Here is a 226,300-nt window from a genome sequence, read left to right as displayed (position 1 = left end):
CCGCCCGGTCCAGCCCGATCAGCAGTTCGTCGCCGGGCTGCGGCACCGGGGAGAACGCGGCCACCGGACCGCCCAGTTCCAGGGCGCCGGTCTGGTCGGTGACCCCGTCGGCGGTCCGGACCCGCAGCCGGGTCAACGCGCACGGCGGCACGGTGAGGTCGGCGAGGGTGGCGAAGACCAGCGGGTCCCCGCCGTCGCCTACGGTCACCGCCCGCGTCCCCGCCGGCACGACCTGGGTGGCGCGGGCCGGGGTGGACAGCCAGAAGGTCAGCGTGGTCCGGGCGGCCGTGGGCGGCACCAGGCGTACGCCGATCAGCTCCAGGAACTTCACGTAGAGCCGGTCGGGCACCCGGTTGAGCCGGTAGATGAGCTGGTCGGTCAGCGACGCGAACGTCTCGATCAGGGTGATCCCCGGGTCGGCCGGGTGCAGGTCGGTCCACTCCGGGCAGCGGTCGGCGATCAACCGGCGGGCGTCACCGACCAGGTCGTCGAAGCCCCGGTCGTCGAGGTCGGGGGCGGGCAGCGCCATCAGCCGAGCACCCCCGTACCGGTCAGTTCCCGGTCGCCGGGCAGGGTCCGCAGGTTGAGCCCGAGGGTGCCGGGCTCGTCGGTGTCGCGTACCCGGTAGCGGATCTCGATGTGCAGCAGCCCGTCGCCGCCGGCCGGGTCCTCGGTGACGGTGACGTCGTCGATCTCGGCCCGGGTCTCCCAGCGTTCCAGGGCGGCCCGCACCTCCACCGCCACCGCCCGACGGGTCTGCCCGGTGACCGGCTCGAAGACGAAGTCGCGCAGCCGGGAGCCGAACTCCGGCCGCATCGGGCGCTCCCCCGGGTAGGTCGCCAGGATCACGCACATCGCCTGCTCCAGCAGGGCGGTGCCGCTGATCGTGGCGAGTCGACCGTTGGGCTGCACCCGCAGCGGAAAGGCACACCCGGTGCCGATGACGTCGGCCTGCATGGCACTCCTCAGTTGAGCTGGATGGGTTTGCCCTTGATGGCGGTCGACGCGGTGCCGCTGATGTTGACCTGCGTACCGCTGATGTCGACCGTCTTGCCCTTGAGCTTCAGGCTGGTGCCGCCGTCGAGGGTGAGGCTGCCGCCCGGACCGGCCTTGATCTCGACGGCGGTCTGTCCGGTGCACTCGATCAGCAACTTGCCGGGTTTGTCGGGCGCACAGCGCAGGGTCACCGTGCCGGCCACCTGGTCCATCGCCAGCGACAGCTTGTCGCCCCTGGTGCCGAGCACCACGTCGGCGGCGGTCGGCTGCCCCTTGCCGCCGGGTGGCACCTCGTCGTGGAAGACCAGCCGGCTGCCCGACGGCGACAGCAGGCCGCGCCGGATCACCGAACTGGTCTGCCCCACCGACTTCACCCCGCTCGCCCCCGGCTTCGTCGACGACGTCTGCCCGCCGTCCAGGCCGTAGCCGGTGTGCCGGCTGGGCAGGCTGCCGAGCACGTACGGGCGGCGTACGTCGCCGAACTCGAACGCGACGAGCACCTGGTCGCCCGGCTCCGGCACGAAGAACGCGCCACCGGTCGGGCCGGCGAAGAGCTGCCCCACCGGCGCCCAGTCGGTCTCGTGGTCCGGCGACAGCCAGGGCAGCGCCAGGGTGACCCGGCCCAGGTTCTGCGGGTCCTTGACGTTGCTGACCACTCCGCAGACCACCCCGTCGATCCGGGCCGGGCCGCCCGGGTCACCGCCGCCGCCGACGTTCGCCAACCCGAGCAGCGAGCGGTCCTGCGTCCCGCCGACGGTGAACTCGGTGCGGTAGCCCTCCCCGGCCTCGTCGAAGACGTGCCGGGCGGCGCTGAGCGTCCAGGTGCCGGCGAACGGTGCGGGCACCCCGTCGACCTTGACCGCCGTGCCGGCGACCAGCCGGGCGTCGCCCAGCGCCTCCCCCTCCGCCTCGGCGAACCCGCCACCGATGCTGGCGGCGAGCCCCTTCGCGACCTGGGTGACCGCGCCGTCGGCCCGGCCGGGCACGGGCAGCCCCCGGCCGACCAGGACGTGCGCGCGGGGTCCGGGGGCCGGCCCGACGTCACCGACCGCGCTGTTGCCGGCCCGGGGCGGTGCCGTCGCGCCCCGGGGGACGAACGTGTCGGCGGCGGCGGTCGGCATCCGGCCGGCGAGGCTCACCCCGTCGGCGGTGGTCGCGGTGCGGCTCGCCACCGTCGTCGCGGCGACCGGGTCCCAGGCGCGCACCTCGACCTCGGGGGCGAGGTTGCCGGCGCTGACCCGGGGCAGGAAGCGGCGCAGGTTGCCCCGGAAGGTCAGCGGCACCGGGCTGCCGGCCCGGCGGGCGGTAGCCGCCCGGCGGAAGTGGAACCGGTCCCCGTCCGCGCCGATCTCGTAGCCGATCTCCCGGGCGCGGGCGCTGAGGAACTCCCAGTCGGTCTGGGCGACCTGGGAGAGGTGGGCCAGCCGGCCGCTGGTGGCGTCGATCGTACCGACCGACAGCTTCGCGGCGGTCGCCACCTGCCGGGCGACGTCGGCATCGGACTGGTTGAGGAAGGTACGCGTCCGCCGTACCCGGTGCAGCCGGTGGTCGTGGGTGTAGCCGCGCACCACCACGTGGGCGCTGAGGTCCACGAAGTGCCCCTCCACGGCGGTCACCTCGCCGCTGATCAGCCGGTGCTCGGCCGAGCCGTCCCCGGTCGGGCCGAAGACCTGCACGGCGGTGCCCAGCTCCAGTCCGGCCGTGCGCAGCACGCTGCCGTCCAGGTCGGCGAAGGTCAGCTCGAACATGTCCGGCAGGGCGGCCTGGGTGTCCACCACCACCCGTACCAGCTGGTCGGCGGCGGCCGTCGGCAGCGCCCGGCCGGCGGTGCCGACGGTGACCCGGGGGCGCAGGGTCGCCGTACCCCAGAGCAGGCCGTGCCGGTCGATCGCGGTCATCGCCGCGCCCCGACGGACGCGCCCCTGGCCTGCGCCCGCATCGGGTCGTCGAGCCCGCTGGCCAGCGCCCGCTGCCGCCACTGCGCCGGGTCGGTCCGCACCGACCGGGTGGGCACCGGGCCACCCCGCTTGGGGAAGATCTCCCCCTCGATGACGATCAGGTCCAGGGTGGCCTGGGCCCGCACCGGCTGCCCGTCACCGTCGAACCGGGTCAGGTTGACGTTCAGCGTGCTCAGGTTGACCGCCATCGACAGCTTTCCCCAGGTGAACGTCAGCCGGGGCAGTTCGATGCTGGACGCGGTGCGACTCTGTTCGTCGACGCTCGGCGGGCCGGAGAAGGCGATCAGCTTCTGCACGTCCTGGGCCACCCCGGCACCGACCAGCAGCACCTCGCCGGCCATCACCCGCAGCGCGGTGTCGGAGGTGAGTTCCACCCCCCGGCCCCGGCCGACGAGCTGGGAGGCCCGGGAGGAACGGGTGATGCCCATCTTCGCCGGGTTGTAGGAGAACGTGACCCGGCCCAGCGACGGCGACGACAGGGTGGCCGTCTCCGCCTTGGCCTGCAGGTCGGGGAAGAACCCCTCGTGCACCAGCTCCAGCCGTTCCACCGCGACCTGGTTGCTGTCCGAGGAGAGGTCCGGGCCCGTCCACGACGACGGCCGTACGCCGTAGAGCAGCCAACTGGTGGCCGGTTCGCCGTCGGCGTCGAGCAGGGTGATCCGGGCGGTCGTCCGGGTGTCGTCGCCGGTGCCGTCCTGCCACGAACGCAGCACCCCGACCAGCCACTGTTGCAGTTGCGCGGAACTCTCCCGGTGCACCGCCCGTTCCAGCACGATCGGGGCGTAGCTGACCTCGCCGGGCAGGTGGTACTGGCCGACGTAGTCGCCGGTCACCCGGACCACCTCGGGCCGGAAGTCCGCCCGCAGGCCCCGGCAGGAACGCCACAGCCCGATCGGGACGTCACCGATGGTCACCTGGAAGCGCATCGCCAGGCCGAGCTTGAGGGTCCGCTTGACCCCCGGCCCGTCGCGGAACATCTGGAGCAGGCCGCCTGCGGCGAGCCCCTGCGCGGTCTGGCTCGGGTCGCCCAGCATCCCGCCGAGCTGGCCTGCGGAGACGGCGGCCATCAGAGCGAGAACTTCACGTCGTCGTGCAGGAAGCCGGTGTGCGCCAGTTCCAGCGTCTCGACCGCCACCCCGCTGTGGCTCGGGTCGAGTTCCGACACCGACCAGCCGACCGGGAAGAAGTGCTTCAGGTCCCAGCCGACGATCTTCAGGCCGACGCTGTCGACGAGCTGGATCGTGCCGCTGAGCGGGCGGTACCGGTTGGCCTGCTGGCAGAGCCACTCCTGGACGACCTGCGAGTCGAAGCAGACCGCCCGGCTGAGCCGGATCCGGCTGTAGGTCGGCTCCCCCACGTACGTGAAGACGTCGTTGCTGTCCCCGGCCCGGTACTCGCAGACCTGCCAGGTCACCCCCAACCCGGAGACCCGGGACCAGGAGCCGAGGTTGTACCGCTCGTCGTCGATGACCACGAGGTACCTGTGGTTGACGCCGGTGACCTCGAAGAAGCCGCCCATCAAGCGGGCCGCGGTGGAAAGACCGCCTGCCATCGTTTCGCCCTCCTCGTCGCCTCGTCCTGGCCCGCGTCCGTGCGGTCGTGCCACCTGCCGTGCGTCCTGCCACCTGCCGTGCGTCCTGCCGCCTGCCGTGCCTCGTGCCACCTGCCGTGCGTCGTGCCGCCCGGCGTGCTCAGCGGAACTGGGTCAGCCGCCCGCTGCGCTCCCGGTCGACCAACAGCTCCTGCCGCAGCCGTCCGCGTAACCGCCCGTACAGGCGGCCGGCCAGTTCCTCCAGGTCGTCGGGGTTCTCCAGGTCGACCGGCCGGCCCGACGACCGGTCCGGCACCCGGCCGGCCTCCCGGTCTAGCCGGGCCGCCGTGGCCCGTCCCCCGTCGGCCACCGTGCGCAGCTCGGCCCGGAGCCGGTCGACCGCGTCGCGTACCTCGGCGATCCGGCCCGCGCTGCGGTCGATCGCGGGTGCCGCCGTCGCGGCGGCCACCTCGGCCCGCAGCGCGTCCGGCGGCGGCCCGGCCGCCGCCGGCTGGTCGGCGTCCTGCTGCTGGTCGAGTTCGCCCCGCACCAGCGCCCGCAGGTCGTCGAGGGTGGCCGCCGGGGTGTCCATCGCCGCCCGCTGGAGCGGGTGCGCGGCGGCCGGCGGGCCGGTCGGCGCGGCCGGGGGTACGCCTCCCGCACCGGGCTTCGCCTGCCAGGTCAGCCCGCCGCCGGGGGTGGTCCCCCAGATGCCGGCGGCACCCGCAGGTGTCGGCGCGACACCTCCGTCGGCCGGCGGCGCGACAGGTGGCAGCGGGCCTCCGACACCCGGCCCGCCGCCGTCGCCGAAGGCGTGCTCGGCGGCGAGCGCCCGCGCCTCCAGGTCCCGGCCGGTGCCGCTCGACTCGGCCGGCGGTGTCGCCCCGAACGCCCGCTGCTGCACCACGTGGGCCAGCTCGTGGGCGAGCAGCGCGCGGGCGGGCGGCGCGTCCAGCGGCCCGACCGACGCCGGCAGCAGCACCTCGCCGCCCCGGGTCGCCGCCCGTGCTCCGGCCTGCTGCACCGCCTCCGTGGCCGCCGCGCCCCGCCACACCGGCACGGCGGCGACGTCCACGCCGTACCGCTGCCGGAAGCCGTCCACCAGGGCGGCCGGCACCTGTTCCGGCAGCTCGGGGTCGCCCACCGCAGCGGGCGGCGGTGCCGCGCGGTGCGTCAGCGACCCGGTCCGGTCCACCGTGGTCGGCGTCGGACCCGGCCGTCCGTCCGCCACCACCGGCGCGGCCGTGACGACCCCCACGGGGTACGCCGGGACCTGCACGTCGCCGGGTGGCACGGCCGTCAGCCGGTCGACCCGCCCGGCCGACCCCGCCGACGGTACGGGTGGGTGCGTAACGCCGGGCGGCACCGTTTCCGCCGGTCCCCGGCCGGCCGACGGCTCCTGCCCGGCCCGGCCGTGCTCCCGGTCCACTCCCGACGGAGTCCCGGCCGGCGTGGACTGCTCCGGACGCCGGGTGAGGAAGAAGGACGACGGCGGGGACACCGGCGCGGGGCGGTAGGTGTCGTGCCCCGCCGGCGGGACGGTCCGATCGTCCCCGGTGTCGTGCGCCGCCGCCGGACCCGGCCGCTCGGTCGCGATGTCGTGCCCCGGTTCCGGCGGGCCCTCCGACGCCGGCCGCTCGGCAGGGTCCGTGACCGGCCGGCTCCCGGACGCCGGCCACTGGTCAGGGTCCGGGAGTGGCCGGCGTCCGGACGCCGACCGCCCGGCGGGGTCAGCGACCGACCGGTTCCCGGACCCCGGCCAGTCGGCCGGGTCCGCGCGCCGGATCGGTGCCGTGGCACCTGCGGTCACGCCGTCCGGAGTCCCTCCGGCCGGGTGCGCCGGCGGTGCGGCTTCCGATCCGGCCACGTCGAAGGTCCCGCCCCGGTGGCCCCCCGGCACGGTCGAACGCGCCGGATGCTCCGGGCGGTCCTGCCCGCCGCCCGGCGGCCGGTCCTGCCCGACGCCCGGCGAGCCGTCCCGCCGACGGTCGACGGGGGCGTCCCGGTCGCCGCCGGTGGCCTCGTCCGGACCGATCCGGCTGGCCGGTTCGGGCTGGTCCCGGGTGGTGGACCCGGCTTCCTGGGAGGCGTGCCCGGCGAGCCGCCCCGGGGCAGCGGTGGGCGGGGCGGTCGTGCCACCCGAATCGACCGACCCGTGTTCCACCGGCGCGGCCGGCTCCGGTGCCGGTCGGGCGGTCGCCGGTCGGGCGGTGCGGCCCCGCCGTCCGGCGAAGGCGACCTCGACCGGGCGCACCTCACCGGCCGACGGCGGGGTCCCCTCCGGATCGCTCCGACCGTCGTGACCGGGGGCTTCGGTGGCCGTGCCCCGGCCGGTGGCCGGCTGGGCCGGCAGGGCACGCCCGCCGCCGGCCGACGCCCGGGACTCCTCGGCGGCCCGGGTGGCCTCCGCCGCCAGGTAGGCGACCTCGAATCCCGGCGGCGGCCAGACCTGCGCGGTGGGCAGACCGGCAGCGGCGAACTGGGCTGCCGTCCGGGCGGCTGTGGCATCCTCCCCGGCCCCGTCGGATCGCCCGGCGGACGGTGGTCGCAGCGGATTCTCCGGCCCACCCGTCGAACCCGGTGCCGGCAAGGCACCCTCCCTGTTCGCCGCCCCGCTCGGGCCACGCGGCACTGTCGAACGCTGGTCCACGGCCTCACCACCTGCCACGTTCCACCCCGGCTCCGGCGGCGAACCGCCCCACCGGTTCGGATCGGGTGGCGACGGCATCCCGGTCGCCGGGCCGGCAACCGGTTGCGGGACTCCCGGCAGGTGGCCGCCCGACCAGGGAACCCGCGACGCGTCGTCCCCGGTCAGCGGTGCCTCGTACGCCACCGGGCCGACCGGCCACCCGGCACCCGGACCGGCCGCTGCCGGCCACACCGGAGCGGGTGACGTCCACCCGGGCGGATCGGTCGGCGGGCGGTGGTTCGCAGCGGTGTCGTACCGGATCGGGGTCGGGTCGGTGACCGCCGCCGGTCCGACGGACGGCGCAGAGGGCACCGGAGTCGGGCCGGGGAACGGGCGGGCCGGGTGAGCGGCCGTCGGCGGCCACGACGGGTCGTCCGTGGCCGTCCCCGGCTGCGGGATGGTCACCATCGCCGAGGCGGGTGCCACGGTCAGCAGGGGCAGACTCGGCAGGACCGGGTGCCGGCCGGTGGGCACCGGCGACGCGACCGGACCAGACGACGCGACCGGAGCGGGTGCCCCGACCGTCCGGCGGCGACGCGGCCAGAACGGCTGTCCGGGCCGTAACGACCAGGCCATGCCCACCTCCTTCAGATTCCGGTACGGGTGTGCGGCGTCGGGCCGCCGGGGCTGGGTCGGGCTCCGTCCGGTCAGCCGCCGGCCAGGTCCACCGCGAAGCGCCCCCCGCAGCGGGGGCAGGCCACCTCGGCCCCGGTGTGCCCCTGCTGGTTGATCCGCCGGTAGAGGTCCTGGAGGAAGGCCAGGTCGGAGGCGAAGAGGTGCTCGATCACGTCGACGTCGACGGCCCGCACCCCGCCGATGCGGGTGACCGTCCGGGCGAGCAGCAGGACGCTGAGGAACGCCGGATTCTGGCGTACCCGGGGATCGCCCTGGGGGGTGATCTCGTCGCGGGCGGTGGCCAGCCGCATGGTGCCCTCGCGGTGCACCCCGCCCCGGTCGTCGACCAGCCCGCGCGGCAGCACGAACGGGTACTCGGTCCGCAGGCCCGCCGCCGGTGCGGCGGCGGGCTCGGCGAGGCTAGATCCGCGCATTGAAGTCGAACAGGTCGTCGCACATCAGCGTGACCGTCTGGTAGACGATGTCGGTGGCCCCGGCCTTGACCCCGCTGACCTCCACCCGCGACGGCCAGGCGTTGGTCATCATGTACGTCAGCCGGGCGTCGCCGTTGAGGTCGTCACCGGGGCCGTAGAGCTTCAGGGCGCAGTCCCGGTAGGCGTCGTACATCATGTTGCGCACCTTCTGGTGCCAGAGCCACAGGTCGCCGTTGAGGTCGAGGCCCCGCTTGAGGGTGACCGTCGGCGGCTTGGTCCGACCGAAGTGCCGGGAGAAGATCGGCCCGGTCGTGCCGGCGGCCATGTACTCCGCGTTCTCCACCTCGCTGCTGATCCCGACCAGCTCGGCGAAGTTGATCGCCGACATGCCCGGCACCTCCAGCCGGAAGACGGCGGCACTGATGATCTGGGTGTTCTGCTTCGGGTCCTGGGTACCCTGACCGGCCATGCTCGTTTCTCCTGGTCTCGTCGTCGCTCAGGTCGGTTGCTCGCCGCCGGGGCCGGTCAGTCGCCGGAGCCCTGGGAGAGCTGGGAGAGTCGGAACACCACGAACTCGGCCGGCTTGACCGGGGCGATGCCGATGTCGACGGTGAGGATGCCGGCGTCGAGGTTCTCCGGCGGGTTGTTCTCGGCGTCGCACTTGACGAAGAACGCCTCGGACCAGGTGTCGCCCATCAGCGCGCCGCTGCGCCAGACCCGGCGCAGGAACATCGTGATGACCCGGCGCACCGCGTCCCAGAGGCGCGGGTCGTTGGGCTCGAAGACCACCCAGTTGGTGCCGAGCAGGATCGACTTCTCGATCCAGTTGAACAGCCGCCGGACGTTGAGGTAGCGCCACTCGGCGTCGCTGGACAGGGTCCGCGCGCCCCAGATCCGGATGCCCTGCCCGGGGAAGGCCCTGATGCAGTTGACCCCGATCGGGTTGAGCTGGTCGTGTTCGCCCTTGGTCAGCCCGCTCTCCAGGGCGAGCGCACCCCGGATGATCTCGTTGGCGGGTGCCTTGTGGACGCCCCGGGTGTCGTCGTTGCGGGCCCACACCCCGGCGACGTGCCCGCTGGGCGGCATGAACACCGCCCGGCCCTGCGCCGGGTCCATCACCTTGACCCAGGGCCAGTAGAGGGTGGCGTACTTGGAGTCGTAGCCGGCGACGTCCATCCGCCACTCCCTGAGGCGCTGCGGGTGCAGGCCGGGCGGCGGGTCGAGGATGGCCACCCGGTCACCCATCAGCTCGCAGTGCGCGATCATCGCCAGCTGGACGGCCTTGAACGCCTCGTCGTCGATGGCCCCCTGCTGGTGGGCGGCGGCCAGGTCGGGGACGCAGAGCATGGTGATGTCCTCGATCGCCTCCAGCCCGGCGAAGCCGGTCCGGTCACTGACGTCGCCGACGTAGTCCTCGGCGCGTACCCGCAGGTCGCCGGTGCCGGTCGTGGTGGCCGGCAGCGCGGGCGCGGCGAGGGTGATCTCGGCGCCGCGTCGGGGCGGGGCGAGGGTCGCGCCCTTCGCCTCCTCGATCTGGATCAGCTTGGACTGCTGGCGGACGGCGGTGACCACGTTGCCCGCGCCGCGCTTGGTGGTCAGGTTGTCAAGCGTCTCGACCGGTTTGCCGGCCTGCTTGACGACGAGCTTGAACGCGTCGTCGCCGCCCTCGGAGGCGTCGGCGACCTCGACCGAGAGGTCCTGGCCGGCCGGGCCGGGCAGCGCCGCCCGGACGGTGAAGGAGAGCCGGCCGTTGTCGCCGGCCGCCGGTACGGCAGCGGCGGCGTACGACTCACCGGCGGCTTCGTCGGCGGCGGAGTCCGCGCCGGCACCACCCACCCGGACCACGTACGCGGAGCCGCCCCCGTTGAGGAAGTAGCCGTAGACCGACAGCGGCAGGAAGCTGCCCGCCACGAAACCACCGAAGGTGCGGGTGTACTGCGTCCAGTTCGTGATCAGCGTGGGCTCGTCGACCGGCCCCTTCTCGGCGAAGCCGACGAACGCGGCGACGGCCGTCCCGACCGCCTCGATCGGCCTCGACCCGGAGGAAACCTCCTCCACGTAGACGCCCGGCGACAGATACGTCGGCATCGAACCTCCTGTACGACGGTGTGATGGGGCCGAGCCTGCCAAGGCCGACCGGCCGTCAGGGCTGCCCGCCGGGACGCCGCCGGGGTAGGCACCACTGCCCCCAAGGGCAACCGATCCGCCCCGACGGCCTGCCCGGCCGCCGCCCGCGCTCCCGTTCGGGCAGCCGGCAGGGTGGACGGATGATCTGGGATGTCGACCTGTCGGTCCGGGCCTGGTTGGGCCACTACCTGCCGGCGGACGTGCCTGTCGTCTTCGACCCGCCGGACCGGTGCGCGCGGCGTGCCGACGGCGACCTGGTCTCGGCGTTCCTGCTGGACGTCGAGGAGGACTCGGCGGGCGTCTCGGCGACCTGGGACGAGCTGCGCGACGCCGACGGCCAGCTCGTCGGGCGTCGACCGCCGGGCCGCCGGTACCGGTTCAGCTACCTGTTGACCGCCTGGGCGGCCGACACCGAGCGGGAGCACCGGCTGCTGGGTGACCTGCTGGTGGGCTGCGCGAGCTGCACCGCCCTGCCCTCGGGGTTCCTGACCGGGGCGGTGGCCCGCGCCAACCAGCCGGTGGTGGTGCGCAGCGCGCCCCGGCGGGAGGGGGACGCCGGTTCCGCCTGGGTGGGCTACGGCGGGACCGCCCGGACCGGGTTGCACCTGCAATTGCTCGTGCCGTTCGTGCCCGAGACGCAGACCGACCTGGCCCCGCCGCCGCGTGAGGTCAGCGTCAACAGCGGCGGCGGTCGACCCGCCGGCCCCGGCGGGGTGGCGGGCCGCCGGCCGAGGGGCGGGATCAGCGAGCCGCGCTGACGGCCCGCTGCCCGATCAGGCGTTCCGCTGCCCGTTCAGGTAGCCACGGCTGCCCCTTGGTGTTCCTCGTTCGTGGTTCTGCCGGTCCCGCCCGCGCGGCGAGACTGCCGGCATGAGTGTCGCTGTGGGACTTGTCGAGACCGACCTCACCGTCGCCGCGGGCGGCACGGTCGGCTGCACCGTCCGGGTGCGTAACACCGCTGCCGTCGTCGACCAGTTCACCCTGGACGTGGTCGGCGACGCCGCACCGTGGGCCGAGGTCGAGCCGGCGACGATGAACCTGCTGCCCGGCACCGAGCAGGAGGCGCGGGTGACGTTCACGCCGCCGCGTGCGGCGACCGTGCCGGCCGGCGGCGTCGACTTCGGGGTACGGGTGCGGGGGCGGGAGAACCCCGAGGGTTCGGTGGTGGAGGAGGGCACCGTCACCGTGCAGCCCTTCGTGGAGCTGGCGACGGAGCTGGTGCCCCGGACCTCCCAGGCGCGGCGCGCCGCCCGGCACCAGTTGGTGATCGACAACACCGGCAACGTCGAGACCACGGTCGAGGTGCTGCCCGCCGACCCGGACCGCCTGCTGACGTTCCGGGTGCTGCCGGCCGCGCCGGTGCTGCGGCCGGGCACGGCCACGTTCGTGAAGCTGCGGGTACGCCCCCGCAAGCGGTTCCTGCTCGGCCCGGACCGCAACCTGCCGTTCCAGGTGGCGGTGACCCGTCCCGACGCCGAGCCGATCACCAGCGACGGCCTGCTGGTGCAACGGTCCGTCCTGCCGGCCTGGTCGCCCCGGGTGGTGCTGGTGGCCGCCGCGGTGGCGGTGGCCCTGGTGGGGCTCTGGTTCGCGGTGCTCAAACCCACCGTGCAGTCCACCGCGAAGGAGGCCGCCCAGGTGGAGACCAAGGAGTTGTCCCAGGAGGTCGCCGAGGTGAAGACCCAGGCCAGCGAGGCGGCGGAGACCGCCGAGAAGGCCGAGAAGGTGGCCATCGTCGCGGCCGGCGCCAGCCCGAAACCGAGCGCGGCCCCGAGCCCGACCACCGAAACCGGGAAGGGCAACGGCACCGGGCCGGGTGCCCAGGGCGGGACGCTCGACAACGCCGACCCGGAGACCGCCGCCGACTTCCGGGTGGCCACCAGCGCGTCGCCGACCACCGCCAACGAGTTCACCCTCTCCACCTACCGGCCGGCCGAGAAGAAGGTGCTCTGGGTGACCGACATCGTGCTGCAGAACCCGCACGGCGACGCCGGCCTGCTCCAGGTACGGCGGGGCGACACGGTGCTGCTGGAGACCGGCCTGAACAACTTCCGGGACCTGGACTACCACTTCGTCCAGCCACTGCGGTTCTCCGCCGGCCAGCCGGTGACGGTCGCGGTGAAGTGCGCGAACCCGGGCACCACGGCGTGCACCCCGGCCGCGTACTTCGCCGGTCAGCTCGTGCCGGTCGCCCCCGCCCCGAGCCCCTCCCCCAGCCGATGAGCGACCAGCACGCCGCCGCCCGGCGGGCCCCCGGCCCGCGCCCCGCCGGCCCGACCGACACCGCCGACCCGACCGACACCGCCGACCCGGCTGACACCCCCCGTCCGGCCGACACCGTCCACCCCGGACCGGTCCGCGCGGCGGTCCGCTCCCGCGACCCGATCTCCCAGGCCGGGGTGACGGCCCAGCTCGGCACCGTCGGACCGGACGAACCCGCAGGGGCGCGGCCGGTCGTGGTGGCCGGCCCCGACGACGAACCGGACATCCTGGTGATCGTCGCCGACACGGTGGACGGTTGGCTGCTGGCCCAGCTCGACGCGTTGACCGGGCGGCCGTCCCCCCGACCGGTGCTGGTGGTGGGGCAGCTCGACGACACCGCCGGCCTGCAGGCGATCGAGGCGGGCGGCCTGAGCCTGGTACGCCGTTCGGAGAGCACCGCCACCCTGCTGCGCGACGTGGTCCGGGCCGCCGCCCGGGGCGAGGCGAGGCTCCCCACCGACCTGCTCAGCTCGCTGCTGACCCGGGTCGGCCGGGCGCAACGGCAGGTGTTGGCGCCCCGGGGGTTGACCATCCTGCCGCTGTCCCCCCGCCAGCTCGCCGTGCTCCGGATGATCGCCGCCGGGGCGGACATCGCGACGATCGCCCGGGAGCTGTCCTACTCGGAACGCAGCATCAAGAACATCGTGCACGAGATCACCACCCAGCTCGGTGTCCGTAACCGCACCCAGGCGGTCGCGCACGCCATCCGCGAGGGGCTGATCTGATCCCGTCCCGTCGCTCAGGGGGAGGTTGTCATCGTGGGCGTACCCGCGGCGAAGCTCGGTGACAAGGTGGTCGGCACCGACACGCACATCATCATGGTTCCCTCACCGACCGGGCCGGTGCCGACACCCACCCCGATGCCCTTCGCCGGGACGATCGCCAACGGGTGCAGCACCGACGTGCTGATCGAGGGCAAGCCGGCCGCCGTCGTCGGCAGCGTCGCGGTGAACGCTCCGCCGCACGTGCCGACCGGTGGGCCGTTCCAGACGCCGCCGAACAACCAGGGCACGATCGTCGCCGGCAGCCCACTGGTGCTGATCAACGGCAAGCCGGCGGCCCGGCACGGCGACAAGGTCAACACCTGCAACGACCCGGCTCCGCTGCCGGCCGGCAGCATCGTCGCCACCGGTCAGGTGCTGGTCGGCTGACCGGGCCGCGTGCCCCGGGCAACCCCGGCGGGGGTGGTCGCGGTCCGGTGCGCCCCGGCCGTGGCCCGGATCGGTGCTCCGGTGCGCCCGGGCGGGTGGGCCGGTCAGCGGCGGCGGATGAAGGGCCCCGGCTGGCCGGTCGCCGACTGCACCAGGAAACTGCCGCTGGTCACCTGGCCCACCGACGGCACCGAGGCGAGCGCGGCCCGGGGGCCGGCGAGCCCCTCCTCGAAGACCACCATCGGCACCGCGAACCGGCCGGACGCGTCGGCGACCGCCGTCACCGTGCCGGTGCCGTCGACCCAGCCGACCAGCACCTCGGCACCCGCCGGGAAGCCCTGGCCGAGCGCGGTGACCACCTGGCCGGGACGGCCGACGCCCGGGTTGAACTGCAACGTCGGGCTGCGGCCCGAGACGCTCAGCGCCAGCGACTGGGCGGCGACCCCGCCGGTGTCGGTGGCGCTGGCCAGGCTGAGCGTCGACGTGGCTGCACCGATCGCCCGGGGGGTGGCGGTGAGCGCCATCGTGCAGGACCCGGCGACGGCCAGCACCCCGGCGCAGGTGGAGCCGGTGACCGCGAAGACCGCCGGGAGGGATTGTTCGGCGAGGGCGCCGGCCACGGTCAGCGGGTAGTCGCCGATGTTGGTGAGGGTCACCGTCCGGGCCGCCGAGGGCACCCCGAGCGGGGCCTCCCCGAGGTCGACCGTGGCGGCGTCGGAGTGCAGCACCGGTACGTCGGGTGCCGCGCCGCTGACGGTCACGGTCAGCCGTTCCGGCTCGCCCTGCACGATGCCGTCCACTGACACGTCGAGCCGGCAGGCGTACTCGCCGTTGCGGGCTGCGGGGTCGACCGCGACGGCGACGGTGAGGTCGACGGTGCCGCCGCTGTCGACGGTCTGCTCGGCCGGGGTGACGGAGGCCGTGAGCTGCGGGTCGCAGTCGGTGACGTGCGCGGCGACGGTGCTCTGGATGGCGCGGATGCCGGCCATGATGGCGTTGGAGACCTCGGACGGACCGGCGGCGTTGAGCAGCACGCCCCCGGTCTGCCTGGTGATCTCGGTGTACTGCCCGGTCTGGTCGAGGGAGTAGCTGCCCGGGTTGCCGACGTCCACGGCCACCACCCGTACGCCCCGGGTGGTCAGCGCCCCGATGGTGCCGGCGAGGTCGTGGCCGACGCTCGGGTCGTGCGACGGCGCGTCCCCGAAGATCACCACGATCGGGCTGCTCTCGGTGCGCAGGCTGACCGCTCCGGTGGCGACGGCGTGCAGGGCGTTCAGGCCGGCCTCCGGGTCGTCGCCCCCGCCGCCGGCGGTCCAGACGTTCACCGCGTCCTGCACCTCGGACGGCACGGCCGTCAGGTCCCGGTCGAGCCGGAAGACGAACTCGTCGCCCTCGTCCCGGAACTCGGCGACCGCGAACCGGGCGTCGGGTTGGACGCCGCTGATGTCGTCGACGATCCGCTTCGCGTTGACCCGGACGTCGTTCAGCGCCGCCTGCATGCTGCCGGTCGTGTCGGCGAGCAGCACCACGTCGGGCCGGGGCGGGATGGTCGCGGTGGTCACCGTGCGGGTGACCACCGCCGAGCCACCGGGGGTCAGCCCGAGGGTCGTCCCGGCGGGTTCGCCGACCAGGGGGGCGACGCCGTCGCCCACGCTGATCCGCAACGCCGGGCCGCCGGCCGGTCGCGGTGCCGCGAGGAACTCGGCGTACGCGGCCGGCGGTGCACCGGCCACCAGGAGTGCCAGCACGGCGATCGCCGACGCGGCGCGCAGGGACCGGGACGCTGAGGCTGCCATGGTGGACAGTGAACGCGGCCCGTCCGGGTCGACCGCGACCGTGTGGGAAGTCCTGCGGGCAGTCCCGCCTGCCCGTTCGGGCACCGCCCCGACGCCCCCGCCGGCTGTCACCCTACTGCGGGCGGGCCGACAGCACCCGCACGTCCAGCCCGCCGGAGCAACGCCGGACGACCGCCGCCACGCTCTGCTCGTGGCTGGTCCGCACCGGGTCGACGGTGAAGTACGCCTTGCGGCCCCGGCCGTGGCGCACCACGTAGCTCTCGGCCGTGCCACCGGCCCACGGGTCCCCGAACGTCTTGAGCACGTTGTAGATCGGGGTGTCCATGTCGCTCTCGTCGGTGTAGAACATCACCAGGTCCTTGAACTGCACGTAGTGCGCGTACGCCCCGTCGTCGGTCAGGGTCGCGATGATCCCGGTGTTGTGCGCGTTGAGGGCCGAGTCGATCGTCACCGTGATGAAGACGTACTGCGGGAAGACGTGGATGGTCACCCGGTCGTCCCGGTACATGCGGGGCATCCGGTTCATCGCCCTCCCGATCATGGTGGCGAGTTCGTCCACGTCCACCCCCCACGGGCCGACGAGGGCCTGGGTCTGCGCCCAGGAGTAGTGGCCGGCCAGGTTGGAGTTGGCCTCCGGGTTCAGCGTGAAGGCCACCCCGATCTTGAACTCGCCGTGCTGCCACTCCGGCGCGTCCTCCCCCTCCACCAGCGGCTCCGCGAACCGGACCGACTTCTCCGGGGCGGGGGGTGCCACCAGGTCGTCGTCGGACGCGATGTGGCCGAACGCCCGGTCGTAGCCGGAGTAGTCGTAGCTCTCCTCCTCGCTCTCCCGGTCGCTCTCCTCCTCCTTGCCCCGGCCCTGGTGCCGGAGCGCCTCCTCGGCGAGGGCCTGGCAGGACGCCACGAAGGCGGGCATCACCTCAGGGACGGACAGCGCCATGACCGCGGCCTGCTGCACCTCCTCCCGCCAGAGCGCGAACAGCTGCTCGTCGTCGCGTAGCAGCTCGGCCAGCGTGGCGAAGTCGTCGTCGTCCCGGAGTTCGACGGGCACGTCCGGGTACCGTCGGGCAGTCTCCGCCAGCGCGGTGCCCATCGCCCAGTCGTCCCACGGCCGGGGCAGCTGGCGCTCGAACGTGTCCAGCGTCGCCCGCACGTCGTCGCCGTGCCGGTAGGTGACCAGCAGGTACTCCAGGCTGCGGATCAGGTCGTGGCGGTCCGGGTGCATCTGCTCGATCCACCTGCCGAACATCCGGGTGCCGTAGTCGCCGTCGAGGACGGTGGCGAACTCGACAAGCTGGAAGTAGTCCGGGCTCTGCGTGGCATCGTCCCAGTAGTTCTCTTGCCAGGTCATGACCGCTCTTTTCGGATCGGCGACAGTCGACCCGGCCACCCTGTCCCGACCCCGGCCGCCGCGGTACGCGGGCACCGGCCGTCTTAGGGGCAGTCCCCCCTGCCCCCGGGGGCAAGCCCACCCGGGGCCGGCGCGGTGGCCGGTCGTCGTCGGGGTCGAGCGCGACGACTGTACGCCCGGCCGTGGGCAGCACCGCCCCGAGCCCGTGACCGAGTGTCCACCCCGGATGACGGGGAACGTGGTGACAGGCCAACATTCGTCCATGCGATTCGCTGTCCCGCACCACCTGCCCGGCCGGCTCCTCCGCGCACCGTGGTGGGAACGGTCCGTCGCCGTGCTCGCGGCTGCGCTGGCTGTTTCTGCTCACCGCGACGACGGGTCTGCTCGTGGCAACCGTCTCCTGGCTGGCGATCCCGTCGGTGGACACGCCGGGCGGGTACGGCTTCGTCGCGGCGGACGAGGTCGCGGGCGGGGCCCGGCTCGGCGACATCGTGCGTGACCGGCTCTACGGCAGGGAGGTGAACGTCGCCTGGGGCTTCTACCTCGCGGTGTTCCTCATGATGGCGCTGGTGCTGCTCCTGCTCCAGGACGTCGTCCGGCGGGCCGACCGCCACGCTGCCGCCGTAACCGGATAGGGCGACCGCCCTGCGCTGGCGTTCGCCGTGCGGACGGTTCGGCCTTCCCACCGGCATCGACGACCGGGGAACGGTCGGGCTGGAGAAGCGGTCACGAAACCGGGAAGATTGACTGCAAGCGATCAGTAGCGCACGTGGTGACCCCGCGACCGGCAGGTCGACGCGCTCTTGACTCCGGGCTCCGGGAGGTACGGTGACCAGCTTGTCATTCGGGCCACGGTTGCGGGAGCTGCGCCGGGCGGCCGGGCTGACGATGGAGGAGCTGGCCGAGGCGTCCGGGGTGAGCGGGCGGGCCATCAGCGACATGGAGCGTGGGCGCAGCCGCGCACCCCAGGCCCGGACACTGGCCGCGCTGGCCGACGCGCTGAGCCTCGGTGCCGCCGACCGAGCCGCCCTGGTCGAGCTGGCACGTTCGGGGCGCTCGGAGAGCAAGGCCGGACGTCCCCGGGTCGGTGAGCTGCCGCGCGAGGTCAGCGACTTCGTCGGTCGGGAGCCGGAGCTGGAGTTGCTCCGCCGGCACGCCGCAACCGCGTCCGACCGCCCGACACCGGTGGTGGTGGTGCACGGCCAGGCCGGGCTGGGCAAGACCGCGTTCGCGGTCCGCGCAGCCGGTCGACTGGGGGACAGGTTCCCCGACGGCACGATCTTCGTGGACCTCCGGGGCACCGACGCGACACCGATGGCGGTCGGCGAGGCGTTGCGACGGCTGTTGCGGGCGCTGACGGTCGACCCGCGCGACATCGCCGACGACGAGGTGGAGCGGGCCAGCCAGTTGCGCGCGATCCTGCGGACGCGGTGCTGCCTGCTCGTGCTCGACAACGCGGCGCACGAGGCCCAGGTGCGTCCGCTGTTACCGGGCGCGGGGGCGGGCATGGTGCTGGTGACCAGCCGCCGCGCTCTGGGCGGTCTGGAGGGGGTGCTGCGGATCGGGCTGACGCCGTTGGCGACCGCGGAGGCAGCCGACCTGCTACGGGCGATCGTGCGGGACGCCTCGGACAGGGCCGCCGACGAGGAGGTCGCGTCGGTTGCCCGGTTGTGCGGCAACCTGCCGCTGGCGTTGCGGATCGCGGGGACCCGGCTGGCCAGCCGGCCGGGGTGGACCATGGGGCATCTGGCGGAGCGGCTGTCGGACACGGATCGGCGACTGGCCAACCTGGCGGCGGGCGACCTGGGCGTGGGACCCGCGTTCATGCTGTCGTACGCCCACCTGTCGGTGTCCGCGAAGGCGACGTTCCGGCGGTTGGCGCACGTACCGGGAGTGGACTTCGCCGCCCCGCTGGCCGCGGTGCTGATCGGAACCGGGGCGGCACCCACCCGGGCCGACGTCTTCGCCGCCGAGGACCACCTGGACGAGCTGGTCGAGCTGGGCCTGTTGCAGTCCGCGGGGGAGGTGCGATACCGCTTCCACGACCTGATCCGGCTGTTCGCCGGCGAGCGGTTGCGAGCCGAGGAGCCGCCGGAGGGCCGGGCGGCGACCCACCGTCGGATGGTCGACTGGTTGTTGGAGACCGCGATCGTCGCCGGCAGGTGGTTCGAACCAGGGTTCGGCGCGCCACCGGAGGACTGGCACGGACTTGTCGCCCTCGACACCGCGGAGCAGGCGCAGGTCTGGTTGCAGGTCGAGCGGGACAACTGGCTGGAGGCCCTGCGGAGGGCGGCTACGGCGGGGGCGCACCAGCGGGTGGTCGACGTGGCCGAGGCGATGGTCTGGTATTCGGACCGGACGATCGACTGGGGGCACTGGTCCGAGGTGTACGACCTGTCCCGGACCGCCGCCGCCCGGCTGCCCGACCGTCGGCGGCAGATCACCCACCTCAACTACGCCGCCTGGGCGACCAGCACCTGCGAGAAGCGCCACGAGGAGAGCGCGGCGCTGGCGATGGACGCCTACCGGCTCGCCGGGGAACTCGGCGACCTGGCGGAACAGTCCAACGCGCTCTGGTACGCGGGCGAGGCGTGGTCCTTTGCCGGGAACCCGGTGGACGCCCTGTGGGCCTACTGCCGCGCGCAGGAACTGGCTGACGCCGTCGACAGCCACGACAGGTACGTCCAGATCGGTATCGGGCTCGGACGCGCGCTCAACGAGCTCGGCAGGTTCGACGAGGCGCTCAACGAGTTCCGGGAGGTGCTGCGGGAGATCGACAGCCGTCCGGTCGGGCCGGCGCCAGCGCTGGTGGCCCGGATGTCGGCCCGGATCCACATGGCCAGGACCCTGGCCGACGCGCGCCGTTGGGAGGCGGCACTGGACGAGGCGTCCCGCGCCCTGCCGCTGGCCGTCGAGTTCGGCGGGCTCAGCCCGATCGGGCAGGCGCACCTGACGTTGGGTCGGGCGCATGCCGCTCTCGGTGCCACCGACGAGGCCCGGGACCATCTGACCCGGGCGGTCACGCTGCTGGAGGAGGGGAAGGCCATCCGCGCAGCGATCGCCCTGGCGCGGACGGAACTGGCGGCACTCGACCGCTGAGCTGCCCGGACGTGGACCAGGTTCTGCGTAATGTTCTGCATGGTTCCCGCCCGTCGCCGCTGGTTGCATAGGCGTACCGGCTGATCCCCCGGGACACGGGAGACCTCCACCGGATGCCGGCGATGCCGCCCGGCAGGTATGCGAACGCACCGCAACCCGCGCCTACCGAAGGGAAACACCATGCCCGTCTCCGTCAGCCGCCGGTCCCTGTTGATCGGTGCCACGATCGTGGCCGCCACCGCGGCGACCACCGTCCCCGCCGCCTCCGCCGCGACGTCCCACCCGAAACCCACTGTCGTCCTCGTGCACGGCGCGTTCGCCGACGCGTCCGGGTGGGCCGAGGTGACCCGCAAGCTGCAGCGTGACGGCTATCCGGTGCTCGCTCCGGCCAACCCGCTGCGCGGGGTGGAAGCCGATTCCGCCTACCTGTCCAGCGTCCTGCAGACGGTTCCCGGCCCGATCGTGCTGGTCGGCCACTCCTACGGCGGCTTCGTGATCACCAACGCCGCGACCGGCAACCCGAACGTCAAGGCCCTCGTCTACGTCGCCGCGTTCGCCCCGGACCAGGGTGACACGGTGTTCACGCTGCAGACCAGATTCCCGGGCAGCAAGCTGGGCCAGGACGCGCTGGACATCCGGCCGTACCCGCTGCCCGACGGGAGCACGAGCTACGACGGGTACGTCAAGGCGGCCGTGTTCCGGGACGTCTTCGCCGGGGACCTGCCGGCCACCACCACCGCGACCATGGCTGCCAGCCAGCGACCGAGCGACGTGCACACCCTGGAGCAGCCCGCCGGGCCGGCGGCGTGGAAGACCATCCCGTCCTGGTTCCTGATCGCCCGCAACGACAACCTCATCCCCGCCGACGCCCAGCGGTTCATGGCCGACCGCGCCGGCGGCAACCGGGTCGAGGTCAACGCCTCCCACGTCGCGATGATCTCCAAGCCCGGCGTGTGCGCGGACCTCATCATGGCCGCCGCCCGCGCCACCACCCGCTGACTTGAGCGACGGGCCGGCGACACCCTCTCGCCCCACTAACCGATCGCCCACTCCGCACCGGCGGGCCGCCCGCGGAACGCCACCGGTCCCGACAGGAGCAGATACCATGAGCTACATCACCGCTACGGACGGCGCGCAGATCTTCTTCAAGGACTGGGGCGCGGGTCGCCCGGTTGTCCTCTCCCACGGTTGGCCGCTGAACTCCGACAGCTGGGAGGCCCAGATGCTCACCCTGGCCGGCCAGGGATACCGGGTCATCGCCCACGACCGGCGTGGCCACGGCCGCTCCACCCAGACCTGGCACGGCAACGAGATGAACACGTACGCCGACGACCTCGCCACCCTGATCGACACCCTCGACCTGCGTGCGGCCACCCTGGTCGGGTTCTCCACCGGCGGCGGTGAGGTCGCCCGCTACCTCGGCCGGCACGGCAGCGCCCGCGTCGCACAGGCCGTCCTGGTCTCAGCCGTCCCCCCGTTCATGCTGCGCACCGCCGACAACCCCGACGGCGTACCGGTCGACGTGTTCGACGCGATCCGCGCCGGGTCGCTCGCCGACCGTTCGCAGCTCTACCGGGATCTCGCCGACGGTCCCTTCTTCGGCCACAACCGGCCCGGGGCGGACGTCTCCCAGGGCATCCGGGACGCCTTCTGGCTGCAGAGCATGCAGGCCGGCCACCGCAACGCCTACGAGTGCATCGCCGCGTTCTCCGCCACGGACTTCCGCCCCGACCTCGACGCCTTCGACATCCCGACCCTGGTCATCCACGGCGACGACGACCAGATCGTGCCGTTCGAGGTCGGTGGCAGAGCCTCGGCCGCCCGGATCAGGGACGCCGAACTCACGGTCTACCCGGGTGCTCCGCACGGCATCACCGACACCCACCCCGAGCAGCTCGGTGCCGACCTGCTCGCCTTCCTCGACCGGCACGTCGACTGACCGCGTCAGCCGACGGAAAGGAAACCGCCATGAACAGCAAGCCGGACACCATCGTCCTGGTCCACGGTTTCTGGGTGACCCCGCGTTCCTGGGAACACTGGAAGGCCCGCTACGAGAGCCAGGGCTACCGGGTCCTCACGCCCGCCTACCCCGGCTTCGAGGTCGAGGTCGAGGCGCTCAACGCCGATCCGTCGCCTGTCGAACGGGTGACCGTGCCGCAGATCATCGCGCACCTCGAAGACCTCATCACGCAGCTGGCCACCCCGCCGATCCTGATCGGTCACTCCGCTGGCGGCGCGTTCACCCAGGTCCTGCTCGACCACGGGTACGGGGCGGCGGGCGTGGCGATCAACTCCGCCCCCACCGAGGGCGTCACGATCGTCCCGTTGTCGCAGATCCGGTCGACGTTCCCCGTGCTGAACAATCCGGCCAACCGGCACCGGGCGATCGGGCTCACCCACGACCAGTGGCACTACGCCTTCACCAACACCTTCGACGAGGCGGAATCCCGGGCGCTGTACGAGCGGTACCACGTGCCGGCGTCGGGGGCGATCCTGTGGGGCAGCGTGCTGGCGAACTTCCAGCCCGGTCACCAGGACGTCTGGGTCGACTACCACAACGACAGGCGGGGCCCGCTGCTCTTCATCTCCGGCGAGAAGGACCACCTGATGCCGCCGTCGATCCAGCGGTCCAACGCCAGGCACTACAAGTCCGACACCCTCACCGAGGTCGTCGAGTTCCCCGACCGGGCCCACCTGCTCCCCGCCCAGCAGGGCTGGGAGGAGGTCGCCGACTACGCGCTGAACTGGGCGGTCCAGCACGCCACCCCCACCGGGGTCCGCTGAGCGTCCGCCGGTGGGGCAGCCCGTCCGCCGGGCCACCGGCGCACGATCACGCCGTCGACCGGCCGCAACGATGAACACCCGTGTGACGCCGCATCCCGACCGGGGTGCGGCGTCGCCCCGGCACCCGGAGGGGCCCTCATGACCGACGTACGCATCACCCACATCGGCGGGCCGACCACCCTGATCGAGGTCGAGGGGTGGCGGCTGCTCACCGATCCGACCTTCGACCCGGCCGGCGGCAGGTACGACTTCGGCTGGGGCACCAGCTCCCGGAAGCTGACCGGCCCCGCGATCCCCCCGGGCGACCTTCCCCCGATCGACGCGGTGCTGCTCACCCACGACCACCACGGGGACAACCTCGACGACGCCGGCCGGAGGTTGCTCCCGACGGCCGGCACCGTGATCACCACCAGCAGCGCAGCGGGACGCCTCGACTGTCCCGCCCGTGGTCTCGCCGTCTGGGCGACCACCCGACTCGAAGCTCCGGACCGGCCGACCATCGAGGTCACCGCCACGCCGGCCCGACACGGTCCGCCGTTGAGCCGTCCCGTCGTCGGCGACGTGACCGGATTCGCGCTGCGCTGGGCCGGCCAGGAGCACGGCGTCCTCTGGGTCACCGGCGACACCGTGCTGCACCGCGGCGTACGCCACGTCGCCGACCGCCTCAGCGTCGGCACCATCCTGCTGCACCTGGGCGGCGTCCGGTTCCCGGCCACCGGTCCCCTTCGTTACACGATGACCGCCCGGCAGGGCGCCGACCTGTGCCGCCTGGTCGGAGCGCACACCGTCATCCCGGTGCACTACGAGGGCTGGGGACACTTCCAGGACAGCCGCGACGCCATCGAACGCGCCTTCAGCAGGGCCCCCGACGACGTCCGGCACAGCATCCGTTGGCTGTCCATCGGCGCGCCGACCACCATCACCGTGTGAACACCTCCGACGGCGAGGTGATCGTCGGTCATGTGCGCGGTGCGTGCCCCGCGCTGGCGTTCGCCGTGGGCCCGTCCGGTCAGAACGTGGGGCGGCGGATCCGCCAGAAGACCAGGGCCAGCAACAGCACGGCCAGCCCGACGAACGTGACGGTCTCGATGGCCTGGAAGGTCCAGTAGCGTTCGATGGGTTGGTAGACAGCCCAGCGTCGGACGCCGTGGTCGTGGAGGTAGATGGCGGGGTCACCGCCCCCCTCCCGCGCCCTCCCCTCCATGATCACGGCTTCGAGACCGGTGATGTGGCGGCCGTCGGCGTCGACGAACCCCTGGTCGAGGATCATGTCCCGGGCGTTGGTCGTGCCGTCGGTGAGGTCGCCCGCTCCCGGTACGAATGCCTGGACGCTGGTGACCGGCGTGCGGAAGTGCGGGCGGATCCAGCCGGCGATGGTGACGCGTACGGCCAGGAACGCCACGAATGCCACGGCGGCGGCCGGCAGGCTGCGGCGCAGCACCGGTCCGGCGGCGACGCCCAGCGCGAACGCGAACAGGGTGTGCGCCATGGGCACGACCCCGGTCAGGTCGAAGCCGGTGATGTCGAACCCGCCCAGCAGGTCGAGGGGCTGCCGGTACCAGGCGACCACCGCGGACAGTCCGGCGGCGAGAAGGACGCTGACGGTGCCGAGCACCAGGATCTTGACGGTCAGCCAGCGCCGGCGGGGCACCGCCTGGGTCCAGGCCAGCTGCCAGGTGCCCGCCTCCAGTTCCCGGGCGAGCAGCGGCGCGCCGAGGAAACCGCCGATCGCGTACGGGACGAAGTTGAGCAGGATCAGCACGGTGGTGCTGTAGCCGTGGTCCTGTTGGAGCCGGGCCAGTGCGGACCGGCAGCCCTCGTCCAGCGGTGGTGCCAGGCAGTGGGCCGGACCCATCGGGAACAGGGCGTGCATCGGCCGGCCGAGGACGATCAGCGCCACGGCGACGACGCCGACGAAGACCGTCAGTGCCAGGACCTCGGTACGGTGCTGACGCCACATCATCCAGGTCATGCGGCCCGCTCCCGGTCTTCGGCGTCGAGGTCGGCGGGTCGGCGCAGGTAGGCCAGCACGAGCTCGTCCAGCCCGACGGGGTTCGCCTGCCAGCCGGGGATGACCGGCGTCGCCGCCTGGCGTACCAGCATGGTGGTGTGCCGGTCGCTGTGCCTGACCTCGATCACCGACGGGTCGCGGTGGTCCGTCCCGACCCGCGGACCGACGAGCAGCCGGTGTTCGGCCAGCAGCGATTCGATGTCACCGGCGAGCACGACCCGGCCGTGGTTGATCACCACGAGGTGGTCGCAGACCCGTTCCAGTTCGTGGAGGGCGTGGGAGGAGAACAGCACGGTCAGTTGGCTGTCGGCGACCGCGCCCATCAGGGTCCGCTGGAACTCCTGCCGGGCCAGCGGATCCAGGCTGGACAGTGGCTCGTCCAGGACCAGCAGGTCGGGTCGCTTGGCCAGCGCCAGCGTGAGCGCCACCTGGGACTGCTGCCCGCCGGAGAGCGCGCCGGCGCGGGCGTGCAGCGGGATGCCCAGCCGGGTCAGGCGTCGCGCGGCCAGCCCGTGGTCGAAGCGCACGTTGCAGGAGCGACCGAAGCGCAGCAGGTCCGCCACGGTGAACTGGCGGTAGAGCGGGTGGTCCTGCGCGAGGAAGCCGATGCGGGTCAGGGCCCGCACGCTGTTGGTGGCGGGCGACTCGCCGAGCACCTCGACCGAGCCGGTGGTGGGCGTGAGCAGTCCGACCGCCAGGCGCAGCAGCGTGGTCTTGCCGGCGCCGTTCGGTCCGACCAGGGCGCTGACGCGGCCGGGGGGCAGCTCCAGGGTGCAGTCGCGCAGGGCCCAGCCTTTGCGGTACCGCTTGCCGAGGTTCTGCGTACGCAGCGCGGGTTGGGTCGTCATGCTGACTCCGCATTCGTCCTGGTCCCGTGGTGGACGCTGGCGAACAGGGCGGCGATCGCCTGGTCGTCCAGCCCTGCGGCGTACGCCCTCCGTAGCCAGGTCTGCAGGCCGCCCCGCAGGGAGGTGTAGGTGGCCGGGGGCACCGCAGCCGGCAGCGTGTCGGTGACGAACGTGCCGTGTCCCGGCCGGCCGGTGACGAGGTTCTCCTGCTCCAGTTGGCGGTATGCCTTCGCCACCGTGTTCGGATTGATGGCCAGCGACTCGACGACCTCCCGGATCAGTGGCAGGCGGTCACCGGGGCGGAGGAAGCCCAGCAGGACCGCCTGCTGCACCTGCTGGACCAGCTGCAGGTACGGCGGTACGCCGGAGCCGGTGTCGAGCCGGAAGTGGAACATCACACCCTCCTGTTTTACTAGGAGAATAGTAAAGCGACAAAGCTCGCCCGCCGTCAAGCCGCGCCTTCGTGTCCACGAGCCACCTTGCTGATGACAAAGTCATCCGAAATCGTTGACGGTGTCATCTCGATTGCCTAGGCTGACTGCGATGACGCTGTCATCTTGCAGCACCGGGGGCCCTCGGCCTGCCGGAATCGACATCCGCCCCCAGGCCAGGGGCGTCACGCGATCACCGAGGAGCATCAATGAAAATCTTTCTTACTGGTGGATCGGGCTTCGCCGGGGGAGCGATCCTCCGGCGGCTGGTCGACGACGGGCACACGGTGCACGCGCTCGCCCGGTCCACGGTCGCCGCCGACGCGATCACCTCGGCCGGCGGGCTCCCGGTCAGCGGCGACCTGTCGGACCTGGTCACGTCCGGCAGTGGGCCCGGATGGCCACCGATCCTCGGCGAGGTCGACGCCGTCGTGCACTCGGCGGCCTTCATGGCCTTCTGGGGACCCGACCAGGCTTTCGTCGACCGCAACCTGCTGCCGACCCGGGCCCTCTACCAGGCCGCCGTGGACGCACAGGTCAAGCGATTCGTCCTGGTGTCCGCAGCCAGTGTCTCCACCGGCACCAACCACGACCACACCGTCGACGAGAACTCCGACACGGGCACGGCGAACATCGCCTACAGCCGGGTGAAGCTCCGCACCGAGCAGGAACTGCTCGTCCTGCCGCACGGGAACACCTCGCTGGTCGTCGTCCGGCCGCCGTTCCTGTGGGGCCGCGGCATGACCCACACCCTGCAGGGATTCGTCGACTCCGTCGAAGCCGGCCGGTTCTCCTGGATCGACGGCGGGCGGCACATGGTCGACTTCTGCCACGTCGACAACCTCGCCCACATCATCACGCTGGCACTCGACCACGGGGATCACGGTCTGGTCTGCTACGTCACCGACGGCAGCCCCCGCCCCGCCCGTGACTTCTTCACCCCTCTGCTGGCCACCCGTGGCATCGACGTCAGCGCGGCCAACAGCGTTCCCCGGGCGGTCGCCTCGCCGCTGGCCACGCTCATGCAGACCGCCGCGAAAGCGCGTCGCCGCACCACCGCACCACCGCTCACCCCGTGGATCGTCTCGTTCATGGGCCGCGACCGCGTCTACGACATCACCCGGGCACGACGTCGGCTGGGCTACCAGCCGGTGATCACCGTGGAAGACGGACTCCGGCAGATGGCGCACTCCCCCACCCTGGGCCGCTGAACCTCGCGCCTACACCGCCCACCAGCGAAGGAGATCCCCATGAGTCAGTTCACCGTGGTCGACCAGACGTCGAAGGTGCGCCGAGTCACGTTCGCCAGTCCGCCGTTCAACCTGATCGGCGCGGACACCGTGGCAGAACTGCTCGACCTCGTCGACCGTCTGAGCGGTGAGGAACAGGTCAGCGTCGTCATCTTCGACAGTGCGACGCCGGGGTTCTTCCTCAACCACGTCGACAGCGACCAGATCCCGGCCCTCGCGGCCATGGCCGGCAGCGGGCCCCTGCCCGGGTTCGTCGAACTCGGCGTGCGCCTGGCCGCCGCGCCGTTCGTCAGCATCGCGTCGATCCGGGGACGCACCCGTGGCGGCGGCGCGGAGTACACCGCCGCCTTCGACCTGCGCTACGCCAGCCGGGAACAGGCGATCTTCTGCCAGCCCGAGGTCGGCTTCGGTCTGCTCCCCGGTGCCGGCGGCACCGAACGACTGACCCACCTCCTCGGCCGCGACCGGGCCCTGGAGGTGCTCCTGACCGGTCAGGACTACGACGCGGACCGCGCCGCACAGTACGGCTGGGTCACCCGGGCGATTCCCGACGCCGACCTCGACGACGTCGTCGACGCAGTGGCCCGGCGTATCGCCAGCTTCGACAAGCGCGCCGTCACGGCGGTCAAAACCCAGGTGAACCGCGCCACCCTACCGCCGGAGGAGCACCTGCTGGCGTCGTTCGCCGAGTCCGCCCGATCCACCACGGGACCTGGTGTCGAGGCTCGCGGGCGGGCCGTCGGCGCACTCGTCGCCCGGATCGGGATCGACGACCTCGAACGGAACCTGGGCCAGCACCTCGCGTCGCTCGCCGAACAGCCGTAGCAACCTCAGGAGCCGGTAGCCGCGACCCCTCGCCCACGGTCGGCAAAGGCGTCCTGACCCGGCCATAGGATGAGCGGATGATCCGGGCTGAAACCGCCGCCGCGACACGCCAGGCCCTGCTCGAAGCGGCGGCCGAGCTGCTCGACCACGGCGGCCTCGAAGCCGTGACCCTCCGTGCCGTCGGGGCACGGGCAGGGGTCACCCGCGGAGCCCCCTACCGGCACTTCCCGGACAAGGAACACCTCATGATCGCGGTCGGCAGCCAGGCCTGGGGCGAACTCGGTGAACGAATCGGTGCCATCCATCGAGACCCCGACCTCACACCTGCCGCAAAGCTGCGGGCCCTCCTCGCCGCTTTCATCAACCTCGCCCGCCGCCAACCCCATCTCTACCGCCTGATGTTCAGCAGCCCCGCCAGCGATCCCACCGCGTTCGCCCGGGCCGCCCAACCCACCCAGGACGAATCCCTTCGGGTAGTCGCCGCCGTGACCGGCGAACACCACGCCCGCCGGTACGCCGCCCTCCTGCTCGCCAGTGCCGACGGCATCGCCGGCATGGAACTCACCGGCCAGCTCGCCGGCGACAAGTGGCAGACCACCGCCGAAGAGCTGATCGACACCCTCGTCACCATGGTCGCCGCGCAAACCCGCGGAAGCGCCACGGAAGCGGCCGACGGTTCCTGACACGGTTGCCGAGCCTTCGCCACCGCCCGTGGCCGTCGGGCTCATGCTGTCTCACATCCGGGATCTCAGTACGTCGAACTCGCAGCCCGGCGAGGACGGGTCGAATCCGTGTTCGATCAGCCAGCGGGACGCCAGCAGGCTACGCAGCGACCACCAGGCGCGAATCACGTCCCGGTCGACGTCGACACCGTAACCGGCGAGGAGATCGTCGAGCCGTTCCTCGTGCCCGAGGGTCAGCACGGCCAGGTCGTACAGTGCGTCGCCGGGCGCCGCCTCGGACCAGTCGATCACCCCGGTGACCTCGTCGCCGTCGGTGAAGATGTGGGTGATCTGCAGGTCGCCGTGCATGAACACCGGCGTCCACGGCCGGATCGCCACCTCGGCTATCGCGCGGTTGCGGTCGACCAGGTCGGCCGGCAGGACGCCGGTGTCGACGAGCCAGGCGCATTCGCGATCGAGTTCCGCGTCCAGCCCGACGAGCTTCCTGCCGACCCACGGCGGCGGTGGCGCGTCGTGCAGCGTGCGGATCGCAGCGCCCGCCGCGGCCCACGCCGCCGGTGACGCGGGCGACGGCTCGCCGAGACAGCCGAGTGCCTGGCCGGGGACGGCGGCGATCGCGAGGACGGGCGGCCTGCGCCACAGGACCTCCGGGGTCGGGACGGGCGCCAGCCGCATCGCCTCGACTTCGACATCGATGCGCACCTGGTCGCTGTCGACCTTCAGGAACACGTCGCCGACGCGCAGGGTCGCGCGCTCGCGATGGGCGACGACGACCGAGACCTCCTCCACGCCGGCCATTATCGCGGGCTGGTCAGCTACGCCGCTGCGGGTTACCACGTGCGAGTCGGATGCGGTATGTCGTACAGGCAAGCGACCTGACCGACTCGCGCATGTCGGCATGATCGCGCGCGGCGAAGGCCGTCGTCGTCGGTATGACGGCAGGGTGCGCGCCCCCTGGGGAAACGCTCCGCGCTCCTCCGGCGGCGACGCCGAAGGTGGGGTGCACAGACGGGACGTCGTTGATCTTCGATGATGTGCGCGGCGTGTACTCGCCAGCGGATGCCACCCCGGGTCAACCCGGTACGAACGCGGGTGACCACAGCCGTTCGCGGCCGCAACCGGGGGTTCGTGTGCTCGGGGTGTGGTCCTGGGCTGGGCGAACGGGGGTCCGGGTGCTGTGGGTGGGCGTGGGACAGTCCCTGCCACCCCAGGTGGACCCGCAGGTCGCTAGACTAGGCGCTCGCGCCCTCGTAGCTCAGGGGATAGAGCATCGGTTTCCTAAACCGTGTGTCGCAGGTTCGAATCCTGCCGGGGGCACCAGGCCACAGCCGTGGCTCCGAAGTCAGCTAGCCCTGCCCGGTCCTCTCATTGGCCCAGTGAACCGTCAGGTGGCCGGTGCCGTCCGCGTACTCCTGGCCGCAGGAGTAGCGTGATTCCACCCCGGCGATCACCACGGCACCATCGACCTCGATAGCGGGTCGTCCAGCCCCGTTCTGGCCGATGACAAACTGTTCGTCCAGGAACCGGACCGCAGTTGGTGTGGTGGCCTTCTGTTCTTCCAGCGCCTTCCCGATGACCTTTTGGTGGCACCATCGCACTCCATCGCGTGCGTGCGCTTCGCGGCGTGAGTCGACGGCCAGCAGAGTCGCCGCCACCGTGACCGCGACCACAAGCGCCAGTCCGGCCAGCTTCAGTACCAGCGGCAGCCAACGCGCGGGTCGGGTATGGGCTGTTGCGGCATTCCCGTAAGTCACACAATGAAACTACGCGGGATTGGCGCCATGATCAATGGATAGCTCGCCGCGCCATCCACGTGCCGGCAGCCTTCAACTCCGACGGTCAACGGCGGGCACGAAGGATCCCCACCTTCTTCGGCCTGCCTTGTCACGTCCTTGTCGGCCGGAACTTTAGTCCTTTCCACATGCCGGTGCGGGCTGCGGTGATCGCACCACGGGTGATGGCGACCGCAGCTACGGAAGCTGGGGTTTCCGAGCAGATGCCGCCGTGCTCACACTTCCGGGATCGCGTGTAACAGCCGGGGCAACTCCAGGGGAGGAATCAGTCCTCCACGACGGGATGAAGCGGCGACAGGAACGGGTCGAGGCGTTCGGTTATGCCACCCCGCGCCATGACGTGGACCAGGAACGCGTTCGGTCCGGGGGTATCACGCAGTTCCTCATCCCTTTCGTAAAGGAGGCCATAGGACCCCGGCAGTCGTCGGGCCACGAACTCGAGCACCTGGCGCATCCCGGCCGCCTCGTCGCGACGTCGGTTCGCTCCCCCGTGCAGGATCAGGTGGTGATCCCCGTTGAGTACCATCACCTCCGCCGAGACATTCGTCGGGACGTTCAGCTCGGCCATCATCTCGTTCAGCTCGTCGATGACGGCACCGAGTTGGCCGGTGTCCGACTCCTCGGTGTTCTGCGCGAGGTGGAACCATCCGTGGAACTCGTACACGTCACCCTCCGAGCGGTCTGGCATCGATGACGTACCGAACACCGCATACCGCTCAGCGCAACTCGACCGGGTATGTCGAGCCCTGGCGCTGACGGGGCCGTCGGGCGACGACTGGTCGTCGACGAGCGACCCGATCCTGCGGGCCGTGTTCAGCTTCCACCGAGGACTACCCTCGCCACTTCTCGGCCGGTCGGCAACCACTGGCCGGTCTGCCGTAGATCCGCTTCCCGTCCGGACCCGCATAGCAGTGCTCCAGCTCGTCTTCGGCCTGGAACAGCGGACGCCTGTCGATCTCCGTTCCGGTGGCGTCGTAGCTGACCAGTTCAGGGGCGTCACCGGCGCTGAGTCGGGCGTCGCTGGTCATCAGGCCGAACGCGCCTCGCGAGAGTCGTGCTGTGGTGGTGTGGCCGTCGCCGTGGTCGAGGACGAGGCGGTGGACGCGGCTGCCGACCCGGCCGCTGACGCTGACGTCCCCGCCGTCGGCCTCGGTGGAGGTCAGCAGCAGCCGCTGCACCGGCCCGGGCAGCAGCTCACCGTGCGGCCACGGCTCGGCGGTGCCCCCGCCGGACTCCCGGGCCGTACCCGCCCACTCCACGTCGCAGGTGGCGTAGCCGACGTCGTTCATGAACAACACCAGCGCGCGGCCGCCCCGCTCCGTGCCCACCGCCAGGTCGGCCAGGGACACCGGGACGGGTGGTTCCTGCGGGTCCCGCTGGGTCTGTCGTTGCGGGGAGTTCCACTGCAGGCACCGTTCGGCCGCCCTCCGCAGCGACGGCGACAACTCCCCGGCTCCCATGGCGAGCACCTGCCCCGTCGAGCCCTCCGGCCGGTCCGCCACCACCGCCACGGCACCGGACGCCACGACCAGCAGTGCCGCCACCGCCACGGCGGCCCGCAGTCGCGGGGTACGCGCCGGAGGCGGGCTCACGGAGTCGAGGATCCGGGCCCGCATCGCGAGCGACGCACCCGGCGGCAGATCCCGTTCCCCGGGCAGATCGAGAATGTCGTTCACCGTGTCCCCTCCTGGATCTCCTTCGGCAGCAGACGGGCCAGCCGGCTGCGGGCACGACTGACCCGGGACCGCACCGCCACCTCGCTGATGCCCAACACCGCTGCCGCGTCCGGGTACGACACGCCCGACCACAGGCACAACGCCACCGCCTCCCGCTCGGCCGGTGGCAGCCGGCGGACCACCGCAAGGACCTCGGTCATCCGCCGCTCGTCGTCGAGCCGCGCGGAAACCTCGTCGGCGAGGTCACCATCGGTGGGCCGCTCCCCCGGCAGCCGGCGCAGCAGCGCCAGCCACCGGCGCGCCGACCGCCACTCCGAGCGCACCGCGTTGGTGGCGACGACCAGCAACCACGGCAACGCCGAACCGTCGACCAGTCGGGCGTCACGCCGACGGCGCCACGCGACGAGGAACGTCGCCTGGGTGACGTCCTCGGCCGTCGACCACGAACCGGTCAGCCGGAACGCGTGGTTGTAGACCGGGCGGGAGTACCGGTCGAAGAGCCGACCGAATGCCCACTCGTCACCGGCGGCGATCGAGGACCACAGTTCCTCGTCCGACGGCCGTACCTGATGCCTCACAGCACACTATGGCCGTCCACGCCGACTGTGTTGCATCGCGGCGGCGGACTGCGGATCCGGATGTGTCGTCGGGAGCGACGTCCGAGCGGCTGCCGGCGTGGGATCCGGGCTGCTGGGGGAAAACCACCAGGCCGGGCCGGGTGGTTGCCGGCTTCTGACCGCCGAGCGTGTTACCTACCGTCGATCTCGTGATCGAACTACTGGAGTTGACCAAGAGTTACGGGGGCCGGGTCGCCGTGAACGGGCTGACCGTCCGGGTCCAGCCGGGCGTGGTGACCGGGTTCCTCGGCCCGAACGGGTCCGGCAAGTCGACGACGATGCGGATGATCCTCGGGCTGGATGCTCCGGACCGTGGGGAGGCGCTGATCGGCGGGGTGCCGTACGCGAACCTGACGTGGCCGTTGCGGTCGGTCGGCGCGCTCCTCGACGCCGGGGCGTTCCATCCCGGCCGCAGCGGCTACGCACACCTGGCCGCGCTTGCCGCCAGCAACGACATCAGGCGTTCGCGGGTCGACCAGGTGTTGCGCCTCGTGGGTCTGTCGGACGCGGCGAAGCGGCGCACCGGCACCTACTCGCTCGGCATGCGCCAGCGGCTCGGCGTGGCGGTGGCGCTGCTGGGCGACCCGGGGGTCCTGCTGCTCGACGAGCCGGTCAACGGGCTGGACCCGGAGGGCATCCGTTGGATCCGGAGCCTGCTGCGCGCCCTGGCCGCCGAGGGCCGGACGGTGTTCGTGTCCAGTCACCTGATCGCCGAGATGGCGCTGACCGCGGACCGGCTGGTGGTCATCGGCCGGGGCGAACTCCTGGCGGAGACCACCGTCGCCGAACTCGCCGGCCGCCACGACACGCTGGAGGACGCGTTCTTCCGGCTCACCTCGCAGTCCACCGACTACCGCGGCACGGAGGTGTCATGAACGGCTACGGATTCCGGCAGGTGGCCCGGATGGAGTGGATCAAGCTGAGCAGCGTCCGGTCGACGTGGTGGCTGACGGTCGCGACGGTGCTGTCGATGGCGGCGACCGGGGTGGGGGTGGGCCTCGGCTACCGGTCCCACACGCCGGTCGCCACCACCGCCCAGATCCTGAACAACAGTCTCAGCGGTGCCATCCTGGCCCAACTGTTCCTGGGTGTGCTCGGCGTCCTGCTGGTGACCGGCGAGTACGGCACCGGGCAGATCCGGTCGACGTTCGCCGCCGTGCCGCGGCGTCGGACCGTCCTGGCGGCGAAGGCCGCCGTGTGTGGTGGCGCGGCTCTCGCCGTGGGCATGACCGGGACGTCCGCCGGCTACCTGGGCGGGCAGCTCGCGATCCGCGGCACCGCCATCCCGACCGCTTCCCTCGGGGACCCGGCGGTCCTGCGGGCGGTCCTGCTGACCGGCGGCTATCTGGCCGCCACCGCGCTGATCGGGGTGGGTGTCGGGGCGTTGGTACGGCACTCGGGGGCCGCGATCGGGACGTTGTTCGCGCTGATGTTCGTCCCCACGATCGTGGTCGGGCTGTTCGGCGAGCACGGCGTCGTCGTCGGACGCTTCGTGCCGCTGCTGATGCTGCTCAACTCGGTGGCGGTGCTCTCGCCCGGGTCCGGGCTGTTCACCGGGTGGGTCAGCGTGCTGCTGATGTGCGGGTACGCGGCGGTGGCGATCGGGTGTGGTGGCGTCCTGCTCCGCTCCCGGGATGCGTGACCCACGGGCCGACGACGGCGGGGCCGGCCACGACCGGGCCGGTCGCAACGGTGCAGGCAGCAGCGCGGTCATCGGCCAGAATGGGCCGATGACCGCGCTGCGCGCACCGTTCAGCGGACCGGTCCTGCGTCAGGCCGTGTTCTGCCTGTTCGGGGTGCTCAGCGCGGTCGCGGTCCTGGCCGTACCGATGTTCGTGCCCGCCGTGGGTGCCCTCGTCCTGTGGGCCACCGGGGCCATGTCCCGTGAGCCCGCCCCCACCGTCGCGCCGCTGTTCCTGGTGCTGTTCCCGCTCACCGTCGGGCTGCTGGTCGTGCTGGCCGCCCCGGCCGGGCGCGCGACGGGAGCGGTGCACCGCCGGTTCGCGTCCCGGCTGCTCGGCGTACCCGTGCAGGCTCCGCCACCCCGGCCGTCGCGGCGGCCCGGTGCGCTGGTCACCGACGGACCGGGCTGGCGGGCCTGCGGGTACGCCCTGCTCAAGGTGCCGCTGGCCGTTCCGCAGGGCTACGGCCTGTTCTGTTACGTGTTCGGGCCGGTCAACCTCAGCTACCCGCTGTGGTGGCCGCTGTTCCGCAATCATCCGCCCGGCACCCGCCTCGGGCCGGTGTGGGCGCTGACCCCGTTCGGCCCCATCGGGGCGCGGACGATCGCCGGCACGTTCCTCATCGCGGCGGCCGGTCTCGCCATGCTCCTGGTGGCACCGACGCTGCTGCGGATCGGTACCACCGCGGACCTGGCCGCGATGCGGTGGCTGCTCGGCCCGCGTCGGCTCGCCGAACGGGTGCGGCAGCTCCAGGTCAGCCGGGCCCAGGCCATCGACGACGCGGCCACGATGATGCGCCGGCTGGAACGGGACCTGCACGACGGCGCGCAGATCCGACTGGCGACGCTGGCCATGAACCTCGGCATGGCCACCGAGAAGCTCGGTGTCGACGGCCCGCCGCCCGACCTCGTGCAGGCCCGCGAGCTGGTCGCCCTCGCCCACCGTGGCGCGAAGGACGCCCTCGCCGACCTGCGCGACCTGGTACGCGGCATCCACCCGCCGGCGCTCGACAACGGCCTCGGCGACGCGTTGGCGACCCTCGCCTCCAGCAGCGCGCTCCCGGTCACGGTGACGGTCGAGCTGCCTGACCGGCCGGCGCCGGCGATCGAGACGATCGTCTACTTCTGCGCGGCCGAACTGCTCGCCAACGCGGCGAAGCACAGCCACGCGACCCGGGTCCGGCTCGGTGTCGTCGGCACCGGTCGGAGTCTGACGCTCGGGGTCACCGACGACGGCACCGGCGGCGCGGACCCGGACGGCCCCGGCCTGACCGGGCTGGCCCGCCGCATCACCGTCGTGGACGGCCGGATGCGGGTGCACAGCCCGGCCGGCGGGCCCACCCGGGTCGAGATCGAGCTACCCACACAGGTGTGAAACGGAGGCGACGGCATGCGGGTGGTGATCGCGGAGGACGCCGCGATGATGCGCGAGGGGTTGGTCCGGCTGCTCACCGACCGTGGCTTCGAGGTGTGCGCGGCGGTGGCCGACGCGGACTCGTTACGGTCGGCCGTCGCCGACGCCCTGCCGGACGTCGCCGTGGTCGACATCCGGATGCCGCCGACGCACACCGACGAGGGGCTGCGCGCCGCGATCGACATCCGCCGTGACCATCCCGGTGTCGGGGTACTGGTGTTCTCCCAGTACGTCGAGACCCGCTACGCGACCCGCCTGCTCACCGACCGGCCCAGCGGGGTCGGCTACCTGCTCAAGGACCGGGTCGCCGACGTCGCCGACTTCGTGGCGGCGCTGACCCGGGTGGCGGCCGGCGGCACCGCGCTCGATCCGGAGGTGGTCGGTCACCTGATGCGGGCCGGGCGGGACGTGGCGGGGCTGGCGTCGCTGACCCCCCGCGAGCGTGCGGTGCTCTCGGCGATGGCCGAGGGCCGGTCCAACGCCGGTATCGCGGCGGCGCTCGCCATCACCCCCGGGGTGGTGGAGAAGCACGTGGCGAACATCTTCGCGAAGCTCGGGCTGCCGGCCTCGGACGGCGACAACCGCCGAGTGCTGGCCGTCCTGCGTCACCTCGGCGGCTGACCCTGCCCGGTCCGACGCCGGCCGGCGTGCGTGCCCGTCGGCCGGCGACCGACACGAACGCCGGCCGGCAACCGACAGGGCTGCCGGCCGGCGGCCGAGGGGCCACCGGCCGGCGGGGTGGGTTGCGGGTCAGGGGATGAAGGTGACGCCGGGCAGTCGTGGCGACGGACCGTCCAGCAGGTGCCCGTCCCGGTCGCGCAGCCACCTGTCGAAGAAGGCGGTGACCAGGGTCTCCTGGGTCCGGACGGCGCGGGCCGGGTCGATGGTGCCGATGGTCCCGGTGACGAAGCTGTCGGGCAGGCCGAGTTGCCTGGCGATCTGCGGGAGCAGCGGTACGACGTCCTTGTAGGCGTCCTCGCTGGGCGCGCCGTCGAGCCGCAGGTCGACCCGCCAGCCGGTGCTGTTGTCCCACAGCATCCGCCAGGACGGCGTCTGCCGGTGGTCGGTGCCGGCGTCACCGACGAGCATGAACGGCCGGTCCAGGCCGGTACGGGTCACCGGCCACAACCGGAGGGCGTCCGGGACGATGGGTGACTCGATGCTGCCGTCCATGTCGATCGCGGCCCTGATCCGGGGGTCCTCGCTCATCACCTGCAGAGCGGTGATCCCGCCCGCCGAGACGCCGAACATGCCGGTCCGGCGCAGGTCCAGGCCACCCGCCACGCCCTGGGGCAACGGCCGGCCCTCCGCGTCGGGGTTCACGCCCCGGTGCAGGGCCGCCAGCTGGTCGAGTACGAAGCGGATGTCCGCGACCCGGGTGTCGAACACGCGGGCCGCGAGTCGCTGGAAGTCGTCGGGCTGCTGCGCCTGCTCGAAGAGCTGCGGCAACACGGTGGTGAGGACCCGGCCGTCGGGGAACTCCACCTCGGACGTCTCGTAGGTGTGGTCGATGGTCACCACCACGTACCCCCGGCTGGCCAGGTCCTGCACCAGGGTGGTGTTCCAGGTCCGTGGGTCGCCGGCCCCGGGGGAGTACAACACCACCGGGAACGGTCGCCCGTGCCGCGCCATCGGCGCACCCCGGTGACCGCTGGTCCCGGTGGCGGCGAAGTCCACCGCGCCGGCCGGTATGCCGTACAGGCTGACCCCGACCCCGTCGGCGCTGCCGAAGTGGGCCGCCGCGCCGGGCAGCATGTGGGGTGCCCGGGGGAAGCGGGCCACGTCGGTGGCCGGGTACCAGAGGCTGACCATCAGCTCGCGGGAGGCCGGGGTGGTCGCCCACGGGTCGGTGCGGGAGCGGTCGACCAGGTGCAGGTCGACCGTGCCCACCGGGTAGGGCCCGGTCGGCGTCGGCAGTCTCAGCCGGGCCGGCCCGTCGCCTCCCTTCAGGGTCGACGGCGCGACGGTGCCGAAGGCGAAGGTGGGTGCCGCGTTCGTCAGGGTCAGACAGCCGGCGACCAACGCGGCGAACAGGGCTGTGCGGATTCCTCGTGCCATGAGCGGGCTCCTCGGGAAACCGGGGCTGCGCCTGGCGGCCGCCCTCGGTCGTTCCCACGCTAGGAGCGCGACGGGGCCGGTAGAAGGCGGCTTCCACCCGCACCGGTCCCGGGGATAACCCCCGGGACCACCCGCGACCTGCGGTCCGACCGGGCGGGGCACACTGGGGCCGTGGAACGTCACGAGTTCGGCGTCGCGGTGCGCCAGTTGCGGGAGAGCACGACGCCGGCGACGGTCGGGCTGCCGGTCGGCCGGCGGCGGGTGCAGGGGCTGCGGCGGGAGGAACTCGGCGACCTGGCGGGCATGTCGGCGGACTACGTACGCCGGCTGGAGCAGGGGCGCAGCCACCCGTCGGCCGGGGTGGTGCAGGCCATCGCCCGTGCCCTGCGCGTCGGGCGGGCGGAGTACGAGCGGCTCTGCGCGCTGGCCGGGTACGCCGCCGCCGACGGGCGGGTGCCGAACGAGATCGGTCCGGGCGCGATGCGGCTGCTGGAACGGTTCACCGACACCCCGATGTTCGTCTCCGACGCGGCGATGAACCTGGTCGCCGTGAACAACGCGTTCCTGGCCCTGGGGCACTGGGACCTCACCGGGGACCCGTGGGAGTGGAACGTCGCCTGGCGTACGTTCTGCGACCCGTTCCTAGGTTTCCGGCAGTCGGCGGCCGAGGCGACCGATCACGAGGCGGTCCTCGTCGCCCGCCTGCGCAGCGCCGTGTTGCGCTACCCGGCCGACGCCTCCCTCGCCGCGTTGGTGGACGAGATGCGTAGCCGCAGCGGCCTGTTCGACACCCTGTGGCGTACGCCGCGACCGGTGGTCGCCTACGAGAGCAGCGCCGCGTTCGTCCATCCGGACGGTGGCGTCGTCACGCTCGTCGGGAGCCTGCTCACCATCCCGGGCGACGATCTGTCGGCCCTGATGCTCACCGCGGCACCGCGGTCGGTCGATGCGGCACGCCTCGCCGAGATCGTCGACGACGCCGGTGGGCCGGGCATCGTCAGGGTGGGCCAACCTGGCCCAGGCTGACCGCGCCGGTTCCTGCCAGATTGGGTGACGCATCCGGCGACCGCGGATCCGGCGGCTGCCTCCGGGCGACTCCGGTGACGGCGGACCGGATGCCCTGGCGACGTCGAGCGATGCCGCACCCGTGTTCCGCCGAACGATCGCAACCCGTCGGCGGCGTCCACCCGAAGGTAGGTCCAGCAATGAAGGCAGTGCGTTTCCACGAGTTCGGTGGCCCCGAGGTGCTGCGTTACGAGGACGTGGAGCAGCCGACCCCCGGCGTCGGCCAGGTCCGCGTCCGCGTCGCCGCGACGTCGTTCAACGGGGTCGACGGCAACATCCGGGCGGGCTACATGCAGGGCCCGATCCCGGTCGAGCTGCCCCACACCCCCGGCCTCGACGTCGCCGGCACGGTCGACGCGGTCGGCGACGGTGTGACCGACGTCGCGGTCGGCGACCGGGTCATCGGCTTCCTGCCGATGACGGGCACCGGAGCGGCGGCGGAGTACGTGATCGCCCCGGCGGAGATCCTGACGGGGGCGCCCAGGAACATTCCGCTGGCCGACGCGGCGGCGCTTCCGCTGGTGGGCCTGACGGCGTGGCAGGCACTGTTCGACCACGGCAGGCTGACCGCCGGCCAGCGGGTGCTGGTCAACGGGGCCGGGGGTGCGGTCGGCGGCTACGCGGTGCAGCTGGCGAAGGAGGCCGGTGCCCGGGTGATCGCCACCGCCAGCCCCCGCAGCGCCGACCGGGTCCGGGCCGCCGGGGCCGACGAGGTGATCGACCACACCGGCACCGACGTGGCGGCTGCGGTGACCGAGCCGGTCGACCTGGTGCTCAACCTCGCCCCGGTCGCCCCGGAGCGGCTCGCCGCGCTGGTCCCGCTGATCCGTGACGGCGGGGCCCTGGTCAACACCACCGTCTGGATGCCGGCCCCCGCCGACGAGGCGCGTGGCGTACGCGGCATCGACCTGTTCGTCCGCAGTGACGCCGACCAGCTCGCCGACCTGGCGGCGCGGGTCGGCACCGGCGAGTTGCGGGTCGAGGTCACCCGCCGGGTGGCGCTGGCCGACCTGCCCGCTCTGCACGCCCAGGCCGGCGCGGGTGAGTTGTCCGGTAAGACCGTCGTCCTCGTGCCTGCGGCCTGACCTGCTCCCGGCAGGGTCGGTCAGGTAGTCGACGCCGCCATCGCCGGCGTCGACGCCCGGCGGTGGCGGCCGGGGTACCCGGGTGAGCTACCGACCGGCGGAGGCGTCGGCGGGCGGCTCGGTGAAGTAGTCGCGGAGCACGGCGATCCGCCCGGCGCGGAGTCGGAAGATCTGCACGAGCGACATCGTCGTCTGCTGCCCGTCCGGCCCGTCGAAGGCGACGTCGATCTCGGCGATGAACACGTCGGGGTCCGGGGTGTCGTGCAGGAGGTGGGCGGAGCGCGCCTGGTTCACCGTGCCCTGGTGGGTCGGAAGCTGATGGTAGGCGCTGGTCCCGGCCCGGATCGCCGCCCGGCCGACCAGCCGACCGTGCAGCGGATGGCCGGCGGGAGCCAGCGGTGCTTCGTACACGCCGTCCTCGGTGAACAGCGCGGCGATCGCATCCGGGTCCCGGGTGACCGCCCCGGCGTAGACGTACCGTTGGAAGATTTCCTGGTGTGTGAGGTCCACTCTCCAGTCTAGCCCGCGGACGAGCCGGACCGGGGGACGCCGAACGGCGACGGCCCGACGCGGAAGGGTTTCTCCGCGTCGGGCCGTCGCCGTCGGAGGGGATCAGCTGGCCGCGCAGGTGGCGGTCGCACCGGGACCGGTGCCGTTGCCCTGGAAGCCGAAGTTGGTCGACTGCCCGGCACCGACCTGCCCGTTGTAGCTCACGTTGGTGAACCGGACGGTCCCGCTGGTGCCGCTGGACTGTGCGCTCCAGGTGCTGGTGACGCTGGCACCGCCGGGCAGGTTGATGCTGACGTTCCAGCCGTTGAGGGCGGTGGCGCCGGCGGTGACCGTCACGCTCGCCGTGAAGCCACCGTTCCACTGGTTGACCACCACCGACGCGGTGCAGCCGTTGCCGGCCGGCGGCGGCGTGGTGGGGGGCGCCGTGGTGGGCGGCGGGGTCGTCGGCGGAGCCGTGGTGGGCGGCGGCGTGGTCGGCGGGGTCGTCACGGGCGGGTTGGGTGCGCCGTTGGCCAGGCTGAAGGCCAGGTCCGGCTGGAACGAGCCGGCGGTGTAGCGGCAACCGTCGGCCTCGCCCGGCGGCTTCACCCAGAGGTACGCGTCGATGTTGTTGTCGCCGGTGTTGGTCGTCGGGTACTGCCCGATGCGACGGTCGGTGTTGTCGTCGCCGCACCAGTCACCGCTGGCACCGCCGTTGCGGCTGGTGTCGATGACCTGGCGCTTGCCCGAGATGCCCATGCCGTTGAGGGCGTTGATGACGTTCCGGCCGAAGCTCGCCTCGCTGGAGGTGGGGTTGAAGTTCGACACGTTGGTGAAGAAGCCGTCGGCGTACTGCACGCCGGCCGCCCGCAGGCGGTTGGCCGTCTCGCTGGGGCTGTTCCAGGTGGAGTGACCGCCGTCGAGGTAGACCTTGGCGTTGGGGTTGGCCGCCTTGAGGGTCCGGGTGGCCGTCGAGATCGCCTGGTTACGGGCGTTGATCTCGTTGCTGTTCAGGCAGGTCAGCAGGGCGAGCGAGTCGGTCTCCAGGATGATGATGACCGTCTGGTTGCCCAGCCCCCGGGCGAAGTTCGACACCCAGGTCTGGTACTGGTTGAGGTCGGGCGCGCCCCCGGCGCTGGCCCCGCCGCAGTCCCGGTTGGTGATCTCGTAGATGGAGAGCACCGGGATCTGGCGCGCGGAGTTGGCGGCGCCGACGAACGACGCGGCCTCGGACTGCGCGGTCGACGGGTTGAAGTTGGCGAACCACCGGGCCTGCGGCTGGCTGGCGATCTTGTCGCGGATGACGCCGACGCGCGAGTCGCCGGGGTTGGCGGCGACCCAGCGGACGACGGCAGTGGTCGGGTCGCGGTAGAGCGGTCCGGATATCGTCCCGGCGGAGGCGGTGCCGCCGGCGAGGCAGACGCCGGCGGCGGTGACGCCCGCGACGGCCGCCACACTGAAGGCCGCCACCGATCTGCGGCGGAGCGAGGAGAGGGTAGCCACGACGTGTTGCCTCCTGATCACATAGATGTTTCTACATGGGAGCGTTCCCACGACGGTAGCCGAGGCGTGCGCCGCTGCCAAGACGTACGGCCCACCCTTTAGGCATCGACCAACTTCGAGGGATGGGTAGGCCGGACGGCAGCGTACCGCCGGTGCGGGGGCGCGGCGACCGGAACAGGAGGCGGCGACGCGCCCAGCGGGTCACGGTGTGTGCACCCGGTCGACCTTCACGGTGAGCAGGACCCGCTGCTGCCCACCACCACCGAAGCCGGGATAGGGGCGACCGAGGTACTTGCGGGACAATTCGTCGATGTGCTCGCGGGCACCGGCGGTGGAGATGTCCACCACGCTGCCACGCAACGCCCAGTACCGGGCCGGGGCGGCGGGGTCGGCGACGCCGATGGCGACCCGCGGATCGCGTCGCACGTTGCGGGTCTTCTGGTGGGTGTCCACGGTGTTGACGAGCACGTGCTCGCCGTCGGTGCCCACCCAGGTCTGGGAGATCTGCGGTGACCCGTCGGGCATGAACGTGGTCACGAAGCAGATCGCCCTGCCGTGCAGGACCGCGACCAGGTCGTCGGGGAGAGCAGTCATGGGCTGCGCCTTCATCTCGGGGTGTGGTGGTAGAGCCGGTCGATGACCGACTCCTGCGGCGGGTCGTCGGACAGGTCGGCACCGCGCAGGCCCGCCAGGGCGATCCGCAGCGCACGCCGCCACAACGGCGGGGCGAAGGTGCAGGAGGCGTCCATGACGCTGCCCACCCCGACACGGCCACGTCACCCCGACACGGCGACGTCACCCACACACGGCGACAGCGGCACCGCCGTCGTGCGCGGTGCCGCTGTCGCGGGGGGCGGCGGCCGGTCCCGATCCCTGCCGGGTGCCGCCCCGCCCGAGGGGGCAGTTCTCCGTTACGGCCGCAGGGCCTGCGCGGCCGGGGTCCAGGTCGACTCGTTCCTGACGTCGGCGACCCTGATCCCCTTGGCGACCTTCTCCAGCTCGGCCAGCGGCAGCTTGTTGCCCAGGCCCATCCCGCTGACCTGGAGGACGACCGTGCCGTCGGCGTTCCAGATGTTGCAGAAGCCGCCGCCTGCTGCGTCGTCACCCGGGACCCGCCGGTCCGAGCCGGGGTAGCACTTCGTCACCCCCGGCTCCGGGGACTGGTTCGAGCTGCCGGCCGGCGTGACGAAGATGTGGAAGCCGTCCTTGATGCCGTTCTCGGCCTGGTCGTAGGGCGCGGTCAGGCCCGAGGTGGGCGCGGCCGGCCGGGTGTACGTCGCGCCGCCGTAGTCACCGGCGCGGGCCGCGGCGATGCCGCTGAGGCCGGGCATGGCGTGCGTGCCCGACTGCAACGGGCGGTAGCCGCCCGGCACGTAGCCCACGGTGAACGGCACCGTGGCCGGCTTCGGCCGGCTGGGCTTCAGGCCACCGACCAGACCGCCCAGGTCCTGGAAGCTGGGCGAGGCCACGGAGCTGGAGATGGAAGTCACGGCCGCCCACGCGTCGGGGGCGTACTCCCAGGCGAGCAGCTTGTTGCCCTCGTCGACCGGCTTGCTCGGGTCGAGGCCGACCGGCAGGGTCGCCTGCACGGCCCGGTGCCCGGCCACGGTGACCTTCCGGCCGTTCCTGATCCCGGCCGGGTCGAAGACGCCCGGCCGGTAGACGGTCAGGTACGCCCACAGGCTGGGCTTGCCCCCGGTGGCCCGCTTCTTCTGCTCGACGGGGTCGCCGCCCGCCTCGATCTCGTCGGCCGTGACCGGCTTGTCGTTCGAGACGTGGCCGTCGGAGTAGACCGAGGCGATCTGGTAGCCGACCGACGCGACGATCGGGTCCTGCACGTGCAGCGGGCCCGCGTCGTACCCCTTGAAGGTGAAGGTGAACGGCGGGGCGTCGGACCAGCGGGCCTCGGCGGGGCCGGCGGCCGCCGCACCCGCCGAGGGGGGCGCGGCGGTGGTGTCCCGCCCGGCGCCCAGGGTCGGCAGCGCGAACGCGCCGGCGACCGCGACCACGACCAGGCCGGCCGCGCCCGCCGAGGCGAACCCGGCCCGGCGACGCCGCTGCGCCCGCCGGCCCGCCGCGACGATGTCGTCGGCGGTACGGGTCATCGGTGGCTCCTGACCGGTCACCGCGTCCACGAATTCATGCAACTGCACTGGTCCACTCCTCGATCGAATTACCGGTGAGATTGATGCGTTCGGCGGCGAGCGACTCGCGCAACTTCGCCAGGCCCCGGGAGACCTGGCTCTTGGCGGTGCCCACCGTGCAGTCGAGGACGCCGGCCGTGTCCTCCAGGCTCAGGCCCAGGTAGTGCCGGAGCACGACGGCGGCCCGCTGCCGGGCCGGTACGGCATCGAGCGCGGCCCGCAGGCGCATCCGCTCGTCGGTCGCGTCGGCCGGGTCCCGCAGCGCGACGTCCGGCATGGCGTCACCGGACGAGCGCTCCCGCCGCCACGGCCGCCGGGTCTCGTCGACCGCCGCCCGGTAGACCATGGTCTTGACGTAGAGATCGGGCCGTTCCAGCTTCCGCCAGCGGGGATAGAGCTTGACCAGGGCGTTGGCCACGGCGTCCTCCGCCGCGTGCCAGTCACCGCAGGTCATGTACGCCAGCTTGCGCAACGACGCCATCTGGGACGTCACGAACTCGCGGAACGCCTGTTCGTCTTCGGCTCTCACGTCGGCTGCCTCCTTGTGCCGGAGGTAGAACGGGATCACCGGCCCGGGGAGTTGCACGGCCCGGTCAAGTAGTTGCCGGATCACCGTGTGCGACGATCTCCCGGCCGGGTAGGGCCAGGCATACCCGGAACGCTACGACCAGTGGGCTGGGTCGGACGGCGTCGCCCTGACAGGGTTCGACCATGACCCCGGACGTACCCCTGCACCTGGCGGCGGCGCTGCGCCGACGCGACCACCTGCTCTCCCCGTGGCCGTGGCGGGCGCTGGCCTACCTCGCCACCACCCTGCCGGTCGCCGCTCCCCTGTCGATCGGGCTGCTCGTCGTCGGCGCGCCCCTGATGGCCGTCCTCAACACGGTGCGGCAGGACCGCCCGGTCGAGCTGCCCATCGTCGTGTTCCTCACCGTCGTCGCCCTGCTGGTGCTCGCGTCGGCTCCGGTCGTCAGCCTCGCGGTGGCCGTGGTCGAGCGGTGGCGGCTGCGCCTGGTCGACCCGCGACCGCTGCACCGCCCCCGGTTCACAGGTCTGGCGGCCCGCTACACCAGCGCCGCGGCCTGGCGGGAGGTCGGTCACACCTTCCTGCTGGGCGGGCTCGTGCCGCTGGCGTACTGGCTGTTGTTCATGCTCGTGCTGCTCGACGCGACGCTGATCGCCAGCCCCTGGCTGGCCAGCGGCAACGACCCGGTCATCGTGGTCTGGACCACGATCGACACCCCCCACCAGGCGATCCCGTACGCGGCCGTGGGCGTCCTGTGTGTCCCGGCGCTGGTGTACCTGGCCGTCCTGCTCGCCGCCGGCCAGGCGACGGCGACCCGTTGGCTGCTCGACGGGTCCGCCGACACCACGGCGCTGCGGGAGGTCACCCGCTCCCGGGCCCGACTGGTCGACGCGTACGAGGCCGAACGTCGCCGCATCGAGCGGGACGTGCACGACGGCGCGCAGCCCCGGCTGACCAGTCTCACCCTCCAGCTCGGCCTGGCCCGGCTGGACGTGCCCGACGACTCCCCCGCCGCCCGGCCGTTGGCCGTCGCGCACGAGCAGGCCAAGGGGCTGATGGTCACGCTCCGGCAGATCGTGCAGGGCATCCGCCCGCAGCACCTCACCGAACTCGGCCTGGCCGGTGCCGTCCGGGAACTGGCCGGGGCGGCCACCATCCCGGTCGACGTCCACGCCGACCTCGGGCAGCCGCTGCCGGAGGTGGTCGAGACCACCGCCTACTTCGTGGTGTCCGAGTCCCTGGGCAACGTGGCCCGGCACGCCCACGCGGGCCGGGCCGAGGTGCGGCTGACCCGGTCCGCCGGCAGTCTCGTGGTGGAGATCGAGGACGACGGGTGCGGCGACGCCGACCCGGCCCGGGGCAGCGGACTGACCGGGCTCGCCGACCGGGTCGCCGCCGTCGACGGCCGGCTGCTGCTGTACAGCCCGCCCGGCGGGCCTACCCTGGTGCGGGTGGAGCTGCCGTGCCCCCGGTGACCCGGGTCGTGCTCGCCGAGGACGAGGTGCTCCTGCGGGAGGGCATGATCGGCCTGCTGACCCGGTTCGACTTCGCGGTGGTCGCCGCCGTCGGCTCCGCCCCGGAGCTGCTGGACGCGGTCGACGCGCACGAACCGGACCTGGTGGTGACCGACATCCGGATGCCGCCGCAGCACCGCGACGACGGGCTACGGGCCGCCGTCACCGCCCGCGCCGCGCGCCCGCACCTCGCGGTGGTGGTCCTCAGCCAGCACGTGCAGGCCGGGTACGCCGCGGCGCTGCTCGACAGCGGGGACCGCCGTCGGGTCGGCTACCTGCTCAAGGACCGGGTCGCCGACGTCGCCGAGTTCGCCGCGACCCTGCGTCGGGTCACCGACGGCGGCACGGCCATCGACCCCGACGTGGTACGGCACCTGCTGCACCGCCCCCGCGACCCGCTCGCCGCCCTGTCCGCCCGGGAGCGGGAGGTGCTGGTGCTGCTGGCCGAGGGGCACTCCAACGCGGCGATCGCGGCCCGGCTGCACGTCACCGAGGCGGCGATCGGCAAGCACGTCGGCAACATCCTGGCCAAGCTCGACCTGCCGCCCAGCGACGACACCAACCGCCGGGTGCTCGCCGTCCTCACCTACCTGCGGACCGGCCCCGGCCGGTAGCCGGGGCGGGGTCGGGCACCGGCAGGTCCACCACCCGGGTCGCCCAGCGGGCCAGCAGCGCCGGATCGTGGGTGATCAGCAGCACGCCCGCGCGGTGCCGACGCTGGTAGTCGGTGACGACGGCGGCGACGTGGGCCTGGGTGGAGGCGTCGAGCATGGCGGTGGCCTCGTCGCAGAGCAGGTGGTCGGGGCGGTGCACGAGGGCGCGGGCCAGGCAGGCACGTTGCAACTGCCCGTCGCTGACCGCGTGCGGACGCCGGGTGAGCAGGTCGGGGGTGAGCCCGACGAGGTCGGCCAGCTCGGCCGTCCGGGCGGTCACCTGCCCGGCCGGCGTCCCGGTGGCGCGCAGCGGTTCGGCGATCAGGTCGGCCAGGCTCAACCGGGGGTCGCTGGCGGCGCGGGGGCTCTGGAACAGGATCGCCACCCGGGTCCGGACGGCGGCGGGCAGCCGGTGCCGGACCCCGGTGACGGGTTCGCCGTCGAGGGTGATCCGGCCGCCGTCCGGGGCGTGCAGGAAGGCCAGCACCCGGGCGAGGGTGGACTTGCCGCTGCCGGAGGGGCCACGCAGACCGACCGTCTCACCGGGAGCGACGTGCAGGTCGACGCGGTCGAGGACGCGCTGCCGGCCGTAGTGGACGGTGACCTGGTGCGCGGCGAGCCCGGCGGGCGCGGTCGGTCGGGTGCCGGTCGGGTCGTCGGCAGTGGTCGTCATGCCGGGGCTCCGGGGGTCAGCGGGTGGTGGCAGGCGACCTGCCCGGTGCCGGCGGCCGTCGGGCGGGGCGGGGTACGGCAGGTGTCGGTGGCCCGGGGGCAGCGGGGGGCGAACGCGCAGCCGGCGGGCAGGTCGGTGAGCATCGGCGGGTGACCGGGCACCGGGGTGAACGCCCGGTCGGGCAGGGCGTCGAGCAGCCCGGCGGTGTAGGGGTGGGCGGGCCTGTCGAACAGCTCCGGGGTGGGCCGGTGTTCGACGACGCGGCTGGCGTACATGACGGCGACGGTGTCGGCGACGCGGCGGGCGGCGGCGAGGTCGTGGGTGATGAGCAGGACGGCGGCCCCGGCGTCGCAGCGGCGGCGCAGCAGGTCCAGGGTGTGCTCCACCAGCGGCCGGTCGAGGCCGCTGGTGGGTTCGTCGGCGAGCAGCAGCGACGGGTCGGGGGCCAGCGCCAGGGCGGTGGCCAGCCGCTGGGCCATCCCCCCGGACAGCTCGTGCGGGTACCGGTCGAGGTCGGCGGGGTGCAGGCCGACGTCGGCGGCGGCCCGCTCGGCGGCGTCGGCGACGCCGCGGCGGGGGTGCCCGTGGGCGCGCAGGGTCTCCTCCAGCAGCCGCCGGCCGGTGCGCACCGGGGTGAGGGCGGTGGCCGGGCTCTGCGGGACGAGGCCGACGACCCGGCCCCGGACGTGCCGGGCGAGGTGCCGTTCGCCAGCCGCGACCAGGTCGACCGGGGTGCCGTCCGCCGGGTGCAGGTGGGCGTGCCCGGTGACGGTGGCGTTGCGGGGCAGCAGGCCGAGCAGGGCGTGCGCGAGGACGGACTTGCCGCAGCCCGACTCGCCGACCACGGCCAGCAGCTCGCCGGCGTGCAGGTCGAGGCGCAGGTCGGTGACGGCGTGCACGACGGCGTCGGGAAGCCGGAACCGGACGGTCAGCCCGTCGACGGTCAGCAACGCCGGCCGGCGGCCGGCGGCGGTGGGCGCGGTGCTGGGGGCGCTCGCGGTCACAGCTGCAACTCCGCCCGTACGCGGGGGTCGAGGCGGTCCCGCCAGCGGCCGGTGAGCACGGCCAGGGCGAGGGTGACGGCGACCAGCGCGAGGCCGGGGACGATGCTGGCCCACCACGCGCCGGTGAGCAGGGACCGCTGACCGTCGTTGATCATGTTGCCGATGGAGGCGAGGTGCGGCGGCAGGCCCAGGCCGAGGAAGGACAGCGCGGTCTCGTGCCAGACGGCGTGCGGCACCATCAGCGTGGTCGCCAGCGCGAGCCGGGGCAGCACGTGCGGCAGCAGGTGCCGGATGAGCACCCGGGCCCGGCCCGCCCCGCCGGAGATCGCGGCGTCGACGAACGGCCGGGACCGCAGGCTGAGCAGTTCGGAGCGGACGATCCGGGCGGTGGAGAGCCAGTGCGTCAACGCGATCGAGGCGACGACCGCGCCGAGGCTCGGCCGCAGCATCGCCACGATGAAGATGCCCAGCAGCAGGTGCGGCAGGGCGGCGACGGTGTCGACGACCCGCATCAGCACCCGGTCGACGCGCCCGCCGACGCTGCCGGCGACCGCGCCGACGAGACCACCGATGACGGTGGCGACCAGCGCGGCGACCACCCCGACGAGCAGCGACACGCGCAGCCCGTAGAGGCTGCGCAGGGCCACGTCCCGGCCCAGGTCGTCGGTGCCGGCCAGGTGCCCGGGCGAGGGCGCGAGCCGGGTCCGGGCGAGGTCGACGGCACTCTGGTCCAGCGGCCACAGCAGGGGGGCGAGCAGGCAGGCGACGACCGCGACGACGAGCACGGCGGCGGCCACCCCCGCGCCGGCCCGTCCACCCCGCAGCAGGATGGCCGGCCGGCGCGGCGGCAGGCGTCGGGCGGGCGGGGCGGCCGGTGGTCGGGCGAGGTCAGTCATCGAGACGTACCCGGGGGTCGGCGGCGGCGTAGCCGAGGTCGGTGGCCAGGTTCGCGGCCAGCACCACCACGGTGGTGGCCAGGGTGGTGGCGGCCAGCAGCGGGAAGTCGGCGCCCAACGCCGCCTCGACGGTGACCGCACCGAGGCCGGGCAGCGAGAACACGGTCTCCACCAGCACCGCGCCGCCGACGAGTTCAGGCAGGTGGGTGCCGACCAGGGTGAGGAAGGGCAGCAGCGCGGTGCGCAGCGCGTGGCCGAACAGGACGGTACGGCCGGGCAGCCCCCGGGCGCGGGCGGCCAGCACGTGGTCGTCGCGCAGGCTCTCGGCGACGGCGTCCCTGACGAACAGCACGAACCACGGGGCCTGGGAGATCGCCAGCACGGCCACCGGCAGCACCAGGTGCCGGGCCACGTCGGCCGGGTCGGTGCCGGTCGCGGTGATGTCGGTGAGCCCACCGGCGGGCAGCCAGCCCAGGGTGAGGGCGAACACGGCGATCGCGGCCAGCCCGATCCAGAACACCGGCATCGACTGCACGGCGTACGCGACGGACCGCAGGGCGCGGTCGAAGACGCCACCGCGCCGGTACGCCGCCAGGGTGCCCAGCAGCACGCTGGCCACCAGGACGAGGGCGAGGGCCAGGCCGACGAGCAGCAGGGTCCAGCCGGCGCGGGCGGCCAGCACCGAGGTGACCGGCTCGTGGCGGCTGGTGGACCAGCCGAGGTCGCCGCGCAGCAGGTTGCCCACCCAGCGGGCGTACTGCACCGGCAGCGGGTCGTCGACGCCCCAGTTCGCGCGGAGCTGCGCGAGGTTCTCCTCGCTGGTGGTGAAGGCCGCCGCGCCCGCGTACTGCTGCGCCGGGTCGATCGGGGAGGCAGCGCCGAGGGCGAACATGCCCATGCTGGTCGCGGCGAGCACCGGTACGGCGACCAGCAGCCGGCGGCGGATCATGACCCCGGCCCCGGCCAGCCGTCGACGATGGACCGGCGGCGGTGCCGGTGCCGTCACGACGTCTTCTCCCAGGTGTGCACGTTCCACCAGAGGCTGTTGGCGACGTCGTGTTCGTGCGGCTCGACCCGGGGCGTCACCCCGGTCACGGTGTCGCGCACCACGTAGGTGTGTTGCAGGTAGGTGAGGAACACCCACGGCACGTCGGCGGCGAGCTGCTTCTGGAAGGTGGCGTACGCGGCCCGTCGGGCGGCCGGGTCGGTGGTGTCCCGGCCGGCCTGCAGGGCGGCGTCGACGGTGGCGGACCGGTAGGAGCCGGGGTTGAAGAAGCCCTGCCCGGCGAAGGCGGAACCGAACAGCTTGAACGAGACGAAGTCCGGGTCGTACGGGGTGCCGTACCCCATGACCAGCGCGTCGGTCTTCATCCGGGGGGTGATCGCGTCCCAGGTGAGGCCCTGCGGGGTGACCGCGACACCGATCTTCCTGGCGTCGGCGGTGAACGCCAGGGCCAGTTCCTTGCGCAGGCTGTCGGTGGCCGGGTACATCAGCGTGAACGCGGCCTGCCGCCCGGCTTTGGCGCGGATGCCGTCCGGGCCGCGGGTCCAGCCGGCGGCGTCGAGGATCGCGGTGGCGGCGGCCCGGTCGGCGGTGGGCCGCCCGGTGACCGACGGCTCGGCGAACTCGGAGGTGGGCGGCACCGGGCCGAACGCCGGCTCCCCCGCCCCGCCGAGCACCCCGGTCACCATGGCCTGCCGGTCCACCGCCGCGTGCAACGCCCGGCGGACCGCCAGGTCGCCCAGGACGGGGTTGCCCATCGGCAGCATCACGCCCCGGTAGTCGGCGGTGGGGACCTTGCGTACCTGCTGACCGGCCTGGCCGTCGAATGCGGTCGCCAGCTTCGGCGGCAGTTCGGCCGCGTCGAACTCGCCGGCCCGCATCCGCTGGGCGCGGACGTTGTCGTCGGCGACGAACGCCACCACCACGCCCGGGTTCGCCGGTTTGCCACCCCAGTACCGCTCGTTCGCCGCCAGCACCAGCCGGTCCCCCGGCGTCCAGGACGTCATCCGGTACGGCCCGGTGCCGATCGGCCTGCGGTTGAACTCCGCCGTGTTGACGTCCTGCCCCTCGAACGCCTTCGCCGGCACGATGCCCAGCGCCAGCCGCTGCACGAACGGCGCGTACGGGTGCTTCAGGGTGAACACCACGGTGCCCGGGTCGGGGGCGGCGACGGAGGCGAGCATGTCGAGGTCGGAGCGGAGCGTGGAGTCGACCTTCGGGTCCAGCACCGCCTGGTAGGTGAAGACGACGTCCCGGGCGGTGAGCGGGCTGCCGTCGTGGAACAGCACCCCCTCGCGCAGGGTCGCCGTGACCGTCCGGCCGTCCGCCGACACCGTCGGCAGTTCCCGCGCCAGGGCCGGCACGAGCTGGTTGCGGGCGTCCCGGGCGACCAGCCCGTCGAAGATCAGCGACGCGCCGTCGGGGCCGTAGTTGAGCACCGGGTTGAGGGTGTCGGGCTCACCCGCGGTGGCCACCACGACCGGGCCGTCGCCGGTGCGGCCGGTCGACGACGGCGTCGGGGACGCGCAGCCGGCGACGACGGCCAGGGCGATGCCGAGCAACGCCGGCAGGCGTACGGACCGGGACGTGACGTGCTCCGGGGAGATTCCGTCCGTGCGCTTGGGCCCCACCGGCAGCTCCCTCGGGTCGTGGATCGACGCAGCGGCGGGCACTCGGGCCAGGTGGGATCATCGCAGGCCCGGGTACCCGCCACTGCTGCCACTATCGCGTAATTGCCAGTTCTTGGCAATAAGACCCGCCGCACCCACCCGTTCGACAGGCCCGCGACACCGACCGGACCCGGAACGGACGGCGGGCCCGGAGCCGAGGCGGCTCCGGGCCCTGAGGCGTCCGTGGTCAGGAGATGGCGCAGGTGACGTTGCCGGGCGGCGGGGTGCCGTTACCGGTGGCGGTGAACCCGAAGGTGGTCGAACCGTTGGGCGCCAGCGCGCCGTTGTAGGCGGCGTTGCGGACGGTGACGTTGCCGGTGGTGCCGGAGTTGACGCCGTTCCAGACGCTGCTGATCGCCTGGCCGCTGCCCAGGCTCAGGCCCACGGCCCAGCCGGTGATCGCGCCGGAGCTGGTGTTGGCCACGGTGACCTCGCCCTGGAAACCGCCGGGCCAGCTGTTGACCGCCTTGTAGGTGGCGGTGCAGCCGCCGGGCCCGCTGGTGGGCGGCGGGGTGGTCGGCGGAGGCGTGGTCGGCGGGGCGGTGGTGGGCGGCGGGGTCGTCGGCGGAGCGGTCGTCGGCGGGGGCGTGGTCGGCGGCGTGGTGGACTGGAACTGGCTGAAGAAGCGCCAGATCTCGCCCGAGGTCCAGGTCCGCGAGTCGTTGGGGGTGCCCGACCCGTCGACCGGGCTGGGGGTGTGGTCACCGTCGAACGCGGCCCACTGCACCGGGAAGCCGGAACGGCAGCCCGAGTAGACGGTGGTGATGTGGGTGAAGGTGTTGAGACCCGGCTCGCGCGGGCTCTGCGCGGTGCACCCGTTGTTCCGGACGAACGTGTCGCGCAGCGACCGACCCATCGAGATGTTCAGCACGCTGTCGTGGGTGCCGTGGATGCCGAAGTACGGCACCGGCTGGGTGCCGCCGTTGCAGCCGCTGAGCTGGGCACCGGACAGCACGGCGACCGCACGCACGACGGTGGGCCGGGCACAGGCCACCGCGTAGCTCATCGCGCCGCCGTAGCTCCAGCCCAGCACGAACCGCTGGGTGGTGTCCACGCACAGGTCGTTCTCGACCTGCCGGAGGATGTCGTCGAAGAGGGTCAGGTCCCGGCCGTTGGTGTTGGCCCAACCCGCGTCGATGCCCTGCGGGGCGACGAAGATGGTGCTGTTGTTGGACAGCGGCAGCAGGCCGTAGTAGCCGGCCGAGGAGACGTTCTGCGCCGAGCCGTTCAACCAGTGGAAGCCGACCACCAGCCGGTACTGGCGGTTGCGGTCGTAGCCGTCCGGCAGCCGCAGGATGTAGCTGCGGTTCTGCCCGCTGCTGGTGATCGTGCGCGTCCCGTTGCTCAACGTGGGGGCCTTGCCGCAGCCCGCCGTCGCCGCGAGGGTGCCGTTCGTCGCCGCCTCCGCCGTCGCGGAGAGACCGCCGTTCAGCGCGCCGCCGACGGTCGCCGCGAGCAGGACGGCCGCGGCGGCGATGGTCGGGAGTAGGTGTCTGTGTCTGACCATTGCTTGGCTCCTTGCCATGGGTCTGGTGTCCCGGTGGTGATACGCGGAGTCGACCCGGCGATGGCCGGCGGGGACGGCAGGATGCGGTGGACACCCGCACCCCGTCTCCTCGCCCGGGTGGGGCGACTCGGGTGGGCGGACGCGCCCGTTCGGCGCGGACGGCACGACGGCTCGGTGGAGCGGCCCGGATCTGGTCGTCGACCGGCAGGGCGGCGCGAGGGGTGCCCTCGTGTGCCGCTGCCAACGGACTCCGACGACGGGAGACGTGCCCTTCGCTCCCGGCCGAAAGATAGCAGGTTATCGATAACATGCTCAACCGGACGGGCGGCGACAGCTGCGGGCGCATCCTCGACCGATCCGTCGGCGGCGGGGGCTGACCTGCGCCGGGACGGGCCGACCGGCCCCGCGACCGGCAGCCGACGTCGAAACTATCGGAGGCGTCGGCTCGTAACTTTCTGGAGCCGGCCGGTCGACTGATGTGACCGTTAACGGCGACGGACAGCCGGGCGCGGGCCACCCGGCTGTCCGCTGCGACACCAGCCCGGTCGGGAGGACGCCCGACCGGGCGGCGGGGTCCGGACCGGTGGCCGGACCCCGCCGCCGGCCCGGCTCAGATGCTGGCGAGCGCCTCGGTCGGCGGCAGGGCGGCGGCCCGCATCGACGGGTAGACGCCGGCCACCACGCCCACCACCGCCGCACCGCCCAGCCCGGCCAACGTCGAGGCGAGCGGGACAACCACCGGCCACTGGTGGTACGCGGCGTAGCCGGCGGTGACGGCCAGCCCGAGCAGCGTCCCGACGACCCCGCCCAGCGACGCCAGGGCCACCGACTCGGTGAGGAACTGGCCACGGATCTGCCCCCGGTGGGCGCCGAGCGCACGCCGCAGACCGATCTCGGCCCGTCGTTCCAGCACCGAGATGACCATCGTGTTGGCCACCCCGATCCCACCCACCAGCAGCGCCACCGCCGCCAGGGCCAGAAACAGCGCCGAGAAGGCGTTCTCGGTGGCGCGCTTCGCGGCCAGCGCGTCGGAGGGGCGGCTGACCAGCACGTCGGCCGGGCTCTGCGGGTTGACCGTCTCGGGCAGCACCGCCCGGACCTGCTCCACCGCCGGCTCCAGCGACCGGACGTAGAGCACCGTGGGATGCCCGTCGAAGCCCAGCTCGGACTGCGCGGCCGGCCAGCCGACCAGCACCGACCTGTCGATGTCCGGCAGCAGCGGGACGGCGGCCAGGATGCCGACCACGGTGAACCACCTGTCGCCGATCATCACCTGCTGGCCGGGCCCGTCCCCGGCGGGCACGTCGCGCACGCCCAGCCGGGCCGCCGCGACCGCGCCGAGCACCACGGTGGGGAAGCGCGCCGTCGCCGGGGTGAGCCAGCTTCCGTGCTGGACCCGGGCGTTGATGATCGGGAGCAGGTCGAGCTGGCTGGCCAGCACCGTCAGGCCGGAGCCGTCCTCGGGGTCGGTACGGTCGGAGCGGCGGACCAGCCGGTGGGTGTTGGCGACCGCGCTGATGCTGGTCACCGGGCCCACCCGCCGGACCATGGCGGTCGACTCCTTCGGCAGCAGCGCCGGCGGGTCCTGGTCGGGCAGCGCCCGCACCTCCAGCATGTTGGTGCCGAGCGCGGACAGTTCCCGCATGAGCTGGGCCTGGCTGGAGGCCGGGATGCCGGTCACCACGATCATGGTGGCGATCCCGATGGCGATGCCGAGCGCCGACAGCGCGGCCCGGGTGCGCCGGGTACGGATGCCGAGCAGCCCCAGCCCGAGCAGGTCGGTCACGGCCAGCCGGACCGGCCGGGCGGCCTCGCGGGCCGTACCCGGATGCGCCCGGTGCGGCGTACCCCCGGTGGTGGGTGTGCTCATCGGGGCGTCACCACCCGGCCGGAGTCGGCGACCAGGTGGCCGTCGCGCAGCTCCACCCGGCGGGGCAGGCGGGCGGCGATGTCCCGGTCGTGGGTGATCACGGCGATGGTGGTCCCCTCGGCGTGCAGCCGGTACAGCAGTTCCAGGACGGCCTGGCCGGTACGGGTGTCCAGCGCGCCGGTGGGTTCGTCGGCGAGCAGCAGCGCGGGCTGGTGGACCAGGGCGCGGGCGATCGCCACCCGCTGCCGTTCCCCGCCGGAGAGCTGGTGCGGCAGGTGGGTGACGCGGTGCGCCAGGCCGACCCGGTCCAGCGCCGCGAGGGCCAGCGGCCGGCGGTCCCGGCGGGGCACCCCGGCGTAGAGCAGGCCGGTGGCGACGTTCTCGGCTGCGGTGAGCCCGGCGGTGAGGTGGAACTGCTGGAAGACGAAGCCCAGCCAGCGCCCGCGCAGCGCGGACAACTGCCGGTCGGAGAGCCCGGCCACGTCGAGGCCGCCGAGATGCACCGTGCCGGAGGTCGGCCGGTCCAGCGTGCCCATGATGTGCAGCAGGGTCGACTTGCCGGAGCCGGACGGGCCGACGATGGCCAGCATCTCGCCCTCGGTGATGTCGAGCGAGACGCCGGCGAGGGCGGTGACCCCACCCGGGTAGCGCATGGCGGCGTCGCGTACGGCCAGCACGGTCACGAGGCGGTCACCACCGCGAGATCCTCGGTGATCCCGTCGCCGGAGACCTCGACCATGCCCTTGGCGAACATGCCGGTGGTGACGGCGACGAACCGTCCACCGTCGGCCAGTTGCAGCGCGTAGCCGCCCTCACTGAGCGCCACCAGCGCGCCGACCGGTACGGCGAGGACGCCCTCCCGGGTCTCGCCGGCCAGGTCGACCTGCACGTCGGCGGCGTCGATCCCGGTCAGGTCGTCGTCCACGGTCACCGTGACGGCCCGCTTCGGCGTGCCGGTCGGGCCGGAGTCGTCCTGGGTGACGGCGGTGGCGACCGCCGAGACGGTGCCGTCGACGGTCTTGTCGCCCGGCAGCGTGACCGTCACCCGGTCGCCCCGCTGGATGGTGCCGGCCTCGGCCACCTCGGCCTGGACGGTGATCACCTTCGCGGTCGGGGTGACGGTCAACAGCGGCGTCTCGGCGGGGTCCCCGCGCAGCGCGGTGACGGCGTCGACCCGGACCGCGCCGGGCAGCACGGCCACGTCGCCGACGGCGATCCGGCCGGTCACCGGCAGTTCGGCGTCCTGCTGCCAGCGCTTGATGGCCCGCATCAGCGAGCCGGTCAGCACCCCCTCGCCCTTGCGGACGACGACCCGGGCCGGGGCGGCGGCCGTCGGCGTGGGTGCCGCCGCGCCCTGCCCGGAGGTGCCCCTGTCCTGCTCCGGTGCCGCCTGCTGCCCGGTGGGCGGGGTGGAGGTGGCGGGCTTCACCGGCCGGGAGACCTTCTCCCCCGGCACGGGCTGGTAGCCGATCTCGTACCCCAGCGCCTTGAGGTTGGTGGCGACGACCCGCACGTCGCGGCCGACCGTGCCGGGTTCGGCCAGGTCGCGGTAGAGCGGCAGGCCGCCGTAGAACAGCGGCACCGGCTGGTCGTCGATCCGGTAGAGCTGCCTGCCCCGGGTCACCGTCGCGCCGGCCGGGGGCAGCCAGGTGACCGTCCCGCTCCGGCCACCCTTCACCGGTTCCGCCCGCCCGTATCCGAGGGTGCCGGTCAGCGACACGGTGGTGGCGAGGTCGGTCCGTACGACGGTGGTGGTCTGCACCGGGACCGGCGGGTTCCCGCCGGCCGTGGCCGGAGCACGGTGGACGGACCAGACGACGCCGCTGGCGACGACCGCCACCACCAGGGTCAGCACGGCCGGGACGACGACGCGTCGACCGGTACGGCGCGGTGGGCTCTGCGCTGGTGACTGTTCTGTTGACACACCGCGAGCATGGCGACGGTTCTTCAGAAACCTGTCAGGTCCGCCGAACCCACACGGGTTCCTGACATCACGCCCCGATCGTGGGCAGCATGTCGCACACGTTCCTCACCACGGTCCGCTTCGCCGTACCGGCGCTGGTGGTCGGTTGTCTGCTCGCCGGTTGTTCCGCCGCACCGACCGACGACCGGACCGACGGCTCACGGGTGGCCTCGGTGCAGAGCCCGACCACCCGCGCCACCGGTCCCGCCGACGTCGAGGACCGGCGTCCGGTGATCCCCCTCGACGCCACCAACGACGAGATCGAGGCCCTGCGGGCGGCCTGGGGACGGTGTGTGGCGAAGGAGGGCGGACCCGGCTACGAGGACGGCCGGAGCGTGATCTGGAAGGAGAGCCAGAACGACCCGAAGGCGAAGCGGGTCCGGGCGGCCTGCCGGTCGACGGAGCCGGAGTTCTTCGAGGAGCGCCAGAAGCGTACGGACAACGCGGCGTTCCGCGACAACCAGCGCGAGTGGTACCAGTGCGCCGAGCAGGCCGGTTACCGGTTGACCGCGCCCGACGAGGACGGCGAGTTCGGCATCACCGAGGTCGGCCCGAACGGTGACTTCCAGTCGCCCAAGATGACGGCGTGCCGGCGGGAGGCGTTCCGGCGGTGACCGGGGCGTCGGGCGATCCACCTGCACGACATCCACCTTTCGGCTGGCGATCTGCAATCCGTTCGGGTAACGTCGCGTCCAACAAATGGACTACATGACGCGGTGACCGTGCCCGTGATCGTGACCCTGCGACAGCGCGCAGCCCGTCCGCGTGCTCCGGCGTCAGCCGATGTGTCGCCTCCGATCAGCGGGCACCTGCGGAAGGTCCAGCATGCTCAGCACCTCCGAACCGGCTCTCGACCCGACCAGCACCGCCGACGAACTGGTGGCCACGATGGCCGCCCTGCCGGCCGACGATCCGCGTCGCCCGGCGCTGCGGACCCGGGCCATCGAGGCGTGGCTGCCGCTCGCCCGGCACCTGGCCCGCCGCTACACCGGGCGCGGCGTCCAGGACGACGACCTCATCCAGACCGCGGCCCTCGGGCTGATCAAGGCGGTCGACCACTTCGACCCGGCCCGGGGCGTCGCCTTCACCGGGTACGCCATCCCCACCGTCATCGGCGAGATCAAGCGGTACTTCCGGGACCGCACCTGGTCGGTCCGGGTCCCCCGCCGGCTCCAGGAGCTGCGCCTGGCGATCAGCGAGGCGAACGGCACCCTCGCCCACACGCTGGGGCGCTCGCCGACCGTCGCCGACATCGCCGGCTACCTCGACCTGTCCGAGGAGACCGTCCTGGAGGGCCTGGAGGGGGCCCGCGCCTACCGGGCGACCTCGCTGTCCACCCCCATCGGCACCGACACCGGCATGGAACTCGCCGACACCCTCGGCGCCGACGACCACGACCTCGAACTCGTCGAGATCCACGTCGCCCTCGCCCCCGCCCTCGCCGCCCTGCCGGAACGCGAACGGCTGATCCTGACCCTGCGGTTCCACGGCAACCTGACCCAGTCGGAGATCGCCGACCGGGTCGGCATCTCCCAGATGCACGTCTCCCGGCTGATCAGCCGGGCGCTGGCCACCCTGCGCGGCCGGCTCGCCGCCGGGTGAGTACGGCTGGCCACCACGGGTAATCCGCGCCCATGGCGCGCTACACGAAACCCGAGCTGCGCGAGCAGCTCAAGGAGGAGATCCGGGCCGGCGACCGGGGCGGACGACCGGGGCAGTGGTCGGCGCGCAAGTCGCAACTGCTGACCCGCGAGTACCAGCAGCGCGGCGGCGGCTACCAGGGCCCGCGGGACGAGCGGCAGCAGTCCCTGCGCCGCTGGGGCGACCAGAGGTGGCGGACCAGGCAGGGCACCACCCGGGCCCGGCACGACGGTGAGACCGACAGGTACCTGCCCGACAAGGCGTGGAAGCAGCTCTCCCCGCAGCAGCAACGGGCCACCGACGCGCGCAAGCGCCGGGCGTCGACCTCCGGTCGGCAGTACGTGGCCAACACCGGCCCGGCCCGACGCGCACGCCGCGACGCGACCTCGGGTGGTTCGCTGACCGAGCTGACCGTGGCCGAGGCGACGAAGCGCGTCCGCGATCTCGACACCGCACAACTACGGGCCGCCCTGCGGGCCGAACGCCGGGGCAGGGGCCGTAAGACGCTCATCAGTCGGCTGGAGTCCGCGCTGGCCCGCCGCTGACCGGACCGGGTCCGCCCGCGTCGGTCGGGCCACCGCCCGGTCGCCGGGCCGCTCGCCCGTGAGGCGGCTGGCACCGGGAGTGCATATGCTCGACGGGTGGAGGACAGCGAGCAGATCGTGCTGGCCGAGATGCTGCAGTCGGCCGAGGACGCCGCGCCGGTCGAGGCGGTCGAGGCGGTCACCGGGGCCATCGCCTCGGCACTGAACGCGCTCGGCGTCGCCCTGCTGATCGCCGATCTCAGCGGCCGGGCCCTGGTCCGGCTGACCCATCAGCCGGGCGTCGCCGGGCCGGGCCGCCTCCACGGCGAGGAACTCGCCGAGGTGCTGCCCTTCGACGGCGGCCCCTACGAGCAGGCGGTCCGCCACCAGGTCCCCCAGGTGCTGGCCGGTGACGACCGGTGGACGCTGCTCGCCCCGGTCACCGAACGCGGCGAGGCCATCGGGCTGCTGGAGATCGACCTGCCCGACGAGCCGGACACCGAGGTGATCGAGCGGGTCGCCCGTACGGCGCACGCGTTGGCGTTCGTGGTGATCGCCAACCGGCGGCACACCGACCTGTTCGAGTGGGGGCAGCGCAGCACCCCGTTCACCCTCTCGGCCGAGATCCAGCGACGACTGCTGCCCTCCTCGTTCACCTGCGAGGCCGGGGCGTTCGCCCTGTCCGGCTGGTTGGAGCCGGCCGCCAGCGTGGGCGGGGACACCTTCGACTACAGCGTGGCCCGGGACGTGCTGCACCTGAGCGTCACCGACGCGATGGGCCACGGGGTCGCCAGTGCGCTGACCGCCACCCTCGGGGTGGGCAGCCTGCGCAACACCCGCCGCCGGGGGCTGGGCCTCACCGGGCAGGCCGAGGAGGCCAACCGCGCCATCGCCGCACACGCCAACGTCCGTGGCGCGTACGTGACGGCGGTGCTGGGCCGCATCGAGTTGTCCACCGGGCGCTGCGAGCTGCTCAACGCCGGGCACGTCCCGCCGATGCTGGTCCGCGACGGCCGGAGCACGGTGCTGGAGCTGCCCGGCAACTTTCCGTTGGGCATGTTCCCCGAGGCGGGGTTCCGCAGCGGGGAGGTCGTCCTGCGGCCCGGTGACCGGCTGGTCGTGGTGACCGACGGGATGCGCGAACGCAACGCCGCCGATCTCGACCTGCCCGCCGCCCTGCACGACATCGCGTCGTTGCACCCCCGCGAGGCGGTCCGGGCGCTGTCGGACGCGGTGCTGGCCACCGCCGGCCCCGAGCTGGCCGACGACGCCACCCTGATGATCATCGACTGGTACGGCGGCCACGGGCCGCGCCGCAGCACCGCCGGCGCGGACACCGACCGCGCCAGCGCCCCGTCCGGCTGAGGACGCTCACGCCACCGGGGCCGCCGCCTCGGCGTCGCGTACCGTGTCGAAGACCGCGATGACCTGGTCGACCGAGGTGATCGACAACACCGTGCGGACCGACCGGCGCACCCCGGCCAGCCCCAGCCAGCCGCCGCGTTCCCGCAGCTCACGATAGGCGACCACCAGCGCGCCGAGGCCGCTGGAGTCCATGAAGCCGACGCCGGCCAGGTCGACCACCACCACCCGGGCGCCACCCTCGATCACCTCGCGTAACCGTTCCCGCAGCTGGGGGGTGGTGCTCATGTCGAGGTCGCCGGCGACTTCGACCACCGTGCCGGCCCCCTCCCGGCGGGTCGACAGCGTGAATTCCACCCGAACCCCCTTCGTCGAGGCGTACCGGACATCCGGTGACGCGGTACCTCGTACCCACGGTGCCAGAAACCGAACATGAGCGCTCGGAGACGTCCGCCGGGTGTCCGGGTACGGGTGGCCACTCGACGGTTGGCGTAAGGACCGGGGCGGCGGCTCCTACGACTGTCGTGACCTGCGTGAGCGCCCGGGAGCAATTGCGGACGGCTTGCCGCGCAAACGCGTACATAACTCACATGGATGTCTTGACCAGCACCGCACGGTCGGTACGGTCCTTACTCACGCGACGCGTTTCTCCCGATGTGGACGTCGCGGCTGGTCTTCGATCGGAAGGCGACACATGACAACTCCCCCAACCACCAGGGCACGCCGGGGTCGACGGACCCTCGGCCTGATAGCCGCAGGGCTGCTGCTGGCCGGTGCGCTCCCCGGCACCGCGTCGGCGGCGGACCCCGATCCGCGCGTCGGCCTCGGCGGCGGCTGGCTCGACGCGCAGTCCGCGATCAGCAACCTGGAACACGTCGCGCACCGCGACAAGGCCGCCGGGTTCGTCGACCCGACGAACCCAGGCAACGGCGGGTACTACAACTCGGATCTCGCCTTCGGTGGCCGGTACGCCTTCCAGGGCAACTACAACGGGTTCACCATCGTCGACATCGCCGACCCGGCCGAGCCGACGCTGGTCACCAGCGTCGTGTGCCCCGGCGGGCAGGGCGACCTCTCGGTGCAGGGCAACCTGCTGTTCATGTCGGTCGAGGAGAGCCGGGGTCGGGTCGACTGCGGCACCAACCCCAACGTCGGCACCCGGTTCCAGGGGGTGCGGGTCTTCGACATCAGCGACGTCCGCAGCCCGGTGCAGGTGGCCGCCGTCCAACTCTGCCGTGGCTCGCACACGCACTCCGTGGTGACCGACCCCCGCGACGCCGACAACGTCTACGTCTACGTCTCCGGCACCACCTCGGTCCGCCCGGCGACCACGATGGAGGGTTGCAACAACAACGCCGCCGACGGGGAGAACCCGTCGCGGTGGCGGATCGACGTCATCAAGGTGCCGGTGGCCGCGCCGCAGAACGCCGCCGTGGTGAACCAGCCGAGGCTGTTCCAGGACCCGGTCACCGGTCGGGTCGACGGCCTCCAGAACGGCCCGGTCACGCCCCGGCACCCGTCCGGGTCGACCTGGTCGCCGACGCCGAACACCAACGCCTGCCACGACATCACCGCGTACCCGGAGATCGGGCTGGCGGCCGGCGCGTGCCAGGGCAACGGCATCCTGATCGACATCTCCGACCCGGCGAACCCGAAGCGGATCGACGAGGTCGCCGACCCGAACTTCGCGTACTGGCACTCGGCGACGTTCAACAACGACGGCACCAAGGTGATCTTCACCGACGAGTGGGGCGGTGGCAGCGGCGCACGCTGCCGCGACACCGACCAGCCGCAGTGGGGTGCCAATGCCATCTTCGACATCGTCGACAGGAAGATGACCTTCGCCAGCTACTACAAGCTGCCGGTGCCGCAGTCGCTGCAGGAGAACTGCGTCGCGCACAACGGCTCGCTGATCCCGGTGCCCGGCCGCGACGTCATGATGCAGGCCTGGTACCAGGGCGGCATCTCGGTGTTCGACTTCACCGACTCGAAGAACCCGCGCGAGATCGCATACTTCGACCGGGGCCCGGTCAACCCGAACGCGCTCGTGCTGGGCGGCTTCTGGTCGGCGTACTGGTACAACGGCAACCTGTACGGCAACGAGATCGCCCGCGGCTTCGACGTGTTCGCGCTGAAGCCCAGCGCCCACCTGTCGGCGGCCGAGATCGAGGCCGCCGCCCAGGTGAAGCTCGCCGGGTTCAACGCCCAGGGGCAACCGAAGATCAGTTGGACGCCGAGCTTCGCGCTCGTCCGCGCATACCACGACCAGGGGGTACGGGCCGGCACGATCGACCCGGCGTTGAGCGCGGAGGTCGACACGACCCTGGGCCGGGCCAGCGGGTTCGCCGCCGAGGGCAAGCGGTTCGCCGCCGAGGCGCAACTGCGCACGCTCGCCGACCGGCTGGACGCCGCAGCGTACGGGACGCTCCGCCAGGCCGTGGTGGACCTCGCGGACACCTTCAACCCCCGGGTCTCCGCCACGGTGGGCCCGGCCGAGCCGACCGGTAACAACGGCTGGTACACCGGTGCCGTCACGCTCACCCTGACCGGCCTGATCCCCGGCATGTGGACCGGCCAGTACTCCGTCGACGACGGCGCAACCTGGGTGGACGTTCCGGCCAGCGGCGTCGCGACGATCAGCGCCGAGGTCAGGGGTCCGGTGCGGTACCGGGCGGTCGACGCGGCCGGCAACACCTCCCGGCAGGGCAGCCAGTGGCTCAAGATCGACCGGACCGCCCCCGAGGTGCAGGTGTCCGGGCTGACCGACGGCACGGCGTACGGTGACTCCGGCACGGTGACGGTGGACTGGACGGTCACCGACACCGGCTCCGGGCCCGGCATCAACCCGGACAGCGCACTGCTGGACGGCAAGCGGGTCGCCCGTGGGGCGACGGTCACCCTGTCCGGCCTCCCGCTGGGCAACCACACCCTGACGGTGACCGCGAAGGACAAGGCCGGCAACACCACCAACCGGTCCGTCACGTTCACCACCACCACGTCCTTCGCCGACCTGCAGGCCCTCGTCGACGGTTACCGGTCCGCCGGCACCGTCAGCGCGGGCAACGCCGACAAGCTGACCACCAGCCTCGGCAAGGCCGGCGCGGCGGCCTCCGCAGGCCAGCCGGCGGAGGCGGTCGGGCACCTGACCGCCTTCCTCGACCAGGCCGGCGCGCTCAACGCCATCGGGGCGCGCACCCTGCTGGTCCGCGACGCACGCGCGCTGATCGACCAGCTCGACGGGTAACCCGACCGGTCCGACGGACCGGCGGGTCGTGCAGAACCGGGGCCTGCCCAGCGTCGCTGGGCAGGCCCCGGCCGCTCCCGGCTCCCTATGACGAGCCGAAGCCGCCCACGGAGGCCGACCCCGGCCCTACGCGGGCCAGGCCGGGGGTGCAGCCGGGCCTGCGCCGGGCGGGGCGGTGACTCAGCCCAGCTTGGCCAGCATCTGCTGCATGCGCTGGATCTCGATGCCCTGGTCGGCGTTGACCTCGCGGGCGAACTGGTCGCTCGCCGGTTCCAGGCCACCGCCGGCGGCGTACAACTGCTCCACCATGGTCAGTGCGCCCTGGTGGTGGCGGATCATCGCGGTGAGGAAGAGCCTGTCGAACTCCGTCCCGCGCGCCCGCTTGAGCTGCTCGAACTGGGCGGCGGTGAGCATCCCCGGCATGAGCGCGTCGTGCGCCGCCCCGTCGTGGCCGCCGGCGGCCGGCACGTTGCGCTCGGCGAGCCAGGTACGCATCCGGGCGATCTCGTCGCCCTGTGACACCTCGATCCGCTTGGCCAGCAGCGTCACGTCGGGGCTGGTGGTGCGCCCGGCCAGCAGCGCGGTCATCGCCAGGGCCTGGGTGTGGTGCGGGATCATGCCCTGCACGAACCGGCTGTCGGCGGCGGTGAACCCGGGCGGTGAGACCTGCGACAGGTCGGTGCCGGACAGTTGCCGGCCCGGCTGCCCGGGTGCGCCGGGCTGCACCACCCGCGACGACGTCGGCGGTTGGTACGCCGGGTCGTCCCGGCCGGCCCAGACGGCGACACCCACCGCCGTGGCGAGGACGGCCGTGGCGACCACACCGGAAACGACCACGCGACGGGGCAGCGGCACGGTTCACCTACCAGTCCTGGCTTGAGCTGCGCGGATTCCATGGGCATAGTGCCTCACCCCCGACCCCGGCGACCAGCCCACGAGCAGGTGGATCCGACCCGCACACCGCGACTTTTGCTCAAACATCGAAAAGTTTCCCCGAATCGATTCAAAGTGTTAGTGTCTGCGATCAATCTTCGGTGTGACGCGTGCCATACCGAACTGCCATCGGGAGAAAGTGGCGCGGTCCCCCGGCCGGGCCCACCACCACTGGAGGCACCATGACCACCCCGCACCGGCGGCGCAGATCCGCGCTCGTGGCCGCCGGCACCGCCCTGGCGACCGTCCTCGCCACCGGGTCCGTCACCCCGGCCACCGCCGCCCCCGCCGCCGATCTACCACCCCAGGAACCCGGCGTCACCCTGCGCACGTACGACATGGGCACCCCGCTGTCGGCGCTGTGCACCCTCAAGCCCGCCCAGACGCCCAACGTCGACAAGCTGATGCCGCAGGTCAACTGGAGCAGCACCGACGACTTCGGGCTCGCCGACCGGTTCGTCAGCCACGTCACCGGCAACCTCGCCGCACCCGTCGACGGCGCCTACGCCTTCCGCCTCACCAGCGACGACGGCTCCCGGCTGAGCATCGGCGACACCGTCGTCGTCGACCACGACGGGCTGCACGGCGAGACGGCCAAGGAGGGGACGACCACCCTCACCGCCGGCCGGCACCCGCTGCGCATCGAGCACTTCGACGACGGCGGCGGCCAGGTGCTCCGGCTGGAATGGCGTCCACCGGGCAGCGCCGACTTCACCCTCGTGCCGACCTCCGCGCTGAGCACCGACGCCGGGGTCGTCCGGGTCACCGCGCCCGGCTGGAAGTACTGCGAGGGGGCCACCGACTCGGCCGGCGACGGCCTGCCGCTCGACCGGGTGCACCCCGGCTACACCCTCACCGACCTGCGCCCCGACGGGTTCCGGCCGCAGGTCACCGGGATGGCGTTCCGGCCCGACGGCGCGCTCGTGCTGAGCACCTGGGGCGGCACCGACAACGCCACCGGCGAGATCTGGGTGGCCGAGGGCGCGACCGACGCGACCGGCCCCGACCAGGTCACCTACCGCCGGTTCGCCGACGGGCTGCGCGAGCCGCAGGGCGTCGCCGTGGTCGACGGCACCGTCTACGTCAGCCAGAAGCACGAACTGACCGCGCTGCGCGACACCGACGACGACGGCGTCGCCGACGACCGGCGTACGGTCGCCACCTGGCCGTGGGGCGGCAACTTCCACGAGTTCGCGTTCGGCCTGCTCTACCGGGACGGGTTCTTCCACCTCAACCTGTCGGTCGCGATCAACCAGGGCGGCGCCACCACCGTGCCGCAACCCGCGCCCAACCGGGGCACCTCGATCAGGGTCAACGCCCGGACCGGCAAGATCACGTATGTGGCCGGCGGGCTGCGTACCCCGAACGGGATCGGCTGGGGGCCGCGCGGCGAGGTTTTCGTCACCGACAACCAGGGCGGCTGGCTGCCCGCGTCCAAGCTGGTCCAGATCCAGCAGGGGGCGTTCTTCAACCACTACACCAGCCCCGACGGGCCGTTCGACGACAAGCCGGTGACCCGGCCGATCGTCTGGCTCCCGCAGAACGAGATCGGCAACTCCCCCTCCAGCCCGGTGCTGTTGACGCAGGGCCCGTACGCCGGGCAGGTCGTCGTCGGCGACGTCACCTACGGCGGCCTGCAACGGGTGTACCTCGACGAGGTCGAGGGGCAGTACCAGGGGGCGGTGTTCCGGCACACCCAGGGCCTGGAGGCCGGCGTCAACGAGGTCACCCTCGGCCCCGACGGGGCGCTCTACACCGGTGGCGTCGGAGCCGGCGGCAACTGGGGCCAGGAGGGCAAACTCAGCTACGGCCTCCAGAAACTCACCCCCAACGGCACCTCGACCTTGGAGGTCAAGCAGATGCGGGCCACCGCCAACGGGTTCGACCTGGAGTACACCGAGCCGGTCTCGGCCGAGACCGCCGCCCGGCTCGCCGAGGCGTACCAGGTGACGCAGTGGCGCTACGGGGCGACCAGCCAGTACGGCGGCCCCAAGCTCGACCTGGAGAAACTCACCGTGACCAAGGCGGTGCTGGCGGCCAACGGGCGGACCGTCCGGCTGCGCATCCCCGGCCTCAAGGAGAACCGGGTGGTGCACGTCCGCTCGCCGCGCCCGTTCTCCGCCGCCGACGGCGAGCAGCTGTGGAACACCGAGGCCTGGTACACGCTCAACGAGATCCCCGGCCGGCTGGCCCAGCCGCAGACGTTCTTCGAGGCCGAGGAGGGTCGCACCGTCGGCGTCGGGATGGCCACCGACCACGCCGCCTACTCCGGTGCCGGCTTCGCCGCCGGGTTCGCCGACGACGGCGCGTCGACCCGGATCTCCGTCGACGTCCCCGAGGCCGGTAACCACGACCTGGCGATGCGCTACAGCAACGGCCCCAACCCGTTCTCCGGCCCGAAACAGCTCAGCCTGTACGTCAACGGCAAGCGGATCGGGCAGACCGTCTTCCCGTCCACCGTCACCTGGGAGGAGTGGGGCACGGTCACCACGAAGGCGCACCTGCGCCGGGGCCGCAACATCGTCGAGTACCGCAAGGAGAGCGCGGACTCCGGGCACGTCAACCTCGACGTGCTCGCCGTCCGGCCACGCGGGGAACGGATCACCCTGTTCGACGGCGGTGACCTCACCGAGTGGCAGCACACCGACGGGCGCGAACCGGAGTGGACGCTCGACGGCAACACCATGACCGTACGCGGCGGCGACCTGCGTACCGTGCAGGCCTTCGGCGACTTCCGGCTGCACGTCGAGTTCAACCTGCCGCTCTACCCGCCGGAGGTGACCGGCCAGCAGCGCGCCAACAGCGGGGTCTACCTCCAGGACCGCTACGAGATCCAGGTGCTCGACTCGTTCGGCGTCGACCCGCCGCAGAACAACGACGCCGCCGCCATCTACACCCAGAAGGCGCCCGACGTGAACGCGGCCCGACCGCCGCAGACCTGGCAGACGTACGACATCGAGTACCGCCAGGCCCGCTACGACGCGGCCGGGAACAAGGTGGCGAACCCCCGGGTCACCGTGGTGTGGAACGGCGTCACCGTGCACGACGACGTGGAGATCCTCGGCCCGACCGGCGGCAGCCGGCCCGAGGGCCCGGCGGCCGGCGCGATCCGGCTCCAGGACCACGGAAACCCTGTTCAGTACCGCAACATCTGGGTCAAGCCGCTGGACGGGTGATCCCGCCGCCGGCAGGGATACGGCCGGGACCGCCGTGGCGGTCCCGGCCGCTTCGCGTCGCAGGTCGGCCGGCCGTCGCCGTGTGCGTGGACCGCCCGAAGCTGCCGGGAGCCCCGCGTCGACGGTACCGTCCTGATCGGACAGTAGGAGAGGACGACCGAAGGGGCGAGCCATGACGTCGGCGTGGCTACCCGCTCCCATCGGGATCGATGCCGACCGCTGGGTGACCCGGTCGGGCTGCCACACGGTGCTCGTCGTGACCCACACCCTCGCGAGGTGCCACCGGTTACTCGACGTCATCGGGTACGTCGAGAGCGACCCCCGGGTGCAGGTGGTCTTCACCATCGCCCCGGACGTCTTCAACCACCGGGTGGAACAGCTCCTCGACGGGCTCGGCGCGCTCGTCCTGCCCTGGCAGCAGGCCGTCCGGGAACGCTTCGACCTCGGCCTCGCCGCCGCCCACGGCGGACTGCACCAACTCCACGCGCCCCTGCTGCTGCTGGCCCACGGAGCCGGGCGCAGCAAGCGGGTGCGTTCCGGCCCGACCGCTGGACCGGCACCCGCCGACCGCCCCGTCTACGGTCTCGACGCGCAACGGCTCACCCACGACGGACGGGTGCTCCCGGCGGCTCTCGCCCTCTCCCACGATTACGAGGTGGAGGTGCTGCGACGGCAGTGCCCGCAGGCGCTCGGGACGGCGGTGGTCGTCGGTGACCCCTGCGTCGACCGGCTCGTCGCCAGCCTGCCCCGCCGCCCGGACTACCGGCGGGCCATGGGGCTGGACGAAAACCAGGAACTCGTGGTGGTCGCCTCCACCTGGGGCCCGGACGGCAGCTTCGGACGTTGGCCCGACCTGCTACCGCAGGTGATGGCACAGCTCCCGGCCGAGCGCTACCGGGTCGCCGCGCTGCTGCACCCGGCGATCTGGGCCGCCCACGGGCACCGCCAGATCCGCGCCTGGCTCCGGAGCTGCCTCGACGCCGGGCTACTGCTGCCCGGACCGAGCGAGGACTGGCGGGCCCCGGTGGTCGCCGCCGACCACGTCATCGGTGACCACGGCTCCGTCCCCGCCTACGCCGCCGCCGTCGGACGTCGGACCCTGGTGCTCCCCGCCCCGGGGCCGACGCCCGCCCCCGGTACGCCGCAACATCTGCTCGCCCCTCCACGCGCCCCGGCTGGACCCGCACCGGCCGCTGCTGCCCCAGCTCGCTCTCACCGGCGGGATCGACCCGGCAGCGGTGCTGGGCGCGTTGACCGCCCGCCCGGGCGACGCCGCGGTGCTGCTGCGGCGCACCATGTACCGCCTGCTCCAGCTCACCGAGCCCGACCGGCCCCAGCGGACCGACCCGGTGCCGGTGCCCCGCCCGAGCGACCGGGACACCGACCCGGCCGGGTGACCCCGTCGTCCGGTGCCGGGCCAGCCGGCCACCGCCCCGCGCCACGGCCGCTCACCCCTCCCGCGTCGGGTCCCCGGGCAGGTGGGGCAGTGGGGTACGCGGCGGACGCCACTCCAGCAGCAGCGCCGTCGCGTCGTCGTCGAGCTGCCCCTCCTGGTAGGCGACCACCGCGCGCACCAGCCGGCGCATCGTCTCCGGGGTGGCCAACTGGTCGTTGAGCGCCCGGTCGACGAAGTCGACGAGCCGCGTCAACCCGAACCGCTCCCCGTCGACGCCGCGCGCGTCGGTGATGCCGTCGGTGTAGGCGAGGATGCGGTCGCCGGGGTGCAGCTCCTCCTCGTACACCTCGGGACGCCGGGTCGCCAGGTGGCCCAGGCCGAGCGGGAGCGCGGTCGGGCCCGGCAGCTCCCGGATCGCCTTGCCGTCGCGCAGCAGCAGTGCGCCCGGGTGACCGGCGTTGATCACCCGGAGCCGGCCGGTGCTCGGCTCCAGCTCGATGAGGAGCGCCGTGGCGAACAGGTGCGGGTGCTCCGAACGTACCCATTTGTCGATGCTGAGGGCCGTGTCGACCAGGTCGAGGCCGCACCGGCGGGCGTTGCGGTAGGCGCTGACCACGAGTGAGGCCAGGGTGCTGGCCTTGATGCCGTGCCCGCAGGTGTCGAACAGCCCCACGCTGAGCACGTCGCCGTTGAGCGCGTAGTCGAAGACGTCGCCGCCGACGTCGTAGCACGGTTCGAGGATGGTGGTGAGCACCATGTCGTCGGTGGCGAAGGTCAGTGGCGGCAGCAGCCCCCACAGGATCTCGGCGGCGACCTGCATGGGCAGCCGCCGTCGTAGCCGTTCGACCACGTCACCGTACGGTCGGCGGTTCACCACCAGTTGCCCGACGCAGGTCGCCAGTTCCCGCGCCGGCCCGTCCAACGCACGGTCACCGGCGGCCGGTGAGACGATCTCCAGGACGCCCATCCGTTCGCACCCGACCAGCAGCGGAACCCAGATCCGGTCCGGGTTGTCGGTCGCCCGCTGCACGTCGAGACCGGTGAACGCCCTACCCGCGAGGGTCGTCTCGATCGACAGGCTCTCCCGGACGGGCCCGGCGCCGAGCAGCGGCACCAGGCTGGCCTGCTGGTAGTCCGCCAGGTAGATCACGATCTCGGTGGCGTCCACGGCCGGCGCGACCCGGTTCACCAGCATCGGCAGGTCGTCCGGCCCACCGCGGGGTGCGGCGAGTTGGAGCCAACGCACCGCGTCACCCGCGTCGAGCAACCTGAACCTCCCCCACGTCTCCCCCACCGTAGGAGGCGCACGGGAAACCCGCCACCACCTGATTCGGGGGCACGGCGGACAGGAAGAATGACGGTGGCGGACATCTCCGTTCCGCGCGAACCGAGGAGGCAGGGTCGTGGTCGTCGCAGGGCTCGTCCTGGCCGGCATCGCCGGCCTCATCCACGTCTACATCTTCTACCTGGAGTCCGTCGTCTGGACCAGTGCACGGGCCCGCGCGGTCTTCGGCACCAGCCGCGAGGAGGCGGAGGTCACCCGGCAGCTCGCCTTCAACCAGGGCTTCTACAACCTCTTCCTGGCGGTCGCGGTGGTCGTCGGCATCGTCGCGTACGCCGTGGGCGCGCACCCGGTCGGCGCGACCCTGGTCTTCGTCGGCGCGGGGTCGATGGTCGCCGCCGGTCTGGTGCTGCTGGTCTCGGCACCGTCGAAGGCCAGCGCCGCACTCAAGCAGCTCGTCCCCCCGCTGCTCGCCGTCGTCGCCCTGGCGATCGGCCTCAGCCTCGGCTAAGACCGGTGGGCCACGCCCCGGCGCGGAAACCCGGTCGGGCCGCGCCGGTCAGGGGCGGTAGCGGTAGCCCATGCCCGGCTCGGTGATCAGGTGCCGGGGCCGGGCCGGGTCGTCCTCCAGTTTGCGCCGCAACTGCGCCAGGTACTGCCGCAGGTAGTTGGTCTCCTGCTGGTACTCCGGCCCCCACACCTCGTGCAGGAGCTGGCGTTGGCTGATCAGCTTCCCGGGGTGGCGCAGCAGCCGTTCCAGCACCGCCCACTGGGTGGGGGTGAGCCGGATCTCGGTGCCGTCGTCCCGGGTGACGGTGCGGGTGGCGAGGTCGACTGTGTGCCGGCCCACCCGGGCGGTCGCCGTCGCGTCGACGGGTGAGCTGGCGAGGCGGCGGGTGACGGCGCGGATGCGGGCGAGGAGTTCGTCCACCCCGAACGGCTTGGTGACGTAGTCGTCGGCGCCGGCGTCGAGGGCGGCGACCTTGTCCGCGCTGCCGGCCCGGCCGGAGAGCACGATGATCGGGATCGTGGTCCAGCCACGCAGGCCCCGGATGACCTCCACGCCGTCGAGGTCGGGCAGGCCCAGGTCGAGCACCACCAGGTCCGGCGGGTGGCCGGCGGCGGCCTTCAGCGCGGCCGTACCGGTGTCGGCGACCTCGACGTCGTACCCCCGGGCGCGCAGGTTGATCCGCAGCGCGCGGAGGATCTGTGGTTCGTCGTCGACGACCAGGATGCGGGTCACCGGTCCGGCCTCTCGTCGGCGGCGGGTAGCCGCAGCACCATGGTCAGCCCCCCACCGGGGGTGGTCTCCGGGGTGATGCTGCCACCCATCGCCTCGGCCAGCCCCCGGGACAGGGCCAGCCCCAGCCCCACCCCGGTCTGGTTGTCCCGGTCGCCGAGCCGCTGGAACGGCAGGAAGACGTGTTCCCAACGGTCCTCGGGGATACCGGGCCCGGTGTCGATGATCCGCAGCTCCACCTGCCCGGCGTGGGCGCTGGCGGTGATCGTGGGGGGCCGGCCGGCCGGGCTGTGCCGCAGCGCGTTGGCGACGACGTTGACCAGCACCCGTTCCAGCAGACCCGGGTCGGCGTCGACCGCCGGCAGGTCGGCCGGGATGTCGGTGCGCACCTCGGCGGCGGCCGGCCCCAGCTCGTCCAGGGCCAGCGGTACGGCGTCCTCCAGGCCGACCGCGGTGCGGGTGACGCCCAGCGCGCCGGCCTGCAACCGGCTCATGTCGAGCAGGTTCGCCACCAGCCGGCCGAGCCGGTCCAGTGACTCGTCGGCGGTGGCGAGCAGTTCGGCCCGGTCCTCCGGGTCGAACTCGACGTCGGGGCTGCGCAGGCTACTCACCGCCGCCTTCGCCGACGCCAGCGGCGTACGCAGGTCGTGGCTGACGGCGGCGAGCAGCGCGGTGCGCAACCGGTCGGCCTCGGCGAGCGGCCGGGCGGTGGCGGCCTCCTCGGCGAGCCGTTCCTGGCGCAGCGCGACGGCGGCCTGCGCGGCGAACGCCTCGACGATGCGCCGGTCGGCGGCCTCCAGCCGACGGCCGCTGAGCACCACGGTCAGCCGCTCGTCGACCGGCACCGTGGTCTCCCCCGCGCCGGGGCTGCCGGCGGGGTCCACCCCGACGCTGGCGACCCGACGCCACACGCCCTCCTCGTGGGCCCGGCCGGGCCGGCCCTGCGCGTCGGGGGCGAGTTCGAGCACGCTGACCGCGCGCAGCGCGAAGGTCTCCCGCAGCCGGTCCAGCAGCGCCGGCAGCGGTCGCTCGCCGCGTAGCACGCTGCCGGCGACGGTGGCCAGGGTCTGCGCGTCGGCGGCGGCGCGGGCCGCTTCCCGGGTACGCCGGGCGGCCACGTCCACCACCCCGCTCACCGCGACCGCGACCGCGACGAAGACGCCCAGCGCGAGCAGGTTGTCCGCCTCGGCGATGGTCAGCGTGCGGTACGGCGGGGTGAAGAACCAGTTCAGCAGCAGCGATCCGCCCAGCGCGGCGACCAGCGCCGGCCACAGCCCACCGACCAGCGCCACCCCGACCACCCCGGCCAGGAAGATCAGGATGTCGTTGGTCAGGGTGAGGTCCGGCAGCACCGACAGCAGCAGGGTGAGCAGCGGCAGGCCCAGCCCGGCGAGCGCGAACCCGAGCAGTCGACGTCGCCGGGACAGCGCCGCCGGCACCGCCGCCCCGCGCCGGCCCCGCCCGGCCTGCGGGTGGGTCACCAGGTGCACGTCGATCGCCCCGGAGCGGGCCGTGGTGGTGACGCCGACGCCCCGGGCGAACAGGTGGGCGAACCGGCCGCGCCGGCTGGCCCCGAGCACCAGTTGGGTGGCGTTGACCCCCCGGGCGAAGTCGAGCAGGGCGGCCGGGACGTCCGCGCCGAGCACCTGGTGGTAGCTGCCGCCGAGGCTCTCCACCAGGACCCGCTGCCGGGCGAGCTGGGCCGGGTCCGCCCCGGCCAGCCCGTCGTTGCGGGCCACGTGCACGGCGAGCAGGTCGGCGCCCTTGCTCCGGGCGGCGATCCGGGCCGCCCGGCGGATCAGCGTCTCCCCCTCCGGGCCGCCGGTGAGGGCGACGACGACCCGTTCCCGGGCCTCCCAGGTGGCGGAGATGCCCTGCTGGGCCCGGTACCGGTCGAGCTGGTCGTCGACCTTGTCGGCCAGCCAGAGCAGAGCCAGCTCACGCAGCGCGGTGAGGTTGCCGACCCGGAAGTAGTTGCCCAGCGCGGCGTCGATCCGGTCGGGCCGGTAGATGTTGCCGTGCGCCATCCGCCGGCGCAGCGCCTCCGGGGTCATGTCGACCAGTTCGACCTGCTCGGCGGCGCGGACCACGGCGTCCGGGACGGTCTCCCGTTGGGTGGTGCCGGTGATCCGGGCGACCACGTCGTTGAGCGACTCCAGGTGCTGCACGTTGACCGTCGACAGCACCGAGATGCCCGCGTCGAGCAGTTCCTGGACGTCCTGCCAGCGTTTCTCGTGCCGGGAGCCGGGCACGTTGGTGTGGGCCAGTTCGTCGACCACGACCAGCTCCGGGCGGCGGGCCAGCACGGCGTCGAGGTCCAGCTCGGTGAGGTCGGTTCCCCGGTAGCGCAGCGGGCGGCGGGGCAGCACCTCCAGGTCGCCGATCATCGCGGCGGTCTGCGGCCGGCCGTGCGTCTCCACCAGGCCGACCACCACGTCGGTGCCCCGCCCGGCCCGCCGCCGGGCCTCCTCCAGCATCGCGTACGTCTTGCCGACCCCGGGGGCGGCACCCAGGTAGATGCGCAGTTCACCTCGTGGCACGCGTCCATCCTCCCGCTGTGCGTACCGCCCCGGGGCGCGACCGCCGGGCCGGCACCCCGGGCAGGGGTGCCGGCCGGGCGGGGGTCAACGGGCGGGCAGGTTCCGGTCGAGGGCAAGGTTGAGTTCCAGCACGTTCACCGCGGGGGCGCCCATGAAGCCGAGCGCCCGTCCGGTGGTGTGTTCGGCGACCAGCCGCCGCACCACCGCCGGGTCCACGCCCCGCTCCCGCGCCACCCGGGCCACCTGGATCGCGGCGTACGCGGGGCTGATGTGCGGGTCGAGGCCGCTGCCGCTGGCGGTGACCGCGTCGGCGGGGACGGCGGGGTGCTCCGGCGCGTCCCCCCGGACCGGGGTGACCAGTCCACCGGCGGCCCGGTAGTCCTCCCCGGGCTGCGCCAGCTCCACCGGCACCCCCTGCCAGGAGGGGACGAACGGGGTGGCCGGGGCGGTCTGGTTGACGCTGACCACCCGGGTGATCCGCCCGGTCAGCCCGTCGGCGCGGAACACGGCCAGCACCGCGCCCACCCCGTCGGGCGTGCAGTACGGTCGCCGCCCGTCGACGCCGTCGAGCAGGCCGACCGCCCGGCTGCGTGCGCAGACCTGGCTGAGTAGGCTCCGGGTCGACTGTCGCGGGTCGCCGGCGAGGGTGTCCACCACGCTCTCCGGGCCGAGGTTCGAGGCGGCGGAGGCGGTCGGGTCGTAGCCGTCGCCGGCCGCCGACGGGCGGGACTGGAAGTAGCGCGGGACGGGGTTGCCGTCGGCGTCGGTGAAGGACTGGCCGATCAGGGCGCTGCCGACGGCCCGGCCGTCCACGGTCAGCAGCGATCCGTCGGCCTTCGCGTCGAGACCGGGGAGCCGGCCGGCGGCGACCAGGGCGAGCGGGTAGGCGACGCCGAGCAGCGCGGTGAACACGAGCAGGGCACGCAGGGCGGCGAGGTGTCGGGCGAGCCAGGCGGGTAGACGCATCACGAGATCCCCGGGACGTACTGGACGAGCAGGTCGATGAGCTTGATGCCGACGAACGGCGCGACGAGGCCGCCGACGCCGTAGAGCAGCAGGTTGCGGCCGAGCAGTGTCGACGCGGCGGCCGGCCGGTACCGCACGCCGCGCAGCGCCAGCGGGATGAGCGCGACGATGACCAGGGCGTTGAAGATCACCGCGGCGAGGATCGCCGACTCGGGGCTGCCCAGCCGCATCACGTTGAGCCGGTCCAGGCCCGGGTAGAGGCCGGCGAACATGGCCGGGATGATCGCGAAGTACTTCGCCACGTCGTTGGCGATGCTGAATGTGGTCAGCGCGCCCCGGGTGATCAGCAACTGCTTGCCGATCTCGACGATCTCGATCAGCTTCGTCGGGTCGGAGTCCAGGTCGACCATGTTGCCGGCCTCCTTCGCCGCCGACGTGCCGGTGTTCATCGCGACGCCGACATCGGCCTGGGCCAGGGCGGGGGCGTCGTTGGTGCCGTCCCCGGTCATCGCGACCAGCCGGCCACCCTCCTGTTCCCGGCGGATCAGGGCGAGCTTGTCCTCCGGGGTGGCCTCGGCGAGGAAGTCGTCCACCCCGGCCTCGTCGGCGATCGCCTGCGCGGTACGCGGGTTGTCGCCGGTGATCATCACGGTCCGGATGCCCATCCGGCGCAGCTCGGCGAACCGCTCCCGCATCCCGGTCTTCACCACGTCCCTGAGGTGGATGACGCCGAGCGTGCGGGCGGGTTCCCCGGCGACGTGTTCGGCCACCACCAGCGGGGTGCCGCCGTGTCCGCTGATCCCGTCGACGATCCGGTCGACCTGCCCGTCCGGGTGGCCGCCGTGCTCGCGTACCCAGGCCAGCACCGCCGTCGCCGCGCCCTTGCGGACCTGGCGGGCCGGTGCGTCGGGTGGCGTCAGGTCGACGCCGCTCATCCGGGTCTGCGCGGTGAACGGCACGAAGTCGGCGTACGGCAGCGGGTCCTGCTCCGGCGCACCCGGGTCGAACTCCCGCCCGGCCAGCGCCACCACCGACCGTCCCTCGGGCGTCTCGTCGGCGAGGCTGGACGCCCGCGCGGCGGCGGCCACCTCGCCGGTGGTGACCCCGCCGACCGGCAGGAACGCGGTGGCCTGCCGGTTGCCCAGGGTGATCGTGCCGGTCTTGTCGAGCAGCAGGGTGCTGACGTCCCCCGCCGCCTCCACCGCCCGGCCGCTCATCGCGAGCACGTTGCGCTGCACGAGGCGGTCCATGCCGGCGATGCCGATCGCCGACAGCAGCGCCCCGATGGTGGTGGGGATCAGGCAGACCAGCAGGGACACCAGCACCACCCCGGTCACCCCGGTGCCGGTGACCGCCCCGGTGTCCGGGGCGGCGCTCTGCCAGCCCCTGGCGGAGATCGCCAACGGTTGGAGGGTCACCACGGCCAGCAGGAAGATCAGGGTGAGCGCGGCGAGCAGGATGTTCAGCGCGATCTCGTTCGGGGTCTTCTGCCGGGCGGCTCCCTCGACCAGGGCGATCATCCGGTCGATGAAGCTCTCCCCCGGCCGCTGGGTGATCCGCACGACGATCCGGTCCGACAGCACCCGGGTGCCGCCGGTGACGGCGCAACGGTCGCCGCCGGACTCCCGGATCACCGGGGCGGACTCGCCGGTGATCGCGGACTCGTCGACGCTGGCGATGCCCTCGACGACGTCGCCGTCGCCGGGGATGATCCCGCCAGCGCTCACCAGGACGACGTCCCCCTGCCGCAGTTGCGGCGCCGGCACCGCCTCGTCGGTGTACGCGTCGGCGCGGGCACCCGGTGCCCAGCCGACCAGCCGGGTGGCGACGGTGTCCTGCCGGGCCCGGCGCAGCGTGGCGGCCTGCGCCCTGCCCCGGCCCTCGGCGACCGCCTCGGCGAGGTTGGCGAAGATCACGGTGAGCCAGAGCCAGCCGGTGATCGCCCAGCCGAACACCGACGGGTCGGCGACCGCCAGGACGGTGGTGAAGGCCGCGCCGATCGCCACGATCAGCAGCACCGGGCTGCGCCACAGGGTGCGCGGGTCGAGTTTGCGCAGCGCCCCGGGCAGGGACCCGGCCAGTTGCCGGGGGTCGAGCAGGCCGCCACCGGCCCGGCGGGCGGGGGTGTCGACGGCCGGGGTGTCGACGGCCGGCCGGTCGTCGTCGGTGGTCACGGACGCGACGGACATGTCCTCGTTCCTCATCCGGGTCACAGCCCTTCGGCCAGCGGGCCGAGCGCGAGCGCGGGTAGGTAGGTGAGCGCCACCAGGATCACCGTGACGCCGACGACCATCCCGACGAAGAGCGGTCGGTGCGTCGGCAGGGTGCCCTCGGAGGCGGGGACGGGCGCCTGGCGGGCGAGCGAGCCGGCCAGGGCGAGCACGAAGATGATCGGCAGGAACCGGCCGAGCAGCATGCACAGGCCCAGCGCGGTGTTCCACCACGCGGTGTTCACGGTGATCCCGGCGAACGCCGAGCCGTTGTTGTTGCTCGCCGAGGTGAACGCGTAGAGCACCTCGGTCAGGCCGTGCGGGCCGGTGTTCAGCGCGGTCGCGTCGTTGCCGGTGGCGAAGGCGGAGGCGGTGCCGGTCAGCACCAGGGCCGGAGTGACCAGGAAGTACAGCGAGGCGAAGGTGATCTCCCGGGTGCCGATCTTCTTACCCAGGTACTCCGGGGTCCGGCCGACCATCAGCCCGGCGACGAACACCGTGATCACCGCGAGCACCAGCAGCCCGTACAGGCCGGCACCGACACCGCCGGGGGCGACCTCGCCGAGCATCATGTTGCCCAGCGTCATCATCCCGCCCAGCGCGGTGTACGAGTCGTGGAACGAGTTGACCGCACCGGTCGAGGTCAGCGTGGTGACCGCCCCGAACGTCGCCGAGTCCGACACGTCGAAGCGGACCTCCTTGCCCTCCAGCGCCGCGCCGACCGCCTGTGGCACGGTGCCGTGCCCGGCCAGCTCGAACCCGATGGTGAGGGCGACGCTGCCGAGCGCCAGGACGGCCATCACCGCGACGACGGCGTAGCCCTGCCGCTGCTGGCCGACCATCCGGCCGAGGACCCGGGGCAGGCTGAACGGGATCAGCAGGATCAGGAACAGCTCGATCCAGTTCGTCCAGGCGGTGGGGTTCTCGAACGGGTGGGCGCTGTTGGCGTTGTAGAAGCCACCGCCGTTGGTGCCCAACTCCTTGATCACCTCCTGGCTGGCCACCGGGCCGCCGGGGAGGCTCTGGCCGCCGCCGGTCAGGGTGGTCACGTCGGTGCCGGCGGAGAGGTTCTGCACCACTCCGCCGAGCATCAGCACCAGCGCGCCGAGCACCGCGACCGGCAGCAGCACCCGCAGCACGATCCGCACCAGGTCGACCCAGAAGTTGCCCACCTCGCCGGTGCGGCTGCGGGCGAAGCCCCGGATCAGGGCCACCGCCACGGCGATGCCCACCGCGGCGGAGACGAAGTTCTGCACCGCCAGGCCGGCCATCTGCACCAGGTGCCCCATGGTCGACTCGCCCGAATACCACTGCCAGTTCGTGTTGGTCACGAAGGACACCGCGGTGTTCCAGGCCCCGTGCGGGACCACCGGGTCGAAGCCCAGCGACAACCACAGGTGGTTCTGCCACCGTTGGAGGGCGTAGAGGAACAGGACCGAGACGGCGGAGAAGGCGAGCACGCTGCGGGCGTAGACGCCCCACGACTGTTCGGCGGCCGGGTTCACCCCGACCAGCCGGAACACCCCACGCTCCAGCCGGGACCGGCGGGTGCCGGTGACCGACCGGTACAGGTGGTCACCGAACGGGCGGTACGCGACGACGAGCGCCACCACCAGGGACGACACGAAGACGACGCCGGCTGTCCCCGTGGTCATCAGAACCGCTCCGGGAACAGCAGCGCGACGACCATGAACACACCCAGACCGATCGCCAGCACCAGGCCGACGGCGTTGACGGCGTTCACCGCTTCTCCACGCCCCTCACCACGAGGGTGAGCGCCGCGAACAGCACCACCGTCACCAGCACGAACACCACGTCAGACACGCGGACTCCCCCAACCGGACGGGTACGCGTGACCGCTTCCCGGCCACGCCGGGCAATCACAACGCGCCGTCGCCCGCGGGGGCAGGGTCCATAACGCGACCGTGACGGGGGGCCACGGTTTCTTGACGTGTTCTTCACGCCGGCCACCGTCGCGGTGACGGCGGTCACGATGGTGCCGGTGACCACTCCTCTGGTGCCGGTGAGCGGTGTGGTGCAGGTGAGCGCTGTGGTGCAGGTCCGCGCCCCGCCACGGGGCCGGGCCGGGTCAGCGGCGGATGGCCCGCCGGATCGACTCGGGCACCCGACGGGCCACCGCCCGTCGCAGCCGGAAGCGCAGGCTGCCCAGGTGCGGCACGGCGACCGGCCGGGCCCCGTCGGTCGCGCAGCGGAACGCCACCGGGAGTACGGCGTCCTCGGTCCAGCCGCAGCAGGTGACCCGGGCCTTGAGGTCCCAGGTGCCCCTGCTCCGGCCGCCGTTGAGGGCACCGACGTCGAGGCGGGCGGTGCCCCGCTGGACCAGCCGCAGCTCGCCGTCGGCCGTCGGGACCAGCTCCACCGTGCCGGTGACCGGCACGAAGAACTCCTCCCGGGTGTCGCGCTGCCGGGCGATCACGTCGAGCTTGGACTGCTTGATCCGGGCGGTGGCGTCCCGAAGGTCGGCCGGGACGTCGTCCACCGGCACCACCAGCAGCCGCTGCTCGCCGTCGGCGGTGAGGGTGAGCGGCCGGTCGCCGAAGGACAGCTCGGCGGTGAGGGTGACGCTCAGGGTGCCGCCGTCCTGCTCGATCCGCTGCACGGTGGGCACCGCCCGGACGGCCGCCTCCCACTCGGCGAGCCGGCGCAGGTCCGGGGTGCGGCCCTGCTCGATGAGCCGGGTGATGATCCGTTGCAGCGGCGGCAGGCCGGCCGCGACGCCCGGGGCGAACCGGTCCCGGATCGTCCGCTGCGCCTCGCCGACCAGCTGGTCCACCCACTCGGTGGGGGCGTCGAGCAGCCGCCGGCCGCGCACCCGGGACACCATCTCGTTGCGCAGCCAGCGCCGGTGCAGCCGGTCGCGCAGCGGGCCGGGCTCGGTGTGCGCGTCGACGATGTCGAGCGCCTCGCGCAGGTTGACGAAGTAGCCGGCCGGCTCCAGCGCGGTGGCCGTGACGTTGCCGGCGTCGACCCGCCGCTGGTGGTGGTAGCAGACGTAGTCGGCCAGCACGCAGGTGCGCTTGGACAGGAAGTATGCCCGGGTGACGAAGACGTGGTCCTCCAGCCGACGCTTGCCCTCGGGGAACCGCAGGCCGTGCTCGACGAGGAAGGAGCGCCGGAACAGCTTGTGCGCGGTGAGGCTGTCGATCAGGGGCGCGTTCTCCAGAGTGGCGTCGAACCGGTTGCGCCGGAACAGCTCACGCGGCACCGAACGGCGGTGCCCGGCCATCTTGCCGACCACCAGGTCGGCGTCGTGCTCGGTGGCGCAGGCGTGGAGGCGTTCCAGCGCCTGCTCGCCGAACCAGTCGTCGTCGTCGGCGAAGAAGACGTACTCGCCCCGGGCGTGTTCGACGCCGAGGTTGCGCGGGCGCGACGGCCAGCCGGAGTTGTCGATGTGCAGCACCCGGAAGTGCGGGTGGGCGGCGGCCAGCTCGTCGAGGCGGGGGCCGGTCGAGTCGGTCGAGCCGTCGTCGACGAACATGACCTCGAACTCGTCGGCGGACAACGACTGGCCCAGCAACGAGGTGACGAGCTTCTCGATGTGCGGCCCGGAGTTGTACGCCGGGACCACGACGGTCACCTTGGGGGTCTTCGTACTGGCGGTCATGGCTCTTCCTGAGGCGGTCCGTGAGCCGGCGCGGGGATGCGCCCAACCGTGCGGACGGGCACCCGCTCCCGGGGCGTTCCGTCGCCGACATGGCCCGTTCAGTTTGCGGACTTTACGCGACCGCTGGGGCGGATGCAGGCCCCGAATCGGATGATTTCTTCGATCCCCGACGGGACGCCGGAACCCCACCCGCCGCTGCCTGGCAGACCACCCTCGACAGTGGCCCGAAGCACACCCCGCGCGTCGCTGACGGTTGGCCCGGCGTGGCGTGGCGTGGCGTGGCGACGAATCCCCGACACCGGGAGCGGGCATAGCGGGCCGCTACGCAGGGTAAACCGGGATCATGGCACAGCTTCTCACCTCGCCGCCCCCGCCGCAGGCCGCCGAGTTGCGCCGGTGGGAACTGGCCGACCCCGCCGACCTGCGTGCCCTGCGCGCCTCCCTGCACGAGGCCCTCACCGGTGAGCGGCTCCTCGACGGTCAACGGATGGACGAGGTCCCCGAGTTGATCGTCCTGGTAGCCACCGAACTCGCCACAAACGCCCTCAAACACGGCATTCCGCCGACCATCGTCCGGTTGCTTGCCGTCGACGACTCGCTCATCCTCGACGTGGCCGACCACGACCTCAGCACCATCCCCGAACTGGCCGACACCCGCCCGATGGGTGCCGGAGGCCGGGGGCTCCAGATCGCCATGGCCGTCTCGCTCAAGGTCGGCTGGTACGCCACCGACCGCACCAAGAACATCTGGGCGTCCTTCCCCCGCCGGTGACCGGACGGCGCGCCGGGGCGACGCGCGCTTGATCGACTCAACGGGGCCGATGATGCGCCTCCGCCCGCCCGGGACAGCGCATCGTCGGCCCACCCGGGGTCGATCAACACCCGCCCGACGGCCGGGCTCAGTCGTCGGAGGGGATCGGGTCGTCGTACTCGCCGGCCGGGCCGGTCAGCAGGGTGCCGCCCACCATCGGCCAGGCGTTCGGCCGGCAGCCGTGCAGGCCGAGGGTCTGCTGCTGCATCACCGGGGCCGGCCCGCCCGCCGCCGGACACCGTTCGTGCCCCCGGCCCAGCCGGTGCCCCACCTCGTGGTTGAGTACGTACGCCCGGTAGGTGCCGAGATCACCCCGGAAGTCGGGAACGCCCCGGGCCCAGCGCGCCACGTTGATCACCACCCGGTCGCCGCTGCGGCAGGAGGTGTACCGATCGGAGGTGTCCCCGCACAACTCCCCCCGGGTGACCGGGGTGGTCAGCAGCACGGTGAAGTCGGCCGGGGTGTCGCCGCCGACCCGTTGCAGCCGCCACCGGCCGTCGGCGGTCCAGCCCCGGCGGTCGGCGAGCACCACCGCCACCTCCCGCCCGAACCGCTCCGGGTCGACGTCGTCGATGCCGCCCTCCACCGCCACCCGGTAGCGCAGGAGCTGCCCCCCGCTCCCGGCCACCGCACCCTGCGCGGTCGCCGTCCGCCAGGTACCGGTCCCCCGCTGCGGGTAGCGCAGCGCCGCCGGGGCGGGCCTGGCGGCGGGAGGCGCGGCGGAGGAGAGCGGGGCGGTCGCCTGCTCCCCGGGCGGCACCGGCGGCACCGCCGCGTTGGCCGGCCGGAGCGGCTCCCGCCGTACGTCGCCGACGAGGGCGCCCAGGTCGACGCCCTGCCGCTGGGCCACCACCGCACCACCGGCGGCCAGCGCGGCCACCACCAGCACCGCCGTCAGGACGCCGGCCGGGGTCACACCCCGCCGTCGTCCCCGGTGCCGGCCGCGGTCGACGGACTCGCTCACCGTCAGGGTGCTCACCGTTCGCCTCCTGCGTCCACCCGGGTCCACTCCGGGCAGGAGTACGGGCGCGGGCGACGAACGGATGAGTGACGGGCAGGGGCAATCCGGGCCCGGGTACCGTTGCCGGGCAGACACTCCCGACGATCCGGACACCATCCGGCCGTCGTCCCCCAGGAAGGACCACAGGTGCCGGACGCCGACGCCCTCATCACCGCCGCCGTCGCGGCGGTGCGCGGCACCGACGTACGCGACGCGGAGCGGAAGCTGGACCGGCTGGTGGTCGGCAGCGCCTCGGCGCGGGCCGGCGACGACGGCGGCCGGGACGTCCCCGCCGGACCGGCGGCGGTGGACGCCGCGCTGCTGCGCCGGCTCGTCGCCGCCGTGCACCGGCTCTGGCCCCGGGGCTGGCAGCCGGTCGACGTGGCCCGGATCGTGGCCCGCCGGCTCGGCACCCGCCCCGGCCGGCTGGTCGTCGACGCGCTCGCCGCCGACCGGGCGGCCCAGCCCGGCCCGGTGCCCCAGTGGTGGGACGACCAGTTGACCGACCTGGATGCCCGGGTCCGCTGGGACGACGACGCGGGCTGGCTGGGCGGATGGGCGGCCCGCGAGGGCACGGACCGGATCGCCGCCCTGCGTGACGCGGTCGAGGTGCTGGCACTGCTGGCCGGCCTGCCGCCGGTCGCGGTGCTGCGCCCACCGCCAGGCGGCGTCGGTGCCACGGCCGTGACCGGACCACCCGGGCCGTCCGGCTCCCGCGTCCTCGACCGGGTACGCGCGCTGCTGGCCAAGGCGGAGTCCACCACCTTCCCCGCCGAGGCGGAGGCGTTCACCGGGAAGGCGCAGGAGTTGATCGCCCGGCACAGCCTGGAACAGGCGCTGGTCGAGTCGACGGCCGCCCACCCGGACCAGCCCGGCGGGGTCCGGATCAGCACCGACGCCCCGTACGCGGGCGCGAAGGCGCTGCTGGTGCAGGAGGTGGCGGCGGCGAACCGGTGCGAGTCGGTCTGGTCCGACGATCTCGGCTTCGCCACCGTGCTCGGCTTCCCCGCCGACCTGGAGGCGGTCGAACTGCTGCACACCTCACTGCTGGTGCAGGCCACCGCCGCGATGCTGCGCGGCCGGCGGGAACGACGCGGCGGCGGGCGGCGGACCAGGGCGTACGACGAGGCTTTCCTGCACGCCTTCGCCAGCCGCATCGGTGAGCGGCTGCGGGCCGCGACCGACGCGGCGGACCGGCAGGCGGCGCGGGACACCGGGGCGGACCGCCTACTGCCGGTACTCGCGGCCCGCTCCGGGGCGGTACGGGAGCGGATGGACGCCCTCTTCCCCGGTGTCACCCGGGCCCGACTGACCGTGCGGGACGCCGAGGGCTGGCAGTCCGGCACCTCGGCCGCCGACCGGGCCTCGCTGGCCGGCGGCACGTCGCCGTCGCGCCCGCTGCCCGGTCGACGCTGAGCTGCCAGGTCGACTGAGCAGCCCGGTCGACGCCGAGCAGCCCGGTCGACGCCGAGCAGCCCGGTCGACGCCGAGCCGTCGCGGCAGGGTTCCGACAGCCGTGACGCCGGCTCAGACGTGGCAGTCGCGGGTGAGTCGGGGCGGGATGTCGACGAAGTCGGCGCCCATCCAGCTCGCCGGGCTCTTGGCCGCCGCCCCGGCGTCGATCTTCGTGGCGGTCTCCTCGACCAGCTTCCTGATCCGGTCGTCGCGCGCCTTGCGGGCCTGCGCGCGGACGTCGTCGGCGAGCCGGCTCAGCCGCCCCTTGAGCTTGCCGTTGAGCTGTTCCGGGGTGAGCTCCTCCCGGGTGGCGTCGGCCGAGTCGGCGGCGATCTGCCGGCTGCCGTCGATGATCAGTTGGTCGACGGCGCGGCAGACCTGGGCGGTGTTCGCGGCGGTGCCGGCGGTCGGACCGGTGCTCTCCGGGGCGGTGGTGGCCGTCGCCTCCGGGGTGGGTTCGCCGGTGGTGGCGGTGGCCGACGGGCCTGGTGCGGCGTCGGTGCCGCTTTCACCGTCCGAGCAGCCGGTGGCGAGGACGGCGAGGACGGCGAGGGTGAGTGCGGTGGCGGAGCGGCGATGCATCGACTTTCCCCGTTCGGTGTGACGGCCGTACCGCGACACGATGCCGCACGGGCGGGCGGGAAATCGAATCGGCGGGCACTGGCGGGCCCGGACACGCGTCACGCCGGCCCGACGGGGTCGGTCCGGCGTGACGGTGGTGCGGTTCAGCTCTTGAAGGCGTCCTTGACCTTCTCGGCTGCCTGCTTGAGGCTGGACTTGGCCTGGTCGTTGCGGCCCTCGGCCTCAAGGCGCTCGTTGTCGGTCGCCCGGCCAACGCCTTCCTTGATCTTGCCGGCGGTGTTCTCGGTCGTGTTGCCGATCTTGTCGTCGAACCCCATGAGAGCCTCCCGATGTGAGCATGTCGTTCCAACGACCATCAACTACCCCCACCCCCCATCCCCAAAACACCCCCGCCACCGGCCCCAGCCCGATGACCAAGAGGTTTGCGTCACCAGCAAGCCGGCCGGTGACGCGAACCTCTTGATCAACTCGGCTGTCCGGAGTGGGGGGTGGCGGTGGAGAAGCGGCGCAGGCGGAGGCTGTTGCCCACCACGAAGACCGACGAGAATGCCATCGCCGCCCCCGCGATCATCGGGTTGAGCAGCCCGGCGGCGGCCAACGGGAGGGCGGCCACGTTGTAGGCGAACGCCCAGAACAGGTTCCCCTTGATCACCGCGAGGGTGCGCCGGGAGAGCCGGATCGCGTCCACCGCGGCCCTCAGGTCGCCCCGGACCAGGGTCAGGTCGGACGCCTCGATCGCCACGTCGGTGCCGGTGCCCATGGCCAGTCCCAGGTCGGCCTGGGCCAGGGCGGCGGCGTCGTTGATCCCGTCACCGACCATCGCGACCGTGTGGCCCTGCTCCTGGAGCCGGCGCACCACGTCGACCTTGTCGGTTGGCAGCACCTCGGCGGTGACCCGGTCGATGCCGACCTCGGCGGCCACCGCCTGCGCGACCGTGGCGTTGTCCCCGGTGAGCAGCACCGGGGTCAGGCCCAGGGCCCGCAGCCCGGCGACCGCCTCCCGGCTGGTGGGTCGGACCACGTCGGCGACCGCGAGGACCCCCCGCGCCCGCCCGGACCAGCCCGCCACCACCGCCGTACGCCCGGCGGCCTCCGCCTCGGCCACCGCCCGGACCACCTCCTCCGGTACGTCCAGGCCCCGCTGGCGCAGCAGCCCCGGCCGCCCGACGACGAGGTCGTGGCCGTCGACGGTGCCGGTGACGCCGAGCCCCTCGGTGGCGGCGAACCCGCTGACCGGGGGCAGTTCCCCGGCCCCGGCGGCACCGGCGGCCACGGCGCGGGCGATCGGGTGCTCCGAGCCGGCCTCCACCGCCCCGGCGAGCCGGAGCAGTTCGCCGCGGTCCTGCCCCTCGGCGGGGCGGACGTCGACCAGGGTCATCCGGCCGGTGGTGACCGTGCCGGTCTTGTCCAGCACCACCGTGTCGACCTGCCGGGTGGACTCCAGCACCTCCGGCCCCTTGATCAGGATGCCGAGCTGGGCGCCCCGCCCGGTGCCGACCAGCAGCGCGGTCGGGGTGGCCAGGCCGAGCGCGCACGGGCAGGCGATGATCAGCACGGCCACCGCGGCGGTGAAGGCGGCGGTGGGGCCGGCTCCGGCGCCCAGCCACCAGCCCAGGGTGCCGACGGCCAGTGCGATGACGACCGGCACGAAGATCCCGGAGATCCGGTCGGCCAGCCGCTGCACGGCGGCCTTGCCGGTCTGCGCCGCCTCCACCAGCCGGGCCATCTGGGCGAGCTGGGTGTCCGCGCCGACCCGGGTGGCGGTGACGACCAGCCGGCCGCCCGCGTTGACGGTGGCACCGGCCACCGTGTCGCCGGGCCCCACCTCGACCGGCACGGACTCACCGGTGAGCATGCTGGCGTCGACCGCCGAGGTGCCCTCCTCGACCCGCCCGTCGGTGGCGATCTTCTCGCCGGGCCGGACCACGAACCGGTCGCCCACGACGAGCTGGTCGACCGGAACCCGGGTCTCCGTGCCGCCCCGCAGCACGGCGACGTCGCGCGCGCCGAGTTCGAGCAGGGCGCGCAGGGCCGCCCCGGCGGTGCGCTTGGACCGGGCCTCGAAGTAGCGGCCGGCGAGCAGGAACACGGTCACCCCGGCGGCGGTCTCCAGGTAGATGTTGCCGGCCCCGCCGGTGCGGACGATGTCCAGCCGGAACGGGTGGGTCATCCCGGGCATCCCGGCGTCACCGAGGAAGAGCGCCCAGAGCGACCAGCCGAACGCGGCCAGGGTGCCGAGCGACACCAGGGTGTCCATGGTCGCCGCGCCGTGCCGCAGGTTGGTCCAGGCGGCCCGGTGGAACGGCAGCCCGCCGTACGCGACCACCGGGGCGGCCAGGGTCAGCGACAGCCACTGCCAGTTGGTGAACTGCCAGGCCGGCACCATCGCCAGCACGATCACCGGCAGGGTGAGCACGGCCGACACCCGCAGCCGGGTCCGCAGGGCGTCCAACTCGTCGACCGGCGCACCGGCCGGTCGGGTCCCGGCGGGGGCGGGCGGCGGGGGGACGACGGCGGTGTAGCCGGTCTTCTCGACGGTGGCGATCAGGTCGTCCGGGGTGACCCCGTCGGCGTACCGCACGGTGGCCTTCTCGGTGGCGTAGTTGACGCTCGCCTCGACGCCGTCGAGCCGGTTGAGCTTCTTCTCGATCCGGGCGGCGCAGGAGGCGCAGGTCATCCCGCCGATGGCCAGCTCGATCAGGTGGGGGGCGGTGGGCAGGTTCTGCGTGTTCGGGGTCATCGCGGCGCCTCCGGTCAACCGTGGGTGTGACCGGCCCCGCCGGTGACGGTCGGCGTCGGGTCGGTGGTGGGCTCGGGCACGGTGGTGCTGGGAGCGGGGTCCGGGGTGTGCGTGGGGCCGTGGCGGGTCCCGGCGGGCGGGGCGACGGGGCCGGTCAGCTGGCCGACCCCGTACGCCGCGCCGAACACCACCGCGAGGGCCAGGGCGAAACCGCCGAGCCTGGTCGGTGTGTTCATCGGTCGCCCCGGACCGTCACGCCTCGACGAGGTCGTAGCCGGCCTCGTCGACGGCGGCCCGCACGGACGCGGTGTCCAGCGGGCGGTCGCTGGTGACGGCGACCCGGCCGGAGGCCAGGTCGACCTGGACGTCGGTGACGCCGTCGAGGGCACCCACCTCGGCACTCACCGCGCTGACGCAGTGCCCGCAGGTCATGCCCGTCACCTGGTAGTTCGTGATCATGCGGCTCTCCCCTCCATTCGTCCAACATACCCCCCAGGGGTACTTTGCACTGCGACCGTAGCACACCCCCCGGGGGTACGCTATCGTGGTCGTCATGACCACACCGAGCACCCCGGTCCGGGGCTACACCGCCAGCAAGGACCAGCTGCTCGCGCGGCTGCGCCGCGTGGAGGGGCAGGTCCGGGGCATCGAGAAGATGGTCGACGACGACCGGTACTGCATCGACGTGCTCACCCAGATCTCCGCCGTCCAGGCGGCCCTGGACAAGGTCGCCCTCGGGCTGCTCGACGGCCACGCCCGGCACTGCATGCACGAGGGGGCCGCCGAGGGCCGCGCCGACGAGATGGCCGCCGAGATGATGGCCGCCGTCGGCCGCCTGATGAAACGCGGCTGACCCGCCGAGGGGGACGCACACGGGCGGACCGGTCGGGACCGGTCCGCCCGTACCCGGGTCAGCGCCGGGCGAGGATCTTCCGCATGGTGTCGATCTCGTCCTGCTGGCTGGCGACGATCTGCTGCGCCATGGCCCGCGCCCCGGTGTGCCGACCGTCCGCCAGCTCCTGCCGGGCCATGGTGACCGCCCCCTCGTGGTGCGCGATCATCAGACCGAGGAAGAGACGGTCGAAGTCCCGACCGGTCGCCCCCTCCAGCCGGGCCAGGTCGGTGTCGGACATCATCCCCGGCATGCCGTGATCCATCCCGGGCAGGTGACCGCCGGCCGGACTGCCGGCCGGGACGGGTCGCCCCCAGGCGGTGAGCCAGCCGGTCAGGGTGGCGATCTCCGGGGCCTGGGCCGCCCGGATCCGTTCGGCCAACCGGGTGACCTCCGGATCGGCGGCCCGGCTCCCGGCCAGCTCCGACATCCGTACCGCCTGCTGGTGGTGCGGGATCATCATCTGGGCGAACATCACGTCGGCCGGGTCGACCCCGGCGGGGGCGGAGGCGGCCGGGGCGGCACCTGCGGCCGGGCGGCCGTGGCCGCCGTCGGTGGAATGGTCGCCGCCGCAGGCGGACAGGGCGACGACGGTGCTGAGCGCGACGCCGGCCAGGGTGGCACGGCACGCGCGACGACGAGTGGACACGGGCAGACCTTTCGGTACGACGGAGACGGACGCGGGACGCGGCGGAGCCACGTCGGGGCGTCCTATCTGCGCAGTACCGACACCGTGGCGAGGCGGAGCCCGAGCGGGCGGGGTGGCGGGGCGCGCGGCTCCCGGGGCCGCGACGGCGGACGGGACACCCCGGCCGGCCTGGACCGCACGCCGAAGAGCAGCACCAGCACCGTCACGGTGAGCGCGCCGAGCACCGCCAGGCAGACGCCCCACGCCGTCGAGGGGCCGTCGGGCGAACCGCCGGGCAACGCCGCCACGCACCCGTCGGCACATCCCCCGACGGCCGGCACCGGCTCGCGGAGGGACGACCGGTCGACCGGGGCGTCGTGCCCGGCGGTGGACCGGTGCGGGCCACCCGTCGCGGTGTCCTGGCTGGCGGGGTGACCCCCGGCGAGGTGCGTGTCGTGGCCGAGGGTGTGCATCGCGGCGAGCCCCAGCAGCGTGCCGACGAGCAGGAGCAGCCGCAGCCACCGCCCGGTCGTCGTCGCCGTACCCGCCCGCCGCACGGCTCCACGCTAGCCGTCCGGGCCGCCCGGCGGGCCGGTACGGGTGGGTCGGCGCGCGTCGGGCCCGACCCGCGTCGCCGCCACCCCTCGACCTACCGTGGGCAGGGCGAACCGGGCGGGCGGGCCGGGGTGGTGGCTACCATCGTCCGACGACGACCCGCCGCCCGTGGTGAACCGGATGGCCGGCTGACACGTATCCCGTCCCGGATCGTTGGGAGAACTCGCACGCATGGGCGCCGACCACACCCGTCCCGCTCCGTCCACCCCGCCGCGGGTGCGGCGGCTCCTCGTCATGACGGTGGTGCCGCTCATCGTGGTCACGGTGATCGCCACGCTGGTGCTCTGGCCCGGCGCGACCCCGAAGATCGACCAGGGCGAGCAGGTGCCCCGCCACCACGGCACGGTGACCCGGGTGGTGACCGAGCCGTGCCCGCCCGCGCCGCAGACCCCCGACGGCCCCTCCGGGGTGGCCGACGGGCCGTGCGGGACGGTGACCGTCGCCGTCGAGCAGGGGCCGGACGCGGGCCGTGAGGTGCAGACGCCGGTGCCGTCGGGGCCGGGAGCGCCGACGGTGGCGGTCGGCGACGAGGTGGTGCTCGTCGCGCTGGCCGACCCGAGCGATCCGTCGGCGAGCAGCTACCACATCGCCGAGCACCAGCGGGGCATGCCGCTGCTCTGGCTGGTCGCCCTGTTCGCGGCGGCGATCGTGGCATTCGGCCGGCTACGCGGGCTGGCCGCCCTGGCCGGTCTCGGGGCCAGCTTCGCCATCCTGTTGACCTTCGTGGTGCCGGGCATCTCCGCCGGGGGCGCGCCGCTGCCGATCGCGGTCACCGGCGCCGCGTTGATCATGTTCGTGGTGCTGTACCTGACCCACGGGATCACCGCGCAGACCTCGGTGGCGGTGCTGGGCACGTTGGGCAGCCTGGTGCTGACCGGCGTGCTGGGCACGCTGGCCACCGCCGCCACCCACCTGACCGGGTACGGCAGCGAGGAGGCCACCACGCTGTCGATGTACCAGCGTGACGTGGACCTGCACGGCCTGCTGCTGGCCGGGATCATCATCGGTTCGCTCGGTGTCCTGGACGACGTCACGGTCACCCAGGCAGCCACCGTCACCGAGCTGGCGCACGCCAACCCGGGGCTGTCGCGGTTGCAGCTCTACCGGGCGGCGACCCGGGTCGGCCGGGCGCACATCGCGTCCACGGTCAACACGATCGTGCTGGCGTACGCGGGCGCGTCGCTGCCGTTGCTGCTCCTGCTCACCGCCGACAGCCGCCCGGTGAGCCAGATCCTCACCAGCGAGTTCCTGGCCCAGGAGATCGTCCGCAGCGCGGTGGCGACCCTCGGCCTGGTGGCGGCGGTGCCGCTGACCACCGGGTTGGCCGCGCTGGTCGTGACCGCCGGGCGGGGACCGGCCGACGCCGGTACGGCCGGGCCGCCACCCACCCCACGTCCCACCCCCGACCGTGCCGAGGCGTTGGAGGCGTTGAGCGCGCCCCGGCACGGTGCACCGTCCACCCCGGCCCCCGCACGGTGGCCGGACCCGGAAAGGAGCACGGACACCGCATGGTGACACTGCGCTGCGTGACCGGAGGCGAGGTCGCGGCTGTCGGTCGCGTCACTGATTACCCCTCGCTATCGGGAAAATACTCATTTGGTCGGGTTGCGGGCGTAGATCCCCGGTACGACTCTCGGGTAACCTCGCTGCCGGTCACCGCCGAAGGCGCCCACCGGCGCCAGCGGTGCCACCGCCCAATCGCCGTACGGCGAGCCGGGGAACCGAGCACCTGGGGTGAATCCGCGCCAGCGGTAGGGGCCACTTCCGTCCCGAACCCGTCAGCTAACCCGGTCGGCGGTCGACGGAAGGGAAAACTGTGACGGCACCCCTACGCCGCTGGTTGACGCCGGCAGTGGCCGTACTCGCCGCCCTGGCGATCGTCGCCGGACCGGCCGCCGCCCCCGCGACGGCCGCGCCCAACGCGCCCACCCCCTCGGGGCACGAGGAGGACGACGAGCCGAAGCTCCTCACCGACGTCATCGAGGCCACCAACCGGGAGTATTCGGCGGCGAAGACCCGGCTGGAGAAGTCCAAGAAGCGCCAGCTCGAATACGCCATCGAGGTGGAGAAGGCGGAGCAGGAGCTGGCGGCGCTGGCCCCGCAGGTCACCGAGATCGCCGCCCAGTCGTACCGGACCGGTCGGGTCGGCGCGGTCGCCGCGCTGCTGGAGAGCGACGCGCCGGACGCCTTCGTCCGCCGGGCCGCCGCCCTGGACGAGCTGAACATGGTCAACGCCGGCAAGCTGGCCGAGGTCAACAAGGTCAAGACCCGGGCCGAGCAGGCCAAGCTCGCCGTCGACGCCGAGGTCCGGGAGCAGCAGAAGCAGACCAACCTGATGGCCAAGAAGAAGACCGAGGCCGACAAGGCGCTGGCCCTGGTCGGCGGCCGGGGCTTCACCGGCGGCCTGGTCGACGCGACGTCCCCGGTGGCCCGCGTCGCCCCCGGCCAGACCGCCGACGGCGATTGGCGTGGCGAGTCGTGCAGCGAGAACGACCCGACCACGTCCGGCTGCATCACCCCGCGCACGCTGCACATGTACAAGGAGGTCAAGCGGGCCGGGTTCAACCGGTTCGTCGGCTGCTACCGCCCCGGTGGGCCGTGGGAGCACCCCAAGGGCAGGGCGTGCGACTGGTCGTTGCAGAAGAGCGGGTTCAGCCCGTGGCACAACAACGACACCCGGATGTACGGCAACAACCTCGCCGCGTTCCTGATCCGCAACTCGGACCGGCTGGGCATCTACTACGTGATCTGGAACCGGCAGATCTGGTTCCCGGCCAACGGCTGGAGTTCGTACTCGGGACCGTCCGACCACACCGACCACGTCCACGTGTCACTGCTGTAGCGACCGTTTCGACACCACGGCGGCGATGGTGCGGTGTCCGGGTTCCTGGACGCCGCGCCACCGGCCCCGATGAGTTGTTCGGGCCACGCACGACGAAGGCCGCCCGGCTGAGCCGGGCGGCCTTCGTCGTGACCGGTGCGGGTCAGGAGGCGACGGGTGCCGACGCGGCACCGGCCGGCACGGCCGGTGCGGGCACCGCGGCGGCGGGCTCGGACAGCACGGCGGCGGGCTCGGGGGCCGGGGCGACCTGGTGGACCTCGCCGGCGGCGAGGCGGTAGGACATGCCGACCACCGCGCACCGACCGGCGGCCACCTCGGCGGCGATCACCGGCGAGTTGCCGAGCAGCACCTCGACGGTCTGCGCGATGTGGATGTCGACGATCCCGTCGATGTCGTGCACCCCCTGCTGGGCCGCGCGACGCAGGCTCGGCCCGACGGCGGCGACCACCGAGTAGAGGTGCCCCGGGGGCTGGGTGCCGGTGCGGGCCGTGTCCCGGGCCGCCTGCACCGCACCGCACGAGTCGTGCCCGAGGACCACCACCAGCGGGGTGCCGAGCACCGTGACCGCGTACTCGACGCTGCCGAGCACCTCGGGCCCGGCGGTGTGCCCGGCGGTCCGGACCACGAAGAGGTCGCCGAGACCCCGGTCGAAGATGATCTCGGCGGCGAGCCGGGAGTCGGAGCAGCCGACGATGACGGCGAAGGGATGCTGACCGTCGGCGACGGCGGCGCGGTGCCCGGCGTCCTGGTTGGGATGACGGGGCACACCGGCGACGAACCGCCGGTTGCCGGCCTGCAACTCGGCCAACGCCTGGGTCGGAGTGATCGGGGCCATTGCCTCACCTCGGTCCGGAATCGCACCTGGTCACGCCGGCCGGCGGCGACGACGGCCGTGTCCCCACGGTCACACGCAGCTAAAGGTACGTCAAGATTTCGTGATACACGTTTCAGGCGTCGGTCGGCGCGGTGTCGACGGCGTGTCGGAGCCGGGGCGCGCACCGGACCGGCGGGCGACCCCGCAGGCCCGACCCGGCCGACCGGGCGCGGCCCGTCGGGGCGGCCGACGACGGGTCTCCCAGGTACGGGCCATACCATGACCGGCATGGCGACAGGCGGCACGGGGAGCACCCGGAACTGGACGTTCCTCACCAACCACGGCCATGTGCTGCTCGCCATCGCCCGGAACCCCACCGCCCGCCTCCGCGACGTCGCCGACGAGGTCGGGGTGACCGAACGGGCCGCCCAGGCGATCGTCGCCGACCTGGAGGCCGGCGGCTACCTGCGGCGTACCCGGGTCGGCCGGCGCAACGAGTACACGCTCAACCCGAGCGGCCACTTCCGGCACCCCGCCGAGGCCGACCGCCAGGTCGGCGCCCTGCTCGCCCTGTTCAGCCCCGACCCGGCCGACGCCGGGTCCTGAGCCGCCGGGCCCGGACGCCGACGGCCCGCCCCGGCGGGGACGGGCCGTCGCGGGTGGAGGGTCAGCAGAAGCTGCCCGCTCCGCCGCCACCGTCCTGCCGGGTGGTGCGGAAGTCGCACAGGTCGTAGCCGTTGGCGGTGAGCACCGCCTTCGCCGCCGCCGTCTGCGCCCCGGTCAGCGCCGGCTCCCGGGAGAGGACGAAGCCGGTGCTGCGGTCCGGGTCGCCGACGACCGCCCACCGGTAGCCGGAATCGAGCCCGATCACCACGTAGTTCGGCCCACCCAGGTAGATCCACCTACCGCCGAGCTTGAGGAAGGACACGGTCAACGCCGAGTCGGCCGGCGGGTTCTCACTGCGGGCCCGCCCGGTGACCGCGCTGGTGGTGCCCACGATGGTGCGGCAGGCGTTGCGGACCCCGATGGTGCCGTCGGGCTGGACGTCGTACCGCGCCGTCACGTTCTTGTAGCACTGGATCTCGAAGATCGCCGGGATGGCGGCGATCTGGTACCAGTCACCCGCGTAGCGCTCGACGTCGACGTCGGCCACCGGGGTGAGCGGTCCGGTGTCGACGGCGGTCGGCGCGGCCTGCGCGGGTGCGGCGGTGGCCAGCACCGCCGCGGCGGCGACCGCGACAGCCGCGACGGCCTGACGGCGTACTCCCATGGTGTCTCCTCCGGTCTGTCGGTCCGGCGCGACGGAGCGTCACGCCGTCGGCGGAATTGCCCGGACCCACCGGCCGGAAACTGTAGGCATTCTCATTCCTGTCAATGCATCCGGACGCAGGCCAACGGCCGTATCCCTGGTGGGCACAGTCCGTCCACACGGCACACCGTGGCCCGACTCACTCCTCCGGTCGGGTCACCGCCGCTGCGCGGACGGCCGGTCGGGGATAGGTTGGACGGGTGATCCGCGTAGCCCCCACCCCGCCGGTCTGGGTGTCGAGGCTGCGCGACCTGACCCGGCTGGCGGTCACCGCGCTGGTGCTCGCCGCCGGCCTCGGCGGGTTCCTCGCCGTCACCGGCGGCCCGGCCGCCGTCGCCGCCCGACCGTCCGTGGTGACCTCGCGGGTGGCGACGCTGCCCGCCGACGCCCGACCGACCGACGACCGGGCCGACGCCCGGCCCGGTGACGAACGGCCCGACGACGGGTCGCTGCGCCCCCAGCCGCCGACGCCCGCCGCCGAGGCCGCCACCCGGCCCGTCGCGCCGGCCGCCGGGGCGACGCCGGACCCGGTCCGGGACGCCACCGGCCGACGCGGCCCGCCCCGGAGCTGAGCCGCGCGGCACCTGCGCCGCCCGTCCCGGCCACGACCGGGCCCCTGCCGACCGCAGCCCCGGGATGCCCGGCCGGCCCGACCGCGATCCGGACAGGTCCGGTCCGGCAGATCCGGTCGACCGAACCGGTCCGCCCGTCGCAGGACGCGCCGCACAGCTCCCCCGCCCGCTGCCGGGCCCCCGTCCGTCCACATCGTTGTCCACCGTGAGGTGTTGGTGATGCAGACCGTCTTCTCCGCCGTCCTGCCCGATGTCCCCGCCGCCGCCGCGATCTGGCTGATCCTGCTCGCCCTCGCCGCCGTCGCCGTCGCGGCCCTGGTGGTCCGGCCCGGCCGGCTCCGGCTGGCGGTGGCCGGCCGGTTCCGCGACGCCGCCCTGCCCGACGACCCGGAACGGGCCGAGCAGGACCGGGAGCACACCCGGTACGCCGAGGAGGTCGCCGTGGCGGCCGACCGGGCCGGCACCACGGCGAGCCGGTTGCGGGCCGAGTGGCTCGCCACCCAGGACGAGGTCGAGTCGGCCTGGACCGCCCTGGAGGCGGCCGAGGCGCACCTGCGCCGGCTCGCCGCCGCCGCGGTCATGCCCCTGCCGCACACCGGTCAGACCCCCGCCGAGTACGCCGACCGGGAACGCTGGCTGCACCGGGCCGCCGAGGCGGCGCACCGGCGCGGTGAGCTGTCGGACGCGCAGCTCGCCGACGCCCTCGCCCACCGGGCCGGCTGGGACCCGCGCCGGCACCCGGTGGAGCAGGAACTCGTGCTGCGCCGCGCGACCCGGGACCACCTGGCGGCCCGGCACCGGGCAGCGGTCGCCCGGGAGCAGGCGGCCTGGCGGGCCGCCGACCTGGCCGGCGCGGCGGCCCGCAGCCTGCGCGACGAGGCGTTCGCCGCGCGGGAGCGCCGCCCGGAGCGGGCCGAGTCGGTGCTGCCGATGCCGGAGGCCCCCCGCTCGGCGGCGGACACCACCCGGGAGAACCCGGTCGTGGCGCGCGGCCGGGCCGCCGTCCCCGCCTACTGACCCACCTCCACGACCTGGCCCGCTTCACGACGGCGACGCCGCCGACGCCGGACGCGCACAGCCGGTGACGGCGGCGCGTCGCCTACCGGACAGCGGCGCGGTGGGCGGCGCTGGACTAGCGTTGCGGGCATGTCCCGGGAGATGTGGGCGCTCGTCGTCGTCGGCGCGATCCTGGCGCTGGCGACACTGGTCGGCGCGGTCCTGCTGGCGGTGCGGGTGGTGCGCACCCGACGGCTGCTCGGCGCCCTCGGGGTGAGCGGCAAGGTGGCGTTCTACGGTGCGCTGATCTACACGATCTGCCCGGTCGACCTGCTGCCCGACCCGATCTACCTGGACGACATGGGCGTGCTGGCCGGGGCGTTGATCTACCTGACCCGGCTGGCCCACCGCCGCCGGGCCGCCGGCCGCAGCCTGCCCGGTCAACCCGGCCGCACGGGTGTCCCGCCCGGCCCGGGCCAGTCCCGCCAGATCGTGTCATGATCGGGGCCGAGCCGGGGCCACGCCGGCCCTGGGACGGGGGACGGACATGGCCGGCAGGCATCGGTTGGACCCGTACGACGAGCGGGTCCTCACGTTCTGCCGTGAGCGGCACCTGGCCACGCTGACCACCCTGCGGCCCGACGGCACGCCGCACGTCGTACCGGTCGGGCTGACCTACGATCCGGCGGCCGGGCTGGCCCGGGTGATCACGTCCGCCGGTTCGGCGAAGGCCCGGTACGTCGCCGCCGCCGGTGCGGCGGGGGTCCCCGTGGCGGCGTGCCACCTCGACGGCCGCTGGTGGCTGACCGTCGAGGGCCGGGCGGTGCTGCGGACCGACGCCGCAGCGGTGGCCGAGGCCGAACGCCGGTACGCCGAGCGCTACCGCCCGCCGCGCCCGAACCCGGAGCGGGTGGTCATCGAGATCGGCGTGACCCGGCTGCTCGGCTCCCTCCCGCCGCTGACGTCCGAACAGGACCGACCCGGCGCGACGGACCGACCGGCGCGGCGGACGGGTCGCTGACCGTCGCCAGCGGGCGGGGCCGACAGGTGGTGGCTCATCGACGGTGATGGGTTCGGAGGGCCGGCGGTGGGTACAGGCCCCGCCAGGAGCCGATCCGTCCGCAACCGGTAAGGGGCACCGAGATGAGCGACCCACAGGCCACCACGGCTCAGGACGTGGTGGACGTCCTGACCGCCGACCACCACGAGATCGAGGCGATCTTCGTGGAGCTGGAGAACCCGCAGGGCACCGCCGAGCACCGCCGCCGGCTGGCCGACGTGCTGATCGCCGAACTGGTCCGGCACGCGGTCGCCGAGGAGATGTACGTCTACCCGACCGCCCGCCGGGCCCTGCCCGACGGCGACCAGCTCGCCGAACACGAGATCGCCGAACACGCCGCCGCCGAGCGGACGCTGAAGGAACTGGAGCCGTTGGACCCGTCCGACGCCCGCTTCGAGCCGCTGATCAGCCACCTGGCGAAGACCATCAGGCACCACGTACGAGAGGAGGAGTCGGAGCTGTTCCCCCGACTGCGGGCCGCGGTCGCCCACGAGGAGCTGGTGGAGCTGGCCGACCGGGTGGTGACGGCGAAGGGGCACCTGCCGACCCGCCCGCATCCCGGCGCACCGGACCACCCACCGGCGAACCGGCTGCTCAACCCCGGTACCGGGCTGATCGACCGAATCAGGGACACGCTGAGCGGGCGACCGACCAACCGGGCCGAGCTGCACGACGGGCAGGACTGACCGTCGCCGGTGGTCACCTGCGGGCACCCCGCCCGAGGTGACCACCGCGTCCGGTCACGGCTCCGGGGCCACCCGGCTGCCGTCCGCCGCGTCGGACACCACGATCGCCTCCATCGGGCAGGACTCGGCGGCGTCCAGCACCGCCTCCGCCGGGTCGATCCGTTCGGCCACCGGCCGGGACAACCCCCCGTCCACGAGGACGAAGTGGGCCGGGGCGTAACTCGCGCAGATCCCCGCCCCGATGCACCGGGTCGGGTCCACGTGCACCCGCCAGCCGCTGTCCCCCATCTGCTCCACCGTTCCTTTCGCTACCAGTTCACGGGCAACGCCGTCAGACCCCGGACGAGCAGGCCGCTCTTCCAGGTCAGTGCCGCCGGGGGCACCGCCAGCCGCAGGCCCGGGGTACGGGTCAACAGCGTCTCCAGGACCACCTGGAGTTCCATCCGGGCCAGTTGGGCCCCGATGCAGTGGTGCGGGCCGTGACCGAAGGCGAGGTGCGGGTTCGTCTCCCGGTCGAGGACGAGCCGGTCGGCGTCGGGGAAGACGGTCTCGTCCCGGTTGGCCGAGGGGATGGAGACCAGCACCGGTTCCCCGGCGCGGACCAGCACCCCACCGAGTTCGACGTCCGTCAGGGCGTACCGGGCGAACGCGGAGGTCGCGCCGAGCGGGATGAACCGCAGCAGTTCCTCCACGGCGGAGGGCACCAGGGACGGCTCGTCGAGCAGCCGCTGCCAGACGTCGGGCTCGGTGAGCAGGACGTAGACCAGGTTGGGGATCTGGGTCACGGTGGTCTCGTGGCCGGCGGCCAGCAGGCCCGCCGCCAGACGTACCATCTCGTCCTCGGTGAGCCGGTCGGCGTTCTCGTCGCGGGCCCGGACCATCGCCCCGATCAGGTCGTCGGTGGGGGTCACCCGCCGCTTCGCGATCAGCCCCGCCATGTACGACAGCAGTTGGTCGAGGTAGCTCTCGGCCACCTCCGGCCGCAGCGAGGTGGTCGACACGATCGCCTCGGACCAGGTGTGGAACCGGTCCTGGTCGGCGACCGGCACCCCGAGCAGGTCGCAGATCACCCGGATCGGCAGCGGGGTGGCGAGGTGGGCGACCAGGTCGGCCGGTGACCCGGCGGCGATCATGCCGGCGACGAGTTCGTCGGCCAGTTCCCGGGTGCGTGGGCGCAGTTCCTCGACCCGCCGGGCGGTGAACGCCTTGGCCGCCAGCCGCCGCAGCCGGCTGTGCTCGGGCGGGTCCATCCCGAGGATGCCGGACTCCCGCTGGTAGGGGACGCTGCGCGGCTCGTCCCGTCCGACGGCGGCGGCCCGGCTGAACCGCGGATCACCCAGCACGGTCCGCACGTCCGCGTGCCGGGTGGCCAGCCAGGCCGGCTCCCCGAACGGGAGTCGCACCCGGACCAGCGGTTCGTCGCGGCGCAGCCCGGCGTAGCGGGGGTCGACGTCGAGCCGGTGCGGATCGCTGAACGGATACGGCCGGGCCTGTGTGGCGTGCGTTGTCTCGGTCACCGGGGATGCTCCCTCTCGTCGACGGCCCGCGGGCTCGCGCGCCGACCCACTCCACACGACTCCACGGTGAGTCATGCCCCGAATGCGGATAGTAGCGAGAGTCCTCGATGGTTACCAGAGGTGATCAGCCCTTGACACGACACTGCCGGGCCACCCCGTTCGGGGTGGCCCGGCAGCGGGAAACCGGTCAGCGGCCCTGGTCGCCCTCACCGGTGTGCGCCTGGGCCGCGTCGACACCCTTGTCGATCTGCTCGTCGTACCTGCCGCCGGTCCGCTTGTCGGCGTAGTCGCCGGCCTTGTCCAGGCCCTGGTCGACCTGCTTGTCGTGCTTGTCCGCGAAGTCCTTGGCCTTGTTCAGGAAGTCACTCATGATGTCCCCTCCTCGTTCGCTGTCTGCTGCGTTCCCCCACCACCCGGGCGCAAACCCCGCAGCGCACCGTGGCGCGGCCGCGGTGGGCGGACCGGGGTGTCGTCCTGCCGGCGGCACCGTCCGGAAACGACCGTCCTGAACGGAACCGGGCCGCCGGCGCGGCGTTGAGCCACCGGGTGTCGCGGCCGACCCGGTCGGGTATCGACCCCGCCGAGACCGAGGAGGAACCGACGTGGTCGACGACGGTGCCGGGCGGACGCCCGAGGTGACGGCTGCGGGTGCCCGCCCCAGCCCACGGCATGCCTGGGCGGCGCTGCCCTGGCTGGTCCGCACGGCGGTGGTGTGGAGCGCCTGCCTGGTGGTCGTGGTGTTCGGCTGCTACCTGCTGGGCCGGGTGGCGGTGCTGCTCGCGCCGCTGGCGATCGCGGTGGCGGTCACCCTCTTCCTCACCGCGCTGCTCGACCCGGTGCTGCTGGCCCTGCGCCGGCTGCGGGTTCCGGCCGCGCTCGCCGCGCTGCTGAGCGTCCTGCTGCTGCTCGGGGTGCTGGTCGGGGTGGGGGTGCTGGTGTGGAACCTGACGGCCGCCCAGTTCGGCGAGCTGAGCCAGCAGCTCGACGAGGGGCTGCAACGTTCCCGCGACTTCGTCACCGGGACCCTGCCGGTCAGTGACGCCCAACTCGACAAGCTGATCGGGCAGGTCCGCGACGGGCTGGGCGGCAGCGCCCCCGACCCGGTCGGCGGGGCCCGTACGGCGGCCGAGGCGCTCGGCTCCACCCTGCTCGCCCTGGTGCTGCTGTTCTTCCTGCTCAAGGACGGCCGGTCGATGTGGCACTGGGTGCTGCGCCGGATGACCGGGCCGAACCGTACGGTGGCCGCCGAGGCGGGCCGGGTCGGCTGGCGCACCCTCGGCTCGTACAGCCGGGGCACGATGGTCATCGCGGCCATCGACGCGATCGGGATCGGGCTGGCGCTGGTGCTGCTCGGGGTGCCGTTGGCGCTGCCCCTGGCCCTGATCACCTTCCTCGGCGGTTTCGTGCCGATCATTGGGGCGACGGTGGCCGGCGCGGTGGCCGTCCTGGTGGCGTTGGCCGCGAACGGGCCGACCACGGCGCTGCTGGTACTGGCCGCGGTGATCGCCGTCCAGCAGGTCGAGGGCAACCTGCTGGAACCGTTGATCATGAAACGGCAGGTGCAGTTGCACCCGGCGGTGATCCTGGTGGTGGTCACGGCCGGCACGCTGATCGCCGGCATCGCCGGGGCCTTCGTCTCGGTACCGATCGCGGCGGTCGCCTACCGGGTGGTCGACACCGTCCAGCGGCACCGGGAGCAGGTCGCCCCGACCCCGCCGGCCGACCGCCCCCACCACCGCGGCGAGAAACCCCCCGCCGCCCCAGCCTGAGGCCGCCGGCCCGCCCAGCGCCCCGGACGCATGCTCCCGGTCGTCGCTGGGGAGGCGATGTTGCGGCATCCGAGCCCTCGGACACCGCAACATCGCCCCCCTAGCCTCCCGGCCCCGCCGGCCCGGCCCGGTCAGGCGGGGACGGGGAGGTGGTGGGTGAACCATCCGGCGGCGGCGTCGGCCACCTGGTCGAGCGTGCCCGGCTCCTCGAACAGGTGACCGGCACCGGGCACCACGCGCAGTTCGTGCGGGGCGGCGAGCACCTCGGCGGCCTGCTCGTTCACCGTGATCACCTGATCGTCGAGGCCGCCCACCAACAGCAGCGTCGGAGCGCGTACCCCGGACAGGGCGGGGCCGGCCAGATCCGGCCGGCCGCCCCGGGACACCACGGCGGCGACCCGCTGCGGGCGGGCAGCGGCGGCCACCAGGGCGGCGGCGGCCCCGGTGCTCGCCCCGAACAGGCCGACCGGCAGCCGGCCCAGCGTGGGTTCGGCGGCGAGCCAGTCGAGGGTGCCGGTGAGCCGGTCGGCCAGCAGGTCGATGTCGAAGCGCCACTGTGCGGTCCGGGCGTCGACCTCGTCCTCCTCGGCGGTGAGCAGATCCACCAGCACGGTCACCAGCCGGCGACGCTGCAGCCCCCGGGCCACCGCCACGTTGCGCGGGCTGTGCCGGGAACTGCCGCTGCCGTGGGCGAAGAGCACCACCCCCGTCGCGTCGTCCGGCCCGTCGACGTCCGCCGGCAGCCTGACCTCCCCCAGCGACACCGTCGCCTCGGCGCGTATCCCCATGGTGGTTGCCCCTTCCCGCTCGCCGGCCGGTGGCGGTTACCCGCCCGGGGGCCGCTCTCACCCGTTGCCTTGACACCGGCGACAAGGTCTAGCGTGACGCCGGGAGACGCCGCCGGGGAGGTCGGGATGCTGATCGGCGAACTGGCGCAGCGGGCCGGGACGAGCACCCGCACGCTGCGGTACTACGAGACGCACGGGTTGGTCCGGCCGCGCCGCTCGGCCAACGGCTACCGGGTGTACGACGAGGCCGAACTGCGGGTGGTGCACGAGATCCGGGCGCTGCTGGCGGTCGGCTTCGGCCTCGACGACATCCGGCCCTTCGTGGCCTGCCTGCGGGCCGGCCACGCCTCCGGGGACGTCTGCCCCGACTCGGTGGCGGTGCTTCGCCGCAAGCTGGCCGAGGTGGACGCCTACCTCGACCGGCTCGGCACGGTCCGCCGCCGGCTGCACGACCAGCTCGCCCAGGCCATCGCACAACGGGAGGAAACATGCCTCAGGACACGGCAGCGCACCGGTTGACCGCCGTCACCGACGCCACCTTCGCCGACACGGTGCTGGCCGCCGACCGGCCGGTGGTGGTCGACTTCTGGGCCGACTGGTGCCCGCCCTGCGTCGGCACCTCCCGGCACCTCGCCGAGTTGGCCGGGGAGTTCGGCGACCGGCTGCGGGTGGTCGCCCTGGACACCGACGCGAACCCGGACACCACCCGGGCGTACGGGGTGATGTCGCTGCCCACCATGCTGGTGTTCGTCGGCGGGCAGGTGGCCGGCTCGATCGTCGGCGCCCGCCCGAAGAACCACCTGCGCCTCGCCTTCGCCCGCCACCTCGACACCTGACGCCACCCGCGCCCGGCGGCGGTTTGCGGGGGTTTCCGGCGGGAACACGCGCGGGACACCGGCGCAGCCGCGCCGCGCACGGATCACGAGGTTCGCCATGGCCAAGCGGAAGGCACGTCAGCAGACCCGGACCATCGAGCAGGACCGCCCCGAACCGGACGTCGGGCACGAGCCCGACTGGGCGGACGAGGCGGCGCAGGCGCGTACCCCCGAGGACCCTCGGGCGGTCGCCCCGCGCGACGCCGGTGGCCGGCCCTCCAACGGCCCCCAGTTCTGACCCGCTGATCAGTCACGGGTGGTGGGTCGCCGTCGCGCCCGCGACGGCGACCCACCGGCGGGGTCAGCCGGGGGACTCGGGCAGGCGCAGCAGCGGGGCCCGGCCGGGCGGCTGCTCCGGTGCCGGGCCGCTCCCGTGGCGCTGCGGCACCGGCACGGTCACCGGCGCGGCGGAGGTGACCCGCACGGTCTCGCCGTGGTGCCGCAGCTCAACCACCGTGTCCGGGCCGCCGTTACGCAGCGAGTACGTCGTCTGGTGCGGCCGGACGTCCACCCGCAGCCGCATCGACCGCCACTGCAACGAGAACTCCAACCGGCTCAACCGGCTGGACAGCCGGGGGGCGAACGACAGCTCGCCGTCGTGGTCGCGCAGCCCGCCGAACCCGGCCACCAACGCGATCCAGGCCCCCGCCAGCGACGCCATGTGCACGCCGTCGCGGGTGTTCTCGTTGAGGTCGTGCAGGTCCATCAGCGCGGCTTCCCGCAGGTAGCTGTGCGCCAGCTCGGCGTGGCCCACCTCGGCCGCGAGCACCGCCTGGGTGCAGGCCGACAGGGACGAGTCCCGCACGGTACGCCGCTCGTAGTAGAGGAAGTTGCGCAGCTTCTGCGCGTCGGTGAAGGCGTCCCCCCGCCAGTGCATGGCCAGCACCAGGTCGGCCTGCTTGACCACCTGCTTGCGGTACAGGTCGAAGTACGGATAGTGCAGCAGCAGCGGGTACTTCTCGGTCGGGGTGTGCGCGAAGTCCCACTCCTGGAGCCGGGTGAACCCCTCCACCTGCTCGTGCACGTCGAGGTCCTCGTCGTACGGGATGTGCATGGCGGTGGCGGCGTCCCGCCACTCGGCCGCCTCCTCCTCGGACACCCCCAGGTCGAGGGCCTCGTCGCGCAGGCGCATCGCGCAGTCGGCGGCGGTGAGCAGGTTCCGCTGCGCCATCAGGTTGGTGTAGATGTTGTCGTCCTTGACGGCGGTGTACTCGTCGGGGCCGGTCACCCCGTCGATGTGGAACCGGCCGTACCGGTCGTGGTGGCCCAGGGAACGCCACAGCCGCGCCGTCTCCACCAGCAGTTCCAGGCCGATGTCCCGTTCGAGCTGCTCGTCGCCGGTGACCAGGACGTAGCGGCGCAGCGCGTCGGCGATGTCGGCGGCGATGTGGAAGGCGGCGGTGCCGGCCGGCCAGTACGCCGAGGACTCCGGCCCCTCGATGGTGCGCCACGGGAACGCCGCGCCGGCCAGGTTCAACGTCCGGGCCCGCTCCCGGGCCTGCTCCAGCGTGGCGTGCCGCCAGTACAGGGCGTCGCGTACCGCGCCCGGCTGGGTGTACGTCAACACCGGCAGCACGAACATCTCGGTGTCCCAGAACGCGTGCCCGTCGTAGCCGGGACCGGTCAGCCCCTTGGCGGAGATCGGCCGGCGCTCGGCCCGCGCCCCGGCCTGGAGCACGTGGAACAGTCCGAACCGGACGGCCTGCTGCACCTCCGGGTCCCCCTCGACCCGGACGTCGGCGGCGTCCCAGAACCCGTCGAGGTATTCGCGCTGCTCCCGGTGCAGCCCGTCCCAGCCGGTCAGCCGGGCGGCGGCCAGCGCCGCGCCGACCTGGTCGCGCAGCGCGGGCAGTGAGCGCCGGCTGGACCAGCCGTACGCGAGGTACTTGACCACCCGCACCGTCTCGCCCGGCTGGAGCACGCAGCCGATGGTGGTCCGGACCCAGTCCTCGTAGCCCTCGGACTCGAGGGTGGTCCGGCCCGGGGCGTCCACGTCGTGGCCCATCCCGGCGGCCACCCGCAACCCGCTGACCTTGGTGCGGTGGATGAGCAGCCCGCCGTCGTCGGTGGTCAGCTCCTCCTCGGCCTGCAACGGCGACTCCAGCACGGCGGCGACCCGGGGGTCGCGGCTCTGCGCCGGCAGGTTCTCGTTGGCGACCAGCTCGGACTGGAGGATCAGCCGCAGCGGGCCGCTGACCGCCTCCACCTCGTAGTGGATCGCGGCGACCGACCGTTGGGTGAAGGAGACCAGCCGGGTGCTGCGGACCTTCACCTCCCGGCCGGCGGGCGAGCGCCAGTGCATCTCCCGGTAGAGGGTGCCGGCCCGCAGGTCGAGGACCCGTTCGTGGCTGAGCAGCTCGCCGTAGCGCAGGTCGAGGGGTTCGTCGTCGACGAGCAGCCGGATCAGCTTGCCGTTGGTGACGTTGACGATGGTCTGCCCCGACTCGGGGAACCCGAACCCGGCCTCCGCGTACGGCAGCGGACGCAGCTCGTAGAACGAGTTGAGGTAGGTGCCGGGCAGGCCGTGCGGCTCACCCTCGTCGAGGTTGCCGCGCAGCCCGATGTGACCGTTGGAGAGTGCGAAGACCGACTCGGACTGGGCCAGCACGTCCATGTCGAGGCGGGTCTCCCGGATGTGCCACGGCTCGACCGGGTAGGCGCGCTCCCGGATCATGCGGCTGGCCCGCGCAGCAGCTCGGCCAGGTCGGTGACGACCACGTCGGCGCCGTGGGCGCGCAGCTCGTCGGCCTGGCCGGCCCGGTCCACCCCGATCACGTGCCCGAAGCCGCCGGCCCGGCCGGCGGCCACCCCGGCCAGAGCGTCCTCGAACACGGCCGCGTCGGCGGGGTCCACCCCGAGCAGCTCGGCGGCGGCGAGGAAGGTGTCCGGGTGTGGTTTGCCGCGCAACCCCTCGGCGCGGGCGACCAGCCCGTCGACGCGTACCTCCAGCAGGGGTTCCAGGCCGGCGGCGGCGACCACGTCGCGGCAGTTGGCGCTGGCCGAGACGACCGCGCGGCGCAGCCCGGCCTGCTCGGCCGCCTTCAGGTAGGCCACCGACCCGGGGTACGCCTGCACGCCGTCGTGGTGGATCCGGTCCAGCAGGACGACGTTCTTGCGGTTGCCGACCCCGTTGACGGTCTCCGCGTCGGGCGGGTCGTCGGGGCTCCCCTCGGGCAGGGTGACGCCCCGGGAGGCGAGGAAGGAACGCACCCCGTCGGCGCGCGGTTTCCCGTCGACGTAGCGGTGGTAGTCCGGGCCGGGATCGAACGGCCGGAACGGTTCGCCGCCGGCCTCGGCGTGCCGGCGCAGCAAGTCGTCGAAGGTCTGTTTCCAGGCGGCGTTGTGCACCTTGGCGGTCGCGGTCAGCACGCCGTCGAGGTCGAAGAGGCAGGCGGTCACATGAGCAGGTAGGCCCAGCACGCTACGAATCTATCCACCGCCCCACCCGGGCAAACCCCCGCCACGCGGGTCAGCGGTCGGGGCGCAGCGTCCACAGGACGGTCATGGTGGCGGTGACGGTCCCGTCGGGGGTGCCGATCTCGACCGCGACCGGGAACTCGGGGCGCTGCCCGGCGTCCAGCTCGGCGAGCACCTCGGCCGGGGGACGGCCGAGCCGCGCGGTGGCCAGCACCTCGCCCATCGCCACCCGCCGGTACGCGATGTCGGCCCGCACGGCGAGCGGCACGGCCCGGTCGAGCACCTGCCCGAACGCCGCCATCACCACGGCGCCGGAGGCGGTCTCGCCGAGGGTGAACATGGCCCCGGCGTGCGGGCCACCGACGTGGTTGTGGGTGGCCGGCGTGTCGGGCAGCCGGACGACCGCCCGGACTCCGCCCTCGGCCTCCGGCGCGACCTCGACGATCTCGAAGCCGAGCGTGCGGGCGAACGGGACGGCCCGCAGGACCCCGGCCGCCACCTCCCGGGAGTCAACGGTCATACCCCCGACGTTACCCGCGGGTAAACACCCCGCCAAGCCCTCGCACAATTCCCGCAATGTCACTGGAATTGCGGCATCAGAACCTGCGGACACCGCAATTGCAGCGACATTGCGGTATCCGCACCGGGCCAGGGCTCGACGGGTCAGCGCCAGCCGACGTCGATCCGGTCGCCGCGTTCGTCGAAGAAGTGCAGGGCGTCCATCCGGACCGCGACCGCCATCGGGTGCCCCGCCGAGATCGCCGGGTACGGGGCCAGCCGGACCGCCAGTTCCGCCGGGCGGCGGTGGTGCCGGCCGGGGTCGTTCAGCACGCTGGTGCGGTTGCCGCCGGGCGTCCGGTCGACCTCCTCCGGGTCGGTGGCCCGCCCGGTGAGCCGGGACATGACCTGGCCGAACCGGCGCAGCCCGCGCTGACCCGGGACCGCGTCCTCGGCGGGGGCGCTCATCTCGTCGACCATGATGGCGGTGGCGCCGATGTCGAGGAAGGCCAGCGACTCGTGCCCGTGGTGCTCCAGGTAACGCACCCGGCCCTGGAGCACGTCACCGGGGGTGTCCGGGGCGACCGGGGTGAGCGCCTCGGCCCGCATCCCGACCACGATCCGCTCGCCGTGGTAGTGCGCCACGGCCCGGCTGCGGATGTCGTCCCACGGCAGGTAGAGCGCCTGCTCGCCGAGGGTCAGCGTGACGTACCGGTCGAGGTGGACGTAGACCGACGCCTCCAGCAGGTTCATCCGGGGGCTGCCGAGGAACGCCGCCACGTAGAGGGTCGCCGGGCGGCCGTACACCTGGGTGGGGGTGCCGACGTCCTGGAGCACGCCCTTGCGCATGATGGCCACCCGGTCGGCCATGGTCAGCGCCTCGGCCTGGTCGTGGGTGACGTAGATGGTGGTGACGCCCAGCTCACGGGTCAGCGCGGAGATCTCGGCGCGCAGCTCGGCCCGCAGCCCGCTGTCCAGGTTGGACAGCGGCTCGTCCATCAGGAACAGCCCCGGCCGGCGGACGATCGCCCGACCCATCGCGACCCGCTGCCGCTGGCCGCCGGAGAGCTGGCTCGGCTTGCGGCCGAGCACGTCGCCGATGCCGAGCGCGCTGGCCACATCCTGCACCCGCTCGCCCCGGGGCACCGGCTCGACCCCGGACAGCTTGAGCGGGAAGCCGATGTTGTCACCGACGGACATGTGCGGGTAGAGCGCGAAGTCCTGGAAGACCATGGCGATCTTCCGGTCGCGCGGCGGCAGGTCGTTGGCGACCTCACCGTCGAGCATCACCGCGCCGGTGGTCGGCTCGGCCAGGCCCGCGATCATCCGCAGCACGGTCGACTTCCCGCAACCGGACGGGCCCAGCAGCACCATGAACTCCCCGTCGACGACGTCTAGACTGACGTTGTCGACGGCAATTGTCCCGTCCGGGAATACCTTTGTGACGTCCTTCAGCGCGACGGTGGTCACCGTCTCCTCCCCCAGCTTGGCCGAACCCCGGGGTTGACTGTGACGAGCATCATCGGGTTAGCACATCGGGTAAACGTGCCATGTTCGGCTGATGACAGCCCTATTACGGGCCAGTACGGCGATCCGCCCGGATCCTCACCCTGATTCGCCGAGAAACACCCGCCGGACCACCCGTTCCGCCGCGTGCCCGTCGTCCCAGCCGCAGAACCGCTCCCGGAACGCCCGTCGGGCCCGCTCGGCCGACGCACCGGTCACCGCGTCGGAGCGGAAGACCTCCCGGAGTTCGTCGAAGGTCAGCGCGACCGCGCCCGGCGGCTCGGCGGTCACGTCGAAGTAGACCCCCCGGGCCAACCGGTAGGCGTCGTGGTCCGGCGCGTAGATCACGATCGGCCGGTCCAGCACGGCGTAGTCGAACATCGCCGACGAGTAGTCGGTGACCAGCACGTCGGCGGCCAGGTAGAGGTCCTCGACGGTGCCGACGTCGCTGACGTCGACCACCCGCCCCTCGGCCCGCCGCCGGACCCGGCCCTCCCGGTCGTGGAAGTAGTGGCTGCGCACCAGCAACCGGCCGGCCGGCCCCAGCACGTCCAGCAGCCGGTACGGGTCGAACGGCGGCCGGTAGCCGGGCAGGTGCTCCCGGTGGGTAGGCGCGTACAGCACCACCCGCTCGTCCGGGGCGATCCCGAGCCCGGCCCGGACCGCACGCACCTCCTCGGCGGTGGCGGTGACCAGCCGGTCGTTGCGCGGATAGCCCACCTCCAGCCGGACGTAGTCCGCCGGATAGGCGCGGTCCCACATCTGGGTGGAGAACGCGTTGGAGGTGATGCTGTAGTCCCAGCGGTCCACCCGGCGCAGCAACCCGGCGAAGTCCATCCCGACCGCGCCGAGCGGGTACCGCTGCTGGTCCAGGCCCATCACCTTGACCGGGGTGCCGTGGTGGGTCTGCACGTGCACCTGGCCGGGGCGCTTGCGCACGAAGTCCGGGAAGTTGACGTTGTTGACCAGCCAGCGGGCCCGCGCCAGCGCCCGCTGGGCGTCGCGGGTGCCGGCGACGACGTACTCGGTGCCGGGCGGGAGGGTGTCGACCCGGTCCCGGCGGACGATCCACACCCCCCGTACCTGCGGGGCGAGCCGGCGGGCGGCGGCGTGCACCGCCGCCGGGTTGCAGGCGTACCCCCGGTACCAGTAGGCGGCGTAGACGGCCAGCGTCGGGTCGATCGGCCGGCGCAGCTCGGCCCGGTAGTACTCGTGCAGCAGCGCGTCGCGGGCCAGCCGGGCGGTCCGCCGGGCCACCGGCCGGGCCCGCCGCCCGGTCACCCGGGCGGTCTCCCGGGCCTGGCTGACGGCGCGCAACGCGCTGAAGGTGTGCCACCGGCCGGCGGCGACCAGCCGGTGCTTGAGCCCGTCCCCGCCGTCCGGCACCGGGTAGCCGCCGGGCGGGCGGAAGCGCCTGTGGTCGGCGGTGATCCGCCGGAAGAACGCCTGCCGCAGCGCCGGGGCGATCCGGTCGCCGTTGCCGAGCACGGTCAGGTAGTGCCAGATCATCCGCTCGAACACCACCGGGCGCAGGCCCGCCAGGTCGGGTCGCCCGTCGAGGAAGGCGAACACCCGGTGCCACTGGTCGAAGACCTCGAAGTGCCGGTCGTCGAGGGTCCGGGTGATCGCGCCCGCCCGACGCTGCCGGTAGTGCACGCAGACCCGGTCGAGCACGCCGATCCGCCCGGCGGCCAGCAGCACCGGGTAGCTGAACGCGACGTCCTCGTACCAGCCGGGGGCGAAGCGCAGCCCGAGGCCGGTCAGGAACTCCCGGCGGACCAGCCGGTTCCAGGCGGTGTGCAGCAGGCGCAGCGTCTCGGGCCGCTCCGCCAGCCGGAACGTCGCCGCGCCGGGCGGATCGGGGAAGACCTCCGGCAGGGCGCTGCGGGTGGCGTGCTCGTCCCAGTGCACCCGGACGTGGTCGACCAGCAGCACGTCGGGGCGGGTGGCGGTGAGCCGGTCGGCGACCTCGGGCAGGCAGTCGGGGGCGAGCCGGTCGTCGCCGTCGAGGAACCAGACGTACTCGCCGGTGGCCCGGTCCAGCCCGATGTTGCGGGCCGGACCGAGCCCGACGTTGCGCGGCAGGCGTACCGCCCGGACCCGGGGGTCGCGGGCGGCGTACTCGTCGAGGATGTCGCCGCAGGCGTCCGGGGAGGCGTCGTCGACCCCGATCACCTCGATGTCCCGGTACGGCTGGCCGAGCAGCGAGTCCAGGCATTCGCGCAGGTAGCCCTGCACCCGGAAGGCCGGTACGACGAAGCTGATCAGCGTCATCCGCCCCGCCCCCGTCGTCAGCCCGGCGAAGCCCCCCGCACCGGTACGGCAGCCGCCCGGCCCGCGCGCGCCGGCAGGACGACCCAGGCCAGCACGACACTCGCCACGAACACCACTAGAAGGTACGTACCGATTGTAGCCATGGCAGGGGCGGCAAATCCGGCGATCGCCGCCACCGCCAGCAGCACCGAACGGCCCTCCCAGCCCAGCGTCCAGGCGTGCAACGGCGGGGCCGCCTGCCGCTTCTCCAACCGGGCGGTCAGGTCGTAGTGGTGCACGGTCAGCACGAAGACGTACCCGAAGACCAGCCACGCCGGCACCCCGCCGACCACCCCGACCACGGCGGCGAACAGGTACTCGCCGGCCCGCAGCGCCGCCGGCACCAGCCAGTCCAGCGGCCCGTTGTGCGCCGCGCCCGCGCCCAGGCCGGCGACCAGCAGCACCACCAGCGCCACCGGCAGCCACCAGCGCAGGCCGCCCGGATCGCCGTCACCGGCCGCCCGGAACAACCCCACCACCAGCAGCACCGCCGGCCCGAGCGCCCCGAGCACCGCCAGGGTCAACGGGCCCATCGGCCGGACCACCGGCAGCCGGGCCGCCAGCGGACCATCGTCGCGGTGCAGCGTCGCGTCGACGGTGTCCAGCACCGGCACCCACATCCAGCGCGCCCGCAGGGTCCGCAACGCGCCCGTGTAGCCGAAGGCCAGCACCCCCCACACCAGCACCGAGACCAGGCTGACCAGCGGCCCGAACAGCGCGGCGGTGACCGCGATCAGCGCCCACCGCTCGCCGATCGGGAAGACCACCGTCCGCTTCAGCCAGTACGACACCGAGCCGGTGTCCGCCTGCACCCGGGTCGAGGCGGCGTTCAGCTTCCCGCCGATCCCCCCGGCGGCCGGGCCGGCCGGGCGCGGACGCCGGGCCGCCTCGTCGTGCAGCACCCCGTACCAGGCGTCGGTCATGTGCCTGACGGTCTGCAAGGTCATCGCGGCGATGGCCAGCGCCCAGCCGTAGCGGAACCCGGCGTGCGTCGCGCCGTAGCCCAGCCCGGCGTAGACCAGGTACTCCTTGGCCCGGTCGGCCATCGTGTCCAGCCAGCCGCCCCAGGCGCTGAAGTGCCGGGTGTAGCGGGCCAACTGCCCGTCCACGCAGTCCAGCACGAAGCCCAGGTAGAGCAGGACCGCGCCGGCCACCAGGGCGGGCCGCCCGCCGGCACCGAAGAGCACCGCCGCGACCACCGCGAACAGCACCGAGATCATGGTGACCCCGGTCGGCGTCAGGCCCAGCCGGGCACACGCCTTCGTCACGTACGGCGACCAGGTGCTGACGAAGTAGGTGGTGAAGAAGTCGTCCCGTTCCTTCACCGACAGCCGCAGCTGCGCCCGGTCCTCGTCCACCCCGGCCAGGGCCGTCTCGGCGGCGGCCAGCCCGGCCGGGTCGGCGACCCGGTGCGCCACGAGCAGGCGTACCCGGTGGGCGAAGGTCAGGGTGCCGAGGTCGGCCAGCGCGGCGAACAGCCGGTCCACGGCGGCACCTGACGCCGGGGCGACGGCCGCCGAGCGGGCGGCGGCGGCCAGCGCCGGCAGGTCGTCCGCGCCGACCCGCACCGCGCCGCCGAAGACGCCGGTGGCGTCGGGCAGCTCCGGGCCGGCGTCGACCACCTGCCCGCGCTCCTCGCGCACCTGCGTCGCGCCGGCGGCCGGCGGGTCGGTGAGCACCAGGGCCACCGTCGGGCCGACCGGGCTGGTGGCCAGGTGCCGCAGTACGGCGGTGTGTGCGACCAGGTCGCCCCCGGTGACCAGGACCGGGCCGGTGAGGGTGTCCACCAGGGCGGCGAGCGCCTGCAGGTCGGTGACGGTGTGCACCCGGTCCGCCCCGGCCCGGTGCAACTGCCCGGCGAGCCGGTCGGCCAGCGGTTCGCCCGTGCCGGTGGGCAGGCCCGCGGCCGGCGCACCGGCGGCGAGCACGATCGCCACGGTCATCGCGGCACCGCGGCGTGGTACGCGTCGAGCGCCTCGGCGACCGTCCCGTCCACGGTCAGCCGCCCGCCGTCGAGGTAGAGCCCCCGACGGCAGAACCGGGTCAGGTCCTTCTCGTTGTGTGACACCAGCACCAAGGTGCGCCCCTCCGCGAGCAGTCGGTCGATCGTCGAGTAACACTTCTGGCGGAACTCCGCGTCGCCCACCGCGGTCACCTCGTCCATCAGCAGGATCGGGTGCGGCAGGTGCGAGATGATCGCGAACCCGAGCCGCACCTTCATCCCCGACGAGTAGTGCCGCACCGAGGTGTCGATGGCCCGTTCCACCTGCTCACCGGCGAACCCGACGATGTCGTCGAAGTGCCGCCGCAGGTAGCCCGTGGAGAGCCCGTGCAGCCCGCCGACCAGGTAGAGGTTCTCCCGGCCGGTCAGGTCGTTGGAGAAGCCGGCGGAGAGTTCCAGCAGCGGCGCGACGTCACCGGAGACGGTGATCCGCCCCTCGTCGGGGATCAGCACCCCGGCGATCAGCCGCAGCAGGGTGCTCTTGCCGGTGCCGTTGCGCCCGATCACGCCGAGCGTGTCGCCCGGCGCGACGGTGAACGAGACGTCCCGCAGCGGCCAGAACTGGTCGGTGGCGGCCCGCCCGCCCCGGTGGATGAACAGTTCCCGCAGCCGGAGCTGCCGACGCCGGTTGCGGACGAACCGGATGCCGAGCCCCTGCGCCTCGATGATCGGCGGCACCTACAGTTCCTTCAGCACGGCCGGTTCGAGCCGGCGGAACGCCCACCAGCCGGCCGCCAGCACCAGCAGGCTCCCGGCGATCGTGGTGGTCAGCAGCCGGGCGTCGGGGAACTCGTCCGGGTACCAGATGGCGTGCTGGAGCTGGAAGATGCCGACCAGCGGGTTCAGCTCGTACGCCACCTTGATCCAGCCCGGCATGCCCGACTCCCGGACCAGGCTCAACGGGTAGATGATCGGGGTGGCGTAGAACAGCACCCGGATGACCAGCCGCATGAACCGTTCCACGTCGCGCATCAGCACGTTCACCGCGGACAGCAGCAGGGCCAGCCCGATCAGCAGGGTGCCCTGCACGGCGACGGCCAGCGGCAGGCTCAGCAGCGACCAGCCCAGCCCGATCCGGCCGTTGGCGGCGTAGACGGCGGCGACGGCCAGCAGGATCGGCAGGCCGGCGACGTACTCGGCGAACCGGCCGGTGACCCGGCCGATCGGGAAGACCTGCCGGGGCACGTTCATGGTGGTGATCAGGCGGGACTGCCCGGTCAGCGCGTTGGTCGCCTCGCTCAGCGCCGAACTCGTCCACATCCAGGCGAAGATGCCGGTGATCAGGAACAGCGGGTACGACCCGGCGGCCTCGCCGAGGTGCCTGTTGGTCGGCCCGGAGTAGAGCACCCCGAAGACGAAGAAGTAGATCGCGCCCATCCCCAGCGGCTCGATCAGCGACCAGAGGTAACCGAGCACGGACTGCTGGTACTTCACCGCGAGATCGCGTCTGACCAGGATGCGCAGTGAGTTGCGGTGCGACCACAACGCCGTGACGCCTGCGGTCACCGTCGCCTCCCGCCTGACAACAACGGACGACAGGTTAGCAGTCGGTGAACGAACGCCCCTCAGCACTCGATCACGTTGACGGCCAGGCCGCCGCGTGCCGTCTCCTTGTACTTGACCTTCATGTCCGCCCCGGTCTCGCGCATGGTCTTGATGACCTTGTCGAGCGAGACGTGGTGCACCCCGTCGCCGCGCAGCGCGAGCCGGGCCGCCGTGATCGCCTTGATGCTAGCCACCGCGTTGCGCTCGATGCAGGGGATCTGCACCAGCCCCCCGACCGGGTCGCAGGTCAACCCGAGGTTGTGCTCCATGCCGATCTCGGCGGCGTTCTCCACCTGCTCGGGGGTGCCGCCGAGGGCCTCGGCCAGCCCGGCGGCGGCCATCGAGCACGCCGACCCGACCTCGCCCTGGCAGCCCACCTCGGCCCCGGAGATCGAGGCGTTCTCCTTGAACAGCACCCCGATCGCCCCGGCGGCCAGCAGGAACCGCACCACCCCCTCGTCGGAGGCGTCCGGCACGAACCGGGTGTAGTAGTGCAGCACCGCCGGGATGATCCCGGCCGCGCCGTTCGTCGGGGCGGTCACCACCCGGCCTCCGGCGGCGTTCTCCTCGTTGACCGCGAGCGCGAACAGGGTCACCCAGTCCATCGCGCGCAGCGGGTCCGTCGAGCCGGCGTCGGCCTCCAGGCTGCGGCGCAGCTCGGCGGCGCGCCGCCGGACCCGCAACCCACCCGGCAGTACGCCGTCGCGGGTGCCGCCCCGGGCCACGCACTCCCGCATCACCCGCCAGATGTCCAGCAGCCCGGCCCGCACGTCCGGCTCGCTGCGCCAGGACAGCTCGTTGGCGAGCATCACCCCGCTGATCGACAGGCCGGTGCCGGTGGTGACGTCGAGCAGTTCGGCACCGGTCGAGAAGGGGTGCGGCACGGCGGTGGTGTCCACCGTGATCCGGTCCGCCCCGGCCGCCGCCTCGTCGACCACGAACCCGCCACCGACCGAGTAGTAGGTCCGTTCGCGGACCTGCGCCCCCGCCGCGTCCCAGGCCGAGAAGACCATCCCGTTCGGGTGGTACGGCAGCGACCGGCGGCGGTGCAGCACCATGTCCCGGTCCGGCTCGAAGTCGATCTCCTGGGTGCCGAGCAGGGCGAGCCGGCCCCGGGCGCGGATCTCGGCGACCCGGGGGCCGACGCTGTCGGTGTCCACCGTCTCCGGGCTCTCGCCGGCCAGGCCGAGCAGCACGGCCCGGTCGCTGCCGTGGCCGTGGCCGGTGGCGCCCAGCGAGCCGAACAGCTCGGCCCGGACCCGGGTGACGGTGTGCAGCAGCCCGTCGGCCTTCAGCCCGGTGACGAAGGTGCGCCCGGCCCGCATCGGGCCCACCGTGTGGGAGCTGGACGGGCCGATGCCGACACTGAAGAGGTCGAAGACACTGATCATCGCTGCGCTTCCTCGCCGTCGCCCGGGTGGTGCCGGGTCGGGCCGGGTCCGTGGCCGCCGGGGTCGCCGGTGACCTGCTGATCCCGCCCGGGATGGGGGCGGTGTCGACCGGCGAGCCTACCCGCCCGGCCCACCGCACCCCGTCGTCGCCGCGGGTAGGCGTCGGCCGGGGTCGACTCGGGTAACCACCTACGGGTACGGGGTCACCGGATCACCCTCGGGACGGAGGGCACGGTGGCCGCCCCTTCCTACCGTGGAATGCAGCGCGGCGGATCGCCGCAGAGTGGAGTTAGACGATGAGTCGCAAACTGGTCCGGCCCCGCGAGGGGCGCATGCTCGCCGGTGTCTGTGCCGGCCTGGCCCGCCGGTTCAACACCTCGGCCACCCTGGTCCGGCTGCTGTTCCTGCTGTCGCTGCTGCTGCCGGGCACGCAGGTGATCGTCTACCTGGTGCTGTGGATCCTGATGCCCAACGAGGACCGCTACGCCACCACCACCTACTGACCGCCCCAGGCCCCACCCGCCCGGGCCCCGCCCGGGTTGCGCCCGGTGATCAAGAGGTTCGCGTCAACTTAAAGATCGACAATGACGCCAACCTCTTGATCACCAAGACCGCCGTCGGACCCCCGGCAGCGCCCACCGCCACGCGGCACCGGGGCCGCGTGGCGGTGGCGCTTCTGGTCAGGGGGCCGTGTAGGTGATGGTGATCTTTTCGTAGCCGAGCGAGCGGAGCAGGCCCTCCAGCATCTTGCGGGTGTTCTCCTCGGCGCGCTTGGCCAGGCCGCTGTCCCGGGCCGCCGTGGTGATCCGCTCCTCGGCCATCCGGTAGACCTGCTGCTGCCGGTTGGGGTCGCCCTTGACCAGGTCACCGATCCGGTTGAACAGGCCGCGCTCCTCGGCGAAGACGTAGCTCTTGTCCATGTCGAGGTTGGTCTCGCCGAGCTGCGGCGCGGGCAGCTTGATCTCGACGGACTTGCCGTCGGCGGACGGCACCACCGCCCCCTCGCCGATCTTGCCGAAGTCGACGTACGCCTCGACGCTGCCCGCCCCGACGAACAGCGTCCGCTGGTTGAGCAGGAACTCCGGCACGTTGTTGCGGTCGTTCTGGAGGTCGACCACGACCTGGAAGTTGCCCTCGGCCGCCACGTAACGGCTCAGATCCTGGATCGACTTGAGCAGCGGCGGCTGGCTGCGGTCGGTCTGTTCCTTGGCGAACGGGTTGCGGAAGTCCGGGAAGATCCCGGTCACCTGCGTGCCGAGCAGCACCACCACGACCAACGCCGCCGCGCCGAGCACCCAGAGCAGCCCCCGGGCCGGACCGCCGCCCGAGCGGGGCGGGTCGGTCGGTGGGGTGTCGGGGTCGACCGGGTCGCCCGACCGGGTACGCAGTGTGTCGGCGGTCGGGTAGCCGGGGAACTCACTCTGGGGGGTTTCACCGTCGCGGGCCATCGCCCTCACCGTCCTCGTCAGACACGTGCCTCTGTCGATGACGGTACGGCCACCGTACGACGGGCGCGCGGCGAGCGACCCGAACGGGTGACGGGCGGTGGTCAGCCGAAGGCGGACAACCCGGTGAGCCGCTGCCCGACGACCAGTTGGTGGATCTCGGAGGTGCCCTCGTAGGTGAGCACGCTCTCCAGGTTGTTGGCGTGCCGCATCACCGGGTATTCGCCGGAGACCCCGTTCGCGCCGAGGATCGTCCGGCACTGCCTGGCGATCGCCAGCGCCTCCCGCACGTTGTTCAGCTTGCCCACGCTGACCTGGTCCGGGCGTAGCGTGCCCGCGTCGGCCAGTCGGCCCAGGTGCAGGGCGAGCAGCAGGCCCTTGTTCCACTCCACCGCCATGTCGGCGAGCTTGGCCTGGGTGAGCTGGAAGCCGGCCAGCGGCCGGCCGAACTGGGTCCGGGTGCCGGCGTAGGACAGCGCCGTCTCCAGGCAGTCCCGGGCCGCGCCGAGAGCGCCCCAGACGATGCCCTGCCGGGCCTCGGTCAGGCAGCTCAGCGGCGCCTTGAGCCCGACCGCGCCGGGCAGCAGGGCGTCCGCCGGCAGCCGCACCCCGTCGAGGGCGATCTCGCCGGTCACCGAGGCCCGCAGCGACATCTTGCGACGGATCTCGCGCGCCGTCACCCCGGGGGTGTCCATCGGTACGAGGAAACCCCGTACCCCCTCGTCGGTCCGTGCCCAGATCACCCCGACGTCGGCGATCGGCGCATTGGTGATCCACATCTTCGCGCCGTCGAGGACCCAGTCGTCGCCGTCGCGGCGGGCCCGGGTGGTCATCGAGGCCGGGTCGGAGCCGTGGTCGGGCTCGGTCAGCCCGAAACAGCCGATCGCCTCACCGGCGGCCATCGCGGGCAGCCAGCGTTGCTTGTGCTCCTCGTCGCCGAAGCGCCGGACGGCGTACATGGCCAGCGAACCCTGCACCGACACCAGGGAACGTACGCCGGAGTCGCCGGCCTCCAACTCCAGGCAGGCCAGGCCGTACGCGACCATCGAGGCGCCGGCGCAGCCGTACCCGGTCAGGTGCATGCCGAGCAGGCCGAGGCGGCCGAACTCGCGGGCCAGCTCCCGGGCCGGGACGTCGCCGTCCTCGTACCAGCCGGCGACGTGCGGGCGGACCCGGTCGTCGACGAGCCGGCGGACGACGGCCCGGATCTGACGCTCCTCCTCGCTCAGCGAGGCGTCCACGTCCAGCAGGTCAAGCGGGGTGCCCATGGCCGCCACCTTAACGACTGCTCAGGCGGACGTCACTCGGGCTGGCCGTTGTAGACCAGCACCCGGGCGTGGATCTGGTTGCGCTGCTGCAAGGCCGCGCGCAACGCCCGGTGCAGGCCGTCCTCCAGATAGAGGCCACCGTTCCACTGCACCACGTGCGGGAACAGGTCGCCGTAGAACGTGGAGTCCTCGGCGAGGAGCTTGTCCAGCGCCAGCTCGCGCTTGGTGGTGATGAGCTGATCCAGCCGCAACGGGCGGGGCGGGATCTCCGACCACTGCTTCAGCGTCAGGTTGTGCTCCGGATAGGGACGCCCGTCCCGGACCGCCTTGAAGATCACGGCACGCTCCCCTCCCCGTGGTCGGGCCGACCCTCGGCGTGGTGCCGGGTCACGCCGAGCTGCCGCACCGTGCGGCACCGATCACGGTGCCAGCCTATCCGCCCCCGCCACACCACGTTCTGCTCCCTGTTGTCGGTTTCCCTCGCCCCGACACCCACCGCGCAGGGTACGAACCGGCATCAACTCCACCGGCCGCGCCGGACCACCTCGTCCACCGGCCGACGCCCCCGCCGCAACGACGGTGACCGGTGATCGACCGCACGGTAACCTACCGTGATCGCACCGATCGGGTGGTACTCCCCCGGCACCCCGAACGCCTCCCGGTACGCCGCCAGCCGGTCCGGCGGGACGCCGAAGAAACACGCCCCCAACCCCTCGTCCACGGCGGTGAGCAGCATCAGCAGCGCGGCGAAGCCGGTGTCGACGTACCAGTAGGGCACCGGCCAGCGGTCCTCCGAGCGGTCCACCCAGCCCTTGTCCGGCTCGGCGTACCGCTCCAGGTAGGCCGAGCGGTTGGCGTGCGGTACCACGATCAGCGGGGCCCGGCGCATCCCGGCCAGCCACCGCTCCCGCCCACCACCGCCGGGCGTGGCCGCCGCCCAGAACCGGTCCCGGTCCGCCGGCTCCTCCAGCACCAGGAAACCCCAGCCCTGGGCGAAGCCGGCCGACGGCGCCCGGACCGCGTGGTCCAGCAGCCGCTGCACCACCTCCGGTGGGACCGGACGGTCCGGGTCGTAGTTGCGCACCATCCGGCGACGCCGGACCACCTCGCCGAACTCCACGCTCAGACCCCGGGCCGGATGCCCCAGGTGCCCCGCCAGGTCTCCCCCGGGGCCAGCGCGATCACGTCCCGACCGGAGCGGAACGCGTCCGGCGGGCAGGTCATCGGCTCCACCGCCACCGACCGGCGGTGCCGCTCGCCGGTCAACGCGTCCCCGGTGAAGACCTGCCACCAGCCGAACTGGTGGTCGGCCCACAGGCGCACCCCGTCCGCGTCGTCCGGGGCGGTCAGGGTCACCGACGAACCACCGTCGTCGTCCCGGATCACGTCCCCGAAGCAGAGGTCGAGCTGCGCGTCGCCGATCGGCCGGGCGGTGGTCCAGTCGTACTCGGTGCCGGCCACCGGGGTCGCCCCGATCGGCAGCAACCGGGCGTCGACCTGGAGCCGGCTGCGGGCAGGCAGGCGCATCGTCAGGTCGTCCACGGCCACCCCGGCCAGCCGCAGGTACGGGTGGACGGAGAAGCCGAACGGCGCGGCCTCGGCCCCGGTGTTGGTCACCTCGTGCTCGCCGCGCAGCCCGTCCGCGCCCACGCTCCACCGGCTCCGCAGCCGCAGCGACCACGGGTAGCCGGGAGTGGGCGGCAGGTCGTAGCCGAGGGTCACCGCGTCGGCCGACTCCTCGATCGGCTGCCAGCGCACCCAGTTGACCAGACCGTGCAGGGCGACCCCCCGGGTCGGCTCGGTCAGGTCGAGCTGCAACGACCGGCCACCGAAGGAGTACTGCCCGTCCCTGATCCGGTTCGGCCAGGGAGCCAGCACCTGCCCGGCGCTGCCGGGGGTGATCTCGTCCTCCGCGTACCCGTCGAGGTAGTCGACCCCGTTGCGCCGGTAGGCCCGAATCCCACCGCCGACCTCGACGATGACGGCCTCGTGGCCGTCGGCGGCGATCGTCCACTGTGTCCCCGAGGGCGGGCGGTGCGCAGCGTTGTCCATGCCGTGACCTTAGTCCGTGCCCCGGGCCGCCCGCCGGACCCGGCGCACCCGTCCCACCCGGCACGGGAGTTCAGCCACGGCCCGGTGCCGTCGTGCCCGCCCGGTAGCGCAGCAGGGCCGGGAAACCCACCACCAGCAGCACCGCCAGCCCGGCCGAGAGCAGCCCGCCGGCCACCCAGGCGACCGAGCCACCGAACCCGGCGGCCATCGCCCCGGCCCGCAGGTCGCCCAGCCGGGGCCCGCCGGCCACCACCACCGTGTTCACCCCCTGGAGCCGGCCGCGCATCCGGTCCGGCGCGTAGATCAGCAGCATCGACTGCCGCAGCACCGCGCTGACCAGGTCAGCCGCCCCGGCCACGGCGAGCAGCAGCACCACCAGCCAGAGCTGCCGGGCCAGCCCGGCCGCCGCGATGGCCAGCCCCCAGCCGACCACCGCCACCACGAGAGCGAGCCCCTGCCGCCGCAGCCGGCCGATCCAGCCGGAGGTCAGCCCGCCCAGCATCGCGCCGATCGCGATGGCGCTGTAGAGCCACCCGACCGCCGCCCCGCCGCCGAACCGCTCCTGCGCCACCTCGGGGAAGAGCGCCCGGGGCATGGCCAGGATCATCGCGATCAGGTCGATGGCGAACGACGAGAGCAGCACCGGCGTGGTGGCCAGGTAGCGGAACCCGTCGAGGATGCCCGCCAGGCCACCCCGGCGCGCCTCACCCTCGGCCGGTGGGGCCGGGGGCATCGCGGGCAGCCGTACCGTCGCCACCACCAGCCCGGTGAACAGCAGGGCGTCGGCCGCGTAGGCGACCGGCAGCCCGGCGTCGGTGCCGAACCCGGCGAAGACCAGGCCGGCGGCGAGCGGGCCGGCCACCGCCGCGGCGGTGAAGGTGGTGTAGTTCAGGGTGCTGCCCGCCGGGACCAGCTCGGGCGGAAGCAGCCGGGGCAGGATCGCCGACCGGGCCGGCGAGCTGATCGCGAACGCGATCGAGTGCACCGTCACCAGCGCCAGCAGCAGCACCGGGCTGCCGAGCCCGGACAGCGCGTGCCCGAGCAGGCCGAGCATCGACAGCCAGAGCAGCGCCGAGCCGGCCAGCAGCACCCGCCGCCGGTCCCGGGCGTCGGCCACCGCCCCGCCCCACAGCCCGAAGACCAGCAGCGGCAGGAACCCGGCCACCCCGAGCAGCCCGACCCAGAAGGAGTCCCGGGTCAGCGCGTACATCTCCACCGGAACGGCGACCGCGGTGAACTGGAACCCGAACATCGCCACCGTGTTGCCGAGCCACATCCGGCGGTACGCGGGGACCCGCAGTGGGCGCAGGTCGATGGCCAGCCGACGGGCCCGCCCCGGCCGGATCGGTGTGACGGCGGTCACGGGGCCAGCCGCTCGACGGTCCAGCCGTCCCCCTCGACCCGGCGGAACCGCAGCCGGTCGTGCAACCGGCCGGCCCGGCCCTGCCAGAACTCCACCGTCTCGGGGTGGACCCGGAACCCGCCCCAGTGCGGGGGCGCCGGGACCGGCGTTCCGGCCGGGAACCGCTCGGCCACCTCCCGGTACGCCTCCTCGAGCGCGGCCCGGTCCGGCACCACCGCCGACTGGGTGCTCGCCCAGGCCCCGAGCTGGGAGCCGCGCGGCCGGGACGCGAAGTACGCCTCGGTCTCACCCCGCCCGACCTGCGCCACCCGGCCGGTCACCACCACCTGCCGCTGCATCGGGAACCAGGGGAAGACCAGGCTGGCCCACGGGTTGTCGGCCAGTTCGGTGCCCTTGCGCGAGCCGTGGTTGGTGAAGAAGACGAACCCCTGCGGGTCGTACTCCTTGAGCAGCACGGTCCGGCCGCTGGGCCGACCGGTGGCGTCGGCGGTGCCGAGGACCATCGCGTTCGGCTCGGGCAGGCCGGCGGCGACCGCGTCGGCGAGCCAGCGGCCGAACTGGGTGGGCCAGTCGGCGGCCAGGTCGGTCTCGGAAAGCCCCAGGTCGGCGGCGTACTCGTGCCGCATGGCCGCCAGGGCGGGTGTGTCGCCCGTCACGTCGTCCTCCTCACGCCGGCCGTCCGCGTCCCGACGACGCTGGTCAGCCCACCGACCAGTCTCACGGAGCGCACCCCGGCGTCCAGCGGCGGGGATGTCGCGTGCAGCACAGTCGCAGCGGGTCGCGCGCTTGGTTACTCACCAGGCAAGATGGCGAGAACACATCACTGAGGGTCGCCTTAGGTACCGGGCCGGACCGAGCCCGTGGCGGGCGCACCGAGCCAGAAGCCAGGAGACGACATGGCCGACTTCAAACCGGGCCTCGAAGGCGTCGTGGCCTTCGAGACCGAGATCGCCGAACCGGACCGCGAGGGCGGCGCGCTGCGCTACCGGGGCGTGGACATCGAGGATCTGATCGGCCAGGTCTCCTTCGGCAACGTCTGGGCCCTGCTGGTCGACGGGCGTTTCGGCCCCGGCCTGCCGCCCGCCGAGCCGTTCCCGGTGCCGGTGCACTCCGGTGACATCCGCGTCGACGTGCAGTCCGCGGTCGCGATGCTCGCCCCGTACTGGGGGCTCAGTCAACTGCTCGACATCTCCGACGCCCAGGCCCGCGCCGACCTGGCCCGGGTCTCGGTCACCGCGCTGTCCTTCGTCGCCCAGTCCGCCCGCGGGCTGGGTCTGCCGGCGGTGCCGCAGAAGGAGATCGACAAGGCGGAGACCATCGTCGAGCGGTTCATGAAGCGCTGGCGCGGCGAGCCCGACCCCCGGCACGTCAAGGCCGTCGACGCGTACTTCATCTCGGCCGCCGAGCACGGCCTGAACGCCTCCACCTTCACCGCCCGGATCGTCGCCTCCACCGGGGCCGACGCGGCGGCCTGCATCTCGTCGGGCATCGGCGCGCTCTCCGGGCCGCTGCACGGCGGCGCGCCGTCGCGGGTGCTCACCATGCTGGAGGCCGTCGAGCGCAGCGGCGACGCCGAGGGGTACGTCAAGGGCGTCCTCGACCGGGGCGAGCGGCTGATGGGCTTCGGCCACCGCGTCTACCGGGCCGAGGACCCGCGCGCCCGGGTGCTCCGGCGTACCGCCCGGGAGCTGGGCGCACCGCGCTTCGAGGTCGCCGAGGCGCTGGAGAAGGCCGCCCTGGCCGAGCTCCAGGCCCGTCGCCCGGACCGGGTCCTCGCCACCAACGTCGAGTTCTGGTCGGCCGTGGTGCTCGACTTCGCCGAGGTGCCGGCGCACATGTTCACCTCGATGTTCACCTGCGCCCGGATGGGCGGCTGGTCGGCGCACATCCTGGAGCAGAAGAAGCTCCAGCGGCTCGTCCGCCCGTCGGCCCGCTACGTCGGGCCCGGCACCCGCAAGCCGCAGCAGGTCGAGGGCTGGGACGCCATCCCGCACGGCGTCTGAGCACACCTGCCGCAGGGGGCGTCGACCGGCCGGTCGACGCCCCCTGCGCGTGGCCGGCCACCCGCCCCCGGTGTGTCCGACGCCTCAGCCCCGGGCCTGGGACCAGCCGGCATCCGGGCCGCCACGGGTGCGAGGATGAAGGCCGGCAGTGTCGCCGGACCAGGCCCGGACCCGGCCACGACGTGCGCCAGCGCGCGTCCGCGGCGGCTCCGCGCCCGTTGAAGGGCCCGCCCTCGCCCATGCGGAAGGATCGAGAAAACCGTGGCTGACGCACCGACCATCCGGATTCCCGACGACATCAAGCCCGCCGACGGGCGGTTCGGCTGCGGGCCGTCCAAGGTCCGTCCGGCGGCGGTCTCCGCGCTCGCCGACGTGGCGACCAGCTTCCTGGGCACCTCGCACCGGCAGCAGACCGTCCGGGCCGAGGTCGCCCGGCTCCGCCGGGGCCTGGCCGAGTTCTTCTCCCTCCCCGAGGGCTACGAGGTGGTCCTCGGCAACGGCGGCACCACCGCCTTCTGGGAGGTCGCCACCTTCGGGTTGGTCCGTGACCGGGCCCAGTTCGCCAGCTTCGGCGAGTTCGGCGCGAAGTTCGCCAAGTCGGTCTCCGACGCGCCGTTCCTCGGTGAGCCGACCGTCCGCAAGTCCGAGCCGGGCAGCGCCCCGAGCCTGGTCGCCGAGGCCGGGGTGGACGTCTACGCCACCCCGCACAACGAGACCTCCACCGGTGTCGCGGTGCCGATCGGCCGGGTCGCCGACGCCGACCCGGGCTCGCTGCTGCTGGTCGACGCCACCTCCGGGGCCGGCGGTCTGGACGTCAACGTCGGCGAGACCGACGTCTACTACTTCGCCCCGCAGAAGTGCTTCGGCTCCGACGGCGGTCTCTGGCTGGCCCTGATGTCGCCGGCCGCCCTGGAGCGGGCCGCCGAGATCAAGGGCTCGGGCCGCTACATCCCGGCCTTCCTCGACCTGGTCACCGCGATCGACAACTCGCGGCTGGAGCAGACGTACAACACCCCGGCGCTGGCGACCATCTTCCTGGCCGCCGAGCAGACCGACTGGATGAACTCGCAGGGCGGCCTGAGCTGGGCGGCCAAGCGCACCGCCGAGAGCGCCGGGATCGTCTACGGCTGGGCCGAGCGGTCCGCGTTCGCCACCCCGTTCGTCACCGACCCGACGCTGCGCTCCAACGTGGTCGCCACCGTCGACTTCGCCGACGGGGTGGACGCCGCCGCGATCGCCAAGGTGCTGCGGGCCAACGGGATCGTCGACACCGAGCCGTACCGCAAGCTCGGCCGCAACCAGCTGCGGGTCGCGCTCTTCCCGGCGGTGGAACCGTCCGACGTGGAGGCCCTCACCGCCGCCATCGACTACGTGGTCGAGCGGCTCTGATCACATCCGTCACGGTGGGTGGTCGCAGCGGCTGCTGCGGCCACCCACTGTGATCATTGCCGCAGCTCAGTCGCGACATGCGGATTCACCTCCCCCACCTGTGGGCAGATGGGCGTACGGTGGTGCGAGGACGCCCGGGTGGCCGGCTCGTGGCGTGACGGCCAGCGAAGCGGGACGGAGGCTACGCCATGCGCCCAGTACGCTTCGTCGCCCTCTCCGAGGACGGCCAGGCGCTGGTGCTCGCCGACGAGGTCGGGCGCCTGCTCGCCCTCCCCATCGACGAACGCATCGCGACCGTGCTGCACGCCGAGCCCGGCACGCCGCCGCTCGCCGTCGTCCCGGTCGGGGTCGATCCGACCCCGTCGTTGTCCCCCCGGGACATCCAGGCCCGCATCCGCTCCGGCGAGTCCGCCGAGGACGTCGCCCGGATCGCCGGCGTCCCCGTCGACCGGGTGCTGCGCTACGCCGGTCCGGTGCTCCAGGAGCGGGCCATGCTCGCCCAGCACGCCCGGCGCACCCGGCTCAAGGGCGCCGAGAAGGCCACCCCGCTGGCCGAGGTGGTCAACGGCCGGCTGGCCCAGCACGGCATCGACACCGAGAAGATCTCCTGGGACGCCTTCCGGCGCGACGACGGCACCTGGCGGATCATCGCGACCTGGCCGTCGGGCAAGGCCACCGCGCAGGCCGTCTGGGATCTCGACAAGCTCCGGCAGAACGTCACCCCGCACGACGACATGGCGCAGTACCTCTGCGCCGAGCGTCCCACCCCGATCCTCGGCCAGGAGCCGGCACCGGAGCGGGGCGGCCACGCGCTGCCCGGCCCGTCGCGCGGTGAGCCGAGCCGGGGCGGGCACGGCCTGCCGGCCGCCAACGAGCAGGCCCGACCGGGCCGGGACCCGATCCGGGCCGGCCGGGACGCGCTGCTCGCCTCGCTGGACCGTCCGCTCGGCGGCACCTCGGGGCGGGGTCTCGACCCACGCTCCCCGGCCGCGCTGGCCGGGGCCGACGCCCCCCGTCAGCGGGCCGTCGGCGGCGGCGCCGCCGCGCTGCTCGGCGGTGGGCAGGGTTCCGCCTTCGACGACGACTCGGACGCGCCGAAGGAGGTCCCGGCCGTGCCGTCGCTGGCGGTGCTCCGGCCGCGCCGCACCGGCGCGGCGGCTGCCGCCGGCGGCGAGTCGACGGACGCCTCGGGCAAGCCGCGTAAGCGCCTGCCGAGCTGGGACGACGTCCTGTTCGGCAGTGGCCCGGCGGCCCGCGAGTCCTCCTGATCCGGGGCTCCACCCCGGCGGTGTTCCGCCGCGCGTGCCAGGGTGGGGTCATGGAGTACACGAATCTGGGACGCACCGGTCTGTCGGTGAGCCGGCTCTGCCTCGGCACGATGAACTTCGGGCCGCAGACGTCCGAGCCGGACAGCTTCGCCATCATGGACCGGGCGCTCGAACACGGCATCAACTTCTTCGACACCGCCAACGTGTACGGCTGGCAGACCGGTGAGGGGATCACCGAGCAGATCATCGGCCGCTGGTTCGCCCAGGGCGGCAGCCGGCGGGACAAGGTCGTCCTGGCCACCAAGGTCTACGGCAAGATGGGCGAGTGGCCCAACGACCAGGGCCTGAGCGCCAGGCACATCGTCCGGGCCTGTGAGGACTCGCTGCGCCGGCTCCAGACCGACGTGATCGACCTCTACCAGATGCACCACGTCTCCCGGAGCACCCCGTGGGAGGAGATCTGGCAGGCGATGGAGACCCTGGTCGCACAGGGCAAGGTGATCTACGTCGGGTCGTCCAACTTCGCCGGTTGGCACATCGCCCAGGCACAGACCGCCGCCGGGAAGCGCAACTTCCTCGGTCTGGTCGCCGAGCAGTCCATCTACAACCTGCTCACCCGGCACGTCGAGCTGGAGGTGATCCCCGCCGCGCAGCACTACGGGCTGGGGGTCATCCCGTGGTCGCCGCTGCACGGCGGGCTGCTGTCCGGGGTGCTGCGCAAGATGGCCGAGGGCGGGGCCGCGCGGGGCACCGCCGGTCGCGCCGCCGACGGGCTCGCCGCACACCGGCCGGCCATCGAGGCGTACGAGAAGTTCTGCGCGGAGCGGGGTCAGGACCCGGCGGACGTGGCGCTGGCCTGGCTGCTCTCCCGGCCCGGGGTGACCGCCCCGATCATCGGCCCGCGTACCGTGACGCAGCTCGACAACACCCTGGGGGCGCTCTCGGTGGAGATCGACGAGGCGACGGAGCAGCGGCTCGACGAACTGTTCCCGCCGGTCGGCAACGGCGGCCCCGGTCCGGAGGCCTGGGCCTGGTGACCCACCCGCCGGGGTGATCAACTCAACGGGGGCGATGTGGCGGTGTCCGAACGCTCGGACACCGCTGTGTCGCCCCCGTTGCGCCGGGGCAGCGCGTCGGGGCGGGGCAGCCCGTCGGGGCGGGGCAGCGCGTCGGGGCGGGCAGGCGGGCGCGGTGCCAGGGGCCAGGTGGCCAGGGGGGTGTGGTGCGGGCCGGGGCGGCTGTGGACCAGCACCAGGTCGGTGGCCGGCCACGACGGGCCGAGGTGGGCGTCGAGGGCGAGCCGGTCGGCCTCCACCTCGGACGGGGTGAGCCGGTCCCCGGGACGGGCCACCGTCAGGTGCGGGCGGAACGGCTTCCCGTCGTACGGCAGGCCGGCCCGGTCCAGCTCTGCGCGGATCAGCCGGGCCAGGGTACGCAGCGCCGGCACCTCCCCCGACACGTCCACCCAGAGCACGGTGGAGCGGCCCTTGCCGAAGCAGCCCCCGCCACCCAGCCGCAGCCGGGGCGGGTGCGTCCAGCCGGCACGGGCGGTCCCGGCCGCCGCAGCGAGGGCACCCTGGACCTCGGCGAGTCGACCGGGTGCCACCTCGCCGAGGAAGGCCAGCGTGACGTGCAGGTGCGCCGGCTGTGCCAGGCGTACGTCGAGGCCGGCGGCGGTGGCCGCGCCCACCCGCAGCCGGGCCGTCCGGGCGGTGAGGTCGGCGACGGCGGACGGCGGCGGGTAGACCGCGACGAAGAGTCTCACGCCCGCCGGTCACGGGGGCGGCGGTCGGCACGGGTGGCCGGCAGTCCCAGCCCCGCGTCGGCGAGCAGCCCCTCGACCCGGACCCGTTCGATCTCCCGGTCGACCCCGGTCAGCTCGGCCAGGTGCTCGGCGATCCCCAGTGCCCGGCAGGCGGCGCGCAGCCGGTCGTCGTACGCCTCGATGACCGAGCTGTGCCAGACCACCGAGCGGCCGCCCGCAGCGAGCCGGTGCCGGCCGAGGCGGTGCAGGTCGGCGGCGAGGAGTTCGAGGGGGCGGCGGTCGGACCGGTCCAGCTCGGTCAGGTCGACCTCGCCGGTGACCGGGTCGGTGGCGAGGGCCCGGTCGAGCCGGGCGATGGTGCGGCGTTCCCGGCGGCGTTCCCGCCACTCGGCCCAGCCGCAGGCCACCCGGTCGAGAATCTCGTCAAAACAGAAGACCAGGGCGAACGCCGCCGGCAGGCAGGCCACGGCGAGGATAGCCAGTACCAGCGTCAGTGCGCTCTCGCCTGCCACACCTCGACGCTAAGGCCCGCCGGGTCCGCGCGCCACCGCTTTGTTGCTATCTGAACGCTGTGCGTGTCTGTCGCCGGGACGCACGGCACCGCTCACCGCCCGCTGGGGGTGAGCAGCCCGGTGCGGGACACCACGTAGAAGCGGGGCATGGGCAGCACCCGGAAACGCAGCCGGGCCCCGGAGCGGCGGAGCTGCCAGGTGAGCGCGAGCAGGGCGGTGGCCAGGGAGATGAGCCCACCCATCCAGATGCTCGCCCCGGCGCCGAAGGTCTCGGCGACCCAGCCGATGATCGGCGCGCCGACCGGGTTGGTGCCCAGGAACACCAGCACCCACAGCGCCATCACCCGGCCCCGGAAGGCGGCGTCGGTGCCGAGCTGCACCCGCTGGTTGGCCGCCTGGGCGAAGAAGACCATGAAGAAGCCGGTCGGCAACAGCAGGGTCACCACCAGCCAGTACGCCGGGGCGAGGCCGACCAGGGTGCCGAAGACCGCGCAGCCGACGGCCGCGCCGAGCACCAGCCAGACCGAGGGACGGCTGCGCCGGCCGGTGCCGGCGAGCGCCCCGACCAGCGCGCCCACCGCCAGCGCGGTGCTGAACAGGCCGAACGAGGCGGCCCCGGTGTGGAAGACCGTCTTGGCCAGTGCGGCGAGGGTGAGCTGGAAGTTGAACAGCGACATCCCGATCACCGACATGACCACCATCGGCAGCAGCAGGTCGGGGCGGCTGCGGACGTAGCGCAGCCCGTCAATGATCTTGGCCGAGTCCCGTTCGCCGAGCGGTGGGAGTTCCTTGCGGTACAGCTCGGCCGGCCGCATCCGGACCACGTTGGCCAGCGGCGCGACGGAGCTGACGGCGGTGAACAGGAAGACCGGGCCGACGTCGAACGCGGCGATGGCCAGGCCGGCGACGGCGGGGCCGATGATCCGGGCCGAGTTGAACACCGCCGCGTTGAGCGAGAGCGCGTTGGGCAGCAGGGTGGTGCCGACGAGTTCGCTGACGAACGCCTGCCGGACCGGGGTCTCCACCGCGTTGGCGATGCCGAGCAGGGCGGCGAACGCGAAGACGTGCCACAGCTCGACCAGGCCGGTGAGCACCAGCAGGCTCATCCCCAGCGCCAGCACCGTCCAGAAGGCGTTGGCGACGAACAGCAGCATCCGCTTGTCGTACCGGTCGGCGAGCCGGCCGGAGAGCAGGGTGAGCAGCAGCACCGGGGTGAACTGGAGGGCGGTGACCACGCCGAGCGCGGTGGCGGAATTGTCCGAAAGCTCAAGGACGAGCCAGTCCTGGGCGATGAACATCATCCAGACGCCGATCAGTTTGACCAGCTGTCCGGTGGCGAAGAGTCGGTAGTTGCGGACTCGTAGGGACTGGAACATCGTGCTCAGCTTCGCCTGCACTCTTGGTGCGCCTCCTCGGGCCGGGTACGCGTCATCGACGGCGGACGGCGCGGACCCGGTGGGGCGTCAGGCGCGGGCGAGCTGCTGGAGTATCTCGGCGGCCCGCCGTAGCGTGTCGCGTTCGTCCTCCGTGAGCGCGGCCAGCCGGCTGGCCAGCCACTCGTCGCGGGCCCGCTCGAACTGGTCGAGCACGGCCCGACCTGACTCGGTGGCCGCCAGGATGACCTGCCGGCCGTCGGTCGGGTGGGGGGTGCGCTGCACCAGGCCGCGCTCCTCCAGCTTCGCGACGATCTTGGTCATCGTCGGTGGCTGGACCCGTTCGACGTCGGCCAGCTCCCGGGGCGTCAGCGCACCCGCCAGCCGGAGGCTGGTGAGCGCGGAGAGCTGGGTGACCGTCAGGTCGCCGACCGGGCGGGCCTGCCGGACCCGCCGGTTGAGTCGGGTGATCGCATCACGCAGCTGGGGTGCCAGCTGCGCCGGTGGCACGCGGTTCGCCGTCACCGTCCGCTCCGTCACAGTCGTTAGCCTAACTAATGAGCCTGGCTAATGACATGCCATATGACCATGCTCACGAGGGGGAATGCCGCCGCCCCGGGCCGGGCATCCCGACGGGTCGCCCGGCCCGGAGGCCGACGGGTGGGGCTACATCACCGCGGACTCGATCGGCCCCCGCAGGAAGTAGAGCACGAACAGCGCCGCCACCGCGTAGAGCAGCGGGTGGACCTCCCGCGCCTTCCCCTTGGCCAGCTTCAGCGCCACGTAGCTGATGATGCCCGCGCCGATACCGTTGGAGATCGAGTAGGTGAACGGCATCAGGGTGATGGTGAGGAACGCCGGGATGGCGATCTCGTAGTCGGTCCAGTCGATCGTCCGCACCGCGGTCATCATCAGGAACCCGACCACCACCAGCGCCGTCGAGGCCGCCTCGAACGGCACCACCGTGGACAGCGGCGACAGGAACATCGCCAGCAGGAACAGGGCACCGGTGACCAGGTTGGCCACCCCGGTCCGGGCACCCTCCGCGACCCCCGAGGCGCTCTCGATGTACGACGTGTTGCTGGAGACGCTCGCCGCGCCACCCGCCGCAGCGGCGATCGAGTCGACCAGCAGGATCTCCTTCGCCCGGGGCGGGGTGCCCTGCTCGTCGAGCATGTCCCCCTCCTGGCCGATCGCGACCATCGTGCCCATCGTGTCGAAGAAGTCCGTGATCAACAGGGTGAAGACGAACATCAGCGGGATCAGCCAACCGGCCCGGCTCCACGAGCCCAGCACGTTGAAGTTGCCCAGCAGCGACAGGTCGGGGATGTCGACGAGCCGCTCGGGCAGCTTCGGCACGTTCAGCGACCAGCCCTCGGGGTTGGGCTTGCCGTCGACGAAGGACGGGCCCACCTTGGCGACCGCCTCCACGATGATCGCCAGCACGGTCGAGGCCAGGATGCCGATCAGGATCGCGCCGCGTACCCGGCGTACCACCAGCACCAGGGTCACCAGCAGGCCGACCACGAAGACCAGCATCGGCCAACTGACGATCTTGCCGTTGATGCCGAGGCCCACCGGCACGGTGCTGTTCGCCGCGTCCGGCACCCGCCTGACGAAACCGGCGTCGACCAGCCCGATGATGGTCAGGAACAACCCGATGCCGACCCCGATCGCGGTCTTGAGCTGCGTCGGGACCGAACGGAACACCGCCGTACGCAGGCCGGTGAGCACGAGGATCGCGATGAGCACACCCTCGATCACCACCAGCCCCATCGCGTCCGCCCAGGTCATCTGCGGGGCGATCTCGAACGCGACGAGCGCGTTCACCCCCAGACCGGCGGCCAGCGCCATCGGGAACCGCCCGACGACCCCCATCAGGATCGTCATCAGGCCCGCCACCAGCGCGGTCGCGGCGGCCAACGCGGGGATCGAGAGCTTCTGGTCGTCACCGTCGACGGCCCCGCCCAGGATCAACGGATTCAGTACCACGATGTACGCCATCGTGAAGAAGGTCGCCAGGCCACCCCGTACCTCGCGGCTCATCGTCGAGCCACGGGCGGAGATCTCGAAGAACCGGTCGAAACCGTTCCGGGGTCGAGCGGGATCAGAGGGAATGCCGTTGTCCGGCGGCGCAATGGCCATCAGGTCCTCGCAAATGATCTACCGTTGTCGCGCGCATCGTCCCAGATCAGCGGCGGGCCGGGAAAGTACTTCGCGGTACGCTTCTGCCCGTGCCGCAGGAGCAACCACCCCGACCCGAACCACTCGACCCGCCGATGGTCCCGTTCGCCGTCGCCGGGCTGGTCGCCTGGGCGGTGGCCGGGCTCCTCCTGCTGGTCTTCTTCCGTGGGTGGCTCACCGAACACGGCCACCAGGACTGGCTCTGGACCTGTCTGGCCGGGTTCCTGTGGGGCTTTCCCGGTCTGGTCACGATGATGCGGCACGACGCCCACCGGCGTCGCCGTCGGGAAACCGCCCCCCGGGGCTGACCGTCCGACGGTCAGGCGGGGTCGGTCGACTCCACCGGCACCGGCTCGTCGGCCGTCGGCGCGACGTCCACCGTCATCGACTCGACCGCGCTGTCGTCGTACACCGTCGGAAGCTCGTCGACCACCGGCTCGGGAGTCTCCACCAGGGTCTCCGAGTGCGCGCCACACCCGTGGTCGGCGCTGACCACCCGACCGTCGTCGGGGGCGTAGAAGTTGCCGCAGGCCCCGAACGCCAGCCGGAGTGCACCGGCCAGCGGCAGGTAGAAGCCGCAGGTGCCGCAGCGGGCCGATGCGGGTGCGGCGGTGGAGATCGGCGCCGACGGGCCGTGGTCGCCGTCATACCAGCGCTGGGCCGTCTCGGCCCGTCCCTCGCGGGACAGCACCCGGGGGCGGCCCAGGCCCAGCTCCCAGGAGGTCTCCTCGACCGCAGGGTCGTCGGAGAGCAGGTAGCCGGGGGCGAGCCGGTCGTCGTCCGACGGGGTGGGCAGCAGGTCACCGGGGCCGAGGTCACCCGGCTGGAGGCGCTCCTGCCAGGGCAGCCAGCCTGGCGCGAGCAGCGCGTCGGAGCCGGGCAGCAGCACCGTCTCACAGATGGTGACCTGCCGGCTGCGCGGCACCCGGGTGACCGTCACGGCCCAGCGCCAACCCCGGTAGCCACCGAGCAGACACTCGAAATAGTGGGTGACGACCCGGTCGCCCTCGGCGACGGCCCGCAGGTGGTCGCCGATGTCGGAGGGCTCCACCTCGGTGATCGCGTCGCGGGCCACCTCGACGGCGGCGGCGCAGACCTGGTCGAGGCGGGCGGCACGGGCGGGAGCGGGCCTGGTCACCCGACCATTGTTCCCCATGCGCGCCGCGCGCTGACAGGCACTCCCCGAGTGAGTCTTCCCCCGTGGTGCGGCGTACCTGGAGCAGATGGGCAAGGATGGTGCACATGCCGCTGTTCTCCCGCTCCGGGTCGTCCGTCCTGGGACGGACCGTCGGCACCGGCATCCGCGCCACCCGCCTGCTGCTGCGTGGCTCGGTCAACGGCGGACGCTGGGTGACCCGCCGCGCCGGCTCGGCCCGCGCGCGGGGGGCCGGCGGCGAGACCGGCATGGTCCGCCTGTTCGACCTGCACGCCGTCTCCTGCGCCGGGGACACGTTGATCGCCATCGGCCTGGCCGGGACCATCTTCTTCGACGTCCCGCTCGGCGAGGCCCGCAGCAAGGTCGCGCTCTACCTGCTGGTCACGATGGTGCCGTTCGCGATGCTGGCCCCCGTGGTCGGTCCGCTGCTCGACCACTTCCGGCACGGCCGCCGGTACGCGCTGGCCACCACCATGCTCGGCCGGGCCTTCCTCGCCTGGCTGATCTCCGACTACCTCGGCAGCCTCGGACTCTATCCGGCCGCGTTCGGCGTGCTGGCGCTCTCCCGGGCGTACGGGGTGGCCCGGTCCGCCGCCGTACCCCGGTTGCTGCCGGAGGGTCTCGGATTGTCCCAGGTGGGGGCGCGGGCCAGCGTCTACGGCACGGTGGCCGGGGCACTGGTGGCCCCGCTGGGGCTGGCGGCGTTCTGGTTCGGGCCGCAGTGGCCGCTGCGGGTCGCCTCGGTCATCTTCCTGGTCGGCATGGTGATCGCGCTGCGGCTGCCACCCCGGGCGGACTCCGAGCCGCCCGAGCGGGTGCCCCGACCACTGCGGGCGCTGCGCCGCAAGGGCGACCGTCCGCTGGGTAGGGGGCGACCGGCGGGCCGGCTGGTGATCGCCACCCTGATCGGGGCGGCGGGCCTGCGCGCGCTCTACGGCTTCCTCCTGCTCTTCCTGGCGTTCGCCCTGAAGAAGGGGGACCTGACCAACGACCTGTTCGGCCGGGAACTCAACGACCAGGCGGCGCTGGGCCTGATCGGCGGGGCGCTGGCGGTGGGCGGTTTCCTGGCCACCGCGGTCGGCACCCGGCTGCGCATCCACCGGCCGGCGGCGATCCAGTCCAGCACGATGATCATCGTGGCCGGGGTGGGCATCCTGACCGTGCTGAAGTTCTCGCTGCCGATGGTGGCACTGTTCTGCCTGGTCGCCGCCCTGTCCAGCGGGATCGCCAAGCTCGCCGTGGACGCCTCGATCCAGGAACGGATTCCCGAACGGCTGCGGGCCAGTTCCTTCGCCCACTCGGAGACCGTCCTGATGCTCGCCTTCGTCGCCGGAGGTGGGCTCGGCCTCGTCCCGTTCGAGGGTCGGATCGGCATCGCGGTCGCTGCCGGGGTGGGTGTCCTCGCCGCCGTCCGGGGGGTCGTCGTGGCCGGCCGGCTCCGCGCCCAGCGGCTGCTCGGCCGGCCGCTCACCGACGAGGAACTGGCCGCCCAGGACCGGGCCGACGCCGCCGACGACGCGGCACGCCGCGCCCGCAGTGGCCGTGGCGCCACCGACGACCCGGCGGCCCGTACCGGTGGGGACGCCGCCGACCGACCGGACGGCGACCGCGCCGGCCCGACCACCGATCAGCTGGCCGAGAGCGCCGACGACGCGGCGGCCGAGGCGGCGGCCCGCGCCGCGCCCACCTCACCGGCACCGAGCGGGGCGGGCGACTCCAGGTCTTCCGCCGACGGGCTGGCCCCGCCGGGTTACCACATCTACCGGCCGTCCTCGGCCGTCCCGGGCAGCGGCAGCGGTGTCGACGACGACCAGCGACGGCAGTCGCCGGGGTCGGTGTCGTGACGGGCCTGCTGGTGCTGACCGCCGTACCGGCCGAGGCGGAGGCCGTCCGGGCCGGGCTGACCGATCCGACGGTGACCGTCCGGGCGATCGGCGTGGGTCCAGCCGTGGCCGGTGCCACCACGGCCCGGATGCTGGCCCTCGCCGAGGCCGCCGGTCGCCCCTACCGCGCGGTGGTCAGCGCCGGGATCGCCGGCGGTTTCGCCGGCCGCGCCCCGGTCGGCGCCACGGTGCTCGCCTCCCGCAGCGTCGCCGCGGACCTCGGGGCCGAGTCCCCGACGGGCTTCATCCCCGTCGACGAGTTGGGCATGCCACCGGAACTGCTCGGTGGCGGCCCCACCATCGACGTCGACCGGGTGCTGCTGGGCGCGCTGCGCGCCGCACTCCCACAGGCGGTCGTCGGGGCGGTGCTGACGGTCAGCACGGTCACCGGCACGGCCGCGAGCACCACCGCCCTGGCCGACCGGCACCCGGACGCGGTGGCCGAGGCCATGGAGGGGTACGCGGTGGCGGTCGCCGCCACGCAGGCCGGCCTCCCCTTCGCCGAGCTGCGTACCGTCTCGAACCCGGTCGGCCCCCGGGACCGCGACGGCTGGCGGATGCGGGAGGCGTTCACCGCCCTGACCGAGGCGGCCCGCGCGCTGTCCTGAGCCGCCACCCGCCAGCCCGGGGGCCGGACGGTTGCGGCAATCCGGCCGGCCGGGCGGCTACGGCGGTCGGAGTGTTCCCGGCGGTCGGGGTGGCCGGGGCGCGGGCCCTGCCGGGCGTGCCAGGGCCATGGCGAGGGGACGAGCGGACGCGACCCGGAACCCGCAGGCCGACAGGAAGCGGATGGCGATGTGCTCCTCGACCACCGTGCGGACCAGGCCGATGCCCGTCTCGTCCATCCGCCGTGTCATGGCCGCCATCAACCGGTCACCGATGCCGATCCGCCGGTGCCCGACCGCGACCAGCACCCCGTCGAGTACGAGTTCGCGCGGCCGGTCCCCGTCGTCCCCACGGACCAGGTGCGGGTCACGCTCGTGGGCGCGCAACTCCCCCAGGAGGGTGCCGTCGGGCAGCTCGGCCACGAACCGCCAGGCGGTCGCCGGCCGACCGTCACCCTCCGCCCACCGGACCCTGACGTCCCGACGGACCCGCTCCGCCGCCCGCCGCCGGTCCCGGTGTCCCCGATTCCGTACGTACGCCGCCGGCGGCAACCGCAGCGGCCACAGCGGGGGCGGCAAGTTGTACCAGTCCGCCCACCAGGCACCCGGCCAGTCCTTCGGCTCCCGCACCGGCCAGACGTCGAGGTGGGCCGGATAGCGCCGCCCGGCGGTGTCCCGCAGGTCGTCGTGTGGCACCGGCGGCAGCGCACAGGTCACCTCGGCAGCCGACGCCGCAGGCGGGGCTGTGGTCGGGGCCGAGGTCGGCGCTGTAGCCGGGGCTGTGGTCGGGGCCGCAGCCGGGGCTGTGGTCGGCGCTGTAGCCGAGGCTGTGGTCGGGGCCACCGACGACGCCGGCTCGACCGGCAGTGCGACCGTCAGGGTTCCGCCGACGGACCGCACCAGGCGCTCGACCGTGTGAAACCGAGGGTCGGTCGCCCTGCCGGACTCGATCCGGGCAATGGTCGCCTGGGGCACCCCGGAACGCCGGGCCAGCTCCCGCTGGCTCAGGTCGGCCGCACGGCGCAGCGCCCGGACCGTCCGGCCCAGGTCGGCCAGCGGGGCATCCTCCGTCGTCACCCCACCATGCTCCCGTTGCGTCAGCGCTGTTTCAACAGCCCCGCCCAACCTGTGGATAACCCTGTGGAAACCCGCTGGAGCTGGGGACAAGGTACCGAGTTCGCGTCCTTTCGAGCTGATGACCTCACCGAATCACACGGCCACAGGGCCACAGGGCCACAGGGCCACAGGGCCACAGGGCCACAGGGCCACAGGGCCACAGGGCCACAGGGCCACAGGGCCACAGGGCCACAGGGCCACAGGGCCACAGGGCAGCCAAGCACCCGGCGGGGCAGATGCCCAGACGCGGGAGCCGGTTCCTGAATCGCTGACGCCGTCAGATCGAAAGGACGCGTGGGAGTACTTCCCACCCCGCCCGGGTCCGCCCGGAACCCGCCCTCCGACCGACCCTGCGGAACGATCGGAGCATGCGGCCAGCAGCCCCGCCGAGGCCGGGTGGGGCCGGGGCCGGGTGGGGCCGGGGCCGGGTGGGGCCGGGGCCGGGTGGGGCCGGGGCCGGGTGGGGCCGGGGCCGGGTGGGGCCGGGCCACAGCGGCCCCCGACCACAGCAGGCCGCCGACGGGACGGTTGCCATCGGCAGGGGGCGGGGTCACATCGGGGCGGGCTCGGCGGGAGGACGCTCGGGAGCGGCGTTACCGTGGGGACGTGCCGCTATCCCTGGCGATCTCGCCCTGCCCCAACGACACCTTCGTCTTCGACGCGCTGGTGCACGGCCGGGTGCCGGGCGCGCCGCCGGTCGCGGTGACCTTCGCCGACGTCGACGTCACCAACACGGCCGCCGAACGGGGAGCCTTCGATCTGGTGAAGGTCAGCTACGCCGCGCTCCCCTGGCTGCTCGACGACTACCACCTGCTGCCGTGCGGCGGCGCGCTCGGCCGGGGCTGTGGCCCCCTGGTGCTCACCCGTGGGGAGACCGACCGGGCCGACCTGGACGGAGCCACGGTGGCGGTGCCCGGTGACCGGACCACGGCGTACCTGCTGTTCCGGCTCTGGTCGGCCGGACGGCCGCCGGCCCGGATCGAGGTCGTGCCGTTCCACGAGATCATGCCCGGCGTCGCGGCCGGCCGGTACGACGCCGGGCTGGTGATCCACGAGGCCCGATTCACCTACCACCGGCACGGGCTGACCGCGCTGGTGGACCTGGGCGAGTGGTGGGAGGCCGACACCGGCCTACCCATCCCGCTCGGGGCGATCCTGGCCCGCAAGGGTGTGGTGGACCCGGTGGCCGCCGCCGGCTGGGTCCGCGAGTCGGTACGCCAGGCGTGGGCCGACCCCTCGGCCAGCCGGGAGTACGTGCTCGCGCACGCGCAGGAGATGGAGCCCGACGTGGTGGACCGGCACATCGACCTCTACGTCAACGAGTTCACCGCCGACCTGGGGGACGCGGGGTTCGCCGCCGTGGAGGCGTTGCTGGGCCGGGCCGCCGACGCCGGGCTGGTGCCTCAGACCTCCAGCTCGCGGGCCACCGCGTGGACCAGCTGAGCGATCTTCTGCGCGGTCTTCTTGTCGGGGAACCGGCCCCGACGCAGATCCGGCTGGACCTTCGCCTCCAGCACCTTGATCATGTCCTCGACCAGGCCGTGCAGTTCCTCGGCCGGCCGGCGGCGCAGTTCGGCCATGGACGGCGGTGCGTCCAGCAGCTTGACCCCCATCGCCTGGGCGCCGCGCCGGCTGTCCACCACGCTGAAGTCGACCCGTTGCCCACCCTTGAGGTCGGTGACACCCGCCGGCAGCGCGCCCTTCGGCAGGAACACGTCGCCACCCTCGTCGCTGGTGACGAACCCGTATCCCTTGGCCGCGTCATACCACTTCACTCGCCCCGTCGGCACCTTGGAGACCCCTGCTTCACTCGATACGACTACTGCTCCAAGGCTAGCCCGATGATCCGGTCGAGCGCCGCCGGGAATCCGGTGAGGTCGTCGAGCACCACCTGCGCCCCGGCCGCACGCAGGTCGTCCGCCGGGCAGGGGCCGGTGGCCACGCCCACGCCCGGGATGCCGGCCGCCCCGGCCGCCACCATGTCCGCCACGTGGTCACCGACGTAGAGCGCGGCACCGTGCTCCCGCAACGAGGTCGCCTTCTGTTCGGCGAAGAGGTCGCCGGCCAACTCGTCGACCGCCAGCCCGAGGTGGTCCAGGTGCAGCCGGGCCAGCCGGCCGATCTTGGAGGTGACGACCATCACCCGCCCGCCGTGCGCGTGCACCGCGTCCACCGCCTCCCGGGCCCCGGGCATCGGCACCGACGGGGTGATCGCGTACGCCGGGTACAGCTCCCGGTAGAGCGTCACCGCCTCCTCGACCTGCTCGGCCGGGAACCAGTGGGCGAGTTCGGTGCGCAGCGGCGGGCCGAGCCGGGATACGGCCAGCTCGGCGTCGACCGGCACACCCGTACGGGCGGTGAGCGCCCGGTAGGCGGCGGCGATGCCGGGGCGGGAGTCGATCAGGGTCATGTCGAGGTCGAACCCGACCATCAGCACGGACATTCTGCGAAGGTACCCGGACAGGTCGCCCGAGCCGGACGTCCGGGCGGCGCGATCGGGCGTCAGCGGGCTAGCGTGGAACGACGATGACCACCTCACTCGCCGACCAGCTGCGCGCGCTGCCCGACGAGGCGCTCGCCGCGCTGCTCCAACTGCGGCCCGACCTCGTCGTGCCGGTGCCGGCCGACGTCTCCGCGCTCGCCCTGCGGGCCGAGTCGCGGGTGTCGGTCGCCCGCGCGCTCGACGGGCTGGACCAGTTCACCCTCCAGATCCTCGACGCCGCCCGGCTCACCCGGGACCCGGCGGAGGGCACCACCTCCACCGAGGCGGTCCTCGCCCTGGCCACCGCCGGGCCGCACCCGCCCGCCCCGGCCACGGTCCGTGGCGCCGTCGACCGGCTCCGCGCCCGGTTCCTGCTGTACGGCCCGGAGCAGGCCCTGCGGGTCACCGGGAGCGTGGACGAGCTGGCCCCGTACCCGGCGGGGCTGGGTCGGCCGGCGGAGGAGCTGGACCTACGGGCGGCGGCGCTCTGCGCGGACGCCGCGAAACTGCGCCGGACGCTGCTCGCCGCGCCCCCGTCGGCACGGGCGATCCTGGACCGGCTCGCCGCCGGTCCACCGGTCGGCAGCGTGCCGCCCGGATCGCTGCAGGCGCCGGCGCTCGGCGCGGAGGACGACGTACCGCCCGACCCAACCAACGGTGGCGCCCCGACCGGATCGCCGGTGCGTTGGCTGGTCGAGGCCCGGCTGCTGGTGGCGGTCTCCGCCGGGACGGTCGAGCTGCCCCGCGAGGTAGGACTGCTGCTGCGCCGGGACACCGGCCCGCTCGGACCGCTGCGGATCGACCCGCCGCCGGTCGCGGCACCGCCCCGGGAACCCAAGGCCGTCGACTCCGCCGGGGTCGGGCAGACCATGGAGGTGGTACGGCACACCGAGGCGCTGCTGGAGGCGTTGACCGCCGAGCCGGCACCGGTGCTGCGTTCCGGCGGGATCGGGGTACGCGACCTGCGCCGGCTGGCCCGCACGGTGTCCCTGGACGAGTCGACGACCGCGCTGCTGGTCGAGGTGGCGTACGCGGCGGGTCTCCTCGGCGAGCTGGACCTCCCCGCCGCCGCCAGCCGGTACGGCGGCGAACAGCAGGTGCTGCCCACCGGTGCGTACGAGGTGTGGCGGGCGGTGTCGGTGGCCCACCGCTGGGAGCAGTTGGCCCGCGCGTGGTTGACGATGAGCCGGCAGGCCGGTCTGGTGGGGCAGCGCGACGACCGGGACCGACCGGTCAGCGTGCTCTCCGCCGAGGCGGAGCGGGCCGGTGCGCCGGCCGCCCGGCGGGCGGTGCTCGGGGTGCTGGCCGAGTTGGAGCCGGCCACCGCACCCACCGCCGAGGAGGTGCTGGCGCTGCTCGACTGGCGGGCCCCCCGACGCAGCCGGGGGCGGGAGGCCGCGCACCGGGAGGTGCTGACCGAGGCGGCCCGGCTGGGGGTGACCGGCCTCGGCGCGCTCACCTCGTACGGGCGGCTGCTGCTCGCCGACGTGACGGACACCGACGAGCGGGGTGGGGACGACCCGCTGGGGTTGCGCTCCGACGTCGACAGCGGTGATCCGTCGGGCACCGTCCGGGCGTTGGACGCCCTGCTTCCCGCACCGGTCGACCACTTCCTGGTGCAGGCCGACCTGAGCGTGGTGGTGCCCGGCCCACCCGACCCGACGCTCGCCGCCGAGCTGGAGACGGTGACCGAGCCGGAGTCGGCGGGTGGGGCCAGCGTGCACCGGGTCACCACGGCCAGCGTCCGACGGGCCCTGGATTCCGGCTACACGGCCGACGACCTGCACGACCTGTTCCGGCGGCGGTCGCGTACCCCGGTCCCGCAGGGGTTGACCTATCTGGTGGACGACGTGGCCCGGCAGCACGGTGGGCTGCGGGTCGGCTCCGCCGGCGGGTACGTGCGCAGCGACGACGAGGCGCTGCTCGCGGAGGTGCTGGCCGACCGGCGGCTGACGGCGTTGGCGTTCCGCCGGCTGGCTCCGACGGTGCTGTGCACCCCGTACCAGGTGGGCCGGATGCTGACCGCGCTCCGGGACGCCGGGTACTCCCCGGTGCCGGAGGACGCCACCGGCACGACGGTGCTGGCCCGACCCCGGGTGCGGCGGGCCCCGGCCCGGGTGCTGACCGGGCGGGCGGTGGACCCGCTGGCCACGCCCCGGTTGGCGCTGCCCCGGCTGTTGGGTGTGGTGGAGCAGATCCGGCGGGGCGAGGCGGCGGCGCGGGCGGCCCGGCGGGCACCGGCGGTGGTCCGGGGCGGTGCGGCCCGCGCGGCGGCCGGACCGATGCCCGCGCACGGTCACGCCGAGGCTCTGGCGGTGCTCCAACAGGCGGTCCGGGACAAGGCGCTGGTCTGGGTCGGCTACGTCGACGCCCACGGGGCGACGCTGTCCCGGCTGCTGCGGCCGGTGTCGATCGGTGCCGGCTACCTGCGTGCCGAGGACGAGCGGACCGAGATGCTGCACACCTTCGCCCTGCACCGGATCACCGCGGCCGTCCGGGAGCACTGACCGCCCGGCCGCGCCGTCCTCCGCTGCGGCTCAGCGGCGGCTGCGGCGGACGGTGCCGACGACGGAGACGATGAGCAGCAGGGCGAAACCGGTGCCGGCGGCCTCACCTACCGAGTCGATGAAGCCCTGCCGCTGCACCAGCCATCCGAAGAGGAACCAGCCGACGACGGCGATCCCGGCGACGGCGTACCCGACCATGGTGGCCGTGGACACCTCGTCGGTCGGTGTCACCTGCTCGCCGTTCGCCGCGTCCTCGGCGATCATCTCGTGGTCGACGCTCATCCCAGCCCTCCCACCCCGTCCGGCCCCCGGCTTCCAGGGTGGCACCCGGTCGCCAGGACGGACAGGGGGAAATACCCCCGATCCGGCCCCTATGGAGAACTACCGAGGGGCCGGAGACGAGACGGGCAGGGTGGACGGAAGGCTCAGGTGCCGGGGCGACGACCGACCAGGACCACCCGGGAGCCGACCTTGCCCAGCTCCCACCAGCGCACCGCGTCGGCGTGCAGCAGGTTGACGCAGCCGTGCGAGCCGATGCCCGCGTTGTGCAGGTAGGTGGTGGTCTCGTGGAAGCCGATCCCGCCGTTGAAGCGCTGCCAGTAGGGCAGCCACACCTCGTACGGGTTGGACCACTCCTTCAGGTTGCGCAGGTTGACCTTGTACGTGCCGGCGGGGGTGGCGTACCCGGCCATCCCGGTCCGGGTGACGGTGGGCTTGGCGACCACCTTGCCGTCGCGCATCACCCAGGTGGTCTGCCGGGTCAGGTCGACGCAGAAGGTGGTGCCGGAGCCGGCGGAGCAGCGCTTGACGTCGGTGGTGGCCAGTCGCTTCGCCACGTCGAGCGTCAACGGGCCGGCCCGGCCCTCGGCGGGGCGGATGTCGTACCGCTGCTGGAACTTCTTGATCGCGGCGCAGTCGGCGTCGGTCTGCCGGCCGTCCACGGTGACCGTGCCGAACCCGCCCAGCCGGGCCAGGTACGTCTCCACCTCACGCTGGTGCTCGCCCACCTGGCAGCGGGTCTGGTTGGACTTCTGCGGGACGCGCGGGCGACGCCCGGTCGACGCCTTCGGGGTCTTGGTGGCGCGGACCTTCGGCTGCGGCTTCTCCCGGTGCCGGGGCTTCGTGTCGGACCCGGTCAGCTGGTCGGGCAGGGAGGAGGCACCCGCCCCCGTTACCTGTTCCGCACTGCCGACCGGGGCGAGCCCTCCTCCAGTGCCACCCGGATCGGCCTGCGGCACGGACGCACACCCACCGGCGCCGACCAGCATGACCATGGCCAGGGCGACGACCCGGGCTCTGTGGCGGACCTGCATAGTGTGCCTCCCCGGATCGGTCGTCCCACTGGTAGACGTGTGTCCCCCGGGAAACGTTGCACCCATTGCGAAGATTTTCTGGCAGTCTCCCACCCCCGTGCAACACTGGATGGTCGACCTGCGGCGGGATTCGCCGCAGGTCGGGGAATCCGGCCGAGGAGGGGGACCTGGCGTGAGCGGTGGACCACTGATCGTGCAGTCCGACAAGACGCTGCTGCTGGAGATCGACCACCCGGACGCGCAGTCCTGCCGGATGGCGATCGCGCCCTTCGCCGAGCTGGAGCGTTCTCCGGAGCACGTGCACACCTACCGGCTCACCCCGCTGGGGCTGTGGAACGCCCGCGCCGCCGGGCACGACGCCGAGGCCGTGGTCGACGCGCTGCTGAAGTTCTCCCGCTACCCGGTGCCGCACGCCCTGCTGGTGGACGTGGCCGACACGATGGACCGGTACGGCCGGCTCCAGCTCGCCAACGACCCGGCGTACGGCCTGGTGCTGCGCGGGCTGGACCGGATGGTGCTGATCGAGGTCGCCAAGAGCAAGAAGCTCGCCGGGATGCTCGGTGACAAGATCGACGACGACACGATCCGGGTGCACCCGTCCGAGCGGGGCCGGCTGAAGCAGGCGCTGCTCAAGCTGGGCTGGCCGGCGGAGGACCTGGCCGGGTACGTCGACGGTGAGGCGCACCCGATCGAACTGACCGAGGCCGGCAAGGACGGCGGCAAACCGTGGACGCTGCGGTCGTACCAGCGGGAGGCGGCGGAGGCGTTCTGGGCCGGCGGGTCCGGGGTGGTGGTGCTGCCCTGCGGGGCGGGAAAGACCATGGTCGGCGCGGCGGCGATGGCCGAGGCGAAGGCGACCACGCTGATCCTGGTCACCAACACGGTCGCGGGCCGGCAGTGGAAGCGGGAGCTGATCGCCCGCACCTCGCTCACCGAGGACGAGATCGGGGAGTACTCGGGCGAGCGCAAGGAGATCCGTCCGGTCACCATCGCCACGTACCAGGTGCTCACCTCGCGGCGCGGTGGCGCGTTCACCCACCTGGACCTGTTCGGTGCCCGCGACTGGGGTCTGGTCGTCTACGACGAGGTGCACCTGCTGCCCGCGCCGATCTTCCGGTTCACCGCGGACCTCCAGGCCCGCCGCCGGCTGGGCCTGACCGCCACCCTGGTCCGCGAGGACGGCCGGGAGGGTGACGTGTTCAGCCTGATCGGCCCCAAGCGGTACGACGCGCCGTGGAAGGACATCGAGTCGCAGGGCTGGATCGCCCCGGCCGAGTGCACCGAGGTCCGGGTCACCCTGACCGACGCGGAGCGGATGTCGTACGCGACGGCGGAGGCCGAGGAGCGGTACCGGATGGCGGCGACCGCCCGGACGAAGCTGCCGGTGGTGAAGGCTCTGGTCGGCCGGCACCCCGACGACCAGGTGCTGGTGATCGGGGCGTACATCGACCAGTTGCACCAGCTCGGGGAGTACCTGGACGCGCCGATCATCCAGGGTTCCACGACCAACAAGGAGCGCGAGCGGCTGTTCGACGCGTTCCGCTCGGGTGAGCTGCGCACGCTGGTCATCTCGAAGGTCGGCAACTTCTCCATCGACCTGCCCGAGGCGGCGGTGGCGATCCAGGTGTCCGGCACGTTCGGCTCCCGGCAGGAGGAGGCGCAGCGGCTGGGTCGGGTGCTCCGCCCGAAGGCCGACGGCCGGCAGGCACACTTCTACACGGTGGTCTCCCGGGACACCATCGACACCGAGTACGCGGCCCACCGGCAGCGCTTCCTCGCCGAGCAGGGGTACGCGTACACGATCGTCGACGCCGACGACGTCCTCGGCCCGAAGCTGCCCACGGTCGACTGACCGGGCTCAGGCCTCGCTGCTCCGCGCCCGCCCGGCCGGTCCGACCAGGACCGGCTGGTGTGGGTCGGTGCGCGTCCTTTCGAGCTGATGACGTCGACGATTCAGTGGTCGGTCCCGCCGCCGTGCGCCGCGCCCGACCGGCAGCAACGCCCCCAGGCAGGTACGGTGTCCACAGTAGACAGTGACTCCGACCCGTCGAAGGGATTCCGAGTGAAACGCCGACTTCTGCACGCCCTGGCGATCGCGCTCGTCGTCGCCCCGGGCACCGTCGTGGCCGCCACGCCGGCCTCGGCCAGCGACGCGCCCGGCTTCGTCTGCAATCTCACGCAGAACACCTGGCTGCGCACGGCACCGCACGGCCAGGTGCTGCGCACCCTGACCGCCGGTCGCGGCTTCCGCTGGCACGGCCAGGGCTGGTCCGAGGACAACGACACCTGGATCTACGGCCACGGCGCGGAGGACCCGTCCCTGGACGGCTGGGTCCCCGCCACCAACACCACCTGCTGACCCCTGACCGACACACACCTCACCACCAGCCCGGTGATCAAGAGGTTTGCGTCAACTTGAAGATCAAGACTGACGCAAACCTCTTGATCACCGCACGCACCCCCAACGGGGCGAGGCGGGCGCGGGACGGGGTGGGTCAGAGGGTGTGGGTGGTGTGTTCGGTGGCGATCCGGGTGGGCAGGGTGGCGGAGTCGAGGTTGGCGCAGATGACCACGGAGGCACCGGCCGCGAGCGGGGCGAGCAGCCACTTCACCGGTTGTTCGTGTTCGGCGGCGTCGACCAGCAGGCGGTCGCCGGGGCGCAGGTCGAGTTGGGCGGCGACCTCCTTCGCCAGGCGTCCCCAGGCACCGTAGCTCGTGCCGTCGGGGGTGGCCGGGGCGGCAGGGTGGACGGCGGCGTAGTCGGGTGGGGCGGCGGGGTGCCGGAGCACCTCGGCGGACCAGTCGAGCCACCCCACCGGCACGTCGGCCAGCGGCCCGGGGGCGGTGCCGACGAGGTAACGGTGCACCCCGTCGGGCACGTCCTCCAGCCAGTCGTCGAGGCGTTCCGGGGTGACGAAGACCGCGTCGTACGGCCGCTCGCCGCCCGGTTCGAGGACCGGCAACCCGGCGGTGGCACGCGGCCGGAACGACACCGCCATCCCCACCGACCAGGCCCCGAGCAACACCGCGGCGGTACGCCAGTGCGGCGGCAGCAGCACCGCGACCCGGCTGCCCGGCCCGAGCCCGCACCCGTCACGCAGCAGACCGGCGGTGCGCGCCGCCCAGTCACCGAGCTGCTTCGCGGTCAGCTCCGTCCGCTCCCCGGTCGCGTCGTCGCAGTAGGTCAGCAGCGGCCGTTCTGCCTGCTCAGGCGCGTCGGTCGACGTGGTGACGGCGAGGTGGGCAACCATCGGGCCTCCTGTCCGGACGGAGAAGTCCCACCCTACCCAGCCGGGGAGAGTTGAGTACGCGTGCGCATGACAGCGCCGCCCGCCGCCACGAGACTCGACCCATGCGTACGCGGATCATGATCGTTCTTGCCGGGGTGGGCCTGGGCGGCCTGCTGTTGACCAGCGGCTGCGGCTATCGGGAGAGCATCTGCAGCGATGGCGAGTACCCGGCGATCGCGGTGGGTGGGCAGGGCGGCAGCGCCTGCTTCCCCGACGGCCAGGAGCCGACCGCGCCGTACGTCAGGTACCCGCAGGGCAAGGTCCCGCAGCACGTCGACGACGAGTGGGACGTCTACTGGCGGGACCACGGCATCGACCCGAACGGCACCATCATCGATCGCTGACCGGTCGACCGGGCCCCGGGGGCACGGAGCGCGACGCGACTCACGCCGTCGGCAGCGCCGGGCCGCCGTCGAGCAGCGCGGCGAGCAGGTCGCCGGACTTCTCCACCCGCCGCAGCACCTCCCCGGCGGTGTACGGCTTCGCCGACGGCCGCTTCCCCGCCGCCCCCGCCTCGACCTCGTCCCAGGTCAGCGGGGTCGACACCGCCGGTACCGCCTGCGCCCGCAGCGAGTACGGCGCAACTGTCGTCTTCGCCGCGTTGTTCTGACTCCAGTCGATGAAGACCTTCCCGGGCCGCAGGTTCTTCGCCATCCGGGACACGACCAGGTCAGGGTGTGCCTGCTCCAACTCCTGGGCGATCCGTTTCGCGTAGTCGGAGACGACGTCGGCGTCCTGGGTGGCGCTGACCGGGCAGCAGAGCTGCATGCCCTTCTTGCCGGAGGTCTTCGGGTACGCCGTCACCCCGTCGCGGGCAAGCCGGTCGCGCAGCAGGAGCGCCACCCGGCAGCACTGCCGCAACGTCGCCGGCGGGCCGGGATCGAGGTCGACGACCATCAGGTCCGGGTGGGTGCCGATCCGCCACTGCGGGGTGTGCAGTTCGAGGGCGGCGAGGTTGGCCAGCCAGACCAGGGTGGGCAGGTCGTCGGCGACCACGTAGTCGATGGTCTCCCGTCCCCTGCTCGACCCGGGCACCGGCAGCGTCTCGGTGCGTACCCAGGCGGGGGTGGCGGCGGGGGCGTTCTTCTCGAAGAACGAGCCGCCGGTGACGCCGTTGGGGAACCTGATCCGGGTCAACGCCCGGTCGGCCAGGTGCGGCAGCAGCACCGGGGCGATCCGGGTGTAGTAGTCGATCACCTCGCCCTTGGTGAAGCCGGCCTCCGGATAGAGCACCTTGTCCAGGTTGGACAGCTCCACCGTCCGGCCGTCGACCTCCACCCTCACCCGCTCAGGCATCCTCCACCTCCCCGGGTGGCTTGTCGGGGCGCAGCCGCAGCACCCGGGGGAACCGTAGCCGCCCGTCCGGGGTGCGCTGGCCGTACTTCACCTCCACCACGATCCGGGGGGTCACCCAGATCGCGCCCCGGGCGTCCTCGCGCGGCACGTCCCCGGCGAACGGCGACCCGTCGGTGCGCAGCGGTTCGAGTTCGCGCAGCAGCTCCCGTTCCAGGGCCGCGCCGATCCCACCGCCGACCCGCCCCCGGTAGGTGAGCCGCCCGTCCGGGCCGGGCACCCCGACCAGCAGCCCGCCGATCTTCCGGGCCCCGGGCCGCCAGCCGCCGATGACGAAGTCCCCGGTCACCTCCAGTTTGACCTTCACCCAGTCGGGTGAGCGCACCCCGGGCCGGTAGACCGAGTCGGCCCGCTTGGCCAGCACCCCCTCCAGGCCGTGTTCCCCGGCCGCCTGGTAGGTCGCCGCGCCGTCGGTGAAGCAGGGGGGCACCGTCCACCGGGCCGCGCCGAGCCCCAGGCCGTCGAGCGCCGCCCGCCGTTCGTGGTACGGCCACCCGGTGAGGTCCTCGCCGCGCCACCGCAACAGGTCGAAGATCATGTACGTGACGGGGAGGGTCGCCGCCAGCCGGGCCGCCTTCGCCCCGTCCCGGACGTGCATCCGCTCGGCGAGGGCGGTGAACGAGGGCTGTCCGGCCGGGTCGAAGAGGACCACCTCACCGTCGAGCAGCGCGTCGTCGACCTGCTCGGCGAGCGTCACCAGCTCCGGGTACGCGGCGGTGATCTCCACGCCGGAGCGGGCGAACAGGTGCGGGTGACCCCCGGTCAGGTCGGCGAGCGCGCGGACCCCGTCCCACTTGAACTCGTACGCCCAGCCGGCACCCACCGGGAGCGGCCCGGTCGTCGCGAGCATCGGCTTCAACGGCGCGCCGGGCACCTGTCCGACTGTAGTTGCGCACCGAAGCACGTGCGGGGGCTTCGATCGTTTGCGATCCTGGTCAGGGCGGGAGAGGAGCGGGGATGCGGGCGATCTGGAAGGGGGCCGTGTCGTTCGGGCTGGTCTCGATCGGGGTGAAGCTCTACTCGGCGACCGAGGAGAAGGACATCCGGTTCCACCAGGTGCACCGTGAGGACGGCGGCCGGATCCGCTACAAGCGCACCTGCTCGGTCTGCGGCGAGGAGGTCAGCTACGACGACATCGCCAAGGGCTACGACCTGGGCGGCGGCGAGATGGTCATCCTGACCGACGCCGACTTCGCCGACCTGCCGCTGACCAGCTCCCGGGCGATCGACGTGCTGGAGTTCGTCCCCGCCGAGCAGGTCGACCCGATCCTCTACAACAAGGCGTACTTCCTGGAGCCGGAGGGGACCGCCACCAAGCCGTACGTGCTGCTGCGCGACGCGCTGGCCGACTCGGAGCGGGTGGCGATCGTCAAGGTGGCGCTGCGCCAGCGGGAACAGCTGGCCACCCTGCGGGTCCGCGACGGGGTGCTGCTGCTCAACACGATGCTCTGGCCCGACGAGGTGCGTACCCCCGACTTCGGTTTCCTCGACGAGGACCTGAAGGTCCGCCCGCCGGAGCTGGCGATGGCCGCCTCGCTGATCGACTCGATGGCCGGGGAGTTCCAGCCGGACGCCTTCACCGACGACTACCGGGCGGCGTTGCAGGAGGTCATCGACGCCAAGGTGGAGGGCCGCGAGGTGGTCCAGCCGGCGGAGGAGGAGGCCGCGCCGGCCGCCGCGGTGGACCTGATGGCGGCGCTGAAGGCGTCCGTGGAGCGGGCCCGGGTGGCCCGGGGCGAGGCACCCTCCGGCGGGGCCGGCGAGCCGACGCCGATCTCGTCGGCCCGGTCGGCCAAGCAGGCGGCGAAGACACCGGGGGCGAAGACACCGGGGGCGAAGGCCGGACCGGCGAAGAAGACCACCGCCGGCAAGACCACCGCGAAGAGGACCCCCGCGACGAAGGCGGAGCCGGCGAAGAAGACCGCCGCGAAGAAGACCACGGAGAAGAAGGCCACCAAGGCCCCGGCCAAGAAGACCGCCGAGAAGAAGGCCGCCCCGCGCCGCAGCGCCTGAGCGGCGGGCCCGCGCCCGCCCCCGGCGCGACGGTGGGCCGTCCCGCCGGGGTCGTGCGTCGGTCAGCCCCGGCCGAGCTTCTCGGTGGGGGTGATCCGGACGATCACCCGCTCCTCGTCGGGCCGCCGGAACGGGTAGGTGTCCTGCCCCAGGTACTTCTTCGCCAGCCGGTCGATGTGCGCGTCGGCGCCCTCGGTGACGAACTCGGCGGTGCCCTTGACCCAGAGGGTGCGGAAGTCGTCGGCCCGGTCGACCACGGAGACCGCGACCACCGGGTTGCGGGCGATGTTGTGGTACTTCTGCCGCCCCTTGGCGGTGTTGAACAGGATGTGCTCGCCGTCGACGTCCACCCAGACCGGGGTGACGTGCGGGGTGCCGTCCGCCTCGATGGTCGCCACGTGGGCGAGTTGCGGTTCGGTGAGCAGGGCCTTGTCTTCGTCGGTGAGGATCGCCATGGTCGAGAACCTACCGCCGGACGGCCCCCGCCACCCGGAAAGACGGGCACGAACCGGCAGGCCCGGTCCGTTCACCGGACACGACGGGCGGGCGACGGCCCACCCTCGGCATCGATCCGGGTACCGTGTGCGCTGGCCACGGAACCGGGTCGCCGGGCCGGCCACCCACATCAGCAGGGAGTCGAGGACGTGAGCGAGCGTACGGAGAACCGTTCGGCGGGCCAGGGTCAGGCCCCGGAGACGAAGGCACAGCGGCGACTCGCCGCCCAGTTGGCGGCCCAGAAGGCCGCCGAGAAGCGCAAGCGCCGGCAGGCGTGGCTGGGCGCCGTCGCCGGCGTGGCCGTCATCGCGGTGATCGTCGGGGTGTTCGTGGTGGTCCGCAACGGCGAGAAGGACGACCCGAAGCCGGCGGCGGCTCCGGCCGGCTGCGCGGGTGACTTCCCCAAGCTGCCCGACGGGGCCGACCAGGCGCTGTGCACCAAGCCGCAGGCCACCAAGGGCGAGGGCGAGCTGACCGGGCTCAAGGCCACCCCGCTGATCCGGGGCACCGGCCCGGCCGCCCAGGCCGGCCAGCAGATCACCGTGAACTACGTGGGTGTGTCGTACAAGACCGGTGAGGAGTTCGACGCCTCCTGGAAGCGGTCCGAGCCGTTCACCTTCGGCCTCGGCCAGGGCAACGTCATCCCCGGCTGGGACCAGGGCATGCAGGGTCAGACCGTGGGCAGCCGGGTCCAGCTCGACATCCCCGCCGACCTGGCGTACGGCGACAAGCCGCAGCGTCCCGGCGCGCCCTCCGGCCCGCTGCGGTTCATCGTCGACGTGCTGGCGGTGCAGTAGACCACACGGGTCTTCCGGCCGGCACCTACCGGCAGTAGGTTCGGGGTCACCGTGGGCGGCCGGTCCGCGCCACGGTGACCCCCACCGACCCGGAGGTGCGCGTGCCGCCGCTGGACGATCCCGGGCGCACCGCCCGGTTGATGTGGACGCACGTCGAACCCCTGCACGCGATCACCTACTTCCATCCCCGGGCCCGCGCCGCCACCGAGGCGATCGGGCTGCGCGGCTACTGGCGGGGTTACTTCGCGGGCCGGGCCGCCCCGCTGGGGGCGGTCGACGCCGCCCCGGTGACCGCCGTCTTCTTCACCTTCGCCCCGCCGATGGTGGGCCGGGCGCTGCCGGCGGTGTGGCAGCTCGCCGCCCCCGAGGAGGCGTTGCGCGCCCGGCTCACCGGGGCCGTGCAGGCGCTCGCCGAACTCACCTACGAACTCCCCGAGGCGCACCTGGCCGAGGCGGCCGAACTGCTGGAGGTCGCGGCGGTCGGCGCGGACACCGCCGGCCGGGTGCTCGGTGCGGCCAACGCCGCCCTGCCGCGCGGCGACTACCCGCTGGCCCGGCTCTGGCAGGCGGCCACCACGCTGCGCGAGCACCGCGGTGACGGGCACGTGGCGGCCCTGGTCGCCGCCGGTCTCGACCCGGTCGAGACGCTGGCGTTCCGGGTCGCCCAGGACCGGCCGGAGGAGCACCTGCTCGGCCGGGGCTGGACCGGGGACGAGTGGGCGCAGGCGCGGGCCCGGCTGGTCGACCGGGGGTGGCTGACCGACGAGGGTGCCCCCACCGAGGTGGGGCGCGCCGGGCTGCGGGCCGTGGAGGACGCGACCGACCGGGCTGCCGCCCGCCCCTGGCTGGCCCTCGGCCCGGACGGCACGCAGCGGCTCCGCGAGCTGCTGGTGCCGGTCGCCCGCGCCTGCCACACGGTCATCCCCGCCGACAGCCCGATCGGGCTCCCCGCGCTCTCCTCCTGACCACCCCGGCCCGTCGCCCGATTCGGACTATCGGTGTCGTACCGGATGGTCGCGTCGTAGCAGGTCGTCGGTGGCCGACACACGTTGTTGACACATGTTTCATCGTCGGCAAGACTTCGTGATCGGGAGCGCTCCCACACCGGGGTGGAGTGTCGTCTCCTTCTCGCCGTGGCACTGCCACGGGAGCCTTCCACCCTCCAGGTCGGCTGCCGGCCGCCGCATGCCCTGTCGTCACCGCACGGCGGTGGCCGTCGTCGTACGAGCCTCATCGTGCGAACGCCGCAGCCTGCCCTGGTCGAGAAAGGCGGGACCGTGCGACGTACGAAATTCGACCAGTGGAGCCAGGAACTGCGCGACGTGCGCGACCCTGTCGAACTGTTCGACGGCAGCGCCCAGACGGCCGTCCTGCGACTGCTCACCATGGCCGGCAAGGTGCCCTTCCGGTCCGCCTTCGACGGCCTGACCCTGCGCGAGCAGGCGATCGTCCGGCACCTGCTCGGCCGGCAGCAGCTCCGGCTGACCGCGCCGGGCACCGACGCCACCGCCGCCCAGTTCGTGCTCGCCCACTCGGCGCTGGGCAAGCTGACCATCCACGAACCGGCGCGCGGCGACCTGCCGACCGAGGAGGTGGTGGCCGAGCTCGCCCTGCCCGGGTGGATGGTCGAGATGATCGACGAGGAGTGGCTGCCGGCCCAGGTCGAGGAGGAGCACCAGCGCCGCGAACTCGACCAGATGCTGCACACCTGGCATGCCGACGGCGGCCTGCCGGAACGGCTGGAAGAGGTCATCGACTGGGTCGAACGGGTCGAGACCGTCCTGATCTTCGTCGAGCGCCGGGTGTTCTCCCGCTCCGACTCCGGCTCCAGCACGCTCATCCGCGACGGCGTGCTGCCCGCGTTGCGGGGCCGTCCACCGGCCGACTGGCGCCCGGAGGAGCGGCTCTTCGTCGCGTCCATCCAGTTGCTGTTCCGCACCGGCCGGGCGGTCCGGTTCGAGGAGTTCAACGGCCGCCAGCTCAACGCGGTCAGCCTCCGCAAGGTGCTGACCGGCCGCTGCGCGACGTACCTGCGCGCGCTCGACGGGCAGGCCACCCGGGAGCTGAGCACCGCGACCCTGACCGAGTTGGCCACGCTCGCCGGTGAGCTGGTCGAACTCGTCGACGGCAGCGGTCACATCCGCTACCGGCGGATCAACGGGCTGACCTACGCCAAGGACGAGTACCTGCTGCCCTGGGAGGGCGGGCAGCGCAGTCAGGTCGAGCTGCCGCCGACCCTGCGGACGTCCACCGGCCTGCGGCCCGAGCCGGTCGACGGCGAGGACGCCGCCTCCTGGGTGCGCCGCGCCACCACCGCTGCCCTGCGCAGCGTGCACGCGGGCGGCGACGAGCGCGAGCTGACAGGCATCCTGGAGGGCATCGTGCTGGGCGCGGTCGTCGACAGTCGCGCCGACTACGGCATGTCCAGCGGCATCCGCGACCTGGCCCGCCTCGACGGTCCCGCCGGTCGGTACGACGAGGAGGTGGCGGGGCTGAAGAAACCCGACTTCTTCTGCTGCGTGCTGCCCAGCCCCCGGATGGCCGCCGACCTGCCCGCCCCAGCCGTCACCGATATCCTGTGGCAGGTCGCGCAGCGGATGATGTACAACCGCTGGCACTTCGTGCCCGGCAACTTCGACCGGGTCGAGGTGCCCCGCCAGCGGCACTACTTCTTCCCGCCGCTGGTGCCCGACATCGCCGAGTGGGGCGACCTGCGCCACGGTGGGCACAGCACCTCCCGCGTCCGCTACACCCTGCGGGCCCCCGGGGCGGCGATGTGGAAGCAGCCGTTCACGGTCGGCGGCCGACAGTACCGGGGCGCGTTCGACATCCGGCTGGTCCGCATGGACGGGCCGCCGTTCACCCTGGCCGAGCTGCGGACCGCCTGCCGGTACTCGGCGCTGGTGGACGTGTTCTGGCGCGAGATCGCCGGCTACGCCGACGCGCACGACGGCTGGGCCCCGGCGATCACCTCGTTCAGCGGCGACTGGTACACCAAGGAGTCCTGGCGGGACGCCGTCGAGCGGCTCGACGTGGCACAGCAGGCGGTCGGAGGGCTCGCGTGAGCGTCGACCCGCAGCAGGTCGTCGTCAACGGCGAGGACCAGTACTCCCTGTGGCCGGCGGACCGGCCGCTGCCGGGCGGCTGGACGACGGTGTTCACCGGGCCCGTCGAGGCGTGTCTGGAGCACGTCGCGGCACACTGGACCGACCTGCGGCCCGCCTCGCTGCGTACCGCCGGGGAGGCCGGCACCGGCGCTGCCATCCGGCCGGAGCCGGCCACGGTGGACCCCGCGTCGTCGGTCGCGACCGGCCCCCGCCGCCCGTTCGGGGACACCCCGCTGCACGTCCTCGTCGACCGGGCGCTGGCGGCCGACCCGGGGCGCGTCGCGGTGCGCTGCGCCGGGGTCGCGGTCACCGCCGGGGAGCTGCGGGACCGGGTCCGGCACGCCGCCCGGGTGCTGCGGGGCCACGGCGCGGGGCCGGAGACCCCGGTCGCGGTGCTGCTCCCCCGCTCGGTGGACGCGGTGGTGGCGATCCTCGCGGTGCTGGCGGCCGGGTCGGCGTACCTGCCGCTGTCGGTGCACGACCCGGCGGACCGGCGGGCCCGGATCCTGGCCGACGCGGGCGATCCGGTGCTGTTGACCGGCCCGGAGCACCGGGGCCTCGTGGCCGCCGGCTACCCGTCGGCCGTGCTCGACGTGACCGACCTGCCGGAGCCGGCCGGTGACGACGGTGACGGCGGCTGCCGGGTGGAGAACCTGGCGTTCATCATGTACACCTCCGGCACCAGCGGCGCTCCGAAGGGGGTGCTCGGCACCCACCGGCAGCTGGTCAACTACGTGCACTGGTGCGCCGAGGAGTTCGCGTTCCAGCCCGGGGAGCGGGCGGTGCTGCACGCCCCGCTGTACTTCGTCGGGTCGGTGATGACGCTGTTCACGGCGCTGGTCGCGGACTGGGAGCTGGAGGTCGCGCCCGAGCCGGTCGCGTTCGACGACCTGATCGCGTTGACCGCCGCCGCCCCGTGCGGGTTCCTGAAGCTCACCCCGTCGCACGTGCGGGCGATGACCGCCCTCGGTGGCGTCGACGACGTCGCCCGCCAGGTGATGATCGGCAGCGAGCCGCTGTACCTGACCCCCGAGTTCGACGCGTGGATCAGCGGCAGTCCCAAGTCGGGCTTCGGCAACCACTACGGCATGAGCGAGACCGTCGGCGCGACCTGGTACTGGATCGGCGCGGACCGGACGGTCGGGCGGCGGCTGCCGGTCGGTGCCCCCATCCCCAACGCCGAGGTGCACATCCTCGACGAGCAGGGCCGGCCCGCACCGCCGGGGCAGACCGGCGAGATCTGCCTGGGCGGGGCGGTGATCGGCCGGGGCTACCACGGCCAGCCGGTGCTGACCGCCCAGCGGTGGATCCCGCACCCCGGCGGCGACGGGAGGCGGCTGCTGCGCACCGGTGACCTGGGCCGACTCGGCCCGGACGGGGTGCTGGACGTGCTCGGCCGCGCCGACCGGCAGGTGAAGATCCGGGGCCAGCGCGTCGAACCGCCCGCCGTCGAGGACGCGCTGCGCCGCTGCCCCGGCGTCGCCGAGGCGGTGGTGATCGCCGAACCCGACGGCCACGACCTGCACCTGGTCGCCTACCTGCGGTCCGAGGACGAGCCCCGGCCGACCGAGGCGCAGTTGCGTGCCCACGCCGCCGGTCTGCTGCCGGAGGCGTCCGTCCCGAGCCGGTTCCTGTACGTGGCGCAGTACCCGCTCACCCCCAACGGCAAGGTCGACACCCGCCGGCTGCCCACCACGCCGGTGGTACGGCCCGCGCTGAGCACCGCGTACGTCGCGCCCTGCGGTGACCTGGAGACGGCGGTGGCCGGGGTGGTCGGCGCGGTGCTGCGGGTGGACCGGCTCGGTGTCGACGACGACTTCTTCGAACTCGGCGGCGACTCCATGCAGGTGGTCGAGGTCGTCACCAGGTTGGACGAGGAGCTGGGCCTGCCGGTGGGCATCGCCGACCTGTTCGACAGGCGTACGGTACGCGCCCTGGCCGCCGGGATGTCCGACCACCGACCACCGGCCCCCGTGGTCCCGGCGACGCCCGCCGGTGGGCAGCCGGACCGGTCCCCGCGTGCGGACACCGGCCGGCCGGCGGTCGGGGACGCGGCGGTGCAGGCCCGGTTCTCCGGGGCGTCCACCGGTTCCGCGCCGCTGACCTGGGGACAGACGGCCATGTACCGGCCGATGCAGTGGTTCGGCGAGGCCAGCCGGGACTTCAACATCCGGCGGGTGCTGCGGTTGGCCGCCCCGGTCACCACCGAGCGGGTCACCACGGCCTGGTCGGAGCTGGTGCTGCGGCACCAGGTGCTGCGCACCCTGATGACCGAGGACGCCGACGGGCCCCGACAGCACCTGGTCGCCGACGGGTCGTACGCGCCGCTGGTGCGGGACACCACCGCCGCCGAACTGCCGGAGGCGGCGGACGCCGCCGCCGCCGAACTGGCCGGCACCGCGTTCCGGCTGGACCGGGACTGGCCGGTCCGGTGGGCGCTGCTGCGCGTCGACGGCCAGGTCGAGGCCGTGGCGGTGGCCGCCTCGCACGTGTCGCTGGACGGCTGGTCGCTGGAGCTGCTGCTGGCGGAGCTGCGCACCCTGATCGAGGGCGAACGGACCCTGCCCGCACCGGGTTGGCAGCCGCTGGACCAGGCCGGCTACGAGGCGTCACCGGCCGGGCAGCGTCGGGCCGACCGGTCCCTGGCGTACTGGCGGGAGCGGCTGCCCCTGGTGCCGCAGCGGATCTTCGACGGGCCGGAGCAGGAGGCGGGTCCGCTGCCGGTCGTCACCTGGCGGATGGAGTCCACCGCCGTGGCCGCGGCGGCCGGCGCGCTGGCCGAGCGGACGGGGGCATCGTCGTCCACCGTGGTGCTGACCGCCGCGCTGCTGGTCCAGGCGGCGTTGACCGGCCGGGACCGGGCCGTGGTGAAGCTGATCGCCGGCAACCGGAACACCCCCCGCCAGCGACAACTGGTCACCGGTATCGCCCAGAACGCGCTGCTGGTCTTCGAGATCGGCGACGGTGACATCGACGACGCCGTGCGGCGCTGCTACCGCGACTCGACGGAGTCCTACTTCCACGCCACCTACCCGCCGGACGCCCTGGACGAGCTGATCGCGGCCGAGGGCGCGCAGGCCGACCTGTCGGTGTACTTCAACGACGCCCGGCTGGGCCGCGACTTCGACGTGCCGGCACAACCGCCCGACCGGGCCACGCTGACCGCCCTGGCGGCGCAGACCACCGTGCGACAGGTCACCGCCGTGGCCCGCCACGACATGACCTTCTTCCTGGCCATGCCCCACCTGGCCGGTGGCTGCGCGCTGCAGTTGCTGGCCGACACCCGGCGGGTGCCCGGCCCCGTCTGCGAGCGGGCGCTGCGGGGCGTCGAGACGCTACTGTGCGAGGCCGCGCTGCGCCCGGTGGCCCTGCGGGACGTCGCCGCGCTGCTCGACCTCGGCAGCACCCGCCCCTCCGACCACCAGGAGTCCCGATGACCGACCCCTATCCGCTGCTGCACCGGCTGGCCGCCGCCGGCGACGACGCCCTGACCAGCGTCCCGCTCCCGCCCGACGGTCGCTACCAGGTCGTCACCACCACCGTCGACGAGGTGACCGCCCAGATCGTGGACACCCTGCGCGACGGCTTCGCCGGCCGTGGCCCGGCCGACTACCCGCTGCTGGTGCTCGGCTGGGGGCGCTGCCGGGTCGGCTCGACCGCCGTGACCAACCTGTTCGGCATGGCGCGGGCGGCGGCCTACTACCAGCCGGTCAAGACCATCGGCCGGTTCGCGCTGACCGGTGGCGAGGGTTCGCCGTGGAAGCTGCCCGACGGCGAGCCGGTGTTGTTCGCCAAGGAGATGGCCGGGCCGTACGTGCCGTTCGAGGCGCTGTTCAACCCGGCCCGCTGCCTCGTCGAGGCCGGCTGGCCGGTCGACCGGCTGCGCCTGCTGGTGCTGGACCGGCAGCCGCGTGCCTCGCTCGACTCGTGGATGGCCAAGTGGGAGGGCAAGATCGGGCGCGAGCGGGTGGTGGAGAACTTCGTGCTCAGCACGCTCAACTACGCGCGGATGCGCGCCTGGGCCGGGGCCGAGGGGCTGGCGGTGACGCACTTCCCGTACGAGTGCAGCCGTGCCCCGCAGGAGACGGTGTCCCGGTTGTTCGACCGCCTCGGCATCGGTCACCTGTACCAGCCGGAGATGCTCACCGGTTGGGGTGCGGCCGGCGACCTCAACTCCGACCAGTCGAAGATCCACAACCCGGTGGAGCCGGAGCCCTACGTCGTACCCGGTCTGCACGGCAACGCCGACGAGTACCGCTTCCGGCCCCGGTCGGTGACGGTGCTGACCGACGCGGAGCTGGCCGTGGCCGACAGCCCCGAGGTGGTGGAGTCCTACGAGGTCTCGGTACGGTCCTGCGCGCAGGAGCTGGACCTGCCCGCGTCCCTGCGGGACGAGATCTTCGGCTGACCGCGATGACCGCCTCCCCCTCCGGCGTCGGGCAGTGGCGTGCGGCCGCCGCCGCCCGGCTGCGCATCGCCCGGCAGTGGCCCGCCGCCGGTGCCGGGTGGAGTGCCGTCGCGCTGGCGCTCAGCGTGTCCCGGGGGGTGCTGCCGGTGGTCTTCGCGATCGCCGTCAGCACCACCGTCGGCCGGATCGGCCCGGTGCTGCACGGCACCGCCCGACCGTCCGGGGTGTGGTGGCCGCTGGCCGTCGCCGGGGCGGCGCTGATCGCGGCGCAACTCGCGGAGGCGGCGCAGAAGGCCGTCGCCGAGCAGCTCAGCCGCCGCGTCGACGGGCACATGTACCGACGGCTCATCCAGGCGTCGCTGTCGACCCGGGAGATCACCCCGCTGGAGGACCCGGCGGTGCTGGACGAGCTGGGGGAGGCCGGGCACGAGCTGCGGTTCGCGTTCCGCACCCCGGGTGCGGCGTACGCCGGGCTGATCGCCCTCGTCGGGCCGTACACCCAGGTCGCCGGGTTCACGGTGGTGGTGGCGGTGGTGCTGGGGCCGTGGGCGGCGCTGGTCATGCTGGCGGTGGTGCTGCTGTTCCGGCACGGCCAGCGCGGCGGGTTGCGCCGTTACGCCCGGGTCATCCGGGACGTGGCGGCCCTACGCCGGGAGAGCCGTTACCTGCGGGGGCTGGCGATGGGCCCGGCCGCCGCCAAGGAGCTGCGGGTCTTCGGGCTCACCGGCTGGCTGACCGAGCGCTACCGGCAGGTCTACCGCCGGGCCCTGGCCCCCGTCTGGGCCGAGCGCCGCCGGATCTACCTGCGGCCCTACCTGGCGTACACGGCGGTGGGGCTGGTCGGCGTCGCGGCCGTGCTGGCGCTGGCCGGGGTCCGCGCCGCCGACGGGGCGTACGACCTGGCCGCGCTGGCGCTGGTGTTGCAGGCGGTGCTGGCCCTGATCCGGCTGGGCGAGTTCTACCCGGACTCCGACACCCAGACCCAGTACGGCATGAACGCCGAGACCGCCATCACCGCGTTCGAGCAGGCCATGGCACGCTACCCGGAACCCGCCGACCGGGGCGGTGCCGGGCCGCCCGCCACCGCCGCCCCGGCCATCGACTTCACCGGGGTGCGCTTCGGCTACCCGGGCTCTGCCGCGCCGGTGGTCGACGGCCTGGACCTGCACATCCCCGCCGGCCGCTGCACCGCCCTGGTCGGGGTGAACGGCGCGGGCAAGACGACCCTGGTGAAACTGCTGGCCCGGCTCTACTCGCCGGACGCCGGTGCGGTACGCGCCGACGGCGTCGACCTCGCCGACCTGCCGGCCCGGGACTGGCAGCGGCGGATCGCCGTGGTGTTCCAGGACTTCGTCCGTTACGAGCTGTCGGTGGCGGCCAACATCGGGTTCGGCGCGGTGGAGCATCTCGACGACCGGGCCGGGATCCGCCGCGCGGCGGAGGCGGCGGGGCTGCTCGACACTCTCGACGCGCTGCCGGACGGCTTGGACACGCTGCTGTCGCGCGCGTACGACGGCGGGGTCGACCTGTCCGGCGGGCAGTGGCAGCGCATCGCCATCGCCCGTGCCCTGTTCGCGCTCTACCACGGCAGCACCGTGCTGGTGTTGGACGAGCCCACGGCGGCGCTGGACGTGCGGGCCGAGGCCGAGTTCTTCGCCAGGTTCGCCGAGCTGACCCGGGGCCGCACGACGGTGCTCATCTCGCACCGGTTGTCCAGCGTCCGGCTGGCCGACCGGATCGTCCTGCTCGACGGGGGGCGGGTCGTCGAGCAGGGCAGCCACGACGAGCTGATGGCGGCGGGCGGCCGGTACGCGACGATGTTCACCCTCCAGGCGGAGCGGTTCGCCGAGGACGAGGCCGAGCGGGACACCGGCGGGGCCGACCGGGAGACCGACGAGGGCGCCGGTCCGCTGGCGCAGCGGGTGGGCTGAGCGATGATGCGGGCGATCACCGGGCTGCTGCGGCTGTCGTGGCGGCAGGACCGGCGCAAGATGGCCGTGGCGCTGGCGTTGATGGTGGGCAACGCGGTGGCGGTGCCGGCGAGCGCGGTGGCGCTCAAGCACCTCACCAACGCGGCGGCGGCCGGCCGGGCCGGGGCGGCGGCCTGGGCGGGGCTGGCCGTCGCGGTGGCCGCGATCGCGGCGCTGACCTGTGCGCACTTCGCCCACATCGGGTACTTCGAGGTGTCCGAGCTCAACGTGCTCAGCACCGACGAGCAGCTCATCGAGATCAGCAACGGCACCCCGTACCTGGACCACCACGAGCGGCCCGAGCACGCCGACCGGATGGCGTTGGCCCAGGACGAGCTGCAACGCATCGGCGAGGGCCTCCAGGCGCTGCTGACCGGGGGATCGCTGGCGGTCGGCCTGCTGCTGACCACCGTGCTGCTCACCCTGACCCATCCGGCGCTGGTGCTGCTGCCGCTGCTGGCCGCGTTGCCGGTGCTGGCCGGTCGCCGGGCCCAGGCCGCCGCCGACCGGGCCCGTGCGGACAGCGTCGTCGACACCCGGCAGGCCCGGCACCTGTTCGAGCTGACCACCACCGCGGCCTCGGCCAAGGAGCTGCGCCTGTTGGGCCTGGTGGGGCATCTCCAGCAGCGCTACGCCACGCACTGGCAGCGCGCCACCGCCCGGCTCTGGCGCGGTGAGCTGGCCGCCGGCCTGTGGCGCGCCGCCGGGCAGGCGGTGTTCGCCCTCGGCTACGTCGCCGCCCTGGTCCTGGTCGTCCGCGACGCCGTACGCGGCCGGGCGGACGTCGGCGACGTGGTGTTGGCGATCATGCTCGCCTCGCAGCTCAACCACCAGGTCGCCGCCGCCGTGACGATCACCCAGCAGTTGGCGCGCAGCGGCCGGTCCCTGCGCCGCCTGGACGAGGTGCGCGAGCTGGTGCCGCAGCCGGTCACCCCGCCCGACGCGCCCGCCACGCCCCTGCTCCCACCCGCGCGCCTGCTGGAGGGCATCCGGCTGCGGCAGGTGAGCTTCACCTACCCGGGCGCGGCCACCCCGGTGCTGCGCGACGTCGACCTGCTGCTGCCCGCCGGCAGCACCGTGGCGGTCGTGGGCGAGAACGGCGCGGGCAAGACCACGCTGGTCAAGCTGCTCAACCGGTTCTACGAACCCGACCGGGGCGCGATCCTGGTCGACGGGGTCGACCTGCGGCATCTCGACCTGGCCGCCTGGCGGGCGCGGACCACCGCCGCGTTCCAGGACTACGCACGGCCGGAGCTGACCGCCCGGCTGGCGGTCGGCATCGGGGACCTGCCCCGGGCCACCGACGACGACGCGGTCCGCACCGGCCTGGCCCGCGCGCACAGCGAGGTCGCCGACAAGCTGCCGTACGGGCTGGACACCCGGCTGGGGCGCAGTCACGCCGACGGCGGGGTGGACGCCTCCGGCGGGCAGTGGCAGCAGTTGGCGCTCGGCCGGGCGATGATGCGCGACGCCCCGCTGCTGATGGTGCTGGACGAGCCGGCGTCGGCGCTGGACGCCGAGGCCGAGCACCGGTTGTTCGCCAGGTACGCCGACGGGGCGGCCCGGGTCGCCGCCGACAGCGGCGGGGTGACGGTTTTCGTGTCGCACCGCTTCTCGACGGTCCGCACCGCCGACCTGATCATCGTGATCGGCGACGGCGGGGTACGCGAGGTGGGCACCCACGACGAGCTGATCCGCCTCGACGGCGTGTACGCCACCCTCTACGGCACCCAGGCCGCGGCCTACCGCTGAGGGTGGCGTCGGAACGGGGCGGTGGCGTCGGGGAGGATGGCGGGGTGACGGTGGATGCGGTGGTGTTCGACCTGGACGGCGTGATCGTGGACTCGGAGCCGGTCTGGGAGGAGGTGCGCCGGGCGTACGTGGCGGCGCGGGGCGGCACCTGGCAGCCCGACACCCAGCGGCGGCTGATGGGGATGAGCACCGGCGAGTGGGCCGAGTACCTCAGCGGTGAGCTGGGCGTCGACCGCAGCGCCGAGCAGGTCGCCGTGGACGTGGTCGAGGAGATGGCCCGGCGGTACGCGGTGCGCGTACCGCTGATCGACGACGCCGACCTGGTGGTGCGCCGGCTGGCCGCGCGCTGGCCGCTGGGGCTGGCCAGTTCCTCGCCGACCCGGCTGATCGCGGCGGCGCTGACCGCCGCGGACCTCACCGCCGAGTTCCGGGTGACCCTGTCGACCGAGCGGACCGCCCGGGGCAAGCCCGCGCCCGACGTGTACCTGGCCGTCGCCGAGCGGCTCGGGGTCGACCCGGCCCGGTGTGCCGCCGTGGAGGACTCCTCCAACGGGGTCCGCTCGGCCGCCGCCGCCGGGATGCGGGTCATCGCGGTGCCGCACGGGTCGTACCCGTTGGACCCGGACGCGGCGGAGCTGGCCGCGACGGTGCTCTCCTCGGTGCACGACCTCACCCCCGAGGTGGTGGACCGGCTCGGCTGAACCGCCTCCGCGACCCGGCCGGGCCGCCTAGCGTCGGACCCATGAGAGCTGTGGTTTACCAGGGGCCGCACGAGGTGACGGTCGAACAGGTCGAGGACCCGCGCATCGAGCACCCCGACGACGTCGTCGTGCAGATCACCACGACCGCGATCTGCGGCTCGGACCTGCACATGTACGAGGGACGCACGCTCGCCGAGCCGGGCATCGTCTTCGGCCACGAGAACATGGGCACGGTGGTCGAGGCCGGCACCGGGGTACGCGGGATCAGGGTCGGCGACCGGGTGTCGATGCCGTTCAACGTGGCGTGCGGGTTCTGCCGCAACTGCCGGGAGCAGAAGACCGGCTTCTGTCTCACCGTCAACCCCGGCTTCGCCGGTGGCGCGTACGGCTACGTGGCGATGGGGCCGTACCGGGGTGGGCAGGCGGAGTACCTGCGGGTGCCGTTCGCCGACTTCAACTGCCTGAAGCTGCCGCCCGGCACCGAGCACGAGAACGACTACGCGATGCTCGCCGACATCTTCCCCACCGGCTACCACGGGGTGGCGATGACCGGGCTGCGGCCCGGCGAGCGGATCACCGTGATGGGTGGCGGGCCGGTCGGGCTGATGGCCGCGTACTCGGCGGTCCTGATGGGTGCCGCCGAGGTGTTCCTGGTGGACCGGGTGCCGGACCGGCTGCGGCTGGCCGAGTCGATCGGGGCGACCCCGATCGACTTCTCGGCCGGGGACCCGGTCGCCCAGATCCTCGACCGGACCGACGGGGTGGGCACCGACCACGGGGTGGACGCGGTCGGCTACCAGGCCACCGGAGAGGGTGGCGCGGAGCAGCCGGCGGCGGTGCTGAACAGCCTGGTCGAGGTGGTCCGGGCGACCGGCGCGATCGGCGTGGTCGGCCTCTACCTGGCCAACGACCCGGGTGCGCCGGACGAGCACTCCGGCAGGGGTGAGCTGCTGTTCAAGGTGGGCAAGCTCTTCGAGAAGGGCCTGCGGATGGGCACCGGGCAGGCCAACGTGAAGACCTACAACGAGTACCTGCGGAATCTGATCATGGCGGGGCGGGCCACCCCGAGCTTCGTGGTGAGCAAGGAGCTGCCGTTGGACGCCGCGCCGGACGCGTACCGACGTTTCGACCGCCGCGAGGAGGGCTACTCGAAGGTGGTGCTCAAACCGGCGGCCTGAGGAGACGGCATGCAGACGATCGTGTACGAACGCACCGGTGACCCGTCGGTGCTCCAGTTGGTCGACCGGCCGGTGCCCGAGCCGGGTCCGGGGGAGGTGCTGGTCCGGCTGGCGGTGGCCGGGGTGAACCCGACCGACTGGAAGAGCCGGCGACAGCAGCCGCTACCGGTCGGCTGGCAGACCCCGGGGCAGGACGGGGCGGGCGTGGTGGAGTCGGTCGGCGCGGGGGTCGACCAGGGTCTGACCGGGGAACGGGTGTGGGTCTGGGAGGCCGCCTGGCAGCGCCCCTGGGGTACGGCCGCCGAGTACACGGTGGTGCCGGTCCGGCAGGTGGTGCCGCTCGGGGACGCCTCCTTCGACCTCGGCGCGTGCCTGGGCATCCCGTTCCTCACCGCGCACCGCTGCCTGACCGCCGGGGAGTACATGCCGGACACCCTGCACGCCGGGGCGCTCAGCGACCACGTGGTGCTGGTGCAGGGCGGGGCGGGTGCGGTGGGCAACGCGGCGATCCAGTTGGCCCGCTGGGCCGACGCCTGCGTCATCGCGACGGTCAGCAGTCCGGAGAAGGCGCAGTTGGCGGCGGCGGCCGGGGCGTCCTTCGTCATCGACTACCGGGAACAGGACGTGGCCGACGAGGTCCGCAAGGTAGCCCCCGACGGGGTGCACACCATCGTCGAGGTCTCCGCCGCCCGGAACGCGGCCACCGACGTGCAGGTGCTGCGGGCCGGCGGGGCGGTCTGCGTCTACGCCGACGACGGTGGCGGCGAGGTGACCCTGCCGATCCGGCCGTTGATGGCCCCGAACGCCTGCTGGCAGTTCGTGCTGGTCTACACGGCACCGAAGGCGGCCAAGGCGCAGGCGGTGACCGACGTGGCGGCGGCGGTCGCCCAGGGGGCGGTACGGGTGGGCGCGGAGGCGGGCCTGCCGCTGCACCGTTTCGGCTTGGCGCAGGCCGCCGACGCGCACCGGGCGGTGGAGGACGCGGTGGTGGGCAAGGTGCTGCTGGACACCGCCGGACAGTAGATCCGGACACCGCCGACCGGTGAATCTGAGGACATTTCGCAATCGCCCGGACAGACGCGAGTAATTCTCGCAACAATGACATGGCGGGTCACCCCGCAAGGAAGGGCGGCCCCGGCGCGGTGCGAACGCCGGGGCCGCCCCTGGGGAGGGATGTTTCAGGAGTGACGTCCCTACCCCATCGGCGACGGATCGCCGAAAAGTGTTACGGCCCCGCCAGCTCCCGTACCTCCAGGTCGCCGGCGGCGTACCGCGAACGCACCACCTTCTTGTCGAACTTGCCGACGCTGGTCTTCGGCACCGCGTCGATGACCGCCCAGCGCTCCGGCAACTGCCAGTGTGCCACCGAACCGGCGAGGAACGTACGGAGCTGCTCCACACTGGTCGACGCGCCCTCGCGGACCACCACGGTGGCCAGTGGACGCTCACCCCACCGCTGGTCGGGCACCCCCACCACGCAGGCCTCCTGCACGTCCGGATGGGCCATCAACGCGTTCTCCAGCTCCACCGAGGAGATCCACTCCCCACCGGACTTGATCACGTCCTTGGCCCGGTCGGTGAGGGTGATGAACCCGTCCGGCGAGAGCGTGCCGACGTCACCCGTACGCAACCAGCCGTCGCGGAACTTCTCCGGATCGGGGGCGTCGTCGCCGACGTACCTGGCGGTCACCCACGGCCCGCGAACCTCCAGCTCCCCCACGGACGTCCCGTCGGCGGGCAGCGGCTCGCCCAGCGGGCCGACGATCCGGGCCGCCACCCCGGCCGGCACCCGCCCCTGCGTGTAGCGGTACCGCCAGGCGTCGTCGCCGGTCACCCCGGCCGGTGCCCGGGACACCGACCCCAGCGGGGACATCTCGGTCATCCCCCAGGCGTGGATCACCTCGATGCCGTGCCGTTCGGCGAACGCGTGCATCAGCGCGGGCGGGCACGCCGAGCCGCCGACGATCACCTCCTTGAGCGACGAGGTGTCCACGTCGTTGGCGTCCAGGTGGGCCAGCAGGTCGTTCCAGATGGTCGGCACCGCGCCGGCCAGGGTGGGCCGCTCGGCGGCGATCATCTCGGCGATCGGCGCGGCCTGGAGGAACCGGTCCGGCATGATCAGTGACGCGCCGGAGAGGAACGCCGCGTACGGCAGCCCCCAGGACATCGCGTGGAACATCGGCACGATGGCCAGCTCCCGGTCGCCCGGCCCGAGCCCGAACCCCTCCGGCAGGCACACCTGCAACGAGTGCAGGTAGATCGACCGGTGCGAGTAGGCGACACCCTTGGGGTGGCCGGTGGTGCCGGAGGTGTAGCAGAGCGCGGCGGCGTCCCGCTCGTCGACCTCGGGCCAGTCGTAGTGCTCCGGCCGGCCGGCCAGCAGCTCATCCCAGTGGTGGAAGGTGACCCGGTCACCGGCGACCGCCCGCAGCGGCCCGGGGTCGCCCCCGCCGACCACCACGACGTGCCGCACCGTGGTCAGTTCGCCGAGCACCCGGGCCAGCAGCGGGATCAACGTCGAGTCGACGAGCACCACCCGGTCCTGCGCGTGGTTGGCGATGTAGGCGACCTGGTCGGGGAAGAGCCGGATGTTCAGGGTGTGCAGCACCGCGCCCATGCTCGGCACGGCGAAGTACGCCACCAGGTGCTCGGTGTTGTTCCACATGAAGGTGGCGACCCGCTCGTCGCCGGTCACCCCGCACTCGTCGCGCAGCGCGTGGGCCAGCCGGGCCGCCGTCCGTCCCACCTCGGCGTACGACATCCGGCGCGGCTCGGCCCCCGTCCAGGTGACCACCTCGGCCGTGCCGTGCACGGTGACACCGTGTTCGAGGATCCGGGCGACCTGCAGCGGGGCGTCCATCATCGTGCTACGCATGGGTGACAAGCTAGTGTCGCCGGTCACACGTTGGGAACCCCCGGAACGTCGAACCGTCCCCGGAATGCTGCGTAGATTGTCCGGGTGAGTATCTCCTGGGCCGACTCGTACGTGGGACAACTACGCGCCCTGGCCGGTGACCGGACGCTGATGTTCGTCGGCGCCCGGGCCGTGGTGCGCGACGACGACGGCCGGGTGCTGCTGATCCGGCGCTCCGACAACGGCCAGTGGGCGCTGCCGGCGGGCGCGATGGAACTCGGCGAGTCGATCGCCGACTGCGCGGTGCGGGAGGTGCGCGAGGAGACCGGCCTGCGCGCCCTGCGGGTCAGCGCCTTCGCCCTCTACACCGGCCCGGACCGCACCCACACCAACATGTACGGCCACACCTACCAGATCTTCACCACCGCGTTCCGGGTCGACGAGTGGGACGGCGAGCTGGCCCGGGTCACCGACGAGACGACCGACGCGGCCTTCCTGCACCCGCACGAGTTCCCGGCCCCGCTCTCCCTCTCGGTCCCGGAAACCCTCGCCGACCTCGACGTCTTCACCCAGACCAACCGCCTCATCCTGAAGTAGCCCCCGCTACCCCCTCCCCCTTCCCCCACTTCCCCCGCCTTCCCCGGTGATCAAGAGGTTTGCGTCAGCCTCGGCGCGATTTCTGACGCAAACCTCTTGATCACCGGAGCGAGCCGGGGTGGGCCGGAGCGGGACAGAGCGGGAGAGAGCGGGCGGAATGGGGTCGGGCCGGGCCGGGCGGGACCGGGTCAGAGCATGGTTTGGGATTTGGCGTTGAGGTCGGCGGCGGCTTCCTCCTTGGACTCCCGGGTCAGGGGCTTGCCGCCGGGGGCGGGGGCCGTTCCACCGAGCGGGTCGGTGCCACCGGTCGCGCCCTGCGGGCCGGCACCCCGGAGCTGGTCGTTCGGCAGGGCCAGGGTGACCAGCACGGCGAGCAGCGCGATCAGGCCGGTGGTCAGGAACACCAGGTGCAGCGCGTCGACGAAGGATGCCTGGATGGCCGCCCGGACCGGGCCGGGCAGGACCAGGATCGTCGCCGGGTCGTTGATCGAGATGTTCGTGCCGCTGCCCGCCACCGCCGCCCGCTGCTCGGGCGGGAGCTGGGCGATCGCGCCGGGCAGCCGGTCGGCCAGGCCACCGGCGAGCCGGGAGGAGAGCACCGCGCCCAGGATGGCCACCCCGAACGAGCCGCCCAGCGACCGGAAGAACGTCGCCGAGGAGGTCGCCGCGCCGAGGTTCCGGACGTCCACCGCGTTCTGCACGCCGAGGATGAGCGACTGCATGCACAGGCCCAGCCCGACGCCGATGACCACCATGTAGCCGAACGCCGCCCAGAGCGAGCTGTCCACCTGGAGCCGGGTGAACAGCAGCATGCCGGCGACCAGCACCACCGAACCGGCCACCGGGAACCACTTGTACCTGCCGATCCGGCTCATCGCCCGGCCGGTCACGATCGAGGTGACGATGATGCCGGCCATCATCGGCAGCATCAGCAGGCCGCTGCGGGTGGGCGAGGCGCCCTTGACGATCTGCAGGTAGAGCGGGATGAAGATGATCGACCCGAACATCACCAGACCGAGCACGAAACCGGCCGAGTTGGCCAGCGCGAACGTCGCCGAACGGAACAGCCCGAGCGGCAGGATCGGCTCACCGACCCGGGCCTCCTGGAGCACGAACGCCACCCCGAGCACCGCGCCCGCCACGAACAGCCCGACGATCGTCGGCGAACCCCAGGCGTACGAGTTGCCGCCCCAGCTCAGCGCCAGCAGCAACGCGCTCACCCCGGCGACCAGCAGCGCCGCGCCCAGCCAGTCCACGGTGTGCTCCCGCCGCTCGAACGGGATCAACCGCAGCACGTGGTAGCAGACCACGATCGCCAGCAGCGCCAGCGGCACGTTCAGATAGAAGATCCACCGCCAGCTCGTCTCGGCGAAGTAGCCGCCGACCAGCGGCCCGGCCACCGAGGAGACGCCGAAGACCGCCCCGAACAGCCCCTGGTAGCGGCCACGCTCCCGGGGCGACACCACGTCCGAGATGATGGTGAACGCCAACGTCATCAGGCCACCCGCGCCGATGCCCTGTACGCCCCGGGTCACGATCAGCTGGGTCATGTCCTGCGACAGGCCGGCCAGCAGCGAGCCGAGCAGGAACGTGCCGATCGAGAAGAGGAAGACCGGGCGGCGGCCGTACAGGTCGGCCATCTTGCCGTAGAGCGGGGTGGAGGCGGTCGAGGCGAGCAGGTAGGCGGTCACCACCCACGAGTAGTGGTCGATCCCGCCCAGCTCCCCGACGATGGTGGGCAACGCCGTACCGACGATGGTCTGGTCCAGCGCGGCCAGCAGCATGCCGGTCATCAGGCCGAACATCAACAGGCGGAGCTGGCGGGCCTGGAGCACCGGCTGGCCGTGGGTCTGGGCGGTCATCCCGCCTTCTTTCCCGCTCCCCCGCGAACATGCCTGCGGGCCGGGGAAACCTGCCCCCGGACCCACCGGCGGGCACGCGGGCGGACCCCGCGTGCCCGTCGTGGTACGACTCAGTCGCCGGCGGCGAACCGGTCGACGATCGTGGCGCAGAACGCCGGCAGGTCGTCGGGCTTGCGGCTGCTGACCAGGTTGCCGTCGGTCACCACCTGCTCGTCGACCCAGGTCGCGCCGGCGTTGGTCAGGTCGGTACGCAGGCTCGGCCAGCTGGTGATCCGGCGGCCCGCCACCACACCCGCCTCGACCAGGGTCCACGGGCCGTGGCAGATCACCCCGACCGGCTTCCCGGCGGTGAAGAACGCCTGCACGAACCGGACCGCGTCCGGGTCGGTGCGCAGGAAGTCCGGGTTGGCCACCCCACCGGGCAGCACCAGCGCGTCGTAGCCGTCGGCGTCCGCGTCGGCCGCCGTCACCGCCACGTCGTACGTCCCGCCCTGGTCCAGGTGGTTGAAGGCCTGGATGGTGCCGGGCTTGAGCGACACCAGCTCGGCGGTCGCGCCCGCCTTCTCGACCGCCTCACGCGGCTGCACGTACTCGACCTCCTCCACGCCGTCGGTGGCGAGGAACGCGATCCGCTTGCCCTGCAATGTCGTGGCTGCCATGTCGGTTTTCCCCTCTCCGGATACCTCTGGTCGGTTCCCGGGGCGTAGGGCCCGAAACGTGACCCCGGTCGCCGGTCGCGGCGGAGGGTTTGGCCTGGTCGGGGCGGGGGACCCCGGTGGGCATGGCAGGAGCAGCAGCGGAACAGCGCCGGCTCGCCACCGTCGTGGCGAGCTGGCGGGAACGCGCCGTCCTCGTCGTCGGTGACGCCATGCTCGACGAGTGGCGCTTCGCCGAGTCGGAGCGGCTGTGCCGGGAGGCCCCCGCGCCGATCCTCACCCTGCGCCGACGGATCACCGCCGCCGGTGGGGCCGCGAACACGGCGGTCAACATCGCCACCCTCGGCGGGCGGGCCCTGCTCGTCGCCCCGGTCGGCGCGGACGTGGCCGGCGACGAACTGCACGACTGCCTGGACCGGGCCGGCGTCTGGGACCGTACGGTCAGCGAACCGCACCGGCCAACGCCGGTGAAACGCCGGATGCTCGCCGGCAACCAGATCCTGCTCCGCGAGGACTCCGGCGACCCGGACGACCCGCTCGACGACGACGGGGTCGGCCGGCTGCTCACCGCCCTGAGCTGCGCCACCGAGGAGCTGCGGGCGGTGGCCGACGGGGCCGCGCCCACGCTGGTGGTCTGCGACTACGGCCTCGGTGCGCTGCCCGCCCCGGTCCGCGCCTGGCTGGTCGCCCACCGGCACCGGTACGCCACCGTCGCCCTGGACGCCCACGACCTCGCCGACTGGCGGGGGCTGAACCCGACGGTGGTCACCCCCAGTTTCGCCGAGGCGACCCGGCTGCTGGCCCGCGCCGCAGCCGGCTTCGGCGCGCCGCCCGCCCCGGCCCGTACCGGCGGCACCGGCCTGCACCTGGACCACCCGCCCAACGACCCGGCGGACGGGCCGTCGGAGCTGGTCGTGGGCACCGCCCCGGGCGGCGTCGGCCGGGCCACCGGCCCGACCGGGGAGCCGACCCCGGGCGAGGGGCGGGTCGCGATGACCGGGGACGGGCTGAGCGTGACCGGGGCCGGGGTGACCGTCAACGCCACCGTCGGCGAGGGGGTCGACCGGGCCGGGCTGGCGCAGGCGCGGCTGGCCGAGCTGCGGGCGCACACCGGCGCGGACGTGGTCGCGGTGACCCTGGACACCGAGGGCGCCATCGTCGGCGGCCCGGACGGTGCGCCCCGGCGCAGCCACAGCACCCCCGTCCCGGCCAGTCACGCCGTCGGCGCGGGCGACGCGTACCTGGCGGCGATGACCCTCGCGCTGGCCGCCGGGGCGCCGCTGCCGACCGCCGCCCAACTGGCCCAGCTCGCCGCCACCATCACCGTCTCCGACACCGGCACCTGCGTGTGCCGCCGGGAGGACCTGCTCGACGCGCTCGGCGGCACGTCCGGCGGCGGCACCCATCCGACGCTGGTCGGCACCGGGGAGCTGGACGCGATCGTCGCCGACCACCGGCGGGCCGGCCGGTCCGTGGTGTTCACCAACGGCTGCTTCGACGTGCTGCACCCGGGGCACGTGCGTTACCTGGAACAGGCCCGCGCGCTGGGCGACCTGCTGGTGGTGGCGGTCAACTCCGACTCCAGCGTCCGCCGGCTCAAGGGGGCCGACCGGCCGGTCAACCCGGTGGAGGACCGGATCGCCCTGCTCGCCGCGCTGTCCTGCGTGGACCACGTGGTGGTCTTCGAGGAGGACTCGCCGGCCGGCCTGATCGAGGCGGTCCGCCCCGACGTGTACGTCAAGGGCGGCGACTACCCGCCGGAGATGGTCCCGGAAGCACCGCTGGTGCGCCGCCTCGGCGGTCAGGTGCGCACCCTCGGCTACGTGCCGGACCGGTCCACCTCGGCGATCATCGACCGGATCCGCGCCCAGGCCGCCGTCGTCCCGACCACCGGCCGGGCCACCGCCGCCGACCGGCCCGGCACGGTGCCGTCCGGCGTCGATCCGCCGACCACACCCGGCCCGGCGTCGACCCCGGCCACCCCGACCCCGACCGCCGAACACCTGGGCAGGACCACGTGAACCGACCGCTCGACCTCGGCTCGACCGGGGAGTTCCGCCGACCCCGTCGGCTCGACGTGCTGATCCCCACCCGCAACCGGCCGGCCGAACTGGCGGTCACCCTGGCCGGGCTGGCCGCCCAGGTCGAGGTCCCCGACTTCGGGGTGGTGGTCAGCGACCAGTCCGACCACGACCCGGCGTACGCGCACCCGGCGGCGGCCACCATGGTCCGGGCGTTGCGCCACCGGGGGCACCCGGTGCTGCTCACCCGGCGGCTGCCCCGGCGCGGGCTGGCCGAACACCGGGCGTACCTGCTGGACCGGTCGGTGGCCCGGTACGTGCTCTGCCTCGACGACGACGTCTGGCTCGAACCGGGCACCCTGGACCGGCTGGTCACCGCGATCGGGGAGCTGGGCTGCGGGTTCGTCGGCAACGCGGTGCACGGCCTGTCGTACGCCGACGACGTCCGCCCCGAGACGCACCGGCACTACGAGGAGTGGGACGGGCCGGTGGTGCCGGAACGGGTCCGCCCCGACACCCCGCAGTGGCAGCGGGCCGCCATCCACCCGGCCGCGAACCTGCTGCACGTCCAGCAGAAGCTGGGCCTGCCGGCGGGGGCGTGGCGGGCGTACAAGGTCTCCTGGATCGGCGGTTGCGTGCTCTACGACCGGGCGGCGCTGGTCGACGCGGGCGGCTTCGAGTTCTGGCGGCGGGTGCCGGCGAACCACCAGGGCGAGGACGTCGCCGCCCAGCTCGCGGTGCTGGCCCGGTACGGCGGCGCGGGTGTGCTGCCCAGCGGCGCGTACCACCTGGAGTCACCGACCACCGTGACCGACCGTGACGTCGAGGCGTGGGAGGTCGTCGCCGCCGACACCCCGCAGCCGGCCTGAGCCCTGCCGGTTCCGGCCGCCGACCCGCCGGGCTCGCCCCGGCCCGGGGCCGTCGACCGACCCGCCCCGGTCCGGGGCCGTCGACCGGCGTGACCACCGGGCTGAGGCCGTCAGCCGGCGGCGCTGCCCGGTCCGGGGCGGAGCAGGTCGGCGGCGGCTTCGAGCACCTCGGCCACCGGCACGTCGGCGACGAACGAGTCCCGGTGGGGGCAGTTGCCGTCGCCGGGCCGGTGCGGATAGATCCCGGGCGTGCAGTCGACCCCGCAGACCGGGCAGCGTGTCGTCCAGGCGGCGATCGGGCGGTGCCGGGCGCGCAACGGCGTCGCCCCGTTGATCATGTTGCCGACCCAGTAGACGCCCACCGTCGGGGCCCCCACCGCGCCGGCCAGGTGCAGCGGGCCGGTGTCGTTGGAGACCACCAGCCCGCATCCGGCGTACGCGGCGGCCAACCCGCCGAGGCTGAGCGTGCCGACCTGGGGACGGACCGGCACCCCGGCCGCCGCGACCACCTCGTCCACCACCGCCCGCTCGGCGGGGGTGCCGGTGACCAGCACCTCGTACCCGTCGTCGTGCAGCACCCGGGCCACCTCGGCGAACCGCCGCGCCGGCCAGCGCCGCCGGGTGTCGGTCGCCCCCGGGTGCAGCGCCACCCGGGGCCGGTCCGGCTCGCCCAGCACCGCGAGCGCCTGCGCCCGGTCCGCGTCGGTCACCGTAAGCGTCGGTACGACGGTGACCGCCTCCGCCCCGACCAGACCCACCACCTCCAGGTAGCGGGTCACCTCGGGCTGGTAGTAGACGTAACGCAGCCAGCGGTCCAGCGGTGGGGCGTCCTCGGCGCGCAACCCGGCGGTGACCCGGGCCCCCAACCGGCTCATCACCGGATTCGAGTTGGCCCCGCCGCCGTGCACCTGCAACGCCAGGTCGTAGCCCTCCCGGGCGGCGTCGGCCAGGAAGTCGTCGAGCGACCCGGGCGGTTCGTCGGGGCCGGGCTCGCGGATGCCGGGGGCCGGCGGCACGACCAGCACCCGGTCGACCGGGCCGGGCCGGTCCCGCCAGAACGCCGCGTGCCACGGCGCGCCGAACAGCACGATCTCCGCCGCCGGGTACGCGGCCCGCAGCGAGTCCAGGGCGGGCAGCAGGAAGACGAGGTCGCCGAGCGCGTTGGCCCGCAGCACGGCGATCCGGGCCACGTCGGGCACCCGCTCCCCCAGCGGGCCCCCCAGGGCGGGGCTGGCCACCGGGGCCTACGGCCGGTCGAGCGGGTCGACGGCGGCACCCGGGTGGTGCAGCTCCCGGTCCGCCGCCGGGTCCACGCCGGTGGGCGTACCGGTGCGGGTGGGGCCGGGCGGGTAGCCGGCGCGGCCGACGGTGATGGTGCGCGGCGCGGGCCGGGCCGCCCGGGGCAGGTGGACCCGGAGCAGGCCGTGGTCCATCACCGCGTCGATGGCGTCGGGGTCGACCCGGGACGGCAGGTCCACCCGGTATTCGAAGCCCCGGGTCTCGAACCCGCCGGGGATGCCCTGGTCGGCGTTGACCTCGGCCTCGGAACGGGCCCGGACGCAGAGTTCCCGGTCGTCGAGTTCGACGGCGACCTCCTCCGGCGCCACCCCGGGCAGCCGGACGACCACCTGCCAACCGTCGGCGACCTCGGTCAGCTCGACGTCGGGCGACGCACCCCGGCCGCCGACCAGCCGGCTCAGCTCGGCGCGTAACGCCTGGAGCTCGCCCATCGGGTCCCAGCCCTGCTGGCGGCTGCGCCAGCCCCGGCCCGGCTGCTCGCTCACCGCACCTCCCCCACCGGTCGGCCGGTCGCGGCGGGCCGCAGCGAGCTGGGGGCGTCCAGGCCGGCGTCGGAGTCGACACCCACCCCCAACCGGTCGACCAGTTCCCCGCCGAGCCAGGCGCTGACGCCGAGGATGGCCAGGCCGACCACCTCGATGGCGATCAGCGCGCCGCCGGCCGCCCGGGATTCGGCGTTCAACCGGACCGCCCAGACGGCGGCGAAGAGCAGGATCACCGCGACGTTCGCCGCCGCGTGGGTGAGCGCCACCCGCTTGGCCCGGGTGCCGGCCGGGATGGCCAGCAGGTCGAACGTGCCGGCCCCCGCGGCCAGCAGGCCACCGACCAGGCCGACGGTGATGTTCCAGTACGCCACCTCGGCGAGGAAGTCGGGCCCGCCGACCGTGTCCACGATGTCGAAGAGGGTGCCGGTGACCAGCAGCGCCACCGGGAACATCACCAGCATCGGGTGCACCGGGTGCCCGAGCACCTTCAGTCGGCTCTCCATGGCGGCCCTTCCCCTGCGTCGTCGCGGGCGGGTGGAGCCGGTACCCGCCGTCCGGGGCGGACCCGCTCGCCACGCCCGCCTAGGCTGACGTACGGCGGCCGGTGTGCCACCGCCCGCCACCGGGACCAACGGACGGGGGAGGCGGACGTGACGGCAGAGATCACCTCGCACGAGGAGTTACGCGCGCTGCTGGGGGCACCGATGCCCCGCGCGGCGGCCAAGGAACGCACCGTGCTGCACGAGCGGGACCGGCAGTGGCTGGCTGCGTCGCCGTTCTGCCTGGTAGCCACGGCCGGCGCGGACGGCAGCTGCGACGTCTCGCCCAAGGGCGACCCGGCCGGCTTCGCGCTGGTGCTCGACGACCGGACGATCGCCGTCCCGGAGCGGCCGGGCAACCGGCGGGCCGACGGCTACCGCAACATCCTCGACAACCCGCACGTCGGGCTGATCTTCCTGATCCCGGGCCGGACGGACACCCTGCGGATCAACGGTCGGGCGAAGCTGGTACGCGACGCGCCCTACTTCGACGACATGCTGGTCCAGGGGCACCGGCCGGTGCTCGCCGTCGAGGTGGCCGTCGAGCAGATCTTCTACCACTGCGCGAAGGCGTTCCTCCGCTCCGCGCTGTGGCAGCCGGAGACCTGGCAGCCGGACGCGCTGCCGTCGCGGGCCCGGCTGGTCAAGGAGGTGGAGACGCCGACCGAGAGCCTGGCCGACCTGGAGCACTACTACGGCCCGACGTACGCGGAGAAGCTCTACCGGGGGTGACGGCCCCCGGCCGGTGGGGATTCAGCGTTGCCAGGGTGGCGGGACCCGGACCGAGGCCATGCCCGCCGCCGTCGCCGCCGCGACCCCCAGGTCGGTGTCCTCGAACACCAGGCACTGCTCCGGCGGTACGTCGAGCAGCCGCGCCGCCATCAGGTAGCACTCCGGGTCCGGCTTGGCCCGCGCGTAGTCCTCCGCGCAGACCAGCACGTCGAACCGGTCGAGCAGGCCGAGCGCGGTCAGCGAGGCGGTCACCGACTCCCGGGTGCTGCCGGACACCACGGCGAACGGCACCTGCCGGTGTGCCCGTTCGATGTGCGCCAGCACGCCCGGCACGGCGGTGAGCTGCGGCAGGAAGCTCTGGTAGGCGTCCTCCCGGCGACGGGCCACCACGTCGACAGGCATCGCCAGCCCGTGCCGCGTGTTGAGGTCGACGACGATGTCGGCCACCGGCCGGCCACCCCAGGCGTAGAACAGGTCCTCCGGCAGGTCGCAGCCCCACTCGTCGAGCGCCGCCCGCCAGGCCAGGTGGTGCACCGGCATGGAGTCGACGATGGTGCCGTCGCAGTCGAACAGGTAGGCCCGGAAGTCGCCGGGCGGCAGGGGCAGCACGCGCCCAGGATAGCCACGGCGGGACCTGCCCCTTCGCCCGCGCCGGCTGCCGCCGGGCGGCGTGGTGGCCGGTCAGCGGTCCGGGTCGGTGCGGGTCAGGTCGCGCAGCGCGTCCTGCGGGGCGGCGCGGCGCAGGTAGTCGCGGCGCATCCGGCGACGGTCACGCCGGCACCGGCCGCACGCCCAGGGCAGCGGCCACCACCGGCCACAGAAGGCACATCTCATCGAGGGGTCCCATCCTCGTATGCGTACGGTAGCCGACTGCTGACCTTAGCCGTACCGGACAACGGGCATCGACCGGTCCCGTTGCGATGGTGACCGGCGGCCCTGCGGGCCGCGGAACCGGCGACCCGGGCCGCCCGGAGTCCGACGGCACGTGGGGACCGCGCCGACCACCACCGACAGGTTCGGGCCCCGTGCAACCCTGAGCCGAACGGAGGGGTCAGGTGGGTGTGAGACAGGACAGCAGCTCGGGCACATCCGAGCGCGACCAGAAGTTCCCCGAGTTCGTGGCCGGCCGGCGTCCGTGGATGCTGCAGACCGCGCGGCTGCTGACGGCCAATGATCCGCACCTGGCCGAGGACATCGTGCAGACGGCACTGACCAAGCTGTACGTGTCCTGGTCGGCGTACTGCCGGGCGGACAACCCGGACGGCTACCTGCGCCGGGTGCTGGTGAACGCGTTCCTGAACGAACGCCGCCGCTCGTGGTGGCGATTCGAGCGGCCGACGGAGCGGCTGCCGGAACACGCCGCCGTGGGGCATGCGCCAGCCGACCTGGATCCGCAGCTGTCGCGCGCGTTGGGCGAGTTGCCACGGCGGATGCGGGCCACGGTCATCCTGCGGTTCTTCCACGAGCTGGACGTCGCCGAGACAGCGGCGGCGCTGGGCTGCTCGACCGGAACGGTCAAGAGTCAGACCGCCCGGGCCCTGGACAAGCTGCGGACAGCGCTGCAGCCAGCCGGGGTGCCTGATGTTCCACCTGTGCCGTACACCATCCTTCCCGAACAGAGGTTTGCCAGATGATGGATCTTCACAGCCGTTTGCAGCGCCTCGCCGGCCCGGCCGACGAGACGCCGACCACCGTCATTCAGGGCGACCTGGCTCGCGGACGTCGGGCCGTACGGCGTCGCCGGATCGCGCAGAGCGGCGCCGGCTCCATGTTCGCCGTCGCGGCGGTCGTGGCCGCCCTGTCGCTGTCCGGCGGGACGGCCCACGGTCCCGCCGCACCGGCCACGGCGCACGACGCCGGTCTCGCCACGGCCACGACCGCAGGTGTCCAGTTGGTCAGTTACACGGGCGAACAGCCCCACCTGTTCACCATCGACACCGTGCCGCAGGGCTTCTTCGTCCAGAGCCAGAACGAAGACCACCTGCTCCTCGCCCCGGAGAGGGCGAAGACCTTCGACCCGACCAAGCCGCACCTGTCGGACCCCGCGGTGTACACCGACAAGATCGGCGTCTATCTGCAGAACAAGGACTACACGGTCGACCCCACCGGCGACGAACAGTTCACGATCGGCGGCAGGGCAGCCGCGCTGCGTGTCGTCCACACCGACGAGGGGACCCCGAGCGAGGGAACCACCGTCGAGGCCACCCAGATCTACGTCGTCCAGTCGCCCAGGGTCTACCTCACCGTCCAGTTCGACGCCAGTACCGGCCTGACCAAGGAACAGATGATCAAGGTCGCCGGTGGCATCAACCTCACTGCCGAGGCGGTCGGCAAGGCCGAGAAAAGGTACGCCGCACAGACCGAGAACCCCAAGACCCGCGGCAACTGAAGCCCACCCCTCCCGCAACGGCCGCGTCGGCGATTCGCCGGGGCGGCCGGAGCGCTGGCACCGCACCCGCTCCGGCGGCAGGTTCTTCTCGGGTCTCGTCCCGGCCACCTTCCGCCACCGGGCACCGGGCGTCGATGAAAGAGACGTAGCAGACGGCTCTCCCCGTTCGCCCCTGGATCAACCGTGGCCGCCCGGGGTGACGGGCACGATCAGTGCAGCCGCCTGGAGTTCGGGGATGGTTCCCGCTCTCACCTACCAGGGCGCGCTGCGTCTCCTCGGCCGGCACGACTCGAAGGCGCTGACCCTTCTGGATAGCCTGCTCGGCGGCGTGATCCTGGCGGCGGGGCCGGCAGCGGTCGGCGGGGCGCAGGCGGCACCGCACGCTGTACCTCCAGCTCGCGACCGACGTCAGGGAGTTCCTGATCTGGGTGATCCTGGCCGGACAGGACTCGCTGCGCGCCGACCTCGCCCGTCAGACCGGTGCGCAGTCGGCCGGGTTGGCGCGACTCACCGCCCTGCTGACGCCACCCGGGCCCCGCCCGGACCCGGCCGGGCAGTCGGTCCTGGTGCACCACGCGAACCTGGCCGTCCTGCGCCGGCCCCCGATCGCCGCCGACACGCTGCGGCCGGGCGAAGCTGGCTGTCGCCACGCAGCGGCCGGGTGAGCTGATCTCGGCGGCACCGCAAAAGGCCCCGCGACCGTGGCATTTCGCCTGGTCACGGGGCCTTTCGGCTACCGAGCCGCCTGACGGAATCGAACCGTCGACCTACGCATTACGAGTGCGTCGCTCTAGCCGACTGAGCTAAGGCGGCAACGATCGTCAAGTGTACGGTACGACCCCCGGCGCGACCGAGGGGGTTCCCCGCCGGAGGACCCGGACATCAAGGGACATCCGTGTCGGGCGGGACGGCTAGGCTGCCCGGGTGAGCGACGACCCCGCCACCCCCGAGCGCCCCGCCGCCCCCGGACGTCCCGCCGATCCGCTCGGCCCCGGAACGGACCCGGACGCCGAGCACGCCCCTGGTGAGCGGGCCGTCCGCAGGCCACGCGGCACCGATCCGGTGGAGCTGGGTTTCACGCCCCGCAAACCGGTCCCCTGGCTGGCGCCGTTCCTGCTGATCAGCACCGGCATCCGTACCCTGCTGGCGATGCTGTTCGGGGCGTACCTGGACAAGCGGGAGCTGCAGAACGCGCTCGACGCCAGGATCGGCACGCAGGTCGGCCCGGACGGGGGTCTCTGGCTGGATTACGTGGCCGACCTGGGCGACGGCTTCGACGCCACGTACTCGGTCGCGTACCTGCTGGCCCAGCCGGAGCTGACCGTGGACGGGCACCGGCTGCCCCGGGCGCAGACCCTGGTGATGGGCGGCGACCAGGTCTACCCGTCGGCGGCCTACGAGGCGTACGAGGACCGGTGCAAGGGGCCGTACCAGGCGGCGCTGCCGGTGGCCCCGCCGCAGCGGCCGATGCTGTTCGCCGTGCCCGGCAACCACGACTGGTACGACGGGCTGACCGCGTTCCTGCGGCTCTTCGTCCGCTCCCGGGACCGCAACTTCGGCGGCTGGGGCACCGGCCAGTCCCGGTCGTACTTCGCGGTGGAACTGCCGGCCGGGTGGTGGCTGCTGGGGCTGGACGACCAGTCCGGGTCCTACCTGGACGACCCGCAGTTGTCGTACTTCGACGAGGTGGCCCGCCGGCTCGGCCCGGAGTCCCGGGTGATCCTGGCGGTGCCGGCACCGACCTGGGTGAAGTCCGTCGACCATCCCACCGCGTACGACTCGATCGACTACTTCGTCCGGACGATCATCGCGCCCACCGGTGCGCACGTACGGCTGCTGGTCTCCGGCGACCTGCACCACTACGCCCGGTACGCCGGCCCGGAACGGCAGTTGATCACCTGCGGTGGGGGCGGCGCGTACCTGTATCCGACGCACACCCTGCCCGAGCGGATCGAGGTGCCACCGAAGGACACCCTGTCCCGCCGCGCCAGCCGCACCCGGGCGTACGACCTGGTGGCCCGGTTTCCGGACGCGGCCCGCTCCCGCCGCTACGGCTGGGGGATCTTCCACCGGCTGCCCCGGCGCAACCCGGGTTTCGGGACCCTGCTCGGCACCCTGCACACGCTGCTGATGCTCGCCATGGCCGGGGTCGCGGCGAACCGGACCGGCACCGAGCAGCGGCTGTTCAGCGTCCCGTTGGTGATCATGTTGGGGGTGACGCTGCTCGGCGCGGCCTTCTTCGCCCAGCCGCCCAGCGCCGGCGGCAAACGGCACGTCCGGCACTGGCTGCTCGGTATCGGTCACGGCCTGGCCCACGTGGCACTCGGGGTCGCCGGCACCTGGGCGTGGCTGCACCTGCCGTTCTACCACTGGCCGTGGCCGCTGCCGGCGGTCGCCGCCGCCGTGGTCTACGGCCCGGTGATCGGCCTGGTCGCCACCCAGCTGGTGGCCGCTTATCTGCTGGTGGCGGGGGCCTTCGGGGTCAACGTCAACGAACTGTTCGCCGGGCAGGGCATCGAGGACTCGAAGTCGTTCCTGCGGATGCGGATCGACCCGGACGGCACGCTGACCGTCTATCCGATCGCCGTCGACCGGGTCTGCCACGACTGGCAGCTCAACCCCGACCAGTCTCCGACCGCCTCCTGGCTGACCCCCCGCACCCCACTGACCCCCCGCCTCGCCGAACCCCCGGTGACCCTCACCTGACGTCCCGGCCGCACCCGGGCCGCACCCCGGCACGGACCGCGCCGCCCACCCCGCGCCACCAACCGACCGCCGCCCGACCACCCGCCGCTCGCCGCCGCCCGTCGAAGTCGACGACCAAGAGGTGTGCGTCACCCGTCGCGCCCCTTCGGCCGGACATTCACCCTCGCCGACCCCGACGGCTACCAGGTCACCCTGCACGACCGCGCCTGACGGGCCGTGCCCGACACCCGTGAACCGTCGGTCAGCGCGCGGCCCCTCCGGGGCCGGCCGGGTCGCGGCTCTCGTAGGCGCTCCGGGAGCCACAGACGTCCGCGCGGGAGCACATGGAGCGCGAGCCGTCAGCGTCCAGGCGGACGGTCACCGCGTCCCTCGGGACGCTGTGGCCGACCACCCGGCCGTCCCCCTCGGGCGTGCTGACCCGGCTGCCGATCGCCGGGGCGGACTCGGTGAACGTGGTGTACAGCGGGTGCTCGTACTTCAGGCAGCACATCAGCCGGCCGCAGGCGCCCGAGATCCGCAGCGGGTTCAGCGGGAGGTCCTGGTCCTTGGCCATCCGGATGGTCACCGGCTCGAAGTCGTTGAGGAAGGTGGCGCAGCACAGGTCCCGGCCGCAGGAACCGATGCCACCCTGCACCCGCGCCGAATCCCGGGCGGAGAGCTGCCGCAGCTCCACCCGGCAGTGCAGGGTCGCGCCCAGGTCCCGGACCAGCGAGCGGAAGTCCACCCGGTGCGGGGCGGTGAAGTAGACGGTCGTCCGGTCCCCGGTGCCCTCGGCGGCGGCGAGGACGTGATCCACCGCGACCACCTTCATCGGCAGGCCGTGCTCCCGAATCAGCCGCTTCGCCGCCACCTTCGCCTCGGCCTTGCGCCGCCGCAGCAGCTCGTCGCGGCGCAGGTCGTCGTCGCCGGCCAACCCGGCGAGCTTCGGGAAGCCGTCGGTCTCCTCGGCGACCCACTGCGCCGCCCAGACGCACTCCGCCACCTCGGGACCGTCGTCGGTGGGGACGAGCACCCGGTCACCGACCTGCGGGCTGAACTCCCCCGGGTCGAGGTAGTAGAGCCGCCCGTACCGGTTGAAGCTGACCGCGCAGAGCATGCCCATGCGTTCAGCCTACGACGGATCGACGGAACCGGTCCGGGCGCGACGGGCGGGCCCCCCGCCGGGTCGGTCGGCCCATCACCCGATCCGCACCGGGCCGCCGTGGTACGACGGCCCGCCGGTCGGCCGCCAGGTGAACTCGGCGAGGCTGGGCGACCACTGGCGCAGCAACGTCTCCGCCCCGTCGTAGGCCACCCCGAGCACCGCGAGCACCCGGGTGGCGATCTCGGCCGCCGCGGCCGCCCCGGCGGGCCCGGCACCCGCCCCGGCGGCCGCCCGCACCCGGACCGCCTCGCTGGAGCCGAGCACCTCGGCCAGCACCCGGGCCACCGCCAACCGGCTGCCCTCCACCCAGTCGGCGAGCGCGTCGGCGTAACCGGCGGTGGACTCCAGCCGGCCCACCAGGCTCTCCGGGCCCTCGTCCAGGTGGCGCAGCAGGGCGGTACGGGCCTCGTCGTAGGACGCCCCGGCCGGGCCCGACCAGATGCCCGGATCGGTGAGGGCGGCGCACGCGTCGTCGTACCCCCGCACGAGACGGCGCACGGCGTGGCCGGCGGTCGCCAGCGGCGCGGGATGCAGGTCGAGGAAGGCGCGCAGGGCCTCCCCCGGCAGCAGTTGCATCCGGCGCAGCAGCGGCCAGACCGGGTGCGCCTCGGGCGCACCGGCGGCGAGCAGCGTGTCGACCCGGGCGAGCAGGTCCAGGCCGGGCTCGGCGAGCCGGTCCAGCGGGTCCATCACGCCTCCCCGGCCAGCCGGCGGCGGGCGGCCTCGTCGCTGGACGTGTAGCGGTCGGCGGCGCTGCGGACGGCCGACGCGGCGGCGGCCAGCCGGGCGGCGGCGGCACCCGCCTCGCGGGCCCGGCCGTCGGTGGCGGTCGTCCACTGCCGGTGCAGGGCCCGGCCGACCTCGCCGGGACGGCCGGCGGCGTGCGCGCCGAACGCCGGGTGCGGCGGGTCGGTGGCGGTGACCGTCCGGGACAGCGCGGCGAGGGTGGCGCTCGCCTCGTCGAGGCGTTCGGCGAGGGCGCGCAGGGGATCCATCTCACGCCCCCGCGAGCGGACGGTAGGCGGTGAACGTCTCGTTGTGCAGCTTCTCCCGGGCCCACTGGGCGGCGTCGGCGGCGGCGGTGACGGCGGCCTGCACCGAGCCGGCCACGTCCCGGGGGTGGCGGTTGTGCAGCGGCCCGAGGAAGCGCACGTCGGTGATCCGCCCACCGGCGGTCACCACCACCTCGACCAGCCCGTCGGGCGAGCGGACGGTCACCTCGACGGTCTCCACCGCCCGGTCGAACTCGGCCTGGAGGGACTCGATCCGGCGGTACCGCCGCACCGCCTCCTCGATCCACGCCTCGTCGATCTCGCCGCGCGGCATCCGATCTCCCCCCAGGTCGACCTCACCCTGCGTGCCACCACGATCACCGCGGCCCACCGGGACCGTACCGCACCCCGTCAACATGTGTCGATGGGCGGGAACCGGGGGTCAGCCGCGCCAGAGCGAGAGCATCATCGCCTCCACGGCGATGCGGGGTTTGACGTTCGCCTCGATCGCGGCCCGGCACTCCAGGACCGCCTCCAGCCGGCGCAGCGCCCCCTCCGGGGCCCACTTCTGCCCGCCCGCCTCGGCCAGCGCGGCGGTGTCGGTGTGCACCGGGGCGACCGGCGCGCGCAACGACGAGGTGAGCGCGTCCCGGTAGAAGCCGGCCAGGTCCACCAGGGCCCGGTCCAGGGCGTCCCGCTGGGCCCGGGTGGCCCGCGACTTCTGCCGCTTCTCCAGGTCCTTGAGCTGGCCGGCGGAGCCGCGTGTCGCGCCCGCCGCACCCCGGCCGGTGCCGCCCGCGCCCAGCGCGGTCTGCAAGGCGGCCCGCTCCGCCGCGTCGGACTCCGCCACCGAGGCCGCCGCCTCGGCCTCGGCCGCCTCGATCAGCGCCGACGCCGCGTCCAGCGCGGTGCCCACCCCGGTCAGCCGGCGCGGCACCGCCAGCACCGCGTCCCGGCGCTGACGCGCCTCGGGGTCGCGGGCCAGCCGTCGGGCCCGCCCCACGTGCCCCTGCGCGGCGGCGGCCGCCCACTGCGCCACGTCGGGCGCGATGCCGTCCCGCCGGACCAGCACCTCGGCGACCGCCGCCGCCGAGGGCTGCCGCAGCGGTACGACCCGACACCGCGACCGGATCGTCACCGACACGTCCTCCGGGTGGGTGGACGGGGCGCAGAGCAGGAAGACCGTCCGCGGTGGGGGCTCCTCGACCGCCTTGAGCAGCGCATTGCCGGCCGCCTCGGTGAGCCGGTCGGCGTCCTCGATGATCACCACCTGCCAGCGCCCGCCGGACGGGGTGCTCGCCGCCCGCAGCACCAGGGCGCGCATCTCACCGACGCCGATGGAGAGCCCCTCGGGGGCCACCAGGCGGACGTCGGCGTGCGTGCCGGTGAGCGTGGTGTGGCAGCCGGAGCAGGTGCCGCAACCGGTGCCGTGCACGCACTGGAGGGCGGCGGCGAAGGCGCGGGCGGCCACCGAACGGCCGGAACCGGGCGGGCCGGTGAAGATCCAGGCATGGGTCATCCCGGCCCCCGGGTCGACGGCCGTGCCGGTCCCCCCGGCTTCGGCCCCCTCGTCGGCCTCGGCCAGGGCGGCCAGGTCGTCGTCCGGGTCGACGGTGGAGGAGGGTGCCGGGAGGTGGGCGGCACGCAGCACGGCGGCGGCCGACGCGGCGGCCCGGCGCAGGGTGTCGACCGCGTCGTCCTGGCCGACCAGCTCGGCGAAGACGTCCGGCATCAGGTCCGGTGCTCCATCCCCACCAGCTCCGTGTCGGATAACTCGGGCTGGACCGAGGTGTCCGGCCCGTGCGCGGGACGCGGGTGCACGATGCCGGCCGGGTCCACCAGGAACTCCTGCACCCGCCGGCCGACCTGGCCGGCGATCTCGTCGACCGGGCGGGCCGCGTCGAGCACCAGGTAACGCTTCGGGTCGTTGGCCGCGAGGTCGAGGAAGGCGTAGCGGACCCGCTCGTGGAAGGCCACGGACTCGGCCTCCAGCCGGTCGGCCCCCTGGTTGCGGGCGGCGGCCCGGGACAGGCCGGTGCGCGGGTCGACGTCGAGCAGCACCACCAGGTCGGGCTTGAGCCCGCCGGTGGCCCAGGAGGAGAGCCACGAGACCTCGTCGACCGGCAGCGTACGACCCGCGCCCTGGTAGGCCAGGGAGGAGTCGACGTACCGGTCGCTGATCACCACCGCGCCCCGGATCAGGGCGGGGCGGACCACGGTGGCGACGTGGTGGGCCCGGTCGGCGGCGTACAGCAGCGCCTCGGCGCGCGGGGAGGGGGCGTCCGCGCCGGAATCCTCAAGCACCAGGGCCCGGATCCGCTCACCCACGGCCGTGGCACCCGGTTCCCGGGTCACCACGACGTCCCGGCCCTGCTCGCGCAGGCGGGCGGCGAGCTTCTCCAACTGGGTGGACTTGCCGGCCCCCTCACCGCCCTCGAAGACCACGAAGAGACCGTTGGAGACGAACGGCTCGGCCGGCATCAGCGGCCGACCGCGCATCGAGCCCCACAGGTCGGCCAGGACCGGCACGCCCTTCTTGTCGTCCATCTGCCCGAACGCGCTGATCCCGGCGAAGATGCCGGCCAGGCCGGCGGCGAGCAGCAGCAGCCGGGTGGAGGAGACCGAGATGCCCAGGTCGGCGATGGTGAGCTGACGCGAGCCGCCGACCCCGACCAGCAGGCTGCTCAGCGCGATCGCCAGGATCAGCACCAGCCGGGTGCCGATCTGCACCACGGCGAAGACCCGGCCGCGTACCTCGTCGGCGACCTCGCCGCCGAGCAGCGTGGTGCCGGCGAGGAAGGCCATGCCGGCGCCCGCGCCGACCATGATCGCACCGAGGATGGCCATCGACAGGTGGATGGCGAAGGCCAGCACCAGTACGGACGCGCTGGCCAGCACGATGCTCATGCCGAACCAGCGGCGGCGGGACATGTCCCGCACGATCATCGGGCCGAGCCCGATGCCGACCGCCAGCCCGATGAAGATCGCGCCGAACAGCATGTAGAACGCGGCGTCGCCGGCACCGAGCGAGGCGGCGAAGAACTTGGCGGTGCCGATCACGATGCCGCCACCGGCGAACGCGCCGAAGATGCCGAGCACCAGGCCCCGGACCAGCGGGGTCTGGCCGATGAACCTCCAGCCCTCGGTGAACTGGCTGAACATGCCCTGCTCGGCGCGCTCACCGCGTTCCCGGGCCTGGGCCTGGCTGATCTCCTTGATGCCGAAGGCCACCACCAGCGCGGTGGCCAGCCGGGAGAAGGCGTTGAACCAGAGGGCGAGCTGGGCGGGCTCGGCCCAGCTCGGCATCTCGCCACCGGTGACCCCGCGCACGCTGCGGTCCAGCACCGCCAGGGCGATCGCGGCGGCGACCGGCGTCAGGCCGTACGTGGTGATCAGGGTGAGCTGGTTGGCGGTCTCCAGCCGGGCGCGCGGGATGAGGTTGGGGACCGCGGCCTCCTTGGCCGGGATCCAGAGCAGGGTGATCGACTCGATCAGGAAGGTGGCGATCGCCGCCCAGGTGACCACCACGCCACCCCGGACGCCGAGCAGCGCGACCAGCGGGATCGAGGCGAACAGCAGGAAGCGCAGCAGGTCGCAGATGACCATCGTCCAGCGCCTGTCGAACCGGTCGGCGAGCACACCGGCCACCGGCCCCAGCACCAGCGCCGGGAGCAGCCGGATGGCGATCACGCCACCGAACACCGCCCCCTGGGCGGTGCTGCCGGAGACCTGCGCGGCGGCGAAGACGGAGGTGGCGAGCAGGCCGAGCCAGTCACCGAAGGAGGCTGCGCCGAGGACGATCCAGAGCCGCCGGAACGGCCGGATGCGCAGCACGGACCGGATCGCCGCAGCCCCGGACCGGTCGGTCTGGGCGGCGGCTCCGGCGGGCCCGGACGACGACGCGCCGGACGACTCGCCGTTCTGCTGGCTTTCGATGGCCGTACCTCCACGCGCCGGCCCAACACTGGGCAGTCCCGGTGCAACACTCTAGACCCGGTGGGGGCCTCCCCACCGGCGACATTCTCCTGCTCGCCGAGCCTAGGCCGCTGACGCCACCGTCCGCAGCCCGGTAGGACGTGAGGGTATTTCGCATTGCCGTCCGGACAGTTAGCGTGCATTCGTGGCCATCGACAGCGACACCCTGCGCGAACGCCTCGACAAGGCGACCGCCCACCTCGACCCGCCCTACGCCGTGGTGGACCTCACCGCCTTCGACGCCAACGCCGCCGCACTGGCCGCCCGCAGCGCCGGTAAGCCGGTCCGCGCCGCCAGCAAGTCGATCCGGTCCCGCGACCTGCTCGACCGGGCGCTCGGCCGGGCCGGCTGGGCCGGCGTGATGGCGTTCACCCTGGCCGAGGCGAACTGGCTGGTCCGCTCCGGCGCGACAGGCGACGCGCTCGTGGCGTACCCCACCGCCGACCGGGGGGCGCTCGCCGCCCTGGCCGGTGATCCGCAGCTCGCCGCGGCGGTCACCCTCATGATCGACAGCACCGAGCAGCTCGACCTGATCGACACCGTGTGCGCCCCGGGCCGCCGACCCGAGATCCGGGTCTGCCTCGACCTCGACGCCTCCTGGCGACCCCTGCGCGGCCGGGTGCACGTCGGGGTCCGCCGCTCGCCGGTGCACAGCGCCCGGGCAGCCGGCGCGCTCGCCGCCGCCGTCGCCCGTCGGGCCGGCTTCCGGCTGGTCGGCCTGATGTCGTACGAGGCACAGATCGCCGGGCTCGGGGACGCCCCGCCCGGACAGGCCGCGCTCAGCGCAGCGATCCGGATCGCCCAGCGCGGGTCGTACCGGGAGCTGCTGGCCCGACGGGGTGCGGCGGTCGCCGCCGTCCGCGAACACGCCGACCTGGAATTCGTCAACGGCGGTGGCACCGGCAGCGTGGCCGCCACCAGCGCCGACCCCTCGGTCACCGAGGTCACCGCCGGCTCGGGGCTGTACGGCCCGACGCTGTTCGACGCCTACCGCGCCTGGCGGCCGACCCCGGCGGCGTTCTTCGCCTGCTCGGTGGTCCGCCGCCCGACGCCGGAGATCGCCACCGTGCTCGGCGGCGGTTGGATCGCCTCCGGACCGGCGGCGACGAGCCGGCTGCCGCGGCCGTGGCTGCCGGCCGGGCTGGAACTCGTCGGCACCGAGGGCGCGGGCGAGGTGCAGACCCCGCTCACCGGTGCCGCCGCAGCCGCCCTGCGGATCGGCGACCGGGTGTGGTTCCGACACGCCAAGGCCGGCGAACTCTGCGAACGGGTCAACGACCTGCACCTGGTCGACGGGGACAGCGTGGTCGCCACGGTGCCCACCTACCGGGGCGAGGGCCACGCCTTCCTCTGATCCCACCCTCGCGGTGCCGGTTCCGGGCCAGCCGTCGACGGCACGGAGCCGGCGGCGGCCGGTAGGGGCGGCTTCGCGGACCGGCCGGTACGGTCGGTCAGGACCGGGCGGTCAGGGCTGGGCTGCGGGTTCGGCCGGAGCCTCGACGTGGCGGTGCAGGTACTCCCGGATGAGCGCCTTGGCCTCGGCGAGGACCCGTTCGTCGCCCTCCTGCTTGCGGCGGAACGCCAGCTTGATCAGGGCGTCGGCGGCCTCGACGGCGATCTCCAGGCAGAACCGCAGGCGCGGCTCGTCGACCATGCCGAACCGCTCGGTGAGCACCCGGGCCAACTGGTCGGCGATCACCCCGTTGTTGTCCCGCTGCTCGTCGAGCAGGTGCAGGTCGACCACGTCACCGAAGTGCAGGGTCCGGAAGCCCGGGACCGTCCGGTGCATCGAGATGTACTCGTCGATGCCCGCGTCGACGCCGTCCCACCAGTGGGTCAGGTCGTCGGAGGCGAAGCGCTCGTCGAGCCGCTGGAGGTAGGACTCCATGGTGCGCAGCGTCAACGCCTGCACTATCGCCCGCTTGTCCGGGAAGAACTGGTAGACCGACCCGATCGCCACCTCGGCCCGCTCGGCGAGCAACGTGGTGGTCAACCCCTCGTACCCCACCTCGTCGACGAGCTCGGCACAGGCGTCCAACATCCGTTGGACGCGCGCGACACTTCGACCCTGCACCGGAACGCGGCGCAGCGGCCCGGTCGTGGCGGCTGGTGTGGACACTCGACGCCACCCCCCTTCGACGGAAGAACATATCCACATGTCACGAGGCCGTGACTACCGGTACAACGAGCGGACCTCGATTGCGGTATTTACCAGGCACAACGTTCCTGATATGAAGTCAGTTCACGTTCATGTCGAGGAGCGCCGATGGCCGGTAACACCACCGCTTGGTCCAACTGGGCGGGCAACCAACGCAGTGTCGCCACCGCCATCCTGCGCCCTACCACCGTCGAGGACACAGCCGAGGCGGTCCTCGACGCGGCGGGCGCGGGTGAGCGGATCAGGGTGGTCGGCAGCGGTCACTCGTTCACCCCCATCGCCCTGTCCGACGGCCGGCGGATGGAATTGTCCGCCCTCGACACCGGCGTCCGGGTCGACCGGGACGCCCGACTGGTCACCGTGCCCGCCGGGATGACCCTGCAGGCGCTCAACGCGCTGCTCGCCGGGCACGGCCTGGCCATGCCCAACCTGGGCGACATCGACGCGCAGACCATCGCCGGGGCGATCTCCACCGGCACCCACGGCACCGGCGCCGCGTACGGCTGCCTGTCCACCTTCGTCGAGGCGCTCACCCTGGTCACCGGCACCGGCGAGGTGCTGCACTGCTCGGCCGAGGAACACCCGGACATCTTCGCCGCCGCCCGGGTCGGCCTAGGGGCGCTCGGCGTGCTCGTCGAGGTCACCCTGCGCTGCGTCGACGCGTTCACCCTGCGCGCACACGAACGCCCCGCCCCGCTCGACGAGGTGCTCGGCGACCTGTCCGGTCTCATCGGCCGGCACGACCACGTCGAGTTCTACTGGTTCCCGTACACCGACCGGGTGCAGCTCAAGACCAACGACCGGGTGCCCGCCGACGACCGGCCGCTGCCCCGCTGGCGGGGCTGGCTGGACGACGAACTCCTCGCCAACACCGTCTTCGCCGGGGCCTGCCGGCTGGGTCGGGCCGTCCCGACGCTGGTGCCCACGATCAGCGCGGTCTCCGCCCGCGCACTCACCGAACGCACCTACACCGGCCGCTCCGACACCGTCTTCTGCACCCCGCGCCGGGTCCGCTTCGTGGAGATGGAGTACGGCATCCCGCGCGCCGCCCTACCGCAGGCGCTGGCGGAACTGCGCCGCCTCGTCGACCGGCTGCCGTTCAAGGTGCTCTTCCCCGTCGAGGTGCGGTTCACCGCAGCCGACGACATCTGGCTGTCCCACGGCTACGGCCGCGACTCCGCCTACCTCGCCGTCCACCAGTACGTCGGCATGCCCTACGAGCCGTACTTCCGGGCCTTCGAGGAGGTCGCTGCGGGGCTGGGCGGCCGACCCCACTGGGGCAAGATGCACTACCGGGACGCAGCCTCCCTGGCGACCGTGTACCCGAAGTTCGCCGACTTCCAGGATCTGCGGGCCCGCCTCGACCCCGGCCGGGTCCTCACCAACCCCCACCTCGACCACATCCTCGGCCCCTGACCGACGGCCCGTCGGGACCCTGGAGGAAACGGCCTCAGGGGCCGTCTACCTCCAGGATCGCCGGGTGGGTGGCCGGGGACGGGTGGGTCACTCGGCGGCGGTGGTGGCCTTGCGGGGGGCGGCCTTCCTGGCCGGGGTCTTCTTCGCCGTCGTGGTCGTGGCGGTGGTCGTCTTCTTGGCGGCCGTGGACTTCGCGGCGGCGGTCTTCTTCGCCGTCGTCGCCTTGGTCGCCGTGGCCTTCTTGGCCGCCGTCTTCTTGGCGGGGGCCTTCTTCGCCGCCGCCTTCTTCGGGGCCGGGCCCTTCGCCCGCTTCTCGGCCAGCATCTCCGACGCCTGCTCGATGGTCAGCTCCTCCGGGGTCTGCCCGCGCCGCAGCGACGCGTTGAACTCCCCGTCGGTGACGTACGGCCCGAACCGGCCGTCCTTGATCACCAGCGGCTTCTCGGTCAGCGGGTCGACGCCCATCTCGCGCAGCGGGGGCGCGGCGGCCCGACGCTGGCGGGTCTTCGGGGCGGCCAGCAGGGCCAGCGCCTCGTCGAGGGTGACGGTGAACATCTTGTCTTCCGAGTCCAGCGAGCGGAACTCGTCACCGCGCTTGACGTACGGGCCGTAGCGGCCGTTGTTGGCGACGACCTCCGCGCCGTCCGGGGCGACCCCGATCACCCGGGGCAGGCTGAGCAGCTTCAACGCCTCGTCGAGGGTGAGCGAGTCCGGGGTCTGCGTGCGCAGCAGCGACGACTTGCGCTCGCCGCTGGCGACGTACGGGCCGAACCGGCCGGACTTGAGCACGATCGGCTCCCCGGTGGCCGGGTCGTCGCCGAGCTTGCGTTCGCCGCCCCCACCGAGGAACAGCTCGTGCACCTTCTCCGGGGTCAACTCGTCGGGGGCCAACCCCTCCGGGATCGGCGCCCGGTCGCCCTGGCTGCCGCCCTCCTCGCCGTCGGCCTTCGGTGCCGGCTGCTCGCCGGGCAGGGCCCGTTGCAGGTACGGCCCGAACCGACCGACCCGGACGACGACCTCGCGCCCCTCGTCGTCGGTGTGCAGCGGGATCGAGTTGACGCTACGCGCGTCGATCTCGCTGAGGTTCTCGGTGACCAGCTTCTTCAACCCGCCCGCGTGGGCGATGGCCTGGTCCCCGGTGCCGTTGCTGCTGCCGAAGTAGAACGCGGTGAGGAAGTCGACGGCGGCGTGGTCGCCCCCGGCGATCTCGTCCAGCTCGTTCTCCATGCTGGCGGTGAAGTCGTAGTCGATCAGGCGCGGGTAGTGCCGTTCCATCAGACCGATCACCGCGAACGCCAGGAACGTCGGGATCATCGCCTGGCCGCGCTTGGTGACGTAGCCCCGGTCCTGGATCGTCTGCATGATCGACGCGTACGTCGACGGGCGGCCGATGCCCAGCTCCTCCAGTGCCTTGACCAGCGACGCCTCGGTGTAGCGCGACGGCGGCTGGGTGTGGTGGCCCTGCGCGGCCAGCTCGTCGGCGGTCAGCGGCTGGTCCTTGACCAGGGTGGGCAGCCGGCGCTCGGCGTCCTCGGCCTCGGCGTTCTCGTCGTCGCTGGACTCGACGTAGGCCCGCAGGAAGCCCGGGTCGGTGATGGTCTTGCCGGTGGCGCCGAAGTCGGCCTCCTCCTGCGCGACGGAGACCGCCCGGATGCGCACCGACACGCTGGAGCCGACCGCGTCGGTCATCTGCGAGGCGATGGTGCGCCGCCAGATCAGCTCGTAGAGCTTGAACTCCTCGCCGGACAGCTCCTTGGCCACGTCGCCGGGGGTGCGGAAGTTGTCACCCGCCGGGCGGATCGCCTCGTGCGCCTCCTGGGCGTTCTTCACCTTGCCGGTGTAGCGACGTGGCTCCGGCGGCACGCTGCGCTCGCCGTACAGCTCGACGATCTGCCGGCGGGCCGCCGCGATGGCCGTCTCGGAGAGGTTCACCGAGTCGGTACGCATGTAGGTGATGTAGCCGTTCTCGTAGAGCCGCTGCGCGGTGCGCATCGTCTGCTGCGACGAGAACCGCAGCTTGCGGGCCGCCTCCTGCTGGAGGGTGGAGGTGATGAACGGCGCGTACGGGCGGCGGCGGTAGGGCTTCTCCTCGACCCGGGTGACGGTGAACGGCCGCCCGTCGAGGCGGGCCGCCAGGCCCCGCGCCCCGCTCTCGTCGAGGTGCACCACGCCCGCTCCGGGCCGCACCCGGCCGGTGGTCGGCTCGAAGTCCTTGCCGGTGGCGACCCGGTCACCGTTGAGCGCGACCAGGGTGGCGTTGAAGGTACGCGGGCCCTCGCCCGGGTTCGCCACCGCGAGGGTGGCGAGGATGTCCCAGTACTCGGCGGTGCGGAAGGCCATCCGCTGGCGCTCCCGCTCGACCACGATCCGGGTCGCCACGGACTGCACCCGGCCCGCCGAGAGCCTCGGCATGACCTTCTTCCACAGCACCGGGGAGACCTCGTAGCCGTAGAGCCGGTCGAGGATGCGGCGGGCCTCCTGGGCGTCGACCAGGTCCCGGTCGATCTCGCGGGGGTTCGCCACCGCCGCCTGGATGGCCGGCTTGGTGATCTCGTGGAAGACCATCCGCTTGACCGGCACCTTGGGCTTGAGGGTCTCCACCAGGTGCCAGGCGATCGCCTCGCCCTCGCGGTCCTCGTCCGTGGCCAGGAAGATCTCGTCGACCTCCTTGGCCAGCTTCACCAGCTTGCTGATCTGCTGCTTACGGTCGGCCGAGACCACGTAGAGGGCGTGGAAGCCGTTGTCGACGTCCACCCCCAGCCGGGCCCACGACTCACCCTTGTACTTGGCCGGCACGTCAGCGGCGTTGCGGGGTAGGTCCCGGACGTGGCCGAAGCTGGCCTCCACGACGTACCCCGGGCCGAGATAGCCCGAGATCGTCTTGGCCTTCGCCGGAGACTCGACGATGACCAGACGGGTGGTTCCAGCTCTGCTCGGCACGTCTCTCCCCGACCTCGCTCCTGCTCCAGGCCCGTTTCGGGCCGTGTTGCGCCCGCCGGACCACCGTCGGTCCGGATGTCCAACGTAACGCGCCACCCTGGTTCCGGGCCCCGGGGGCGGCAAACAGCGTCCGCGCGGCGGCACCGCCGGCGCCGCGCGGCCTCAGTGACCGGACGGCGCCACCGTACACCGTGGGTAGGCCCCGAAGTGGGCCACGGTGACGACGCCGCCCCTCCGACCTGGGCGAACCCAGGTGTTCACAGAGTGAGACGACTAGCATACTCTCCGCGATACCGTCCATGATCGGACGCCCGGCCGGTCTCGGCTGATGACTCCACTGGGCCGAAGTGGCGGCATCCGGTCGCTCCGATACCGCAACACAGCCCCCGTAGAGCCGATCACCATCCGTCCCCCGGGCGGCCGGCGGGCCCGGGCGGGGCGGTCACGGCCAGAGGTCGGCGGGGGCGGCCGGCGGGCGGTCGCCGACCAGTTCGGCCAGCCGGGCCAGCCGCCGCCCACCGATCCGGTACGCCGGGCCGCCCGCCTCCGGCTCCAGCAGCGCCGCCGGCAGGCCCACCACCGCGAGCGCCGCCCGCACCACCGGCCACCACGGCTCGTCCCGCCGGTCCAGGCGCAGCAGCAGCCCGGCGTCGTCGGCCGCCCCGGCGGCGGCCAGCCACAGCCGCAGCCGCCGGCCGTGCAGGTGGAACCGGGGCGGTGGCCGCTTCACCCCACCGGCCAGCCAGGCCGTCGCCAACGGCGCCAGCGTGGTCAGGTACGGGGTCCGCACGACGTAACGCTGCTCCCCGGTCGACTCCCAGCCCGCCGCGAGCCCCCGCCGGGCCAGCTCGTCGACGAGCACGTGCACCCGCCAGGCCGCGTCCACCCCGACGGACAACCGGGCGGTTCGGCCCATCCGGTGGACCTCCCCCGGGCCGGCGAGCAGCCCGGCCAGGTCGGCGACGGACGGGTCGGCCGCCTCGGTGCCGAACAGCGACAGCTGACGCCCCGGTTCCCCGGGCGGGTCGGCACGCCTCAGCGACACTCCGGAACCTCGTCGAAGGCCTGTTTGAGTTCTGTCGAGTTGAGCCGCCCGGTGTCCAGCGCGCTCGCGTCGTACTCCTGGTTGAGCGTGTCCACCGCGGCCTGGACGCCGTCGTAGAAGGCGGCGGCCCGCGTGGTGTCCAGGGCGTCGATGGTGTCCCCGGCGCGGCCGTAGGCGTCCCTGATCTTCGCCAGGGAGGTGCGGAACCCCTTCGACACCTCGTCGCCGCGGTCGGTCTCCGGGATGCCCGCGTCGGCGATCCGGCGGCGGGCCGTCTCGCTCGCCTGTTCGGCGCCGCCGAAGAGCCGCACCAGGTTCTCCTTCGCCTGCGCCGGGGTGGTCTGCGCGGTCATCTGCTGGTGGGTGCTGCTGGTGAGTTTGCTGATCTCGGCCCGCCACGGGGTGAGCGCCTCGCAGACCGACGCCGCCCAGGCCCGGGGGCTGGGCCCGCCACCGCACCCGGCCACGACGAGTACGACCGTGACGAGGACCGCCGTGAGCTTTCCGGCGTCACCCGCCCGACACGTACGCATGCGTTGCAGCGTACGGCCTCCGGGCGATTGCGCCAGCGGTCAGGTTTCGGGTGCACCGCCCGACGCGGCGGGCCCCCGCAGGACGGGGACCCGCTGCGTCGTGACTCAGGCGTTGGCGGTTTCGACCCGCTTCGGGTCGTTGCCCGTGCCGGTGCCGCCACCGTCCGGGTTGGAATCCATGGCGACGCCCTTGCGCTTGCTGAACACCACCGCCGCGACCACGATCAGGGTGGCGACCACCGCGATCGTCAGGCGCAGCGGAGTGTTCCGGTCGTCGCCGACGCTCCAGGCCACCACGGCCGGCGCGATCAGCAGCGAGACCAGGTTCATCACCTTGATCAGCGGGTTGATCGCCGGGCCGGCGGTGTCCTTGAACGGGTCGCCGACGGTGTCGCCGATGACCGTCGCCGAGTGCGCCTCGGAGCCCTTGCCGCCGTAGGAGCCGTCCTCGACGAGCTTCTTGGCGTTGTCCCACGCGCCACCGGAGTTGGACAGGAAGACCGCCATCAGGGTGCCCGCCCCGATCGCCCCGGCCAGGTAGGAGGCCAGCGCGCCGGGACCGAGGCCGAAGCCGACCGCGATCGGGGCGAGGATGGCCAGCAGGCCGGGGGTCATCAGCTCGCGCTGCGCGTCCCGGGTGCAGATGTCGACGACCTTGCCGTACTCGGGGCGCTGGGTGCGGTCCATGATGCCGGGCAGCTCACGGAACTGCCGGCGGACCTCCATCACCACCGCGCCGGCCGAGCGGGACACCGCGTTGATGGCCAGCCCGGAGAAGAGGAAGACCACCGCCGCACCGATGATCAGACCGACCAGGTTGCGCGGGTTGGCGACGTTGAGCGCGTTGAGGATCTCGCTGCCGACGTCCCCGACGCCCGCGTCGGAGTACGCGGTACGCAGCGTGTCGGTGTACGAGCCGAACAGCGCGGTGGCCGCGAGCACGGCGGTGGCGATCGCGATGCCCTTGGTGATCGCCTTGGTGGTGTTGCCGACCGCGTCCAGTTCGGTGAGGATCCGCGCGCCGTTCTCGTCGATGTCGCCGGACATCTCGGCCACGCCCTGCGCGTTGTCGGAGATCGGGCCGAAGGTGTCCATCGCGACGATCACGCCGACGGTGGTGAGCAGGCCGGTGCCGGCCAGCGCGACCGCGAACAGCGACAGGGTGATGGAGCTGCCGCCGAGCAGGAACGCGCCGAAGACCCCGGCGCCGATCAGCAGCGCCGAGTAGACCGCCGACTCCAGGCCGACGCTGATGCCGGCGAGGATGACGGTGGCCGGGCCGGTCTGCGAGCTCTTGCCGATGTCCTGCACCGGACGCCTGTTGGTCTCGGTGAAGTAGCCGGTCAGCGCCTGGATGGCGGCGGCCAGCACGATGCCGATGACGACCGCGCCGATGGCGACCACGCGGGGGTTCTGGTCGACGTCGGTGAGCCCGCCCTCCAGCTCGCCGAAGCTGGCCGGGAGGTAGAGGAACGCGGCGACCGCGACCAGCACCGCGGAGAGCACCGCGGAGAGGTAGAACGCCCGGTTGATGGCGGTCAGGCCGTTGCGGTCGGAGGTGCGCAGCCGGGTGATGAAGACCCCGACGATGGCGATCAGCACCCCGATGGTGGAGATGATCAGCGGGAAGACCAGGCCGTCCTCGCCGAACGCGGCCCGGCCGAGGATCAGCGCGGCGACCAGCGTGACCGCGTACGACTCGAAGAGGTCGGCGGCCATGCCGGCGCAGTCGCCGACGTTGTCGCCCACGTTGTCGGCGATGGTGGCGGCGTTGCGCGGGTCGTCCTCGGGGATGCCCTGCTCGACCTTGCCGACGAGGTCGGCGCCGACGTCGGCGGCCTTGGTGAAGATGCCGCCGCCGACCCGCATGAACATGGCGAGCAGGGCGGCACCGAAGCCGAAGCCCTCCAGCACGGTCGGCGCGTCGCCCTTGAACAGCATGACCACGAGCGCCGCGCCGAACAGGCCGAGGCCGACGGTGAGGAAGCCGACCACCCCACCGGTACGGAAGGCGATCTTCATGGCGGCCTCCCGGCCGCCTGCCGCCTCCCGGGCCGCGGCGGCGACCCGCAGGTTGGCCCGGGTGGCCAGCCACATCCCGGCCCCGCCGATGAACGCGCTGAACAGGGCGCCGACCACGAAGAACGCGGACCGGCCGATCTTCACCGCCAGTTCGCTGCCGTCGGTGTCGTGCACCGGTAGCAGGAAGAGCAGCACGACGGCGACGACCACGAAGATCGCCAATGTCCTGAACTGCCGGAGCAGATAGGCGGAGGCGCCCTCCTGCACCGCGCCGGAGATCTCCTGCATGTTGGTGGTGCCCTTACCGGCTGCCAGCACGGCCTTGGTCAAGGCGGCGGCGAAGACGAGTGCCACCAGCGCGATGACCGCGGCGATGACGACGTACGTCACGTTCTCTCCGGTGAGGGACAGCGCGCCGCCTTCGGCGGCCAAGGTCCCGGACATCTATGTCCTCCTGTACCGAACACTGTCGCGCCGGCCAGTGGACGTATGACCGACGCCTGGATGCGGTGGCGCACGTGCTCTGAACCCGCCGCCACGGAAGATGATCAACATCCATATCCGCTGGCTGCGGGAACGATCACGTACTGACAACCCACAGACTGTAGCCCTGGCCAGTGTTGGAGGTCACACCTGGGGGACACCGTGTCCGGATGATCTCCGTAACTGTGTTATGAGGAAAAATCTGATATAGGAGGCCATCAACACTACGAGGCCGCGACCCACCAAGGGTCACGGCCTCGTACACGTACAGTGAAATCAGCGACCGACCGGCCACACCATCCGGACCTCGGTTCCGATGCCCTCGGCCACCGGCCGCACCTGGAGGTCCTCCACGAAACCGGCGAGCAGCGCGAAGCCCACGCCTGTGGTCAGCGCCTCGTCGGTCAACGCCTCGTTGGCCAACTCGTCGGCGTTCAACGCGGCCAGGCCCAGCCCCGCCTCGATCGGCGCCCGGTCCACCACCCGCACCGAATACGCTCCGGAGTCGGACATCTCCACGAGCACCGGGTCGGCCAGACCGTACTGGTGGTGCAGCGCGACCGCCCGGGTGCACGCCTCACCGATCGCCAGCCGCACCTCGTCGAGCAGATCCTCCCGGACCCCGGCCCGACGGGCCACCGCCACACCGACCAGGCGGGCGGTGCGCACGTGCACCGGCGCCGGTGAGAAGGAGAGCCGGACCGTCGCCATCACGCGCCGGGGACGGTGGGGTCGGCGGCGATCGCCGCGTCCACCGTCGGGTGCAGGGGGAAGACCTGGTCCAGGGCGGTGATCCGGAAGATCTTCAGCAGCGGCTCCTTGTCGCAGACCAGGGCGAACGACCCCCCGGCCGACCGCAGCCGCTTCAGGGCACCGACCAGCACACCCAGACCCGTGGAGTCGAGGAAGTCCACCCGCCCCAGGTCGACGACCACCCGCCGGGCACCGCCGTCGATCAACTCCAGGAGCCGTTCGCGCAGTCGGGGTGCGGTGTAGACGTCCACCTCACCGCCGACCTCGAGCACCGTGTGTTCCCCCACGGTGCGGGTCGCCAGCGACAGCTCCATCAGTCCTCCTCCGAGAGCCGTAAACTCTCCTGGGCATCTAACCATCCCCGCCCGACGGCCTGACGAGGTCACCGGCGGCGACTCCTCCATACCCACCGGCCCGGTTGTTCAGCACCGAACACCAGTGCGAGAGTGCAGGACGTGAACCCCGCAGCCACCGTCACCGCAGGCCCCGGCACCGGGCGAGGCCCGGCCGAGCTGCTGCACCGGCTGCGCACCCGCCACCCGGTCGACCCGGTCACCCACGTCGAGCGGGTGCCGGCGCGCGCCGGGCAGCAGGCGCCGTGGCCGCAGTGGGCCCCCGAGGAGCTACGGGCGGCGTTCGCCCGACGCGGCGTCACCGCCCCCTGGCGGCACCAGGCCGAGGCCGCCGAGCTGGCGTACGCCGGGCAGCACGTGGTGGTGGCCACCGGCACCGCGTCCGGCAAGTCCCTGGCGTACCAGCTCCCGACGCTGGCTACCCTGCTGGCCGACCCCCGGGCCACGGTGCTCTACCTGGCCCCCACCAAGGCCCTCGCCGCCGACCAGCTCCGCGCCGTCGCCGGTCTCGACCTCGACGGGGTACGCCCCGCCACCTACGACGGGGACACCCCGCGCACCGAACGGGAGTGGATCCGCCGGCACTCCCGGTTCGTGCTGACCAACCCGGACATGCTGCACCACGGCCTGCTACCCGGGCACACCCACTGGTCGGGGTTCCTGCGCCGGCTGACGTACGTGGTCGTCGACGAGTGCCACACCTACCGGGGCGTCTTCGGCTCGCACGTGGCGCACGTGCTGCGTCGGCTGCGCCGCCGGTGCGCCCAGTTCGGCCGTACCCCCGTGTTCCTGCTCGCGTCGGCGACGTCGGGCGATCCGGCGGCGACCGCCGGACGGCTCACCGGCGTGCCCGTCACCGCCGTCACCGAGGACACCTCGCCGCGCGGCGGGGTCACCTTCGCGCTCTGGGAACCGCCGCTGTTGCCGCCGCCCGCCGACGTCGGGGCCATCGCCGGCGTCGGAGCCGCCGTCGACGACCTGACCCAGGTCCGCCGGTCGGCACTGCGGGAGACCGCCGACCTGCTCGCCGACACCGTTGCCGAGGGGGTACGCACGCTCGCCTTCGTCCGGTCCCGGCGCGGCGCGGAGGTGGTCGCCGCGAACGCCCGCCGGGCGCTGGACGAGGCGGTGCCCGGCCTCGGCGAGCGGGTCGCCGCCTACCGGGCCGGTTACCTGAAGGAGGAACGCCGGAAACTGGAACGGGCCCTGCTCCACGGCGACCTGCTCGGGCTGGCCTCCACCAACGCGCTGGAGCTCGGCGTCGACCTGGTCGGGCTGGACGCGGTGCTGATCTGCGGCTGGCCGGGCACCCGGGCGTCGCTGTGGCAGCAGGCCGGGCGGGCCGGGCGCTCCGGCGACGAGGCGCTCGCCGTGCTGGTGGCCCGGGACGACCCGCTCGACACCTACCTGGTGCACCACCCGGAGGCGCTGTTCGGTCGCCCGGTCGAGGCGACGGTGCTCGACCCGGCCAACCCGTACGTGCTCACCCCGCAGCTCGCCTGCGCCGCCGCCGAGTCCCCGCTCACCCCGGCCGACCTGGAACTGTTCGGTGACGGGGCGAAGGAGGCCGTCGACGAGCTGGTGCAGGCCGGTGACCTGCGGCAGCGGCCCACCGGCTGGTACTGGCGGCACCGGGAACGCCCCGAGATCGACCTACGCGGCCAGGGCGGGGCGCCGGTCTGCGTGGTGGAGGCGTCCACCGGGCGGCTGCTCGGCACCGTCGACGGCGGCTCGGCGCACTTCCTCGTCCACCCGGGGGCGGTCTACCTGCACCAGGGCGTCTCGTACGTGGTCGACGCGTTGGACCTCGACGACGGGTGCGCGCTGGTGCACGCCGAGGAGCCGGACTGGTCCACCCACGCCCGGGACGTCACCTCGCTCTCGGTGGTGTCGGTCCGCTCGTACCGGGACGCCGGGCCGGTCGGGCTCTTCCTCGGCGAGGTGGACGTCACCAGTCAGGTGGTCTCCTACCAGCGTCGCCGGATCGCCTCCGGCGAGGTGATCGACACCCGCCCGCTGGACCTGCCGGCCCGGGAGCTGCGGACCGTCGCGGTTTGGTTCACGCTCTCCCCGCAGTCGCTGGCGGCGGCCGGGGTGGAGTCGGCGGACGTGCCGGGGGCGCTGCACGCCGCCGAGCACGCCGCGATCGGGCTGCTGCCGCTGATGGCCACCTGCGACCGGTGGGACATCGGCGGGCTGTCCACCGCCCTGCATCCGGACACCGAGGCACCCACCGTGTTCGTCTACGACGGGCACCCCGGCGGGGCCGGCTTCGCCGAGCGGGCCTACCGGACGGCGGCGGCCTGGCTGGGCGCCACCCGGGACGCCGTCGTCGAATGCGGCTGCGAGTCGGGCTGCCCGTCCTGCGTCCAGTCCCCGAAGTGCGGCAACGGCAACAACCCGCTGTCCAAGTCGGGCGCGGTCCGGGTCCTCGACGTGGTCCTGGCCAACCTGTCCGCCACCGCGCCCGCCCAGCCCGGCCCGGCCGACCGGTAGCGGAGACCCGGCCGGCGGTCTCACTGCGTGGGGCGGGCCGCCATTGAATCCTGGGATCGTGCTTGGGCGGAACGACATCTGGGCATTGATGCATGGGAGCGCTTCCATCGATAATCGGAAGTGCCTCTCACCGCCGACCCTGCCGTCCATGCCGACCCGGAGGAGACAGCCGTGGCCGACACCATCGCCGAGACCGTCGACCTGCTCTACACGATCGACCAGGACAATCTCACCCCCGACCAGTTGATCGCGCTGGGTGCCGCCCTGGCCGGCCTGGCCCAGGCGGAACGCCTGGACCAGATCAACGAGCGGCTGCGGGGCATCCACCAGGTGCTCAACACCTGGGCCCTCAAGGCGACCGCCGACGGACGCTGACGGCGGTCGCTGATCGCGGGTCGGGCCGCCCGGCGACGCCGGGGACGGCTGGTCGGCGACAGCAGTCGCAGAGGTGGCCGGCTGCCGGCGATGACGGGGTGCGGCCGATCGACGTCGGCGGGCGCTGGTCGGTGGGTTGTGCGAGACTCCGGCGCACCCTTCGGAGGAGTTCTCATGCAGTTGGACAGTTTGCAGGCCCAGCACCAGTTCCACGTCCGGCAGCGGATCCGGATGATGGTCAACCAGTACGAGGTCCGGGCGGTGGCGGCGGACGGCACCGAGGGTGAGTTGCTGGCGTTCGCGCAGCAGAAGCGGCTCGCCTTCAAGGAGCAGGTCACGATCTACTCCGACGACTCCAAGCAGCACCCGCTGCTCGGTTTCAAGGCCCGTCAGCGGCTCGACCTGGGTGCCACATACGACGTGACCGATCACGCCGGCACACCGATCGGGCTGTTCCGCAAGGACTTCGCCCAGTCGCTGCTCCGCTCGACCTGGCACGTCGAGCAGGCCGGTCTGCCGCCGATGACCGGCCAGGAGCGCAGCATGCCGGTGGCCCTGCTCCGCCGGTTCGTCGACTCGCTGTCCTGGCTGCCGTACCACTTCGACTTCACCGCCGGTGGTCAGCCGGTGTTCTCGGTGATCAAGAAGTGGGGGCTGCGGGACCGTTACGTCGTCGAGGTGCCGCACCCGCAGATCGACAGGCGACTGGTGATCGCCATGGCCATCGGCCTGGACGCGCTCCAGGGCCGCTGAGCCACCCACCGCCCGGTTGCGGGTCGGGCCGGTCCATCCTGCTCCCAGGTTGGCCGGCCCGACCTGCTTCGAGGCGGCCCGCCTTGTTCCGGAGTCGTCCGGCGCGCCCTGCTCCGGGGTCGGCCGGCCCGCCGTGTCACAGGGTCGTCCGGCCCGCCTTGTTCCGGAGTCGGCCGGCGCGCCGTGTCACGGGGTCGGGCGGCCCGTCGTGTCACGGGGCGCGCCGGCCCGCCGTGTCACGGGGCGCCGGCCCGATCCGGCTGGTCTCAACACCGGTCCGGGGCTGACCGGTCAGTCCCGGACCGGGCCGGCGCGGGCGGTGGTGGTCGCGTACCGCCGCAGCCCCGGCAGCGGGGTGACCGCCACCTCGACCGTCACCACCACGTCGAGCCCGTCCGCCCGGCAGGTGACCAGCCGGGCGGCATTGGCGCGGACGAACTCGTCGGCGGTCGCACAGGCCACCCCGGCACCCTGCGGCGCAACGCCGGCCCCCGCGAGGGCACCGAAGTCGGCAGCGACCCGGGCCTGGTGCCGCGCCAGCCGGGCCGCGCCGATCGCCGCCCCGAACAGCCCGACCAGCACGAAGACCAGTCCGATGGCGAGCACCAGCACGGTGGCCCCACCCCGGTCGGCGACGCCAGCGGGCCTCGCCCCTCCGGAACCGGGCACCCCGACACGCTGGGGCCGGCAGGCGCGGCTCACGAGCCGGTTCCCCACTTGCCCGCCCCAGGTCCACCCGGAGCGGATGCATCCGGGACGGGCGTATCGGGGATTCCTGCGTCCAGGACTGGTACGGCCGGTGCCCGTACGCCAGGTTGCGGCATTCCGGGCTGGGGTGCGCCAGGTCCCGGCGGGCCTTGCTGGGGTGCCTCCGGTCGCGGTGGGCCCGGTTCCGGCGTAGGCAGTTCCCACATGCCCGGTTGCGGTGCACCCGCTTCCGGTGCGCCTGGCCGTGGTACGCCGGGTTCGACGGCGGCGACCGTGCCGGCCTCGACGGTGAGTCGGGGCAGCCGGGCACCGAGCGCACGGACCGGGGCGCGGACCGTCGCGGTGACCCGCCCCTCGTGCACCGCGATCGACACGTCCGCCGCCTCGGGAGCGATCCGGGTGCCCGCGCCGGTGCCGTCCTCGCCCCGGGAGGCAGCGAGCGCCGCCTCCCGGGCCGCATCCAGGCAGGCCGCCTTCGTGGTGACCGCGTCGACAGCGGTGATTCCGGCGAACAGGAGCAGGAGCAGCGCCGGCAGGCCGGTCGCCAGTTCGGCGGTGAACGAGCCCCGGTCCCGACCAGCCGGCCGGCGCGGTCTCACTTCAACGCCCGGTCGATGACGGCCGTCAGTGCCGCCTGCACGTTGCCCGAGGTGAGCACCTTGAGCAGGATGCCCGCGAAGGCGACGGCGGCGAGGGTGCCCACGGCGTACTCGGCGGTGTTCATCCCCGCGTCCCCGCGCAGCCGGCTGAGGAGTTTGCGCATCGTTCGTTCCCTTCTCGATGTTGGGTCACAGCACGTCACCGAGGACGGCGACGATCACCGGCACCAGGCCGGCGAGAATGAAGGCCGGCAGGAAGCACAGGCCCAGCGGCAACACGATCAGCACGCCGGCCCGCCGGGCGGACGCCTCCGCCGCCGTGGAGCGGTCGGCCCGCAGATCGTCGGCGACGCGGCCGAGGGCACCGGCCAACGCCGCCCCGCTGCGCGACGAGCGCAGTGCGGCGGCCACCATCCGGTCCGCCCCGGGCACCGGTGCCAGGTGGGCCCACGCCTCCGACGGCTCGCCACCGAGCAGCAGCGTCCGCCCGATCCGAGCGAGTCGGGCGGCCAGTGGGCCGTCCAACGCGTCGGCCACCGCGAGCACCGACCGGTCCACCGGGGCACCGGCCCGCATCGCCGCCGCCAGCAGGTCAGCGGCGAGCGGCAGGTCAGCGGCCTCCCGCAACCGGCGCTCCCGCACCGCAGGCGGGGTGATCCGTCGCAGTAACCGGTCCGCCACCGGGGCGGTCACCGTGCCGCCCAACGCACCGGGCCAACCGCCCACCAGCAAAAGGACCGCCACACCCGCCAGGGCGGCCCCGAGCCGTATCCGGTCCGGCCACCAGCCCGGCCGACTCCGGGCGGCACGCCGGCCGGTCAGGCCGTTCCACCGCCGGCCGGCCCGGTTGCCGCGCACCGCGACCAGCAACGCGGCCAGGACCAGGCACCCGGCCGACAGGTGCGTCGGGGACATCACCCGCCTCCGCCGGGGACGGTGCCCAGCCGCTCGGCCCAGAGCAACCCGCCGGCCTGCAGGCCCATCGCGACAACGGCACACCCGGCCCCGACCGGGGTGTGCAGCAGCACCGCCAGCGGATCGACGCCGATGCCGTAGCCGAGGGCGATGCCGCCGAGCGGAAGCGCGGCCAGCAGCAGCGCGGTGGCGTTGGCCCCTGCCGCCTGGGCGGCGGCACCGGCCAGTCCCCGGTCGAACGCCCGCGCGTCGGCCTCGACGCGTTCCAGGAGTTCGGCCAGGGGCGCTCCGGTGCGGTCGGCGAGCCGGACCGCCGACCGGGTCAGCCGGGCGAGCCGGTCCGTCCCGGCCGGATCGTCGTCCGGACCGGCCGCCCCGGGTTCCACGCTCGGCGCGGCGTCACCGGGAACGGGCAGGCCGGCCCGTAGGTCGGCGGCGAGCGCCCCGAGCCGGTCCAGGTGGCGACGACGTTCCCGGCCGACCTGCCCGGCCAGCCGCCGCCGGTGCACGGCACGCGCCCCGAGCATCCCGTAGCCGGCCAGGAGGATCGCGGCGACCGGCCCGGCGGCGAGGCCGCCCGTACCGGCGCCGACGAGACCGGCCAACAGCAGGACCCGCCTCGGCGGGCCGGACACCAGCCGGGTCAGCAGCCGTCGACCGGATGCCGGCCGGTGGGGGTCGACAGGCTCCGCCCCGGGGTGTCGCGGTGCGGAGAGCACGCTGTGGCGTCGGCGTCGGCTGCTGTGCACCGGCCAGGCGACCACCAGGGCCGCGCCGGTCAGTAGGGCCGCAACCAGCGACAACGGCATCATGTCCGCCCCGTCGTACCGGGTCGGGGTGCCCGCAGCAGGGGCGGCACCGGTACTCCCCGGTCGCGGAGCAGCATCGCCAGACCGGGTCCGGCCGGGCCGACGCCCTGCCCGCGTACCCAGGCGGGCACCACCGTCACCAGCCGGTCGGGGCCGTCGGCCAGCAGCAGACAGATCGACTCCAGCAGTCGGCCGTCGGGGCCCCGGCGCACCTGGACCAGCACCTGGAGAGCCGCAGTGACCTGTGCGTGCAGTGCCGCCCGGGGCAGTCCGCCGAGCAACCCGAGCGCCTCCAGCCGGGCCGGCACGTCGGCCGGGGTGTTGGCGTGCAGGGTCCCCGCCCCTCCGTCGTGGCCGGTGTTGAGCGCGGCCAGCAGGTCGACCACCTCGGCACCCCGGCACTCGCCGACGACCAGCCGGTCGGGACGCATCCGCAGTGCCTGCCGGACCAGCTCGCTCAACCCGATCACGCCCGCGCCCTCCACGTTGGCCGTCCGGGCCTGGAGACCGACCACGTGCGGGTGCACCGGGTGCAGTTCGGCGGCGTCCTCGACCAGCACGATGCGTTCCGTCGTCGGCACCAGGCCGAGCATCGTGTTGAGCAGGGTGGTCTTGCCCGAGCCGGTGCCGCCGGTGACCAGGTAGGCCAGTCGGGCGGCCACCACCGCGGCGAGGACCGGGGCGACCTGCTGCGGCACGGTGCCCTGCCGGACCAGTTCGTCGAGGGTGAACGGCCGGTGCCGGAAGGTGCGCAGCGACAGGTAGGGCCCGTCGGTCGCCACCGGCGGCAGCACGGCGTGCAACCGGGTGCCGTCGGGCAGTCGGGCGTCCGCGCAGGGCGAGCCGTCGTCGAGCCGACGCCCGGCGGCGGCGGTGAGCCGTTGGGCCAGCCGGCGTACGTCGTCGACCGTGCCGAGCGGCAGCGCCACCTGGTGCAGCCCGGCACCCCGGTCGACCCAGACCCGGAGCCCGTTCACGAGCACGTCGGTGACCTCTGGATCGGCGAGCAGCGGGGCCAGTGGCCCGGCACCCACCAGATCGTCGTGCACCCGGTCGGCGATCCGCCGCACGGCGGTGTCACCGAGGACGGCGGCGGACGGTTCGGCGCGTACGGCGGAGACGATCGCCGCCGGGGTGACAGGTGTGGTCGTGTCGGCCATCCGCTGCCGGACCCGGGCGGCGAACTCCTCGGGTCGCCCGGTCACGCCGCACCCGGCACGGGCAGCCCGGTCAGGTCGGTGACCAGTTGACGGCAGAGCGCGGCGAGCGGTCCCCGACCGGCGGCGGCCGGTGCCTCGCCGCGTTCCAGCCCCCGGCACAGGGCCGGTTCGGGGCGCAGCGTGCCGGCCAGCGGCAGCCCGAGGGCGCGGGCCACCTCGGCCGCCCGCAGCCGGCCGGGGGCGGGACCCCGGACGATCACCGCCAGTGCGGCGCAGTGCGGGGCCGTCGCCGCGACCACCCGGGCCGCCGCGGCGGTCGCCCGCAGCTCGGCGGGCACCACCACGTACGCCTGGTCGGCGGCCTGGAGGGCGAGCACGGCCGCGTCGTCGAGCTGGCGCGGCAGGTCGACGACGACGAAGTCCCGACCCCGGCGGGCGGCGTCGAGGGTGGCGGCCATCGCCGGGGCGGGCAGGGCCAGCGGCTCGCCCCGGTCCCAGGAGAGGACGACCAGGTCGCCCCGGTGCGGCAGGGCGCGGACCAGGGCGGGCGGGTCGACCCGCCCGTCGGCGTCGGTGAGCGACGGCCAGCGCAGTCCGTCCAGGTCCTCCCAGCCGAGCACCAGGTCGAGCCCGCCGCCGAGCGGGTCCGCGTCGACCAGCAGGGTCCGCAGCTGGGCGCGGGCGGCGGTGACGGCCAGGCCGCCCGCGAGGACACTCGCCCCGGCCCCTCCCCGGCCGCCCAGCACGGCGACCGTCCGGGCCGGGGCCGCCGGTTCGCCGCCGGGCGCGCACTCGGTGAACCGGTCGACCAGCCATGGTTCGGCGGCGGGCAGGGTGGCGACGTGCTCGGCCCCGATCAACTCGGCGATCTCCCAGCCCGGGTCGAGTTCCCCCGATCGTCCGACCAGCACCGTCCGGGGCCGCCGGGCCAGGCGGGCCCGCAGGCAGGCCTGGGCCTGGTCACTGCCGATGAGGACCAGGGGTGCGGGGAGCCAACGGGACCGGGCGGCGGCCGGATCGGCGGCCACCTCCACCTCGGTGCCGCCCGCCGCGGCGAGCCGCAGCAACTCGTCGAGGAGGTCACCGTCGGAGGTGACCAGCAGCGGCAGTCGCCGGTACGGCGGAAGGGAGGTACGGGGTGGCATCACGGCCTCCAGCGCTCGGGGTTGCTGGGACAGACCCTGCGCCGTCGTCGCCGGTCCGCGCCGCCGATGCCGGCTCACCTGTGGACGACGGGGCGGCCTGTGGACAACCCCCGCCACGGTCGGTGATCTGTTATGCCGCCCCGGTGGTGGGGATCGCGGGCCATGCTCGTCGTCGGGGCGTCCCGGTCAGCCGTTCGACGCCTCCGTCGACCCGGCAGGAGGGGGTGACCTGCACCGGAGGCAGCTCCAGCACACCGCGCGGAGCGTCGGAACGACCGAACGACGCCGGCAGCAGCGGTACGGTCCCGACGAAGAACGCGAAAAAATGTCCTGTTCACCCCGCCGGAGTGATTGACGGCATACCGCCTCGTACGCCGATAATCGTGACCGCCACCGCGACGGTGGCATCCGCCGCTCTCGGAAACGGGGCCATGGCCGACTCATCCGACGACACACCCCCCACCCTGCGCATCGGTGGTTGGCTGCCGGCACCCCGGTACCGCCAGACGCTGCCGCCCTACCTCGTCCCCCCGGCCGGTCGGCATCTGATCGACGTCCCGACGTCCGGATCACCGGGCAACCCGTTGCCGTCCCCCGTGCACGCCGTCGAGCCCGCCGGCATCGGACGGACCCTGCTGTTGGCCGGAGTGGCGTTCGGCCTGGTCACCAGCCTCGTCCTGGCGCTGTCACCGTTGTGGTCCGGGCCGAAGCGGGACGACGCCGCCCTCCCGATGACACCCTCGTGGGTCGCCGACCGCCCGGATCTCGCGGCCGTGGAGAGCCCCACCCCGGTCGCCGACTACTCGCCCGCCCCGGCGTCGATGGCCACCCGCGCCGCGACCCCGGCCGCGCCGCCCCGTCGGCCACACCAACCCGCCACGGGTACGACGTCCCGCCCCGCCGCGACCACCACGCCACCCCGGCCGACTCCGACGACCGCCGCGCCCCGCCCCACGCCGAAGCCGCCGACGAACCCGCCCGGGCCGGCCGAGTTGACCCCGCTGCCGGGCTGGCAGGAACACTCGCTGCGGTCCACTTCGAACGGCCCCTCGACGTACGTCGAGTTCGTCAACGCCCGTGGTGCACGGGTCGTCGTCTACTGGCTCGACCACCAGGGGCAGCGCCGGCAGTACAAGGTGCTCGACGCGGGCCGGTCCTACCGCCAGCAGACGTACGTGGGGCACCCGTGGGTGGTCACCGACCGGCACGGCCGGGCCCTGGCCTGCTTCCTGCCCGCCCGGACGACGATGCGGGCGGTCGTGCGGTAGCCAGGCCCGCCCCCGCACCTCCCACGGACAGCCGCTGAGCAGGGACTCTTCAGTTGACCGAGTGTCAGCCACCCGACAGACAAATCGTGGGCCTTGTGCTATGCCGCCGCACGCGGGATGCTTGACCGGTCGATCGGCACAGCGCCGCCACAGCACAGCGGCGCCCGGCTGCAACCGGACGCCGCATTCGACTCGACCGCGTACAACGGAAGGAGTCGGCTTGACTGTAACCCGTCGGGGCCGGGACTTTGAAGGGCCGAACAGCGGGGACGACGAGGGCCACGGCCGCGTGGACCCGGCGTACGCGCCGGAGCCCGACCACGCACCCATCGTCGCCGGGTTCGCCACCACCACCGGACCGGCAATTCGCCAGCGAAGCAGCCCCGCGCCCCGTTCCCGCGACAGGGACGGGGCTGTTTTCATCCGGTCGACCGGCTACCGCACAAGTATTCGCCGGTCGACCAGCACCCGGAGCCCTCGCGGAAAGGGACGACCCCCGTCGGGGGGAGACGGGGGTCGTCGAATGGTTCGGCTCCGGGGGGGTTGAGCCGAACCGGCCCGGCGGTCACGGGGGGTGCGACCGCCGAGGGTCTCTCAGCTTTCCGGCACATGAATCGTTGTCGTGGGGACAAGTCTGCCCGAGCGGACTGTTCACGTCGAGTGCTGTCGACCCCACTCATTGCGAAATTATGATCGGAGCGTGTGACTGCGATCACGTTGAGCATTCGCCGCCGGAGTGCTCCCGCAGGTCGAGGGGGTATTCGCCCCACGGCACCCGCCGACCCTGGAGCATCGGACTAGACTTGCGCGCCGTGGGCCGAAGTGCCGCTTTCTTCGATCTGGACAAGACCGTCATCGCCAAGTCGAGCGCCTTGGCATTCGGTCGGCCGTTCTACCGGGACGGGCTGATCACGCGACGGGACGTCGTGAAGTCGGCGTACGCGCAGCTGATGTTCCGGCTGGGCGGCACCGACGAGCAGACCATGGCCAGGACCAGGGATTACCTCGCCGCACTCTGCAAGGGTTGGCGGGTGGAACAGGTCCGCCAGATCGTCGCGGAAACGCTCCACGAGCTGATCAACCCCTACGTCTACGCCGAGGCCGCCGCGCTGATCGAGGAGCACCAGGCGGCCGGCCGGGACGTCGTGCTGGTCTCTGCCTCCGGTGAGGAGATGGTCCGCCCGATCGGCGCACTGCTCGGGGTGACCGACGTGATCGCCACCCGGATGAGCGTGCAGGACGGCCGTTACAGCGGCGAGGTGGAGTTCTACGCGGCCGGTCCGAGCAAGGTCGAGGCGGTCAACGAGCTGGCCGCCGCCCGGGGTTACGACCTGGCCGACTCGTACGCCTATTCCGACTCGTACAGTGACCGGCCGTTGCTGGAGTGCGTGGGGCACCCGAGCGTGGTCAACCCGGACCGGGCGCTGCGCCGGCTCGCCGTGGAGAACGCCTGGCCGGTGCTGGAGTTCCGGCACCCGATCCCGCTGGGCCGGCGGCTGCGGGAGCGCCCGGCCGTCCCGGTGGCCGCAGCGGCGCTCGGCGTCGGCGTCGGGGTGGCGATCGGCATCGCCTGGTACGGCCGGCACCGCCGCACCCGCGCCGTCCAGGCCGCCTGACGACCCCGGCCGTCCAGGCCGCCTGACGACCCCGGCCGCCCAGACCACCTGACCGACGCGCGGTACCCGGCCCGACCGACCGCCCCTCGCCTCCGGGGTAGGCCGACCGGTCCCACCGTCGCCGACCGCACCGCCCGCCGGGTGGCCGCCGGAACCTCTGCGCGGCACCCGGAGTGACGACCGGCACCCGACACCACACGGCGCTTTCCCTGCGCACCTCCGTTTGAGCGATCGCTCAAACAAGCCTATGCTCGGTTTGAGCGAGTGCTCAAAGCTGGGAGGTAGCGATGAACGAGCAGGATCGACCGCCCCGACGGACCGCCGCGAACTGGGTGCTCGCCGGCCTGATCTCGGCCTTCGGCATGGTGGTGTTCGTCGCCACCGTGCTCGACGGGCGGGCCGACAGCGCCCTGCTCTTCGTGCTGCTCCCGACGGCCCTCGCCGCCACCCTCGCCCTGCTGCCCGGTCGCACCGCGCACGGTCGGGTCTTCGTGATCACCACGATCGCCCTGCTGCTGGCAGCGGTCGCGCTGCACGAGGGGGCGATCTGCGTCATCCTCGCCGCCCCACTTGTCTACGCGGTGTCCCACGGGACCACCGCCCTGATCCGCGCGCTGCGCGACGCCTCCCGCCCGTACGCCGTCATCGCGGTGCCGTTGCTGCTCCTGCCGGGGCTGGAGGGCAGTGGACCGGCACCCCGGATCGCACCCGACCAGTCCGTCGAGGTGGCCCGGGTGGTGGCCCTGCCGGTCGACCAGGTGGCCGCCCGACTCGCCGCCGGTCCTCGCCCCGTACCGGTGCGCTCGGTCCCGCTGCGGCTGCTCGGCGTGCCCACGCCCGGCCAGGTCAGCGGGGACGGGCTCGACCCGGGCGACAGGTGGATGTTCGGCTACCACGGCAGCGCGCACGGCCCCGGCGGTCACCTCCTCGCCGAGGTGGAGACGGTGGGGGTGCAGCGGGTCGGGTTCCGGTTCGTCGAGGACAGCTCGATCACCGCGCGCTGGTTCAGTTGGCGGCACGCCACGCTGAGCTGGCGGGCCGTCGACGGGCGGCACACCGAGGTGCGCATCCGGGTGGACTACACCCGGGGGCTCGACCCCTCCTGGTACTTCGGGCCGATCCAGCAGGTCCTGCTCGGCGCGGGAACGGGACACCTGCTGGACATGATGGCGCTGCGATGATCGTCGCCCGCTACCTCAGCCTGGCGGTGCCGTTGCTGGCCGTGCTCGCCGCCGCCCGCGTCGACCGGAGCCGCGCCGGGGTCGACCGGAGCCGCGCCGGGCGGGCGGGGGCGCTGCTGGCCTTCCTCGCCGCCGGCATCGGCATCGCCGCCCTCGACGAGCTGGCCCGGCACGCCGGCTGGTACACGTTCACCCCGGTCCGGGGAAACTACCGGGGCATGCCGGTCGACCTGTGGATCGGCTGGGCCGTGCTCTGGGGCCCGCTGCCCGTGCTGCTGCGCCGGAGCCTCCCGTTGCCGGTGGCGCTGGGCCTGCTGCTCTGGGTCGACGCGGTAGCCATGCCCGCGCTGCACCCGCTGGTCCGGCTCGGCCCGGACTGGCTGGTCGGCGAACTGGTCGGGCTGCTCGTGGTGGCCCTGCCGGCGCAACTGCTCGGTCGCTGGTGTGCCGACCGGCGACATTTGGCGGCCCGCACGCTGCTCCAGGTCGGGCTCTTCACCGCCCTGCTGCTGTGGTTCGTCCCCAGCCTGGCCTTCGAGGTCGGCGACGGGTCCTGGGCGACGGCGGCCGAACTGCCCCGACCCGTCCTGCTGCTCCTCGCCCAGGTGGCGCTGGTGCTGGCCGCCCCGGCGCTCGCCGCGGTCCGCGAGTTCGTCACCCACGGTGGCGGCACGCCGTACCCGTGGGACCCGCCCGTACGGCTGGTCACCACCGGGCCGTACGCCTATCTGGCCAACCCGATGCAGACCTGCGCCGTGGCCCTGGTGCTGCTCACCGCCGCGCTCACCCGCAGTTCCGCGCTGGTGCTGGCGGCGGTGGTGGCGGTCGCCTTCAGCGTGGCGGTGGCCCGCCCGCACGAGGAACACGACCTGGCCGACCGGCACGGCGGGGTATGGCGCGCGTACCGGCGGCAGGTCAGGGACTGGTGGCCGCGTCGGCGGCCGTACCACGTGGGGCCGGCAGCGGTCCTGTTCCTCGACGACACCTGCGGTCCGTGCGCCGCGACCTGGCGGTTCGTCGCCCGTCGCCGCCCGGTGGGTCTGCTGCTACGTCCCGCCGCCGAGGCCGACGGGGTGCTGTGGCGGGCGGCGTACACCGACGGCGGCGGCCGGTCGGAACGGGGGGTGGCCGCCGTCGCCCGCGCCCTCGGGCACCTGCACCTCGGATGGGCGGTGGTCGGCTGGGTCCTGCGGCTGCCCGGGGTCGGTTGGCTGGCGCAGCTGGTGACCGATGCGATGATCGCACCACCGCATCCGGCGGGCCCACGAGGAGGACGATGTCCGGCACCAAGCAGCGACTCCTGGACGGCGCCATCACCGCCATCCGCACGCACGGCATCGCCGGTGTGTCCGCCCGCACCATCGCCGCGGCCGCCGGGGTGAACCAGGCGCTGGTCTTCTACCACTTCGGCACGGTCGACGACCTGCTGACGGCGGCCTGCCGGGCCAGCACCGCCGACCGGCTCGCGCACTGGTCGGACCGGCTGGCCGGAGTGGGCTCGCTGCGGGAACTGCTCGCCGTCGGGCAGGAGCTGCACGAACAGGAACGCGAGCTGGGCAACGTCTCCTTCCTGGCCCAGCTGCTGGCCGGGGCGCAGACCGACGAGCGGCTCGCCGCGCCCACCGCCGCCGCGCTCCAACTCTGGGTGGACGAGATCGAGTCGGTGCTGCGCCGGCTGCTCGCCGGGTCACCCTTCGCCGAGATCGCGGACGTGCCCGGCCTGTCCCGGGCCGTCTGCGCCGCGTTCGTCGGGCTGGAACTCTACGACGGGGTGGACCGGGCGGGCGTGCGGCAGGCGATGTCGGCACTCGACCAGCTCGCCGTGCTCATCGAGATCGTCGACGACCTCGGACCGGTCGCCCGGCGGGCGCTGCGCTCGCGGGTGAACCGGGCCGCCCGCCGGGACTGACCGCGCACCCGGCACCGGTCGGGTGGGACCGCGGGGACGGCCACCGGGTCAGGCGGCGGCGATGATCTCGTCGCCGACGACGGTGAGCTGGTCCGCGCCGACCTCGACGGCGGTCAGGTAGTGCCGCAGCCAGGAGCGCAGGCCGTCGGGGGTGCCGGTGGCGAAGGCCCCGGCCGCGCCGACGTACTCGGGTTGCCGTTCCCGGTGGCCCACGTCGACGGCGACCAGGCCGCGCGGGTCGAACCCCCGGGACATCAGCACCAGCCGGGCGGCGGCGCGGGCCACCACCCCGGACGGGCCGGCGAAGGGCCGCAGGTTGAGCAGCTCGCCGTGCACCACGGCGGCGAGGACCAGCGGGGAGACCGTCGTCCCGCCGGCGACCAGCCCGGCCAGCCCGTCGAGCCGGGCGGCCACCACCGGGTCGGCGACCGGACGCCCCAGTTCGTCCTCGGCGACCACGTCCCGGGCGGCGAGCACGTGCAGCCGGGCCAGCGCCTGCCGGGGGGCCTTCGGCCACAGCTCGGTCAACCCGGGCAGCGCCCCGGCCACCCGCAGCGCCCCCTGGAGCACCGGTTCGGTGACGGTGCCGGCGCGGACCGCCTCGCGCTCGTGGTCGTACCCCTCCAGGGCGGCACTGGCCACCGCGCTGCGCAGGCCGACCTCGGCCGCGACCTGGCCGCCGTGGCGGCGCAGCGCGCGGTGCCGCATCGCCTGGTCGACCCGCTCGCGGGCCCGCTCGACGGCGGGGGCGATGTCGGCGAGCGCGAGCAGCGGGGCGAGCGGATCGGTGGTCACCCCGCCACGCTAACGACCGGGTGACTCCGGGGCGGACGCCACCCACCACCGGGACCTCGGGTCCGATCCTGATCAGGGTGGCAGGGGTGGGCCGCCGAGCGCGCCGGGACGCCCGCTGAGCGCGCCGGACGGCACCGGGGGTGTCGCGGTCCCGCGCGGCCCGGACTAACCTCGGCCGGGTAGAGACGCAGGTCACCGACGAAGGAGTCACCGCATGAGCGAGGCCTTGGCCAACCTGCTGAACGAGACGCGCCAGTTCCCGCCGCCGGCCGCACTCGCCGCCCAGGCCAACGTCACCGCCGGCGCGTACGACGAGGCCGGCGCGGACCGGCTCGCCTTCTGGGAGCGGCAGGCCGGCCGGCTGGCCTGGGCCAGGCCGTGGGACGAGGTGCTCGACTGGTCGAACCCCCCGTTCGCGAAGTGGTTCGTCGGTGGCCAGCTCAACGTGGCGTACAACTGCCTGGACCGGCACGTGGAGGCCGGTCGGGGCGACAAGGTGGCGATCCACTGGGAGGGCGAGCCGGGCGACACCCGCACCCTCACCTACGCCGACCTGCACCGGCTGACCTGCCAGGCGGCGAACGCGCTGACCGACCTGGGGGTGGTCGCCGGTGACCGGGTGGCGATCTACCTGCCGATGGTCCCCGAGGCGGCGGTGGCGATGCTGGCCTGCGCCCGGATCGGCGCGACCCACAGCGTGGTCTTCGGCGGCTTCTCCGCCGACGCGTTGAGCAACCGGATCCAGGACGCGAGCGCCAAGGTGGTGATCACCGCCGACGGCGGCTACCGGCGGGGCAAGCCGTCGGCGCTGAAGCCGACCGTGGACGAGGCGGTGGCGAACTGCCCGTCGATCGAGCACGTCCTGGTGGTCCGGCGCACCGGCGAGGAGGTCGCCTGGTCGGCGAAGGACCACTGGTGGCACGAGACCGTCGAGACGGCGTCGGCCGAGCACGTCGCGCAGCCGTTCGACGCCGAGCACCCGCTGTTCATCCTCTACACCAGCGGCACCACCGCCCGCCCGAAGGGCATCCTGCACACCACCGGCGGCTACCTCACCCAGGCCGCGTGGACGACGCACGCGGTGTTCGACCTGAAGCCCGACAGCGACGTCTACTGGTGCACCGCCGACATCGGCTGGGTCACCGGGCACTCCTACATCGTGTACGGGCCGCTGGCCAACGGCGCCACCCAGGTGATGTACGAGGGCACCCCGGACACCCCGCACAAGGGCCGGTTCTGGGAGATCGTCGACAAGTACAAGGTCAGCATCCTCTACACCGCGCCGACGCTGATCCGCACCATGATGAAGTGGGGCGAGGACATCCCGGCGGGCTTCGACCTGTCGTCGCTGCGCCTGCTGGGCAGCGTCGGCGAGCCGATCAACCCGGAGGCGTGGATGTGGTACCGCCAGCACGTCGGCCGGGACGAGCTGCCGATCGTGGACACCTGGTGGCAGACCGAGACCGGCGCGATCATGATCTCCCCGCTGCCGGGGGTGACCGCGGCCAAGCCGGGTTCGGCGATGACCCCGCTGCCCGGCATCGTCGCCGACGTGGTGGACGACCAGGGCCAGTCGGTGCCCAACGGCGGGGGCGGCTACCTGGTGCTGCGTGAGCCGTGGCCGTCGATGCTGCGCACCATCTGGGGCGACGACAACCGGTTCATCGAGACGTACTGGTCCCGGTTCGAGGGCATGTACTTCGCCGGGGACGGCGCCAAGAAGGACGACGACGGGCACATCTGGCTGCTCGGCCGGGTCGACGACGTGATGCTGGTGTCCGGGCACAACATCTCCACCACCGAGGTGGAGTCGGCGCTGGTGTCGCACCCGGCGGTGGCCGAGGCGGCGGTGGTCGGCGCGACCGACCCGACCACCGGGCAGGCGATCGTCGCGTTCGCCATCCCGCGTGGCACCGCCGACACCGCGGGCGAGGCGGGTGAGCAGCTCATCGCCGAGCTGCGCAACCACGTCGCGAAGACGCTCGGCCCGATCGCCAAGCCCCGGCAGATCATGCTGGTGCCGGAGCTGCCGAAGACCCGCTCCGGCAAGATCATGCGCCGGTTGCTGCGGGACGTGGCGGAGAACCGGTCGCTGGGTGACGTGACGACGCTCCAGGACTCCTCGGTGATGGAGCTGATCTCCTCCGGGCTCAGCGGTGGGAAGTCCGACGAGGACTGACGACAGCCGTACCCGACGGTGGGTGCCGGTCCGTGAGGGCCGGCACCCACCGTCTTTTTAGGGGTACGAATCGGTCGGTAGGCCGAGCCGACTCGGGCTGAACGGGCAGAGGCACCGTCGCCCCCTTCCGGGTGAGAACCCTTCTCATTTAGGTTCAGCGATATCGACTGGGCTCGACAGAGGTCTCACCGGCGATCCCTTTCCCATGCCCGAGAAACGGAGTGGCATGAACATTCTCCCGTCCACCAGGGCACGTCGACGGCTCCTCGTCGCGTTGCCCGCCCTCGCTCTCGTCGCCTCGTCACTGACCGTGACCGGCAGTGCGGCGGCCCAACCTGCCGGGCCGGCCACACCGACCCGGATCGGGGCCGACGAGCATTACCTCAACTACGCCGAGCCGGAGGTGCAGCCGGACACCGCGGGTAAGGAGGTCCGGGGCGCCGACGGGATCCGCACCCCGGCGGCGGACGAGGCCCGCGCGTACGACCGTAAGTTCGCCGGCGGCAACCCGGTGGCCGCCCGGGAGCTGGCCCGTAACGAGGCCCGGGCGATCCGGACCGGGCAGAGCCCGCGCGCGTTCAAGAAGGCCAAGAGCACCCAGACGGCCAAGCTGCTCACCCTGCTGGTCGAGTTCAACGACCAGGCCAACGACGACTTCACCGGGGTGATGGTCCCCAAGACGGTCTTCGAGGACCGCACCTGCGTGCCCGGCACCGTCCAGAACGGACCGAAGCACAACAACATCCCCAACCCGGCGACCCTGCCGCACGAGGACAACAACTCGATGTGGGTGCCGGACTTCTCCCCGGCCCACTTCGACAAGATGCTCTACACCAAGCAGGGCATCACCGAGCGGGTGCGTAAGGACCTCAAGGGACCGGACGGCAAGAAGGGTATCGACCTGTCCGGCCGCACCATGCACAACATGTACCTGGAGATGTCCAAGGGTGCGTACACGGTGGACGGGCAGGCCAGCCCGTGGATCACCGTGCCGCACTCGGAGGGCTGGTACGCGGCCTCGCGCTGCTTCCAGGACGAGACCGGCGCCTGGGTCGCCGGCCGGCAGCAGGCGATGAACGGCCACCCGGACAACCCGCAGGGTGCGGGGCGGCTCGCCACCGACGCGATCGACGCGCTGGCCGCCAGCGACCCCAGCTTCCCGTGGGCCGACTACGACATCGAGGACCAGGGTGACCGCGACGGCGACGGCAACGTCAACGAGCCGGACGGCGTGATCGACCACCTGGTGCTGGTGCACGCCGGTCAGGGCAAGTCCCGGGGCGGCGGCGACCAGGGCGTGTACGCGGTCTGGGCGCACTCCTCGACGGTCGCCGGCGGCTACACCATCCCCGGCACCAACCTGAAGGTGTCCAACTACATCGTGCAGCCGGAGGACGCCGGGGTCGGCGTCTTCGCCCACGAGTTCGGCCACGACCTGGGTCTGCCGGACCTCTACGACACCTCGGGTAACGCCGACTCGGACGTCGACTTCTGGGACCTGATGGCGTCCGGCTCGCACACCGGTGAGATCTTCCAGGCCCTGCCCACCCACATGGGCATCTGGGACAAGTGGGTGCTGGGCTGGGCCGATCCGCTGACCATCGCCCCCGGCACCCGGACCCGGACGGCATCGCTCGGGCAGACCTCGCGGACCCCGGTCGGCACCCAGGACGGCATCAAGATCGACCTGCCGGACAAGGTGGTCACCCTCGCCCAGCCGCACAGCGGCACCGGCATGTGGTACAGCGGGGCCGACCAGGCATGGGCGGACGTCAAGCTCAGCCGGCAGGTGGCCGTCCCGGCCGCCGGTGACGCGAAGTTCTGGATGTGGAACAACTACGTCATCGAGGAGGACTGGGACTTCGGCTTCGTGGAGGTCTCGACCGACGGCGGGGCCACCTGGGCCGAGCAGAAGGTCTACGACGAGGCCGGCGCGCTGGTCTCCACGAACGACGGTTACGCCGACCCGAACGGCCGCATGGTCGACTTCGGCAACAAGAAGTACGGCCTGACCGGCAGCACCGACGGCTGGCGGCATGACTGGATCGACCTGTCGGCGTACGCCGGAACGACCGTGCAGGTGCGGCTGCGGTACGCCACCGACGAGGCGTTCCAGGAGCGGGGCTGGTTCGCCGACGACATCTCGGTCACCGGCGGCGGGGCCACCACGTTCAGCGACAACGTGGAGAGCGGCACGAACGGCTGGACGCAGACCGTCGGCACCTTCACCGACACCACGGGCGCGGGCTGGCACATCGACCCGGGCACCCAGGTCAAGGCGCAGTACTACCTGGCCGAGTGGCGCAACTTCGACGGCTTCGACATGGGCCTGAAGTACGCCTACGACACCATCTACTCGCACGAGGCGTGGAAGGTGGACCGGATCTCGTACAACGCGCCGGGCATGCTGGTCTGGTACCGGGACACGATGCTGGGCGACGTCAACCACGTCACCGGGCAGATGACCGCACTGCCCAGCTACGGGGCCAAGGGCGGGCTGCTGATCGTGGACTCGCACTACGACCCGCTGCGGCGTACCGGTGAGGCGGCGGCGAAGGACCCGTCGGTGCTGGACAACCTGCCGAGCCGGCCCCAGTCGGCGAACGCGGCGTTCTCGCTGAACCCGACGTACCCGTTCACCGAGTGCCTGGAGGCGGCGGACGAGCCGTACAGCGCGTACTGCACCAAGTTCCCGCGGCAGCGCCCGGTGTCGGGCTTCAACGACGCCAAGGGCTGGTACCCGGGCATCGAGATCCGCGACGGCTCGCCGTACGCCCGGGACAACGACGCCTCGGTGGTCGTCCCGTCGCGGGGCAACAAGCCGTACACCACCCGGGTGGTGAACCCGGACGGCACGCCGGCCACCGAGTTCTACGGCGTGACGCTGGGCGGTGGGGCGATCGTGCTCGGCACCGGCAACCCGTCGGACTCGAAGGTCCGCAACGGGGTCTCCATCAAGATCGAGTCGGCCGCGCCGGACAACTCGTACGCGGTCGTCCGGATCACTCCGGCGAAGTACTGAAGTCACGCGTCGGGTACGCCCGGCGATGCGGTGGTAAGGGTCAGTAACTGACTGATTCGGTGAACGGTGGGCCGTCGGCGGACAAGCCGGCGGCCCACTGTTTCCCGCATCCCGGCAACGGAATCGAAATACATCACTGCGATTCTCCACCGGGCCGTCCGCGCTGCTCATGACCGTTGGTGAACACCCGGTGTGTGACGGTGAAAAGCGTTCCCATCAAAATCTTGCAACAAATCGACGCGGACATCTTCCCACCCGTCCCAGCAGTGTCTATGTTCACCATGGGTCCCACTAGTGGGACGTCCATGCCGGCCCGTACCCCCGTTGGGCCGGTTCCCTCACACCGGAGGTACCACGTGCGCAAAGTCGCAGTGGGTCTGCTCGGGCTCTCGCTGACGGCGACAGGTCTGGTGACGGGTACGTCCGCCAGCGCCGCGCCGACGCCGAAGCTCCCGACGGCGGCCCCGTCGGTCGCGGAGCCCGCTAACGCGGACCACGATCTGCCCAACCCGCTCGAAACCAAGCGGCGGGCGCTGCGTCAGGAGGGCCTCAGCGAGGTCCTCTCCGGCAAGGCCAAGGCGCAGAAGATCAACGGCAGCACGGTCGTCAAGGTCGGCAAGACCCAGGCTGCGGGCAAGAACGCCCGGACGACGGCCTCGGGCGTCGCCCAGACGCAGGACCAGTACGTCGAGCTGGGCCGCGAGCGGACCGACAAGATCTTCGTCATCCTCGCGGAGTTCGGCAACGAGCGGCACCCGAGCTACCCGGACCAGGACACGGCCCCGGCCGTCCCCGGCCCGACCCGGTTCGACGGGCCGCTGCACAACGAGATCCCGGCCCCCAACCGGGCGGTGGACAACTCCACCGTCTGGCAGGCCGACTACAACGCCGACCACTTCCGGAAGCTGTACTTCGGCACCGGGCAGGGTGACGAGTCGCTGAAGCAGTACTACGAGGCCCAGTCCTCGGGTCGCTACAGCGTCGAGGGCGAGGTCACCGACTGGGTCAAGGTGAAGTACAACGAGGCCCGGTACGGCCGTTCCAACGGCTACCCCTGCGCCTCGAACGTCTGCAACAACACCTGGGCCCTGGTCCGGGACGCCGCCAACCAGTGGGTCGCCGACCAGAAGGCCGCCGGCCGCACCGACGCCCAGATCGCCGCCGACGTCAAGTCGATGGACGAGTGGGACCGGTACGACTTCGACGGCGACGGCAACTTCAACGAGCCGGACGGCTACATCGACCACTTCCAGATCGTCCACTCCGGCGGCGACCAGGCCGACGGCGACCCGATCCAGGGTGAGGACGCCATCTGGAGCCACCGGTGGTACGCCTTCGCCAGCGACCAGGGCAACACCGGCCCGGCGAACTTCCCGGCCGGCGGCACCCAGATCGGCAACACCGGCGTCTGGATCGGCGACTACACGATCCAGCCGGAGAACGGTGGCCGGAGCGTCTTCTACCACGAGTACGGTCACGACCTCGGTCTGCCGGACGACTACAACGTCATCAACAGCGGTGACAACAACAACGAGCACTGGACCCTGATGGCCCAGAGCCGGCTCGGTGCCAAGAACGACCAGGGCATCGGCGACCGGGGCGGCGACCTCGGCGCGTGGAACAAGCTCCAGCTCGGCTGGCTCGACTACGAGGTCGTGGTGGCCGGCCAGCAGAAGACCCTCAACCTGGGCCCGCAGGAGTACAACTCCGACAAGGCGCAGGGTGCCGTGGTCGTGCTGCCGCAGCGGGAGTACAGCTTCCAGAACGGCAAGCCGTTCGAGGGGACGAAGCAGTTCTTCTCCGGCAACGACGACGACCTGAACACCACGATGACGCGGACGATCGACCTCACCGGGAAGACCAGCGCCGCGCTCACCATGAAGGGTCGTTACTCGATCGAGGCGGACTACGACTACCTCTTCTTCGAGGCCAGCACCGACGGCGGCCAGACCTGGGCCACCCTGCCGGGTACCGCCAACGGCAAGGCCCTCAAGGAGATCTCCCCCGGGCGCTTCGCCCTGGACGGCTCCAGCAACGGCCAGTGGGTCGACGTCAACATCCCGATGAACGCGGCCGCCGGCAAGGTGGTGCAGTTCCGGCTGCGCTACCAGACCGACGGTGGCGTCTCCGAGGGCGGCTTCTACGGTGACGCGATCACCATCACCGCCGACGGGCAGACCGTGCTCACCGACGGTGCGGAGGCCGGTGCCGCCGGTTGGACCCTGAACGGGTTCAGCGTGGTTGCCGAGACCTACATCCGCAAGTTCGACAACTACTACATCGCCGGCAACCGGTCGTACGTGTCGTACGACCAGTACCTCAAGACCGGCCCGTACTACTTCGGTTACGCGAACAGCCGCCCGGACTACGTGGACCACTACGCGTACCAGGAGGGTCTGCTGATCTCCTACTGGAACCTCCGGTGGGCCGACAACGACACCTTCGACCACCCGGGCGAGGGTCGGAACATGATCATCGACGCGCACCCGGAGCCGCTGTACAACCTGACCGGCGCCCCGTGGCGGGCCCGCGTCCAGGTGTACGACGCGCCGTTCAGCCTGAAGAAGGCGGACTCGTTCACGCTGCACATCAACAGCGTGCCGCAGTACGTCCGCGGCCAGGCCGCGCAGCCGCTGTTCGACGACACCAAGCAGTACTGGTACCCGGAGCTGCCGAACCACGGCGTCAAGCTCCCGGCCACCGGCACCAAGATCAAGGTTGTGGAGCAGAACGGCACCTCGCTGAAGGTCCGCTTCTCCTGATCCGCTGATCAGCCGCACCACCTGCTGTAACCCGATGCCCGGGCAGGACTCCTGCCCGGGCATCGGCCCGTCCGGGGCTGGCCGGATGCCGCTGCACCGCTGCCGTGGCAGGCTGGCTCTGCGCGTACCCGTGACGGGTGCGCCGGGAACGGAGGCGACCCTGACCGACGACCGGACCCCGACCACCGATCCGCCGGCCGGCACCCGCGCACCGGCCCCGCCCGCCGATGCACCGGCCCCGCCCCCCGGCGCACCGACCACGCCCGGCGGCTCACCAACCATGCCCGCCGGCGCAGCGGCCCCGGCCGCCGGCCGACCGGCACCGCTCTCCGCCGCACCGCCGCCCGCCCCGCGCCGGCCCGCCGCACCCCCACGGCACCCCACCGACCGACGCCGGCCGGACCGGCTCGCCGGCCGGATCACCCGGGGCGGCGACGGCCCCTGCTACGGCCTGGTCACCGACGACGGCCACGAGTACGCGCTGCACGGTCCCGGCCTGGGCACCGTCACCGCCGGCAGCACCGTCGTGGTCACCGTCGACCCGGCCGCGCCACCGGCCGCCTGCGGCCCCGGCACCCCGGTCGGCGTCGTCCGGATCAGCGTCGTCCGCTGAGTCCGCTCAGCCCGCCGGACTCCGGTCCGACCCCGGGTACGACCGCCCGGCCGGGTCGGCTGGGCGATCGACAGGCGCCGAGGTCCTAGGCTGTGCCCATGACCGAGCAGCGTGGCGGGCCCACCGACGAGTCCTGCGTCCTCACCGAGGGGCCGTGGACGCACCGGTTCGTCGGCGCGAACGGCAGCCGGTTCCACGTCGTCGAGGCGGGCACCGGGCCGATGGTGCTCTTCCTGCACGGCTTCCCCGAACACTGGTGGGCCTGGCACGCGATGCTCCCCGCCATCGCCGACGCCGGCTTCCGGGCCGTCGCGGTGGACCTGCGCGGTTACGGTGCCAGCGACAAACCACCCCGGGGGTACGACGGGTACACCCTCGCCGCCGACGTCGCCGGCCTGATCCGCGCCCTCGGGGAACGGTCGGCCACCGTGGTCGGCGCCGGCTCGGGCGGGCTGATCGGCTGGACAGCCGCCTCGTTCCATCCCACCCTGGTCCGCCGGCTGGTGGTGCTCGGCGCGCCCCATCCACTGCGGTTGCGCGCGGCCATCTTCGCCGACCCGCGCGGGCAGTTCGCCGCCTCCACCCCGGCGCTGAAGTTCCAACTCCCCCGGTACGAGCACGTGCTCACCCGCAACGACGCCGCCGAGGTGCAGCAGATGCTGAGCCGCTGGGGCGGCCCCCGCTGGGTGGACGGCCCCGACTTCGCCGGGTACGCGTCTCGCTGCCGGGAGGCGATGCTGATCCCGCAGGCCGCCTTCTGCGCGCTGGAGGGCTACCGGTGGGCCTTCCGCTCGGTGCTGCGGCTGCACGGCTACCGGTTCGTCCGGCTGATGCAGAAGCCCCTGGTCACCCCCACCCTCCAGCTGCACGGGGCGGTCGACGTCGCGTCCCTGCCGCGCACCGCGCAGGGCTCCGGCCGGTACGTCAGCGCCCCCTACGAGTGGCGGCTGCTCGACGGGGTGGGCCACTTTCCCCACGTGGAGGCCGGCGACGTGGTGCTCGGCGAGATCCTGCGCTGGACCAAGTCCTGACCCGAGCGGCCCGGTCGACGGTCCCCTGTCGACGGTCCCGGACGGGCCGGGGCCGGGCCTCCGGGGCGGACTTGCCGGCCAGGGTCGGGGCGGCGGTCAGACGCGCTGTTCGCGCAGGTCGGCGACCTCGCCGGCCGGTGCCCAGCCCTGGTAGACGCCGAAGTCGAAGACCTCCAGCCCCATCGCCTGCGCCACCGGCCAGCGACCACCCGTGTACTCGACCCGCAGCCACCCGTCGTGCTCGCCGAGCACGATGAACGGCTGCCCCTGCCAGGTGCAGGTGGTCCGCACGTACGCCAGGTCCTCGACCTCGCCGGCCGGCACCACCCGCACGTACCGGCCGGGGCGTACCTCCTCGAAGCCGTCGGCGGGTTCCGGCTGGTAGATCCGCACGTGCTCGCCGTCCGGACTGACCTGGTACTCCCGTCCCTGCCAGCGGGCCACGTAACCGTCACGCATCACGGCTCGCCCACCCGTCGCCAGACCAGCGCGTCGGTGTCCAGGATGGCGATCACCCGTTCGGTGCCCTCCGTGCCGATCCGCCAGAGCTGTGCGCCGTGCGGCAACCGGGCGCTGTCCACCTTGAACTCGGCCACCACGTCGCTGCTCTCCCCGGGGGCGAACCCGTTACCCCGGAACGGCGCGCGCTCGATCACCCAGCCCTCCATGGCCCGCATCGCCGCCTCGTTCTGCCCGCCGTACGGGATGCGGTAGAGACTCGGCCGGTACGCGGGCCAGCGCAGCACGTAGGTGGCCTCGGCGTCGCGGGCGAAGGGCGAATCGGGGTAGCCCAGCCCCAGGGCGTCGTGCAGCTCCGCAGGGGTGGTCAGGTGGGCCAGTTCGCCGGCCCGGTGCACGAACCCGGAGACCCGGTCGTAGCCGCGTTCCAGGTAGTAGGCGAGTTGGCTCGGGGCGACCGCCTTCTGCATCACCACCGGACGGGACGGGTCGGTGACGGGCGGGGCGTACCGGGTGCGTTCGGCGGG

General features: G+C 73.3%; 211 protein-coding genes, 2 tRNA genes, 5 pseudogenes and 1 riboswitch (2 of these 219 only partly in view). Of the genes and pseudogenes, 94 read left to right on the top strand and 124 right to left on the bottom strand.

All coding sequences use genetic code 11. The features are described from left to right. The 9 genes from ACN268_RS25230 to ACN268_RS25190 all read right to left on the bottom strand — a co-directional run. Positions 1-529, bottom strand: partial view of a putative baseplate assembly protein gene (locus ACN268_RS25230; protein WP_421485327.1) — the start only. The gene continues 1,412 nt to the left of window position 1, outside the view; only the first 529 of its 1,941 coding nucleotides appear in the window; the start codon lies at positions 527-529; its stop codon lies off the left edge, out of view. Next, positions 529-957 carry a GPW/gp25 family protein gene (locus ACN268_RS25225; protein WP_088643773.1) on the bottom strand — a complete coding sequence of 143 codons (429 nt, stop codon included), beginning with the start codon at positions 955-957 and terminating at the stop codon, positions 529-531. Before ACN268_RS25225 ends, ACN268_RS25230 begins: the two co-directional genes overlap by 1 nt. An 8-nt stretch (positions 958-965) precedes the next feature. Further along, a complete protein-coding gene (locus ACN268_RS25220) occupies positions 966-2,894 on the bottom strand; it encodes a phage baseplate assembly protein V (RefSeq protein WP_421485326.1) in 1,929 nt (642 codons plus the stop codon). Next, the gene (locus ACN268_RS25215) at positions 2,891-4,021 is read right to left on the bottom strand and encodes a phage tail protein (RefSeq protein ID WP_421485324.1); all 1,131 of its coding nucleotides are present in this window, start codon (positions 4,019-4,021) and stop codon (positions 2,891-2,893) included. The genes ACN268_RS25220 and ACN268_RS25215 overlap by 4 nt, the downstream gene beginning before the upstream one ends. Continuing rightward, positions 4,021-4,506, bottom strand: a complete 486-nt coding sequence (locus ACN268_RS25210) for a phage tail protein (protein ID WP_088643770.1) — start codon at positions 4,504-4,506, stop codon at positions 4,021-4,023. Before ACN268_RS25210 ends, ACN268_RS25215 begins: the two co-directional genes overlap by 1 nt. A gap of 139 nt (positions 4,507-4,645) precedes the next feature. Further along, a complete protein-coding gene (locus ACN268_RS25205) occupies positions 4,646-7,075 on the bottom strand; it encodes an eCIS core domain-containing protein (protein WP_421485322.1) in 2,430 nt (809 codons plus the stop codon). A 746-nt stretch (positions 7,076-7,821) separates the two neighbouring features. Then, positions 7,822-8,223 (bottom strand): hypothetical protein, encoded by a 402-nt coding sequence (locus ACN268_RS25200; RefSeq protein ID WP_421485321.1) that lies wholly within the window; start codon positions 8,221-8,223, stop codon positions 7,822-7,824. Then, positions 8,210-8,692: a phage tail protein gene (locus tag ACN268_RS25195; protein ID WP_088643766.1), complete on the bottom strand. Its 483-nt coding sequence runs from the start codon at positions 8,690-8,692 to the stop codon at positions 8,210-8,212. The genes ACN268_RS25200 and ACN268_RS25195 overlap by 14 nt, the downstream gene beginning before the upstream one ends. Positions 8,693-8,748: 56 nt before the next feature. Next, a complete protein-coding gene (locus ACN268_RS25190; protein WP_421485320.1) occupies positions 8,749-10,311 on the bottom strand; it encodes a phage tail sheath family protein in 1,563 nt (520 codons plus the stop codon). 179 nt (positions 10,312-10,490) lie between these two features. Between ACN268_RS25190 and ACN268_RS25185 the strand changes: the two genes are divergently transcribed. The 4 genes from ACN268_RS25185 (at position 10,491) to ACN268_RS25170 (ending at position 13,763) form a co-directional block, all read left to right on the top strand. Next, positions 10,491-11,108, top strand: a complete 618-nt coding sequence (locus ACN268_RS25185) for a Pvc16 family protein (RefSeq protein ID WP_421485318.1) — start codon at positions 10,491-10,493, stop codon at positions 11,106-11,108. Positions 11,109-11,220: 112 nt separating this feature from the next. Beyond that, complete coding sequence (locus tag ACN268_RS25180; protein ID WP_421485317.1) at positions 11,221-12,573, top strand: hypothetical protein; 1,353 nt, start codon at positions 11,221-11,223, stop codon at positions 12,571-12,573. Beyond that, positions 12,570-13,337: a helix-turn-helix transcriptional regulator gene (locus ACN268_RS25175; RefSeq protein WP_421485315.1), complete on the top strand. Its 768-nt coding sequence runs from the start codon at positions 12,570-12,572 to the stop codon at positions 13,335-13,337. The genes ACN268_RS25180 and ACN268_RS25175 overlap by 4 nt, the downstream gene beginning before the upstream one ends. A 33-nt stretch (positions 13,338-13,370) precedes the next feature. Beyond that, positions 13,371-13,763, top strand: coding sequence for a PAAR domain-containing protein (locus tag ACN268_RS25170; RefSeq protein WP_421485314.1), 393 nt, complete (start codon positions 13,371-13,373; stop codon positions 13,761-13,763). A gap of 104 nt (positions 13,764-13,867) precedes the next feature. Here ACN268_RS25170 and ACN268_RS25165 read toward each other — a convergent pair whose 3' ends face one another. Together ACN268_RS25165 and ACN268_RS25160 are read right to left on the bottom strand one after the other, a co-directional pair. After that, entirely contained in the window at positions 13,868-15,559 is a 1,692-nt protein-coding gene (locus ACN268_RS25165; protein WP_421485312.1) for a choice-of-anchor D domain-containing protein, read from the bottom strand. A gap of 112 nt (positions 15,560-15,671) precedes the next feature. After that, positions 15,672-16,910 (bottom strand): hypothetical protein, encoded by a 1,239-nt coding sequence (locus ACN268_RS25160; RefSeq protein ID WP_421485310.1) that lies wholly within the window; start codon positions 16,908-16,910, stop codon positions 15,672-15,674. A 386-nt stretch (positions 16,911-17,296) separates the two neighbouring features. Here ACN268_RS25160 and ACN268_RS25155 point away from each other — a divergent pair, with 386 nt between their 5' ends. From ACN268_RS25155 to ACN268_RS25130, 6 genes are all read left to right on the top strand, one after another. Next, positions 17,297-17,545 (top strand): hypothetical protein, encoded by a 249-nt coding sequence (locus ACN268_RS25155; RefSeq protein WP_421485308.1) that lies wholly within the window; start codon positions 17,297-17,299, stop codon positions 17,543-17,545. Between the two features lie 193 nt (positions 17,546-17,738). Then, positions 17,739-20,009 carry an ATP-binding protein gene (locus ACN268_RS25150; protein WP_421485307.1) on the top strand — a complete coding sequence of 757 codons (2,271 nt, stop codon included), beginning with the start codon at positions 17,739-17,741 and terminating at the stop codon, positions 20,007-20,009. Positions 20,010-20,189: 180 nt separating this feature from the next. Then, positions 20,190-21,008 carry an alpha/beta fold hydrolase gene (locus ACN268_RS25145; protein WP_421485306.1) on the top strand — a complete coding sequence of 273 codons (819 nt, stop codon included), beginning with the start codon at positions 20,190-20,192 and terminating at the stop codon, positions 21,006-21,008. A 106-nt stretch (positions 21,009-21,114) separates the two neighbouring features. Beyond that, positions 21,115-21,948 (top strand): alpha/beta fold hydrolase, encoded by an 834-nt coding sequence (locus ACN268_RS25140; protein WP_421485304.1) that lies wholly within the window; start codon positions 21,115-21,117, stop codon positions 21,946-21,948. A gap of 29 nt (positions 21,949-21,977) precedes the next feature. Then, positions 21,978-22,793: an alpha/beta hydrolase gene (locus tag ACN268_RS25135; RefSeq protein WP_421485303.1), complete on the top strand. Its 816-nt coding sequence runs from the start codon at positions 21,978-21,980 to the stop codon at positions 22,791-22,793. Positions 22,794-22,931: 138 nt separating this feature from the next. Continuing rightward, positions 22,932-23,723: an MBL fold metallo-hydrolase gene (locus ACN268_RS25130; RefSeq protein ID WP_421485302.1), complete on the top strand. Its 792-nt coding sequence runs from the start codon at positions 22,932-22,934 to the stop codon at positions 23,721-23,723. Positions 23,724-23,802: 79 nt separating this feature from the next. Here the strand turns inward: ACN268_RS25130 and ACN268_RS25125 are convergent, their stop codons facing one another. Genes ACN268_RS25125 through ACN268_RS25115 form a run of 3 tightly spaced genes read right to left on the bottom strand, consistent with a single transcriptional unit; the run spans position 23,803 to position 26,047 of the window. Then, a complete protein-coding gene (locus ACN268_RS25125; RefSeq protein WP_421485300.1) occupies positions 23,803-24,765 on the bottom strand; it encodes a transporter in 963 nt (320 codons plus the stop codon). After that, the gene (locus tag ACN268_RS25120; RefSeq protein WP_421485298.1) at positions 24,762-25,652 is read right to left on the bottom strand and encodes an ABC transporter ATP-binding protein; all 891 of its coding nucleotides are present in this window, start codon (positions 25,650-25,652) and stop codon (positions 24,762-24,764) included. The genes ACN268_RS25125 and ACN268_RS25120 overlap by 4 nt, the downstream gene beginning before the upstream one ends. Next, positions 25,649-26,047: a GntR family transcriptional regulator gene (locus tag ACN268_RS25115; RefSeq protein WP_421485297.1), complete on the bottom strand. Its 399-nt coding sequence runs from the start codon at positions 26,045-26,047 to the stop codon at positions 25,649-25,651. The genes ACN268_RS25120 and ACN268_RS25115 overlap by 4 nt, the downstream gene beginning before the upstream one ends. Positions 26,048-26,292: 245 nt before the next feature. Between ACN268_RS25115 and ACN268_RS25110 the strand changes: the two genes are divergently transcribed. The 3 genes from ACN268_RS25110 to ACN268_RS25100 all read left to right on the top strand — a co-directional run bounded on the left by ACN268_RS25110 (position 26,293) and on the right by ACN268_RS25100 (position 28,841). Beyond that, positions 26,293-27,294, top strand: a complete 1,002-nt coding sequence (locus ACN268_RS25110; RefSeq protein ID WP_421485295.1) for an NAD-dependent epimerase/dehydratase family protein — start codon at positions 26,293-26,295, stop codon at positions 27,292-27,294. A 39-nt stretch (positions 27,295-27,333) separates the two neighbouring features. Next, entirely contained in the window at positions 27,334-28,158 is an 825-nt protein-coding gene (locus ACN268_RS25105; RefSeq protein WP_421485293.1) for an enoyl-CoA hydratase/isomerase family protein, read from the top strand. A 77-nt stretch (positions 28,159-28,235) separates the two neighbouring features. Further along, positions 28,236-28,841: a TetR/AcrR family transcriptional regulator gene (locus tag ACN268_RS25100; RefSeq protein WP_421485291.1), complete on the top strand. Its 606-nt coding sequence runs from the start codon at positions 28,236-28,238 to the stop codon at positions 28,839-28,841. 51 nt (positions 28,842-28,892) lie between these two features. Here ACN268_RS25100 and ACN268_RS25095 read toward each other — a convergent pair whose 3' ends face one another. Further along, the gene (locus tag ACN268_RS25095; RefSeq protein WP_421485289.1) at positions 28,893-29,639 is read right to left on the bottom strand and encodes a phosphotransferase family protein; all 747 of its coding nucleotides are present in this window, start codon (positions 29,637-29,639) and stop codon (positions 28,893-28,895) included. A 446-nt stretch (positions 29,640-30,085) separates the two neighbouring features. On the opposite strand from ACN268_RS25095, the gene ACN268_RS25090 reads away from it, so the two are divergent. After that, positions 30,086-30,161: transfer RNA gene (locus ACN268_RS25090), tRNA-Arg, on the top strand. 26 nt (positions 30,162-30,187) lie between these two features. On the opposite strand, the gene ACN268_RS25085 is transcribed toward ACN268_RS25090, so the two are convergent. The 4 genes from ACN268_RS25085 to ACN268_RS25070 all read right to left on the bottom strand — a co-directional run bounded on the left by ACN268_RS25085 (position 30,188) and on the right by ACN268_RS25070 (position 32,888). After that, the gene (locus ACN268_RS25085; RefSeq protein WP_421485287.1) at positions 30,188-30,595 is read right to left on the bottom strand and encodes a hypothetical protein; all 408 of its coding nucleotides are present in this window, start codon (positions 30,593-30,595) and stop codon (positions 30,188-30,190) included. A 304-nt stretch (positions 30,596-30,899) separates the two neighbouring features. Next, on the bottom strand, positions 30,900-31,298 hold the full coding sequence (locus tag ACN268_RS25080) for an Imm7 family immunity protein (RefSeq protein ID WP_421485285.1): 399 nt from the start codon (positions 31,296-31,298) through the stop codon (positions 30,900-30,902). A gap of 166 nt (positions 31,299-31,464) precedes the next feature. Then, on the bottom strand, positions 31,465-32,310 hold the full coding sequence (locus ACN268_RS25075) for a hypothetical protein (protein ID WP_421485283.1): 846 nt from the start codon (positions 32,308-32,310) through the stop codon (positions 31,465-31,467). Beyond that, positions 32,307-32,888 carry an RNA polymerase sigma factor gene (locus tag ACN268_RS25070; RefSeq protein ID WP_421485281.1) on the bottom strand — a complete coding sequence of 194 codons (582 nt, stop codon included), beginning with the start codon at positions 32,886-32,888 and terminating at the stop codon, positions 32,307-32,309. The genes ACN268_RS25075 and ACN268_RS25070 overlap by 4 nt, the downstream gene beginning before the upstream one ends. Before the next feature lie 188 nt (positions 32,889-33,076). Here ACN268_RS25070 and ACN268_RS25065 point away from each other — a divergent pair, with 188 nt between their 5' ends. From ACN268_RS25065 to ACN268_RS25050, 4 genes are read left to right on the top strand one after another with little or no spacing between them, the layout of a single operon-like run. After that, positions 33,077-33,802, top strand: coding sequence for an ABC transporter ATP-binding protein (locus tag ACN268_RS25065; RefSeq protein ID WP_421485279.1), 726 nt, complete (start codon positions 33,077-33,079; stop codon positions 33,800-33,802). Then, complete coding sequence (locus ACN268_RS25060) at positions 33,799-34,569, top strand: ABC transporter permease (protein WP_421485278.1); 771 nt, start codon at positions 33,799-33,801, stop codon at positions 34,567-34,569. Before ACN268_RS25065 ends, ACN268_RS25060 begins: the two co-directional genes overlap by 4 nt. Next, positions 34,562-35,983 (top strand): sensor domain-containing protein, encoded by a 1,422-nt coding sequence (locus ACN268_RS25055; RefSeq protein WP_421485276.1) that lies wholly within the window; start codon positions 34,562-34,564, stop codon positions 35,981-35,983. The genes ACN268_RS25060 and ACN268_RS25055 overlap by 8 nt, the downstream gene beginning before the upstream one ends. Before the next feature lie 15 nt (positions 35,984-35,998). Continuing rightward, a complete protein-coding gene (locus tag ACN268_RS25050; protein WP_363656783.1) occupies positions 35,999-36,643 on the top strand; it encodes a response regulator transcription factor in 645 nt (214 codons plus the stop codon). Positions 36,644-36,772: 129 nt separating this feature from the next. Here ACN268_RS25050 and ACN268_RS25045 read toward each other — a convergent pair whose 3' ends face one another. Continuing rightward, a complete protein-coding gene (locus tag ACN268_RS25045; RefSeq protein WP_421485275.1) occupies positions 36,773-38,080 on the bottom strand; it encodes an alpha/beta hydrolase family protein in 1,308 nt (435 codons plus the stop codon). A gap of 171 nt (positions 38,081-38,251) precedes the next feature. Between ACN268_RS25045 and ACN268_RS25040 the strand changes: the two genes are divergently transcribed. Continuing rightward, positions 38,252-39,106, top strand: coding sequence for a helix-turn-helix domain-containing protein (locus ACN268_RS25040; RefSeq protein WP_421485274.1), 855 nt, complete (start codon positions 38,252-38,254; stop codon positions 39,104-39,106). A 179-nt stretch (positions 39,107-39,285) separates the two neighbouring features. Beyond that, positions 39,286-40,230: an NADP-dependent oxidoreductase gene (locus ACN268_RS25035; RefSeq protein WP_421485272.1), complete on the top strand. Its 945-nt coding sequence runs from the start codon at positions 39,286-39,288 to the stop codon at positions 40,228-40,230. An 87-nt stretch (positions 40,231-40,317) separates the two neighbouring features. On the opposite strand, the gene ACN268_RS25030 is transcribed toward ACN268_RS25035, so the two are convergent. The 6 genes from ACN268_RS25030 to ACN268_RS25005 form a co-directional block, all read right to left on the bottom strand. Next, on the bottom strand, positions 40,318-40,740 hold the full coding sequence (locus ACN268_RS25030; RefSeq protein ID WP_421485271.1) for a nuclear transport factor 2 family protein: 423 nt from the start codon (positions 40,738-40,740) through the stop codon (positions 40,318-40,320). Between the two features lie 102 nt (positions 40,741-40,842). Next, a complete protein-coding gene (locus tag ACN268_RS25025) occupies positions 40,843-42,222 on the bottom strand; it encodes a glycoside hydrolase family 6 protein (RefSeq protein WP_421485269.1) in 1,380 nt (459 codons plus the stop codon). A 201-nt stretch (positions 42,223-42,423) separates the two neighbouring features. Then, complete coding sequence (locus ACN268_RS25020; protein WP_421485267.1) at positions 42,424-42,816, bottom strand: TIGR03618 family F420-dependent PPOX class oxidoreductase; 393 nt, start codon at positions 42,814-42,816, stop codon at positions 42,424-42,426. An 11-nt stretch (positions 42,817-42,827) separates the two neighbouring features. Then, entirely contained in the window at positions 42,828-42,983 is a 156-nt protein-coding gene (locus ACN268_RS25015; protein WP_421485265.1) for a hypothetical protein, read from the bottom strand. A 150-nt stretch (positions 42,984-43,133) separates the two neighbouring features. Then, on the bottom strand, positions 43,134-44,375 hold the full coding sequence (locus ACN268_RS25010; protein ID WP_421485263.1) for a hypothetical protein: 1,242 nt from the start codon (positions 44,373-44,375) through the stop codon (positions 43,134-43,136). Next, positions 44,362-44,895 (bottom strand): SigE family RNA polymerase sigma factor, encoded by a 534-nt coding sequence (locus ACN268_RS25005; RefSeq protein ID WP_204925928.1) that lies wholly within the window; start codon positions 44,893-44,895, stop codon positions 44,362-44,364. The genes ACN268_RS25010 and ACN268_RS25005 overlap by 14 nt, the downstream gene beginning before the upstream one ends. A 182-nt stretch (positions 44,896-45,077) precedes the next feature. On the opposite strand from ACN268_RS25005, the gene ACN268_RS25000 reads away from it, so the two are divergent. Then, positions 45,078-46,367, top strand: coding sequence for a sensor histidine kinase (locus ACN268_RS25000; RefSeq protein WP_421485262.1), 1,290 nt, complete (start codon positions 45,078-45,080; stop codon positions 46,365-46,367). After that, positions 46,355-47,020 (top strand): response regulator, encoded by a 666-nt coding sequence (locus tag ACN268_RS24995; protein ID WP_421485260.1) that lies wholly within the window; start codon positions 46,355-46,357, stop codon positions 47,018-47,020. The genes ACN268_RS25000 and ACN268_RS24995 overlap by 13 nt, the downstream gene beginning before the upstream one ends. Here the strand turns inward: ACN268_RS24995 and ACN268_RS24990 are convergent. The 9 genes from ACN268_RS24990 to ACN268_RS24950 all read right to left on the bottom strand — a co-directional run bounded on the left by ACN268_RS24990 (position 46,989) and on the right by ACN268_RS24950 (position 57,606). Beyond that, the gene (locus tag ACN268_RS24990; RefSeq protein WP_421485259.1) at positions 46,989-47,732 is read right to left on the bottom strand and encodes an ABC transporter ATP-binding protein; all 744 of its coding nucleotides are present in this window, start codon (positions 47,730-47,732) and stop codon (positions 46,989-46,991) included. The two genes, ACN268_RS24995 and ACN268_RS24990, sit on opposite strands and share 32 nt — an antisense overlap. Further along, a complete protein-coding gene (locus ACN268_RS24985; RefSeq protein ID WP_421485257.1) occupies positions 47,729-48,736 on the bottom strand; it encodes an ABC transporter ATP-binding protein in 1,008 nt (335 codons plus the stop codon). The genes ACN268_RS24990 and ACN268_RS24985 overlap by 4 nt, the downstream gene beginning before the upstream one ends. Next, positions 48,733-49,632: an ABC transporter permease gene (locus tag ACN268_RS24980; RefSeq protein ID WP_421485255.1), complete on the bottom strand. Its 900-nt coding sequence runs from the start codon at positions 49,630-49,632 to the stop codon at positions 48,733-48,735. The genes ACN268_RS24985 and ACN268_RS24980 overlap by 4 nt, the downstream gene beginning before the upstream one ends. Then, positions 49,625-50,638 (bottom strand): ABC transporter permease, encoded by a 1,014-nt coding sequence (locus ACN268_RS24975; protein WP_421485254.1) that lies wholly within the window; start codon positions 50,636-50,638, stop codon positions 49,625-49,627. Before ACN268_RS24975 ends, ACN268_RS24980 begins: the two co-directional genes overlap by 8 nt. Beyond that, on the bottom strand, positions 50,635-52,266 hold the full coding sequence (locus tag ACN268_RS24970) for an ABC transporter substrate-binding protein (RefSeq protein WP_421485252.1): 1,632 nt from the start codon (positions 52,264-52,266) through the stop codon (positions 50,635-50,637). The genes ACN268_RS24975 and ACN268_RS24970 overlap by 4 nt, the downstream gene beginning before the upstream one ends. Before the next feature lie 226 nt (positions 52,267-52,492). After that, positions 52,493-53,812, bottom strand: coding sequence for a cellulose binding domain-containing protein (locus ACN268_RS24965; RefSeq protein ID WP_421485250.1), 1,320 nt, complete (start codon positions 53,810-53,812; stop codon positions 52,493-52,495). 610 nt (positions 53,813-54,422) lie between these two features. Beyond that, positions 54,423-55,682, bottom strand: a complete 1,260-nt coding sequence (locus tag ACN268_RS24960; protein ID WP_421485248.1) for an ABC transporter permease — start codon at positions 55,680-55,682, stop codon at positions 54,423-54,425. Further along, complete coding sequence (locus ACN268_RS24955) at positions 55,679-56,335, bottom strand: ABC transporter ATP-binding protein (protein WP_088643779.1); 657 nt, start codon at positions 56,333-56,335, stop codon at positions 55,679-55,681. Before ACN268_RS24955 ends, ACN268_RS24960 begins: the two co-directional genes overlap by 4 nt. Before the next feature lie 26 nt (positions 56,336-56,361). Next, positions 56,362-57,606 (bottom strand): hypothetical protein, encoded by a 1,245-nt coding sequence (locus ACN268_RS24950; protein WP_421485247.1) that lies wholly within the window; start codon positions 57,604-57,606, stop codon positions 56,362-56,364. Between the two features lie 89 nt (positions 57,607-57,695). Here ACN268_RS24950 and ACN268_RS24945 point away from each other — a divergent pair, with 89 nt between their 5' ends. From ACN268_RS24945 to ACN268_RS24930, 4 genes are all read left to right on the top strand, one after another. After that, positions 57,696-58,259 carry a hypothetical protein gene (locus ACN268_RS24945; protein ID WP_421485245.1) on the top strand — a complete coding sequence of 188 codons (564 nt, stop codon included), beginning with the start codon at positions 57,696-57,698 and terminating at the stop codon, positions 58,257-58,259. Between the two features lie 211 nt (positions 58,260-58,470). After that, positions 58,471-59,247, top strand: a complete 777-nt coding sequence (locus ACN268_RS24940; protein WP_421485243.1) for a SigB/SigF/SigG family RNA polymerase sigma factor — start codon at positions 58,471-58,473, stop codon at positions 59,245-59,247. A gap of 32 nt (positions 59,248-59,279) precedes the next feature. After that, entirely contained in the window at positions 59,280-59,831 is a 552-nt protein-coding gene (locus tag ACN268_RS24935; protein WP_421485242.1) for a hypothetical protein, read from the top strand. Between the two features lie 96 nt (positions 59,832-59,927). Next, positions 59,928-61,175 (top strand): PP2C family protein-serine/threonine phosphatase, encoded by a 1,248-nt coding sequence (locus tag ACN268_RS24930; RefSeq protein WP_421485240.1) that lies wholly within the window; start codon positions 59,928-59,930, stop codon positions 61,173-61,175. 6 nt (positions 61,176-61,181) lie between these two features. On the opposite strand, the gene ACN268_RS24925 is transcribed toward ACN268_RS24930, so the two are convergent. Further along, complete coding sequence (locus ACN268_RS24925; protein WP_421485239.1) at positions 61,182-61,529, bottom strand: STAS domain-containing protein; 348 nt, start codon at positions 61,527-61,529, stop codon at positions 61,182-61,184. Positions 61,530-61,866: 337 nt separating this feature from the next. Between ACN268_RS24925 and ACN268_RS24920 the strand changes: the two genes are divergently transcribed. After that, positions 61,867-64,416, top strand: coding sequence for an FIMAH domain-containing protein (locus ACN268_RS24920; protein WP_421485237.1), 2,550 nt, complete (start codon positions 61,867-61,869; stop codon positions 64,414-64,416). A gap of 180 nt (positions 64,417-64,596) precedes the next feature. Here ACN268_RS24920 and ACN268_RS24915 read toward each other — a convergent pair whose 3' ends face one another. Then, positions 64,597-65,271, bottom strand: a complete 675-nt coding sequence (locus ACN268_RS24915) for a DUF305 domain-containing protein (RefSeq protein ID WP_421485236.1) — start codon at positions 65,269-65,271, stop codon at positions 64,597-64,599. Between the two features lie 260 nt (positions 65,272-65,531). Between ACN268_RS24915 and ACN268_RS24910 the strand changes: the two genes are divergently transcribed. Beyond that, on the top strand, positions 65,532-68,525 hold the full coding sequence (locus ACN268_RS24910) for a family 16 glycoside hydrolase (RefSeq protein ID WP_421485235.1): 2,994 nt from the start codon (positions 65,532-65,534) through the stop codon (positions 68,523-68,525). Between the two features lie 286 nt (positions 68,526-68,811). On the opposite strand, the gene ACN268_RS24905 is transcribed toward ACN268_RS24910, so the two are convergent. Next, positions 68,812-69,009 (bottom strand): hypothetical protein, encoded by a 198-nt coding sequence (locus ACN268_RS24905; protein WP_421485234.1) that lies wholly within the window; start codon positions 69,007-69,009, stop codon positions 68,812-68,814. Positions 69,010-69,574: 565 nt separating this feature from the next. Here ACN268_RS24905 and ACN268_RS24900 point away from each other — a divergent pair. Beyond that, complete coding sequence (locus tag ACN268_RS24900) at positions 69,575-69,922, top strand: hypothetical protein (protein WP_421485233.1); 348 nt, start codon at positions 69,575-69,577, stop codon at positions 69,920-69,922. 51 nt (positions 69,923-69,973) lie between these two features. On the opposite strand, the gene ACN268_RS24895 is transcribed toward ACN268_RS24900, so the two are convergent. Then, on the bottom strand, positions 69,974-71,188 hold the full coding sequence (locus tag ACN268_RS24895; RefSeq protein ID WP_421485231.1) for a PP2C family protein-serine/threonine phosphatase: 1,215 nt from the start codon (positions 71,186-71,188) through the stop codon (positions 69,974-69,976). A 136-nt stretch (positions 71,189-71,324) separates the two neighbouring features. On the opposite strand from ACN268_RS24895, the gene ACN268_RS24890 reads away from it, so the two are divergent. Then, positions 71,325-71,714, top strand: coding sequence for a DUF1304 domain-containing protein (locus ACN268_RS24890; protein WP_421485230.1), 390 nt, complete (start codon positions 71,325-71,327; stop codon positions 71,712-71,714). Between the two features lie 48 nt (positions 71,715-71,762). On the opposite strand, the gene ACN268_RS24885 is transcribed toward ACN268_RS24890, so the two are convergent. The 7 genes from ACN268_RS24885 to ACN268_RS24855 form a co-directional block, all read right to left on the bottom strand. After that, a complete protein-coding gene (locus ACN268_RS24885; RefSeq protein WP_421485228.1) occupies positions 71,763-72,446 on the bottom strand; it encodes a response regulator in 684 nt (227 codons plus the stop codon). Next, positions 72,443-74,983: a DUF4118 domain-containing protein gene (locus tag ACN268_RS24880; RefSeq protein ID WP_421485227.1), complete on the bottom strand. Its 2,541-nt coding sequence runs from the start codon at positions 74,981-74,983 to the stop codon at positions 72,443-72,445. The genes ACN268_RS24885 and ACN268_RS24880 overlap by 4 nt, the downstream gene beginning before the upstream one ends. A gap of 84 nt (positions 74,984-75,067) precedes the next feature. After that, the gene (locus ACN268_RS24875; RefSeq protein WP_421485225.1) at positions 75,068-75,949 is read right to left on the bottom strand and encodes a potassium-transporting ATPase subunit C; all 882 of its coding nucleotides are present in this window, start codon (positions 75,947-75,949) and stop codon (positions 75,068-75,070) included. Next, positions 75,949-78,138 (bottom strand): potassium-transporting ATPase subunit KdpB, encoded by a 2,190-nt coding sequence (gene kdpB / locus ACN268_RS24870; protein WP_421485223.1) that lies wholly within the window; start codon positions 78,136-78,138, stop codon positions 75,949-75,951. The genes ACN268_RS24875 and kdpB overlap by 1 nt, the downstream gene beginning before the upstream one ends. Positions 78,139-78,158: 20 nt before the next feature. Then, complete coding sequence (gene kdpA / locus ACN268_RS24865) at positions 78,159-79,814, bottom strand: potassium-transporting ATPase subunit KdpA (RefSeq protein WP_421485221.1); 1,656 nt, start codon at positions 79,812-79,814, stop codon at positions 78,159-78,161. After that, positions 79,814-79,903, bottom strand: a complete 90-nt coding sequence (gene kdpF, locus ACN268_RS24860) for a K(+)-transporting ATPase subunit F (protein WP_067312053.1) — start codon at positions 79,901-79,903, stop codon at positions 79,814-79,816. The genes kdpA and kdpF overlap by 1 nt, the downstream gene beginning before the upstream one ends. A 345-nt stretch (positions 79,904-80,248) precedes the next feature. Beyond that, complete coding sequence (locus ACN268_RS24855; protein ID WP_421485219.1) at positions 80,249-81,784, bottom strand: glycosyltransferase; 1,536 nt, start codon at positions 81,782-81,784, stop codon at positions 80,249-80,251. 343 nt (positions 81,785-82,127) lie between these two features. On the opposite strand from ACN268_RS24855, the gene ACN268_RS24850 reads away from it, so the two are divergent. Beyond that, positions 82,128-82,556, top strand: a complete 429-nt coding sequence (locus ACN268_RS24850) for an ATP-binding protein (protein WP_421485218.1) — start codon at positions 82,128-82,130, stop codon at positions 82,554-82,556. 127 nt (positions 82,557-82,683) lie between these two features. Here ACN268_RS24850 and ACN268_RS24845 read toward each other — a convergent pair whose 3' ends face one another. Next, on the bottom strand, positions 82,684-83,574 hold the full coding sequence (locus tag ACN268_RS24845) for a DUF3152 domain-containing protein (RefSeq protein ID WP_421485216.1): 891 nt from the start codon (positions 83,572-83,574) through the stop codon (positions 82,684-82,686). A 168-nt stretch (positions 83,575-83,742) separates the two neighbouring features. Between ACN268_RS24845 and ACN268_RS24840 the strand changes: the two genes are divergently transcribed. Further along, entirely contained in the window at positions 83,743-85,011 is a 1,269-nt protein-coding gene (locus ACN268_RS24840) for a DUF2786 domain-containing protein (protein WP_421485215.1), read from the top strand. Positions 85,012-85,122: 111 nt separating this feature from the next. On the opposite strand, the gene ACN268_RS24835 is transcribed toward ACN268_RS24840, so the two are convergent. The 5 genes from ACN268_RS24835 to ACN268_RS24815 form a co-directional block, all read right to left on the bottom strand. Next, positions 85,123-85,632, bottom strand: a complete 510-nt coding sequence (locus ACN268_RS24835) for a hypothetical protein (protein ID WP_421485213.1) — start codon at positions 85,630-85,632, stop codon at positions 85,123-85,125. A gap of 143 nt (positions 85,633-85,775) precedes the next feature. Beyond that, on the bottom strand, positions 85,776-85,949 hold the full coding sequence (locus ACN268_RS24830) for a CsbD family protein (RefSeq protein ID WP_088643694.1): 174 nt from the start codon (positions 85,947-85,949) through the stop codon (positions 85,776-85,778). Positions 85,950-86,095: 146 nt separating this feature from the next. Next, positions 86,096-88,372, bottom strand: coding sequence for a heavy metal translocating P-type ATPase (locus tag ACN268_RS24825; RefSeq protein WP_421485211.1), 2,277 nt, complete (start codon positions 88,370-88,372; stop codon positions 86,096-86,098). A gap of 14 nt (positions 88,373-88,386) precedes the next feature. After that, positions 88,387-88,608, bottom strand: a complete 222-nt coding sequence (locus tag ACN268_RS24820) for a hypothetical protein (protein WP_421485210.1) — start codon at positions 88,606-88,608, stop codon at positions 88,387-88,389. A gap of 16 nt (positions 88,609-88,624) precedes the next feature. Further along, positions 88,625-88,831 (bottom strand): heavy-metal-associated domain-containing protein, encoded by a 207-nt coding sequence (locus ACN268_RS24815; RefSeq protein WP_420116861.1) that lies wholly within the window; start codon positions 88,829-88,831, stop codon positions 88,625-88,627. Between the two features lie 94 nt (positions 88,832-88,925). Here ACN268_RS24815 and ACN268_RS24810 point away from each other — a divergent pair, with 94 nt between their 5' ends. After that, a complete protein-coding gene (locus ACN268_RS24810; RefSeq protein WP_091244878.1) occupies positions 88,926-89,225 on the top strand; it encodes a metal-sensitive transcriptional regulator in 300 nt (99 codons plus the stop codon). A gap of 58 nt (positions 89,226-89,283) precedes the next feature. Here ACN268_RS24810 and ACN268_RS24805 read toward each other — a convergent pair whose 3' ends face one another. Both ACN268_RS24805 and ACN268_RS24800 read right to left on the bottom strand, forming a co-directional pair. Beyond that, positions 89,284-89,913: a DUF305 domain-containing protein gene (locus ACN268_RS24805; RefSeq protein ID WP_421485209.1), complete on the bottom strand. Its 630-nt coding sequence runs from the start codon at positions 89,911-89,913 to the stop codon at positions 89,284-89,286. Between the two features lie 62 nt (positions 89,914-89,975). Beyond that, a complete protein-coding gene (locus ACN268_RS24800; protein ID WP_421485208.1) occupies positions 89,976-90,449 on the bottom strand; it encodes a hypothetical protein in 474 nt (157 codons plus the stop codon). Positions 90,450-90,678: 229 nt separating this feature from the next. On the opposite strand from ACN268_RS24800, the gene ACN268_RS24795 reads away from it, so the two are divergent. Beyond that, positions 90,679-92,022 (top strand): YibE/F family protein, encoded by a 1,344-nt coding sequence (locus ACN268_RS24795; protein ID WP_421485207.1) that lies wholly within the window; start codon positions 90,679-90,681, stop codon positions 92,020-92,022. A 166-nt stretch (positions 92,023-92,188) separates the two neighbouring features. Continuing rightward, positions 92,189-92,320: riboswitch (cyclic di-AMP (ydaO/yuaA leader) on the top strand. A 3-nt stretch (positions 92,321-92,323) separates the two neighbouring features. After that, positions 92,324-93,349 (top strand): coiled-coil domain-containing protein, encoded by a 1,026-nt coding sequence (locus ACN268_RS24790; protein ID WP_421485206.1) that lies wholly within the window; start codon positions 92,324-92,326, stop codon positions 93,347-93,349. Between the two features lie 142 nt (positions 93,350-93,491). Here the strand turns inward: ACN268_RS24790 and ACN268_RS24785 are convergent, their stop codons facing one another. Continuing rightward, positions 93,492-94,184 (bottom strand): carbonic anhydrase, encoded by a 693-nt coding sequence (locus ACN268_RS24785; protein WP_421485205.1) that lies wholly within the window; start codon positions 94,182-94,184, stop codon positions 93,492-93,494. A 258-nt stretch (positions 94,185-94,442) separates the two neighbouring features. Here ACN268_RS24785 and ACN268_RS24780 point away from each other — a divergent pair, with 258 nt between their 5' ends. Beyond that, positions 94,443-94,769, top strand: a complete 327-nt coding sequence (locus ACN268_RS24780) for a helix-turn-helix transcriptional regulator (RefSeq protein WP_372444599.1) — start codon at positions 94,443-94,445, stop codon at positions 94,767-94,769. A 61-nt stretch (positions 94,770-94,830) separates the two neighbouring features. On the opposite strand, the gene ACN268_RS24775 is transcribed toward ACN268_RS24780, so the two are convergent. After that, positions 94,831-95,433, bottom strand: a complete 603-nt coding sequence (locus ACN268_RS24775; protein ID WP_421485204.1) for a lipocalin family protein — start codon at positions 95,431-95,433, stop codon at positions 94,831-94,833. A 239-nt stretch (positions 95,434-95,672) separates the two neighbouring features. Here ACN268_RS24775 and ACN268_RS24770 point away from each other — a divergent pair, with 239 nt between their 5' ends. The 5 genes from ACN268_RS24770 to ACN268_RS24750 all read left to right on the top strand — a co-directional run bounded on the left by ACN268_RS24770 (position 95,673) and on the right by ACN268_RS24750 (position 98,786). Next, positions 95,673-96,044 (top strand): hypothetical protein, encoded by a 372-nt coding sequence (locus ACN268_RS24770; RefSeq protein ID WP_421485203.1) that lies wholly within the window; start codon positions 95,673-95,675, stop codon positions 96,042-96,044. Between the two features lie 219 nt (positions 96,045-96,263). Next, positions 96,264-97,061, top strand: a complete 798-nt coding sequence (locus ACN268_RS24765; RefSeq protein WP_421485202.1) for a hypothetical protein — start codon at positions 96,264-96,266, stop codon at positions 97,059-97,061. Positions 97,062-97,190: 129 nt separating this feature from the next. After that, positions 97,191-97,541 (top strand): DUF1232 domain-containing protein, encoded by a 351-nt coding sequence (locus ACN268_RS24760; RefSeq protein WP_421485201.1) that lies wholly within the window; start codon positions 97,191-97,193, stop codon positions 97,539-97,541. Between the two features lie 46 nt (positions 97,542-97,587). After that, complete coding sequence (locus ACN268_RS24755; RefSeq protein ID WP_421485200.1) at positions 97,588-98,061, top strand: TIGR03618 family F420-dependent PPOX class oxidoreductase; 474 nt, start codon at positions 97,588-97,590, stop codon at positions 98,059-98,061. A gap of 122 nt (positions 98,062-98,183) precedes the next feature. After that, complete coding sequence (locus ACN268_RS24750; protein WP_421485199.1) at positions 98,184-98,786, top strand: hemerythrin domain-containing protein; 603 nt, start codon at positions 98,184-98,186, stop codon at positions 98,784-98,786. 54 nt (positions 98,787-98,840) lie between these two features. On the opposite strand, the gene ACN268_RS24745 is transcribed toward ACN268_RS24750, so the two are convergent. The 3 genes from ACN268_RS24745 to ACN268_RS24735 all read right to left on the bottom strand — a co-directional run bounded on the left by ACN268_RS24745 (position 98,841) and on the right by ACN268_RS24735 (position 100,673). After that, complete coding sequence (locus tag ACN268_RS24745; protein WP_421485198.1) at positions 98,841-99,074, bottom strand: ferredoxin; 234 nt, start codon at positions 99,072-99,074, stop codon at positions 98,841-98,843. A 20-nt stretch (positions 99,075-99,094) separates the two neighbouring features. Beyond that, entirely contained in the window at positions 99,095-100,303 is a 1,209-nt protein-coding gene (locus ACN268_RS24740) for a cytochrome P450 (protein WP_421485197.1), read from the bottom strand. Between the two features lie 187 nt (positions 100,304-100,490). Continuing rightward, positions 100,491-100,673: an antitoxin gene (locus tag ACN268_RS24735; protein ID WP_204925887.1), complete on the bottom strand. Its 183-nt coding sequence runs from the start codon at positions 100,671-100,673 to the stop codon at positions 100,491-100,493. Positions 100,674-100,905: 232 nt separating this feature from the next. Between ACN268_RS24735 and ACN268_RS24730 the strand changes: the two genes are divergently transcribed. Continuing rightward, positions 100,906-102,072, top strand: a complete 1,167-nt coding sequence (locus tag ACN268_RS24730; protein WP_421485196.1) for an AI-2E family transporter — start codon at positions 100,906-100,908, stop codon at positions 102,070-102,072. Positions 102,073-102,203: 131 nt separating this feature from the next. On the opposite strand, the gene ACN268_RS24725 is transcribed toward ACN268_RS24730, so the two are convergent. Then, a complete protein-coding gene (locus ACN268_RS24725) occupies positions 102,204-102,860 on the bottom strand; it encodes a dienelactone hydrolase family protein (RefSeq protein WP_421485195.1) in 657 nt (218 codons plus the stop codon). Between the two features lie 126 nt (positions 102,861-102,986). Between ACN268_RS24725 and ACN268_RS24720 the strand changes: the two genes are divergently transcribed. The 3 genes from ACN268_RS24720 (at position 102,987) to ACN268_RS24710 (ending at position 103,973) form a co-directional block, all read left to right on the top strand. Then, positions 102,987-103,379: a MerR family transcriptional regulator gene (locus tag ACN268_RS24720; protein WP_363791450.1), complete on the top strand. Its 393-nt coding sequence runs from the start codon at positions 102,987-102,989 to the stop codon at positions 103,377-103,379. After that, positions 103,349-103,696 carry a thioredoxin family protein gene (locus ACN268_RS24715; RefSeq protein ID WP_357934089.1) on the top strand — a complete coding sequence of 116 codons (348 nt, stop codon included), beginning with the start codon at positions 103,349-103,351 and terminating at the stop codon, positions 103,694-103,696. Before ACN268_RS24720 ends, ACN268_RS24715 begins: the two co-directional genes overlap by 31 nt. Positions 103,697-103,793: 97 nt before the next feature. Beyond that, a complete protein-coding gene (locus ACN268_RS24710; protein WP_421485194.1) occupies positions 103,794-103,973 on the top strand; it encodes a hypothetical protein in 180 nt (59 codons plus the stop codon). Positions 103,974-104,036: 63 nt separating this feature from the next. Here the strand turns inward: ACN268_RS24710 and ACN268_RS24705 are convergent, their stop codons facing one another. The 9 genes from ACN268_RS24705 to ACN268_RS24665 all read right to left on the bottom strand — a co-directional run bounded on the left by ACN268_RS24705 (position 104,037) and on the right by ACN268_RS24665 (position 116,407). Then, positions 104,037-106,409 carry a glycoside hydrolase family 65 protein gene (locus ACN268_RS24705; protein ID WP_421485193.1) on the bottom strand — a complete coding sequence of 791 codons (2,373 nt, stop codon included), beginning with the start codon at positions 106,407-106,409 and terminating at the stop codon, positions 104,037-104,039. Next, the gene (locus ACN268_RS24700; RefSeq protein WP_421485192.1) at positions 106,406-107,155 is read right to left on the bottom strand and encodes a beta-phosphoglucomutase family hydrolase; all 750 of its coding nucleotides are present in this window, start codon (positions 107,153-107,155) and stop codon (positions 106,406-106,408) included. Before ACN268_RS24700 ends, ACN268_RS24705 begins: the two co-directional genes overlap by 4 nt. A 49-nt stretch (positions 107,156-107,204) precedes the next feature. Continuing rightward, positions 107,205-107,672 (bottom strand): DUF4442 domain-containing protein, encoded by a 468-nt coding sequence (locus ACN268_RS24695; RefSeq protein ID WP_421485191.1) that lies wholly within the window; start codon positions 107,670-107,672, stop codon positions 107,205-107,207. Between the two features lie 143 nt (positions 107,673-107,815). Continuing rightward, positions 107,816-109,120, bottom strand: coding sequence for an ABC transporter ATP-binding protein (locus tag ACN268_RS24690; protein WP_421485190.1), 1,305 nt, complete (start codon positions 109,118-109,120; stop codon positions 107,816-107,818). A gap of 135 nt (positions 109,121-109,255) precedes the next feature. Next, complete coding sequence (locus ACN268_RS24685) at positions 109,256-111,430, bottom strand: bifunctional glycosyltransferase/CDP-glycerol:glycerophosphate glycerophosphotransferase (protein WP_421485189.1); 2,175 nt, start codon at positions 111,428-111,430, stop codon at positions 109,256-109,258. A 17-nt stretch (positions 111,431-111,447) separates the two neighbouring features. Continuing rightward, the gene (locus tag ACN268_RS24680) at positions 111,448-113,412 is read right to left on the bottom strand and encodes a DUF5941 domain-containing protein (RefSeq protein WP_421485188.1); all 1,965 of its coding nucleotides are present in this window, start codon (positions 113,410-113,412) and stop codon (positions 111,448-111,450) included. Then, a complete protein-coding gene (locus ACN268_RS24675) occupies positions 113,409-114,149 on the bottom strand; it encodes an ABC transporter ATP-binding protein (protein ID WP_420116350.1) in 741 nt (246 codons plus the stop codon). Before ACN268_RS24675 ends, ACN268_RS24680 begins: the two co-directional genes overlap by 4 nt. Next, on the bottom strand, positions 114,150-114,977 hold the full coding sequence (locus ACN268_RS24670) for an ABC transporter permease (RefSeq protein WP_421485187.1): 828 nt from the start codon (positions 114,975-114,977) through the stop codon (positions 114,150-114,152). Positions 114,978-115,036: 59 nt separating this feature from the next. Further along, positions 115,037-116,407 (bottom strand): L-serine ammonia-lyase, encoded by a 1,371-nt coding sequence (locus tag ACN268_RS24665; protein ID WP_421485186.1) that lies wholly within the window; start codon positions 116,405-116,407, stop codon positions 115,037-115,039. Positions 116,408-116,703: 296 nt separating this feature from the next. Between ACN268_RS24665 and ACN268_RS24660 the strand changes: the two genes are divergently transcribed. Then, on the top strand, positions 116,704-116,910 hold the full coding sequence (locus ACN268_RS24660) for a PspC domain-containing protein (protein WP_208565635.1): 207 nt from the start codon (positions 116,704-116,706) through the stop codon (positions 116,908-116,910). Positions 116,911-117,087: 177 nt separating this feature from the next. On the opposite strand, the gene ACN268_RS24655 is transcribed toward ACN268_RS24660, so the two are convergent. From ACN268_RS24655 to pdxH, 7 genes are all read right to left on the bottom strand, one after another. Beyond that, the gene (locus ACN268_RS24655) at positions 117,088-117,855 is read right to left on the bottom strand and encodes a DUF4230 domain-containing protein (protein ID WP_421485185.1); all 768 of its coding nucleotides are present in this window, start codon (positions 117,853-117,855) and stop codon (positions 117,088-117,090) included. A 101-nt stretch (positions 117,856-117,956) separates the two neighbouring features. After that, positions 117,957-119,120: an acyl-CoA dehydrogenase family protein gene (locus tag ACN268_RS24650; protein ID WP_421485184.1), complete on the bottom strand. Its 1,164-nt coding sequence runs from the start codon at positions 119,118-119,120 to the stop codon at positions 117,957-117,959. 32 nt (positions 119,121-119,152) lie between these two features. Beyond that, positions 119,153-119,458: a type II toxin-antitoxin system VapB family antitoxin gene (locus tag ACN268_RS24645; protein WP_088643534.1), complete on the bottom strand. Its 306-nt coding sequence runs from the start codon at positions 119,456-119,458 to the stop codon at positions 119,153-119,155. Between the two features lie 179 nt (positions 119,459-119,637). Continuing rightward, complete coding sequence (locus ACN268_RS24640; RefSeq protein ID WP_421485183.1) at positions 119,638-120,240, bottom strand: nitroreductase family protein; 603 nt, start codon at positions 120,238-120,240, stop codon at positions 119,638-119,640. A gap of 2 nt (positions 120,241-120,242) precedes the next feature. Beyond that, positions 120,243-121,172, bottom strand: coding sequence for an aldose 1-epimerase family protein (locus ACN268_RS24635; protein WP_421485182.1), 930 nt, complete (start codon positions 121,170-121,172; stop codon positions 120,243-120,245). A gap of 70 nt (positions 121,173-121,242) precedes the next feature. Continuing rightward, the gene (locus ACN268_RS24630; RefSeq protein ID WP_421485181.1) at positions 121,243-122,535 is read right to left on the bottom strand and encodes an MFS transporter; all 1,293 of its coding nucleotides are present in this window, start codon (positions 122,533-122,535) and stop codon (positions 121,243-121,245) included. Then, positions 122,532-123,161: a pyridoxamine 5'-phosphate oxidase gene (gene pdxH, locus ACN268_RS24625; protein ID WP_421486984.1), complete on the bottom strand. Its 630-nt coding sequence runs from the start codon at positions 123,159-123,161 to the stop codon at positions 122,532-122,534. The genes ACN268_RS24630 and pdxH overlap by 4 nt, the downstream gene beginning before the upstream one ends. Positions 123,162-123,431: 270 nt before the next feature. On the opposite strand from pdxH, the gene ACN268_RS24620 reads away from it, so the two are divergent. The 4 genes from ACN268_RS24620 (at position 123,432) to ACN268_RS24605 (ending at position 128,232) form a co-directional block, all read left to right on the top strand. Beyond that, on the top strand, positions 123,432-124,538 hold the full coding sequence (locus ACN268_RS24620; RefSeq protein ID WP_145917623.1) for a citrate synthase 2: 1,107 nt from the start codon (positions 123,432-123,434) through the stop codon (positions 124,536-124,538). Between the two features lie 261 nt (positions 124,539-124,799). After that, positions 124,800-125,927 (top strand): phosphoserine transaminase, encoded by a 1,128-nt coding sequence (serC, locus tag ACN268_RS24615; protein ID WP_357757427.1) that lies wholly within the window; start codon positions 124,800-124,802, stop codon positions 125,925-125,927. 188 nt (positions 125,928-126,115) lie between these two features. After that, positions 126,116-127,195 (top strand): septation protein SepH, encoded by a 1,080-nt coding sequence (gene sepH, locus ACN268_RS24610; protein WP_421485180.1) that lies wholly within the window; start codon positions 126,116-126,118, stop codon positions 127,193-127,195. 50 nt (positions 127,196-127,245) lie between these two features. Then, entirely contained in the window at positions 127,246-128,232 is a 987-nt protein-coding gene (locus ACN268_RS24605; protein WP_421485179.1) for an aldo/keto reductase, read from the top strand. 158 nt (positions 128,233-128,390) lie between these two features. On the opposite strand, the pseudogene thpR reads toward ACN268_RS24605, so the two are convergent. The 5 genes and pseudogenes from thpR to ACN268_RS24580 all read right to left on the bottom strand — a co-directional run. Continuing rightward, positions 128,391-128,960 (bottom strand): annotated as a pseudogene (gene thpR, locus ACN268_RS24600) (RNA 2',3'-cyclic phosphodiesterase); the annotation flags it as partial. After that, positions 128,957-129,472: a hypothetical protein gene (locus ACN268_RS24595; RefSeq protein WP_421485178.1), complete on the bottom strand. Its 516-nt coding sequence runs from the start codon at positions 129,470-129,472 to the stop codon at positions 128,957-128,959. The gene ACN268_RS24595 and the pseudogene thpR, both read right to left, overlap by 4 nt. A gap of 92 nt (positions 129,473-129,564) precedes the next feature. Then, complete coding sequence (locus tag ACN268_RS24590; RefSeq protein ID WP_088643523.1) at positions 129,565-130,869, bottom strand: MFS transporter; 1,305 nt, start codon at positions 130,867-130,869, stop codon at positions 129,565-129,567. A gap of 66 nt (positions 130,870-130,935) precedes the next feature. Then, entirely contained in the window at positions 130,936-131,385 is a 450-nt protein-coding gene (locus tag ACN268_RS24585; protein WP_421485177.1) for a MarR family winged helix-turn-helix transcriptional regulator, read from the bottom strand. A 126-nt stretch (positions 131,386-131,511) separates the two neighbouring features. Then, complete coding sequence (locus ACN268_RS24580) at positions 131,512-132,990, bottom strand: NCS2 family permease (protein WP_421485176.1); 1,479 nt, start codon at positions 132,988-132,990, stop codon at positions 131,512-131,514. Positions 132,991-133,079: 89 nt separating this feature from the next. Here ACN268_RS24580 and ACN268_RS24575 point away from each other — a divergent pair, with 89 nt between their 5' ends. Then, the gene (locus ACN268_RS24575; protein WP_421485175.1) at positions 133,080-133,337 is read left to right on the top strand and encodes a DUF2530 domain-containing protein; all 258 of its coding nucleotides are present in this window, start codon (positions 133,080-133,082) and stop codon (positions 133,335-133,337) included. An 11-nt stretch (positions 133,338-133,348) separates the two neighbouring features. On the opposite strand, the gene ACN268_RS24570 is transcribed toward ACN268_RS24575, so the two are convergent. After that, positions 133,349-134,185, bottom strand: a complete 837-nt coding sequence (locus ACN268_RS24570; protein ID WP_421485174.1) for a DUF3027 domain-containing protein — start codon at positions 134,183-134,185, stop codon at positions 133,349-133,351. An 86-nt stretch (positions 134,186-134,271) separates the two neighbouring features. Between ACN268_RS24570 and ACN268_RS24565 the strand changes: the two genes are divergently transcribed. Continuing rightward, positions 134,272-136,029 (top strand): MFS transporter, encoded by a 1,758-nt coding sequence (locus ACN268_RS24565; RefSeq protein ID WP_421485173.1) that lies wholly within the window; start codon positions 134,272-134,274, stop codon positions 136,027-136,029. Then, a complete protein-coding gene (locus ACN268_RS24560; protein ID WP_421485172.1) occupies positions 136,026-136,676 on the top strand; it encodes a futalosine hydrolase in 651 nt (216 codons plus the stop codon). Before ACN268_RS24565 ends, ACN268_RS24560 begins: the two co-directional genes overlap by 4 nt. A gap of 57 nt (positions 136,677-136,733) precedes the next feature. Here ACN268_RS24560 and ACN268_RS24555 read toward each other — a convergent pair whose 3' ends face one another. Both ACN268_RS24555 and ACN268_RS24550 read right to left on the bottom strand, forming a co-directional pair. Further along, positions 136,734-137,369 (bottom strand): GNAT family N-acetyltransferase, encoded by a 636-nt coding sequence (locus tag ACN268_RS24555; protein ID WP_421486983.1) that lies wholly within the window; start codon positions 137,367-137,369, stop codon positions 136,734-136,736. Positions 137,370-137,576: 207 nt separating this feature from the next. After that, positions 137,577-137,750 (bottom strand): annotated as a pseudogene (locus ACN268_RS24550) (helix-turn-helix transcriptional regulator); the annotation flags it as partial. 645 nt (positions 137,751-138,395) lie between these two features. Here ACN268_RS24550 and ACN268_RS24545 point away from each other — a divergent pair. Further along, positions 138,396-139,232: a 1,4-dihydroxy-6-naphthoate synthase gene (locus ACN268_RS24545; RefSeq protein ID WP_421485171.1), complete on the top strand. Its 837-nt coding sequence runs from the start codon at positions 138,396-138,398 to the stop codon at positions 139,230-139,232. On the opposite strand, the gene ACN268_RS24540 is transcribed toward ACN268_RS24545, so the two are convergent. Beyond that, entirely contained in the window at positions 139,193-139,579 is a 387-nt protein-coding gene (locus tag ACN268_RS24540; RefSeq protein ID WP_088643517.1) for a cold-shock protein, read from the bottom strand. The two genes, ACN268_RS24545 and ACN268_RS24540, sit on opposite strands and share 40 nt — an antisense overlap. 29 nt (positions 139,580-139,608) lie before the next feature. After that, positions 139,609-140,232, bottom strand: a complete 624-nt coding sequence (locus tag ACN268_RS24535; RefSeq protein ID WP_421485170.1) for an HAD family hydrolase — start codon at positions 140,230-140,232, stop codon at positions 139,609-139,611. 83 nt (positions 140,233-140,315) lie between these two features. Here ACN268_RS24535 and ACN268_RS24530 point away from each other — a divergent pair, with 83 nt between their 5' ends. Then, positions 140,316-142,778: a helicase-associated domain-containing protein gene (locus tag ACN268_RS24530; RefSeq protein ID WP_421485169.1), complete on the top strand. Its 2,463-nt coding sequence runs from the start codon at positions 140,316-140,318 to the stop codon at positions 142,776-142,778. Between the two features lie 30 nt (positions 142,779-142,808). Here ACN268_RS24530 and ACN268_RS24525 read toward each other — a convergent pair whose 3' ends face one another. Together ACN268_RS24525 and ACN268_RS24520 are read right to left on the bottom strand one after the other, a co-directional pair. After that, the gene (locus ACN268_RS24525) at positions 142,809-143,042 is read right to left on the bottom strand and encodes a hypothetical protein (protein ID WP_372444601.1); all 234 of its coding nucleotides are present in this window, start codon (positions 143,040-143,042) and stop codon (positions 142,809-142,811) included. A 161-nt stretch (positions 143,043-143,203) separates the two neighbouring features. After that, entirely contained in the window at positions 143,204-144,091 is an 888-nt protein-coding gene (locus tag ACN268_RS24520; protein ID WP_421485168.1) for a L,D-transpeptidase family protein, read from the bottom strand. Positions 144,092-144,263: 172 nt separating this feature from the next. On the opposite strand from ACN268_RS24520, the gene ACN268_RS24515 reads away from it, so the two are divergent. After that, the gene (locus ACN268_RS24515) at positions 144,264-145,943 is read left to right on the top strand and encodes a DNA repair helicase XPB (protein WP_421485167.1); all 1,680 of its coding nucleotides are present in this window, start codon (positions 144,264-144,266) and stop codon (positions 145,941-145,943) included. Positions 145,944-146,153: 210 nt separating this feature from the next. After that, positions 146,154-146,450 carry a hypothetical protein gene (locus tag ACN268_RS24510; protein ID WP_088643511.1) on the top strand — a complete coding sequence of 99 codons (297 nt, stop codon included), beginning with the start codon at positions 146,154-146,156 and terminating at the stop codon, positions 146,448-146,450. 136 nt (positions 146,451-146,586) lie between these two features. Here ACN268_RS24510 and ACN268_RS24505 read toward each other — a convergent pair whose 3' ends face one another. Continuing rightward, complete coding sequence (locus ACN268_RS24505) at positions 146,587-147,342, bottom strand: TIGR03089 family protein (protein WP_421485166.1); 756 nt, start codon at positions 147,340-147,342, stop codon at positions 146,587-146,589. 101 nt (positions 147,343-147,443) lie between these two features. On the opposite strand from ACN268_RS24505, the gene ACN268_RS24500 reads away from it, so the two are divergent. Continuing rightward, a complete protein-coding gene (locus ACN268_RS24500; RefSeq protein WP_421485165.1) occupies positions 147,444-147,725 on the top strand; it encodes an SCO0607 family lipoprotein in 282 nt (93 codons plus the stop codon). Positions 147,726-147,765: 40 nt separating this feature from the next. Here ACN268_RS24500 and ligD (ACN268_RS24495) read toward each other — a convergent pair whose 3' ends face one another. Together ligD (ACN268_RS24495) and ligD (ACN268_RS24490) are read right to left on the bottom strand one after the other, a co-directional pair. After that, positions 147,766-148,677, bottom strand: coding sequence for a non-homologous end-joining DNA ligase (ligD, locus tag ACN268_RS24495; RefSeq protein WP_421485164.1), 912 nt, complete (start codon positions 148,675-148,677; stop codon positions 147,766-147,768). Continuing rightward, a complete protein-coding gene (ligD, locus tag ACN268_RS24490) occupies positions 148,670-149,608 on the bottom strand; it encodes a non-homologous end-joining DNA ligase (RefSeq protein ID WP_421485163.1) in 939 nt (312 codons plus the stop codon). Before ligD (ACN268_RS24490) ends, ligD (ACN268_RS24495) begins: the two co-directional genes overlap by 8 nt. An 83-nt stretch (positions 149,609-149,691) precedes the next feature. Here ligD (ACN268_RS24490) and ACN268_RS24485 point away from each other — a divergent pair, with 83 nt between their 5' ends. Next, positions 149,692-150,747 (top strand): Ku protein, encoded by a 1,056-nt coding sequence (locus ACN268_RS24485; protein ID WP_421485162.1) that lies wholly within the window; start codon positions 149,692-149,694, stop codon positions 150,745-150,747. A 62-nt stretch (positions 150,748-150,809) separates the two neighbouring features. Here ACN268_RS24485 and ACN268_RS24480 read toward each other — a convergent pair whose 3' ends face one another. Next, complete coding sequence (locus tag ACN268_RS24480; RefSeq protein WP_088643504.1) at positions 150,810-151,202, bottom strand: PPOX class F420-dependent oxidoreductase; 393 nt, start codon at positions 151,200-151,202, stop codon at positions 150,810-150,812. A 189-nt stretch (positions 151,203-151,391) separates the two neighbouring features. Here ACN268_RS24480 and ACN268_RS24475 point away from each other — a divergent pair, with 189 nt between their 5' ends. The 10 genes from ACN268_RS24475 (at position 151,392) to ACN268_RS24430 (ending at position 166,178) form a co-directional block, all read left to right on the top strand. Next, positions 151,392-152,039 carry an FKBP-type peptidyl-prolyl cis-trans isomerase gene (locus tag ACN268_RS24475; protein ID WP_421485161.1) on the top strand — a complete coding sequence of 216 codons (648 nt, stop codon included), beginning with the start codon at positions 151,392-151,394 and terminating at the stop codon, positions 152,037-152,039. A 140-nt stretch (positions 152,040-152,179) separates the two neighbouring features. Further along, positions 152,180-153,004: an SCO6745 family protein gene (locus ACN268_RS24470; protein WP_421486982.1), complete on the top strand. Its 825-nt coding sequence runs from the start codon at positions 152,180-152,182 to the stop codon at positions 153,002-153,004. Between the two features lie 312 nt (positions 153,005-153,316). Continuing rightward, entirely contained in the window at positions 153,317-155,104 is a 1,788-nt protein-coding gene (locus ACN268_RS24465; RefSeq protein ID WP_421485160.1) for a hypothetical protein, read from the top strand. Next, positions 155,101-158,583, top strand: coding sequence for an AMP-binding protein (locus tag ACN268_RS24460; protein WP_421485159.1), 3,483 nt, complete (start codon positions 155,101-155,103; stop codon positions 158,581-158,583). The genes ACN268_RS24465 and ACN268_RS24460 overlap by 4 nt, the downstream gene beginning before the upstream one ends. Continuing rightward, a complete protein-coding gene (locus tag ACN268_RS24455) occupies positions 158,580-159,554 on the top strand; it encodes a hypothetical protein (protein WP_421485158.1) in 975 nt (324 codons plus the stop codon). The genes ACN268_RS24460 and ACN268_RS24455 overlap by 4 nt, the downstream gene beginning before the upstream one ends. A gap of 5 nt (positions 159,555-159,559) precedes the next feature. Next, on the top strand, positions 159,560-161,485 hold the full coding sequence (locus ACN268_RS24450) for an ABC transporter ATP-binding protein (RefSeq protein WP_421485157.1): 1,926 nt from the start codon (positions 159,560-159,562) through the stop codon (positions 161,483-161,485). A 3-nt stretch (positions 161,486-161,488) separates the two neighbouring features. After that, positions 161,489-163,276, top strand: coding sequence for an ABC transporter ATP-binding protein (locus ACN268_RS24445; RefSeq protein WP_421485156.1), 1,788 nt, complete (start codon positions 161,489-161,491; stop codon positions 163,274-163,276). A 44-nt stretch (positions 163,277-163,320) separates the two neighbouring features. After that, positions 163,321-163,977: an HAD family hydrolase gene (locus ACN268_RS24440; protein WP_421485155.1), complete on the top strand. Its 657-nt coding sequence runs from the start codon at positions 163,321-163,323 to the stop codon at positions 163,975-163,977. 41 nt (positions 163,978-164,018) lie between these two features. Next, complete coding sequence (locus ACN268_RS24435) at positions 164,019-165,155, top strand: glutathione-independent formaldehyde dehydrogenase (protein WP_421485154.1); 1,137 nt, start codon at positions 164,019-164,021, stop codon at positions 165,153-165,155. Positions 165,156-165,164: 9 nt separating this feature from the next. After that, positions 165,165-166,178: an NADPH:quinone reductase gene (locus ACN268_RS24430; protein ID WP_421485153.1), complete on the top strand. Its 1,014-nt coding sequence runs from the start codon at positions 165,165-165,167 to the stop codon at positions 166,176-166,178. 202 nt (positions 166,179-166,380) lie between these two features. Here ACN268_RS24430 and ACN268_RS24425 read toward each other — a convergent pair whose 3' ends face one another. Then, the gene (locus ACN268_RS24425; RefSeq protein ID WP_421485152.1) at positions 166,381-168,030 is read right to left on the bottom strand and encodes a fatty acid--CoA ligase; all 1,650 of its coding nucleotides are present in this window, start codon (positions 168,028-168,030) and stop codon (positions 166,381-166,383) included. Positions 168,031-168,114: 84 nt separating this feature from the next. Between ACN268_RS24425 and ACN268_RS24420 the strand changes: the two genes are divergently transcribed. Then, entirely contained in the window at positions 168,115-168,606 is a 492-nt protein-coding gene (locus ACN268_RS24420; protein WP_145917586.1) for an NUDIX domain-containing protein, read from the top strand. A 188-nt stretch (positions 168,607-168,794) separates the two neighbouring features. Here the strand turns inward: ACN268_RS24420 and ACN268_RS24415 are convergent, their stop codons facing one another. Next, positions 168,795-170,468 carry an MDR family MFS transporter gene (locus tag ACN268_RS24415; RefSeq protein ID WP_421485151.1) on the bottom strand — a complete coding sequence of 558 codons (1,674 nt, stop codon included), beginning with the start codon at positions 170,466-170,468 and terminating at the stop codon, positions 168,795-168,797. A gap of 110 nt (positions 170,469-170,578) precedes the next feature. Further along, a complete protein-coding gene (locus ACN268_RS24410; protein ID WP_421485150.1) occupies positions 170,579-171,127 on the bottom strand; it encodes a type 1 glutamine amidotransferase domain-containing protein in 549 nt (182 codons plus the stop codon). Between the two features lie 122 nt (positions 171,128-171,249). Between ACN268_RS24410 and rfaE2 the strand changes: the two genes are divergently transcribed. After that, positions 171,250-173,145, top strand: coding sequence for a D-glycero-beta-D-manno-heptose 1-phosphate adenylyltransferase (rfaE2, locus tag ACN268_RS24405; RefSeq protein ID WP_421485149.1), 1,896 nt, complete (start codon positions 171,250-171,252; stop codon positions 173,143-173,145). Further along, on the top strand, positions 173,142-174,014 hold the full coding sequence (locus tag ACN268_RS24400) for a glycosyltransferase family 2 protein (protein ID WP_421485148.1): 873 nt from the start codon (positions 173,142-173,144) through the stop codon (positions 174,012-174,014). Before rfaE2 ends, ACN268_RS24400 begins: the two co-directional genes overlap by 4 nt. Before the next feature lie 110 nt (positions 174,015-174,124). Here the strand turns inward: ACN268_RS24400 and ACN268_RS24395 are convergent, their stop codons facing one another. Genes ACN268_RS24395 through ACN268_RS24385 form a run of 3 tightly spaced genes read right to left on the bottom strand, consistent with a single transcriptional unit; the run spans position 174,125 to position 176,301 of the window. Next, positions 174,125-175,252, bottom strand: a complete 1,128-nt coding sequence (locus ACN268_RS24395) for a glycosyltransferase family 9 protein (RefSeq protein WP_421485147.1) — start codon at positions 175,250-175,252, stop codon at positions 174,125-174,127. Between the two features lie 6 nt (positions 175,253-175,258). After that, positions 175,259-175,744, bottom strand: coding sequence for an Hsp20/alpha crystallin family protein (locus ACN268_RS24390; RefSeq protein WP_421486981.1), 486 nt, complete (start codon positions 175,742-175,744; stop codon positions 175,259-175,261). Between the two features lie 50 nt (positions 175,745-175,794). Continuing rightward, positions 175,795-176,301, bottom strand: coding sequence for a DUF2231 domain-containing protein (locus ACN268_RS24385; RefSeq protein WP_420118397.1), 507 nt, complete (start codon positions 176,299-176,301; stop codon positions 175,795-175,797). A 147-nt stretch (positions 176,302-176,448) separates the two neighbouring features. Here ACN268_RS24385 and ACN268_RS24380 point away from each other — a divergent pair, with 147 nt between their 5' ends. After that, the gene (locus ACN268_RS24380; protein ID WP_421485146.1) at positions 176,449-177,069 is read left to right on the top strand and encodes a pyridoxamine 5'-phosphate oxidase family protein; all 621 of its coding nucleotides are present in this window, start codon (positions 176,449-176,451) and stop codon (positions 177,067-177,069) included. Positions 177,070-177,090: 21 nt separating this feature from the next. Here the strand turns inward: ACN268_RS24380 and ACN268_RS24375 are convergent, their stop codons facing one another. Together ACN268_RS24375 and ACN268_RS24370 are read right to left on the bottom strand one after the other, a co-directional pair. Beyond that, complete coding sequence (locus ACN268_RS24375) at positions 177,091-177,678, bottom strand: HAD family hydrolase (RefSeq protein WP_421485145.1); 588 nt, start codon at positions 177,676-177,678, stop codon at positions 177,091-177,093. 72 nt (positions 177,679-177,750) lie between these two features. Continuing rightward, complete coding sequence (locus tag ACN268_RS24370) at positions 177,751-177,903, bottom strand: hypothetical protein (protein ID WP_168222372.1); 153 nt, start codon at positions 177,901-177,903, stop codon at positions 177,751-177,753. Positions 177,904-178,124: 221 nt separating this feature from the next. Here ACN268_RS24370 and ACN268_RS24365 point away from each other — a divergent pair, with 221 nt between their 5' ends. The 4 genes and pseudogenes from ACN268_RS24365 to ACN268_RS24350 all read left to right on the top strand — a co-directional run bounded on the left by ACN268_RS24365 (position 178,125) and on the right by ACN268_RS24350 (position 180,123). Continuing rightward, a complete protein-coding gene (locus ACN268_RS24365; RefSeq protein WP_421485144.1) occupies positions 178,125-178,703 on the top strand; it encodes a SigE family RNA polymerase sigma factor in 579 nt (192 codons plus the stop codon). Further along, positions 178,700-179,458: a hypothetical protein gene (locus ACN268_RS24360; RefSeq protein ID WP_421485143.1), complete on the top strand. Its 759-nt coding sequence runs from the start codon at positions 178,700-178,702 to the stop codon at positions 179,456-179,458. Before ACN268_RS24365 ends, ACN268_RS24360 begins: the two co-directional genes overlap by 4 nt. Positions 179,459-179,693: 235 nt before the next feature. Then, positions 179,694-179,873 (top strand): annotated as a pseudogene (locus ACN268_RS24355) (hypothetical protein); the annotation flags it as partial. Between the two features lie 13 nt (positions 179,874-179,886). Beyond that, positions 179,887-180,123, top strand: coding sequence for a hypothetical protein (locus ACN268_RS24350; protein WP_421487069.1), 237 nt, complete (start codon positions 179,887-179,889; stop codon positions 180,121-180,123). A gap of 74 nt (positions 180,124-180,197) precedes the next feature. Here ACN268_RS24350 and ACN268_RS24345 read toward each other — a convergent pair. Continuing rightward, positions 180,198-180,271 (bottom strand) — tRNA-Thr (locus ACN268_RS24345). Positions 180,272-180,382: 111 nt separating this feature from the next. On the opposite strand from ACN268_RS24345, the gene ACN268_RS24340 reads away from it, so the two are divergent. Both ACN268_RS24340 and ACN268_RS24335 read left to right on the top strand, forming a co-directional pair. Further along, the gene (locus ACN268_RS24340; protein ID WP_421485142.1) at positions 180,383-182,164 is read left to right on the top strand and encodes a metallophosphoesterase family protein; all 1,782 of its coding nucleotides are present in this window, start codon (positions 180,383-180,385) and stop codon (positions 182,162-182,164) included. Between the two features lie 141 nt (positions 182,165-182,305). Beyond that, positions 182,306-182,374 (top strand): annotated as a pseudogene (locus ACN268_RS24335) (VOC family protein); the annotation flags it as partial. 31 nt (positions 182,375-182,405) lie between these two features. On the opposite strand, the gene ACN268_RS24330 reads toward ACN268_RS24335, so the two are convergent. The 6 genes from ACN268_RS24330 to tmk all read right to left on the bottom strand — a co-directional run bounded on the left by ACN268_RS24330 (position 182,406) and on the right by tmk (position 188,143). Next, on the bottom strand, positions 182,406-183,266 hold the full coding sequence (locus ACN268_RS24330; RefSeq protein ID WP_421485141.1) for a PSP1 domain-containing protein: 861 nt from the start codon (positions 183,264-183,266) through the stop codon (positions 182,406-182,408). Between the two features lie 75 nt (positions 183,267-183,341). Then, positions 183,342-183,998 (bottom strand): hypothetical protein, encoded by a 657-nt coding sequence (locus ACN268_RS24325; RefSeq protein WP_421485140.1) that lies wholly within the window; start codon positions 183,996-183,998, stop codon positions 183,342-183,344. Further along, positions 183,998-184,303 (bottom strand): hypothetical protein, encoded by a 306-nt coding sequence (locus tag ACN268_RS24320; protein WP_421485139.1) that lies wholly within the window; start codon positions 184,301-184,303, stop codon positions 183,998-184,000. The genes ACN268_RS24325 and ACN268_RS24320 overlap by 1 nt, the downstream gene beginning before the upstream one ends. 1 nt (position 184,304) lies before the next feature. Further along, positions 184,305-184,634 (bottom strand): YbaB/EbfC family nucleoid-associated protein, encoded by a 330-nt coding sequence (locus ACN268_RS24315; protein WP_088643476.1) that lies wholly within the window; start codon positions 184,632-184,634, stop codon positions 184,305-184,307. Positions 184,635-184,742: 108 nt separating this feature from the next. Further along, on the bottom strand, positions 184,743-186,032 hold the full coding sequence (locus tag ACN268_RS24310; protein ID WP_421485138.1) for a DNA polymerase III subunit delta': 1,290 nt from the start codon (positions 186,030-186,032) through the stop codon (positions 184,743-184,745). Next, positions 186,032-188,143 (bottom strand): dTMP kinase, encoded by a 2,112-nt coding sequence (gene tmk, locus ACN268_RS24305; protein ID WP_421486980.1) that lies wholly within the window; start codon positions 188,141-188,143, stop codon positions 186,032-186,034. Before tmk ends, ACN268_RS24310 begins: the two co-directional genes overlap by 1 nt. Positions 188,144-188,420: 277 nt before the next feature. Here tmk and ACN268_RS24300 point away from each other — a divergent pair, with 277 nt between their 5' ends. After that, positions 188,421-189,629, top strand: a complete 1,209-nt coding sequence (locus ACN268_RS24300) for an amino acid deaminase/aldolase (RefSeq protein ID WP_204925809.1) — start codon at positions 188,421-188,423, stop codon at positions 189,627-189,629. A gap of 111 nt (positions 189,630-189,740) precedes the next feature. Here ACN268_RS24300 and ACN268_RS24295 read toward each other — a convergent pair whose 3' ends face one another. Beyond that, complete coding sequence (locus ACN268_RS24295; RefSeq protein ID WP_402893488.1) at positions 189,741-190,316, bottom strand: TetR family transcriptional regulator; 576 nt, start codon at positions 190,314-190,316, stop codon at positions 189,741-189,743. A gap of 225 nt (positions 190,317-190,541) precedes the next feature. Between ACN268_RS24295 and ACN268_RS24290 the strand changes: the two genes are divergently transcribed. Beyond that, entirely contained in the window at positions 190,542-191,849 is a 1,308-nt protein-coding gene (locus ACN268_RS24290) for a D-arabinono-1,4-lactone oxidase (RefSeq protein WP_421485137.1), read from the top strand. Positions 191,850-191,936: 87 nt separating this feature from the next. Here ACN268_RS24290 and topA read toward each other — a convergent pair whose 3' ends face one another. From topA to ACN268_RS24260, 6 genes are all read right to left on the bottom strand, one after another. After that, entirely contained in the window at positions 191,937-194,789 is a 2,853-nt protein-coding gene (gene topA / locus ACN268_RS24285) for a type I DNA topoisomerase (protein WP_421485136.1), read from the bottom strand. Between the two features lie 442 nt (positions 194,790-195,231). Beyond that, on the bottom strand, positions 195,232-195,834 hold the full coding sequence (locus ACN268_RS24280) for a hypothetical protein (RefSeq protein WP_421485135.1): 603 nt from the start codon (positions 195,832-195,834) through the stop codon (positions 195,232-195,234). Further along, a complete protein-coding gene (locus tag ACN268_RS24275) occupies positions 195,825-196,367 on the bottom strand; it encodes a hypothetical protein (protein ID WP_421485134.1) in 543 nt (180 codons plus the stop codon). The genes ACN268_RS24280 and ACN268_RS24275 overlap by 10 nt, the downstream gene beginning before the upstream one ends. A 105-nt stretch (positions 196,368-196,472) precedes the next feature. After that, a complete protein-coding gene (locus ACN268_RS24270; protein ID WP_421485133.1) occupies positions 196,473-198,833 on the bottom strand; it encodes a sodium-translocating pyrophosphatase in 2,361 nt (786 codons plus the stop codon). A 315-nt stretch (positions 198,834-199,148) separates the two neighbouring features. After that, a complete protein-coding gene (locus ACN268_RS24265; protein ID WP_204925977.1) occupies positions 199,149-199,583 on the bottom strand; it encodes an ATP-binding protein in 435 nt (144 codons plus the stop codon). Further along, on the bottom strand, positions 199,583-199,939 hold the full coding sequence (locus ACN268_RS24260; protein WP_204925803.1) for an STAS domain-containing protein: 357 nt from the start codon (positions 199,937-199,939) through the stop codon (positions 199,583-199,585). The genes ACN268_RS24265 and ACN268_RS24260 overlap by 1 nt, the downstream gene beginning before the upstream one ends. A gap of 132 nt (positions 199,940-200,071) precedes the next feature. On the opposite strand from ACN268_RS24260, the gene ACN268_RS24255 reads away from it, so the two are divergent. The 3 genes from ACN268_RS24255 to ACN268_RS24245 all read left to right on the top strand — a co-directional run bounded on the left by ACN268_RS24255 (position 200,072) and on the right by ACN268_RS24245 (position 203,602). Beyond that, positions 200,072-202,474 (top strand): DEAD/DEAH box helicase, encoded by a 2,403-nt coding sequence (locus ACN268_RS24255; RefSeq protein WP_421485132.1) that lies wholly within the window; start codon positions 200,072-200,074, stop codon positions 202,472-202,474. Positions 202,475-202,645: 171 nt separating this feature from the next. Next, on the top strand, positions 202,646-202,849 hold the full coding sequence (locus ACN268_RS24250; RefSeq protein WP_204925801.1) for a hypothetical protein: 204 nt from the start codon (positions 202,646-202,648) through the stop codon (positions 202,847-202,849). Between the two features lie 174 nt (positions 202,850-203,023). Continuing rightward, positions 203,024-203,602, top strand: a complete 579-nt coding sequence (locus tag ACN268_RS24245; RefSeq protein ID WP_088643463.1) for a hypothetical protein — start codon at positions 203,024-203,026, stop codon at positions 203,600-203,602. Positions 203,603-203,893: 291 nt separating this feature from the next. Here the strand turns inward: ACN268_RS24245 and ACN268_RS24240 are convergent, their stop codons facing one another. The 7 genes and pseudogenes from ACN268_RS24240 to ssd all read right to left on the bottom strand — a co-directional run bounded on the left by ACN268_RS24240 (position 203,894) and on the right by ssd (position 208,938). Beyond that, positions 203,894-204,271 carry an Rv3654c family TadE-like protein gene (locus tag ACN268_RS24240; RefSeq protein WP_421485131.1) on the bottom strand — a complete coding sequence of 126 codons (378 nt, stop codon included), beginning with the start codon at positions 204,269-204,271 and terminating at the stop codon, positions 203,894-203,896. A gap of 242 nt (positions 204,272-204,513) precedes the next feature. Next, positions 204,514-204,909: pseudogene (locus ACN268_RS24235) on the bottom strand (TadE family type IV pilus minor pilin); the annotation flags it as partial. Beyond that, positions 204,906-205,073 carry a DUF4244 domain-containing protein gene (locus ACN268_RS24230; RefSeq protein ID WP_204925799.1) on the bottom strand — a complete coding sequence of 56 codons (168 nt, stop codon included), beginning with the start codon at positions 205,071-205,073 and terminating at the stop codon, positions 204,906-204,908. The pseudogene ACN268_RS24235 and the gene ACN268_RS24230, both read right to left, overlap by 4 nt. Before the next feature lie 25 nt (positions 205,074-205,098). Beyond that, positions 205,099-205,824: a type II secretion system F family protein gene (locus ACN268_RS24225; protein WP_421485130.1), complete on the bottom strand. Its 726-nt coding sequence runs from the start codon at positions 205,822-205,824 to the stop codon at positions 205,099-205,101. Continuing rightward, on the bottom strand, positions 205,824-206,636 hold the full coding sequence (locus tag ACN268_RS24220; protein ID WP_421485129.1) for a hypothetical protein: 813 nt from the start codon (positions 206,634-206,636) through the stop codon (positions 205,824-205,826). The genes ACN268_RS24225 and ACN268_RS24220 overlap by 1 nt, the downstream gene beginning before the upstream one ends. After that, a complete protein-coding gene (locus tag ACN268_RS24215; RefSeq protein ID WP_421485128.1) occupies positions 206,633-207,838 on the bottom strand; it encodes a TadA family conjugal transfer-associated ATPase in 1,206 nt (401 codons plus the stop codon). Before ACN268_RS24215 ends, ACN268_RS24220 begins: the two co-directional genes overlap by 4 nt. Further along, positions 207,835-208,938 (bottom strand): septum site-determining protein Ssd, encoded by a 1,104-nt coding sequence (gene ssd, locus ACN268_RS24210; protein ID WP_421485127.1) that lies wholly within the window; start codon positions 208,936-208,938, stop codon positions 207,835-207,837. Before ssd ends, ACN268_RS24215 begins: the two co-directional genes overlap by 4 nt. Before the next feature lie 431 nt (positions 208,939-209,369). Between ssd and ACN268_RS24205 the strand changes: the two genes are divergently transcribed. From ACN268_RS24205 to ACN268_RS24185, 5 genes are all read left to right on the top strand, one after another. Continuing rightward, complete coding sequence (locus tag ACN268_RS24205; protein WP_421485126.1) at positions 209,370-210,206, top strand: hypothetical protein; 837 nt, start codon at positions 209,370-209,372, stop codon at positions 210,204-210,206. A gap of 803 nt (positions 210,207-211,009) precedes the next feature. After that, positions 211,010-211,822, top strand: a complete 813-nt coding sequence (locus ACN268_RS24200) for an HAD family hydrolase (RefSeq protein WP_194823264.1) — start codon at positions 211,010-211,012, stop codon at positions 211,820-211,822. 287 nt (positions 211,823-212,109) lie between these two features. Then, a complete protein-coding gene (locus ACN268_RS24195; protein ID WP_421485125.1) occupies positions 212,110-213,003 on the top strand; it encodes a hypothetical protein in 894 nt (297 codons plus the stop codon). After that, positions 213,000-214,385, top strand: coding sequence for a methyltransferase (locus ACN268_RS24190; RefSeq protein WP_421485124.1), 1,386 nt, complete (start codon positions 213,000-213,002; stop codon positions 214,383-214,385). Before ACN268_RS24195 ends, ACN268_RS24190 begins: the two co-directional genes overlap by 4 nt. Further along, positions 214,280-214,912: a TetR/AcrR family transcriptional regulator gene (locus ACN268_RS24185; protein ID WP_421485123.1), complete on the top strand. Its 633-nt coding sequence runs from the start codon at positions 214,280-214,282 to the stop codon at positions 214,910-214,912. Before ACN268_RS24190 ends, ACN268_RS24185 begins: the two co-directional genes overlap by 106 nt. 48 nt (positions 214,913-214,960) lie before the next feature. Here ACN268_RS24185 and ACN268_RS24180 read toward each other — a convergent pair whose 3' ends face one another. Then, a complete protein-coding gene (locus ACN268_RS24180; RefSeq protein WP_421485122.1) occupies positions 214,961-215,707 on the bottom strand; it encodes an oxidoreductase in 747 nt (248 codons plus the stop codon). Positions 215,708-215,921: 214 nt separating this feature from the next. Here ACN268_RS24180 and acs point away from each other — a divergent pair, with 214 nt between their 5' ends. From acs to ACN268_RS24155, 5 genes are all read left to right on the top strand, one after another. Beyond that, positions 215,922-217,886: an acetate--CoA ligase gene (acs, locus tag ACN268_RS24175; protein WP_421485121.1), complete on the top strand. Its 1,965-nt coding sequence runs from the start codon at positions 215,922-215,924 to the stop codon at positions 217,884-217,886. 226 nt (positions 217,887-218,112) lie between these two features. After that, positions 218,113-220,908, top strand: coding sequence for an immune inhibitor A domain-containing protein (locus ACN268_RS24170; RefSeq protein ID WP_421485120.1), 2,796 nt, complete (start codon positions 218,113-218,115; stop codon positions 220,906-220,908). Positions 220,909-221,279: 371 nt separating this feature from the next. Then, positions 221,280-223,670: an immune inhibitor A domain-containing protein gene (locus tag ACN268_RS24165; protein WP_421486979.1), complete on the top strand. Its 2,391-nt coding sequence runs from the start codon at positions 221,280-221,282 to the stop codon at positions 223,668-223,670. A gap of 34 nt (positions 223,671-223,704) precedes the next feature. Further along, positions 223,705-224,283 carry a hypothetical protein gene (locus ACN268_RS24160; protein WP_421485119.1) on the top strand — a complete coding sequence of 193 codons (579 nt, stop codon included), beginning with the start codon at positions 223,705-223,707 and terminating at the stop codon, positions 224,281-224,283. A gap of 98 nt (positions 224,284-224,381) precedes the next feature. Continuing rightward, positions 224,382-225,314: an alpha/beta fold hydrolase gene (locus tag ACN268_RS24155; RefSeq protein ID WP_421485118.1), complete on the top strand. Its 933-nt coding sequence runs from the start codon at positions 224,382-224,384 to the stop codon at positions 225,312-225,314. 96 nt (positions 225,315-225,410) lie between these two features. Here the strand turns inward: ACN268_RS24155 and ACN268_RS24150 are convergent, their stop codons facing one another. After that, positions 225,411-225,776 (bottom strand): hypothetical protein, encoded by a 366-nt coding sequence (locus ACN268_RS24150; protein ID WP_421485117.1) that lies wholly within the window; start codon positions 225,774-225,776, stop codon positions 225,411-225,413. Next, positions 225,773-226,300, bottom strand: the 3' end of a protein-coding gene (locus tag ACN268_RS24145) for an SseB family protein (protein ID WP_421485116.1). 2,868 nt of this gene lie beyond the right edge of the window; only the last 528 of its 3,396 coding nucleotides appear in the window; the start codon falls outside the window, past its right edge — the gene reads right to left on this strand; the stop codon is at positions 225,773-225,775. The genes ACN268_RS24150 and ACN268_RS24145 overlap by 4 nt, the downstream gene beginning before the upstream one ends.

The sequence above is a fragment of the Micromonospora sp. WMMD735 genome (assembly GCF_049178995.1).
In the GTDB taxonomy this organism is placed as follows: Bacteria; Actinomycetota; Actinomycetes; order Mycobacteriales; family Micromonosporaceae; genus Micromonospora; species Micromonospora wenchangensis.
This window is presented reverse-complemented; position numbering and strand designations above follow the sequence as displayed.

What these genes read in the sequence shown, in the direction of transcription:
- ACN268_RS24635 (WP_421485182.1), bottom strand. Translation starts at nt 121,172, where the DNA reads ATGGACAACGCTGCGCACCGCCCGCCCTCGGGGACACAGTGGACGATC.
- ACN268_RS24505 (WP_421485166.1), bottom strand. Translation starts at nt 147,342, where the DNA reads ATGGTTGCCCACCTCGCCGTCACCACGTCGACCGACGCGCCTGAGCAG.
- ACN268_RS24785 (WP_421485205.1), bottom strand. Translation starts at nt 94,184, where the DNA reads ATGGCCCCGATCACTCCGACCCAGGCGTTGGCCGAGTTGCAGGCCGGC.
- ACN268_RS24360 (WP_421485143.1), top strand. Translation starts at nt 178,700, where the DNA reads ATGATGGATCTTCACAGCCGTTTGCAGCGCCTCGCCGGCCCGGCCGAC.
- ACN268_RS24715 (WP_357934089.1), top strand. Translation starts at nt 103,349, where the DNA reads ATGCCTCAGGACACGGCAGCGCACCGGTTGACCGCCGTCACCGACGCC.
- ACN268_RS24760 (WP_421485201.1), top strand. Translation starts at nt 97,191, where the DNA reads ATGTCCCGGGAGATGTGGGCGCTCGTCGTCGTCGGCGCGATCCTGGCG.
- ACN268_RS24825 (WP_421485211.1), bottom strand. Translation starts at nt 88,372, where the DNA reads ATGACCCCGAACACGCAGAACCTGCCCACCGCCCCCCACCTGATCGAG.
- ACN268_RS24955 (WP_088643779.1), bottom strand. Translation starts at nt 56,335, where the DNA reads ATGCGCTACCCGGGTGGGGTCACCGCCCTCGCCGGCGTCTCGCTCGAC.
- ACN268_RS25175 (WP_421485315.1), top strand. Translation starts at nt 12,570, where the DNA reads ATGAGCGACCAGCACGCCGCCGCCCGGCGGGCCCCCGGCCCGCGCCCC.
- ACN268_RS25165 (WP_421485312.1), bottom strand. Translation starts at nt 15,559, where the DNA reads ATGGCAGCCTCAGCGTCCCGGTCCCTGCGCGCCGCGTCGGCGATCGCC.
- ACN268_RS24980 (WP_421485255.1), bottom strand. Translation starts at nt 49,632, where the DNA reads ATGACTGACCTCGCCCGACCACCGGCCGCCCCGCCCGCCCGACGCCTG.
- ACN268_RS24320 (WP_421485139.1), bottom strand. Translation starts at nt 184,303, where the DNA reads ATGGATCCCCTGCGCGCCCTCGCCGAACGCCTCGACGAGGCGAGCGCC.
- ACN268_RS24260 (WP_204925803.1), bottom strand. Translation starts at nt 199,939, where the DNA reads ATGGAGCTGTCGCTGGCGACCCGCACCGTGGGGGAACACACGGTGCTC.
- ACN268_RS24170 (WP_421485120.1), top strand. Translation starts at nt 218,113, where the DNA reads ATGAACATTCTCCCGTCCACCAGGGCACGTCGACGGCTCCTCGTCGCG.
- ACN268_RS25060 (WP_421485278.1), top strand. Translation starts at nt 33,799, where the DNA reads ATGAACGGCTACGGATTCCGGCAGGTGGCCCGGATGGAGTGGATCAAG.
- ACN268_RS24520 (WP_421485168.1), bottom strand. Translation starts at nt 144,091, where the DNA reads ATGCAGGTCCGCCACAGAGCCCGGGTCGTCGCCCTGGCCATGGTCATG.
- ACN268_RS24765 (WP_421485202.1), top strand. Translation starts at nt 96,264, where the DNA reads ATGCAGACCGTCTTCTCCGCCGTCCTGCCCGATGTCCCCGCCGCCGCC.
- ACN268_RS24830 (WP_088643694.1), bottom strand. Translation starts at nt 85,949, where the DNA reads ATGGGGTTCGACGACAAGATCGGCAACACGACCGAGAACACCGCCGGC.
- ACN268_RS25215 (WP_421485324.1), bottom strand. Translation starts at nt 4,021, where the DNA reads ATGGCCGCCGTCTCCGCAGGCCAGCTCGGCGGGATGCTGGGCGACCCG.
- ACN268_RS25035 (WP_421485272.1), top strand. Translation starts at nt 39,286, where the DNA reads ATGAAGGCAGTGCGTTTCCACGAGTTCGGTGGCCCCGAGGTGCTGCGT.
- ACN268_RS24425 (WP_421485152.1), bottom strand. Translation starts at nt 168,030, where the DNA reads ATGCGTAGCACGATGATGGACGCCCCGCTGCAGGTCGCCCGGATCCTC.
- ACN268_RS25220 (WP_421485326.1), bottom strand. Translation starts at nt 2,894, where the DNA reads ATGACCGCGATCGACCGGCACGGCCTGCTCTGGGGTACGGCGACCCTG.
- ACN268_RS24205 (WP_421485126.1), top strand. Translation starts at nt 209,370, where the DNA reads ATGGCCGACTCATCCGACGACACACCCCCCACCCTGCGCATCGGTGGT.
- rfaE2 (WP_421485149.1), top strand. Translation starts at nt 171,250, where the DNA reads ATGGCAGGAGCAGCAGCGGAACAGCGCCGGCTCGCCACCGTCGTGGCG.
- ACN268_RS24565 (WP_421485173.1), top strand. Translation starts at nt 134,272, where the DNA reads ATGCCGCTGTTCTCCCGCTCCGGGTCGTCCGTCCTGGGACGGACCGTC.
- ACN268_RS24310 (WP_421485138.1), bottom strand. Translation starts at nt 186,032, where the DNA reads ATGCCGGACGTCTTCGCCGAGCTGGTCGGCCAGGACGACGCGGTCGAC.
- ACN268_RS24185 (WP_421485123.1), top strand. Translation starts at nt 214,280, where the DNA reads ATGTCCGGCACCAAGCAGCGACTCCTGGACGGCGCCATCACCGCCATC.
- pdxH (WP_421486984.1), bottom strand. Translation starts at nt 123,161, where the DNA reads ATGCGGCACGAGTACGCCGCCGACCTGGGGCTTTCCGAGACCGACCTG.
- ACN268_RS25195 (WP_088643766.1), bottom strand. Translation starts at nt 8,692, where the DNA reads ATGGCCGGTCAGGGTACCCAGGACCCGAAGCAGAACACCCAGATCATC.
- ACN268_RS25110 (WP_421485295.1), top strand. Translation starts at nt 26,293, where the DNA reads ATGAAAATCTTTCTTACTGGTGGATCGGGCTTCGCCGGGGGAGCGATC.
- ACN268_RS25045 (WP_421485275.1), bottom strand. Translation starts at nt 38,080, where the DNA reads ATGGCACGAGGAATCCGCACAGCCCTGTTCGCCGCGTTGGTCGCCGGC.
- ACN268_RS24960 (WP_421485248.1), bottom strand. Translation starts at nt 55,682, where the DNA reads ATGAGCACACCCACCACCGGGGGTACGCCGCACCGGGCGCATCCGGGT.
- ACN268_RS24920 (WP_421485237.1), top strand. Translation starts at nt 61,867, where the DNA reads ATGACAACTCCCCCAACCACCAGGGCACGCCGGGGTCGACGGACCCTC.
- ACN268_RS24850 (WP_421485218.1), top strand. Translation starts at nt 82,128, where the DNA reads ATGGCACAGCTTCTCACCTCGCCGCCCCCGCCGCAGGCCGCCGAGTTG.
- ACN268_RS25185 (WP_421485318.1), top strand. Translation starts at nt 10,491, where the DNA reads ATGATCTGGGATGTCGACCTGTCGGTCCGGGCCTGGTTGGGCCACTAC.
- ACN268_RS25125 (WP_421485300.1), bottom strand. Translation starts at nt 24,765, where the DNA reads ATGACCTGGATGATGTGGCGTCAGCACCGTACCGAGGTCCTGGCACTG.
- ACN268_RS24705 (WP_421485193.1), bottom strand. Translation starts at nt 106,409, where the DNA reads ATGATCCGGGAGCGCGCCTACCCGGTCGAGCCGTGGCACATCCGGGAG.
- ssd (WP_421485127.1), bottom strand. Translation starts at nt 208,938, where the DNA reads ATGCCACCCCGTACCTCCCTTCCGCCGTACCGGCGACTGCCGCTGCTG.
- ACN268_RS24780 (WP_372444599.1), top strand. Translation starts at nt 94,443, where the DNA reads ATGACCGGCATGGCGACAGGCGGCACGGGGAGCACCCGGAACTGGACG.
- ACN268_RS24390 (WP_421486981.1), bottom strand. Translation starts at nt 175,744, where the DNA reads ATGGGCGAGCTCCAGGCGTTACGCGCCGAGCTGAGCCGGCTGGTCGGC.
- ACN268_RS24910 (WP_421485235.1), top strand. Translation starts at nt 65,532, where the DNA reads ATGACCACCCCGCACCGGCGGCGCAGATCCGCGCTCGTGGCCGCCGGC.
- ACN268_RS24270 (WP_421485133.1), bottom strand. Translation starts at nt 198,833, where the DNA reads ATGTCCGGGACCTTGGCCGCCGAAGGCGGCGCGCTGTCCCTCACCGGA.
- ACN268_RS25140 (WP_421485304.1), top strand. Translation starts at nt 21,115, where the DNA reads ATGAGCTACATCACCGCTACGGACGGCGCGCAGATCTTCTTCAAGGAC.
- ACN268_RS24875 (WP_421485225.1), bottom strand. Translation starts at nt 75,949, where the DNA reads ATGCGTCTACCCGCCTGGCTCGCCCGACACCTCGCCGCCCTGCGTGCC.
- ACN268_RS25210 (WP_088643770.1), bottom strand. Translation starts at nt 4,506, where the DNA reads ATGGCAGGCGGTCTTTCCACCGCGGCCCGCTTGATGGGCGGCTTCTTC.
- ACN268_RS24220 (WP_421485129.1), bottom strand. Translation starts at nt 206,636, where the DNA reads ATGATGCCGTTGTCGCTGGTTGCGGCCCTACTGACCGGCGCGGCCCTG.
- ACN268_RS25200 (WP_421485321.1), bottom strand. Translation starts at nt 8,223, where the DNA reads ATGCGCGGATCTAGCCTCGCCGAGCCCGCCGCCGCACCGGCGGCGGGC.
- ACN268_RS24795 (WP_421485207.1), top strand. Translation starts at nt 90,679, where the DNA reads ATGGGCGCCGACCACACCCGTCCCGCTCCGTCCACCCCGCCGCGGGTG.
- ACN268_RS24480 (WP_088643504.1), bottom strand. Translation starts at nt 151,202, where the DNA reads ATGGCGATCCTCACCGACGAAGACAAGGCCCTGCTCACCGAACCGCAA.
- ACN268_RS24685 (WP_421485189.1), bottom strand. Translation starts at nt 111,430, where the DNA reads ATGACGCTGATCAGCTTCGTCGTACCGGCCTTCCGGGTGCAGGGCTAC.
- ACN268_RS24450 (WP_421485157.1), top strand. Translation starts at nt 159,560, where the DNA reads ATGACCGCCTCCCCCTCCGGCGTCGGGCAGTGGCGTGCGGCCGCCGCC.
- acs (WP_421485121.1), top strand. Translation starts at nt 215,922, where the DNA reads ATGAGCGAGGCCTTGGCCAACCTGCTGAACGAGACGCGCCAGTTCCCG.
- ACN268_RS24965 (WP_421485250.1), bottom strand. Translation starts at nt 53,812, where the DNA reads ATGGTCAGACACAGACACCTACTCCCGACCATCGCCGCCGCGGCCGTC.
- ACN268_RS24665 (WP_421485186.1), bottom strand. Translation starts at nt 116,407, where the DNA reads ATGATCAGTGTCTTCGACCTCTTCAGTGTCGGCATCGGCCCGTCCAGC.
- ACN268_RS24620 (WP_145917623.1), top strand. Translation starts at nt 123,432, where the DNA reads ATGGCCGACTTCAAACCGGGCCTCGAAGGCGTCGTGGCCTTCGAGACC.
- ACN268_RS25100 (WP_421485291.1), top strand. Translation starts at nt 28,236, where the DNA reads ATGATCCGGGCTGAAACCGCCGCCGCGACACGCCAGGCCCTGCTCGAA.
- kdpA (WP_421485221.1), bottom strand. Translation starts at nt 79,814, where the DNA reads ATGACCACGGGGACAGCCGGCGTCGTCTTCGTGTCGTCCCTGGTGGTG.
- ACN268_RS24470 (WP_421486982.1), top strand. Translation starts at nt 152,180, where the DNA reads ATGTGGACGCACGTCGAACCCCTGCACGCGATCACCTACTTCCATCCC.
- ACN268_RS24755 (WP_421485200.1), top strand. Translation starts at nt 97,588, where the DNA reads ATGGCCGGCAGGCATCGGTTGGACCCGTACGACGAGCGGGTCCTCACG.
- ACN268_RS25050 (WP_363656783.1), top strand. Translation starts at nt 35,999, where the DNA reads ATGCGGGTGGTGATCGCGGAGGACGCCGCGATGATGCGCGAGGGGTTG.
- ACN268_RS24445 (WP_421485156.1), top strand. Translation starts at nt 161,489, where the DNA reads ATGATGCGGGCGATCACCGGGCTGCTGCGGCTGTCGTGGCGGCAGGAC.
- ACN268_RS24435 (WP_421485154.1), top strand. Translation starts at nt 164,019, where the DNA reads ATGAGAGCTGTGGTTTACCAGGGGCCGCACGAGGTGACGGTCGAACAG.
- ACN268_RS24500 (WP_421485165.1), top strand. Translation starts at nt 147,444, where the DNA reads ATGCGTACGCGGATCATGATCGTTCTTGCCGGGGTGGGCCTGGGCGGC.
- ACN268_RS24155 (WP_421485118.1), top strand. Translation starts at nt 224,382, where the DNA reads ATGACCGAGCAGCGTGGCGGGCCCACCGACGAGTCCTGCGTCCTCACC.
- ACN268_RS25020 (WP_421485267.1), bottom strand. Translation starts at nt 42,816, where the DNA reads ATGACTGCTCTCCCCGACGACCTGGTCGCGGTCCTGCACGGCAGGGCG.
- ACN268_RS25225 (WP_088643773.1), bottom strand. Translation starts at nt 957, where the DNA reads ATGCAGGCCGACGTCATCGGCACCGGGTGTGCCTTTCCGCTGCGGGTG.
- ACN268_RS24735 (WP_204925887.1), bottom strand. Translation starts at nt 100,673, where the DNA reads ATGAGTGACTTCCTGAACAAGGCCAAGGACTTCGCGGACAAGCACGAC.
- ACN268_RS25105 (WP_421485293.1), top strand. Translation starts at nt 27,334, where the DNA reads ATGAGTCAGTTCACCGTGGTCGACCAGACGTCGAAGGTGCGCCGAGTC.
- ACN268_RS25135 (WP_421485303.1), top strand. Translation starts at nt 21,978, where the DNA reads ATGAACAGCAAGCCGGACACCATCGTCCTGGTCCACGGTTTCTGGGTG.
- ACN268_RS24230 (WP_204925799.1), bottom strand. Translation starts at nt 205,073, where the DNA reads ATGCGCAAACTCCTCAGCCGGCTGCGCGGGGACGCGGGGATGAACACC.
- ACN268_RS24370 (WP_168222372.1), bottom strand. Translation starts at nt 177,903, where the DNA reads ATGAGATGTGCCTTCTGTGGCCGGTGGTGGCCGCTGCCCTGGGCGTGC.
- ACN268_RS24160 (WP_421485119.1), top strand. Translation starts at nt 223,705, where the DNA reads ATGCCCGGGCAGGACTCCTGCCCGGGCATCGGCCCGTCCGGGGCTGGC.
- ACN268_RS24295 (WP_402893488.1), bottom strand. Translation starts at nt 190,316, where the DNA reads ATGTTGGACGCCTGTGCCGAGCTCGTCGACGAGGTGGGGTACGAGGGG.
- ACN268_RS24325 (WP_421485140.1), bottom strand. Translation starts at nt 183,998, where the DNA reads ATGGACCCGCTGGACCGGCTCGCCGAGCCCGGCCTGGACCTGCTCGCC.
- ACN268_RS24695 (WP_421485191.1), bottom strand. Translation starts at nt 107,672, where the DNA reads ATGACCGTTGACTCCCGGGAGGTGGCGGCCGGGGTCCTGCGGGCCGTC.
- ACN268_RS24935 (WP_421485242.1), top strand. Translation starts at nt 59,280, where the DNA reads ATGGCGCGCTACACGAAACCCGAGCTGCGCGAGCAGCTCAAGGAGGAG.
- ACN268_RS25055 (WP_421485276.1), top strand. Translation starts at nt 34,562, where the DNA reads ATGCGTGACCCACGGGCCGACGACGGCGGGGCCGGCCACGACCGGGCC.
- ACN268_RS24415 (WP_421485151.1), bottom strand. Translation starts at nt 170,468, where the DNA reads ATGACCGCCCAGACCCACGGCCAGCCGGTGCTCCAGGCCCGCCAGCTC.
- ACN268_RS24820 (WP_421485210.1), bottom strand. Translation starts at nt 88,608, where the DNA reads ATGAACACACCGACCAGGCTCGGCGGTTTCGCCCTGGCCCTCGCGGTG.
- ACN268_RS24485 (WP_421485162.1), top strand. Translation starts at nt 149,692, where the DNA reads ATGCGGGCGATCTGGAAGGGGGCCGTGTCGTTCGGGCTGGTCTCGATC.
- kdpB (WP_421485223.1), bottom strand. Translation starts at nt 78,138, where the DNA reads ATGTCCGTCGCGTCCGTGACCACCGACGACGACCGGCCGGCCGTCGAC.
- ACN268_RS24605 (WP_421485179.1), top strand. Translation starts at nt 127,246, where the DNA reads ATGGAGTACACGAATCTGGGACGCACCGGTCTGTCGGTGAGCCGGCTC.
- ACN268_RS24710 (WP_421485194.1), top strand. Translation starts at nt 103,794, where the DNA reads ATGGCCAAGCGGAAGGCACGTCAGCAGACCCGGACCATCGAGCAGGAC.
- ACN268_RS24265 (WP_204925977.1), bottom strand. Translation starts at nt 199,583, where the DNA reads ATGGCGACGGTCCGGCTCTCCTTCTCACCGGCGCCGGTGCACGTGCGC.
- ACN268_RS24330 (WP_421485141.1), bottom strand. Translation starts at nt 183,266, where the DNA reads ATGGGCATGCTCTGCGCGGTCAGCTTCAACCGGTACGGGCGGCTCTAC.
- ACN268_RS24535 (WP_421485170.1), bottom strand. Translation starts at nt 140,232, where the DNA reads ATGTCCGTGCTGATGGTCGGGTTCGACCTCGACATGACCCTGATCGAC.
- ACN268_RS24195 (WP_421485125.1), top strand. Translation starts at nt 212,110, where the DNA reads ATGAACGAGCAGGATCGACCGCCCCGACGGACCGCCGCGAACTGGGTG.
- sepH (WP_421485180.1), top strand. Translation starts at nt 126,116, where the DNA reads ATGCGCCCAGTACGCTTCGTCGCCCTCTCCGAGGACGGCCAGGCGCTG.
- ACN268_RS25190 (WP_421485320.1), bottom strand. Translation starts at nt 10,311, where the DNA reads ATGCCGACGTATCTGTCGCCGGGCGTCTACGTGGAGGAGGTTTCCTCC.
- ACN268_RS25000 (WP_421485262.1), top strand. Translation starts at nt 45,078, where the DNA reads ATGACCCCGGACGTACCCCTGCACCTGGCGGCGGCGCTGCGCCGACGC.
- ACN268_RS25130 (WP_421485302.1), top strand. Translation starts at nt 22,932, where the DNA reads ATGACCGACGTACGCATCACCCACATCGGCGGGCCGACCACCCTGATC.
- ACN268_RS24725 (WP_421485195.1), bottom strand. Translation starts at nt 102,860, where the DNA reads ATGGGGATACGCGCCGAGGCGACGGTGTCGCTGGGGGAGGTCAGGCTG.
- ACN268_RS24815 (WP_420116861.1), bottom strand. Translation starts at nt 88,831, where the DNA reads ATGATCACGAACTACCAGGTGACGGGCATGACCTGCGGGCACTGCGTC.
- ACN268_RS24190 (WP_421485124.1), top strand. Translation starts at nt 213,000, where the DNA reads ATGATCGTCGCCCGCTACCTCAGCCTGGCGGTGCCGTTGCTGGCCGTG.
- ACN268_RS24750 (WP_421485199.1), top strand. Translation starts at nt 98,184, where the DNA reads ATGAGCGACCCACAGGCCACCACGGCTCAGGACGTGGTGGACGTCCTG.
- ACN268_RS24775 (WP_421485204.1), bottom strand. Translation starts at nt 95,433, where the DNA reads ATGGGAGTACGCCGTCAGGCCGTCGCGGCTGTCGCGGTCGCCGCCGCG.
- ACN268_RS25095 (WP_421485289.1), bottom strand. Translation starts at nt 29,639, where the DNA reads ATGGCCGGCGTGGAGGAGGTCTCGGTCGTCGTCGCCCATCGCGAGCGC.
- ACN268_RS24410 (WP_421485150.1), bottom strand. Translation starts at nt 171,127, where the DNA reads ATGGCAGCCACGACATTGCAGGGCAAGCGGATCGCGTTCCTCGCCACC.
- ACN268_RS25180 (WP_421485317.1), top strand. Translation starts at nt 11,221, where the DNA reads ATGAGTGTCGCTGTGGGACTTGTCGAGACCGACCTCACCGTCGCCGCG.
- ACN268_RS24650 (WP_421485184.1), bottom strand. Translation starts at nt 119,120, where the DNA reads ATGGGCACCCCGCTTGACCTGCTGGACGTGGACGCCTCGCTGAGCGAG.
- ACN268_RS24245 (WP_088643463.1), top strand. Translation starts at nt 203,024, where the DNA reads ATGCAGTTGGACAGTTTGCAGGCCCAGCACCAGTTCCACGTCCGGCAG.
- ACN268_RS24940 (WP_421485243.1), top strand. Translation starts at nt 58,471, where the DNA reads ATGCTCAGCACCTCCGAACCGGCTCTCGACCCGACCAGCACCGCCGAC.
- ACN268_RS24290 (WP_421485137.1), top strand. Translation starts at nt 190,542, where the DNA reads ATGGCCGGTAACACCACCGCTTGGTCCAACTGGGCGGGCAACCAACGC.
- ACN268_RS24835 (WP_421485213.1), bottom strand. Translation starts at nt 85,632, where the DNA reads ATGCATCGCCGCTCCGCCACCGCACTCACCCTCGCCGTCCTCGCCGTC.
- ACN268_RS24525 (WP_372444601.1), bottom strand. Translation starts at nt 143,042, where the DNA reads ATGATCGCCGAGGACGCGGCGAACGGCGAGCAGGTGACACCGACCGAC.
- ACN268_RS25145 (WP_421485306.1), top strand. Translation starts at nt 20,190, where the DNA reads ATGCCCGTCTCCGTCAGCCGCCGGTCCCTGTTGATCGGTGCCACGATC.
- ACN268_RS25160 (WP_421485310.1), bottom strand. Translation starts at nt 16,910, where the DNA reads ATGACCTGGCAAGAGAACTACTGGGACGATGCCACGCAGAGCCCGGAC.
- ACN268_RS24570 (WP_421485174.1), bottom strand. Translation starts at nt 134,185, where the DNA reads ATGGGGAACAATGGTCGGGTGACCAGGCCCGCTCCCGCCCGTGCCGCC.
- ACN268_RS24530 (WP_421485169.1), top strand. Translation starts at nt 140,316, where the DNA reads ATGACCACCTCACTCGCCGACCAGCTGCGCGCGCTGCCCGACGAGGCG.
- ligD (WP_421485164.1), bottom strand. Translation starts at nt 148,677, where the DNA reads ATGCCTGAGCGGGTGAGGGTGGAGGTCGACGGCCGGACGGTGGAGCTG.
- ACN268_RS24680 (WP_421485188.1), bottom strand. Translation starts at nt 113,412, where the DNA reads ATGACCGTGGCGATCGTGCTCGCCGCCGGTGCGCCGGCCGCGGGCCTG.
- ACN268_RS24745 (WP_421485198.1), bottom strand. Translation starts at nt 99,074, where the DNA reads ATGGGGGACAGCGGCTGGCGGGTGCACGTGGACCCGACCCGGTGCATC.
- ACN268_RS24720 (WP_363791450.1), top strand. Translation starts at nt 102,987, where the DNA reads ATGCTGATCGGCGAACTGGCGCAGCGGGCCGGGACGAGCACCCGCACG.
- ACN268_RS24945 (WP_421485245.1), top strand. Translation starts at nt 57,696, where the DNA reads ATGTCGCACACGTTCCTCACCACGGTCCGCTTCGCCGTACCGGCGCTG.
- ACN268_RS24275 (WP_421485134.1), bottom strand. Translation starts at nt 196,367, where the DNA reads ATGCGTACGTGTCGGGCGGGTGACGCCGGAAAGCTCACGGCGGTCCTC.
- ACN268_RS24385 (WP_420118397.1), bottom strand. Translation starts at nt 176,301, where the DNA reads ATGGAGAGCCGACTGAAGGTGCTCGGGCACCCGGTGCACCCGATGCTG.
- ACN268_RS25120 (WP_421485298.1), bottom strand. Translation starts at nt 25,652, where the DNA reads ATGACGACCCAACCCGCGCTGCGTACGCAGAACCTCGGCAAGCGGTAC.
- ACN268_RS24580 (WP_421485176.1), bottom strand. Translation starts at nt 132,990, where the DNA reads ATGGCCATTGCGCCGCCGGACAACGGCATTCCCTCTGATCCCGCTCGA.
- ACN268_RS24810 (WP_091244878.1), top strand. Translation starts at nt 88,926, where the DNA reads ATGACCACACCGAGCACCCCGGTCCGGGGCTACACCGCCAGCAAGGAC.
- ACN268_RS24225 (WP_421485130.1), bottom strand. Translation starts at nt 205,824, where the DNA reads ATGTCCCCGACGCACCTGTCGGCCGGGTGCCTGGTCCTGGCCGCGTTG.
- ACN268_RS24655 (WP_421485185.1), bottom strand. Translation starts at nt 117,855, where the DNA reads ATGGCCCGCGACGGTGAAACCCCCCAGAGTGAGTTCCCCGGCTACCCG.
- ACN268_RS24430 (WP_421485153.1), top strand. Translation starts at nt 165,165, where the DNA reads ATGCAGACGATCGTGTACGAACGCACCGGTGACCCGTCGGTGCTCCAG.
- ACN268_RS24990 (WP_421485259.1), bottom strand. Translation starts at nt 47,732, where the DNA reads ATGACGACCACTGCCGACGACCCGACCGGCACCCGACCGACCGCGCCC.
- ACN268_RS24660 (WP_208565635.1), top strand. Translation starts at nt 116,704, where the DNA reads ATGAGTCGCAAACTGGTCCGGCCCCGCGAGGGGCGCATGCTCGCCGGT.
- ACN268_RS24455 (WP_421485158.1), top strand. Translation starts at nt 158,580, where the DNA reads ATGACCGACCCCTATCCGCTGCTGCACCGGCTGGCCGCCGCCGGCGAC.
- ACN268_RS24315 (WP_088643476.1), bottom strand. Translation starts at nt 184,634, where the DNA reads ATGCCGCGCGGCGAGATCGACGAGGCGTGGATCGAGGAGGCGGTGCGG.
- ACN268_RS25115 (WP_421485297.1), bottom strand. Translation starts at nt 26,047, where the DNA reads ATGTTCCACTTCCGGCTCGACACCGGCTCCGGCGTACCGCCGTACCTG.
- ACN268_RS24855 (WP_421485219.1), bottom strand. Translation starts at nt 81,784, where the DNA reads ATGACCGCCAGTACGAAGACCCCCAAGGTGACCGTCGTGGTCCCGGCG.